This window comes from Pseudomonas sp. NLJ1, from assembly GCF_049486705.1.
GTDB classification, from domain to species: Bacteria; Pseudomonadota; Gammaproteobacteria; order Pseudomonadales; family Pseudomonadaceae; genus Aquipseudomonas; species Aquipseudomonas inefficax.
Genome location: NZ_CP137735.1, coordinates 3,653,296 through 3,880,492 on the forward strand (window position 1 = coordinate 3,653,296; position 227,197 = coordinate 3,880,492).

Below are 227,197 nucleotides of genomic sequence, written 5' to 3' on the forward strand. Positions count from 1 at the left end.
GCCCGAAGTGCTCGAGCGCCTGGCGGCCCAGGGTGTACGCAAGGTGACCTTGGCACCGCTGTATCCACAGTTTGCCGACAGCACGGTGACCACGGTGGTGGAGCTGGCCAGGCAGACGATCAGCGAGCGCCAGCTGCCGTTGCAGATGCGCGTGCTGCAACCATTCTACGAACACCCGGATTACATCGAGGCACTGGCGGCCAGCGCCAGGCCTTACCTGGAGCAGGACTACGATCACCTGTTGCTGAGCTTTCATGGTTTGCCGGAGCGGCACCTGAAGAAGCTCTACCCGGCCGGCAAGCATGACCTGCGCGCGGCGGATTGTTGCGAAGGTGCCAGTGCCGAGGTGCGTGCGGTGTGTTATCGCGGGCAGTGTCTGGCCACGGCCAAGGCTTTTGCGCAGAAGCTGGGCATACCGGACGGCAAGTGGTCGGTATCGTTCCAGTCGCGCCTCGGGCGCGACAAGTGGATCGAACCCTACACCGAAACCCGGCTGGACGAACTGGCCAAGGCCGGAGTGAAGCGGTTGCTGGTTATGTGCCCTGCGTTCGTTGCAGATTGCATCGAGACGCTGGAAGAAATCGGCATGCGCGGCAGCGAGCAGTTTGTCGAGGCTGGCGGGCAGGAGCTGGTGCTGGTGCCTTGCCTGAATGATCACCCGGAGTGGGTGAGGGTGTTGGCCGACATGTGCGAAAAGGCCTGATTGTCAGGTTGCCTTTGCCGGCCTCTTCGCGGGTAAACCCGCTCCCACAGGTTTTGTACAATGCCTGTGGGAGCGGGTTCACCCGCGAAGGGGCCAGGTCAGGTCAAAGCTGATCGTCCAGCTTCTTTTGCTTCCAGCCATCATTACCCGGCAGGATCAGGTTCAGCGCGATAGCCACGATGGCGCACAGGGCGATGCCCTTCAGGCCCCAGTCATCCGGGCCGTCACCGCTGCCGATCAGCACACCGCCGATACCGAACACCAGGGTGACCGACACGATCACCAGGTTGCGCGCTTCGGACAGGTCGATCTTGTGGCGGATCATGGTGTTCATGCCCACCGCCGCGATCGAGCCGAACAGCAGGCACAGGATGCCACCCATCACCGGTACCGGGATGCTTTGCAGCAATGCACCGAACTTGCCGATGAAGGCGAGGGTGATGGCGAAGACCGCCGCCCAGGTCATGATCTTCGGGTTGTAGTTCTTGGTCAGCATCACCGCGCCGGTGACTTCGGCATAGGTGGTGTTGGGCGGGCCGCCAAACAGGCCGGCTGCCGTGGTGGCCAGGCCGTCACCCAGCAGGGTGCGGTGCAGGCCAGGCTTTTTCAGGTAGTCGCGGCCCGTAACGCTGCCGACCGCGATCACCCCGCCGATATGCTCGATCGCCGGTGCCAGGGCAACCGGGACGATGAACAGGATGGCCTGCCAGTTGAACGCTGGTGCGGTGAAGTTGGGCACCTCCAGCCACGGTGCGGCGGCGATCTTGGCAGTGTCGACCACGCCAAAGGCGAACGACAGGGCAAAGCCCACCAGCACGCCAGCGATGATCGGCACCAGGCGGAAGATGCCCTTGCCGAACACGGCGACGATCAGCGTTGTCAGCAGGGCCGGCATCGAGATCATCATGGCGGTCTGGTAGGGCAGCAGCACGCTGCCGTCACCGGCCTTGCCCATCGCCATGTTGGCGGCGATCGGCGCCATGGCCAGGCCGATGGAGATGATCACCGGGCCGATCACCACCGGCGGCAGCATGCGGTCGATGAAACCGGTGCCTTTGATTTTCACCATCAGGCCCATGAAGGTGTACACGAAACCTGCGGCCATCACGCCGCCCATGGTCTCGGCCAGCCCGAACTGGCCCTTGGCGAGGATGATCGGGGTGATGAAGGCAAAGCTCGAGGCCAGGAACACTGGTACCTGGCGGCCGGTGACCAGCTGGAACAGCAGGGTGCCGATGCCGGCAGTGAACAGTGCGACGTTCGGATCTAGGCCGGTGATCAGTGGCATCAGCACCAGCGCGCCGAATGCCACGAAGAGCATCTGCGCGCCCGAAACGACCTGGCGCCAGAGCGGGTCGTTGAAGCCGTCCTGCATGGTCAGGCGTCCTTTTGCTTGGTGCCGAAGATCTTGTCACCGGCATCGCCCAGGCCCGGCACGATGTAGCCGTGTTCGTTCAGGCGCTGGTCGATCGAGGCGGTGTAGATCTGCACGTCCGGGTGGGCTTTTTCCACCACTTCGATGCCTTCTGGCGCGGCGACCAGAACCATGGCGCGGATCTCTTTGCAGCCGGCCTTCTTCAGCAGGTCGATGGTGGCAACCATCGAACCGCCGGTGGCCAGCATCGGGTCGATGATCAGCGCCAGGCGCTGGTTGATGTCCGGCGCAAGCTTTTCCAGGTAGGTGTGGGCTTCGAGGGTTTCCTCGTTGCGGGCAACGCCGACAGCGCTGACCTTGGCACCCGGGATCAGGCTGAGCACGCCATCGAGCATGCCGATGCCGGCACGCAGGATCGGCACCACGGTAATTTTCTTGCCGGCGATTTTTTCAACTTGCACCTTGCCGCACCAGCCGTCGATCTCGTAGGTTTCGAGCGGCAGGTCCTGGGTGGCTTCGTAGGTCAGGAGCGCGCCGACTTCCTGGGCAAGTTCGCGAAAATTCTTGGTGCTGATATCGGCACGGCGCATCAGGCCGAGCTTGTGGCGGATCAGCGGATGGCGGATCTCACGAGTGGGCATAGGGGGGCTCCGAAAGGCGGGCAAAAAAACCGCGCTAGATTAATCTATTCATCCTGTGCTGTCGTCTGGTCATTCTGGACGTTAGTCCATAAATGCTTGATCTGTGACGAGCGGATGCGTACCTTTGCCCGCTTTTCCAAAATGCACCCCCGGAGAGCGCCATGTCCGCCGATCTCGAGCATATCCGTCAAGTCATGCGTGAAGCTGACTGCCTGTACACTGAAGCCGAAGTCGAAGCGGCCATCGCCAAAGTCGGCGAGCAGATCTGCAAGGACCTGCACGACAAGAACCCGGTGGTGTTCTGCGTGATGAACGGCGGCCTGATCTTCTCCGGCAAACTGCTGACCCACCTGCAGTTCCCACTGGAAGCCAGCTACCTGCACGCCACCCGCTACCGCAACCAGACCAGCGGCGGCGAACTGTTCTGGAAGGCCAAGCCGGAAGTGTCGTTCATCGACCGTGACGTACTGATCGTCGACGACATTCTCGACGAGGGCCACACCCTCAGCGCCATCATCGAGTTCTGCAAGCATGCCGGTGCGCGCTCGGTGCACACCGCGGTGCTGATCGACAAGGACCATGACCGCAAGGCCAGCCCGGAGCTCAAGGCCAACTACGTGGGCCTGCCCTGCGTCGACCGCTACATCTTCGGTTACGGCATGGACTACAAAGGCTACTGGCGCAACGCCAACGGCATTTTCGCCGTAAAGGGGCTGTGATCATGCGCCAGCCCGCGTTCATCGACCAATCGCTGTTCGCCGGGCTGGCCGCACAGGCTGCCGCCAACCCGCGCGGGCGGCAGCACCACAATTTCCATGAGATGGCAGAGCCTTGCCACCGCATGGCGGTCGGGCTGCAACCGAGCACCTATATCCCGCCGCATCGTCACCTCAGCGATGACAAGGCCGAAACGCTGGTCGTGCTAAAGGGGTGCCTTGGCCTGCTGATCTTCGACGAGCAGGGCGCTGTGACCGACAAGCGGGTGATGCAGGCGGGCGGCGATTGCCTGGGTGTGGACCTGGCGCCTGGAACCTTCCATGGGCTTGTGGTGCTGGAGCCGGACAGCATTCTGTTCGAGTGCAAGGCTGGGCCGTATCGGCCGGTGGGTGAAGGTGAACATGCGCACTGGGCGCCGCGCGAAGGTGAAGAAGGCGTGGCCGAGTACCAGGCCTGGATGATCGCGCAGTTCGATTGATGTCAGGCCGGCGCACTCAACTGTAGGAGCGGCCTTGTGTCGCGATCGGGCTGCGCAGCAGCCCCTCGATTGAAGCTTCGCCACCAACATGGCCGGTGCCGCTTTGCAGCCCATCGCGACACAAGGCCGCTCCTACAAGAGCCTGTGCAGGCCGTGCTAGAGTGCTCCTTCATTCAAGGAGCCTCACATGCGTGCGTTTCTTCCCCTCCTGTTGGCGGTCAGCCTGCCACTCGCCGCCGCACCGCTGCACAGCCAGTTCCTGCCACCTGACGACCAGTCACTGCGCCAGGAAGCGCCGACCGGCCAGCAATTGCTGCAAGTGACCGACTACTCGGTGGTGGTGGGTACCCAGCGCCAGTCCGACCAGCAGCCGATCCCGATCACCTCGTCGTTGCAGGTGCGCCTCAAGGGCAAGCCGCTGAGCAAGGGCGCGACCATCGCCCAGGTGCTACTGACCTTTGACGGTGAAGCGGCCAAGAGCCTGAAGAAACCCGTCTACGACGAGAAAACCCGCACCTTGAGCCTGAACTACCCGCTCAGCGACTACCGCGTGATCATGGACCTGCTGCGCAACGAGACACTGTATGTGCAGTTCCTCACGTACGCCAACGGCCACGTCTGGGCCGACCTGCACACCGGTACCGTACGTACGCGTTGAGGCGCCCGGCCTGCGGGGGGTACACTGCCGGCCTTGGAAATTTCGTGATGGTCCAGTTGGAGTCGGCAATGCGTAAAGACAAGAAACAGGTAATCGGTGACGAGATCAGCGACGACTACATCAAGGCATTCCTTCAGTTCGAGCCGGCCGATGGCGTGACCTCGCCGTCGCTGCACAAGCTGGTCAAGGCGTACCGTGGCCTGCGCATCGACGATTTCGAGCGCTTTGTCGGCTTCTTCATCGAAGCCGGGCTGGACCTGGATGGCAAGGACGAGCATGGCAAGACCTTTGTCGAGCAGATCGCCGACCAGCGCAATGCGGCGGAGTACATCGAGATCATTGCCAAGGCCCGTGGCTGATTTTTAAACCTGCTCCGGCCTCTTCGCGGGTAAACCCGCTCCCACAGGTACAGCGCAGCCCTTGGCTGTGGCTCTGATCCTTGTGGGAGCGGGTTTACCCGCGAAAGGGCCGGAACAGGCTTACTAAGATCCAGGCACAAAAAAACGCCCCAAGGGGCGTTTTTTCGTTACCGGCCGAATCAGGCGTAATGCTTGGCCGCCGGGCTGCTTTCCACCAGGTCCAGTGCCGCGTCGTTGTCGGCGCTGATCTTGTGGTACAGGGCTGCATCGGTTGCCAGGGTCTTCTCGCGAGCCGGGAAGATTTCCTTGAGCTTGGCAGCCCAGGCGCCTTTGGCCTGCTCGGGGAAGCAGCGCTCGATCAGTTCCAGCATGATCGATACGGTTACCGAAGCACCCGGCGATGCGCCGAGCAGTGCAGCCAGGCTGCCGTCCTGGGCCGAGACCAGCTCGGTACCGAACTGCAGCACGCCGCCTTTCTTCGGGTCCTTCTTGATGATCTGCACGCGCTGACCAGCCACTTCCAGGCGCCAGTCTTCGGCCTTGGCCTGCGGATAGAAGCGACGCAGGGCTTCCAGGCGCTGCTCCATCGACTGCATCACTTCGCTGACCAGGTACTTGGTCAGGTCCATGTTGTCACGGGCCACGGCCAGCATCGGGCCAATGTTGCCCATGCGCACCGACAGCGGCAGGTCCATCAGCGAACCGTGCTTGAGGAACTTGGTGGTGAAGCCGGCATATGGGCCGAACAGCAGCGATTTCTTGCCATCGACCACGCGGGTATCCAGGTGTGGTACCGACATCGGTGGGGCGCCGACCGCGGCCTGGCTGTAGACCTTGGCCTGGTGCTGCTTGACGATTTCCGGGTTGTCGCAACGCAGCCACTGGCCGCTGACCGGGAAGCCGCCGAAGCCTTTGCTTTCCGGAATGCCCGACAGCTGCAGCAGCGGCAGGGCCGCGCCACCGGCGCCGAGGAAGACGAAGCGGGCGTCCACTTCACGGCTGCCGCCGCTGTTGACGTCCTTGATGCTTACGGTCCAGCCCTTGCCGTTACGGCGCAGGCCAACGACCTTCTTGCTGTACTTGACCTGGGCGTCTTGCGAGTCGCCCAGCAGCTTCAGCAGCTTGTTGGTCAGGGCGCCGAAGTTGACGTCGGTACCCTTGAGCACGCGGGTGGCGGCGATGTGCTGGTCGGCTGGGCGGCCTGGCATCATCAGCGGCATCCAGTCGTTCATCACGGCCTTGTCTTCGGTGTATTCCATGTCGGCGAAGGCATGGTGCTGCTTGAGCAGCTCATAGCGCTTCTTGAGGAAGGAAACACCCTTGTCACCCTCGACGTAGCTGAGGTGCGGGACAGGGTTGATGAAGGCACGCGCCGAGCCGAAGTTGCCTTTCTTGCTCAGGTAGGCCCAGAACTGGCGCGAAACCTCGAACTGGGTGTTGATGTGCACGGCCTTCTTGATGTCGATGCTGCCATCGGCGGCCTGGGGCGTGTAGTTAAGCTCGCAAAGGCCGGCGTGGCCTGTGCCTGCGTTGTTCCAGGGGTTGGAGCTTTCCGCGGCTCCGGAGTCCATCGCCTCCACGACCTCAAGTTTCAGGGTCGGGTCGAGCTCCTTGAGCAGTACGGCCAGGGTGGCACTCATGATGCCCGCGCCTACCAGTACCACATCAACCGATTCGTTCTGCGCCATTTAACGCGTCTCCACAATCTACAGCTACCTAATTGACAGCATAGGACCTGGGTTCGCCAGGGTCGCCATGTCCGACTTTTCGCAGTTCTTGCAACTTCCGCGGACACCGCCAATCAGTCTTCGGGTTCGGGTATTGAACGCGGTTTGCCACGGGTGCGGCAATTCGACTTATGGTCAAGGTGTCATGCGTGCGTTATGGAACGGCTCAGACACTCATACGAGATGAGCGCATTTGCCGCCTGTTCAGGGCTGTTCGGGACACATCTGCCGCTTTTGCACATGCCAGACTGTTCATTTGCTCGCCACACTCTTGTGAAGTTGTGAAAACCGTTTTTTCACGCTCTTTTGGAGACGTGAACCTCAAAAGGGGACTGCGCGATGGCAACCCGCAGGTTCATGCAGTGTGAAGGGCCGGTAAAGCAGGCACGACAGCCGATGCAAGACCTGAGTGGAAGGCTCTCTGTGGGCGAAGCGTTGAAGTTGCCGGGGTCAATCGGCGAGTGCGGGGCCCGATCAGGAGACGTCCTTATAATCGGGGGGAGATTATAGCGATGTCGCGGGCAGAAATGTCGCCATTCGTGGTTTTTATTGCAGCGTTTGTCAGGCCGCGAGGATGCGCTGGTGCCAGCGGCGGCTTGCGCGGCCGCAAACCCGGGCACTGGCGGGCAGTTCGCGGCCCAGCCAGGCGAGCTGGATTTCGCCGATCTGGACCCAGCCGCTGCCGCTGGGCGCCTGGCTGCATTGCTTGAAGGCCAGGCATTTGCCGTCGTCATCGAGGCGGGCATAGGTGTTGTGGCGCGGGCGTTGGAAGAGCAGGGTCCAGAGCGAGGCCATGGCAGCGAGTCCTGTGTGTTAGGGCTTGGCGCAAGGATAAGGGCGCGGCGATGAAACGATTGTGACAAGCGGGCCAGGCCGATGACTGGTCGATGCGTGGCTAGGTATACTGTGGGCCTTCGCCGCATTTTCTGGAGTAACGCGCATGTTGCAACGTCTGTTGTTCGGTTTGATCGCCGTGGCCAGCCTCAGCCTGGTCGGTTGTGCCCACAGCCCGCAACAACTCAACCCGCAACCCACGCTCAAGGCCCAGCTCGCCCCGGTCGGCCATGGCCAGCCGGTAGTGGTCCGGGTGGTTGACGGCCGGGCCTCGCAGTCCCTGGGCACTCGCGGTGGCATGTACCCCGAGACCAGCACCATCAGCGTCAGCGGTAACGACATCGTGCCCAAGCTGCAGGCCCAGGCCGAAGCAGCCGTGCGCCTGCTCGGCTTCACCCCGACGCCGAACGCCTACAACGCGCCGCAGCTGACCGTGACCCTGGCCGAACTGAAGTACCAGTCGCCGAAAGACAACCTGTACGTGACCGAGGCTACCATCGGTGCCACCTTCCGTGCTGACGTGTCCAATGGCGGCCGCCGCTACAGTGGCCGTTACGGTGCTTCGCTGGACCAGCGTTTCGGCATGGCGCCGAACCAGGAAACCAACACCCAGCTGGTGGGCGATGTGCTGAGCGATGCGCTGACCCGCATGTTCAAGGACCCGACCATCGGTCAGGTGCTGGGGCAGTAAGGCTTCAGCTGTAAAACAAAACCCGCTGCCTGTGCTCCAGGCAGCGGGTTTTTTGTTGCCTGTGACCTGGATGAAATTCAATGACATTTTGTCGCCTGGGCCGGGCGTCAGGGCGCGACTTGGGTAGAATGCCGGCCTTTGCCGTCGCTCATACCGAGGTTGCGTGATGTCCTTGCAAGTGCTCTGGGGGTTCCTGGCCGCCCACCCGACCAAGCTGATCAATCTGCTGGCGCTGCTGCTGACCTGCCCGGGCGGGTTGCTGCTGCACAGTGCGCGGCGGCGCGAGGCCGAGACCCGCGAATACATGGCGGTGGACGATGGGGTGGTGGACGCGTTCGACCTGCGGGTACCCCGGTACTTCTACATTCTCGGTTTTTCGTGCCTGGCGATGGCGTTGCTGCTGTCCTGGTTCAGTACCTGGGTTTGAGAACCCGGGGCTGCAAAGCAGCCCTGGGATCGATCAGGCAACCGGCGCCTGCTGCCTGACCTGGTACTGGTTGCGCACCGGCGTCGCATACTGCAACACCAGGTACGGCCGCTGCTCCTCGGGGCAGGCATCCAGGCGGCGTTGCCATTCTTCCTTGGCCCGAGCCAGTTCCTCAGCCGGGAACACCTTCTCGGCGCTCGGCACCTGCAGCGCCTCATCCTTGCCTTCCCACATCGCATAGGCCAGGTAGTGCACCGGGAACAGCCGGTAGCCACCGAGGATCTGCCGGTCGATTTCCACCGCCAGCTGCTTGGTGTCCTCGTGGAACTCGGTCACCGGCGGGGCGAAGTTGATGTGCACCCGGCCCTTGTAGCCGGTAATGCCCTTGGCGATGCTGTTGTCGTCCTCGCCCGGCGCCTTCTTGTAGGTGCCGGTGGTGGCGCGGATGTACAACTCGCGGGCCTTGGCCTGGTCGCACGGGTCATACTCGTAGCTGATCGACACCGGCGTCAGGTTCAGGCTCTGGATCACCGCGCCGAACGGCTCGTCCTTGCGGCTCATGTGGAACATCTTGAGGATCGCCGAGTCGGTGCGGTCGTCACCGTCCTTGGCCCGGCCTTCGGCCTGGGCGATCCAGATCGACGTGGCGTCGTTGCGGATCGAGTGGTTGATGTAGGCCGAGAGCAGCTGGTAGGCCGCCAGTTTCTCGCGGCGCCCGCTGATCGAGCGGTGCACGATGAAGCTCTTGTTCAGGCGCATCATGTCGCTGACAAACGGCTTTTGCAGCAGGTTGTCGCCAATGGCGATGCGCGGCGTGGGCAGGCCGGCGTGGTACACCGCATAGTTGACGAACGCCGGGTCCATGACGATGTCACGGTGGTTGGCCAGGAACAGGTAGGCGGTGCCGGCCTTGAGTTGCTCCACGCCCGTATAGGTGACGCCGTCGGTGGCACGGTCGATGGTCTGGTCGACGTAGTACTCGACTTTGTCCTGCAAGGTCGAGACGCAGGTGACGCCGGCAAATTCCTTGCGCAGGCGGCGGGCGATCAGCGGTTTGAGCAACCAGCCGAGAGCACCGGCCGCACGCGGGAAGCGGAAGTGGGTGAGGATATCGAGGAATGCCGGGTCGCTGAGCAGGCGTGCCAGAACGGCAGGGACCTCAGCGTCGTCGTACGGTCGGATGGCATCGAATTCGCCCATCATGCTCTCTTGTTGGAAACGGCTAGGGTAATAAGGTAGGGACGGGTTCCGAAAAACGGCTCGGACACACACAGGCCCTGTAAACAGACCGGCAATTATACGCATAAGTCACCCCGGAGGCCGCGATGCTGGAAACTGCGATCTACGATTGCCCTTATTGTGGCGAAGAAGTCGAAACCACGGTGGACCTGTCCGGTGGCGATCAGGAATACATCGAGGACTGCCAGGTTTGCTGCAAGCCTATCCGCTTCGTGCTGCAGGTTCATGGCGAGGAGTGGATGCTGGATGTATTCGGTGAGAATGACTGATGCAGCGTATCTACGAACCGGAAAGCCTGCTCGAGGCTGAAATGCTGGCGGGCATGCTCGCCAGCGAGGGGGTCGAGGCGTACCTGGTCGGCCGTGACCTGGTCGGTGCTGCCGGCGAGTTGCCGCTGCAGGGCCTGCTGGGGCTTGCCGTGGCTGACGAGCAGGCCGAGTACGCACGGCAGCTGATCGATGCGTACAATGACGCCCAGCCACTGGTTGGCGACGAACCGGAGAGTTTCCCCGGTACCTTGATCTGCTAGGTTCTGAATTCGCCCATGTGTGGACGTTATGCCCTGTTTCGCTGGCCCCAGGCTCTTGCCAGTCTGCCGGGCTTTCCCGTCGGCCAGCCAGCCCAATGGAACATCTCGCCGGGGGCTTCGGTGCTGATCCAGCGCCAGCTCGACGGCCAGCTGCAATTGGCCAAGGCGCGTTGGGGGCTGACCCCGGCCTGGCTCACCGACCTGTCCCGAACCCCCGCCCATGCCCGCGCCGAGACCCTGGCCGAGCAGCCGATGTTTCGCGACGCGTTTCGCCAGCGCCGCTGCCTGATGCCGGCCAACGGCTTTTACGAATGGCGCGGTAGCGTGCGCAAGCGCCCGTACTGGCTGACCCCGGGGGAGGGCGCATCGCTGTACTTCGCCGCCGTGTGGGAGGCCTACCCGGTGCAGGACCAGGTTTGGCTGAGTTGCGCGGTGGTGACCCAGGCGGCGATGAGCCAGCGTCGACCGCTGATACTGGACGAGGCAGGGCAGGCAGCCTGGCTTGACCCGGACACGCCGGTTACCCGTTTGCACGAGCTGCTTGCCAGCCCGCCGGCGACGCTGCGTGAGCGGGCCCTGGCGAATTTCGTCAACGATCCGAAGCTGGATGCGCCGGAATGCCTGACCCCGGCTTGATGCATTGCCTTCGACGGCCCTTTCGCGGGTAAACCCGCTCCCACAGGTACTGCACCGAACTTGAAACCTGGGTAGTCCCTGTGGGAGCGGGTTCACCCGCGAAGAGGCCGGTGCAGGCAAATAAATTCTTCCGTGCGGCTATGGCGGCCCAGCGGCGACTCGGCCTACGATACGGCGCATGTAAAAAGGGAGTGTTTTCATGCGTAAGTCTTTTGTCGTCAGTCTGTTGAGTGCTGGCATCCTGCTAGCTGGCTGCCAGGCGGTGAATACCACCAGCGGCGGTGCTGTCGGCGTCGAGCGCCAGCAGTACATGTTCAGCATGCTCTCGACCGATGAGGTCAACCAGATGTACGCCCAGTCGTACCAGCAGACCCTGGGTGAGGCATCGAACAAAGGCGTGCTCGACAAGTCCAGCGCAGTTGCCAAGCGTGTACAGGTAATTGCCAACCGCCTGATCGCCCAGACCCCCAAGTTCCGCCCGGATGCCGCGCAATGGAACTGGGAAGTCAATGTGATCAAGAGCGACGAGCTCAACGCCAACTGCGGCCCGGGCGGCAAGATCATCGTCTACACCGGGCTGATCGATCAGCTCAAGCTCACCGATGCGGAAATTGCTGCGGTGGTGGGCCATGAGATCGCCCACGCCCTGCGTGAGCACAGCCGCGAGGCGATGTCCAAGGCGTACGGCGTCGAAATGGCGCGTCAGGGCGCCGGTGCCCTCTTTGGCCTCGGCCAGGGCAGCATGGCCATGGCCGATACCGTAGTGAACTATGCCATGACCCTGCCCAACAGCCGGGCCAACGAGAACGAAGCCGACCTGATCGGCCTGGAGCTCTCGGCGCGTGCCGGTTACGACCCGAATGCCGCGATTACCCTGTGGAACAAGATGAGCCAGGCGTCCGAAGGCGCGCCGCCTGAGTTCATGAGCACTCACCCGGCGTCCCAGAGCCGCATTGCTTCGCTGCAGGCGGCGATTCCGAAGGTGATGCCGCTGTATCAGGCGGCCAAGAAGTAAGACCGTAAGGGGCTGCTTTGCAGCCCAATCGCCGGCAAGCCAGCTCCCACAGAGTGCTCTATCGGCCTCAAGGCCTGTGCAATACCTGTGGGAGCTGGCTTGCCGGCGATTGGGCCGCAGAGCGGCCCCCGTCAGCAGTCAACCCACCCAGCCACTGGCCTTCATCGCCGAGTACACGGCCACGATCGCCAGCACGAAGAACGCCGTGGCCGCCAGGCGACGGATCAGCGTCAGTGGCAGTTTGTCCGCAGCGAAGTTACCCGCCAGTACCACCGGCACGTTGGCAATCAGCATGCCCAGGGTGGTGCCGATAATGACCATGATCAGGTGCGGATACTGTGCCGCCAGCATCACCGTGGCGACCTGGGTCTTGTCGCCGATTTCAGCCAGGAAGAACGCGATCAGCGTGGTCAGGAACGGCCCGAAGCGGCGTGCCGGGTTCTCGTCGTCATCCATCTTGTCCGGAACCAGGGTCCACAGCGCAGTGGCGGTGAAGCTCGCAGCCAGGATCCAGTGCAGTGCCGAGTCGCTGAAGAAGCTGCCGACCCACGCGCCCACGGCACCGGCCGCGGCATGGTTGGCCAGGGTAGCGGCGATGATGCCGGCGATGATCGGCCAGGGTTTGCGGAAGCGGGCAGCGAGTATGAGCGCGAGCAATTGCGTCTTGTCGCCGATTTCGGCGAGGGCAACGATGGCGGTGGGGACCAGCAGTGATTCCAGCATCAGGATTCCTACGGGGGCGGGTCGACACGGCTATGACACGTACAGCCTCCCCGCCCCGGGTAAGGTGTGCGTGTCATAGGTCTTGTCAAACCCCGGATCCGTCTATGCGGATCTCGCCATGCAGGCTGGCATGGTGGGTCGCACGCGCCATGGTCTGTGGACCAAGTATGTTGACGCGTACCGGGCGAGCTGGGCGCTCGCGGGAGACTACTCCCCTAGGACGGTGCGGATTCTGCCTAGGCAAAACGCTTTCGGCAAGCGCTGTTTTTAACCGCGTGTTGCCCGGTAGATGCGGAAGCCGTCCGCCTCGTCGCATGTCTGGCAGTTGCCCAGCGCCCCTTCGATCAGCGGCTGGTAACGCAGGAAGCTGTTGGCAACCAGGCGCATTTCGCCACCTTTTCGCAGATGAACAGCCGATTTTTTCAGCAAGTTCTCCGATGCCTGGTAGTTGGTGTGAACCCCGGTGTGGAACGGCGGGTTGCTAAGGATCAGGCTCAGCTCGGTCGGCGCCGCGTCGATGCCATCACCGCTGATCACTTCGCCTTCCAGGCCATTGGCGGCCAAGGTCAGGCGGCTGGCGGCCACGGCGAAGGCATCCACGTCCAGCAGGGTTACCCGGTTTTGCGGATAACGGCGCTTTACCGTTGCGCCCAGTACCCCGGCACCGCAGCCGAAGTCCAGCACATGCCCGCTCGGCAGGCCGTCGAGGTGCTTGAGCAGCAGGGCGGTACCGCGATCGAGGCGGCCATGGCTGAACACACCGGGCAGGCTGATAACCTGCAGTGGGCCGTCTTCCAGGCTGAGTTCGAAGCGTTCGGCCAGGCTTTCCAGGGGCTTGGCTTCTGGTGCGTGTTCGATGGTCACCTGCCACAGCTGGCAATGGCGGGCGCTGTCGAGCTTGCGTGGCTTGCCAAAGGCCTGCAGCTGCTTGGCCGCGCCCTCGATGCCGCCACGTTTCTCGCCGACCACGTATAGCTTGCGGCCAGCCAGGCGCGAGGCCAGGGCGTTGAGCAGGTAGGCGGCCAGTTCGCGGGATTTGGGCAGGAATAGCACGGCGCTGTCGAACGCCACTTCAGGGGGCTCCACTGCATAGTGGCTGCGCCCGGCGAAGCGGCTTTCGAGCATGGCCTGATCGCCAGCATGCCAAGTCCAGGCCCGGGCCTGGGGCAACTGGCCAAGCAGGCCGTCGGCGGGGGCGCCGGCGAGCAGCAGCGGGCTCTGGAACAGCTCTGCCTGGCGGAGCAACACTTCACTGCGCGGGTCCATGGACGACGCCTCCTGGAAAAAAGTGGCGCAGTGTAGCAGAGGCGGGCGCCGGGCTCAGCTGACCACGCGGCGTGGTTGCCCGGCGAAGAAGGCCTGGGCGTTCTCGCTGAGCTGGCCGACGATGCGCTGGCGCGACTCCACCGCACCCCAGGCGCTGTGCGGGGTGATGATCAGGCGCGGGATGCCGGGTTCGAGCAGCGGGTTGCCGTTGACCGGCGGCTCCACGCTCAGTACGTCGGTGGCGGCTCCGCCCAGGTGGCCACTGCGCAGGGCGTCGGCCAGCGCTTGCTCGTCGATCAGGCCGCCGCGGGCAGTGTTGATCACCAGCGCGTTCGGCTTGAGCAGGGCCAGCTCGCGTGCCCCGAGCATGTGTCGGGTGTGCTCGTTCAGCGGGCAGTGCAGGGTCAGGGCGTCGACTTGCGGCAGCAATTCGTCCAGTGGCAACCGGTCGGCCCGTTCCGGGCGGCCAGGGATCTGCCCGCTGAGCACGCGCATGCCAAAGGCCTCGGCCAGCCTCGCCACCGCGCCGCCCAGTTCACCGTGGCCCAGCAGGCCAAGAGTCTTGCCCTCCAGTTCGACGATGGGGAAGTCCAGCAGGCAGAACTGGCTGGCCTTGGCCCACTGGCCATCGGCTACCGCCTGGTTGTAGTCGCACAGGCGGGTGGCCAGGGCCAGCAGCAGGGCGAGGGTGTGCTGGGCGACGGACGGGGTGCCATAGCCCTGGCAGTTGCACACGGTGATGCCCTGGGCGCGCGCTGCCGCCAGGTCGACATTGTTGGTGCCGGTGGCGGCCACCAGGATCAGCTTCAGTTGTGGGTTGGCGGCCAGGGACGCGGCGTCGAGCATGACCTTGTTGCTGACTACCGTCACCGCGCCCTGCAGGCGTTCGGCGACCTGCTCCGGGCGGGTGGCGGCGAACAGTTCGAACTCGTCGAACTGCTGCTTCAGGGGCGAGAGGTCGAGATCGCCCAGGTCCAGGGACTGGTGATCGAGAAACACGGCGCGACGCGGACTGGGCATGAAGGCCTCCGGGGATGGGCGGGATTTCGGTGTCGCGGCCATTCGCGGGTAAACCCGCTCCCACAGGTATTGCACCATTGCAGAGGCTGGTGCAGAACCTGTGGGAGCGGGTTTACCCGCGAATAGGCCCTCAGCGCCGCAGTGTCTAGCTCAACCTTGCCGCCCGTCAACGCCCGCCACTCATACCTTCGCCATGCAAATCATTCCTTCGGCTGATTTAGCCGTCACATTGGCGAACTACAGTAACTCCCAGACTTGTCCGGCCCGCTTTTCAGAAAAGGGATACCCATGTTGCAGACCCGCATCATCAAGCCCGCCGAGGGCGCCTACGCCTACCCCCTGCTGATCAAGCGCCTGCTGATGTCTGGCAGCCGCTATGAAAAGACTCGCGAAATCGTTTACCGCGACCAGTTGCGGCTGACCTATCCCCAGCTCAACGAGCGCATCGCGCGCCTGGCCAACGTGCTGACCGAAGCCGGAGTAAAGGCTGGTGACACCGTGGCGGTGATGGACTGGGACAGCCACCGCTACCTCGAATGCATGTTCGCCATCCCGATGATCGGCGCGGTGGTGCACACCATCAACGTGCGCCTGTCGCCTGAGCAGATCCTCTACACCATGAACCACGCCGAAGACCGCGTGGTGCTGGTCAACAGCGACTTCGTCGGCCTGTACCAGGCCATCGCCGGGCAACTGACCACCGTCGACAAGACCCTGCTGCTGACCGACGGCGCGGACAAGACAGCCGAGTTGCCCAACCTGGTGGGCGAGTACGAGCAACTGCTGGCCGCTGCCAGCCCGCGCTACGACTTCCCGGACTTCGACGAGAACTCGGTAGCCACCACCTTCTACACCACTGGCACCACCGGCAACCCCAAGGGGGTGTACTTCACCCACCGGCAACTGGTGCTGCATACCCTGGCCGAAGCTTCGGTGACCGGCAGCATCGACAGCGTGCGCCTGCTGGGCAGCAACGACGTGTACATGCCCATCACCCCGATGTTCCACGTGCACGCCTGGGGTATCCCCTACGCTGCCACCATGCTTGGCATGAAGCAGGTGTATCCGGGGCGCTACGAGCCGGACATGCTGATCACGCTGTGGCGTGAGGAAAAGGTCACCTTCTCCCATTGCGTGCCGACCATCCTGCAGATGCTGCTCAACTGCCCGACTTCCCAAGGCCAGGACTTCGGCGGCTGGAAGATCATCATCGGCGGCAGCGCACTCAACCGCTCGTTGTACCAGGCCGCTCTGGCCCGCGGCATCCAGCTGACCGCCGCGTACGGCATGTCCGAGACCTGCCCGCTTATTTCCGCCGCCCACCTCAACGACGAACTGCAGGCCGGCAGCGAGGATGAGCGCGTCACCTACCGTATCAAGGCCGGCGTGCCGGTGCCGCTGGTCGAGGCGGCCATCGTCGACGGCGATGGCAACTTCCTGCCCGCCGATGGTGAAACCCTGGGCGAGCTGGTGCTGCGTGCGCCGTGGCTGACCATGGGCTACTTCAAGGAGGCGGAAAAGAGCGAGGAGCTGTGGCAGGGCGGCTGGCTGCACACTGGGGATGTCGCCACGCTCGACGGCATGGGCTACATCGACATCCGCGACCGCATCAAGGATGTGATCAAGACCGGTGGCGAGTGGATTTCCTCGCTCGACCTCGAAGACCTGGTCAGCCGCCACCCGGCCGTGCGTGAAGTGGCGGTGGTGGGGGTTGCCGACCCGCAGTGGGGCGAGCGCCCGTTTGCCCTGCTGGTGGTGCGCGAAGGCCAGGTCATCGATGCCAAGGCGCTGAAGGAACACCTCAAGCCTTTTGTCGAGCAAGGGCATATCAACAAGTGGGCGATTCCAAGCCAGATCGCCGTTGTTACTGAAATTCCCAAGACCAGTGTCGGCAAGCTCGACAAGAAACGCATCCGCCAGGACATCGTCCAGTGGCAGGCCAGCAACAGCGCATTCCTCTCCACGCTGTAACCGCCATGCGGGTCGCGTACCGCAGCACGCGACCCGCATGCTAGAGGGGTGGAGCCTTGCCAAACGGCAGAAATACGCCATCCTTTAGCACTGCCAGCACGCAGCCTGGGCAACATTGCAGCGAGTTGGCCGCACGGAGCGCAAATCACACTTTAGAGGGATCAAGCGCCTGTGCCTTGCTGGCTATAGTCGGGGCCAGGGGATTTTCAGGAATGGGGGAAGGCGACATGCGCAAGCCGTGTCGCCGCAGGCGCAAGCCTGCAAACCGGTCGCTCGGGCCGTTCTTGAAAGGACTCACTGCCATAACAAAAAAAGTACATGGAGTAGCGTCGATGAAATCTGCAAACCTGTTCTGGCGCCGGGCCAAGTTGCCCCTGGCCGTCAGCCTTGCTTCCACGCTCGCAAGTCCTGCTTTCGCTGTCAGCTTCAACATTGGTGAAATCGAAGGCCAGTTCGACTCGTCGCTCTCCATCGGCGCCAGCTGGTCGACGGCAAACCCCAACAAGAACCTGATCGGGGTGAACAACGGCGGCAAGGGCCTGTCGCAGACATCCGACGATGGCCACCTGAACTTCAAGAAGGGCGAAACTTTCTCGAAGATCTTCAAGGGCATCCATGACCTGGAACTGAAGTACGGCGATACCGGCGTGTTCGTCCGTGGCAAGTACTGGTATGACTTCGAACTGAAGGACGAAGGCCGCGAGTTCAAGGACATCAGTGACTCCAACCGCAAGGAAGGCGCCAAATCGTCCGGTGCCGAGCTGCTCGACGCATTCGTCTATCACAACTACTCCATCGGCGATCAGCCAGGCTCGGTGCGCCTGGGCAAGCAGGTGGTGAGCTGGGGTGAAAGTACCTTCATCGGTGGTGGCATCAACTCGATCAACCCGATCGACGTGTCGGCGTTTCGCCGCCCAGGGGCCGAGATCAAGGAAGGCCTGATTCCGGTCAACATGTTCTACATCTCGCAAAGCCTGACCGACAACCTGTCGGCCGAGGCCTTCTACCAGATCGAGTGGGACCAGACGGTCGTCGACAACTGCGGCACGTTCTTCTCCCAGCCGGACATCATTGCCGACGGCTGTACCGACAACCTGCGCGTGCTCAACAGCAGCCGCACAGTGCCGGGGGCGGCGCAGCAGTTCCTTGCTACCCGGGGCGTGAACATCAACGAAGAAGGGGTGATGGTGCGCCGCGGTGCCGACCGTGACGCGCGTGACAGCGGCCAGTTTGGCGTGGCCATGCGCTACATGTTCGAGCCGCTGGACACCGAGTTTGGCGCCTACTTCATGAATTACCACAGCCGCGCGCCAATCTTCAGCGCCACCGGGGCCCCGCCTTCAGTGTTCGCCGGGTTGAGCGCCCTACCTGCGCAGCTGCGTGCATTGGCGCCGCTGATCGTGGCGGGTAACTCCGAGTACTTCGTCGAATATCCCGAGGATATCCGCCTTTATGGTTTGAGCTTCTCAACCACACTGCCCACCGGGACCGCCTGGAGCGGCGAGCTCAGCTACCGCCCCAACGCACCGGTGCAACTCAATACCACGGATATTCTGTTCGCCGGGGTCCGCCCCATTGGCGGCGCGTTGAGCAACGCTTCGCTGCTGACCGGTACGCCGGGGCAGGACCTGCACGGGTATCGCCGCAAGGAGATCACCCAGTTCCAGACCACCCTCACGCATTTCTTCGACCAGGTGATGGGCGCCAGCCGCATGACCGTGGTGGGTGAACTCGGTGTCACCCATGTGGGTGGCCTGGAGAGCGCACACGATACCCGCTACGGTCGCGACCCGGTGTACGGTCCAGGCCCGCTGCCATCCACGGGTGGGGCCAATACCTGTCAGGCACTCAATGCCAGCACCATCGCAGGCGCCGGTGCTGGTGCCTCCACTGCCAACCTGAGCCGCAACTGCGAGAACGATGGTTTTACCACCAGTACTTCCTGGGGCTATCGCGCCCGGGTCATCTGGGACTACAACGACGTCTTCGCCGGGATCAACCTGAAACCCAGCGTGGCTTGGTCGCACGACGTCTCCGGCTACTCGCCGGGCCCTGGCGCCAACTTCGAGGAAGGCCGCAAGGCCGTCAGCCTGGGCCTCGATGCCGAGTACCAGAACACCTATACGGCTAGCCTGTCGTACACCAACTTCTTCGATGGCGAGTACACCACCGTGGATGACCGTGACTTCGTCGCGCTCAGCTTCGGCGTGAACTTCTAAGCATACAGATCCAGGACGACACGACATGAACAAGACCAGAAGTCTGCTGCAAGCCGGTGTGCTGGGCCTGTCCCTGCTGGCGACCAGCGTCATGGCTGCAGTATCCGCCGACGAGGCGGCCAAGCTGGGCAGTACCCTGACCCCGATGGGCGCCGAAAAGGCCGGCAACGCCGATGGCTCGATCGGCCCGTGGGAGCCGCTGTCGAAGAGCGCGGGCAGCGCCGACGCCAAGGGCTTCCTGCCCGACCCGTACGGCAGTGACAAGCCGCTGTTCACCATCACCGCGCAGAACGCCGACCAGTACAAGGACAAGCTCTCGCCGGGCCAGCTGGCCATGCTCAAGCGCTACCCGGACACCTTCAAGATCCCGGTATTCAAGACCCATCGTGGCTCCACGGTGCCGGCCGACGTGTTCGCCGCCATCAAGGAGAATGCCACCAAGACCACCCTGGTCGAAGGCGGCAACGGCCTGAGCAACTTCCGCACGGCTGTACCGTTCCCGATCCCCAAAAGCGGCCTGGAGGTGATCTGGAACCACATCACCCGCTACCGGGGCGGCAGCGTCAGCCGCCTGGTGACCCAGGCCACGCCGCAGCAGAACGGCTCCTTCAACCCTGTGTACTTCTCCGACCAGTTCGTCTTTCGCGACAAGATGAAGGATTACGACCCGAACAACCCGGGCAACATCCTGTTCTACTTCAAGCAGGAAGTGACCGCGCCTGCGCGCCTGGCCGGTACCGTGCTGCTGGTGCACGAAACCCTCGACCAGGTGAAGGAACCGCGCAAGGCGTGGATCTACAACGCCGGCCAGCGCCGCGTGCGCCAGGCACCGCAAGTATCGTACGACGGCCCTGGCACCGCCGCCGACGGTTTGCGCACCTCCGACAACCTGGACATGTTCAACGGTGCGCCAGACCGCTATGACTGGAAGCTGGAAGGCAAGAAGGAGATGTACATCGCGTCCAACGCCTTCAAGCTCGACGACCCCAAGCTCAAGTACACCGACATCATCAAGGCCGGGCACATCAACCAGGACCTTTCCCGTTACGAGCTGCGCCGCGTATGGCACGTGGTCGCGACCCTCAAGCCGGGCCAGCGGCACATCTATGCCAAGCGTGACTTCTACATCGACGAGGACACCTGGCAGGCTGCGGTGATCGACCAGTACGACGGCCGTGGCCAACTGTGGCGGGTGTCCGAGGCACATGCCCAGCCTTACTACAACGTGGAAGTGCCGTGGTACACCCTGGAGACCATCTACGACCTGCAGTCGGGCCGTTACCTGGCCCTGGGCATGAAGAACGAAGAGAAGCGCGCCTACGACTTCGGTTTCAGCGCCAGCAAGGCTGACTTCCAGCCAGCGGCACTGCGCCAGTCGGGTATTCGTTGATCTGAAAACACGTCACACCATGTTATCCCCAGAGCGCCCCGGCTTGCCCGGGGCGTTTCTATTTCCTGTTCCGGCCCCTTCGCGGGCGCGCCCGCTCCCACAGGAGTCGCGCAAGCCCAGACCAGCTCGATTCCTGTTGGAGCGGGTAAGCCCGCGAAGCAAGCGACACGGTGCATGGCACCGGCTGCGCCGGTGTTCGCGGCTAAAGCCGCTCCCACAGGTACAGCGCGAGCCCAGGCCTGCGCCAATCCCATGTGGGAGCGGGCAAGCCCGCGAAGCAAGCGATCCGGTGCATGGCACCGGCTGCGCCGGTGTTCGCGGCTAAAGCCGCTCCCACAGGTGCAACGCGAGCCCCAGGCCTGCGCCAATCCCATGTGGGAGCGGGCAAGCCCGCGAAGCAAGCGACACGGTACATGGCACCGGCTGCGCCGGTGTTCGCGGTTAAAGCCGCTCCCACAGGTACAGCGCGAGCCCCAGGCCTGCGCCAATCCCATGTGGGAGCGGGCAAGCCCGCGAAGCAAGCGATCCGGTGCATGGCACCGGCTGCGCCGGTGTTCGCGGCTAAAGCCGCTCCCACAGGTGCAACGCGAGCCCCAGGCCTGCGCCAATCCCATGTGGGAGCGGGCAAGCCCGCGAAGCAAGCGACACGGTACATGGCACCGGCTGCGCCGGTGTTCGCGGTTAAAGCCGCTCCCACAGGTACAGCGCGAGCCCCAGGCCTGCGCCAATCCCATGTGGGAGCGGGCAAGCCCGCGAAGCAAGCGATCCGGTGCATGGCACCGGCTGCGCCGGTGTTCGCGGCTAAAGCCGCTCCCACAGGTACAGCGCGAGCCCAGGCCTGCGCCAATCCCATGTGGGAGCGGGTTCACCCGCGAAGAGGCCGGAGCAGGCAATCAATCTGGTGAATACCTCAGCAAACCCCCGCCGCAGCCCTTGTCTGTCAGCCATGTTGCTTTTTGTCGCAGTCTTTTCCTCGGTAATCGCGCCCTTTACCTTCAAATGCGCAGCGTTACCCGCTAGTCTCGCAAGCATCCATACCGCCGTAGTCTTCCAATCAGAACGAGCCGGCCATGACAGATCTGTCCCGTACGCATGGATTCGCCAGCCAGGCTCTGGGCCTGCTGGACGGGCGTTTCTTCCGGCCGCCCTTGCCGGACGGCCATGTGCCGCGCCTGCGCCTGTGCCAGCGGCTGCAAGCCGGCCTTGGCGGGCGGTTGTTGCTGGTCAATGCCCCGGCGGGTTTCGGCAAAAGCTCCCTGGCCATCGAATTTTGCGAAGCGCTGCCCGAGCACTGGCGTAGCCTGTGGCTGGGCCTGAGCCAACGGGATGCCGACCCTGGCCGCTTCCTGGAACGCTTGCTCGAAGGCCTGCAGCAGTATTGCCCAGCGCTGGGCGGCCAGGCCATGGGCCTGCTGAAAATGCGCCAGCGCCACCAGCCGTTCGCCTTCGAGGAATGGCTCGACGGCCTGCTCGACGAGCTGGCGCTGTACCTGCAAGCCGATACTCCCTTGTTGCTGGTGCTGGACGACTATCACCTGGCCCAGGGGCCAGTGCTCGACCGTTGTCTGCAGTTCTTCCTCAATCACTTGCCCCCTGGCCTGGTGCTGCTGGTCACCAGCCGCCAACGCCCGGACTGGCACCTGGCGCGCCTGCGCCTGTCGCGGCAACTGGTCGAGCTCAACGAACAGGACTTGCGCCTGACCGCCGAAGAATCGCTGGCGGTGATCGGTCGCCAACCCACCGCTCTGCGTGGCCAGGCTCTGGACAACCTGATCCAGCGCAGCGACGGTTGGGTGGCCGGGTTGCGTTTCTGGCAACTGGCGGCCAGCGAGTCGGCTGACGAACAGGCCTTGCCCCAGGCCTTGCATGGCGGTGAAGGCCTGATCCGCGACTATCTGTTAGAAGAAGTCATCGAAATGCTGCCCACCGACGTACAGGCCTTCCTGTACGAAACGGCCTGCCAGGAACGTTTTTGCGCCCCGCTGTGCGATGCCATGCGCGGCCGCCACGACAGTGCCACGATCCTGCGCTTTTTGCAGGCGCACCAAGTGTTCCTGGTGCCGCTGGACGAGCATGGCCACTGGTTCCGTTATCACCACCTGTTCTCCGACCTGCTGCGCAGCCGCCAGGCCAGCGAGCCGCTGGTCGGCCTGCAGTTGCGCGCCTGTCGCTGGTTCGAAAGCCAGGGCCTGCTGGACGAAGCGGTGGAGCAGGCGCTGCGGGCCGGTCATCTTGATGTTGCCGCCGACCTGGTGCAGAGCCTGTCCGAGGAGCAACTGCTGGCCGAACAGAACGTCGGCATGCTGCTGCGCTGGAAGATGGACCTGCCCGACAGCCTGCTGATCAGCACGCCGCGGCTGATCGTGCTGTACAGCTGGGCGTTGGGCCTGGCTTGCCAGTTGGACGCGGCCGAAGAGTTGGCGGGTTATCTCAGCCGCTTCCTGCCCGCGCCTTCGGCGACCGCGCAAAAGTCCATGCTGGCCCAGTGGCTGGCGCTGAGTGGTGTGATCGCCCGTGGCCGAGGCGACCGCGAGCGCACCCTGGCCTATTGCGGCGAAGCGCTGCAGAGCCTGCCGAGCAAGCGGTATGGCCAACGCCTGGTGTGCCTCTCGACGCTGTCGAACCTGGCGATTGCCGATGGCGATTTCTGGCGGGCCCGCGGCTGGAACCGCGAGGCCCTGGAGCTGGCCCAGCGCGTCGGCAACCCATTGTTCGAGGCCCTGGCCCATTACGACCGGGCGCGGGTGCTGCATGCCCGTGGCGAGGTACTGCGCGCGCTGGACGAAGTGCGTCAGGGGCTGCAGCGCCTGCAAGGGCTGTCGGCACAGCGGCTGTATGCCGTTCGCGCCCGCCTGACGCTTTACGAAGGCTACCTGCTGGTATCGCGGCTGCAGCCATCCCAGGGCCGTGCCCGCTTGCGTGCTGGGCTGGGCGAGGCGCGCGCCTGCCGTGATATCAGTGTGCTCATCGGCCACTGCGTGATCGCTACGCTCGATGGCCGGGAAGGGCACTTTGCCGAGGCCTTTGCCGAGCTGGCCGAGGCCGAGCGGCTGATGCATATCTGGGATGTACCGCCGGTGTATTACCTGGCCATGATCACCCTGGTCAAATGTGAATTGTGGCTGGCCCAGGGGCGCATTGACCTGGCCGAGTCCTGGCTCCTGCGCCTGGGCCAGACCTATGGCGGCGAGCAACCGGCGGCGGCCCCGGAGTTTCACCCGCTGCTGCCGTTGCACATCGCCTTGCAGCAGGCGTTGCTGGAGCGTATCCAGTTACGTAGCGACGACGCGGTGCAACGCCTGGCAAGCCTGGTCGAGCGCGGCCAGGCCAGTGGCGGCATGATGCTCAGCGTCAGTGCCCTGTGCCAATGGCTTGCCTTGTTGCTGGGCGAAGGCCGCGAAGAGCAGGCCGCCCAGTTGTTGCCACGGTTGCTGGAGGCAGCCCATGGCGGTGTGCTGCAACCGTTCCAGCCTTTGTTGGAGCAACACCCGCAGTGGCTTCATGAACAGCTGCAGGCAATGGCCGCCTGCCCGGTGCAGGCCGAGTTGCTCAAGCGCCTGCCGCCGCTGCCGAGCGCCAGCACCGGCAGCGGCGAGGCCCTGAGTGGCCGCGAACTGGCTGTGCTCGAGCTGATTGCCCAGGGGTGTTCCAACCAGCAGATCAGCGAGCGGCTGTTCATTTCCCTGCACACGGTGAAAACCCACGCCAGCCATATCAACAGCAAGCTGGGGGTGGAGCGGCGTACCCAGGCGGTGGCAAGGGCCAAGTCCCTGGGGCTGCTGACGTAGTACTGGCCTTGCAGGTCGTAGCTCGCTGAACGGATGGCCCGTGGCCGCCAACGCTCTACCCTCATCTTTCCCGACCAGCTGCCGATACAGCTATCGGTGGCATCGCCTCGCGCGATTTTTCAATCATTCCAAGGCAGGTCGTGTTGATGCTGCAGTACGGGCAAAAGAGCTTTCTGATCGTCGACGACTTTACCGACTTTCGCACGTCGACCCGTTCCATGCTGCGCGAACTGGGCGTGCGTGACGTGGACACCGCCGACAGCGGCGAGCAGGCGCTGCGTATGTGCGCGCAAAAGCGCTATGACGTCATCTTGCAGGACTTCCACCTGGGCGACGGCAAGAAGAACGGCCAGCAGGTGCTCGAAGACCTGATTCTCGACAAGCACATCAGCCATGAGTGCATATTCATCATGGTCACTGCCGAGAGCAGCCAGGCCATTGTCCTCAGCGCCATCGAGCACGAGCCTGATGCCTACCTGACCAAGCCGTTCAACCGGGTTGGCCTGGCCCAGCGCGTCGAGAAGCTGTACCAGCGCAAGACCCTGCTCAAGCCGATTCTGCAGGCCCTGGACCGCAGTCGCCCCGCTGAAGTGCTGGCGGCCTGCGCCGAGCTGTGCAAGCGCGACCCACGCCTGGCCCCGCTGTGCCTGCGCTATCGGGCCGATGCCTTGCGCAACCTCAACCGTTTCGACGAGCTGGAGAAGTTTCTCAAAGCCATCCTGGCCAGCCGCCCGCAGCCGTGGGTGTACTCGGCGTTGGGCAGCCTGATGCACAAGCGTGGCCAGAACGCCCAGGCCCAGGGCGTATACGAGCAGGCGCTCAAGGCCTTCCCGATCATGCCGGGCCTGTACGATGGCATGGCCGAGGTGCTGGTGGCCCAAGGCGAAACCAGGCGTGCGCAGAACATGCTCGAAGAAGCCGTGCGCCTCTCGCCTTTATCGGTGCGCCGGCAGTCGACGCTGGGCAAGCTGGCGTTGGAAAACGAAGACTTCGAGAGCGCTTCGAAGGCGTTCCGTCACGCTGTGACCCAGGGTCAGAGCTCACGCTACAAGGACGCAGAAAACAACCTGGGGCTGGTGCAGGCGTTGATGAACAAGAATGCCGGTTTTGGCCTGGATGCGCGCACCCGGGTCGAGATCAACGCCACGCTCAGCGAGGTAGCCAAGGAAAACCCCGAGGACCAGGGGCTGCAGGTGCGTGCCCGCATGATGAAGGCCGCCAGCCTGCAGCAGGCCGGCGACCCCGAAACAGCTGCCAAGCTGACCGAGCAGGCGATCCAGCGCCTGGACAAGATGAACCAGTTCTTCTCGGTGGATTCGGCCCTGACCGTTGCCGCGCAGTTGCAGGCCATGGGGCAGGAGGCCGCCGCCATCGGCGTGCTGAAGGGTTGTGTGGAAAGTTATGGCGACGACCCCAAGGTCATGGAGAGGGTCGGCAAGCTGACGGACGACCCCAGCGTGCTCAACGCCATAACCGAAGCGGTCACGCTCAATCGCCAGGGTGTGCGCAGTTACCAGGGGGGGCAGCTCGGCGAGGCGTTGCAGCTGTTCCGCAAGGCGCTGGGTTTGCAGCCAAAGAACATCAGCATTGCCCTCAACACTGCCCAGGCGCTGCTGCGCATCGGCGGAGACAGCCCTCAGCCCGCAATCATGCAGGAGTGCCGCGACGCCCTGACCAGCGTGGCCGGCATCCCTGCCAGTGACAACCGCTACGACCGCTACCGCAAACTGCACATCCGAGTGTTCGGCGCATGAATCAAGAAAACCAGGGGCTGGATTTTTCCACGGTGATCGCCTCCACCGTGCACGACCTGAAGAACTCCCTGTCGGCGCTGATCCAGTCCCACAACCAGTGGATGCAGCGCTTGCCCGAGGAACTTCGCGGTGGTGCCGAGCAGGGGGTGATGGAGCATGAGTTTCGCCACCTCAACGGCATGCTGGTGCAGTTGCTTGGGTTGTACAAACTGGGCGTGAACCAGTTGCCAGTGTGCCCTGACTACCACGAACTGGACGATTTCATCGAAGCCCAGCTGGCCGCGCACGAGGAAGTGCTCAAGCACAAGGACATCCTTGCCACCTGGCGCATCGACACCGACAACCCGCTGGGCTTCTTCGACCGCGAGCTGGTGGCCTCGGTGATCGCCAACGTGATTACCAACGCCACCCGCTTTGCCGCGCATGCCTTGCTGATCACCATCGAAGAGGCAGACAACCAGTTGGCCATCTGCGTCAACGATGACGGCCCGGGTTATCCACAGCGCATGCTCGAACGGCAGGAAGAATTCATCCAGGGTATCGATTCGACCAGCGGCAGTACCGGCCTGGGCCTGTATTTTGCGGCGCGGATCGCGGCACTGCATGAAAGCGGCGGGGTGCGCGGGCGGATCGAGATCTCCAATGGCGGTGCGCTTGGGGGTGGGTTGTTCAGGTTGTTCTTGCCTTGAGAGAAGCTGGCAGAGCACGCCCGTATTGACACATCAAGCAACGCTTCCTGCTAATACAGCGGCGACGCTTCGTCGTGAGTTGTAGGAGCAATCTGATCTAAACCAAACGGGCCTTTGAGCTCTTTTCATCGGCGTTCACGCTGGTAATTATTCGGTTTTCGATGACTACCAGCAGAGCGGTTATGAAAAGATTTACTCAGGAGTTGAACCATTGCTCACCGACTGAAAGCTTGCGGGCGAATGAGCATCAGAAGAATGCAGGTTTCGGCGTAAACCGTTATGACCTTGCGTCGCTCCTCGGTCAGTGCGACTTCAATGTCCCGCAACCGAAAGACATGCGGACGTGGGACCGCATGCAACCAGTAGGTCGTGAGTTCTAAATGGACGGAGGCTCCATTTCGAATGCGGAGCTTGCATGAGAAGGCGAATCAGCAAACTCCGATACCAAATATTTCGCTCCCAAGCCCGTACCCTCACTCATGAGTTACTGTGTCGGCAGCCAGAACTACTGAGCGGAGATGTCGAGCTGGATCAAGTCCGGATAGAGCCCATAACGCACGAGGCCGTCAGCGCTAGCCTTGAATGGCTGACAAGTGGGTGTCTGTTTCCTTGGGAGGATATTGTCGACTGGAAGGATAGCGATCCCAAAGGGTTCGATCTTGCCATCTGGTTCGGAAGCGAGCTCTGTGGTCTCTGCTACGCAAGCCCTAGAAAGAGTCGCTTATGTATCAAGGTTATTCTGCTCCAAGGTAATCCCAGCAGGTCGCATCCACTCCGGGGAGAGATCGCTGGCTTGGCGCTGACATCGATAGACTTCTACGCTCGCATGTTGGGTTGTCAAGAGATTGAAATACAAGACCCTGTTGAAGGCGCAAAGTCAGTTTATGAGGCGCTTGGTTTCACCTGGACCGCCAAGGGTCGGCTTGTGATCCAGGTTGATCCCTAATAACATCGATTGCGTCGATCAAGCTTTTGGAGGTAACCATGCGATCCAAAACGAGACAGGTAGAATTGCTTGCCATTGCAAGATTCGAGGCTGAAGCCAGACGTCTTGCTGGTCGAGTCTCCAGTAACCAGCTCCGGTTTCTGCAGGTCGCGAAGGCGAAGGGGGCAGAGCTTGAGCCCGCAGGCCCTCTGGCAGGAATTCCGTCCTGAACGACAGCACGTCAGGCCTTGGGATATGCAGCCTTGCTGCACATTCGTATTAGTCTGAAAACCGGCCTATTGGCCGGTTTTTCGTTTGCATCAGGGGGCAACTTGCAATCCCGGCGACCTGCCTGCGCTTGAATGGATATATAGACTCGACGCTTTTAGCGCGCTGCGCTTTCCTCATGAGAACGTCAATGACCCAACCCCCGTCTTCACTCATCCGCGAAACCTTCCCTGTAGGCCCCCTGCAGTGCAACTGCACCCTGATCGGCGACCCGCTCACCAAAAAGGCCATCGTCGTCGACCCGGGCGGTGACCCGGACAAGATCCTTGCCCGCCTGCTGGCCCACGGGCTGACGCTGGTGAGCATCATCCACACTCATGCGCATTTCGATCACTTCCTTGCCTCGGGCAAGCTCAAGGAACTGACCGGTGCCACGCTGCACCTGCACAAGGACGACCAGGCGCTGTGGGACAACCTGGAAATGCAGTGCCAGATGTTCGGCGTGCCTTACACCCCGGTACCTGCGCCAGACCGCTGGCTGGGAGATGACGAAGAGTTGGCCTGCGGTTGTGGCGTGGCCTTGCATACGCCAGGCCACACGCCAGGCTCGATGAGCTTCTGGTTTGCCGACGCCAAGCTGCTGATCGCCGGCGATACCCTGTTCCGCCGTGGCATTGGCCGTACCGATCTGTGGGGTGGCGACCAGCGGGCCATCGTGCGTTCCATCAAGGAGCGGCTGTACCAGTTGGACGAGGAGGCTATCGTTGTGACTGGCCACGGGCCCGATACCCGGCTGGGCGACGAAATGCGCGAAAACCCCTTCGTGCGTGCCTGATGGCACATGAAGGCACTTTCACGGAATTTTTCGTTGCCGATGCAATCCAAGGCTGGCATAGATCCCTTTATGATCTGCCGCATTCATGAATTCAGTAGGAGCTTGTCCATGTTCACCATGCGTCGTCTGATTATCGTCGCAACCGCCGCTGCCCTGATGACCGGCTGTGCCGGCCAGAACCCTTATGACAGCCAGGGGCAGGCGCAGGGCTCCACAGGGATGAGCAAAACCGCCAAGTACGGCGGCCTGGGCGCGCTGGCCGGTGCTATCGCCGGTGCTGCCATCGACCACAACAACCGTGGCAAGGGTGCCCTGATCGGCGCTGCCGCCGTAGGTGCCGCCGCAGCCGGTTATGGCTACTACGCCGATAAGCAGGAAGCCGAACTGCGCGCGCAGATGGCCAATACCGGTGTGGAAGTGCAGCGCCAGGGTGACCAGATCAAGCTGATCATGCCGGGCAACATCACCTTCGCCACCGACTCGGCCAACATCGCGCCAAGCTTCTACTCGCCGCTGAACAACCTGGCTGGCTCGTTCAAGCAGTTCAACCAGAACACCATCGAAGTGGTCGGCTTCACCGACAGCACTGGCAGCCGCCAGCACAACATGGACCTGTCCCAGCGCCGTGCACAGGCGGTCAGCACCTACCTGACCTCGCAGGGTGTGGATGCCTCGCGTATCACCGTACGTGGCATGGGCCCGGACCAGCCGATCGCCAGCAACGCCGATGCCAATGGCCGCGCGCAGAACCGCCGGGTGGAAGTGAACCTGAAGCCGATTCCGGGTCAGCAGTATGACCAGCAAGGTCAGGTTCAGCAGTATCCCTGATTGACCGGAGTGACCCTGTGGGAGCGGGTTGACCCGCGAACACCGGCGTAGCCGGTGCCAAACACCGCGTCGCATTCTTCGCGGGTGAACCCGCTCCCACAGGGGCTGCAAGGCAGCCCCGGTTTTTAGCGCACCACGCTGGCCTGAATCGCCGTCAGGGCGATGGTATGCACGATATCGTCAACCTGAGCCCCACGTGGCAAGTCGTTCACCGGCTTGCGCAACCCTTGCAGCATCGGCCCCAGGCTGACCCCGTCGGTACTGCGTTGTACCGCCTTGTGCGTCGTGTTGCCGGTGTTCAGGTCAGGGAACACGAACACTGTGGCACGCCCGGCCACCGGGCTGTCCGGCGCCAGCTCGCGGGCAATCGCCGGGTTGGCCGCCGCGTCATACTGCAACGGCCCGTCGATCAGCAGCTCCTGCGCCGCGTCTTGTGCCAGGCGGGTCGCTTCGCGCACTTTCTCGACTTCCTCGTCGCTGGCCGAATCGCTTGAATAACTGATCATCGCCACCCGTGGTGCGATGCCGAAGGCATGCGCCGATTCGGCACTCTGCCGGGCGATCTCGGCCAGTTCGACAGCATTCGGGTGCGGGTTCATCACGCAGTCGCCGTACACCAGCACCTGCTCGGGGAACAGCATGAAGAACACCGACGACACCAGGCTCGAGCCCGGTGCGGTCTTGATCAACTGCAGGGCCGGGCGGATGGTGTTGGCGGTGGAGTGCACCAGACCCGAGACCAGGCCGTCCACTTCGTCCAGAGCCAGCATCATGGTACCGATCACCACCGGGTCTTCCAGTTGCTGTTCGGCCATTGGTGCATTGAGGTTCTTGCTCTTGCGCAGCTCGACCATCGGCTCAACATAGCGCCGGCGAATCACATCGGGGTCGAGAATTTCCAGGCCCGGCGGCAAGGTGATGCCTTGGGCGCGGGCCACGGCGTCGACATCCTCGGGCTTGGCCAGCAGCACGCAGCGGGCAATGCCGCGGGCCTGGCAGATGGCCGCAGCCTGCACCAGCAGCGGCTCGGCGCCTTCCGGCAGGACGATGCGCTTGTTGGCCTGCTGCGCCCGCTGGATCAACTGGTAGCGGAACACCGCCGGCGACAGGCGCAGTTCGCGTGGGGTACCACAACGCTGGTGCAGCCAGGCGGCGTCGAGGTGGCTGGCGACGAAGTCGGTGATGAATTCGGCGCGCTCGCGGTCGTCCACCGGGATTTCGCGGTTCAGCGAGTTAAGCTGGTTGGCGGTGTCGTACGAGCCGGTGCTGACCGACAGGATCGGCAGGCCGGCCTGCAGGGCGCCACGGCACAAGCCCAAAATGCGAGGGTCTGGCTTACCGTCACTGGTCAGCAGCAGGCCGGCCAGCGGTACGCCGTTGATCGCCGCCAGGCTGACGGCGAGGATGATGTCGTCGCGGTCGCCCGGGGTCACCACCAGGGTACCCGAGGTAAGCAGCGGTACCGTGTTGGCCACGGTGCGCGCACAGATGATGATCTTGCTCATGCGCCGCTGTTCATAGTCACCGGCATTGAGCACCTGGGCACCGAGCAGGTCGGCCACATCGCGGGTGCGCGGGGCGTTCAGTTCGGGCTGGTAGGGGATACAGCCCAGCAGGCGGAAGTCGTTGCCGCGCAGCAGCGGCGAGTGCTCACGCAGGCGGGTGGAAAAGTCCGCCATGCTTTCTTCGGTGCGCACCTTGTTGAGGATTACCCCGAGCACTTTCGGGTCGCGCGGGCCGCCGAACAACTGGGCCTGCAGCTCGACCCGGCCGGACAGCTCGCTGAGCACTTCGTTTTCCGGCGCCGATACCAGGATCACCTCGGCATCCAGGCTCTTTGCCAGGTGCAGGTTGACCCGTGCCGCATAGCTGGCGTGGCGCGTGGGCACCATGCCCTCGACCACCACCACGTCGTTGCCGATGCAGGCTTGCTGGTACAGGCGGATGATTTCTTCGAGCAACTCGTCCAGCTGGCCATCGCCAAGCATGCGCTCGACATGGGCCAGGCTAAGCGGCACAGGAGGCTTGATGCCGTGGGTGCGGGCGACCAGCTCGGTGGAGCGCTCGGGGCCGGTGTCACCCGGGTGGGGCTGAGCGATCGGCTTGAAGAAGCCGACCTTCAGGCCGGCGCGCTCAAGGGTGCGCACCAGGCCCAGGCTGATGGAGGTCAGGCCGACACCGAAATCGGTCGGCGCAATGAAAAATGTCTGCATGCGTGCTTCTCGAAATAAGCGGTGCAAGAAATTAACGGCCAAGGGTAGCGCTATCGGCCCCTTGTGCGCACCAGCCGCAAGCGAAAGGCTGGCCGATGCGTTGCGCGCGCTGGGCCGGGTCGAGCACCCAGGGGCGCGCCTGCCACGGCGGCTGGTGGCGCAGGTGCTGGGTGTGGCCACAGGAAAGCTCGGCCACCCAGTGGCCCTCTTCGTCCTGGTGGAAGCCGGTGATCCGACTGATGGGCCGTTGCTCGTCCGCGGTGCGTTCGCAATCGGGCGATGGCTTGGTTACACTTGTCCGCTCTACATTCTTTTGCAAAAGGTCTTGCCCCATGCTGATCGCCGCCAACAAGGCTGTCTCCATCGACTATACCCTGACCAACGACGCCGGGGAGACCATCGACAGCTCCGCCGGCGGTGCACCGCTGGTTTACCTGCACGGTGCCGGCAACATCATCCCGGGCCTGGAAAAAGCCCTGGAAGGCAAGCAGGCCGGTGACGAGCTGAACGTTTCCATCGAGCCGGAAGAGGCCTACGGCGAGTACCTGGCCGAGCTGGTCAGCACCCTGAACCGCAGCCTGTTCGAAGGTGTCGACGAGCTGGAAGTGGGCATGCAGTTCCACGCTTCGGCACCGGATGGCCAGATGCAGATCGTCACCATCCGCGACATCGACGGCGACGACGTGACCGTCGACGGCAACCACCCGCTGGCCGGCCAGCGCCTGACCTTCCAGGTCAAGGTAGTCAACGTGCGTGATGCCAGCGACGAAGAAATCGCTCACCGCCACATCCACGGTGAAGGTGGCCATCACCACTGATTTTCTGCGCTAAGCTCAGAAAGTCGCCAGGCGCTCGGGCAAGCCGATTTGCCTTCCTACGGGAGGTGGACGGCTTGGACGAGCGCCTTTTTAGTGGGCGGAATTCGCCTGCGCGGCAACCGGGAACCTGAGAGGGATTCATCATGAGTGCATTTCACGACCTGAAACTGGACGCGTTGAACGGCGGGGAACTGCCCCTCTCGCCATTCAAGGGCCAAGTGGTGCTGGTGGTCAACGTTGCCTCCAAGTGTGGCCTCACGCCGCAATACAAGGCCCTGGAGAACCTCTACCAGGTATACAAGGACAAGGGCTTCAACGTGCTTGGTCTGCCGTGCAACCAGTTTGCCGGCCAGGAGCCTGGCAGCGAAAAGGAAATCCAGGAGTTCTGCAGCCTCAATTACGGGGTGAGCTTCCCGCTGGGTGCCAAGCTGGAGGTCAACGGGCCGCAGCGCCACTCGCTGTACCGCCTGCTGGCGGGTGAGGGGGCAGAGTTCCCGGGGGATATTACCTGGAACTTCGAGAAGTTCCTGGTGGGCAAGGATGGGCGGGTGCTGGCGCGCTTTTCGCCGCGCACTGCTCCGGATGATCCAGCGGTGGTGCAGGCTATCGAGAAGGCATTGGCCTGAGCGCCTGACGAGGTCCCCCTGTAGGAGCGGCCTTGTGTCGCGATCGGGCTGCAGAGCAGCCCCTCGATGTAGTGGCAATGCTGGCATCCGGGGGCCGCTTTGCGGCCCGATCGCGACACAAGGCCGCTCCTACACAGATCGCGTAGCACCCAGCCTCGAAGCTGATGAAGTCGCAGCCTGGTTCCGGGCTGCATGCAGATACCCCTCGAACTGCTCGACAATCGCCGGCCAGCCCTGGCGGCTGGCATGCTTTCGTGCATTCAGGCGCACCCGCCGTAACGTTTCTTCTTCCTCCAGCAACCAGCAGGCTGCATCGATGAACGCTGCCTGATCCCCCGGCATGGCCAGTGCGCCGCTATGACCATGGCGAAGGTGCTGCGCAGCGGCTGCCTCGTCATATGCGACCACTGCCAACCCCGAGGCCATGGCTTCGAGCACCACATTGCCAAAGGTTTCGGTCAGGCTCGGAAACAAGAACAGGTCACCGCTGGCGTAGTGTTCGGCCAGTACCTCGCCACGCTGGGCGCCACAGAACACGGCATCCGGTACCTGCTGTTCGAGGGTGGCACGCTGTGGGCCGTCCCCCACGATGACCAGGCGCATGCGTTTGTGCGGAAAAGTATTCTGCAGTGCCTGCAGGCTCGGACGCAGCAAGCCCAGGTTCTTTTCCGCCGCAAGCCGCCCGACATGCAGGACTGCGATGTCATCCGGCCCAAGCCCCCAGCTTTTTCGTAATGCGGGGCTGCGCCGGGCCGGGTTGAACAGGCAGGCATCGACCCCTCGGGCCAATAGCTCCAGGCGTTCGAAGCCACGGCGTTCAAGCTCCAGACGCTGGCTGAGGCTGGGTACCAGGGTGATCGCCGTGCGCCGATGGAACCAGCGCAGGTAGTGGGTGAGCAGGCGCGTCAGCAGGCCCAGCCCGTACTGGCCGGAGTACTGCGGGAAGTTGGTGTGGAAGCCGCTGACCACCGCTACCCCCAGGCGCCGGGCCGCGCGCAATGCGCTGAGCCCAAGCGGCCCCTCGGTGGCGATGTACAGCACGTCCGGGCGCTGCCGGCGCCAGCGACGCACCAGCTTGTGCATCGACACCTCGCCCCACTGCAAGCCCGGGTAACCAGGCAGTGGCCAGCCACGGCACAGCACCAGGTTCGGGTCGTTGTGCAGCGGTGCTTCACCGGCCTGGCGCGGGCGCACCACTTCGATCTCATGGCCGCGCTGGCGCAATCCTTCGCTGAGTCGGCCAAGGGTGTTGGCCACGCCGTTGATCTCGGGTGGGAAGGTTTCGCTGACCAGGGTAATGCGTAGGGCGGGTGTATTCATGACAAAAAGTGTCCGCCTGCTGGATTGCGCCGATGTGACTGAAATGTGACGTACAGATGACGCCTGATCGCCGACGCTTTTGGCCTTGTGAATTTTTCCTTGCAAGGGTGCTCAAGAGGGGGCACCGGCAGCCGATGAAGATGCATCAGACGATGCGCTCCAGGAGAGCGGTGATGTTCAACAACAAGCTCAAGCAAGAAATCCGGCAGTTGCGCGAAGACCTGATGTCCATCGAACAGGTCAAGAGTAGCCTCGACAGCGAGATGCTGGTGCTGCAACTCGATCCCCAGGGGCGGATCGAGATGGTCAACGGCAACTTCGAGAGCGAGATGCTCTACCGTGCCGAACAGTTGCTTGGGCGCAACATCGAGGACATCGTCCCCGCCCATGTGAAGACGCTGGATTTCTACCAGCGCATGAAAGGCGCAATCAGCCGCGGTGAACACCTGAACGGTGCATTCCGCCTGCTGCGCGGCAATGGCCAGGAGGCCTGGTTACGGTCCATCCTGCAGCCAGTCAAGAACAGTGAAGGGCGCATCAAGTATTTCACGCTGCACTCCAGCGACCTTACCCGCACCATCGAGACCTCCCGCGAGCACGAAAGCCTGATCAAGGCGCTGATGCGTTCCACCGCCGTGATCGAATTCGCCCTGGATGGCACCGTGCTCACCGCCAACGAACGCTTCCTGGCTACCCTTGGTTATCGCCTGGAGCAGATCCGTGGCAAGCATCACCGTATGTTCTGCGAGCCGGAGGAGGCCAACTCGGCCGGTTACCAGGCGTTCTGGGACAAGCTGCGCCGTGGCGAGTTCGTTGCCGAACGCTTCAAGCGTATCGATGCCCATGGCCGGGTGGTCTGGCTGGAGGCTTCGTACAACCCCATCTTCGATGCCCATGACGTGCTGTACAAGGTGGTCAAGTTCGCCACCGTCATCACCGACCAGGTCAACCAGGAGCTTGCGGTGGCCGAAGCGGCAGATGTCGCCTACAACACCTCGCTGGGTACCGATGCCAGCGCTCGCAAGGCCACCGATGTGGTCACCCAGAGTGTCAGCGTGATGCGCGGGCTGGAAGCTTCGATGCAAGAGGCGGCAGAGGGCATCCAGGCGCTGGATACCCAGTCGCGGGTGATCGGTTCGATCATCAAGACCATCAGCGACATTGCCGGGCAGACCAACCTGCTGGCGCTGAACGCGGCCATCGAAGCGGCCCGCGCCGGCGAGCAGGGGCGTGGGTTTGCCGTGGTTGCCGATGAAGTGCGCCAATTGGCCTCGCGTACCAGCACCGCCACCGAGGAAATCGCCCGGGTGGTGCAGCAGAACGAACAACTGGCCCAGGCGGCTGTGGCGATCATCGACACCAGCAAGCGTCAGGCCGAGCAGGGGCTGGCACTGGCGGACGAGACAGGGAACGTGATTGTCGAGATCCAGGACGGGGCGAAGCGGGTGGTGGATGTGGTGGGGCAGTTTTCCAGCCGATTGGGGCAGTAGGACCAAGACCAGACACAGTCTGCTTTTTTGTAGGAGCGGCCTTGTGTCGCGAAAGGGCCGCAGAGCGGCCCCAGGATTTCAGCATCAATGCACGAATTGCTGGGGCCGCTTTGCAGCCCTTTCGCGACACAAGGCCGCTCCCACAGGAGGCCGCGCAAGGTCCGATAGGGATCAGTTGCGCTCCCGCACCCAGAACAATGTGGCCCCGGCCACCGCCGCCGGCATCATCAGCACGTTCACCAGCGGAATCATCAACGCCAGGTAGGTAATGCCGCCAAAGCCCAGCGACTGCCAGCGCTTCTGGCGCAGCCAGGCGAGCATGTCCTGCCAGCTCATCTTGTTGTTGTCCGCCGGGTAGTCGATGTACTGGATAGCCATCATCCATACACCGAAGATCAGCCATAGCGGCGCCGCCACCACGTTGACCACCGGGATCAGCGACAGGATGAACAGGCCGATGGCCCGCGGCAGGAAGTAGCCCAGCTTGCGCATTTCACGGCCAAAGGTACGTGGCACCATGGCCATCAGTTCGCCCCAGCTGAACGCCGGGAAGTTGTCCTGGCCACGCACCACTACCTCGACCTTTTCCGCCAGAAAGCCATTGAACGGCGCGGCAATGATGTTGGCCACCAGGGTGAAGGTGAAGAACACCATCAGCACCACCAGGGCGACGAACAGCGGCCACAGGATGTAGGTGAGGAAGCTCAGCCAGCTCGGCAAGCTCGGCATGAGGGCGTCCACCCACAGGCTGAACTGATGCCCGGCGAAGTAGATCAGGCCGCCGAACAGCAGCAGGTTGACCGCCAGTGGCAGCAGCACGAACAAACGCAGGTTCGGGCTCAGCACCAGTTTCAGGCCTTCGCGCAGGTACTGGGGGCCAGAGAGTGCAGGGGCTTGCATCGAGAAACTCCGCAGAGAAGGGAAACGCGCTGACCTTACCGAGTTTGTCGCGCCGACGAAAGGCGGGCAGCGAGCGGGAAACGGGCTGTAACAAAAGCAGCAAGGCTTGGCTATCGATGAAATCGCTGAATAGACGATTGCTATGAGGTGGATTGTCGAAGGATATTTCCTTAATCTTTGCGACCTCGCTACAGTGCGCTCAACTTTCTGCTTTCCGGGCCTGCGCGTTGTAGCCTTCCCCAAGTGCTGCGTGGGTCCTTTTTAATTTCCAAGCTGGCGCAGCCGGTACACGATGCCGGCCCTGCGGCCCGCTCGACAGGAGTTCGACATGTCTGAAGTACGTCATTCGCGCGTCATCATTCTCGGTTCCGGCCCTGCCGGTTACAGCGCCGCGGTATACGCCGCCCGTGCCAACCTCAAGCCGCTGCTGATCACCGGCATGCAGGCTGGCGGCCAGCTGACCACCACCACCGAAGTCGACAACTGGCCGGGCGACCCCCACGGCCTGACCGGCCCGGCGCTGATGCAGCGCATGCAGGAACACGCCGAGCGTTTCGAAACCGAAATCGTCTTCGACCACATCAACGCCGTCGACCTGGCCAACAAGCCCTTCACCCTGCAGGGTGACAGCGGCAAGTACACCTGCGACGCGCTGATCATCGCTACTGGCGCCAGCGCCCGCTACCTGGGCCTGCCGTCGGAAGAAACCTTCATGGGCAAGGGTGTTTCGGCCTGCGCCACCTGCGACGGCTTCTTCTACCGCAACAAGCCGGTTGCGGTGGTGGGCGGCGGTAACACTGCAGTTGAAGAGGCGCTGTACCTGGCCAACATCGCCAGCAAGGTGACCCTGGTACACCGTCGCGATACCTTCCGCGCCGAGAAGATCCTGGTCGACAAGCTGCACGCCCGTGTGGCCGAAGGCAAGATCGAGCTCAAGCTCAACGCCACCCTGGACGAAGTGCTGGGTGACAACATGGGCGTGACCGGTGCGCGCCTGAAGAACAACGATGGCAGCAGCGACGAAATCAAGGTCGACGGCGTGTTCATCGCCATCGGCCACACCCCGAACACCTCGCTGTTCGAAGGCCAGCTGACCCTCAAGGACGGCTACCTGGTGGTCAACGGCGGCCGTGAAGGCAATGCCACCGCCACCAACGTCGAGGGCGTGTTCGCCGCCGGTGACGTGGCTGACCACGTTTACCGCCAGGCCATTACCTCGGCCGGTGCCGGCTGCATGGCGGCGCTGGATGTCGAGCGTTACCTGGACGGTTTGGCCAACGCTTCGTTCTGATTCTGAATCGCCGGGGCTGCTTTGCAGCCCATTCGCAGCACAAGGCTGCTCCTACAGGGCGTACGTAACCCTTTGTAGGAGCAGCCTTGTGCTGCGAATGGGGCGCAAAGCGCCCCCAAAAAACCGGCTCAATGGCCGGTTTTTTTGCGTCCACAATCAGCTTACAGACTCAACCGCATCGACAGGTCCACCGCCTTCACATCTTTGGTCATGGCACCAATCGAGATGTAGTCCACCCCAGTCTCGGCAATTACCCGCAAGGTCGCCTCGTTGACCCCGCCGCTGGCCTCCAGCTTGGCCTTGCCCGCAGTGATGCGCACTGCTTCGCGCATTTCTTCCAGGTTCAGCTCGTCGAGCATGATGATGTCGGCACCTGCAGCCAGTGCCTGGCGCAGCTCATCCAGGCTTTCCACTTCGATTTCCACCGGCTTGCCCGGCGCAATACGGTGCGCCGCCGCCACGGCCGCAGCCACGCCGCCGCTGGCGGCGATATGGTTTTCCTTGATCAGGAAAGCGTCGTACAGGCCGATGCGGTGGTTGTCGCAACCGCCACAGGTCACTGCATACTTCTGCGCCAGGCGCAGGCCCGGCAGGGTTTTGCGGGTGTCCAGCAGGCGCACCTGGGTGCCTTCCACCAGCTCGGCCAGGAAGCGCGCACGGGTGGCGACCCCCGACAGCATCTGCAGGAAGTTCAGTGCACTGCGCTCACCACTGAGCAGCGAACGCGCGGGGCCCTCCAGATGGAACAGCGGCTGGTTGGCCGTGGCGCGCTCGCCATCTGCCACCTGCCAGTGCACAGCCACGCGCGGGTCGAGTTGGCGGAACACGGCATCGACCCAGGCGGTGCCGGCGATCACGCAGTCTTCGCGGGTGATGATGGTCGCCTTGGCCAGGCGCTCGGCCGGGATCAGCTGCGCAGTGATATCGCCACTGCCGATGTCCTCCAACAGCGCGCGGCGCACGTTGGCTTCGATTTCAGCGGTCAGGTCGGCAAGGCGTAGGTTCGGCATGGTCGGCTCCACAAGCTAGATGCCGGCGATTATAGGGCAGGGGGCCGGTGTGTACAGTCGCCTTGGCGATGACCTTTGGTCGGCCGGTGTGAGCAAGCGGGGTAAATCAAGGTCATTAGCCAGCCAGTGAAACGGCGCTGGCAGCTGTGCGGGTTTTTACCGATAATGGTGACCAGTATTTGGCGTCATGACTTTGACGATCTTCAGCCCCCTCGGGCGAGACACCCTGCAAGGAGTACGGGATGCAAAAAGAAGGCAAGGTGGTGGCCTTGGCGGCAGCCATCGATCGAGGCGGGCGTGCGCCTCTGCCTTGCCTTCCGGTGTTGCTCCTGCAGGTGCGCGACAAGGCCGCCTTGCAGTTGCGTCAGGGCTTGCAGGGTTTGTTCGACAACGCCGACGACACCCTCTTCGAGATGGCCGACAAGGCCTTCGACCGCGCTGACCAGAACCTGTACTTCGAGGCCATGCGCGACCTGCGCCTGAAGCGCAAGAGTATCGAGCGCGGTTTTCTCGACACGTTCCATGATGCCTTTGCCCGTATCGGCCAGGTCGACCTGCTGGCGCACCTGGTCGAGCCCGGCAACCTGCGCAGCAAGGCCCAGGCGGAAAGGGCTGCCGCGATCGAAGGCATGGTCGCGCGGGTGCTGTCACGCGACGGCATCGCCCTGCAGCAACTGGGCCTGCGCTTGCAGGTACTGCTCGACCGCCCCCTGCAGGAGCAGCACAACCCGTTGGGGCCCGCAGCGCTGTGCAGTTACTTCCTCGACGCTGGCCGCAATCTGGGGGTTGGCCTGCGGGTCAAGCTGGTCCTGCTCAAACTGTTCGAGCGCTATGTATTGCGCGATGCCGACGTGATCTATGGTGAAGCCAACCAGTTGCTGGCCGCCGCTGGCGTGCTGCCCGAGTTGCCCTCGGCACCGCGCCGACGTGCCGAAGACCGGCGCATGAGTGCGCGACGTGGGCCGGCGAACCTGGGGCACGAGGTGGGCGCGGACGCGGCAGGGCAGGCTTTCTTTACCTCGTTGCAAACACTGCTGGCCCCGATGCGTGGGCAGTTCGCGCCTCGTTTGCAGGCGGTGGCCGCCGCCCAGCCAATCAGCACCGCCGACCTGTTGCGCCTGCTTTCGCACCTGCAGCATTACGTGCCCGCTACCCACGAGGTCGACGATTTCGAGCTTGGTCAGCAGCTTGAACAATTGCTGTTGCGGGTCAGCGTGCGCAGCGGCACACGACGGCGCATCGACGTGGCTGATGAGGACATGATCAACCTGGTTGGTCTGCTGTTCGCCTTCATCCAGGACGACGACAACCTGCCGGACAGCCTGCGTGCGCTGATCGGGCGTCTGCATATTCCGCTGCTGAAAGTGGCCCTGCTGGACAAGGGGCTGTTCAGTCGTGCCAGCCACCCGGCCCGCCGGCTGCTCAACGAGATTGCTGGTGCGACAATTGGTTGGGAATGTGGCGGCGACGGCATGCGCGACAGCCTGCATCTGCGGGTGGAGCGTATCGTCCAGCGCCTGCTCAATGATTTTGCCGAAGATGCCAGCCTGTTCGCTGAACTGCTGGAGGACTTCCTCGCTTTCAACCAGGACGAGCGGCGGCGCAACGAGCTACTTGAACAACGCACCCGCGACGCGGAAGAAGGGCGTGCCCGAACCCTGCAGGCCAGGCAGCAGGTGCAGCGCGTACTCAACCTGCGCCTGCGCGGCCGGTTATTGCCGCAGGTGGTGGTGCAGATGCTGGTGCAGGCCTGGAGCCAGGTACTGCTGCTGGCCTGGCTCAAGCAGGGTGAGGCATCCCAGGCCTGGCGGGACGCCTTGCAGACGATGGACACGCTGCTGGCCAGCATCACTCCACCGCATGAGCCGCATGCCTTGCTGCAGCAGGTGCCGGGCTTGCTCAAGGCACTGCGCGATGGCCTGGCCAGCGTGGCCCTGGACTCGGCAGCGACGCGCGAATTCTTCCTGCAACTGGAGCAGTTGCACCTGCGTGCCTGCGCAGGTGAATCGATGCAACCCGGTGGTGAGGGCCATCCTCTGAGCGAGGTGTTTGTGGCCGAGGACATCGTCCTGGCGATTGCCGAAGAACCCGCTTGTGCCCCGTTGCAGTTTGCCGACGGGCAGGCTGCGGCCGTGCGCCAGGTGCAGCGCCTGCGTATCGGTACCTGGGTCGAGGTGCTGGATGAGGACGAACCGCTGCGCTGCAAACTGGTGGCGCGCATCGACAGCAGCGACCGGCTGGTATTCGCCAACCGCACCGGCATGAAAGTGCGCGAATGGAACGGTGCCAGCCTGGCCCTGGCACTGCACCGGGGCGATGTGCGGGTGCTGGATGACGGGCTGTTGTTCGAGCGGGCGCTGGAGGCGGTGCTCGACAGTTTGCGCCGTTAGCAGCAACTGTCCTGGGCAAAGCCTGCAAGTTGGCACGATCGGCAGGCAGTTCGCTTACCCTGTGGGAGCGGGTTCACCCGCGAAGAATCCAGCGCGGTGCTTGGCACCGGCTGCGCCGGTGTTCGCGGGTGAACCCGCTCCCACAGAGACCCTGCTCAATTAATGATTTTTGTGCAGCTCTATGAGAGCGCCGCCGGGATTACAATCATTCACATGCAAACGGCATTGTCCACAGGGCATACTGATGCTCTGTTCACGGCGTTTTCAGGATCTGCCCCATGCAATTGGACCGTGCTACTGGCTGGTTCCACGGAATCGGAATCACCCACTGCCCCTCGCCGAACTTCAATGCCCGCCCCGAAGGCGAATCGATTTCCCTGCTGGTGATCCACAACATCAGCCTGCCGCCTGCCTGCTTCGGCACCGGCAAGGTCCAGCAGTTCTTCCAGAACCGCCTGGACCCCAATGAACATCCATATTTCGCCAGCATCAACCACCTGACCGTGTCGGCACACCTGTTCGTCGAGCGTGATGGTGCGGTGACCCAGTTCGTGTCGTTGCGCGACCGCGCCTGGCATGCCGGTGTGTCGTGCTTCGACGGGCGTGAGGGCTGTAACGATTTCTCCATCGGTATCGAACTGGAAGGCACCGACGACCTGCCCTATACCGATGCTCAGTATGCGGTGCTGGCGCAACTTACCTGGCACATCCGCAGTGCCTGGCCAGCCATCGACCTGGGCCGCATCCAGGGCCATAGCGACATTGCCCCGCAGCGCAAGACCGACCCCGGCCCGGCCTTCGACTGGCCGCGCTACCGACAGGCGCTGCAGCAAAACGAGGACAAGGCATGAGTTTTCTGGTGTTGTTGCTGGCGCTGTGGGTCGAGAAGTTCTCGGCCTTGCGCCATCAAGTGCAGCGCGACGGGTTTTTCCTTGGCGAACTGGTGCGCCTGGAGCGCAGCGGCAAGGTGCACCCCTGGTGGACGCTGGCCATCCTGGTATTTGCACCGGTAGTGCTGCTGGTATTGCTGCTGCATGTGCTGGACCCGGTGGCGTATGGCTTGCTGGCGTTGCCGGTGCACCTGCTGGTGCTGATCTACAGCCTGGGCCGCGGCGATGCCAAAGCATCGTTGGGGCCATTCCGCGATGCCTGGCGGCGTGGTGATGACCAAGCCGCGCTGCACGTGGCCGAGCGTGACTTGGGGCTGGTTGCCGACGAGCCGCACAGCCTGTTGGTGCGGGTACAGGGCAACTTGCTGTGGCAGGTGTACCAGGGCTTTTTCGCGGTGATCTTCTGGTACTTCGTGCTGGGTCCGGGTGCAGCCCTGGCCTATCGCCTGCTGGCGCTGTGTGGCGAACACAGCAAGCAACCGACGTTGAAGGCCCGTGCCGAGCAGCTGAGGCACATCATGGACTGGCTGCCTGTACGGGTGCTGGCCTTGAGTTTTGCCCTGGTAGGCAACTTCCTCGCGGTTACCCGGGTAATGCTGCACGAAGTGCTCAACTGGCACATCAGCGCCGCACACCTGGTGGCGCGGGTCGGGCGCATTGCCGATGATATTCCCGAGGAAGAAGACAGCCAGCGCGGGCTGGGCCGGCTGGACAGCCTGTGGGAGTTGCTGCTGCGCTGTGCGGTGCTGTGGTATGCCGGGTTTGCGCTGTGGACGGTGCTGGTCTGATCTGAAGCCGGGCGCATACCTCTGTAGGAGCGGCCTTGTGTCGCGATGGGCTGCGCAGCAGCCCCCAGGCTGTCAGCTTCGCCGCATGAATTGCCGGGGCCGCTTTGCGGCCCTTTCGCGACACAAGGCCGCTCCTACAGCGACCGCGCGAGGTCTACCATCTGAACAACTCACAAGCATTGCGGGTGCTGGCTTCAGCCAGCTCCGTAACCTCTACGCCCATAACCTCTGCCAACGCCCCGGCAATTTCCGGCAGGTGCTCCGGGCTGTTCCTAACCCCCGGGTACATCACCGGCGCCATGTCCGGCGCATCGGTCTCCAGTACCACGCTGTCCAGCGGCAACCGCGCCAGGGTCTTGCGCAGTCGTAAGGCCTGCGGCCAGGTACCCGCGCCGCCGAGCCCAAGCCGGAAGCCCAGCTTGATGTACTCGCGGGCCTCTTCATAACTGCCGGCAAATGCGTGAATCACCCCCGCCCGCGCCGGCTTGTAGCGCTTGAGCGTGGCGATCACCTGGGCATGGCTGCGGCGTACGTGCAGCAGGGCGGGCAGTTCGAAGTCGCAAGCCATCTGCAGTTGCGCTTCGAACAGCTTCTGCTGGCGGGCCTTGTCCAGGTCTTCGAGGTAATAGTCCAGGCCAAACTCGCCCACGGCACATAGCCGTGGGTCGCCGTGCAGGCGCTCCAGCCACTCGCGCAGCTGCGCCAGGTGCTCCGGGCGATGCTGGTCAAGGTAGATCGGGTGCAGGCCGAGCGCGGCGAACAGGCGCTGGTCGGCACAGGCCAGGTCCCACACCCGCTGGAAATTCGCCTGGTACACCCCCAGCACCACCATCCGCTCAACCCCGCGCGCCGCCGCGTTGGCCAGCAAGCGCGGGCGGTCGGCGTCGAAGTCGGGGAAATCCAGGTGGGTGTGGGTGTCGATCAGGCGCATGTTCAGGCCGCTGTAATGCGTTGCTTGAAGGTTCGACCGACGGCATGCACGCCAGGTTCGTAGCGTTTGTCCTCGATCGCGGCCAGTGCCAGTTCCAGCGCGGTGGCGGCAATCAGGCCATGCTGCTGGGCCATGGCATTGACCGGCAGCGGCAGGAAGTCGAGCAACTGGTTGTCGCCAAAGGTACCCAGCTGCAGCTGGCGCGAGTCGGCAGGGCGCGCCTGCAGGGTGTCGAACACCCCTTGCAGCAGCACGTAGGAGGTGGTCACCAAGGCATCCGGCAGGCCACCAAGGTCGTCGATCAGTTGCTGCATCAGGCGCTGGCCGCACTCACGGCTGAATGCTTCGCCCTGATAGCGGCGAACCTCGCCGGCATAGCCTTGCAGGGCTTCGTCGAAGCCGCCGGCACGTGCCTGGCTGACTGACAGCTCGGGGCGTGCGCCGATCAGTGCGATACTGCGCGGGGCGGCGCTCAGCAGGCTGGCGGCCAGTTGGCGGCTGGCATCGCGGTCGTCGCTGATCACCGAGCAGAAGTGCGCAGGGTCCAGGCGGCGGTCGATGGCGATTACTGGCAGGCCTTTGTCCTGCAGTTCGCGGTAGCTGTCGTCTTCCGGCGGCAGGCAGCTGGCAACGAACAGTGCGTCGCAACGGCGGGCGCGGAACAGCTGCTGCAACTGGCGCTCGCTGTCGGGCTGGTCGTCGCTGCTGGCGATCAGCAATTGGTAGCCGCGGGCGCGGGCACCTTGCTCGAGCTGCTTGGCGATGCGGGCGTAGCTGGGGTTCTCCAGATCCGGGAGAATGAAGCCCAGGGTGCGGGTATGCCGGCTGCGCAGGCCAGCGGCCTGCGGGTTGGGGGTGAAGCCGTGGGCCTCGACCACCGCGCGTACCCGCTCGACAGTACTGTTGCTGATGCGCTGCTGTTCGGCCTTGCCATTGATGACGTAGCTGGCAGTGGTCACGGACACACCGGCCAGACGGGCGATATCGCTGAGTTTCACCGAATTTTCCTTGTTATTACCGGGGCTGGCTGTGAGCCCTGACCGGGTAGTTTGACCCGGCGAGGGCGCCACGCGCAGACGACCATTGTCGCAATTGTCCGACAGGATGGGGCTTTTTCCTCGGCAGATTATCGAGTAACGTGGCCGTCTGGTCAGATTAATCGTTTCAGCTGCCGAATTTTCTGCCTCGGCTGCCATCCGTGCAAGGCTGTTGAACTGGCCGTTCAAGTGAATTTCACAACAATACTCCAGTACCCGACCGGGAACTGCAAAAGGAGAAGGTCATGCTCGAGCTCGCCAAGGAGCAGATAGCCATGGGCCAGAAGGCCGCCGACAAGGCCGAGGCATTGCGCCTGCTGGCCGACCGGCTGGTCGCTGACGGCCTGGTCGCCGAGGGGTACCTGCAAGGGCTGCAGGCCCGAGAGGCACAAGGCTCCACCTTCCTTGGGCAGGGCATCGCCATCCCCCATGGCACGCCGCAGACCCGCGACCTGGTGTACGCCACCGGCGTACGCCTGTTGCAGTTTCCCGAGGGTGTGGACTGGGGCGATGGCCAGATGGTCTACCTTGCCATCGGCATCGCCGCCCGTTCGGACGAACACCTGCGCCTGTTGCAACTGCTGACCCGCGCCCTGGGCGAGACCGACCTGGCGGAGGCATTGCGCCGCGCCGGTTCCGCCGAGGCGTTGCTGAAACTGTTGCAGGGCGCGCCGCAGGAACTGGCGCTGGATGCACAGCTGGTCGGCCTGAACCTGGCGGCCGAAGACTTCGACGAACTGGCCTGGCGCGGCGCCCGCCTGTTGCAGCGCGCCGACTGCGTCGACAGCGGTTTTGCCGCCGTGCTGCAGCAGGCCGAGCCGCTGCCGCTGGGCGAGGGCCTGTGGTGGCTGCACAGCGAGCGTCAGGTGCGCCAGCCGGGCCTGGCCTTCATCACCCCGCAGCAGCCGCTGCGTTACCGCGACCAGCCGCTCAACGGCCTGTTCTGCCTGGCCAGCCTCGGTGCAGCCCACCAGGCCTTGCTCGAGCGCCTGTGCGAAGTGCTGATCGAAGGCCGCGGGCAGATGCTCTACCAGGCCACCAGCAGCCGCGCGGTACTGGAAGTGCTCGGCGGTGAAGCGCCGGCGGACTGGCCCAGTGCGCGCGTGGTGCTGGCCAACCCGCATGGTTTGCATGCCCGCCCGGCAAAGGTATTGGCGCAACTGGCCAAAGGTTTCGAGGGGGAAATCCGTGTACGCCTGGTCGACAGCGCGCAGCCGGCGGTGTCGGCAAAGAGCCTGAGCAAGCTGCTCAGTCTCGGCGCCCGGCGTGGCCAGGCGCTGGAACTGGTGGCTGAGCCAGGCATCGCCGCCGATGCCTTGCCGGTGCTGCTGGCCGCCATCGAAGACGGCCTGGGCGAAGAGGTGGAGCCACTGCCGCAGACCGTGGCGACCGTAGCCGGCGAAGTGGTCGAGGTGCTGCAAGCGCCCGAAGCCGGTAGCCGCATCCAGGGCGTAGGTGCGGCGCCGGGTATTGCCAGTGGCCCGGCGCATGTGTGTGTCGAGCGTGAATTCGACTACCCCCTGCGCGGCGAGTCCTGCGCCCAGGAGCGGCAGAAGCTGCGTGAAGCCGTGGCGACCGTGAATGGCGAGCTGCAGGCCTTGATCCAGCGTAGCGACAAGGCCATTGGCGAAATTTTCATCACCCATCAGGAAATGCTCGCCGACCCGGCCCTTACCGACGATGTCGAGCAGCGCCTGGGCCAGGGCGAAAGCGCTGCGGCAGCGTGGATGGCAGTGATCGAGGCGGCGGCGCGCCAGCAGGAGTCGCTGCACGATGCCTTGCTCGCTGAGCGTGCTGCCGACCTGCGGGACATCGGCCGCCGCGTGCTGGCGCAGTTGTGTGGCGTGCCGGCCCAGACTGAACCCGAACAACCCTACGTGCTGGTGATGACCGAAGTCGGCCCGTCCGATGTCGCCCGGCTGGACCCGAGCCGCGTCGCCGGTATCGTCACCGCCCAGGGTGGCGCCACCGCCCACAGCGCCATCGTAGCCCGTGCCCTGGGCATCCCGGCGGTAGTGGGCGCGGGCGCGTCGATACTGCTGTTGGACAGTGGCACGCCGTTGCTGCTCGATGGCCAGCGTGGCGTGGTCAGCGTGGCGCCGCCGGCGGATGAACTGCAACGGGCCCTGACCGAGCGCGACCTGCGCGAGCAACGCTTGCAGGCTGCCTGGGCCAACCGCTTCGAGCCGGCGGTTACCCGCGATGGTCATGCTGTCGAGGTGTTCGCCAATATCGGCGAGAGCAACGGCATCGCCAAGGTAGTGGAGCAGGGCGCCGAAGGCGTGGGCCTGCTGCGCACCGAGCTGATTTTCATGGCCCACACCCAGGCCCCGGATGTGGCGACCCAGGAAGCCGAGTATCGCCGCGTGCTCGATGGCCTCGACGGGCGCCCGCTGGTGGTGCGCACCCTTGATGTCGGCGGTGACAAACCGCTGCCGTACTGGCCGATCGCTGCCGAAGAAAACCCGTTCCTCGGCGTGCGCGGCGTACGCCTGACCCTGCAGCGCCCGCAGGTTATGGAAGACCAGCTGCGCGCCTTGCTGCGTGCTGCCGACCAGCGCCCGCTGCGGATCATGTTCCCGATGGTCGGGCAGGTGCATGAGTGGCGCGAGGCGCGTGCCATGGTCGAGCGCCTGCGCGCCGAGATTCCGGTAGCCGACCTGCAGCTGGGCATCATGGTCGAAGTGCCTTCGGCAGCGCTGCTGGCACCGCAACTGGCGCGCGAAGTGGACTTCTTCAGCATCGGCACCAACGACCTTACCCAGTACACCCTGGCTATCGACCGTGGCCACCCCAGCCTCTCGGCCCAGGCCGACGGCCTGCATCCGGCGGTGCTCAGCCTGATCGACATGACCGTGCGCGCCGCCCATGCCCATGGTAAGTGGGTGGGCGTGTGCGGCGAGCTGGCGGCCGACCCGCAGGCGGTCGCCGTGCTGCTGGGCCTGGACGTGGACGAACTCAGCGTCGCCGCGCGCAGCATTGCCGAAGTCAAGGCCCTGGTTCGCCAGGCCGATTACCAGACGGCCCGCGCCCTGGCGCACGAGGCCCTGCAACAGGACAGCGCCGCAGCGGTTCGCGCGCTGGTGGAGCGTTACTGAATGGCCAAGATCCTCACCCTCACCCTGAACCCGGCGCTGGATATCACCATCGGCCTGGATACCCTGCGCCCCGGGCAGGTCAACCGCAGCCAGGAACAGCACAGCCACGCCGCGGGCAAAGGGTTGAACGTTGCCCAGGTACTTGCCGACCTGGGGCACAGCGTCACTGTTGGCGGCTTTCTCGGGCGTGACAACCTGCAGCCCTTCGAGGCGTTGATCGGCTGGCGCGGTTTCGTCGACTGCTTTGTCCGCGTGCCGGGCGAAACCCGCAGCAACATCAAGCTGGTCGAGGCCGATGGCCGTGTCACCGACATCAACGGCCAAGGCCCGGAAGTCGACGAAGCGGCGCGCAGTGCGTTGCTGCGCCGCCTGGCGCAGATTGCCCCGGGCCATGATGCGGTGGTGGTGGCTGGTAGCCTGCCGCGCGGGATCAGTGCCGACTGGTTCCGCCAGTTGCTCGAACAGCTCAAGGCGCAAGGCCTCAAGGTGGCCCTGGACAGCAGCGGCGAAGCCCTGCGTGTCGGCCTGCAGAGCTCGCCCTGGCTGGTCAAGCCCAATACCGAAGAGCTGGGCGAGGTGCTCGGCCTGGCTGTGGATAACCCGGCGCAGCAGCGCGCAGCTGCCGAGCGCCTGCTGGCCAGTGGCGTAGAACACGTGGTGGTGTCGGCGGGCGAACGGGGCGTGAGCTGGTTTACCCATGACCATGCCGTACATGCTTGCCCACCCAAGGTGCAGGTTGCCAGCACGGTGGGCGCAGGTGATTCGCTGGTGGCCGGCATGGTCCACGGCCTGCTGCTGGGTGAAGCCCCGGCGCAGACCTTGACCCGGGCCACCGCGATCGCTGCTCAGGCCGTTACCCAGGTTGGGTTCGGCATCCGCGACCGCGAACAATTGGCGCGTCTGGAAGCCGCCGTGCAACTGACAGAACAACAAGAGGGTTGCCGATGAACATTGCCATTGTCACTGCCTGCCCCAACGGCCAGGTGTCGAGTGTGCTGAGCGCGCGTTTGCTGTCTGCCGCTGCCCAGCGGCGGGGCTGGAGTACCAGCGTCGAAGTGCAGGATGCCGGCCACCCCGAGCGGCAACTGAGCGCCGCGCAGATCGCCGAAGCCGACTGGGTGCTGGTGGTCAGCACCGGCCCGGTGGACCTGGCCCGTTTCGTCGGCAAGCGCGTGTACCAGAGCACGCCGTCCCAGGCTTTGGCCGACCGCGAAGGCTTCCTCGATGAGGCGGCTTCCAACGCCCGGCTGCTGGCCACGGTGCCAGGCCTTCCGGCCGAAGCTGGCAGCGCTGGCGCACGCATCGTCGCCGTCACGGCTTGCCCGACTGGCGTCGCGCATACATTCATGGCTGCGGAAGCTTTACAGCAGGCCGCGCAGCAGCTGGGCTACCAGCTCACCGTCGAAACCCAGGGCTCGGTCGGTGCGCGCAACCCCTTGTCTGCCGAAGCCATCGCCGCAGCCGATGTAGTGCTACTGGCTGCCGACATCGAAGTGCCCACCGCGCGTTTCGCCGGCAAGCGCATCTACCGTTGTGGCACCGGTATCGCCCTCAAGCAGGCCCGTGCCACCCTCGACAAGGCCCTGGCTGAGGCCAAGGTGGAAAACAGCGGCGATGCCGCAGCGGCGAGCACGCCAGCGAAGGGCGAGAAGACCGGGGTATACAAGCACCTGCTCACCGGTGTGTCGTTCATGCTGCCGATGGTGGTGGCTGGCGGCCTGCTGATTGCCCTGTCGTTCGTGTTCGGTATCGAGGCTTATAAAGAAGCGGGCACCTTGCCGGCCGCATTGATGCAGATCGGCGGCGAGGCTGCGTTCAAGCTGATGGTGCCACTGCTGGCGGGCTATATCGCCTGGTCCATCGCCGACCGCCCGGGGCTGGCGCCCGGCATGATCGGCGGTCTGCTGGCCAGCACCCTGGGCGCCGGATTCATCGGTGGTATCGTCGCCGGTTTCCTCGCCGGTTACAGTGCCAAGGCCATTGCCCGCTGGGCGCGCCTGCCCAGCAGCCTGGAGGCACTCAAGCCGATCCTGATCATTCCGCTGCTGGCCAGCCTGTTCACCGGCCTGGTGATGATCTACGTGGTCGGCCAGCCAGTGGCGGCGATGCTGGAAGGCCTCACGCATTTTCTCGACAGCATGGGCACCACCAATGCAATCCTGCTGGGCCTGTTGCTGGGCGGCATGATGTGCGTCGACCTGGGCGGGCCGATCAACAAGGCTGCCTATGCCTTCTCGGTGGGGCTGTTGGCCTCGTCGAGCTATGCGCCGATGGCGGCGACCATGGCAGCCGGCATGGTGCCGCCGATTGGCCTGGGTATTGCCAGCTTCCTGGCCCGGCGCAAGTTCGCCCAGAGCGAGCGTGAAGCGGGCAAGGCGGCCCTGGCGCTGGGGCTGTGCTTCATTTCCGAAGGGGCAATCCCGTTTGCTGCCAAGGACCCGCTGCGGGTAATCCCGGCCAGCGTGGCCGGCGGGGCATTGACCGGTGCATTGTCGATGTACTTCGGCTGCAAGCTGATGGCGCCGCATGGTGGCCTGTTCGTGCTGCTGATCCCCAATGCGATCAACCATGCACTGTTGTACCTGTTGGCGATCGTGGCGGGCAGCCTGCTGACGGCGGTGGTGTATGCGGTGATCAAGAAGAGCGAGCGGGTGGAGCTGGCGGTGGCACCGGTGAAGGGTTAGGGATTTCAGCTGGCTTTATTGGCCTCTTCGCGGGTGAACCCGCTCCCACAGGTACTGCACAATTTTCAAGCTTGCAGAGAACCTGTGGGAGCGGGTTTACCCGCGAAGGGGCCAGTCCAGGCTAGCGCCGATGCTTCTGCCGCAACGGCACAAGCAGATCGCCCAGCCCGTTGTGATCGACCTCATGCATCAGCGCCAGCAACCCACCCAATTCCCCCGCCGGGAAACCCTTGCGCGCAAACCAGGCCAGGTAATCCCCCGGCAGGTCGGCAACGATTCGTCCCTGGTACTTGCCAAACGGCATGGTACGGGTGACCAGCAGTTCGAGGGTTTCCGGCTTCATCATCGGCGCACCTGGCTGTTGAAAGCGCCGACCATACTGCAATCTGCACGAAGGCCCAAGCGGCAATCATGCAGAACGCCCTGTTCCAGCTTTAGTCCTGTATTTCTATCTTATTGATTTTAAAAGATTTCATGGGCGAGCCTCGCTTGGCATGAACGCTGCTCTCTTACAGATGACTATCACCTGCCAAGGAGTTTGTGCCATGAGCAATCCCAACAAAGATGTGATCGACGTGCTCAACGACCTGATCGAGTACAGCAAGGATGGCGAGAAAGGCTTCAAGGCCTCGGCCGATGATGTGAAAAACCCCGAACTGAAAGCGTTCTTCGTTCAGCGTGCCGGTGAGTGTGCCAATGCAGCCGGCGAGCTGCAGAGCGAGGTGCGTCGCCTGGGTGGCGACCCGGAAACCTCCACCAGCATCAGCGGTGACCTGCATCGGGGTTGGGTCAACCTCAAGGCGATGGTCACCGGCAAGGATGAGGAAGCGGTGCTGAACGAGGTGGAGCGAGGCGAGGACCACGCCCTCAAGGCCTACAAGGAAGCCCGCGAGAAACTGGTGAAGCTGGGCCGCACCGCCAGCGACCAGACCTACACCCTGGTGGAAAAACAGCTGCAAGGTGTGCAGCGCAACCATGATCAGGTCAGGGCCTTGCGCAACGCCGCGCACGCTCGCAGCTAGTCGGCCGGCCCCTCTACCCGGTTGCGGCCTTTGGCCTTGGCCCGGTAGAGCGCTTCATCCGCAGCACCCAGCACCTTCGCCAGATCGTGCTGGGTGCCTGACAGGCCGATGCCGATGCTGACCGTGACCGAGTGGGCATCATCGGCGAACGGTGCCAGCGCTTCGACACTGCTACGAATGCGCTCGGCAAGCATTTGCGCACCGCTCAGATCGGTTTCCGGCAGCACTACCTGAAATTCCTCACCCCCATAACGCGCTGCCACATCGGCCGGGCGGCGGATGCATGCCTCGATGGTCTTGGCCACTTCGCGCAGGGCATGGTCGCCACCGGCATGGCCATGGCGCTGGTTGAACGCCCTGAAATGGTCCACATCCACCATCAGCACTGCCAACGGCTTGCGGTTGCGCTGGGCACGAGCCCATTCCTGTCGTAGTACCTGGTCCAGGCGTCGGCGGTTGGCCAGCCCGGTCAGGCTGTCGGTGGCGGCCAGCGTCGCAAGGCCCTGTTCGGCCTCCTGGCGGCGACGCAATTCGCGGCCCAGCAGCAGGGTCAGCCAGAGGATGCCCACACATAGTCCACCGGTGGCAACGCTGACCAGGATCGCAGTACGCCGCCAGGATTCGAATACATCTTCGGCCGAATGCACGACCAGTACGATCAGTGGCAACTGCGCGACCCGGGCGAAGGTGTACATGCGCGGTTTGCCGTTGCTGCTGGAGCGGGCGGTAAAGCTGCCGCTCTGCTCGCTGAGAATACGTTTGAAATTGGGCCGCTCGGCATAGTTGCTGCCGATTTGCGAGTCTTGCGTACGGCTGGGCTGGCGAGCCAGCAGTTGGCCATCGGTGTTGAGCAGGTTGATGCTGCTGTCTTCGCCGATATCCAGGCGCTGGAACAATTCACTGAAGTACGACAGGCGCAGCGCGCCCGCTGCCAGGCCGGCGAACTCGCCTTTGGCGTCGGAGATACGCCGGCTGAAACTGATGCACCAGTCCAGGTCGCCGAGCCTGGCCTTGAACGGCGGGCCCACCAGCAGGCCGAGGTTGGCGTTGTGCAGGTGCGCCTGGAAAACCCCCGTGCCGGCGAAGTTGGCCTTGCGTGGCACGCTGCTGGTGGAATCGCCCACCACGTTGCCTTGCTTGTCCAGCCATAGCACGTCACCGCGCTTGCGGTCGACAAAGGCTTCATTGAATAGCAGGCGTTGGCGCACCGGGCCGGGGATCTCCGGCAGCTCCTTGCGCCCGACCGCCCAGATCAGGCCCTGCAGCGACTGGTCGTAGAGTTCGACGTTGCGCAGGATGTCGCTTTCGATCAACTGGACGATATTGTTGGACGAGCGGATCGCCGACACCTCGACATTGTCGCGCTCGCGCGCCAGCAGGTAGCTGACGATGGCCACGATGGCGAGCACGGCAAGGCAACTGCCCAGGTTGAGGATCAGCTCGGGGTGCGACCTGTAGAGTGCGAAACGCGGAGATCGGGGGGGCATGCTCGCTACTGCGTGGGCAGGGCCATTCGCGGCGGCGACATTCTAGGGAAACGGGGATTGTCGAACAAGATTTGTCCGACGGAATCGCGGTAGACCTTATTCTGGACTGACCGAGAACCTTGTGGGAGCGGGCATGCCCGCGAAGCAAGCGCCGCGGTGCATGGCACCGGCTTCGCCGGTGTTCGCGGGCACGCCCGCTCCCACAGGTTGGATCTTTAGCTTGCGGTCCTGGATCAGAACACGTTCAACGGGTAATCCACGATCACCCGCAATTCATCGTTGTCGCTGTTGCTGTCGATCGACGCATAACCCTGGCTGCCACGGTGGGTGGCATAGCGCACCAGTACCGACAGGTCCTTCAGGTCACCCTCCTGGAACACGTACTTCACATCCAGGTCGCGTTCCCAGTGCGTGGCGTTCTTGCCATCGGCGCGGTAGTAATCGTAGTGGGTGGTGTCCTGGACGGCCTTGGTCAGGTCTGCCTCACCCCGCGAGTACGACAGCACCGTGGTCAGGCCTGGAATGTCCATGCCGGCGAAGTCATAAGCGTACTGCAGCTTCCACGAACGCTCGTTCGGTGCGTTGAAGTCCGAGTACATGCGCGAGTTGTCCAGGTAGATGCTGTCGCCCAGGTTGATGTAGTCGAACGGCGTGTTGCCGTTGACCCGCTGGTAGGCGGCGGTGACGCTGTGGAACCCGGCGTTGACGGTGAAATGCACGCTGTAGGTATTGTTGTCGATCTTGCCCAGCAGGGCCTGGCCGGTGTCCTGGGTGTGATAGAAGTGCACGCCCGGGTTCAGGCTGACCAGGTCGCTGACCACGTAGGTGTAGTCGAAATCGGCGTAGTACTGGTTCCAGATGTCCTTCAGCTCGGCCGCATACAGGTTGGCGGTGATGTTCGGGGTACCGCTCCATGACGCGCCGGCCCAGTTCAGGTGCTTGCTCTTGTCATGCTCGCCCAGCGAACCGTAGTAAGTGTCGATGCGGCGGTGGCCGCTCTGGTTGTACGGCTTGGTGAAGCTGACCTGGCCGCCTTCGAGCAGCAGGCCGTCGATGCTGGTGTTGGTCAGGCTCACACCACGGAAGGTCTGCGGCAGCATGCGGGTCTCGCCGCCGGCGATCACCGGGTTGGTAAGGAACAGGTCACCAGCTTTCAGCTCGGTGTCGAACGCCTTGAGCTTGACTGCGGCACCGGCGGTGGAGAACGAGTGCGGGGCAGCACCCAGTTCGTCTTCGTTCTTTTGGTGGGTTGGCAGAATGCTGGTGCCAGCATGGCCGCCGCCACCGTCGAGTTTCAGGCCCAGCATGGCGTGGGCGTCCAAGCCAAAGCCGACCACGCCCGGGGTGTAGCCCGACTCGAAGCGTGCAACCGCGCCCTGGCCCCACTCGCGGGTGTCGCGCACGCCGGCGTTGTGGTTGTCGCGGTTGAAGTAGGCGTTACGGAAATGCAGGTTGAAGGACGAGCCTTCGATGAAGCCATCAGCCTTGTCTTCATCTGCCTGAGCGGCGAAAGGGATCGTTGCAGTCAACGCAATGAACAGCGGGGTAAAACGAAACGCGGAAGGCACCGGTACTAGCTCCTTGGGTCTGGCGGTGGGGCAGTTTTTATTTTCGAATGTGCGTCTTTCTTATACGTGAACGTTACAGCCTGGCTGATAGTTGAAGCACATAAAAAAAGCCGCTGATCGGCAGCGGCTTTAAAAGGCTAACATATCGGCACCGGTGGTGCCCATGGTGTAGCCAAGGGAAAACGGGAGCAGCGACAGCGCTTGATCAGCTGTCGGCGTTAGCATCGACAGAAACCTTGGAAGCGGTCTGGTTTGCGTCTTTTGCGGCGTCGGCCTGCTGTGCGGCTACGGCTTCGCGGGCCTCTTGGTGGACCGCGGCGAACTCGGCATTACGGGTGACGAAAGCCTTGGATTCTTCGGCCATGGCCAGGGGCGACAACAACAGGGAAGACAGGACGAAGACGCTGGCAATACCCATACTGTTGGACATTTGAAACTACCTTCTTGCGGTGCAAGTGCTAATGAGGACAGGGGTAAAGTTAGTCCTTTCAATGCACTTGAAACAGAGCGAAGTGCGATAAGCACTGTTGCGCAAAAGGTAATTATCTTTGAAAAAAGCAATTGGACTTTCGCCGCAAACCCCCAGCCTAGAGCACTTCCGCGGCCCTTTGTAGGAGCGGCCTTGTGTCGCGATGGGGCGCGAAGCGGCCCCAGGTTTTGTGCCACAGCAACAATTGCCGGGGGCTGCTACGCAGCCCTTTCGCGACACAAGGCCGCTCCTACAGAGACCGCGCAGGCCTCAGAACTGGCAATTGGATGCCGAATGTATTGAACCCAGCGGCACTACGTACAAACACCTCCCCACCATGCATCAGCGCAATCGCCTTGACGATCGCCAACCCCAGCCCATGGTTACCGCCACCACTGTTGCTACGTGCCGCATCCACCCGGTAGAAGCGTTCGAACAGCAATGGCAGGTGCTCATCGTCGATCGCCGGCCCCGGGTTGCTCACGGCGATGCTGACCTGCTCCGGCCCGTCCGCGATCTGCACCGCGATCACCTGGTGCGGTGCGGTGTGCTGCACGGCGTTGTTCAGCAGGTTGATCAGCGCCCGGCGCAGCTGGGCCTTTTCGATGGGCACCTGGGCATCGCCGCTCACGCTCACGCTGACCTGCGCGTCTTCGAGAATGTAGTCCAGGTAGTCGAGGGTGGTCGCCACCTCCTCGGCCAGCGAGGCCTGGGTCAGGGCAGTGGCCTTGCTGCCCTGGTCGGCGTTGGCCAGGAACAGCATGTCGTTGATGATGCTGCGCAGGCGCTCCAGTTCCTCAAGGTTCGATTGCAGCACTTCGAAGTAGTGCTCGGCGCTGCGCCCGCGGGTCAGCGCCACCTGGGTCTGGCCGATCAGATTGGTCAGTGGTGAGCGCAATTCGTGGGCAACGTCGGCGTTGAAGGCTTCGAGCCGTGTATAGGCCTGGCTGACCCGGTCCAGTGCGGCATTGAAGGCGCCGGCGAACTGGGCCAGCTCCGGTGCCAGGTTCTCAGTCTGCAGGCGCCCGTCCAGGCGCGGTGGCGCCAGCGCCTGGGCCTCAACGGACAACGCCAGCAGCGGGCGCAGGCCGATGCGCGCCACCCAGTAGCCCAGCAGCGAGGCCAGCAGCACGCCGAGCACCGCCAGCCCGACAATTGCCACCAGCAGGCTGTGCTGGGCCTGCCAGAAGGTTTCGGTGTCGATTCCGATCAGAAAGCGCAGCGGCGGTCGCTCGCCCAGTGCCGGCAGTTCGCTGACCAGCACCTTGTAAGGGTAGGGCCGGTCGGGCAGGCGCAGGTCGCGCATGCCCTGCGCGCCTTCGGCGAAGGCGCGGACCAGCTCGCTGGGGTGACCGTATTCGTAGGCCGGGTTGCTGCTGACCACCCAGAAGCGAATGCGCTTGTCCTCTTCGCTGAGCAGGTTGAGCTTGTTGTTGATCTTGGCCCAGTGCTCCGGTGTACCGAAGCGGTTGAGGGTGGACTCGAGCACGCTGAAACGCGCATCCAGCTCGGCCTGTGGCAGCAGGTCGAGGCTGCGGTCGACCTGGCGGTACAGCGCCGAACCGATCAGCAGGAACACGCCGAGCGCCACCAGGATGAATAGCGCCGACAGGCGCAGCGCGATGGAATTACCCCGCACGGTTTTCCAGGACATAGCCCATGCCTCGGATGGTGTGCAGCAACTTGTTGTCGAAAGGCCCGTCGAGCTTGGCGCGCAGGCGCTTGATCGCCACTTCGACGACGTTGGCATCGCTGTCGAAATTGATGTCCCAGACCAGCTCGGCAATCGCCGTCTTCGACAGGATTTCACCTTGCCGGCGGGCCAGCACGCTGAGCAGCGAGAACTCCTTGGCCGTCAGCTCCAGGCGCTGGCCGGCGCGCGTGGCCTTGCGCGCCATCAGGTCGATCCACAGGTCACCCACCTGCACCTGCAACGGTTCATGGTTGCTGCTACGCCGGGTAAGGGCTTGCAGGCGGGCAACCAGTTCGAGGAAGGAAAACGGCTTGCCCAGATAGTCGTCGGCACCCTCGCGCAGGCCATGGATACGGTCTTCGACCCGTTCCCGGGCGGTCAGCATGATCACCGGTGTCTGCTTGCGCGCGCGCAGGGCACGCAGCACGCCATAACCGTCCAGGCCCGGCAGCATCACATCCAGCACGATCACTGCGTAGTCACCTTCCAGGGCCAGGTGCAGGCCATCGATGCCGTCCCGCGCCAGGTCGACGGTAAACCCTTGCTCGCTGAGGCCGCGATGCAGGTAGTCGGCGGTTTTTTCTTCGTCTTCGATGATCAGCACACGCATGGTCTAGTCCTGGTTGGCACTGGGCGCCGCCGCATGGGCGACCTGGCGGCGGTGGAACAGGCGCTCCAGGGCCAAGTATATGACCGGGGTGGTGAACAGCGTCAGCGCCTGGCTCACCAGCAGGCCGCCAACCACGGCGATGCCCAGTGGCTGGCGCAGTTCGGAACCGGTGCCGAAGCCGAACATCAGCGGCACCGCACCGAGCAAGGCGGCCAGGGTGGTCATGATGATCGGCCGGAAGCGCGTCAGGCAGGCCTGGTGGATCGCCTGCTCCGGGGTCAGGCCCTGGCGGCGTTGGGCTTCGAGGGCGAAGTCGATCAGCAGGATGCCGTTTTTCTTGACGATACCGATGAGCAGCACCACGCCGATCAGCCCCATGATGCTGAAGTCCTGGCCCATGGCCCACAACAGGATCAGTGCGCCGAGGCCGGCCGAGGGCAGGGTGGAGATGATCGTCAGCGGGTGGACGAAGCTTTCGTACAGCACGCCGAGGATGATGTACACCGCCACCAGCGCTGCCAGGATCAGCCACGGCTGGCTCGATAGCGAGCTCTGGAAGGCCTGGGCCGCGCCCTGGAAGTTGCCGCTGATGGAGTCGGGCATGCCCAGCTCACGCTGGGTGCGCTCAAGGATGGTCACCGCATCGCCCAGGGCCACGCCCGGGGCCAGGTTGAACGACAGGTTGGCCGCCGGGAACAGGCCATCGTGGCTGATCGACAGCGGCCCGGTGCTGGGCGGCGCCACATGGGCCACTGCCGACAGCGGCACCATCTCGTTGCTCAGCGGCGAGCGCAGGTAGAAGTAGTTGAGGCTTTCGGCCTTGCCGCGCTGGCGGGCATCCAGTTCGAGGATCACCTTGTACTGGTTGGTCTCGGTCTGGAATTCGCTGATCTGCCGCTGGCCGAAGGCGTCGTACAACGCCTGGTCGACGTCGGTGGTGGTCAGGCCGAAACGTGCCGCGGCCTGGCGGTCGATATCGATGCGGGTGACGCTGGCACCCAGTTGCAGGTCGTTGGACAGGTCGCGGAACGCCGGGTTTTCCCGCAGGCGCTCGGTCAGCCGCTGGGTCCACAGGTTAAGCGCCATGCCGTCGTTGCTCTTGAGCACGTACTGGTACTGGGTGCGTGACGGGCCGGAGCTGAGGTTGATGTCCTGGCCGGCACGCATGTACAGGACGATGCCCGGCACCTGAGCCAGCTTGGGTCGCAGCCGGTCGATCAGTTCGCTGGCCGACACATCGCGTTCGCCTCGCGGCTTGAGGGCGATCCAGAAGCGGCCGTTGGCGATGGTCTGGTTGCTGCCGGTGACGCCCACCGAGTGGGAGAACGCGCGCACCGCCGGGTCGGCCTGGATGATTCTGGCCAGCGCCTGGTGCTTCTCGATCATCGACGGGTACGACACATCCGCTGCCGCCTCGCTGGTGCCGAGGATGAAGCCGGTGTCCTGCAGCGGGAAAAAGCCCTTAGGGATACCCACGTAACCGGCCACCGCCAGGGCCAGGGTCAGGCCGAACATGCCGAGGGTCAGGCGCTGATGGGCGAGGGCGCGGTCCAGGCCCTTTTCGTACCACCTGACCAGCCGCTCGCCGAAGCCGCCCTTGTGCTCTCCGGGCGGGCGGCGCATGAACAGTGCGCACAGGGTTGGCGCCAGGGTCAGCGAAACCACCACCGAAATCAGGATGGTGGCGGTGGCGGTAAGGGCGAACTCCTTGAACAGCCGGCCGACCACGCCGCCCATGAACAGCAGCGGGATGAACGCGGCGATCAGCGAGAAACTGATCGACACCACGGTGAAGCCGATTTCCCCGGCGCCCTTGAGCGCGGCAGTACGGCTGTCGTCGCCGGCCTCCAGGTGGCGGTGGATGTTTTCCACCACGACGATGGCATCGTCTACCACGAAGCCCACCGAGATGACGATGGCCACCAGGGTCAGGTTGTTCAGGCTGAAGCCGAAGATGTACATCAGCGCGCAACTGGCGATCAGCGATACGCCGAGCACGCTGGACACCACCAGGGTCGCCGACCACTGGCGCAGAAACAGCGCCATTACCCCGATCACCAGGGCCACGGCGATCATCAGGGTCAGCTCCACTTCATGCAGCGAGGCACGGATGGTCTGGGTGCGGTCCTGCAGCACCGACACTTCGACCGAGGCTGGCAGCATCTCCTGCAGCCTGGGCAGGGCAGCCAGTACCCGGTCCACGGTATCGACGATGTTGGCGCCAGGCTGGCGGAAAATCACCAGGTTCAGCCCGGGCTGGTCGCCGGACCAGGCTTTGACATAGGCGTTCTCGGCACCATTGATCACCTTGGCCACATCCTTCAGGTGCACCGGTGCACCGTCGCGGTAGGAGACGATCAGCTGGGCGTAGTCGTCGGGATGGAACAATTGGTCGTTGGCGGCGATGGTCGACACGCTGTGTTCGCCGTACAGCGCGCCCTTGGCCAGGTTCAGGCTGGTCTGCTGGATGGCCTGGCGCAAGTCGGCCAGGGTCAGGCCGATGGCGGCCAGTTTCTCGGGTTGCGCCTGCACGCGAATTGCGGGGCGCAGTTGCCCGGTGATGTTGATCAGGCCGACCCCGTCGATCTGGCTCAGCTGGCGCGCAAGCAGGGTTTCGGCGTAGTCGCTGAGATCGTTGCCGGGCATCTGGCTGGAGCTGACCGTCAGCACCAGCACCGGGCTGTCGGCCGGGTTGACCTTGCGCCAGGTCGGCGGGTTGGGCAGGTCTTGTGGCAGACGCGCGGTGGCGGTGTTGATGGCCGCCTGCACTTCCTGGGCGGCGGTGTCGATGTTCTTGTCGAGGGTGAACTGCAGGATCAGGTTGGTCGAGCCCAGTGCGCTGCTGCTGGTCATCTGGGTCATGCCGGGAATGGCGCTGAACTGCACTTCCAGCGGCGTGGCCACCGACGAGGCCATGGTTTCCGGGCTGGCGCCAGGCAGTTGGGCGGTGACCTGGATGGTTGGGAAGTCGGCTTCCGGCAGGGGGGCCACCGGCAGGCGCGGGAAGGCGATGGCCCCCAGCAGCACCAGGGCGAAGGTCAGCAGCAGGGTGGCGATGGGGTGGTCGATGCACCAGGCCGAAACACCGTTGCGCGTGTTCATGGCTGGCCCCGGCGGTCGGCCATTTCCGAAGGCGCGGGGGCGTCGGGGGTTACCTCGACCCGCGAACCAGGCTTGAGCCGCGACTGGCCATCGAGCACCAGTCGCTCGCCCGGCTTGACCCCGGCAATGATGTTCAGCCCGCTGTCCTGATACAGCACCTTGACCGGCACACTGGTGACCTTGTCACCGTCCAGGCGGTAGACGAAGTGCCCGTCGACGCCGCGCTGTACCACAGGCGGCGGTACCACCAGGGCGTTTTCTTCCACGGCGGTACGCAAGCGGATGGTGACCAGCTGACCCGGCCAAAGGCGGCCGTCCTTGTTGTCGAATTCGGCTTTTACCCGAACGGTGCCTGTGGTGGCGGAAATCTGGTTGTCGATCAGTGCCAGGTGGCCTTCACCGAGCAGGTTGCGTTCGCCATCGGCATCCATGTAGGCCTGCACCAGTGCCGGGGTGGGCGCCTTCAGCAGGCTTTGCAGGGTCGGCAGCATTTGCTGCGGCAGGGCGAATTCGACGGCGATCGGGTCGATCTGGGTAACGCTGAACAGGCTGCGAGTATCGCTGGTACGCACCAGGTTGCCCGGGTCGACGTTGCGAATGCCCACCCGACCGGTCACTGGCGAGCGGACCTGCGAGTATGACAGCTGCACCTCGGCATTGGCGATGGCTGCCTGGTTGCCCTTGACCGTGGCTTGCAGGCGGTTGACCAAGGCCTGCTGCTGGTCGAGGGTCTGCTTCGACACGCCGTTGTCGGTACTCAGCAGGCGGTAGCGCTGCAGGTCGACATTGGCCACCTGGATCTGCGCCTGGCTCTGGCCGAGTTCGGCGCGGGCCTGGTCGAGGCTGGCGCGGATGGCGCGGTCGTCGAGGGTCGCCAGCAGGTCGCCTTCCTTCACCCACTGGCCTTCCTTGACCAGAACCTGGGTCAGTACCCCTTCCACTTGCGGGCGCACCTCGACGCTGTGCAGCGACAGCACCGAGCCGATGGCGCTGGCATAGCGCGGCACGTTCTGCTGCACGACATTCACCACGCGCACCGGGATGGCGGTTTGCGCGCGGGCGGCAGGTGCTGGCTGGCGATGGCCGAACCAGATGCCCGCTACCGCCAGGACAAGGAGCGCCAGGGCGGCGAGGATGACAGGGCGGGGCGGTCGTCGCATTAGTGCGGGCACCTTGGCCAGATGGGTGGGGAGCGGTTGTCTGTATTCAAGCTTATAGTCCCCGGACCGGGTCGGCAGCGTGACTGCTGGCTGACAGCGCTGTCAGTTTCGCCTGCGCCGCAGGAAATCGCTCGCCTTTTGCGCTCCGCTGTAGCGCACAGAGCTGATCAGCAGGGCGATCCGCGTACCCTGTGGGAGCGGGTTTACCCGCGAAGAGTCTAACGCGGAGCATGGCACCGGCTGCGCCGGTGTTCGCGGCTAAAGCCGCTCCCACAGAGCTGGCGTCGGTTCATAGATCTGGAACAGGACAGTTGCCCCGTCAAAGGCATCGCTAGAAGCTGATGAAGGCGTAATACACCGGGGGCTCGTTAGTGGTGCGCAAACCATGTTCCTGCAAACTCGCCACCAGCGCCGTGTCCTCCACATGCAGGGCCCACTGTACCCGGCCAGCCTCCGGTGCCTGGGCCAGGGCCGCGCTGAACGCGCCCATGTCAGGCAAGTAGGCAGTAAACCCGTTGCCCTTGAGCGCACTGGTGGTCATGCCCAGCGCCTGGCACACCGCCACTTTGGCGGCGATGTCCTCGCGGTCGGCCTGGCGAGAGGCCTGCACCAGCGCCTCCAGCCCGGCATCCACCAGTTGGCTGCCGTGGATCAGCTCCGGCCCCTGCTGCCAGGCTTCCGGCGGGCAGTCCTTGCTGCCCGGCCGCAGCGGGATATGCGGGTTTATTTCCACCGGGTAGATGCGACATACCAGCGGCCGCTGGTCATAGATGGTGCACAGGTCGTTGTCGTCGAGGTTGCGGCAGCGTCCGGGGTTGAACGCGGCGAAGGTCACCGAGACGCGTATTTCGCTGTCGCCGCAGGGCACGGGATATGAACGACGCAGCACATGATCACGCTGTTCTACCGGCATGCCAGGGCCGTCCGCCACGAAGGCTTCGATCAACACCACCACCTGGCCGTCGTTGTCCGCCCAGCGGCGCGCTTCGGCCAGGGTCAAGGGCACGTGGTGGCCGGTACAGCACTTGCCGCAGCCGGTGCAGGCGAAACGCAGGCTGTCGGTCACTTGACCTCCGGGCTCCATTCGCTGACGAAGGCGCGCTGCTGTTGGCGGTCGTACAGGCACAGCTCGGTACCGGTACGCTGCTGCATGTGCTTCTGGGGGTAGACGCCTTCGATCAGCAGGGCGCTCATGCCGACCTGGTCATCGAACTCGGCGGGCTTGCTGCGGGCGTGGGCATCCTTGAACTGGCTGGCGGCCAGGCAAGCCTTGAGCATCTGCTGGCGCTGTTCGTTCCAGGCCTGGCTGCTGGAGGCCTGGGCGATACCGCTGACGAGGGCGCAAGTGATCAGGATAGAGCTGAGAAACTTCATACGCGATTCCGGCAAATTACTTGCGAGGGGCGCGAATTATGCCCGACTCGACCCCGGCGGCAAGCCGGGGAGTTTGTCTCCGAATATATCAGCGCTCGGCGAACACCACGGTGCGCGCCGCCACCACCAGACAATCGGTCAGCTCCGGCGAGGAGAACTTTGTGAGGATGGCATTGGCCCCGGCCTGGGTCGCCTTTTCGCTGCTCATGGCGCTGTCCAGCGAGGTATGCAGCAGTATGTACAGGTGCTGGAAGTCGGGGGTCTCGCGCAGGGTACGGGTGAAGGCGTAGCCGTCCATTTCGCTCATTTCGATGTCGGAGACGATCACGTTGATTTCCTGCGCGGTGCCTTGCAGTTCCAGCAACACGTTGATGGCGTCCTTGGCGCTGCGCGCGGTGTGGCATTCGATGCCGAGGTTGCGCAGGGTGTGCACCGACTGCTGCAGGGCCACCTGGCTGTCGTCCACCACCAGGATGTTGGCGGCGGCCAGCAGGCTGGCGTCTTCCTCGCTCAAGGTGCCGTGAGGCTGCTCGGGTACCGGCGGGGCGATGGCATGGATGACTTTTTCGATGTCCAGCACCTGCACCAGGGTGTTGTCGACCCGGGTCACGCCGGTGATGAACGAGCGGCTGCCCGAGCCGTAGGGTGGTGGTTTGATGTCGGTGCTCAGGCAATGCACGATGCGGCTGACCGCCTGCACATGCAGGCCCTGGCGCGAGCGGCTGATCTCGGTGACGATCAGGCAGCCGCCGTCCGGGTCGGCCAGCGGCCGTTCGCCGATGGCGCGGGACAGGTCGATGACCGACAGCGGATTGCCGCGCAGGGTCGCCACGCCTTTCACGTGAGGGTGCGATTCGGGCAGCTTGGTCAGCGGCGGGCAGGGGATTATCTCGCTGACCTTGAGCAGGTTGATTGCCATCAACTTGCCGCTGCGCAGGGTGAACAGCAGCAGGGACAGCGAATCCGCGCGGGCATTTTGCGTGGCCATGGTGACCTTCGTGGGGAACAGGGGATAACCGGTTATCGGCCTGTTTTGGTCGGGCTTTAGCGGGCGTGGGGATTCTGGGGCTGCTTTGCAGCCCATCGCGACACAAGGCCGCTCCTACAGGGGATCGCGGTCCCTTGTAGGAGCGGCCTTGTGTCGCGATGGGGCGCAAAGCGCCCCCAGGATTCCTACTCAGCGCAGCCCGAGCCTACGGGCCAGGCGACTGAGGTTGGCGCGGTCCAGGCCGAGTTCCCGGGCAGCCGCTGCCCAGTTATCTTCGTGTCGTTGCAGGCAGGCCTCGATCACCTGGCGCTGGTAGTCGTCGACGGCTTCGCGCAGGCCCCCCTCGGGTAGCGGTGCCGCCGGCAGGGGCGCGGCAGGGGAGGGCGGGGTGCCGGGCGTTATCGTTGCGCGCAGGTCCAGGTCGATGGCCTCCAGGGTGAGGATGCGCGGCCTGTCGGAATGCTGGCCCAGCGCCTTGAGCGCCGAGCGACCGATCAGGTGTTCCAGTTCACGCACGTTGCCCGGCCAGTCATAGGCCAGCAGCGCAGACTGGGCCTCGCTGCTCAGGCGCAGGCTGTTCAGGCCCAGGCGCGAGCGGTTCTGTTCGAGAAAGTAGCCAGCCAGTAACAGCACATCGCGCCCACGTTCGCGCAACGGCGGCACGTGCAGCGGGTATACGCTGAGGCGATGGTAGAAGTCGGCGCGGAAGTTGCCAGCGCGTACTTCTGCCGCCAGGTCGCGGTTAGTCGCGGCGATCAGGCGCACATCCACCCGGTGCTCGCGGTCCGAGCCCAGGCGCTGCAACTGGCCGCTCTGCAGCACCCGCAGCAGTTTGGCCTGCACCGTCAGCGGCAGTTCACCGACCTCATCGAGGAACAGCGTGCCGCCATTGGCGAGCTCGAACTTGCCGCGGCGCTCGCCATGGGCGCCAGTGAAGGCACCGCGCACATGGCCGAACAGTTCGCTTTCGACCAGGGTGTCGGGCAGGGCGGCACAGTTGAGGCTTACCAGCGGTTTGCCAGCGCGGTTACTGGCCTGATGCAGGGCCTGGGCCACCAACTCCTTGCCGACCCCGGTCTCACCGGTGATCAGCACGGTCAGGTCACTACCACCGACCAGGCGGATTTCCTCCACCAGGCGCTTGTGCGCGGGGCTCTGGCCAATCAGCTCCTTGTCCTGGCCGCTGGCCTGGCGGTAGATCTCCGCGCGGTGGTGTTCGTCTTCCGCGCGCAGGGCCAGGTGCTCGATGCGCTCGGCCACGGTGACCGTGGCGGCGGCCAGGCTGGCGAAGGCCTGCAGGGCGCCCAGCTCCAGGCTCTGGAACTGCCCGGGGGTCAGCGCATCGAGGGTAACCAGGCCCCAAGGGCGCTCGTCGACCATCAACGGGCAACCCATGCAGTCATGTACTTCCAGGTTGGCATGGGGGGCGTTGACCAGGCCGTCGTAAGGGTCGGGCAGTTCGGAGTCGCTGGCGAAGCGGGTGGGTTCCGGGCTGCTGAGCAGGATCTGGAAGCGTGGGTGCTCGCTGATCCGGAAGCGCCGGCCCAGGGTATCGGGGCTCAGGCCGTCCACCGCCAGCGGCACCAGCCACTCACCGTCCAGGCGCAGTAGCGCGGCGGCATCGCAGGGCAGCAGCCCACGCATGGCCTGTAGCAGGCGGCGATAGCGTTCCTGGTCGGGCAAGTCACGGGAAAGGTCGCTGACCAAGGGCAGCAGAGTGGTGAGCAGGGGCTTCGTGGTCATATGGACTCCTGTGGGTCGATATGACTATACGTTGGGGTGGGTCGTTTTGACATGACCTGCGTCAACCCCCTGATTTTCCTGGAGATAAAAGTTGGCATGATTGATGTAACAGCTCGGGCAGTCATTTGAAGCCACAGGCTCAGGAGTTGTTGCAATGCTCAATGCCGAACAACGTGCAATCATCAAGGCCACTGTCCCCCTGCTGGAAAGCGGCGGCGAAGCGCTGACCACCCACTTCTACAAGATGATGCTCAGCGAGTACCCGCAAGTGCGTCCGCTGTTCAATCAGGCCCACCAGGCCAGCGGTGACCAACCGCGCGCCCTGGCCAACGGCGTGCTGATGTATGCCCGCCACATCGACCAGCTGGAGCAGCTTGGCGGCCTGGTCGGCCAGATCATCAACAAGCATGTTGCCCTGCAGATTCTGCCGGAGCACTACCCGATCGTCGGCAGCTGCCTGCTGCGCGCCATCGAAGAAGTGCTGGGCAAGGAAATCGCCACCCCCGCCGTGATCGACGCCTGGGGCGCGGCCTATGGCCAGCTGGCCGACATTCTGATCGGCGCGGAAGAGAACCTTTATAAACAGAAGGAAGAAGCCGAAGGCGGCTGGCGCGGTACCCGTGAATTCCGCCTGGTACGGCGTGAGCAGGAAAGCAGCGAAATCGTTTCGTTCTATTTTGCCCCGGTGGATGGCAAGCCGGTGCTCAAGGCCGAGCCTGGCCAGTATATCGGCCTGAAGCTGGACATCGACGGCGCCGAGCAGCGCCGAAACTATTCCCTGTCGGCGCTGTGCGACGGCAAGGAATACCGCATCAGCGTCAAGCGCGAGGCGGGTGGCAAGGTCTCCAACTACCTGCACGACGTGCTGGCGGTGGGCGATACCCTGCAGCTGTTCCCGCCGGCTGGCGACTTCACCCTGGCGGCGAGCGACAAGCCGCTGGTGCTGATCAGCGGTGGCGTGGGTATTACCCCGACTCTGCCAATGCTGCAGGCGGCACTGCAAACCCAGCGTGAGGTGCATTTCATTCACTGCGCCCGTAACGGCGCCGTGCATGCCTTCCGCGACTGGATCGACGAGCTGGCCGAGCGTCACCCTCAGCTCAAGCGCTTCTACTGCTATGCAGAGCCGCAGGGCGGTGCCGCGGCCGATGCCGTGGGCCTGCTGAGCGAGGACCTGCTGGCCGAGTGGCTGCCGCAGGAGCGTGACGTGGATGCCTACTTCCTCGGGCCCAAGGGCTTCATGGCGGCGGTCAAGCGCCAGTTGAAGGGCCTGGGTGTGCCAGAGCAGCAGAGCCGCTACGAGTTCTTCGGGCCGGCGGCTGCGCTGGAGTGATGTAGCGCCTGCACTGGCCCTTTCGCGGGTAAACCCGCTCCCACAGGTAACCCACAGCGCCTGAGACCTGTGCGATCCCTGTGGGAGCGGGTTTACCCGCGAAAGGGCCAGCACAGGCTCATGAAACATTCATCCCAACCGCTGGCAAGCCAGCTCTCTTGCGGCACTGCTCCCGCCCGTGGGTAATCGAGAACGAAACGGTCGATCGCATTCGTCGCCTGGGGGCTGGCTTGCCAGCGGCTGGGCCGCACCTCATGTTCCTGCCTATATAAAGGAGAGATGAAAGCGACTGTGCAGCTTTCATCTTTAATCCTCCTTTAATCACGGTATCCTTCACTCCCGGGTGTCGAGGGGGCTTGCCCCTGCGCGGCATCCGGGCAGCCGCTTTTTTGCCGCCCGGCGTTGAACCGACGTCGTTGCGGCCGGTCTCAGCCACACCGGATAGCCCTGCGCAGCGCTATCACGCCGCTTCCTCGGCACGCTCAAAGGCCCTGCCCAGCGTGTAGACTTGCGCCAGGCAGGCGGATCACGCTGCCACTATCCATCGAAGGAATCGGCAATGAACGAACAAACATCGCGCCTGAATCGGGAACGGCGCTTTCTGGTACTGTTGGGCCTGATCTGCATTTCGCTGATCGGTGGCGCCCTCTACATGCAGGTGGTCCTGGGCGAGGCACCATGCCCGCTGTGCATCCTGCAACGTTATGCGCTGTTGTTCATCGCCGTGTTCGCCTTCATCGCCGCGGCGATGCCCGGGCGCCGCAGCCTGACCTTCTTCGAGGCACTGGTGGTGCTCAGCGCCATTGGCGGAATCGTTGCGGCCGGCAACCATGTGTATATACTCGCCAACCCCATGGTCAGTTGCGGCATCGACACCCTGCAGCCGATCGTGGACGACCTGCCGCTTGCCAAGCTCTGGCCGCTGGTGTTCCAGGTCGACGGCTTCTGCAGCACGCCGTACCCGCCGATCCTCGGTCTGTCGCTGGCGCAATGGGCGCTGGTGGCGTTCGTCCTGACAGCTGTCCTGGTTCCGCTCGGGATCTATCGCAACCGACGCCGGGCTTAGACAAAAGTCCCGAATTGCATGGGGTCTTTTACGCCGCATGAGAAGAGGGGAAATCCGCTCCCCGCTTGATCCAGATCAACCTAGAGGCCTTGCAGAATGCGGCTTTGGGGCCTATCAAGCGGGGTGCGACAAACTGTCGCGAAGTTGAATTTTTGAGCAGTATTGTTACGGATTCTGTAAAGGACTGTTGCTCAATAAGTCATAGTCAAGGGTTGGCGACCTATCTACAATCGCCCCCAATTTCCGTTCGGCACTGCTTGCGAGTCGCAGGATTGAAGGAAGCCCCAGCGCTCCTTTTTGCTGACTTCGTCAAGTTTCGCCAAACGGCGATACCGGGCGGACCCCCCTCCGCGTTTTCCGCACCAAATGGACTTGGTCTGAAGTACAGGCCTGTTGCCTACGAAACCATAAGCACCGCTAACACGCTTTGACGCCAAGGTCCTGCAGCCGGACCCGGGCAGGAGCGAGTACGGGCGCGAATTGCCGCACTTGGCAGGACGAAGTGTTGGCTACCAAAACACAAATTGCATTGAAGCAAGCTGATCTAGAGGTCGTGAGATGAGTAAAAAGCGTTACCCCAGACTGTTTGGCATATTGCCCTTTTTAGGCATGCTTTTACTCAGTGGGTGCAACTGGACCCTGCTCGACCCGAAAGGTCAGGTCGGCATTGAGCAAAAGAACCTGATCCTGATCGCTACCGGCCTGATGCTGCTGGTGGTGATTCCTGTCATTATCATGACCGTGGTTTTCGCCTGGAAGTACCGTGCTTCCAACAAGGCTGCCACCTACACCCCTGACTGGTCGCACTCGACCAAGATCGAAGCCGCGGTGTGGATCATCCCGATCCTGATCATCATCGCCCTGGGCTACTTCACCTACCACTCCACCCACAAGCTGGACCCGTACCGTCCGCTGGATTCCGATGTGAAGCCGGTGCAGATCGACGTGGTCGCGCTGGACTGGAAGTGGCTGTTCATCTACCCGGAGCAGGGCATTGCCACGGTCAACAAGATCGTCTTCCCGGCTAACACCCCGGTCAACTTCCGCGTCACTTCCGACGCCGTGATGAACTCGTTCTTCATCCCGGGCCTGGGCGGCCAGATCTACGCCATGGCCGGCATGACCACCAAGCTGCACCTGATCGCCAACGAAAACGGCGAGTTCGACGGTATCAGCGCCAACTACAGCGGTGCTGGCTTCACCGGCATGAAATTCAAGGCTACTGCCACCTCTCAGGAAGACTTCGACAAGTGGGTCGCCGAGGTCAAGCAGTCGCCGAAGAAGCTGGACAAGGCCGAATACGACGCCTTGGCCAAACCAAGCGAAAACAACCCAGTCGCGCTGTATAGCGAGGCTTCGCCTGACCAGTTCCAGCTGATCGTCGACAAGTACGAAGGCATGAACCGCGGTCGTCCGAGCCACGAAGAAGCAGGCAGCAAAGATCTGGCCACTACCAAGGGTGTGGAATCGAGTATGCAACCAGCTGCCGGTGCAGAGGAGTAAGAGATGTTCGGTAAACTAAGCCTGGAGGCGATACCCTATCACGAGCCGATAGTCATGGTGACGCTTGCCATGATCGCGCTCGGTGGTATCGCTGTCGTCGGTGCTATCACCTACTTCCGCAAGTGGTCCTACTTGTGGAGCGAGTGGTTGACGACTGTCGACCACAAGAAAATCGGGGTGATGTACATCATCGTCGCGATGGTCATGCTGCTGCGCGGTTTTGCCGACGCCATCATGATGCGTACCCAGCTGGCTGCCGCTACCGGTGGCTCCGAAGGCTACCTGCCGCCTGAACACTATGACCAGATCTTCACCGCTCACGGTGTGATCATGATCATCTTCATGGCGATGCCGTTCTTCACCGGCCTGATGAACCTGGCGGTTCCTCTGCAGATCGGTGCACGTGACGTTGCCTTCCCGTTCCTGAACTCCCTGAGCTTCTACCTGCTGCTGGCAGGCGTGCTGCTGGTCAACATCTCGCTGGGCGTTGGTGAATTCGCCAAGACCGGCTGGGTTGCCTATCCGCCGCTCGCGGGCATTCAGTACAGCCCTGGGGTGGGTGTCGACTACTACATCTGGGCGCTACAGCTATCCGGATTGGGTACGACGCTTACCGGCGTGAACTTCCTCGTCACCGTGATGAAGATGCGCGCACCTGGCATGAAGCTGATGGACATGCCGATCTTCACCTGGACCTGCACCTGGGCCAACGTGCTGATCGTGGCTTCCTTCCCGATCCTGACCGCTGCACTCGCTCTGCTGACTGTTGACCGTTATCTGGACTTCCACATTTTCACCAACGAGCTTGGTGGGAACCCGATGATGTACGTCAACCTGTTCTGGGCGTGGGGTCACCCTGAGGTGTACATCCTGATCCTGCCGGCCTTCGGTGTGTTCTCGGAAGTTACCTCCACCTTCTCCGGCAAGCGTCTGTTCGGCCACCACTCGATGATTTACGCATCGGGCGCCATCGCCGTGCTGGGCTTCGCCGTGTGGCTGCACCACTTCTTCACCATGGGTGCCGGCGCCAGCGTCAACACCTTCTTCGGCCTGGCGACGATGCTGATCTCCATTCCGACCGGTGTGAAACTGTTCAACTGGCTGTTCACCATCTACCAGGGCCGTCTGCGCTTCACCGCGCCGATCATGTGGACCCTGGGCTTCATGATCACCTTCTCCATCGGTGGTATGACTGGCGTTCTGCTGGCTGTTCCAGGTGCTGACTTCGTGCTGCACAACAGCCTGTTCGTAATTGCTCACTTCCACAACGTGATCATCGGTGGTGCGGTATTCGGCTACATCGCCGGCTTCGCCTACTGGTTCCCGAAAGCCTTCGGTTTCACCCTGAACGAGAAGTGGGGCAAAGCTGCCTTCTGGTTCTGGATCTCGGGCTTCTACGTAGCGTTCATGCCGCTGTACGCCCTGGGCTTCATGGGCATGACCCGTCGTCTGAACCACTCCGACAACCCACTGTGGGAACCCTACCTGTACGTAGCCGTTGTCGGCGCCGTGCTGATCCTGTTCGGTATCGCCTGCCAGCTGATCCAGCTGTACGTATCGGTTCGCGACCGCAACCAGAACCTGGACGTGACCGGCGACCCATGGGGCGGCCGTACCCTGGAATGGTCGACTTCGTCGCCACCTCCGTTCTACAACTTCGCCCACATGCCTGAGAAGGTTGGCCTGGATGCCTGGCACGAAGCCAAGGAAGCCGGTGTCGCCTACAAGCCTGCGGCCAAGTACGAAGCGATCCACATGCCGAGCAACACCTCTACCGGTTTGTTCATGGGCCTGTTCCTGACCGTCTTCGGCTTCGCCTTCATCTGGCACATCTGGTGGCTGGTTGGCGCGAGCCTGGTTGCAACCATCGCTGTCTTCGTTCGCCACGCTGCGCGTGACGATCAGGGCTACATGGTTCCGGCCGAAGAAGTGGCGCGCATCGAAGGCGAGCGCATGAAAGCGCTGGCCAAAGCAGGTGCTCTGCCTGCCGGCGCACGTGTCGAATCGTTTGAGCGGGTGTAATCAATGTCCAGTCAAGTAATGCACGGTGCTGCTCATGGTCACGACCATGGGCATGACGACCACCACCACGACTCGGGCCAGATGACCGTACTCGGTTTCTGGCTGTACCTGATGACCGACTGCATCCTGTTTGCGTCGCTCTTCGCCACCTACGCGGTGCTGTCCGGCAGTTTTGCCGGCGGCCCGTCGGGTCATGACATTTTCCAGCTCGATTTCGTAGCTGTTGAAACGCTGTTCCTGCTGCTGTCCTCGATCACCTTCGGCTTCGCCATGCTGAAGATGTTCGATGGCAAGAAAGCTGGCGTACTGGGCTGGTTGGCTGTGACCTTCCTGTTCGGTGCAGGCTTCATCGCGATGGAAATCTACGAGTTCCATCACCTGATCGCCGAGGGCTTCGGCCCGCAGCGCAGTGGCTTCCTGTCGGGCTTCTTTGCCCTGGTAGGTACCCACGGTCTGCACGTGACCGCCGGCCTGATCTGGATGGCAATCATGATGTACCAGATCAACAAGCACGGCATCACGCCGACCGCCAAGACCCGCATGAGCTGCCTGAGCCTGTTCTGGCACTTCCTGGACGTGGTCTGGATCTGCGTATTCACCGTCGTCTACCTGCTGGGAGTTCTGTAATGGCTAACGCACACGACACTCATCACGAAGGTAACCACGGCAGCGTCAAGTCGTACATGATCGGCTTCATCCTGTCGATCATCCTGACCGCGATCCCGTTCGGCCTGGCCATGTCGCCAAGCCTGCCGAAGAACCTGACCGTTCTGATCATTGTTGCCATGGCCGTGATCCAGGTAGTAGTGCACCTCGTGTACTTCCTGCACATGGACCGCTCGAAAGAGCAACGCAACAACGTTTCGACGTTCCTGTTCACCACTCTGGTGATCGCTCTGCTTGTCGGCCTGTCGCTGTGGATCATGTTCAGCATCCACTTCGAAATGTTGGCCAAGTGAGGTAAGACTGCATGTCCGTTAAGCACTTTATCCAAATCACCAAACCGGGGATCATTTTCGGTAACGTGCTTTCCGTGGCAGGCGGTTTCTTCCTTGCCTCGAAGGGCCATGTGGATTTCGCCCTGTTCCTGGCGGTGGTGATCGGTACTTCGCTGGTGGTCGCGTCCGGATGCGTGTTCAACAACTGCATCGATCGTGACATCGACCACAAGATGGAGCGCACCAAGAACCGCGTCATGGTTCAGGGCGGCATGTCGCTGCCCCTCGCGCTGATCTACGCCACCCTGCTCGGGGTGGCGGGTTTCAGCCTGCTGTATGTTCAGGCCAACCCGCTGTCGGCGTTCTGTGCGCTGATCGGCTTCATCGTCTACGTCGGTTTCTACAGCCTGTGGCTGAAGCGTAAATCGGTGCACGGCACCTTGGTCGGCAGCCTGTCTGGTGCCATGCCTCCGGTGATCGGCTATTGCGCCGTCAGCAACAGCTTCGACCTGGCTGCGGTTACCCTGCTGGTGATGTTCAGCCTGTGGCAAATGCCGCACAGCTTCGCCATCGCCATCTTCCGCTTCAAGGATTACAGCGCTGCCAACATCCCGGTCCTGCCGGTGGCACGTGGCATCCTCGCGGCGAAGAAGCAGATCGTGCTGTACGTGCTGGCCTTCGTGCTCGCGACCCTGATGCTTACCCTTGGCGGTTACGCCGGCCTCGGCTACCTGGCCGTGGCAGCAGCCATGGGCCTGTACTGGCTGTACATGGCCTGGGGTGGCTACAAGGCCGAGGACGACAGCAAGTGGGCCCGCAAGGTGTTCGGCTTCTCCATTCTCACCGTCACTGCCCTGAGCGTGATGATGGGCGTGGATAGCCAGACTGCTGCGGATGTGCTGATGACTTACGCACGCTGAAACTGCTGCCTGTTTCACGAAAACCCCGGCCATGCGCCGGGGTTTTTTTATGGGCGTTTTCCTGTGCCGGCCTCTTCGCGGGTAAACCCGCTCCCACAGGGACCGCAGCATACTCGAAACGTGTACAAGGTCCTGTGGGAGCGGGTTTACCCGCGAAGAGGCCAGCACTAAAAACATAAAATTCAGGTTTTCAAAAAATACATCTGAAAAGTTATATAGAAACGGGAAATTATCCTTTACAGAGTTCCAGTTTCGGCACTATCTTCTGATTTAGGCCGCCACATCGGCCAACGTCGCTCGGACGGTTCCGGGCGCTTACGTACTCAGAGGAAGCCATGGCCAACCCAGGTTCGCCGCGCCGCTTTGCGCGCATCGATCGTCTCCCCCCTTACGTCTTCAACATCACTGCCGAGCTCAAGATGGCCGCCCGCCGCCGTGGCGAGGACATCATCGACCTGAGCATGGGCAACCCCGATGGCGCCACCCCGCCGCACATCGTCGAGAAGCTGGTGCAGGTCGCCCAGCGTGAAGACACCCACGGCTACTCCACCTCCCGCGGCATCCCGCGCCTGCGTCGGGCCATTTCCAACTGGTACAAGGAACGCTACGAGGTCGACATCGACCCGGAAAGCGAAGCCATCGTCACCATCGGCTCGAAGGAAGGCCTGGCGCACCTGATGCTGGCTACCCTCGACCAGGGCGACACGGTGCTGGTGCCCAACCCCAGCTACCCGATCCATATCTACGGGGCGGTAATTGCCGGTGCCCAGGTGCGTTCGGTACCGCTGGTGCCGGGAGTGGACTTCTTCAACGAACTCGAGCGAGCCATCCGCGAATCGATCCCCAAGCCGAAGATGATGATCCTCGGTTTCCCATCCAACCCCACCGCCCAGTGCGTGGAGCTGGACTTCTTCGAGCGCGTGGTGGCCCTGGCCAAGCAGTATGGCGTGCTGGTGGTGCATGACCTGGCCTATGCCGACATCGTCTACGACGGCTGGAAAGCCCCGTCGATCATGCAGGTGCCGGGGGCCAAGGACATCGCGGTGGAGTTCTTCACCCTGTCCAAGAGCTACAACATGGCCGGCTGGCGGATCGGTTTCATGGTCGGCAACCCCGAGCTGGTCAGCGCCCTGGCGCGGATCAAGAGCTACCACGACTACGGCACTTTCACCCCGCTGCAGGTGGCCGCTATTGCCGCACTGGAAGGTGACCAGCAGTGTGTGCGCGACATTGCCGAGCAATACCGCCAGCGCCGCAACCTGCTGGTGAAAGGGCTGCACGAGCTGGGCTGGATGGTCGAGAACCCCAAGGCTTCGATGTACGTATGGGCGAAGATCCCGCCAGAGTATGCGCACCTGGGCTCGCTGGAGTTCTCCAAGAAGCTGCTGGCCGAGGCCAAGGTGTGCGTGTCGCCGGGTATCGGCTTTGGTGACTATGGTGACGACCATGTGCGCTTTGCCCTGATCGAGAACCAGGACCGTATTCGCCAGGCGATTCGCGGGATCCGGCAGATGTTCCGGGCTGATGGGCTTATCCGCAAGTAAGCCATGGGGGCTGCAAAGCAGCCCCAACTGATTCAAAGGCGAGTTTTCCACCTGCATCCCACCGATTGATTTACCTATTTTTCTGCACTCATTTCTCACCACAGAGACACACAAATGAGTGTTTTCACCGCCTATTTCTGCGGCACCGGTTCCCACCGCTTCGACGACGCCAACCCCAACTTCTGGAACGGTGAACTGGTCTCGACCCTGGCCAGCAACGACCAGGGCCGCGAATTCGCCCACTGGATCGCCGTGGACGGCCCCGGCAGCGGCAACCTCCAGGATGACAACCTGTTCGTCGAGCCCGGCGGCTATTTCAACTGGACCGGCCAGCTGTTTGGCCGCGGTTGGGAAGAGAACGTCAACCATGTGCTGCAGGTGATCAAGGGGGAAAGCAGCTGGCAGCGCACCAAGCTGAGCGAGGAAGAATACCAGCGCCTGAAGGACGCTGGCGTACCCATTCCGGATGTGTCTTCTACTGCCTCCTGGTTCTGGCGTACCTACGACTACGGTGATCGCCATCCAACTCCGCAGGAATTGCAGGAGCGCATCATCAGCATGTTCCGCAAGCCACGCTTGCCGACCCAGGTGAACCTGGTGGGCTGGAGCAGGGGAGGGATCAGTTGCCACATGCTGGCTAACGCCATGGCGCAGGACCCTGTGTTGCGCGGGATACCGGTGAACATCTTTGCCATCGACCCAGTGCCGGGAGTTGGCAATGTACAGGTCGAGCGCGTAACGCTGACTGATAACGTCAAAGAGTATGTAGGCTTCTATTCGCGGGATGAGCGCTCCAAGGGTTTTGCTTGCGTGATTCCTACAGTCGCAAGCGATACGCGGATATGTGTCTACCCGATGCCAGGCCGGCATGCCACGTTGGTGGGTAACGCCTCGGCGGATGGTGCGGGCGACGGCAAGGTGCTGGTGGAGCCGGGGTTGATCGTTCGCCATTTTGCCGAGGTCTGCCTGACCCGCTGGGGTGTGCAGCTGGACAGGCGCCTGGCCTTGGGCGACAGCCAGTTGATGAAGTATCACCAGCTCATGGCGGCCGCTGACAAGCAGTATGAGGCCATGCGCAGTGCGTCCTACACCGTACTCACCGAGGGCGAAAAGCACGACCGGCTGGTGCACTGCGGTGAAGCCCGCACTTATTTCAGCAAGGTGCAGGGAGGGGAGTACGACCCGAGCGCAGGTTTGGCTTTGCAGCGTTGGGATGCCGCGACTTACAAGGCCATCTGCTAGCCGTAACGGGCGGCCGGATCAGCGGCAGATTTTTTTGCATTGCCCCTCTATCCAGCCGCCCCCGCTTGGATTGAAAATGGTGCCGCGGGTCAGCCCCGATAACAACAACCTTCCCTTCGTGCCATCATGTCCGAATATAACCCTTGCCTTGACTGCGGCGCCTGCTGCGGGTACTTCCGTGTGTCCTTTTTCTGGGGCGAATGCCAGTCTGCCGGGGGCCTTGTGCCGGACGACCTGGTGGTACAGATCAACCCCACCCGCGTTGCCATGATCGGCACCGATGCCAAACCCTGCCGATGCGTCAGCCTTGAGGGCGAGATCGGCAAAGAGGTGGCTTGTAGCATTTATGCCAACCGCTCCAGCCCGTGCCGCGAGTTCGAGGCGTCGTGGGAGGGTGGGGTGCATAACCCCAGCTGCGACGATGCGCGGGCCGCGTATGGGCTGCCACCGCTGACCCCGCCAGAGGCCAATGAGCCGCATTGGCCGGATGATGGGGCTGAGGTGGCCTGATCGTACTTCGTTAGCCTGTACCGCCCCTTTCGCGGGTGAACCCGCTCCCACAGGAATTGCGCCGCTTTCAAGGCTGGTGCAGTACCTATGGAGACCATGGGTACCGCCGCCATTTCAAGGCCAGCGCAGTACCTGTGGGAGCGGGTTCACCCGCGAAAGGGCCGTCAGCTGTAAGAAGATTCTGAACTTGATACCAAATGCTTCAGGTTCTCTAGAATTGGGAATTATCCTACGACCTCAGTCGGATGCCGTCTGATAGGCAGGGAAGAATCACAGCGGTAATTTCGCCGTTCGCCCATATGGCGAGCGAGTGTGAGAACTCGTTGTTGGTTGTCTTCCTGCCAGTTCATGGCAGCTGTGCGCGTGCAGGCTTCGGCCTGACCGTGGTGACTCCAACACGGGCTTCTCACCACGCGCACGGCTGCCGCCCAAATCTGTGAGAAGGATTCAGGTGGTTGCTCCTTTGAACCCATTGGAGTTGATCATGAACAAACCCGTACCTGACCCACCCGTTTCAGACCTTACCTATCAAGCCGCCAAGTCCCAGGCCACTCAGGTCATGGACAACCTCTCCGGTACCATCCTCCAATACCTCGACGCCGAAGCCCCAGCCCTGCGTTCCAGCCTGCTGGAAGCGATGTCTGCCCAGACCGACCTGCTACAAGCCCTGCTAGCCCAGATGAAAGCGCAGGAGACGAAGGCATGAGCGAGCACCTGAAATCCCGCACCACCGCCGGCGTGGAAAAGTTCCTCGAGCTGTACCGGGTAGAGCCGGGCGTTCCGCTGGATCTGGCATTCGATGAACTGTCGGTGCTGATCGGCTGCATCAAGCACCTGAACGAAGAGGCCGAGATGGAGGGTGACAAGATCGCTGGCAGCGCAGCGAGAATTCTCAGTGCCATGGCCAAGGCGCTGATCAATGATATGGAAGTGGGCCTGAATCGCGGCGCCTGAAACTTTAACCGGGGCTGCGCAGCAGCCCCGGGATGCTCGAACCATACGCATGCCGTTAAACTGTCATCTCCCCAGCAATGGACAGGAGATCCGGCGTGACCCCACCCCGCAGTTTCCCCAGTGACCTCTGCCTCGACAGCCCGCGTCTGCAATTGCGCCCCATGCGCCATGCCGATGCCGCGCAATGGCTGGCGATCATGGCCGATCCCGAGGTGATGCGCTATTGGCACCATGCACCTTGGCAAGACCTGGCCGAAGCCGAAAGCGCCCTGGCCGCCGACCGCGAAGCCTATGCCAATGGCGACCAGCTCAAGCTCGGCATGTACCGCCGCGACAACGGCGAGCTGATCGGCATGGTCCAGCTGTTCAACATCGACGATGTGTCCCGCCGTGGCGAGATCGGTTACTGCCTGGCCAGTGCAGTGCAAGGCAGGGGGTACATGGACGAAGCCTTGACCTGTTTCATCGATTACCTCGCCCATACCCTGCACATGCGCCGCCTGGAGGGCGAGATCGACCCGCGCAACCTCGGCTCGGCGCGCACCCTGGAGCGCCAAGGGTTCGTCCTCGAAGGCACTTTGCGCGCGCGCTGGTGCGTAGCCGGTGAGCTGTCTGACTCAGGCATCTACGGCCTGTTGCTGGAGCCGCCGGTTGCCTGATCGGCCTGTCACCCCATAGAAGGTTTGGAAGCGGGGCGAGCCCTGGGTTATGGTCGCAGCCTGTCCCGTTTCCCCCAGGAATCCCCTTTGCCTGTCTTCTACCTGAGCATCAGCCTGGCGCTGTACCTGTCCGCCCTGTTTTTCGATGGCGCGCTGATGAGTGGCGACCGCCACATGCCGGCCCTGCAGATGCTGCTGTACGGGCCATGGGGCATGCCCTTCGGCCTGTACCAATGGTTCGCCAACCCGCTGCTGGCCCTGGCGATCCTGGCCCATCGACGCTTCCGGCGGCTGGCGTTGCTGGCTGGGTTGGTGGCGGTGTATCTGGCGGCCAGCAGTTTCGGAATTGACCGCTTGCCGGACAACCAGAGCTACGCGTTTCATGAGCTGACCGGCCTGGGTGCCGGTTTCTACCTGTGGCTGGCGGCGATGGTGGTGTTCTGCATGGGGCAGGCCTGGCATTGCTGGAAGGCACGCAGCGCCGATGACATGCCGGGCTGGACCTGGCTTGATGTGGTGCTGATTGCGGCGCTGGGTGTGGCGTTTTATGCGGCTACGCAGATGCCAGCGTTGCGCTTCGAGCCGGGCAACGTACTGATGCCGCCGGAGCAGCCGCAGACGCTTTGATATTCACCAGGGGAGCATGAACATGAGCAAGCGTTACCTGAGCGGCCTGGGACTGGCCTTTGTACTACCCTTGGCCATGGCGGAGGACTACACGCCGGGTTACCAGCAATGCATGGACCAGGCTTCGAGTACCGTGGCCATGGGCGAATGTATCAAGGCTGAGACGCAAATGCAGGACCAGCGGCTGAACCGGGTTTACAAGCAACTGATGGGCAAGCTGGACGCCGCGCAGCAGAAGAGCCTGCGCGATGTGCAGCGCAAGTGGATTGCCTACCGCGATGGCAACTGCCAGTTCCATGTGCAGGCCAGCGGCGGGACCATGGCACAGCTGGAAGGCGGGACATGTCTGATGAACATGACCCGAGACCGGGCGGCGGAGCTGGAGCGGGTGCTCAGCCCGGGGCAGTGAGGGCGACCGTTCCGGCCTATTCGCGGGTGAACCCGCTCCCACAGGGACCGCACCTGACGCGAATCCCATGCGGTCGGCTGGAGCAGCTGCCTTGCTCAAGTGTTGAAAGCTGATGCGATCACTGTGGGAGCGGGCTTGCCCGCGAACACGGGCGAAGCCCGTGCCATCCACTGCGTTGTCTGCTTCGCGGGCTCGCCCGCTCCCACAGGGACCGCACATGACGCGAATCCCATGCGGTCGGCTGGAGCAGCTGCCTTGCTCAAGTGTTGAAAGCTGATGCGATCACTGTGGGAGCGGGCTTGCCCGCGAACACGGGCGAAGCCCGTGCCATCCACTGCGTTGTCTGCTTCGCGGGCTCGCCCGCTCCCACAGGTATTGCGCAGGTCTTGAGAGCAGCGCTGTCGGGGTGGAAGCTGGCTTGTCGTGGCGACGAACCGCGGCGATGGGGCGCGAAGCGGCCCTGGTGCTACTTGCGCGGTTCGCGCAGGGCCCGGGCCTTGAGGTACTCGCGCACTTCCACCGCATCCCCGGCAAACTCGATGCGTTCTGCCTTCGCGGCCCGCTGGTACGCATACATCGGGTCGTAGTACTCGTTCAACAACCCTTCGATCCAGCCCCGATGCAGGTCCACCGCACCACTGCGCTGCTGCTCTTCCAGCGCCTCGCGCAGGATCTCCGACAAGCGCTGATAACGCTCGCCCCCCAGGCGCTTGTAGATATTGGCCATGCTCTGCAACATGCGCTCGGCAAACAACCGACGGCCATCCTCCTCGCCATGCACGCTGACAAACTCGGCACTCAGGTTGACCACGTAGTCGCGCAGGATGCGCTCCACCCGGTTGGCGAAGCTGTCTTCCAGCCACACCAGCGGGTAATGCTGCATGCCCTGATACAGCTCCAGCGGCACCGTGCAACTGCCCACGATGCGGCCTTCATCCTCCAGCACGAACTGCTCGATGCCACGGGCGCGCTTCTTCAATACGTCAATGGCCAGCTGGTTCTCGAAATCGATCTGCGCCGGCTGCGCGGTGGCGCGCTTGCCGAAGCTGGAACCGCGATGATTGGCATGGCCTTCCAGGTCCAGCACGTTATCCAGCTGGTGCAGCACGTCGGTCTTGCCGGTGCCGGTCAGGCCGCCCACCAACACGAAATCGCATTGCTCCACAGCCTGCTCGGTGGTCTCCAGCAGGAAGGTACGCATGGCCTTGTAGCCACCTTTGACGCGCGGGTACTGGATGCCCGCTTCGTCGCGCAACCAGCCTTGCACGATCTGCGAGCGCAGGCCGCCACGGAAGCAGTACAGGTAGCCTTCCGGGTGCGTCTTGGCGAACGCTGCCCAGGCCTCCAGGCGTGCCTGCTTGGTGGCGCCGCTGACCAATTGGTGGCCAAGGGCGATGGCGGCGGCCTGGCCCTTCTGCTTGTAGCAGGTACCGACCCTCTGCCGCTCCTGATCATTCATCAGCGGCAGGTTGACGGCACCGGGAAAGGCGCCCTTGGCAAATTCGACAGGTGCACGCATGTCCATCATCGGCACATCGTCGAGGAACAACTGGCGGAAGTCGGTGCAGTCGGGGCGCATCAGATCACCTCGACCGCATGGCTCTGTCGCTCGACCAGCTTGCCGATCGGCGCCAGTTGCAGGCCCAGTTCGGCGGCCACCGCCAGGAACTCGGCTTCACCTTCCGGACTAACCGCCACCAGCAGGCCGCCGCTGGTCTGTGGGTCGCACAGCAGGTGCTTCTGGTCGTCGCTCAGGGCGCCGATCTTGTGGCCGTAGCTGTCGAAATTGCGCAGGGTGCCGCCAGGGATGCAGCCCTCGGCCAGGTAGTGGTCGACGCTTGGCAGGCGCGGTACGGCAGCATAGTCCAGGTGCGCGGTAAGGCCACTGCCTTCGGCAAGTTCTACCAGGTGGCCGAGCAGGCCGAAACCGGTGACGTCGGTCATGGCCTTGACCCCGTCGAGCTTGCCGAAGCGGCTGCCGGGGGTGTTTAGGGTGCACATCCAGTCGCGGGCCAGGCCCTGGTCCTGGGGGCGCAGCTTGGCCTTTTTCTCGGCGGTGGTGAGGATGCCGATGCCCAGTGGCTTTGTCAGGTACAGGCGGCAGCCTGCGCTGGCGGTGTCGTTGCGCTTGAGGTGGCGCTTGCTGACCACACCGGTGACGGCCAGGCCGAAGATCGGCTCGGGGGCGTCGATCGAGTGGCCGCCGGCCAGCGGGATGCCGGCTTCGGCGCACACCGCTCGGCCACCGCGGATCACTTCGCGGGCCACTTCCGGCGGCAGCACGTTGACCGGCCAGCCGAGGATGGCAATGGCCATCAGCGGGTCGCCGCCCATGGCGTAGATGTCGCTGATGGCGTTGGTGGCGGCGATGCGGCCGAAGTCGTACGGGTCATCGACGATCGGCATGAAGAAGTCGGTGGTCGAGACCACGCCGCGCTCGTCGTCCAGCGCGTACACTGCAGCGTCGTCACGCGAGGCGTTACCCACCCACAGTTTCGGGTCCAGGGCCTGGGTGCCGCTTTCAGCGAGGATCACATCCAGCACCTTGGGGGATATCTTGCAGCCACAGCCGGCACCATGGCTGTACTGGGTCAGGCGAATCGGCTCGCTCATATGTACCTCAGCAGGTCAAATTGTCGCGCGATTGTAGCAAAGCTGGCCTTTGCGCCTGCGCCTCTTATAATTCCCGTCGTCGGCGCATAGACCGACCTTCCCCGCTATTGAACCGGAGAACACCCATGCTCAAACGCCCTCTGGCGCTCGCCGCCGGCCTCGTGCTGTCTTGCTGTGCCGTTGTCACCCAGGCCGCCGACATCCTGCGAGTCAGCGCCATTCCTGACGAAGCGCCGACCGAGCTGCAGCGCAAGTTCAAACCGTTGGGCGAGTACCTGGCCAAGCAGCTGGGCATGGAGGTGAAGTTCGTGCCGGTGGCCGATTACCCGGCAGTAGTCGAATCGCTGGCCTCCAACCGCCTGGACATGGCCTGGCTGGGGGGCTTCACCTTCGTGCAGGTGCACTTGAAGGACCCTGCCGCCACGCCGCTGGTGCAGCGTGAACAGGATGCGCAGTTCACTTCCAAGTTCATTACCGCCAACCCCGACGTGAAGAGCCTGGCCGACCTCAAGGGCAAGTCGTTTGCCTTTGGTTCCATTTCGTCGACCTCGGGCAGCCTGATGCCGCGTTACTTCATGCTCAAGCAGGACAACATCAAGCCTGAAGACTACTTCGGCCGTGTTGCCTACTCCGGCGCCCACGATGCCACCGTGGCCTGGGTGCAGGCCGGCAAGGTCGATGGCGGCGTGCTCAACGCCAGCGTGTGGCAGAAGCTGGTGGATGCCGGCAAGGTCGATACCGCCAAGGTGAAAGTGTTCGCCACCACACCGACCTACTTCGACTACAACTGGACCGTGCGCGGCAACATGGACCCGGCGCTGAAAGAGAAGATCAAGAAAGCCTTCCTCGGCCTCGACCCGGCCAACCCGGAGCACAAGGCGATCCTCGACCTGCAGGCAGCCAGCCGTTTCATCGAGACCAAACCTGAGAACTACGTGGGCACCGAGCAGGCTGCGCGCGAGGCCGGCCTGCTCAAGTGACATCGACAGCGGCTTCCAACGTGGCTATCCATCTGCACGGGGCCGGGCTGCGCCATGGCCAGGTGCGTGCACTTGATGACGTAAGCCTGAGCATCGGCCAGGGCGAACGCGTCGCCATCATCGGGCCGTCGGGAGCGGGCAAGTCAAGTTTGCTGCACCTGATGGCGACCGCCGTCCAGCCCAGCAGCGGGCGCCTGGAGCTGCTCGGCGAGCAACCCTGGGCGTTGTCTTCCAGGGCCCGCCAGCGCCTGCGCGCGCGGGTAGGCCTGGTGCACCAGGCTCCGCCCTTGCCGCCGCGCCAGCGGGTGGTGACGGCGGTGCTGGCCGGCCGCCTGGGGCAGTGGGGCGTGCTGCGGGGTCTGCTCAACCTGCTGTACCCAAGTGATGTGCCGGGGGCGCGCCAGGCACTGGCCGAGCTGGGCCTGGCCGACAAACTGTTCGTGCAGTGCGGGCAATTGTCTGGCGGCCAGTTGCAGCGGGTGGGTATTGCCCGGGCGTTGTACCAGCGGCCGCAGGTATTGCTGACCGATGAGCCGGTTTCGGCCATGGACCCGGTGCTGGCCGACCACAGCCTGGCCTTGCTCAATCGCCACGCTCAGGCCAATGGCGTGACTCTGGTGGCGAGCCTGCATGCCGTGGACCTGGCGCTGGCGCACTTCCCCCGGGTGATTGGTATCCGCGAAGGGCAGGTGGCGTTCGACTGCCCGGCGCAAGCGGTGACCGAGCAGCTGTTGGACGCGTTGTACGCCAACGAACAACTGGCTTCACCACCGAGCCAGGGGGCGACCCTGACCGTGCAGATTCCGCGATGCTGAAGCTTGATGCTCGCGACCCGGCGCTGCTGCCGCGGCTGCTGCTGACCCTGCTGGCGGTGGCGGTGCTGTGGCCTGGCATCCGGTTGAGCGAACTGAACCCCGTGGTGCTGCTGCAGGCGGAGAACCGCCAGCAGATCGCCAGTTTTACCAGCGCTTTCTGGCCGCCGGCACACGATGCCGACTTCCTTTCGCTGCTGTACCAAGCCACCTTGCAGACCCTGGCCGTGGCCACGGTCGGCATGGCGTTGGCGTTGCTGCTGGCGGTGCCTGCCGGGTTGCTGGCCAGCCGTGCCTTGTCGCTGCGCGCCGCCTCCCGTGGCGGTCGCGCCGGTTTGTGGTCGCGCCTGCTGCGCCTGCCGGTACGCTGGTTGCTGATTTTCCTGCGCAGTGTGCCGGAAATCGTCTGGGCGTTGCTGTTCGTGCGGGCCGTAGGGCTGGGGCCGACGGCGGGCGTGCTGGCCATTGCCATCACCTACAGTGGCATGCTCGGCAAGGTCTATGCCGAGATTTTCGAGTCGGTCGACCAACGCCCGGCCCATGCATTGCTGCAGGCGGGTAGTGGCCGCCTGGCTGCATTTCTCTACGGCATCCTGCCCAGTGCGGTGTCCGAAGTGGTGTCCTACACCGTGTACCGCTGGGAGTGCGCGATACGCGCCTCGGTGGTGATGGGCTTTGTCGGTGCTGGTGGGCTGGGGCAGCAGATCGACCTGTCGATGCGCATGTTCGCGGGAGCGGAAGTGGCAAGCATGCTGCTGACGTTCCTGGTGCTGGTGATGCTGGCCGACCTGCTCAGCCGCTTTCTGCGTTGGAGGCTGGCATGAACCGGGTCATCAATTGGCTGGTGCTGGGCGCCATCGTGGCTGCGGTGATGGCCTCGTTCGCTTACCTGGAGCTGGACTTGCAGGCGCTGGTCGGCAACGGCGGGCTGGGGCAGATGGGCGAATATGCCGGGCGTTTCCTGCACCCGGACCTGTCTGCCGGGCACCTGCGCGCGGTTGCGCACGGGGCGCTGGAAACCCTGGCCATGTCGGGCCTGGGCACCTTGTTGGCCATGCTGTTGGGCATGCTGTTGGCGCTGCCGGCCGCTGGCCGGTTCGGTTGGCCGTTGCAGGCCTGCGCGCGGTTGTTGCTGAATGCCTTGCGGGCCATCCCGGAACTGGTGTGGGCCGCGCTGACGGTACTGGCGGCCGGGCTTGGGCCGAATGCCGGTACTCTGGCGTTGGCACTGCATACCGCTGGCGTGCTGGGGCGGCTGTTTGCCGAGGCGCTGGAGAACGCACCGCCGGAGCCGGCGGCAGCCATCCGCTTGCAGGGTGGTAGCCAGGTTGCGGCATTCTGCTTCGGCACCTTGCCCAATCTGTGGCCGCAGCTGTTGGCCTACAGCCTGTATCGGTGGGAGAACAACATCCGCATGGCCAGCGTGCTGGGTTTTGTCGGGGCTGGCGGGCTGGGGCAGATGCTGTACACCACCTTGAGCCTGTTCCAGGAGGCCCAGGCCAGTACCGTGATCATGGGGATGCTGGCGTTGGTGTTGCTGGTGGATGCATTGAGTGATGTGTTGCGCCAGCGCTATGTGCGGGCCTGACAGATAGCCGGGGCCACCTTGCGGTCCTATCGCGACACAAGGCCGCTCCTACAGGCGAAGCGCCGCTTGGGTGCTTGCGCGGTCCCTGTAGGAGCGGCCTTGTGTCGCGATGGGCTGCAACGCAGCCCCCGAATTCCTCAGGCACCAACAACGTCCGCGCACTGCGCTTCCCGCTGCATCGACTCCAGGTTCCGCTCGATCGTCTCGCAAATGCTGTCCATCTGGATTTGGTGCTCACTGAAGCGAAACGGGCTCTGCAAATCCGTCCCGATCCGCTCGATGGCCAGCAGCATGAAGCCCACCACCGTCGAAGCCAGCGGCGTGAACCAGCCCAGCGATTCCACCAGCCCCACCGGCACGATCAGGCAGAACAGGGTGATGAACAGCCGCGGAAAGTACACGTAAGGGTAGGGCAGCGGCGTATTGGCGATCCGTTCCATGCCACCCTGGGCGTTGGACAGGTCGACCAGTGTCGACTCCAGCCTTGCCAGGCGAATGCTGTCCAGCCGCCCGGCCTGGTATTCCCGCGCCAGCAGCGCCGCCGACCCACTCAGAATGTCGTTGGCGAAGTTGTTCGAGCGGTTGCGTCGCTCGAATTCCGCCGGCGGGATGAACGCCATCAGTTCATCCGGGCAGTGCTCACCTTTCAGGTGCGCCGCCAGGCAGTTCACGTAGGCGATATGCCGGCGTAGCAGGGTGGCCTTGACCGGGTTGAGACCGTCATCCGGGTCATCGATCAAGGTCAGTGCCTGCCGTGCGAAGCTGCGCGAGCTGTTCACCAACGCCCCCCACAACGTGCGCGCCTCCCACCAGCGGTTGTAGGCGCTGCTGTTGCGGAAGCTCACCAGCACCACCAGCGCCGAGCCGAGCAGCGTCAACGGAATCAGCGGCAGGCTGAACTTGCTGTTGAAGAACAGCATGAAATCGATGGTGACCAGCACATCCCAGATCAGCAGCCAGAACAGCGACCAGCCGATGTAGCCGATGGTTTTCACAGCCAGGCGGTACTTGCGGACGATGATGTCTTTCACATGGGGTACCTCGAAACGCTGGGGATGCAGGATCGGACGTCGAGGCACGGCGAAGGTTCGGGTGTTGAATGTTGCAAGGTTTTTATGACCGCGAAGAGAAAAGTCTGACCCCGTTATGGGAAATACCTGAGTTCCCAAATAAGGGGTAAGGCGACAGAGTGGGCCGCTTCAACACTTGAATAGGTGTATCCGTGCGGATACGATTGGGTGACCACTTGATGTATCTCGTTGAACAGACGGAGAGCTTTGCAGTTTGGCTATCCAGCTTGAGAGATTTGAGGGCCCAGCTTGCGATAGGTCGTAGATTGGAGCGAGCAGCAATGGGGAATCTTGGAGATGTCAAATGGCTTGGAGGCGGTATCGGTGAGCTTCGCATCGATGTAGCTGCTGGATATCGTGTCTATTTTGCGCAAAAGGGCCAGAGGCTGGTTCTGCTGTTGGTCGGCGGAGACAAGTCGACCCAGGCCACCGATATCCTCAAAGCCAGAAAACTGCTGAAGGAGATGAAATGAGCGAAAAGTTGATCCCGTTTGATATGGCGGCCTTGTTGAGTAGTGACGAGGCCATCACTGAGTACCTTAGTCAGGTCCTCGCAGATGGCGATACCGAGGAAATAATTCGGGCACTTGGCCATATCGCTCGCGCACGGGGAATGACGCAGATCGCCACCGAGAGTGGGTTGGGAAGGGAAAGTCTGTACAAGGCACTCAGTCCAGGCGCAAAACCACGCTTTGACACTGTGCTGAAAGTCATTCGTGCCTTGGGTGTCGACCTCCTCGTTCAGCCCCATGTAGTTCCCCGCTAGCAGAACAGGGATTTCGGTGGGCTGAACGGGGCCGTTGGTCAGCTTCATGGCAGGTCATTCCTGCGCTGGCAACGGGGCGCGATCGGAGCGGCCGAGGCCATCGCCTCCAGTACTTGGCGAGGCCGCGAGCCAGAGGGGCTGGTCGTCTGGATGCTACTGCACCGGATCACTCACCGGCTTGGCAAAGATGGCCTTGAGTTCGCTGGTCATCGGGAATTCCAGGTTCAAGCCTTTGGGCGGAATCGGTTGTTCGAACCAGCGCTGGTAGATCCCGTTGATTTCCCCTGAGCTGTACAGCTCGCCCAGCGATGCGTTCACCAGCGCGAGGAACTGTGGGTCATCCTTGCGCACCATGCAGCTGTAGATTTCCCGCGACTGCTCTTCCCCGACCACCACCCAGTTGTGCGGATCACGGGCCTTGGCGCGTTCTCCGTAGAGCAGCGCATCGTCCATGTAGAACGCCGCCGCTCGGCCGGACTGCAACATCTGGAAGGCTTCACCGTGGTCCTTGGCGCTGATCACGTACATGTCCATCTTGTTATCGACGTTGTAGCTTTTCAGATAGCGTTCGTTGGTGGTGCCAGCGGTGGTTACCACGTTCTTGCCGCGCAGGTCGGCGAAACTCTTGATCCCGCTGTCTTTGGCCGTCAGTAATTGACCTTTGACATAGATGAACCCATAGGAAAACGCCACCTGCTTCTGGCGCTCTGCGGTGACGCCGGTCGAGCCGCACTCCAGGTCAACGGTACCGTTCTGTACCAGCGGAATGCGGGTTTGCGATGTCACCAGGTTGTACTTCACCTTGAGCTGCGGCAACGCCAGCTTCTGCCGCACGCGCTCGACGATCTTGCTCGCCAGGTCTACCGAGTAACCCATGGGTTGGCCGGAGTGGTCGCCCACGTAGGAGAACGGCACCGAAGCATCGCGATAGCCCAGGGTGATGCTGTTGGCTTTGGCGATCTTGCTTAATGTAGGGCCCTGCGCTGCTTCATCGGCATGGGCCTGAGTCGCCAGCAAAAGGGCAAGGGTGCAGCCGATCAACGTGATTTTTTGCATTGTTGTTCTCCGTTGTGGGTAAAGGGGTCAGCGACGTGCGGCGATCACGGATATTTCCACCAACACCTGCGCACGCGCCAGTTCGGCCTGCAAGGTAGTGCGGCTTGGGGCCTGGCCGGGCGACAGCCAGGCGGACCATACTTCGTTCATCGCTGCGAAATCCTGGTCGATGTTTTTCAGGTAAATGGTTGCGCTGAGCAGGTGGTCCTTGTCGCTGCCCGCCTCGGCCAGCAAGGCGTCGATCTTTTCCAGTACCTGGGCAGTCTGGCCGCCGGCATCGGTGGCGTCGCCCGGCACCTGGCCGGAGAGAAACACCAGCTCGCCGAAGGTTACGGCGGCGGACAGGCGTGGGTTGGGCTGGATACGGGCGATGGTCATCGGGTAGTCCTTTCAGGTGGCTAAGGGTTCAGGCCGCGCGGGGCGTGAGCCCCTGCAGGTCGATGGAGGGGCGGCGTTGGCCGATCAGTTCACTGAGCAAGCGTGCGCTGGCGCAGGCCAGGGTGAAGCCAAGCGCACCATGGCCGAGGTTGAGCCAAAGATTGCGATAGGCCGTTGCGCCCAGCAGCGGCACGCCGCTCGGGGTGGCCGGCCGCATGCCGGCCCATTCGATGGCATGGTCGTAGTCACCGGCATTGGCGAAGGTTTCGCGTGCCTGGCGTTTGAGCAGGGCCAGGCGCTTGGGGGCCAGCGAGGCATCGAAGCCAACGATGTCGACCATCGCCGCCACGCGCAGCTGCTCACCGATACGGGCATAGACGATCTTGCGGTCGTAATCGGTGATGCTCAGGTCTGGCGCCCGGTGTTGCGTGCCGATCGGTACTGTCAGGCTGTAACCCTTGAGCGGATACAGCGGCAGGTCGATGCCCGGCAGTGCCAGCATCGTACTGCGATGGCCGGCAGCAACCACCAGTTGCTCCACCGGCAGCACTTCGTCGCCCAGTTCGATCGCACTCACCACGCCATGTGCATGGCGAATACCGGTCACGGCCTGGCCCAGGCGGAATTCGCAACGCCCCGACGCCCGCAAGCGCGCGGCCAGTTGCTGGCAAAAAGCGTGGCAATCACCCACTTCTTCATCCGGGGTATGGATGGCGCCAACGAAGGGCGTCTGCGCCAGGGCCGGGTCGAGGCGGGCGCAGTCTGCGTGCGACAGCACCTGTTGTTGCTGGGGGGCAGCAAGGTTCTTGCGCGCATGGTCGAAGCTGCTGGCCTGGCGGAAGGTGACCAGCTTGCCATTGCGCCGCCAGTGGAAACCCTCCAGGCCATCTTCTTCACGCCAGGCCTGCAAGGTGGCTTGGCTCAACAGCGCCAGGCGCAACAGGTGGCCTGCATTGGCGCGGTTGACCGAGGAGCGGCAAGCAGCGAGGAAAGCGGCCATCCAGCGCCACTGCGCAGGGTCGAAGCGCGGGCGCAATTTCAGTGGCGAGTCACCGCGCAGCATCCAGCCTATGGCTTGCAGCGGCACACCGGCGTCGGCCAACGGCGCCACGTAGCGATAGGACAACTGGCCACCGTTGGCGAAGCTGGTTTCACTGCCCAGCGCGTCGCGAGCCTCTATCAGGGTCACATCGAAGCCGTCGCGCACCAACGCATAAGCCGTTGCCAGACCAATGACGCCGCCACCGATGATGCTTGCATGCTGAGCCATGTCAGTCCTTGAATCGTTGTTGGAACGAGGCCGAGGTTAGGGCCAGGTGACAGGTGGCGAAAAATGAATAAAGATCGCTGAGCCATAAACAAAGGTTATGGACTTGCCATGCGTCTTCGCCATATCGAGATTTTCCAGGCTATCCGCCAGACCGGCTCGGTCAGCGGTGCCGCGCAGTTGCTGCACGTTTCCCAGCCTGCGGTCACCAAAGTGCTGCAACACGCAGAGCAGCAACTGGGCTTCCCGTTGTTCCTGCGCGTGCGCGGAAAGTTGCAGCCCACGCCCGAAGCGCTGGAGCTGGAGCGTGAGGTGGACAAGGTCACCGAGAGCCTGCAAGGGGTGCGACGCCTGGCGCAAAGCCTGCGTCGCAAGCCGGGCCACAGCCTGCGCATCGGTGCGACACCGGCACTGGCCCTGTCGCTGCTGCCGCCGGCGATCCACGAGTGGGTCCAGCGTTATCCGGACATCGCCTGCGAGCTGTCCAGTGCTCACAGCCGCGAACTGGTGCAGAACCTATTGATGCGCGAGATCGATGTTGCCCTGACCCTGCAACCACCCGATCACCCCGCGCTCAGCGCCCAGGCGCTGGCCAGCGGGGTGTTGGTGGCGTTGGCACCGGCAGGCTACTGGCCGCTGGAAGATGAAGGCAAACCGCTGTCGTTGACGGCCTTGGCCGATGCGCCCTTGATCGGGCTGTCCAGCGCCGACCCGCTGTCGGTCCGCCTCGACAGCTACCTCAAGGCGGTCGAGCCGCCGCCACGGGTCAGCATTGCGGTGCAGACCTATTCACTGGCTCGGGCGATGGTCGAATCCGGTGCAGGGCTGGCGGTCATCGACCCGTTCACCGCGCTTGGCGCATCGCCCGCGGCCACCACCATTCGGCCCCTGGCCCCGGCGCTGCCGATCACCTTGTATGCGGTGACCCGTACTGCCGAGCCGCCACCGCATACCCTGCGCGAGCTGCTTAGCCTGTTCAGCAGCCGTGCGCAGGGGCAGCTGGATCGTTGGCGCTACTGATGGACATGACGGAAAGGTTGGCGCGATCCCTGTAGGAGCGGCCAAATCGCAGGCGAAAAAAAACCGACCATAAAGTCGGTTTTTTCCGGATCTTGGTGCCCCGAGGGAGACTCGAACTCCCACTCCTTTCGAAAACGGATTTTGAATCCGCCGCGTCTACCAATTCCGCCATCAGGGCATGTGGCGCGCAGTATAGAGAGCCACCGCTGGTCGGTCAATCGGCTTTCATGGTCAATTTTCACACATTGGGCTAAACTTCCCGGCCCTGCCGAACCGAACATCATCATGCGCGTCGCCGATTTTTCCTTCGAACTCCCCGATTCCCTGATCGCCCGCCACCCGTTGGCCGAGCGCCATGGCAGCCGTCTGCTGGTGCTCGATGGGCCAACCGGCGCGCTGGCGCACCGGCAATTTCCCGATCTGCTCGAGTACCTGCGCCCGGGCGACCTGATGGTGTTCAACAACACCCGGGTCATCCCGGCGCGCCTGTTCGGCCAGAAAGCCTCCGGCGGCAAGCTGGAAGTGCTGGTCGAGCGCGTGCTCGACAGCCACCGGGTGCTGGCCCATGTGCGTGCCAGCAAGGCGCCGAAAGAAGGCGCGGTGATCCTCATCGATGGTGGCGGCGAGGCCGAAATGGTCGCGCGCCATGACACGCTGTTCGAGCTGCGCTTCACCGAAGAGGTGCTGCCACTGCTCGACCGCGTCGGCCACATGCCGCTGCCGCCTTACATCGACCGCCCGGACGAGGGTGCCGACCGTGAGCGCTACCAGACCGTGTACGCCGAGCGCGCTGGTGCGGTCGCTGCACCCACCGCTGGCCTGCACTTCGACGAGGCGCTGCTGGAAAAGATCGCCGCCAAAGGCGTCGAGCGGGCTTTCGTCACCTTGCACGTGGGCGCGGGCACCTTCCAGCCAGTGCGGGTCGACAAGATCGAAGACCACCACATGCATAAAGAGTGGCTCGAAGTGGGCCAGGATGTGGTCGATGCCATCGAAGCCTGCCGCGCCCGCGGCGGCCGGGTTGTCGCGGTGGGCACCACCAGCGTGCGCTCGCTGGAGAGCGCGGCGCGCGATGGCGTGCTCAAGGCCTTCAGCGGCGACACCGACATCTTCATCTACCCGGGCCGGCCGTTCCATGTGGTCGACGCGCTGGTCACCAATTTCCACCTGCCGGAGTCCACGCTGCTGATGCTGGTCTCGGCCTTCGCCGGCTACCCCGAGACCATGGCCGCCTACGCGGCAGCGGTCGAGCAGGGGTACCGCTTCTTCAGTTACGGTGATGCCATGTTCATCACCCGCAATCCGGCGCCACGCGGGCCCGAGGATCAAGCATGAGTCGCACCTGTCGAATGTCCTTCGAACTGCTGGCCACCGACGGCAAGGCCCGTCGTGGCCGCATCACCTTCCCACGCGGCACCGTGGAAACCCCGGCGTTCATGCCGGTGGGCACCTATGGCACGGTCAAGGGCATGCTGCCGCGCGACATCGAGGCCATCGGCGCCGAGATGATCCTGGGCAACACCTTCCACCTGTGGCTGCGCCCGGGCACCGAGGTGATCAAGAAGCACAACGGCCTGCACGACTTCATGCAGTGGAAAGGCCCGATCCTCACCGACTCCGGTGGCTTCCAGGTGTTCAGCCTGGGCGCCATGCGCAAGATCAAGGAAGAGGGCGTGACCTTCGCCTCGCCGGTCGATGGCGCCAAGGTGTTCATGGGCCCGGAAGAGTCGATGCAGGTGCAGCGTGACCTGGGCTCGGACGTGGTGATGATCTTCGACGAGTGCACGCCGTACCCGGCCGAGCACGATGTGGCGCGCGCGTCCATGGAGCTGTCGCTGCGCTGGGCCCAGCGCTCGAAGAACGCCCACGCCGACAACACCGCGGCGCTGTTCGGTATCGTCCAGGGTGGCATGTACCAGGACCTGCGCATGCGTTCGCTGGAGGGCCTGGAAAACATCGGCTTCGACGGCCTGGCCATCGGTGGCCTGTCGGTGGGCGAGCCCAAGCACGAAATGATCAAGGTGCTGGATTACCTGCCGGGCCAGATGCCTGCTGACAAACCTCGTTACCTTATGGGGGTAGGCAAACCGGAAGATCTCGTTGAGGGTGTGCGCCGCGGCGTCGACATGTTCGACTGCGTGATGCCGACGCGTAACGCGCGCAACGGTCATCTGTTCGTCGATACAGGGGTGATCAAGATCCGCAATGCGTTCCATCGCCACGATGATTCGCCGCTGGCTCCGACCTGTGATTGCTACACCTGCACCAACTTCTCCCGCGCCTATCTCCATCACCTGGACAAGTGCGGCGAAATGCTGAGCAGCATGCTGAATACCATCCACAACTTGCGCCATTACCAGCGCTTGATGGCCGGTTTACGCGAGGCTATTCAACAGGGTAAATTGGCCGCCTTTGTCGACGCCTTCTACGCCAAGCGCGGGCTTCCTGTGCCGCCTTTGGACTGACTGTCCGCATTCATTATTAGAAAATTACATTAGGAGTGCCCAATGAGCTTCTTGATCCCCGCCGCATACGCGGACGCTGCTGCACCTGCCGCCGGCCCAGCCGGTACCGGCTTCGAGTGGATTTTCCTGGTCGGTTTCCTGGTCATCTTCTACCTGATGATCTGGCGCCCGCAGGCCAAGCGTGCAAAAGAGCAGAAGAACCTGCTGAGCAACTTGCAGAAGGGTGACGAAGTTGTCACCAACGGCGGCATCGCCGGCAAGATCATCAAGGTTTCCGATGATTTCGTGGTACTGGAAGTTTCCGACAACGTCGAGCTGAAGTTCCAGAAGGGTGCCATCGCGGCCACCCTGCCAAAAGGTACGCTCAAGGCTATCTGAGTTACCGGTTTTTCTTTCCAGTCGGGGCGCGCAACGCGCCCCGCGTCTTGAACGGGCGGCGTGATGCTGAACAAATATCCTCTGTGGAAATATGCACTGATCGTGCTGGTACTGGTGGTCGGTTTCATTTATTCCGCACCCAACCTCTACCCGGATGATCCGGCGGTACAGATCAGTGGTGCCAGCTCGGCGCTGCAGGTGAACCAGGCCGACCTCGACCGCGTCAGCAAGGCGCTGGGCGATGCCAACATCGCCGTCAAGGGCGCCAGCCTGGGTGAGAAGGGCAGCGGGCTGATCCGCCTGACCAATCAGGAAGACCAGCTGCCAGCCAAGGATGTAGTGCGCAAGGCACTGGGCGATGATTACGTCGTGGCCCTGAACCTGGCCCAGACTACCCCGCAATGGCTGCGCAACCTGGGCGCAAGCCCGATGAAGCTGGGCCTGGACCTGTCCGGTGGTGTGCACTTCCTGCTGGAAGTGGACATGGACAAGGCCATGAGCGCCCGCATGAAAGTCTACGAAGGCGAGGTCAAGACCTTGCTGCGCAAAGAGCGCGTCCGCTACCGCAGCCTGCCTCAGCAGGATGGCGGCATCATGCTGGGCTTCGCTGACGATGCTACCCGCGAACAGGCACGTGCCCTGATCCGCAAGAATTTCAATGATTTCGACCTGACAACCACCGAGCGTAACGAGCTGGCGGTGCTGCGTCTGGCGCTGACCCAGGCGAAAGTCGCCGAGATCCGCGAATACTCGATCAAGCAGAACCTCACCACCGTCCGCAACCGTGTCAACGAGCTGGGCGTGGCAGAGCCGCTGGTACAGCGCCAGGGCGCCAACCGCATCGTGGTCGAGCTGCCAGGCGTGCAGGACACTGCCGAGGCCAAGCGTATCCTGGGTAAAACCGCCAACCTGGAGTTCCGCTTCGGTGCCGAACCGGGCGCGTCCAAAGCCACTACCGAGGTGTTCGAGTTCCGTGAGGGTGGCCGTTCCGCTGCGGTCGAGCGCGGCCTGATCATCACTGGAGACCAGGTAACCGACGCCCAGGCCAGCTTCGACGAACAAGGTCGTCCGCAGGTGAACATCCGCCTGGATGGCCACGGTGGCGAGCTGATGACCCGCGCTACCCGCAGCAACGTCGGCCGCAGCATGGCGGTAATCTTCATCGAGCAGAAGCCGGTTACCCGCTACGTCAAGCAGACCGTCGACGGCGTCGAGAAGGACGTTGCTGTACAGAGCTTCCAGGAAGAGAAGAAAATCATCAGCCTGGCGACCATCCAGTCGCCGCTGGGCAGCCAGTTCCGCATCACCGGCCTGAACGGCCAGGGCGAATCGTCCGAACTGGCCCTGCTGCTGCGTGCCGGTGGCCTGGCTGCGCCGATGTACTTCGCTGAAGAACGTACCATCGGCCCAAGCCTGGGTGCCGACAACATCACCAAGGGTATCGATGCGTCGCTGTGGGGCATGCTGTTCGTCTCGCTGTTCATCATCGCCATCTACCGCGCCTTCGGTGTGATCGCCACCATTGCCCTGGCGGGCAACATGGTCCTGCTGCTGGCGCTGATGTCGCTGCTGGGCGCCACCCTGACCCTGCCGGGTATTGCCGGTATCGTGTTGACCATGGGTATGGCGGTGGACGCCAACGTGCTGATCTTCTCGCGTATTCGCGAAGAGCTGAACGCCGGCATGTCGGTGCAGCGCGCCATCCACGAAGGCTTCAACCGCGCCTACACCGCGATCATCGACGCCAACCTGACCAGCCTGCTGGTCGGCGGCATCCTGTTCGCCATGGGTACCGGCCCGGTCAAGGGCTTCGCGGTCACCATGTCCCTCGGGATTTTCACCTCGATGTTCACCGCCGTCATGGTGACCCGTGCAATGGTCAACCTGACCTGCGGCGGGCGTGACATCAAGAAGCTGTGGGTTTGAGGGAGCTGCGATGAAAACCATCAACTTCATGGGCGTGCGCAATGTCGCGTTCGCCATTACCGTGCTCCTCACCGTGCTGGCGCTGTTCAGCTGGTGGCAGAAGGGCCTGAACTTCGGCCTGGACTTCACCGGCGGTACGCTGATCGAGCTGACTTACGAGCGCCCGGCCGACCTCAAGGCGGTGCGTGCCGAGCTGGTCAATTCCGGCTTCCACGAGGCGGTGGTGCAGAGCTTCGGTGCCACCACCGACCTGCTGGTGCGCATGCCGGGCGATGACCCACAGCTGGGCAACAAGGTAGCTGAAGCCCTGCAGAAGGCCGGCGGCGACAACCCGGCCAAGGTCAAGCGTGTCGAGTTCGTCGGCCCGCAGGTGGGTGAAGAACTGCGCGACCAGGGTGGCATGGGCATGCTCCTGGCACTGGGCGGCATCCTTATCTACCTGGCCTTCCGCTTCCAGTGGAAGTTCGCCGTGGGCGCGATCGTCTCGCTGATCCACGACGTGGTGGTGACCCTGGGTATCCTGTCGTTCTTCCAGATCACCTTCGACCTGACGGTGCTGGCGGCGGTGCTGGCGATCATCGGCTACTCGCTGAACGACACCATTGTCGTGTTCGACCGGGTGCGCGAGAACTTCCGCGTCATGCGCAAGGCCTCGCTGATCGAGAACATCAACGTTTCCACTACCCAGACTCTGCTGCGGACCATCGCCACCTCGGTTTCGACCTTGCTGGCCATTGCCGCGCTGCTGTTCTTCGGTGGCGACAATCTGTTCGGCTTCTCCCTGGCCCTGTTCATCGGCGTCATGGCTGGTACCTATTCGTCGATCTACATCGCCAACGTGGTACTGATCTGGCTGAACCTGAGCAGCGAAGACCTGATCCCGCCGGCCAAGACCGACGGTGTGGACGACCGTCCGTAAAGCGTGTTCCACGCCGTTTGGCGGCCAGAAAGGCGCGAGTATTGAACTCGCGCCTTTTTTTTTACTCCAAGGCTGGGAGAAGGCGGGTCGGACCCGCGGGTTTTGATCAGGAGGTTCATGTGAACAAATCAATGCTTGTGGGTGCGGTACTGGGTGCTGTCGGTGTGACTGCCGGAGGTGCTGTCGCGACCTACAGCTTGGTCAACAAGGGGCCTGAGTATGCGCAGGTCACCGATGTGCAACCGATCAAACAACAGGTAAAAACCCCCCGTGAGGTCTGCAAGGACGTCGCCGTGACGCGGCAGGCGCCGGTCAAGGACCAGCACCAGATTGCAGGTACCGTGGTGGGCGCCATTGCCGGTGGCCTGCTGGGTAACCAGATTGGTGGTGGTAGCGGCAAGAAGATCGCCACCGTGGCCGGTGCGGTCGGTGGTGGTTATGCCGGCAACAAGGTGCAGGAGGGCATGCAGGAGCGTGACACCTACACCACCACGCAAACCCGCTGCAACACGGTCAACGACATCAGTGAGAAAGTGGTCGGCTACAACGTGAAGTACACCATTGGCGACAAGGTGGGGCAGGTGAAGATGGATCACGAGCCCGGGTCGACCATTCCGGTGGACAAGAACGGCAAGCTGATCCTGAGCGAAGCCGGGCAGTAATTTGAGTTGCCTGTACCGGCCTCTTCGCGGGTGAACCCGCTCCCACAGTGATCGCACAATCCTGTGGGAGCGGGTTCACCCGCGAAGAGGCCGGCACAGGCAATGCAAAACTGTCAGGCACAAAAAAAGCACCCCGAGGGGTGCTTTTTGTTTGCCGGCAATCCGCGCTTAGCGCTTCATGTTCTCTGGCAGGTGCGGCTGGATAGCAGTCAGCACGGCCTTGAAGCACTTGATGTTGCCCGCAACGATATGGCCCTTGTCGAGGAAGTCGTGGCCACCGTTGAAGTCGCTCACCAGGCCACCTGCTTCCTGAATCAGCAGCACGCCAGCCGCCATGTCCCATTCGGACAGGCCCGATTCCCAGAAGGCGTCGAAACGGCCGGCGGCCACGTAGGCCAGGTCCAGGCTGGCGGAGCCGGCGCGGCGGATGCCGGCGGTCTGGCCAGTCAGGGCGCGGAACATGCCCAGGTAGTTGTCCAGGTCGGCCATCTGGCTGTCACGGAACGGGAAGCCGGTGCCCAGCAGGGCGCCTTCCAGGCTGGTGCGGGAGCTGACACGCAGACGGCGACCGTTGAGTTGGGCGCCACGGCCACGGCTGGCAGTGAATTCTTCCTGGCGAACCGGGTCGACGATCACGGCGTGCTCAAGGCGGCCACGGTATTTGCAGGCGATGCTGACCGCGAAGTGCGGGATGCCACGCAGGAAGTTGGTGGTGCCGTCCAGTGGGTCGATGATCCACAGGTAATCCTTGCCTTCTTCGCCGCTACCCGCGTGCAGGCCGGTTTCCTCGCCCTGGATGGAGTGGTTCGGGTAGGCCTTGCGCAGGGCGTTGACGATGCTCTGCTCGGCGGCGCGATCGACTTCGGAAACGTAGTCCTTGGCCTCTTTCTCATCGACCTTGATGCTATCCAGGCGTTCGATGGAGCGGAAAATCAGTTCACTGGCGCTGCGAGCGGCGCGCAGGGCGATATTCAGCATAGGCTGCATGGGCGGGTCACCTGGAGATGTTAAAGAAGAAAGCCGATCATTCTAGCAGAAAACTTTGGCGGCAGAAGTGTCACATTTGCTTTCGTGGCGTTACGTCTGTCGGTTCTGTAAGATCGAACCCCCTGATTCCTGCATCTGTGAGCACAACACCTTGCTGCAAAATATTCGTGTTGTTCTGGTCAATACCAGCCACCCCGGCAACATCGGCGGCGCTGCGCGTGCCATGAAAAACATGGGCTTGTCGCGTCTGGTGCTGGTGCAGCCGAAAGAGTTCCCCGCTGTGGATGCCAGTGCCCGAGCCTCGGGCGCCGACGATGTGCTGGACAACGCCCAGGTGGTCGACAGCCTCGAGCAGGCGCTGGTCGGCTGCAACCTGGTGATGGGCACCAGCGCCCGTGAGCGGAGCATCCCCTGGCCGCTGATCGGCCCACGCGAATGCGGGGCCAAGGCGGTGGAGCATGCCAACGGTGGCGAGGAAATCGCCCTGGTGTTCGGCCGTGAGCACGCCGGCCTGACCAACGAAGAACTGCAGCGATGTCACTTCCACGTGCACATTCCCTCCAACCCCGACTTCAGCTCGCTGAACCTGGCGGCCGCCGTGCAGGTGCTCTCTTATGAGGTGCGCATGGCCTGGCTGGCCGCCGGTGCAGCACCGGGCAGGGTCGAGAAGGTTGACGCCAGCGAGCTGGCGACCATGGACGAAATGGAGCTGTTCTACGACCACCTGGAGAAAACCCTGGTGGGCATCGGCTTCCTCGACCCCGAGAAGCCCAAGCACCTGATGCCGCGCCTGCGCCGGCTGTATGGGCGGGTGGCGGTCGAGCGTTCGGAAATGAGCATTTTGCGCGGCATCCTCACCGAGACCCAGAAAGTGGTCCGGGGCGAGCCGCATAAACGGAAGGACTGACAGATGTTCGAACGCCTGCGTGAAGATATTCAAAGCGTATTCCACCGTGACCCGGCTGCGCGCAATGCCTTCGAGGTGCTCACCTGCTACCCGGGCATGCATGCCATCTGGCTGCACCGCCTGGGCAATGCCCTGTGGAAGCGTGATTTCAAGTGGCTGGCCCGCCTGGTGTCGAACTTCGGCCGCTGGCTGACCGGCATCGAGATCCACCCCGGAGCCACCATCGGCCGACGCTTCTTCATCGACCACGGCATGGGTATCGTCATCGGTGAAACCGCCGAGATCGGCGACGATGTCACCCTTTACCAGGGCGTGACCCTGGGCGGCACCAGCTGGAACAAAGGCAAGCGCCACCCCACCCTGGAAAACGGCGTGGTGGTAGGGGCGGGGGCCAAGGTGCTCGGGCCGTTTACCGTCGGTGCCGGGGCCAAGATCGGCTCCAATGCGGTAGTGACCAAGGCGGTGCCGGCCGGCGCCACGGCGGTCGGCATCCCTGGGCGAATCATCGTCAAGAGCGAGAACGATGAGGTCGAGGCCAAGCGCAAGGCCATGGCCGAGAAGATTGGCTTCGATGCCTATGGCGTCAGTGGCGACATGCCCGACCCGGTGGCCCGTGCCATCGGCCAGATGCTCGATCACCTGCAGGCAGTCGACGAGCGGCTGGAGGGCATGTGCGGCGCCCTGACCAAGATGGGCAGCGATTATTGCGCCAAGGAGCTGCCGGCCCTGCCGGAAGATGACTTCAAGGAAGTTGCCCAGGTGGCTGAGCGCGACACTCAATCGCATTGATTGCGCCGCGCTGAAATCACGGTGACATACGGGGCGTGTGCTCACGCCCCCTGTCTGCTACAATCGCGCCCGCCTCCCCGATGCAAACCCGACTAAAGCACTAGGTCTAATAGTTGACTTAAATGCTCGGGAATCGCATACTCGCTCACATCCTGTAACTCCCGTGGTACCCAATAGCCATGCGACTGACTACCAAAGGCCGATACGCCGTGACCGCCATGCTCGACCTGGCGTTGCACGCGCAGCATGGGCCGGTGTCTTTGGCCGACATTTCCGAGCGCCAGGGCATTTCCCTCTCTTATCTGGAACAGCTGTTCGCCAAGCTGCGCCGCAGCAGCCTGGTATCCAGCGTGCGTGGTCCAGGCGGTGGCTACCAACTGTCGCGTGGCATGGAAACCATCCAGGTGGCCCAGGTCATCGATGCGGTCAACGAATCGGTCGACGCCACCCGTTGCCAGGGGCTCGGGGACTGCCATGCCGGTGACACCTGCCTGACCCACCACCTGTGGTGCGACCTCAGCCAGCAGATCCATGAATTCCTCAGCGGTATAAGCCTGGCCGACCTCGTCATGCGCCGCGAGGTGCAGGAAGTCGCCCAGCGTCAGGACCTGCGTCGTGTCGCAGGCCGTACCGCCCAGCTGGACAAGATTGAGACGTCCGCCGTCGATTGATCCCACCGGGACGACGAGCGACGCCACCGCCTGATAGGAGAGACAAATGAAGTTGCCGATCTACCTCGATTACTCCGCGACCACCCCGGTCGACCCACGCGTGGCCCAGAAGATGGCCGACTGCCTGCTGGTCGACGGGAACTTCGGTAACCCGGCTTCGCGCTCCCACGTCTTCGGCTGGAAAGCCGAGGAAGCGGTCGAGAACGGTCGTCGCCAGGTTGCCGAGCTGATCAACGCCGATCCGCGTGAAATCGTCTGGACCAGCGGTGCCACCGAGTCCGACAACCTCGCACTCAAGGGCGTCGCGCACTTCTATCAGACCAAGGGCAAGCACATCATCACCTCCAAGATCGAGCACAAGGCGGTACTGGATACCGCTCGCCAGCTGGAGCGTGAAGGTTTCGAAGTCACCTATCTCGAGCCAGGCGAAGACGGTATCGTCACCCCGGCCATGGTCGAGGCGGCGCTGCGCGACGACACCATCCTGGTTTCGCTGATGCACGTGAACAATGAAGTCGGCTCGATCAACGATATCGCCGCCATCGGTGAACTGACCCGCTCGCGCGGCGTGCTGTTCCACGTTGATGCCGCGCAGTCGGCCGGCAAGGTCGAAATCGACCTGCAAAAGCTGAAGGTCGACCTGATGTCGTTCTCGGCGCACAAGGTGTACGGCCCGAAAGGCATCGGCGCGCTGTACGTCAGCCGCAAGCCGCGTGTACGCCTGGAAGCCATCATTCACGGCGGTGGCCATGAGCGCGGCATGCGTTCGGGCACCCTGCCGACTCACCAGATTGTCGGCATGGGCGAAGCCTTCGCCATCGCCAAGCAGGAAATGGCCGCGGAAAACGTGCGCATCAAGGCCCTGAGCGACCGCTTCTTCAAGCAGGTCTCGGACCTCGAAGAGCTGTACGTCAACGGCAGCAAGACTGCCCGCGTACCACACAACCTGAACCTGAGCTTCAACTACGTCGAAGGCGAATCGCTGCTGATGTCGCTGAAGGACATCGCCGTATCGTCCGGTTCGGCCTGCACCTCCGCGTCGCTCGAGCCGTCCTACGTATTGCGCGCCCTGGGCCGCAACGACGAGCTGGCGCACAGCTCGATCCGCTTCTCCTTCGGCCGCTTCACCACCGAAGAAGAAGTCGACTACGCCGCGCAGAAAGTCTGCGAGGCCGTGAACAAACTGCGTGAGCTGTCGCCGCTGTGGGACATGTACAAAGACGGCGTTGACATCTCCAAGATCGAGTGGGCCGCCCACTAAGCAGTCGCCGGCAAGAGCGGCTCCCTGATGAGGAAGGAATTGCACCATGGCATACAGTGAAAAGGTCATCGACCACTACGAAAACCCGCGCAACGTCGGCAAGATGAATGCCGAAGACCCGGATGTCGGTACCGGCATGGTCGGCGCCCCGGCCTGCGGTGACGTGATGCGCCTGCAGATCAAGGTCAACGAGCAGGGCGTGATCGAAGACGCCAAGTTCAAGACCTACGGCTGCGGTTCGGCCATCGCTTCCAGCTCCCTCGCCACCGAGTGGATGAAGGGCAAGACCCTGGACGAAGCCGAAACCATCAAGAACACCCAGCTGGCTGAAGAACTGGCGTTGCCGCCGGTCAAGATCCACTGCTCGGTACTCGCCGAAGATGCCATCAAGGCAGCCGTACGCGATTACAAGCAGAAGAAAGGCTTGATCTAAGCCGCCTGTTGCGAGGTAAGGAGTCCAGATGGCTATCAGCATGACAGAAGCCGCCGCCAACCATGTGCGGCGTTCCCTGGAAGGGCGCGGCAAGGGCGAAGGCATTCGCCTGGGCGTGCGCACCACCGGTTGCTCGGGCCTGGCCTACGTGCTGGAGTTTGTCGACGAGCTGGCGGACGAAGACCAGGTGTTCGAGAACCATGGCGTCAAGGTGATCATCGATCCCAAGAGCCTGGTCTACCTCGACGGCACCGAACTGGACTTCGTCAAGGAAGGGTTGAACGAAGGCTTCAAGTTCAACAACCCCAACGTGCGCGGTGAGTGTGGCTGCGGCGAAAGCTTCAACGTTTGAGGCTGGCTGTGGGTACTCCTTGTCATTTCGCATTGTTTGACCTCCAGCCAAGCTTCCGCCTGGACCTCGACAAGCTGGCCACTCGCTACCGCGAGCTGGCCCGCGAAGTTCATCCAGACCGCTTTGCCGACGCCTCCGAGCGCGAGCAGCGCGTGGCGCTGGAAAAGTCCGCGGCTCTCAACGACGCCTACCAGACCCTGCGCAGTGCGCCGCGTCGAGCCCGCTACCTGCTGGCCATCGGCGGCCACGAAGTGCCGCAGGAGGTCACGGTCCACGACCCTGACTTCCTGTTGCAGCAGATGCAGTGGCGTGAAGAGCTCGAAGAACTGCAGGACGAAGCCGACCTCGATGGCGTGGCCGTGTTCAAGAAGCGCCTGAAAGTCGCCCAGGACACGCTGAACGAGGACTTTGCCGCCTGCTGGGACGCCCCAGGCGAGCGCGACAAGGCCGAACGCCTGATGCGCCGCATGCAGTTCCTCGACAAGCTCGCCCAAGAAGTGCGCCAACTGGAAGAGCGCCTCGACGATTAACCCGGTGCTGCCCGTGATGGCACCTAAGGTATTCAGATAAGCATGGCCCTACTGCAGATTGCCGAACCCGGTCAAAGCCCTCAGCCGCATCAGCGCCGCCTGGCGGTGGGGATCGACCTGGGTACCACCAACTCCCTGGTCGCCGCACTGCGCAGCGGCCGTAGCGAGCCCCTGCCCGACGCGCAGGGCAATGTCATTCTGCCGTCCGCGGTGCGCTACCTCGAAGGGCGCAACGAAGTGGGGCAGGCTGCACGCGATGCCGCTTCCAGCGACCCGCTGAACACCGTGCTGTCGGTAAAGCGCCTGATGGGGCGCGGCCTCGCCGACGTCAAGCAACTGGGCGAGCAGCTGCCGTACCGCTTCGTTGGCGGTGAGTCGCACATGCCGTTCATCGACACCGTGCAAGGGCCGAAAAGCCCGGTGGAAGTGTCTGCCGATATCCTCAAGGTGCTGCGCGAGCGTGCAGAAGCCACCCTCGGCGGTGAGCTGGTGGGCGCGGTGATCACCGTGCCGGCCTATTTCGATGACGCCCAGCGCCAGGCCACCAAGGACGCTGCGCGCCTGGCCGGCCTGAACGTGCTGCGCCTGCTCAACGAGCCGACTGCCGCTGCCGTGGCCTATGGCCTGGACCAGAACGCCGAAGGCGTGGTGGCCATCTATGACTTGGGCGGCGGTACCTTCGATATCTCCATCCTGCGCCTCACTGCCGGCGTGTTCGAAGTGCTGGCCACCGGTGGCGATACCGCCCTGGGCGGTGACGACTTCGACCACGCTATTGCCGGCTGGATCATCGAACAGGCCGGTCTCTCGTCCGACCTAGACCCGGCCACGCAGCGCCAGTTGCTGCAAACCGCCTGCGCCGCCAAGGAAGCCCTGACCGACGCCGATGTGGTCGACGTAAGCCATGGTGCCTGGCAGGGTCAGCTGAGCCGCGCCGGTTTCGAAGCCATGATCGAGCCGCTGATTGCCCGCAGCCTCAAGGCCTGCCGCCGCGCCGTGCGCGACAGCGGCGTCGAGCTGGAAGAAGTCAGCGCCGTGGTCATGGTCGGTGGTTCGACCCGTGTTCCGCGAGTGCGCGAAGCGGTCGGCACGCTGTTCGGGCGCGCCCCGCTGACGTCGATCGACCCCGATCAGGTGGTGGCTATCGGTGCTGCCATCCAGGCCGACACCCTGGCCGGCAACCACCGCGAAGGCGGCGAACTGCTGTTGCTCGATGTCATCCCGCTGTCGCTTGGCCTTGAAACCATGGGCGGGCTGATGGAGAAGGTGATCCCGCGCAACACCACCATCCCGGTGGCGCGAGCCCAGGAATTCACTACCTATAAAGATGGCCAGTCGGCCATGATGATCCACGTGCTGCAGGGCGAGCGCGAGCTGATCAGCGACTGCCGCTCGCTGGCGCGCTTCGAGCTGCGTGGCATCCCGGCGATGGTCGCCGGTGCGGCTAAGATCCGCGTCACCTTCCAGGTCGATGCCGACGGCCTGCTCAGCGTCGCTGCCCGCGAGCTGGGCTCGGGCGTGGAAGCGAGCATTCAGGTCAAACCGTCCTACGGCCTGACCGACGGCGAAATCGCCCGCATGCTCAAGGACTCCTTCGAACACGCCGGTTCCGACAAGCAGGCCCGTCAGCTGCGCGAGCACCAGGTCGACGGCGAGCGCCTGCTCGAAGCGGTACAGGGCGCCCTGGACGCCGATGGCGAGCGCCTGCTCAGCAGTGACGAGCGTGATGCCATCGAATTCCAGATGCAGGAACTACGTGATTTGCTGGCCGGCACCGATGGCGCAGCCATCGAGCAACAGACCAAGCGTCTGTCGCAAGTGACCGACGCCTTCGCCGCCCGTCGCCTTGATTCGACGGTCAAAGCCGCACTGGCCGGGCGCAACCTGAATGAGATCGAGGAGTAACCGATGCCGCTGGTGACATTCCTGCCGCACGAGAAGTTCTGCCCTGAAGGGCTGACCGTGGAAGTCGAACCCGGGACCAACATCCTGGAGCTGGCCCACGACCATCACATCGAGATGGAAAGCGCCTGTGGCGGGGTCAAGGCCTGCACCACTTGCCATTGCATCGTGCGCAAGGGCTTCGATTCGCTTGAAGAAGCCGACGAACTGGAAGAGGACATGCTGGACAAGGCCTGGGGCCTGGAGGCTCAATCGCGCCTCGGCTGTCAGGTGGTTGTCGCTGACCAGGACCTGGTCATCGAGATCCCCAAGTATTCGCTCAACCACGCCGCCGAAGCGCCGCACTGAGGTTTGCCCCATGAGCCTGAAATGGATTGATGTACTTGAGATCGCCATTCAGCTTGCAGAAAGCAAGCCGGAAGTCGATCCTCGTTATGTGAATTTCGTCGATCTGCACCGTTGGGTGCTGGCCTTGCCAGAATTCAGCGACGATCCGTCACGCGGCGGTGAGAAAGTGCTCGAGGCCATCCAGGCGGCCTGGATCGAAGAAGCCGACTGAACGCGTCCTGCAGGTTAGGCAATCCCCTGGAACCCGCGTATAATTCGCGGGTTTAATTTTTCGCAACACTCATATTTCTGGAGTTTTCCATGGCTGTTCAACGTACTTTCTCCATCATCAAGCCTGACGCCGTTGCCAAGAACGTCATCGGCGAGATCACCACTCGTTTCGAGAAAGCCGGCCTGCGCGTCGTCGCTTCGAAAATGAAGCAACTGTCCAAAGCCGAAGCCGAAGGCTTCTACGCCGAGCACAAAGAGCGCGGCTTCTTCGCTGACCTGGTTGCCTTCATGACTTCCGGCCCGGTCATCGTTCAGGTTCTGGAAGGCGAAAACGCCGTTCTGGCCAACCGCGAGCTGATGGGTGCCACCAACCCTAAAGAAGCTGCTGCCGGCACCATCCGTGCTGACTTCGCCGTTTCCATCGACGAAAACGCTGTTCACGGTTCCGACTCGGAAGCTTCGGCTGCCCGCGAAATCGCTTACTTCTTCTCCGCTACCGAGCTGTGCGACCGCATTCGCTAAGCGAAGCAGGTCTTGGGTGATTCCATGAGTGACATGACTGGCAAGATCAACCTGTTGGGCCTGACCCTGCAGGAAATGGAAAAATTCTTCGAGTCGATCGGAGAGAAGCGTTTTCGTGCCGGTCAGGTCATGAAATGGATTCACCACTTTGGCGTCGACGATTTCGCCGCCATGACCAATGTCGGCAAGGCCTTGCGCGAAAAGCTCGAGGCCGTTGCCGAGATTCGGGGCCCGGAAGTGGTCAGTGAAGACATTTCCGCCGACGGTACCCGCAAGTGGGTGGTCCGCGTTGCCTCCGGCAGCTGCGTCGAAACCGTCTACATTCCCACCGACGATCGCGGCACCCTGTGCGTGTCGTCGCAAGCCGGCTGTGCTCTGGACTGCAGTTTCTGCTCCACCGGCAAGCAAGGCTTCAACAGCAACCTCACTGCCGCCGAAGTGATCGGCCAGGTGTGGCTTGCCAACAAATCCTTCGGGACCGTTCCGGCCAAGATCGACCGCGCTATCACCAACGTGGTCATGATGGGCATGGGCGAACCCCTGCTGAATTTCGACAATGTCATCGCCGCCATGAAGATCATGATGGAAGATCTGGGCTATGGCATTTCCAAGCGTCGCGTCACTCTGTCCACCTCGGGCGTGGTGCCAATGATCGACGAACTGGCCAAGCACATCGACGTGTCGCTGGCCCTGTCGCTGCACGCACCGAACGACGAGCTGCGCAACAAGCTGGTACCGATCAACAAGAAGTACCCGCTGAAGATGCTGCTGGAATCTTGCATGGGCTACATGTCCACCCTGGGTGGCAAGCGCGTGCTGACCATCGAGTACACCCTGCTCAAGGACGTCAACGACCAGCCTGAGCATGCTGCGCAAATGATCGAGCTGCTGCGCGACGTGCCATGCAAGATCAACCTGATCCCGTTCAACCCGTTCCCGCACTCCGGCTACGAGCGGCCGAGCAACAACGCCATCCGCCGCTTCCAGGACCTGTTGCACCACGGTGGCTTCAACGTCACCACCCGTACCACCCGTGGTGAGGACATCGACGCTGCCTGTGGCCAGCTGGTCGGCCAGGTCAACGACCGCACCCGCCGCAGCGAGCGCTACATCGCTGTGCGCCAGCTGTCCGCGGACGCCGAGCTGCAAGACAGCCCCGCCAGCCACTGACCGGGACCTTGCCCATGAGCCTGCGCGCCGCGCTGTCGATCCTTGCGCTTTCGCTGCTGGCCGGCTGCGTGTCGGGCGGCGCGAGCGACCCCCTGGCTAGCCGCCAGGGCAGGGCAGAGGCGGGGCGGGCCTACGTGCAGCTTGGGCTGGGTTATTTGCAACAGGGGTTGACCGAGCAGGCCAAGGCGCCGCTGGGCAAGGCCCTGGCCCTGGATAGCGGTGATGCCGACGCCCACGCCGCCCTGGCGCTGGTCTTCCAGGCCGAAGGCGAGCCTGCGCTGGCCGAAGCGCACTTTCGCAAGGCGCTGCAGGCACGCACGGACGACACGCGAATTCGCAACAATTACGGCAGTTTCCTTTATGCTCAGGGGCGATTTGCCGAGGCCGAGCAGATGTTTCGCCTGGCCAGCGCCGATACCCTGTATCCTGAGCGTTCACGCGTGTACGAGAACCTGGGCCTGACCGCCCTGAAGCTCGAGCGCCGCGACCAGGCGCACGCGTATCTGCTGAAAGCTTTGCAACTCAACCAGCGGCAACCGAAAGCGTTGCTGGAAATGGCTGAGTTGTCCTACGAAAACAGGCATTATGTGCCGGCCCGGGACTACTACGATCGTTTCAGCCAGTTGAGCGACCACGATGCCCGTAGCCTGCTGCTGGGCAGTCGCCTTGCCAGGGTATTCGACGAGCAGGGCACACTGGCCGAGCTGGGCCAGCAATTACAACGACTTTATCCCGGTACGCCGGAATATCAGCAATACCTGTCGGAGCAACGATGAAAGCCGCGCATCCCGAAGTAGCAGTAGCGCCTGGCCAGAACCCCGGTGAGCTTTTGCGTCAGGCCCGTGAGAACCGGGACTGGTCACAAGCCGAGGTGGCCCGCAAGCTCAACCTCACTGTCAGTTCGTTGAACCACGTGGAAACCGGCGCCTTCGACAAGCTGCCGGGGCATACCTTCGCCCGTGGTTATATCCGCGCCTATGCCAAGCTGATGGACCTGGACCAGGCTGCCCTGGTGGACGCATTCGACCGTTACACCGGCACCCACGCCAAAGGCAGCGACGTGCACTCGCTGGGCCGTATCGAAGAGCCGGTGCGCCTGTCGCACAATATCCTGCGTGGCGTCAGCCTGCTGCTGCTGGTGGCGGTGGTCGGCGGCGGCTTCGTCTGGTGGCAGGATCAAGGCAGCCTGCGTGGCAAGGACCTGGCCAAGATCGCCCTGGAGCATGTCGAAGTCGAAAGCGCCGACGGTACCACCCAGATTCACCCGCTCGATGAGCCTGAAGACCAGGCTGTTTCCGCTGGGCAGCAGCCCGAGAGCGCGCCGCTGCCGCTGGAGCAGGGCGCTGCCGAGCAGCCTGCCGCCGCCGAACCGGCACCGGCTAGCCCGGCACCTGCCGCTACCGCTGCCGCGGTGCCGGCACCGGCCCAGCAGGCGCCTGTGTCACCGGTCGCCAGCGCCCCTGCTGCCACGCCTGCGCCGGTAGCACCGGTTGCCCCGGCCCCGGCCCCGGCGGCGGTTGCACCTGCTACGCCCGTAGCGACCGTGGCCGCCACCGAGCCTGCCGCTCCGGTCGCAGTGCCGGCTGGCAGCGCCAAGGTCGCCATCCAGTTCGTCGCCGATTGCTGGACCCAGGTCACCGACGGCAACGGCAAGGTGCTGTTCAGCGCCATCAAGCGCAAGGGGGACAACCTCGAGCTGACCGGCAAGCCGCCGTTCTCGGTACGCCTGGGCTTTGCCCGTGGCGCCCAGGTCAGCTACAACGGCCAGGCCGTCGATGTTGCCCCGTTCACCAGTGGCGAGACCGCTCGCCTGAAGTTGGGACAGTAATCATGCACGGCGAATCTCCGATCAAACGTCGCGAATCCCGCAAAATCTGGGTCGGCAATGTGCCGGTGGGTGGTGATGCCCCCATCGCGGTGCAGAGCATGACCAACACCGACACCAACGATGTGGCCGCCACCGTGGCGCAAATCCAGCGCCTGGTCGATGCCGGCGTGGACATCGTGCGCGTCTCGGTACCGGACATGGACGCCGCCGAGGCGTTCGGCCGCATCAAGCAACAGGTCAGCGTGCCGCTGGTTGCCGACATCCACTTCGACTACAAGATCGCCCTGCGCGTGGCCGAACTGGGCGTCGACTGCCTGCGTATCAACCCGGGCAATATCGGCCGTGAAGACCGTGTGCGCGCGGTGGTCGATGCCGCCCGCGACCGCGGCATCCCGATCCGTATCGGCGTCAATGCCGGCTCCCTGGAAAAGGACCTGCAGAAGAAGTACGGCGAACCGACCCCGGCGGCGCTGGTCGAGTCGGCCCTGCGCCACGTCGAGCACCTCGACCGCCTGGACTTCCAGGACTTCAAGGTCAGCGTCAAAGCCTCCGATGTGTTCATGGCCGTCGAAGCCTACCGCCTGCTGGCCAAGCAGATCGTGCAGCCGCTGCACCTGGGCATCACCGAAGCCGGTGGCTTGCGTTCGGGGACGGTGAAATCCGCGGTCGGCCTCGGTATGCTGCTGGCCGAAGGCATTGGCGATACCATTCGTATCTCGCTGGCGGCCGACCCGGTCGAAGAAGTGAAAGTCGGCTACGACATCCTCAAGTCGCTGCACCTGCGCTCGCGCGGCATCAACTTCATCGCCTGCCCGAGCTGCTCGCGGCAGAACTTCGATGTGGTCAAGACCATGAACGAGCTGGAAGGGCGCCTGGAAGACCTGCTGGTGCCGCTGGACGTGGCGGTGATCGGTTGCGTGGTCAATGGCCCGGGTGAAGCCAAGGAAGCGCATGTCGGCCTGACTGGCGGTACGCCGAACCTGATTTACATCGATGGCAAGCCGGCACAGAAACTGACCAACGACAACCTGGTCGACGAGCTGGAAAAGCTCATCCGCCAGAAAGCGGCCGAAAAGGCCGAAGCCGACGCGGCGCTGATCGTCCGTGGCTGACACACAGAATTCGTAAGGACTTTTCGTGAGCAAATCGCTGCAAGCCATTCGTGGCATGAACGACATCCTGCCAGAACAGTCGCCGCTGTGGCGCTACTTCGAAGGCACCGTGGGCGGCCTGCTGGACACCTACGGGTACAGCCAGATCCGCACGCCGATCGTCGAGTTCACCGAGCTGTTCAAGCGCTCCATCGGTGAAGTGACCGACATCGTCGAAAAAGAGATGTACACCTTCGAGGACCGCAACGGCGATTCGCTGACCCTGCGCCCCGAAGGCACCGCTGCCTGCGTGCGTGCCGTGCTCGAACATGGCATCACCGGTAACGGTCAGGTGCAGAAACTGTGGTACATCGGCCAGATGTTCCGTCACGAGCGCCCGCAAAAGGGCCGCTACCGCCAGTTCCACCAGATCGGCGTGGAAGTGTTCAACCTGGACGGCCCGGACATCGACGCCGAGCTGATCATGCTGACCTGGCGCCTGTGGGGCCTGCTGGGCATCCAGGATGCGGTCAAGCTGGAGCTCAACAGCCTGGGCACCAGCGAAGCCCGTGCACGCTACCGTGACGCGCTGGTCGAGTTCCTCTCGGCGCGCCTGGAGCAACTGGACGAAGACAGCCAGCGCCGCCTGAAGAGCAACCCGCTGCGCATCCTCGACAGCAAGGACCAGAACACCCAGGCGGTGCTGGTCGGTGCGCCGAAGCTGGAAGACTACCTGGACGAAGAGTCGCGCGTGCACTTCGAGGGCCTCAAGGCCCGTCTGGATGCTGCCGGCATCCCGTTCGTGATCAACACCAAGCTGGTGCGCGGCCTGGACTACTACAGCAAGACCGTGTTCGAGTGGGTCACCGACAAGCTCGGCGCCCAGGGCACCGTCTGCGCCGGCGGCCGTTACGATGGCCTGGTCGAACAGATGGGCGGCAAGCCGACCCCTGGTGTCGGTTTCGCCATGGGCATCGAGCGCCTGATCCTGCTGCTGGAAACCCTGGGCAAGGTGCCCGAGTCCATCAGCCGCCAGATCGACGTCTACCTGTGCGCCTTTGGCGAACAGGCGGAGCTGGCCGGCCTGCGCCTGTCCGAAGGCCTGCGCGACCGTTTGCCGGGCCTGCGCCTGGCAGTCAACGCCGGTGGTGGCAGCTTCAAGAGCCAGTTCAAGAAAGCCGACAAGAGCGGCGCGCTGTTCGCACTGATCCTCGGTGACGACGAGCTGGCCAAGCAAGAAATCGGCTTCAAGCCCCTGCGTGGTCAGGGCGAACAACAGAACATTGCCTGGGATGCTCTGGCAGAGCACCTGGAAACCGCGATCGCGCAGGCGTAACGCGGTTCAACAAGCGAATAGGCGAAAAGGAGTATTGGGGTGTCGAGTACCGATGATGAACTGGCAGGGGTCAAGGACTGGTGGAACCGCAACGGCAAGCCGCTGCTGACCGGTGCCCTGCTGGCTGGCGTGGTGGTGTTGGGCTGGAATACCTGGCACAAGTACCAGAACAATCAGTCGCAAGGTGCCTCGCAGCTGTACCAGGCCTTGCTGGAAACCAGCCTGACGCCGACCGGCCAGCCTGACGCGACCAAGGTCGCGGAACTGGCCGGCAAGCTCAAGAGCGAGTTCGGCGGTACCGCCTACGCCCAGTACGGCAGCCTGTTCGTGGCCAAGGTCGCGGTCGAGAGCGGCAAGCTCGACGACGCTGCTGCCGAGCTGAAGAGCGTGCTGGACAAGCCGGCTGATGCCACCCTGGGCGAAATTTCGCGTCAGCGCCTGGCTCGTGTGCTGGCCGCCCAGAACAAGGCCGAGGACGCCCTCAAGCTGCTTGACGGCGATGCCGACAAGGCCTTCCTGGCCAGCCGCGAAGAGTTGAAAGGTGACCTGCTGGTGCAGCTGGGCCGCGCCGACGACGCGCACAGCGCTTACGAGAAAGCCAAGGCTGCGCTGTCCGATGAGGCGGCGGTCGGTGGCCTGCAATTGAAGCTGGATGACTTGGCCAAAGGGGACGCGTAAGTGATCGGTTGGAAACATGCAGCAGTGCTGACCCTGGCCGTACTGGCCGCGGGTTGCAGCAGCAACAGCAAGAAGGAACTGCCCCCGGCCGAGCTGACCAAGTTCACCGAGGAAGTGGTGCTGAAGAAGCAGTGGAGCCGTTCGATCGGTGATGGCCAGGGCGAGACCTACAACACCCTGGTGCCGGCCATCGAAAACGACCGTATCTATGCTTCCGACGTCAACGGCGAAGTCTTCGCACTCGACCGCATCAACGGCGACGTGGTGTGGAAGAAGGACCTCGAGCTGCCGGTATCCGGCGCTGTCGGCGTGGGCTACGGCCTGGTCATGATCGGCACCCTCAAGGGTGAAGTCATCGCCCTGGACTCCAGCACTGGTGAGGAGCGCTGGCGCTCCCGCGTGACCAGCGAAGTGCTGGCCCCGCCTGCCAACAACGGTGACGTGGTTGTGGTGCAGACCCAGGACGACCGCCTGATCGGCCTGGATGCCGCCACTGGCGACCGCCGCTGGATCTACGAAAACACCCCGGCCGTGCTGACCCTGCGTGGTACCGGCGCACCGATCGCCACCAATCGCCTGGCCGTCGCCGGCCTGTCCACCGGTAAGGTGGTGGCGGTGGACATCAACAACGGCGTGCCGGTGTGGGAAAGCCGTGTGGCGATTCCGCAGGGCCGTTCCGAGCTGGACCGTGTGGTCGATATCGACGGCGGTCTTCTGCTGTCGGGTGGTACCCTGTACGTCAGTACCTACCAGGGCCGCGTCGCGGGCCTGGACCTGGAAAGCGGCCGTGTGCTGTGGCAGCGCGATGCCTCCAGCTATGTGGGTGTCGCCCAAGGCTTCGGCAACGTCTACGTCAGCGAAGCTTCGGGTACTGTCGAAAGCGTCGACGAGCGCTCGTCCAGCGCCCTGTGGACCAACGACACCATGGCTCGCCGCCAGCTGACTGCACCTGAGGTGTTCTCCAGCTACGTGGCGGTGGGTGACTTCGAGGGTTACCTGCACCTGCTGAGCCAGGTCGATGGCCGCTTCGTCGGCCGTGAGCGTATCGACAGTGATGGCCTGCGTGCCCGCCCACTTGTGGTCGGCGACACCATCTACGTCTTCGGCAACAGCGGCAAGCTCGAGGCACTGACCATCCGCTGAAGCTATGCTTGAAGCCTTGGCGGGCTTCAAGCCGCGGCGTAGGACACGCCGCCCGAACTCCGGCCGCTGCCTTGCAGCGGCCTTTGCATTTTCAAGAATTCAAGAGTGGAGAGCCGAATGGTTCCCGTAATCGCCCTGGTGGGCCGCCCGAACGTCGGCAAATCCACCATGTTCAACCGCCTGACCAAGACCCGCGATGCCATCGTCGGTGACCTGTCGGGCCTGACCCGTGACCGCCAGTATGGTGATGCCAGCTGGCAGGGTCGTTCCTTCATCCTGATCGACACCGGCGGTATCACCGGTGACGAAGTGGGCATGGACGAGAAAATGGCCGAGCAGTCGCTCATGGCCATCGAAGAAGCCGACTATGTACTGTTCCTGGTCGATGCCCGCGCCGGCATGACCGCCGCCGACCAGATGATCGCCGAGCACCTGCGCAAGCGGAACAAGGAAGCGATCCTGGTTGCCAACAAGATCGACAACATCGACGCCGACGTCGCCCGCGCCGAGTTCTCGCCGCTGGGCATGGGCAACGCCATTCCGGTGGCTGGTTCCCAGGGCCGTGGCATCAACGCGCTGATGGAAGCCGTGCTTGGCCACATCCCGCGTGACCAAGTCGAGGAAGCGCTGGACGCCGAAGTCGCCGAAGGCGAAGAAGCGGTGCGTATCCCGGGCCCGAGCGAGAAGGATGGCATCAAGATCGCCATCATCGGCCGCCCCAACGTCGGCAAGTCGACGCTGGTCAACCGCATGCTCGGCGAAGAGCGCGTGGTGGTGTACGACCAGCCGGGTACCACCCGCGACAGTATCTACATTCCGTTCGAGCGCGATGACGAGAAGTACACCTTCATCGACACCGCTGGCGTGCGCAAACGCGGCAAGATCCACGAGGAAGTCGAGAAGTTCTCGGTGGTGAAGACGCTGCAGGCGATCAAGGACGCCAACGTGGTAATCTTCGTCATGGACGCCCGCGAAGGCGTGGTGGACCACGACCTGAACCTGCTGGGCTTCGCCCTGGAAGCTGGCCGTGCCATCGTCATCGCCCTGAACAAGTGGGATGGCATGCAGCCGGGCGAGCGCGACTACGTGAAGACCGAGCTGGAGCGCCGGTTGTTCTTCGTCGACTTCGCCGACATCCACTTCATCTCCGCCCTGCATGGCACTGGCGTGGGCAACCTGTACAAGTCGGTGCAGGCCGCGTTCAAGTCGGCGGTAACCCGCTGGCCAACCAGCCGCCTGACGCAAATCCTCGAAGATGCCGTGAGCGAGCACCAGCCACCACTGGTCAACGGCCGCCGCATCAAGCTGCGCTATGCCCACCTCGGCGGTGCCAACCCGCCGCTGATCGTGATCCACGGCAACCAGACCGACAAGATTCCGAAGTCGTACTCGCGTTACCTGGAGAACACCTACCGACGCGTGCTGAAGCTGGTCGGTACGCCGATCCGCATCGAGTACAAGGGCGGTGAGAACCCGTACGAGGGCAAGAAGAACACCCTCACCGATCGCCAGGTCAACAAGAAGCGTCGCCTGATGTCGCACCACAAGAAGGCCGAGAAGAAGCGTCGCGACAAGCGCTGATTCCGCGTCGACTTCTTCGCGGGTAAACCCGCTCCCACAGGTCCCCACAGTTTTCGAATTCTGTGAGTACCTGTGGGAGCGGGTTTACCCGCGAAGAGGCCCTTGAACCAGTATAACTTCCACCATCTTCAATCCTCCCCTGACAGCTCGATTCGCTATGCTCGAGCTCTTCTTCTATTGTCTCATCACGCCCATAAGCAGGGGCTGCTGACCCTGCCTGGTAAAAATGCTAGTTGTCCGTTGCTGTAGTCTTTGAAAGACTTGGGTTAAGTTGTCTGTCAATCAGGGGCTAAGTATGGAACTTCAGCGTAAAGCTTTGAGGCTGTTTTATTGTGGTCGTAATGTGCATGCGATCCTTCGTGATCAAGGTGGTGGTACTGTTTTTCGGGTCGGAGGGCAATTATTGGCCGAGTCGAGGAACAGTGCTGTAGATAGCATTGCCCTATTATCGGTTGATAACTCTGGCTCTGTAGTTGGCGTGGCGCATGAGAGTGGTCGGGAGACGTTTGATTATACCGCTTATGGCCATTGTTCCTCCCTTTCTTCGGGGCGCTCCTCGCTAGGGTTCAATGGTGAGTATTATGATGACTTGCTTCAAGGGTATATGCTGGGGAATGGCTACAGATTATTTAACGGTATGAGATTTAACTCCCCGGACAGTTTTGCACCTTTCAGGGTAATGAACGCATATGGGTATTGCAATGGGGACCCTGTCAATTATGTTGATCCTAGCGGGCATGCTCCGTGGGGGCTATTTTCTCGCAGATCCTATTTCAAGATGAAAAACGTGTTTAAAGATGTCTCGCGCTCTACCAAATCGATGAACAGTTTTCCTTTGATCGATTTTGATGAATCTGTACATCCGAACCGTATTGCCAGGACCATTGAAAACCACATGAAGGGAGTTAAGGAGCTGGGGGCCAAGCTGGAAAGTATTGGGGCGAAGGAAGGGAGCACCGCATTTCGTGTACTTGACCGTAAGTATAAACTCGGGCTAAGGGCGGCTAATTTTAGTGAGGCAGCGGAAACATTTACGAGTAATATGAAGATGTTGCAGGATCGCCATTTACGCGCTCATGAGGACTACATCACTCGGGGTAACCATAATGCGCCGATTTATGGTGAAATCGCGGGTCGCGAGAAGCATATTGCGGTCTTGAAGGGTAGACGAATGAATGGTAGTAAATTTGATTATGACCTTTCGGATGCTGATTTACATAGTCTTGAACGGAGAAGGGAAATTCACAATCGTCCATACGATCTACAGATAGCGGAGCTTCAAAATGAAGTATACATATTGCGAGGAAAATTGCTTTGAAGTGGATACTCAATTAGACCCGTAACCCTGATGTGGGGAGCCCTGTCCCACCTGTGCTGGCGCCGAAACCAGTTGTCATTGGAGCACTCGGCTTTTTCCTGACCGCTCGATCCGCTATGCTCGGACTCCACCCCGTGCCGGATACCCCCCAGGAAAGAGGGCTCCATGATCCGCAGCAAACTGCCGAATGTCGGCACGACCATCTTCACCACCATGTCCCAGCTCGCCGTGCAGACGGGCGCGCTCAACCTGTCGCAAGGTTTCCCCGACTTCAATGGCCCGCAGGCGCTGCTCGATGCAGTCGGCCGGCATGTGGCCGCCGGGCATAACCAGTATTCGCCGATGACCGGCCTGCCGGCCCTGCGCCAGCAGGTCGCGGCCAAGGTCGCGCGGCTGTATGGCGCGCAGGTGGATGCCGACCAGGAAGTGACCATCACCCCTGGCGCCACCGAGGCGATCTTCTGCGCCATCCAGGCGGTGGTGCATGCTGGCGACGAAGTGATTGTCTTCGACCCTTGCTATGACAGCTACGAGCCGTCCGTGGAACTGGCCGGTGGGCGCTGCGTGCATGTACAGCTGAGCGACGGCGATTTCCGCATCGACTGGCAGAAGTTCAGCGATGCACTCAGCCCGCGCACGCGCATGGTCATCCTCAATTCGCCGCACAACCCCAGCGGTGCGCTGATTACCCGCGATGACCTCGACCAGTTGGCGCGGCTGATCGCTGACCGCGATATCTACTTGGTCAGCGATGAAGTGTACGAACACCTGGTCTACGACGGTGTGCGTCATGCCAGCGTGCTGGCCCACGAGCAACTGTACCCGCGTGCCTTCGTGGTCAGCTCGTTCGGCAAGACTTATCACGTCACGGGCTGGAAGACCGGCTACGTGATCGCCCCGCCGACGCTGAGCGCCGAGCTGCGAAAGGTGCACCAGTACGTCAACTTCTGCGGGGTGACCCCGCTGCAGTGCGCCCTGGCCGATTTCATGGCCGAGCACCCCGAGCATATCGATGAACTGCCGGCCTTCTACCAGGCCAAGCGAGACTTGTTCTGCGGCTTGCTGGAAGGCTCGCGGTTCCGTTTCACCCGTACGGCGGGTACCTATTTCCAGCTGGTGGACTATTCGCAGATCCGCCCGGACCTGAACGATGTAGACATGTCGCTGTGGCTGACCCGTGAGCACGGCGTGGCGACCATTCCGGTGTCGGTGTTCTACCAGCAGCCCATCCCCGAGCAACGCCTGGTCCGCCTGTGCTTTGCCAAACGAGAGGAGACGCTGCGTCAGGCAGCGGAAAGACTATGCGCGATCTGAGCACACTGCCGAACCTGAAAGTCGCCCTGGTGCAGACCACCCTGGCCTGGCACGACCGCGAGGCCAACTATGCGCACTTCGAGGTGCTGCTGGAGCAGGTGGGCGAAGTGGACCTGGTGATCCTGCCGGAAATGTTCACTACCGGTTTCTCTATGCAATCGGAAAGCCTGTGCGAGCCGGAGAATGGCCCGACCTACAAATGGCTGAAGGCCCAGGCGAAGAAGTACGACACGGTGATTACCGGCAGCGTGATCATCCAGGCCGCTGATGGCAGCCACCGCAACCGCCTGCTGTGGGCGCGGCCGGATGGCGAGATCCTGCATTACGACAAGCGCCACCTGTTCCGCATGGCCGGTGAGCACAAGCATTACACCCCTGGCGAGCGCCAGGTGCAGTTCGAGCTCAAGGGCTGGCGGATTCGCCCGTTGATCTGCTACGACCTGCGCTTCCCGGTGTGGAGCCGCGATGCCCAGGACACCGACCTGTTGCTGTACACCGCCAACTGGCCGGCTGCGCGCCGCCAGCACTGGAACCGCCTGTTGCCGGCGCGGGGTATCGAGAATCTGTGCTATGTGGCGGCGGTGAACCGGGTGGGCACCGACGGCAAGGGCTTTGCCTACTCCGGCGACAGCCAGGTGCTGGACTTCCAGGGTGAGAGCCTGCTCAGTGCCGGGGAGGCCGATGGGGTGTTCACCGCGGTGTTGAATGCGGCGGAGCTGGCGGCCTACCGGGCCAAGTTCCCGGCCAACCTGGATGCTGACACCTTCGAGCTGCACTGATAGCCAGTACCGGCCTATTCGCGGGTAAACCCGCTCCCACAAGGTCCTCACAGATTCCGAAACCTGTGCAATACCTGTGGGAGCGGGTTTACCCGCGATGAGGCCGGTGCGGGCCTGCATCAACTATGAATCAGTACACATCCCGCCGATACCGCCCATCCTCGATCAGCTGCTGCACTAGCGCTTCACCGAGGACACCGTTGAGCGCCGCGTCCACCCCTGCCGCCATCCCTTGCAGGCTGCCACAGACATACACACAGGCGCCATCCGCGACCCAGCGCTTGAGCTCATCAGCCTGCTGCAGCAACACATCCTGCACATACACCTTCTCGGCCTGGTCCCGCGAAAACGCCAGGTCCAGACGTGCCAGGTCACCGCTGTCCAGCCAGCCTTGCAGCTCGCTGCCACATAGCAGGTCATGCGCCCGGTTACGCTCGCCGAACAGCAGCCAGTTGCGCTGCTCACCAGTATTCACCCGCGCGCGGAGCAGGCTGCGCAGGCCGGCCAGGCCGGTGCCGTTGCCGATCAAGATCATGGGCGCTGCGCTTTCCGGCAGGTGGAAGCTGCTATTGCGCCGCAAGCGCAGGCTCAGCATGCCATTCAACGGCAGGTACTCGGTCAGCCAGCCGGAACCCAGGCCCAGGCTGCCATCGGCATGGCGCTCCTGGCGCACGATCAGCTCCAGCACGCCATCGCTGGCGATCGAGGCGATCGAGTACTCGCGGCTGCCGATCGGCACCAGTGCATCGACCAGTGCTTGCGGCTGCAAGCCGACCAGGTGATCGCGCCGGGTCGGCAACTGGCGGCCGGCCAGGGCCTGGGCGAGGGTTTCGCCCAGGCCATTCACTTGCACCTTGGCCCCGGCGTCCAGCGCCATGCCATCGAGGAAGGTGTCGATCCTCGGCTGGCCATTGAGCGGCAGGATCTCCACCAGGTCGCCGGCTTCCCAGCTGGCGGGCTGTTGCGGTCGCAGGCCCAACAGGTACACCGGCTGGCCCTGGCTGCCCGGGTTGAGCAGTTCACGGTGCACCAGCGACCAGTTGCCGAAACCCGGCGGCTGCCAGGCGGTCACCGGCTGGGCACCGGTCAGTTGCGCCAGTTCCTGCTGCCACTGCTGCAGCGCGGCCTGGTCGGCGTTGTCCACCTCAACCGGGCTGAACGCGCTGCTGGCGCCACGCTCACCCAGCCATGCCTGCAGGCGGCGGGCGAAGCCGCAGAAGTGCGGGTACTGGCGGTCACCGAGGGCAAGCAGGGCATAGCTGAGGTTGTTCAGCGCCCAAGGCTGGCCCAGTACTTTGCGCTCGAAGGCGCGGGCACTGTCGGGGGCTTCGCCGTCGCCGAAGGTGCTGACCACGAACAGCGCACGGCGGGCCTGGCGCAGGTCGCTTTCACCCAGTTCGGCCAGGGCGCGTACCTGCACTGGCAGGCCGGCGGCCTGAAGCTGCCCGGCGCTCTGCCAGGCCAGTTGTTCGGCAAGCCCGCTCTGGCTGGCAAAGCCGATCAGCCAGCTGTCGCCGCTGGCAGTGTTGCTGGTGACGTTGCCACGGGCCGCGCGTACCTGGCGCTTCTTGCGCCGGCGGTCGAGGTACAGCAGCCAGCCGGTGACGAAGAACAGCGGCATGGTCAGGCTGGCGATGGTGACGATGATGCGCCCCGGCAGGCCGAAGTATTCGCCCACGTGCAGGGCGTAGACGCTCTGCAGCAACTGGGCCTTGAAGGATTTGTCGGTGTAGCGGTCATGTTTTTTCACCTGGCCGCTGGCCGGGTCCAGCACCAAGGTATTGAAGGCACGCGGGTGGTCGGCGTTGTCCAGCAGGTAGAACAGGTTGGCTGGCCGGCCGCCTACCGGTGGCAGGCGCAGGTTGTACATGGCCAGGCCCGGGCCGGCGGCATCCTTGAGGTTGGCCCAGATCGCGTCGTAGTCGACCACCAGCGGCGGGGCGTTCTTGTCGATTTTCTGTGGCCCGTGGCGGCCACGGCCTTCGCCGTGCTTTTGCTGTTGGCCGGCGGCCGGCGCGTCGGCCAGCAGCTTGTTCAGGCCGTCGCGGTACCACTCGTAGGACCAGAACAGCCCGGTCAGGGCGAACAGCAGGTAGAACATCAGGCACCAGGTGCCGGCCACCGCGTGCAGGTCCCAGTTGAAGGCGCGGCCTTTCTTGGCCCAGTCGAAGGTCAGCCAGGTGCGCCAGTCCAGCGCCTTGCGCGGCCAGCGCAGGTACAGGCCGGAGAGGCAGAAGAACACCAGCATCAGGGTGCAGGCACCGGTGATCTGCCGGCCGCTGTCGCCCATGGCGAGGAAGCGGTGCAGGTTGAGCATGAGGTTGAAGAAGCCTTGCCCGGCCACTTCTCCCTTGAGTTCGCCGGTGTACGGGTCGGCATAGCGCAGCGGGCCACGGCGTTCGCCAGGTGGGGGCGTAAAGAAGACGCGGGCGGCATTGCCTTCGCGTACGTCGACCCACAGCATCGCCACCTTGTCGTGTTGCTGGGCCTCGACCCGACGTACCAGCTCGGCCGGCGGCAACACGCCTTCGGCTCGCACTTCTATCTTGAGCACATCGGCATTGAACGCGCGCAGCAGTTCTTCCTGAAACGAGTACAAGGCCCCGGTGATGCCCATCAAGGCCAGCACCAGGCCAGCGGTGATGCCAAAGAACCAGTGCAATTGGAACAGCGTCTTCTTCACCACATGATCACCTTGTTTCTGCCGCATGCCGCATGCCGCGCGGCGTGCATTATGCCTTGATACGCAAACGCCCCGCTCACGGGAATGAACGGGGCGGGGTGGGCTAGTCAGTCAGGCTTGTGTTGTCTGTACCGGCCTCTTCGCGGGTGAACCCGCTCCCACAGAGATATCACTGGACCTGAAGCCAGTGGAGTACCTGTGGGAGCGGGTTCACCCGCGAAAGGGCCGGCACAGGCGTAGCCCTCTCAAAAGATCAGCCCCGTCCTGAAATCAGAAGTGCACGCTGGTGGTCAGCAATGCCGTCCGCCCGGCCGCCTGGTTGGCGAAGTGGGTGGAGAAGGCCTTGTCGTAGTACACCTCATTGGTCAGGTTCTGCACGTTCAGCTGCAGGTCGACGTTCTTGGTCAGCTTGTAGGCGGCCATGGCGTCGTAGCGTACGTAGCTGTCGACCATGGTAGTGTTGGCCACGCTGCCGTACACGTCATCCACGTAGAACGCACCGCCACCAACGGTCAGCTTCGGCGTGATGGAATAGGTGGTCCACAGGCTGGCGCTGTTGTTCGGCGTGTTTGGCAGCTGGTTGCCGTCGTTGGCCTTGTTCACCGCGCCGCCGTCGATCTGGCGTGCTTCCATGTAGGTGTAGCCGGCGAATACCTGCCACTTGTCGGTAATCTTGCCGCTGGCCGACAGCTCGATGCCTTGCACGCGGGTTTCGCCGACGTTTTCGTAGGTGGTGGTGTCCACCTGGACACGGGCGTTTTCCTTCTCAGTGCGGAACAGTGCGGCGGCCAGGGACAGGCGCTGGTCGAGCAGGTCCCACTTGGTACCAATTTCGTAGTTGGTGGTTTCTTCCGGCTCCAGGTCGCTGCTCAGCAAGTTGCCGGCGCGGTCGGTGGTGTTGCCCAGCGGGTTGCCTTCCGTGCCTTCGCCCAGCATCGCACCGGGTGGCGTTGCCGAGGTGGCGTAGGAAACATAGATGCTGCCATTCTCGGTCGGCTTCCACACCAGGCCCAGTTGGCCGGTGACGAACTCGCTCGTATCCTTGCCTTTGGAAACCACCCCCTTGCTGTTGACTACGGTGGCGCCGGTGGCGTCGTAGGTGCGGTACTGGGTATCGAAGTGGTCGTAACGCAGGCCCATGTTCAGCAGCCACTCGGGCGTCAGCTCGAGGGTGTCGAACACGTAGATTGCACGGGTGTTGCTTTTGGTGTCGGTGCCTGCGTAGTTGCGTGCGATGCTGCCGTTCCACGGATCATCCGGGTTCGGGTTGCTCAGCGAGGTGCAGTTGTAACCGCTGTTGGCACCGATCATGCCCGGGGTGCAGTTGGTGTTGGCAGCACCGCCCGGGACGGTGTCGGTATCGACGGTGTAGCTCGAACGCTTGCTCTCTTCACGGCTCAGCTCGATACCGGTCGAGAAGCTGTTCTTCATGCCGCCCAGATAGAACTCGCCGAACAGATCGGTCTGGTTGGTGGTGGTGGCGGTGTTGCCCACGCGGGTGTTGGCACGGCGCCAGACGCTGCCGTTGTTGACGTTGCCCTTGCTGTCGTCAGGCTGGGTCAGGATGTAGTCCTGCATGCTGTTGCCATGGCGCAGGGTGTTCTTGATGGTCAGCGAGTCTGTCAGGTCGTGTTCGATGGCGAAGGTGGCAATATCCACACGGCTCTTGCGGAAGTCGCGACCGGTCAGGCCATAGAAGTTGTCGCTGTCGCCGCCGTCGTACGGCTTGCTCGGGTGTGCCGAGGTGCGTGCGGCGCTGCCACCGGTTGGTATGGTGTACGGGATGCCGGAATCCGGCAGGTCGTCGCTTTCCAGGTGGTAGTAATCGAGGTTGACGCGGGTCGGCGTGCCCAGGCCGAAGGCCAGCGACGGGGCGATACCCCAACGGTCGTAGTTGACCTTGTCGCGGCCCGCGACGTTGCTTTCGTGGGTCATCAGGTTCAGGCGGCCGGCAACGCTGTCGCTGAACTGGTAGTTGCCATCGAAGGTGTAGCGCTGAGTCTGATCGCTGCCCCAGGTCCAGGCGCCATCCAGCGAGTTGCCCAGGTGCGCGCGTTTGCTCACCAGGTTGATGCTACCGCCAGCGGCACCACGGCCACCGATGGCCGAATTCGGGCCCTTGGCCACTTCCACCGATTCGATGGCGAAGATTTCACGGGTTTGCGCACCAGTGTCACGCACGCCGTCCAGGTAGGTGTCGCCCTGGGCGTCGAAGCCGCGAATGAACGGGCGGTCGCCTTGCGGGTTGCCGCCTTCGCCAGCACCGAAGGTGATGCCCGGCACGGTGCGCAGGGCATCCTGCAGGCTCAGGGCATTGGTATCTTTGATGACCTGCTGCGGGATCACGGTAATCGAGCGCGGGGTGTCTACCAGCGGCGCGGTGTACTTCTGCGAGGAGGCCTTGTCGACCTTGTAATCGGTGCTGGCCTGTTCAGCCTTGCCGTTGACGCTGGTGGCATCGAGGGTGATCGCGCTGCTGGCGGCCGGGTCGGCGGCGTAGGCCGACGAGGCGCTGAGGGCAACGCCGATGGCAGACACGATCAGGCGTGGTGAGCTCACTGCAGATGGTACGTACTGGCGCATTGCTAAGGCCTTCCCCAAGGTGTTAAGGCCGCGGATCTTAATGTAAGCAATAGTGAGTCACAATTGAGAGTCGTTACCATTCGTGAAGAATTTACAATCTTTACAATTTGCCTTTACGGTTTCATCAAGCTGAAACGTCTTAAGCGGCGAATGGGGCTTGTGAAGCGCAAAAGGGAATCAATATCATTGACGCCTTTACATTTTCCAACGGTAGTGCCGCCATGCTGCTTCACATCCCCGGCCTGTTCGACGCCGATGAACTGGCCCGTATCCGCGAGGCGCTGGAGCAGGCCGACTGGGCCGACGGCAAGGTCACGGCCGGCTACCAGTCGGCCAAGGCCAAGCACAACCTGCAGTTGGCCGAAGGGCACCCGCTGGCCAAGGAAATCGGCAGTGCGTTGATTGACCGCCTGTGGCAAAACCCGCGCTTCATGTCTGCAGCCTTGCCGCACAAGGTGTTCCCGCCGCTGATCAACTGCTACCGCGAAGGCGGAAATTTCGGCTTCCACATCGACAACGCCCTGCGCCAGCCCAAGGGCAGCCCGGAGCGGGTGCGTACCGACCTGTCCTCGACGCTGTTCCTCAGCGATCCGGACAGCTACGACGGCGGCGAGCTGGTGATCCAGGACACCTATGGCGTGCAGCAGGTCAAGCTGGCTGCCGGTGACCTGGTGCTGTACCCCGGCACCAGCCTGCACAAGGTCAACCCGGTGACCCGTGGCCAGCGATACGCCGCGTTCTTCTGGACCCAGAGCCTGGTACGCGAGGACAGCCAGCGGGCGTTGCTGTTCGAGATGGACAATGCCATCCAGCAATTGACTGCCGATGTGCCGGACCACCCATCACTGCTGCAGCTGACCGGCACCTACCACAACCTGCTGCGCCGCTGGGCCGAGGTCTGAGCCGTGTCCTATCAGTTGCGGCGTGAAGAAGTGGTGGATGTGGCCGGTTTGCAGGCCATGCTGGAAGAAAGCCCTGGCAAGGCCGCCCAGGCGATCCTGGCTGCGGCGGGGCAGGGCGCGGTCGAGGCACAATTGCTGTTGGGGCAGATCCTCCTCGACGGGCGTGGCATCGAAGCGGACGCCAGCGTGGCCCGGCGCTGGTTCGGCATTGCCGCCCAGGGCGGCAGCGCAATGGCGCACAACATGCTGGGGCGTTGCCTGGAGCATGGCTGGGGTGGCAGTGCAGACCTTTCGCAGGCGGCCATCCACTATGCCCAGGCAGCCGATGCCGGGTTGGACTGGGGGCTTTACAACCTGGGCAACCTGTTCGCCACCGGGCGGGGCCTACCGGCCAACCAGGCGCAGGCATTGGTGTGTTACGAGAAGGCCGCGCACATGGGGCATGCCAAGTCGATGAACCTGTATGGGCGTTACCTGGAGCAGGGTATCGCCACAGCGCCCAGCCCGGCTCGGGCGGTGCGCTGGTATCGGCGTTCGGCCGAGGCGGGGGATTTTCGTGGCATGTTCAGCCTGGGGCTGGTGCTGGTCGAGCGTGGGCAGGTGGCGGAAGCCGCGCCTTGGCTGGAGAAAGCACGGGTCGAGGGGAACATGAATTTCCTGCGCGCGGCACTGGTGACCTTGCAGGGTGCGGGGCCGGTGTTGATGGCCTTTGCGGGGCGGTATGCCGAGGAGATCGAACGGCGCGGAGCTTGAGGTTGCCTGTGCCGGCCCTTTCGCGGGTAAACCCGCTCCCACACGGTCCTCACAGATTCCGAAACCTGTGCAATACCTGTGGGAGCGGGTTTACCCGCGAAGAGGCCGGAACTGACAGCACACACATGAAAACGGGGCCTTGCGGCCCCGTCGTGCATTACAGGTAGTAGGCTTTCAGTGGCGGGAAGCCGTTGAATTCCACTGCGCTGTAGCTGGTGGTGTAGGCGCCGGTCGACAGCCAGTACAGGCGGTCGCCGATGGCCAGGTTCAGCGGCAGGCCATACTTGTAGTGCTCGTACATGATGTCGGCGCTGTCGCAGGTCGGGCCGGCGATGACCACTTCTTCGGTCTCGCCTTTCTTCTCGGTCCAGATCGGGAACTTGATGGACTCGTCCATGGTTTCGATCAGGCCGGAGAACTTGCCCACGTCGGTGTAGATCCAGCGCTCGACGGCGGTGCGCGACTTGCGTGCGACCAGTACCACTTCGCTGACCAGGATACCGGCGTTGGCAATCAGCGAACGGCCCGGCTCGAGGATGATTTCCGGCAGGTCGTCACCGAAGTCTTCCTTCAGGAAGCGGATGATCTCTTCGGCGTAGGTTTCCAGGCTGTTGGTCCGGGTGATGTAGTTGGCCGGGAAGCCGCCACCCATGTTGATCAGCTTCAGTTCGATGCCGTCTTCTTCCTTCAGGCGCTCGAAGATCACCTTGACCTTGGCGATGGCTGCGTCCCACACGCTGATGTCGCGCTGCTGCGAGCCCACGTGGAAGGAGATGCCGTAAGGCACCAGGCCCAGGTCGCGGGCGAGGATCAGCAGGTCCATGGCCATGTCGGTCTGGCAGCCGAATTTACGCGACAGCGGCCAGTCGGCGGTCGTGGAGCCTTCGGTGAGGATGCGCACGTACACTTTCGAGCCCGGGGCGGCCTTGGCGATGTTGCGCAGGTCGGCTTCCGAGTCGGTGGCATACAGGCGCACGCCTTTCTCGTAGAAGTAGCGGATGTCCTTGGACTTCTTGATGGTATTGCCGTAGCTGATGCGGTCGGCAGTCACGCCGCGGCCCAGCACCTTGTCCAGCTCGTAGATCGAGGCGATGTCGAAGCTCGAACCTTTCTCTTTGAGCAGGTCGATGATTTCGACGGCCGGGTTGGCCTTGACCGCGTAGTACACCTTGGCGAACTCGAAGCCCGCGCGCAGGTCGTCATAGGCCTGGCTGATCATCTGGGTGTCGATGAGTACGAACGGGGTTTCCTGCTTGTCGGCAAATGCCTTCATCTTCTGGAAGGTGTCACGCGCGAAATAGTCTTCGACCTGGATCGACATGCTCAGGGACTCCATGGGCAAACTGAAAATTTAAGTGGCTGCAAACTGAACGTCCTCCGTATCCCCACTTTGGTTCGCCTACTCAGTACTTGAGCCGGATGGATCGTTTCCAGCATGGACGTTCGGCGCGCACTTTAGGGCGTGAAGAATGCAGAATCAACAGGTAATCCGGGCCTGATCGGCGTCGATCGACGACCAGCCATTTGAATAACCGACTCGTGTGACCGGCTGATGTTCCCCGCAGTGTTTCAAGCGTAAAAAATTGTGGAATGGAACGCGTTGGCTCCTTCGCGGGTAAACCCGCTCCCACAGGGTTTCTGCTATCGCTGTGGGAGCGGGTTTACCCGCGAAAAGGCCTCAGGTGTTCATATTTATGGCCACATTCCCTGGCACTGCCGTGCATGAAAAAGACGATAAATTTTTTGTTACCGACTGGCGGAATTGCCGTACTTGATGAGAAACATTACTATTCGCACCCTTGTCTGCCTCCCTGATGACCCCGACCGTGTCCGGACCCAAAGGCTTCCTCGACCACTACCATGAGCTGATCGGCACCTGGACGCGCAAATTGCGCAGTCGACAGCAGGCCGAGGACCTCACCCACGATGCCTTTGTCCGGGTACTGGAAAACCCGCGCGAGCAGGTCGAACAGCCACGCGCCTACCTGCACCAGACCGCACGCAATATTGCCGTGGATGGTTTCCGTCGCGAGGACCGTCGCCAAGCCCTGGAGCTGGAAGCCTTCGACGAAGGCGTGGCCGGCCATGGTGACCCGGAGGCCTACATGCATGCCCTGGAACTGGCCGACAGCGTCGAGCGGGCGCTGGCGGAGTTGCCGCTCAATTGCCGGCAAGTGTTCATCTGGCAGAAGCTCGAAGGCCTGACCCAGGCCGAGATTGCCGAGCGCATGGGGCTGAGCAAGAACATGGTCGAAAAGTATATGATCCGCACGCTCCGGCATCTGCGTGAGCACCTGGATGTGTCGGCATGATGAGTCAGGAGACCTTTTCGATGAAACAGCACGGTACCGATACCGTCCGCGAGCAGGCAGCCACGTGGTTCGCCCGGGTGCAGGATGCGCCTCGCGATGCCGGGCTGCAGGCGCAGTTGCACGCCTGGCTGGAAGGTGATGCACGGCACCGTGAAGAGTACCAGCAGCTCGCCCGCCTTTGGCAGGCCGCCGGCTTCATCCCGCGCCAGCGCCTCGAAGCGCTGTGCCAGCCGGCCCCGGTACGCCAGTTGCCACGTCGGCGCTTCGTGCGCCAGGCCCTGGCTGCCAGCGTGGCCGCGCTGGCGTTGGGCCTGGGCTGGGGGGGCTGGCACTACCAGCAACTGAATCACCAGGGCAGCTTGCAGACCGCCTTCAACGAACGCCGCCAGGTCGAACTGCCGGATGGTTCGCACCTTGAACTCAACGGCGGCACCCAAGTGCAGGTCGCTTTCAGCGCCGGCCAGCGGCATGTCCGGCTGATTGCGGGTGAGGTGATGTTTACCGTCGCCCACGACAGTGGCCGGCCGTTCGTGGTCGACACTGCCCAGGGTAGCGTGACTGTCACCGGGACCCGTTTCGACGTTCGCCTGGACCCGGCCAGCACCCGCGTGGCAGTGGAGCAGGGCTCGGTGCGTGTGCAGGGCAAGGGCGCCTCGCTGGCGCAACTCACGACGGGCCAAGGCTCGCATATAGATGCGCAAGGCCAGGTGGCCGCGCCCTATGCGGTGAATACCGGTGCCCTGACTGCCTGGCGCAAAGGCAGGCTGGTGTTCGACGACGCCACCCTGGCCGAGGTGGTGGCCGAGGTTTCGCGCTACCGCAGTCAGCCGCTGCGGGTCGCCCCCGGCAAAGCCGCGCAGTTGCGGCTGTCCAGCACCTTCAGTACCGACGACACCGACGCGCTGCTGCGCGCCTTGCCGAGCATCCTGCCGGTGGCCATCAAGGCCCATGAAGATGGCTCGCGCGAAATAATCGCGAAATAGATTCAGGTTTTTTTCCGTTCGTTCGTCTTCCTCGCCAGCTGCAACTGCCAAGCATTTCCATTTGCATGCGGTTGGCGTTTATTCGGTATTCCAGGAAGTTCGACGACGTGAACAACAACAAGCCCTTCCCACGCTTCCGCGCCCTGGCGCTGGCCTTGGCGGTCAGTGCCGTGGCTGTCAACAGCCAGGCCGCAGAGGCCGGCAGCACCATCCAGATCCAGGCCCAACCGTTGGCTTCAGCGCTGAACCAGCTTGGCCAGCAGACCAACCTGCAGCTGTTCTTCAGCCCCGAGCTGGTGGCCGGCAAGCAGGCCCCGGCGGTATCCGGCCAACTGGCGCCCGAACAGGCGCTACAGCAGTTGCTGCAAGGCAGCGGCCTGACCTACGAAATGTCCCAGGGCGCCGTGATGGTCAAGCCGGCCCAGGCCGATGGCACCCTCACCACCGGCAGCCTGGAGCTGGCACCCACCGACATCAAGGTGGTGGGTGACTGGCTGGGCGATGCCCAGCAGAGCGTGGTGCAGAACCACCCCGGCGCGCGTACCGTAGTGCGCCGCGAGGCGATGGTGGAGAAGGGCGCAATGAATGTGCGCGATGTGCTGCGCGGCATCCCGGGCGTGCAGGTGCAAGACTCCAACGGCACCGGCGGCAGCGACCTGTCGTTGAACGTGGGCGTTCGCGGCCTGACTTCGCGCCTGTCGCCACGCTCCACGGTGCTGATCGACGGCATCCCCGCCGCCTTCGCGCCCTATGGCCAGCCGCAGCTGTCGATGGCGCCGATTTCCTCGGGCAACCTCGACAGCATCGATGTGGTGCGTGGCGCCGGCTCCGTGCGCTATGGCCCACAGAACGTCGGCGGGGTGATCAACTTCGTTACCCGGGCGATCCCGGAGAAGGCCTCGGCCGAGCTGTCCACCACCCTGGAAACCTCCCAGCATGGTGGCTGGAAACACACCGAGTCGGCCTTCGTCGGCGGCACGGCGGATAACGGCATGGGCGTGGCGCTGCTGTACACCGGGGTGAATGGCAACGGTTACCGTGAAAGCAACAACGGCAACGACATCGACGATGTCATCCTCAAGACCCACTGGGCGCCGACCGACGTTGACGAGTTCTGGCTCAACTTCCATTACTACGATGGCCGTGCCGACATGCCCGGCGGGCTGACCCAGGCCCAGTACGACAGCAACCCGTACCAGTCGTTGCGCGACTACGACTACTTCGCCGGCCGGCGCAAGGATGTGTCGTTCAAATGGCAACGGCAGCTCGATGACGCCACCCAGTTCGAAGTGCTGACGTACTACACCGACAGCTTCCGTGGCAGCAGCATTGCCTCGCGCGACATGAAGACCTTGTCGTCGTACCCGCGCAATTACCACACGTTCGCCATCGAGCCACGGCTGTCGCGGATCTTCTTCGCCGGCCCGACCACTCAGGAGGTCAGCGTCGGTTATCGCTACCTGAAAGAAGCGATGCGCGAGCAGACGACCCGCCTGGCGCTGATCGACAACGTGCCAACGCCAACCCCGAGCTCCGACGGCCATGTGTTCCAGGACCGCAGTGGCGGTACCGAGGCCAGCGCCTACTACATCGACGACAAGATCGATGTGGGTAACTGGACCATCACCCCGGGCATCCGCTTCGAACACATCAACACCGACTGGCGCGACCGCCCGGTGCTCGGCGCCAACGGCCAGCCGGTGGCGGAGAAGAAGCGCAGCATTACCAGCAACGAGCCGCTGCCGGCGCTTAGCGTGATGTATCACATCTCCGATGCGTGGAAGGTGTTCGCCAATTACGAGACCTCGTTCGGCAGCCTGCAGTACTTTCAGCTGGGCCAGGGTGGTACTGGCAACAGCACGGCCAATGGCCTGGAGCCGGAAAAGGCCAAGACCTACGAGATCGGTACCCGCTATGACAATGGCGGCTTTGCCGGTGAGCTGACGGCGTTCTACATCGACTTCGATGACGAATTGCAGTACATCAGCAACGATGTCGGCTGGACCAACCTCGGCGCGACCAAGCACCAGGGTATCGAGGCCTCGGTACGCTATGACCTGGACGAGCTGGACCCGCGCCTGGAAGGGCTGTCGGTGAGCGGCGGCTACACCTATACCCGCGCTACTTATGAAGGGGACATTCCTGGCTTCAAGGGCCGTGACCTGCCGTTCTATTCACGCCAGGTGGCCACTGCCGGCGTACGTTACGCGGTCAACCACTGGACCTGGAACCTGGATGCCTACGCCCAATCCAAGCAGCGCGCGCCGGGTACCGGGATCAATGCCGATGGCAGTTTCAACGGTGACTACATCACCGAGCCGAGTGCCGATGGCCAGTATGGAGATATTCCGGGCTACGTGACCTGGCATGCGCGCGGCGGGTATGAGTTCGGGCCGCAGATGTCCAACCTGAAGCTGGCGGCGGGGGTGAAGAACCTGTTCGACAAGCAGTACTTCACCCGCTCCAGCGACAACAATGCCGGCATCTATGTGGGTGAGCCGCGGACCTTTTATGTGCAGGCCAGTGTAGGGTTCTGACACCGCGTCGCCTGCTTCGCGGGTGAACCCGCTCCCACAGGTACTGCGCAGGCCTTTAGTTTGCGCCGACCCTGTGGGAGCGGGTTTACCCGCGAAGAGGCCGGCTTAGGAAACCAGCGCCTCGGCCGGCGACACGATCGATGTCTTGGCCCCTCGCGAACGCCCCGAGCTCAGGTACGCCGCAATCGACTCCTGCGTCACCTCGCCCAAGAACACTTGCTCGGCATCCAGCACCGGCAGCCACGCCCGGTTGAACTCGTACATCCGCGACAACAGGATGCGCAAATGCTCATCATGCGCCGCCGTGGCATTGAACGGTCGCAGGAAGTCGCCACAGGTCCCTTGCTGGCGATGCATATCGCGCCGGCGCACGTAGCCCAGCGCCTTGTTCTGCGCATCGGTCACCACCACGTAGCGGCGGTCGTGCTCGTCCAGCAGCTCCAGCGCATCGCTTACCGGCGTCTGCGGGCTCACCGACGGCGCGTTGTCCGCGGCATCCTCCGCACGCACCAGCAGCAGGCGCTTGAGGGTGCTGTCCTGGCCGACGAAGTTGCTGACGAACTCATCCGCCGGGTGCGCCAGCAAGGTGTCCGGGTGGTCCAGCTGCAATAGCTTGCCGGCACGGAAGATGGCGATCTTGTCGCCCAGCTTGATCGCTTCGTCGATGTCATGGCTGACCATGATCACGGTCTTGTTCAAGGCCCGCTGCATCTCGAAGAACTCGTTCTGGATCATCTCGCGGTTGATCGGGTCGACCGCGCCGAACGGCTCGTCCATCAGCAGTACCGGCGCTTCTGCCGCCAAGGCGCGGATCACGCCGATACGCTGCTGCTGGCCACCGGACAGCTCGCGCGGGTAACGCTGCAGGTACTGCTTGGGCTCCAGCTTGATCATGTGCATCAGCTCGCGGGCGCGCTCACGGCACTTCTGTTTGTCCCAGCCGAGCAGGCGCGGCACCACGGTGATGTTCTCCTCGATGGTCATGTTGGGGAACAGGCCGATCTGCTGGATGACATAGCCGATATGCCGGCGCAGGGTGACTTCGTCCAGCCCGGTGGTGTCTTCGCCATTGATGAACACCTGGCCAGAAGTGGGGGTGATCAGGCGGTTGATCATTTTCAGGGTAGTGCTCTTGCCGCAGCCCGAGGGGCCGAGGAACACGCAGATTTCCCCTTCGTTGACGGTGAGGCTTACCGAGTCCACGGCTTTGACGTCCTTGCCGTTGACGTTGAAGGTTTTGCTGAGGTTCTTCAGTTCGATCATGAGCGCAGTCCTTCTGGAGTCAGGGCACGTTGCAGGGTTTGCAGGAGCAGGTCGGCGATGATCGCCAGCAGGCTGACCAGCACGGCGCCGACCAGCAGCATCGACATGTCGCTGCGGCTGATGGAGGTGAGGATGAGTACGCCCAGGCCGCCGGCGCCGATGGTGGCGGCGATGGTCATCACGCCGATGTTCATCACCACGGCGGTGCGCACGCCGGCAAGTATCACCGGCACGGCGATGGGCAGTTCGACCATGCGCAGGCGCTGGCCGAAGGTCATGCCAATGCCGCGCGCGGCTTCACGGATGCCGGGTTCGACGTTGGTCAGGGCCAGGTAGGTGTTGCGCATGATCGGCAGCAGCGAATACAGGAACACCGCGGTAATCGCGGGTAGCGGGCCAAGCCCTTGGCCGAACCTGGAGTAGAACGGCAGCAGCAGGCCGAACAGGGCGATGGAAGGGATGGTCAGCAGCACGGTGGCGCTGGCCTGCAGCGGGCCGGCGAATGCCGGGAAACGGGTCATGAGGATGCCCAGCGGCACCCCGACCAGAATCGCCAGGCCCACGGCGACGCCCACCAGCATGATGTGCTGCCAGGTCAGTTGCAGCACCTGGGCCCAGTCCAGGTGGTTGAAAGTATCGATCAGGTTCATGGCTGGCCCTCGCTGTTCAGTGGGTGCTCACGCAGGAAGGTGGCGGCCACGGCAGTCGGGTTCTGGTGCTCGACATCGACCTTCGCGTTGAGCTGGCGCATGGTTGCGTCATCCAGCTGCTCGGCCAGTGGCTTGAGCAGGCCGGCCAGCTGCGGGTTGGCCTCGAGCACGGCTTTGCGCACCACCGGCGCGGCGGTGTAGTCGGGGAAGTAGTGCTTGTCGTCCTCCAGCAGCTTGAGGTCGAAGGCGTTCAGGCGGCCGTCGGTGGTGTACACCAGCCCGGCGAAAACCTGGTTGTTGCGCATCGCGGTGTACACCAGGCCACCGTCCATCTGGCGGATGTTGCGGCGGTCCAATGGCAGGCCGTACATCTCGCGCAGGCCGACCAGGCCATCGGGGCGGTTGGCGAACTCGGTATCCAGCGCCACCAGGTGGGTGTGCTGGCTTTCGGCTTGCAGTACCTCGTTGAGGTCGCTGATGGTGTTGACCTGTGGATAGGCCTCGGCCACTTGTTTGGGCAAGCCCAGCGCGTAAGTGTTGCTGAACTTCGACGGGGTCAGCCAGATCAGGTCCTTCTTCGCATCCAGCGCCTTCACCTTGGCGAAGGTGGCCTCGGCACTGGGCATGCGCTCGTCGATATGGTTGTACGACACCAGCGACACGCCGGTGTATTCCCACATCAGGTCGAGCTGGCCGGTTTCCTGGGCCTGGCGCGCGATATTGCTGCCAAGGCCGGTGGTGACGCGCACGTCATAGCCATTGGCGCGCAGGTATTGGGCGGTGATTTCGGCGAGTACGGTCTGTTCGGTGAACACCCGCGCGCCGATGCGGATCAGCGGTTTGTCCGCTGCCTGGGCAAATCCTGCGAACAGCAGGGCCGCGCCCAGCAGCAAGGCGATTCTCTTGTTCATACGTTCCCTATCTTTATTGGGCCAGGCCACGTTCCAGCCAGCGCTTGCTGGAGAAACTCACCGCCGCGTCCAGCGCCAGCGCCAGCAGGGCGGTGCAGGCGGCCCCCAGCAGCAGCTGTGGCTGGTTGTTCAGGGCGATGCCGGGGAAGATCAGGCTGCCCAGGCTGTTGGCGCCAATCAGGAACGCCAGGGGGGCGGTGCCGACGTTCAGCGCCAGGGCCACGCGCACACCGCCAACGATGATCGGCACGGCGTTGGGCAGTTCCACCTGCCACAGTTGCTGGCGCGGGGTCATGCCTATGCCGGTGGCGGCTTCCTTGAGCGAGGCGGGGACGTTTTTCAGGCCCTCGTAGGTGTTGCGCACGATGGGCAGGAGGGAGGCGAGGAACAGCGCGAAGATCGCGGGCCCGGCGCCGATGCCCAGGATACTCAGGGCGATGGCCAGAACGGCCAGGGGAGGGATGGTGTTACCAACGTTGAAGAACTGCATGAAACGCTCGGCTTTGTCGACCCGGTGCGGTCGACTCAAGGCAATGCCGGCAGGGATGCCCACGGCCAGCGCCGCCGCCATCGAAGCCAGCACCAGTACCAGGTGCGCTTGCAGGTAGAACCCAAGATCGTCGCGATAACGCGCGATCGTGTCGATGCCGATCCAATGGACCAGCAGGGCCAGGATGACGAGCACGGCGGCCCATCCCAACAGCCCTTTTCCGTAGCGTTTAGCCACAGGCGGACTCCTTGTGTAGTCGGCGAGCACACTTCTTGGTTGCCGACCAGTCCTGGCGGCGGGTGGTGTGTTCGCGAGTAGCAGCGTGACGCACGCCGAAGGCTGCGATCAGGCCATGAGCCGAACCCCGTCGGGCCCGAAAATGCTGATGAAAACAGCTCCCCAACCGAAGCGGGTTGCAGAGGAGTGGACGTCTCCGTGGGCGTAAAGGTTCCCATCTGGGGCGGCATTTGGCCAGCGTTAATCACTGCCCTTGCGGAAATTTGACGAGAAAAAACAGTGGCTTGATGCGCTGTAGGCGTTGAAACAACTGCCCTGTGGCCATTTGTCGTGATAAAGCGATTGCCTGGCGAACTTGTGGTGTCTGGACGGGCCCTTTCGCGGGTAAACCCGCTCCCACAGTGACCGCACCGCATTCGATACCTGTGCAGTACCTGTGGGAGCGGGTTTACCCGCGAAAGGGCCGGTACAGGCACCACGCATTCCTCAGGTTTTGGTCCCGGGCCCAACTTCAGGTATGATATCGCCCCTTTTTAATCCCCCAAGTCAGGCGATTTCCCATGACCAACCAGGCCGCCGAAGTCGCGAAGCGCCGCACTTTCGCAATCATTTCCCACCCCGACGCCGGTAAGACCACCATCACCGAGAAGCTGTTGCTGATGGGCAAGGCCATTGCTGTCGCCGGTACCGTGAAGTCGCGCAAGTCCGACCGCCACGCCACCTCCGACTGGATGGAAATGGAGAAGCAGCGCGGCATCTCCATCACCACCTCGGTGATGCAGTTCCCGTACCGCGAGCACATGATCAACCTGCTCGACACCCCCGGCCACGAAGACTTCTCGGAAGACACCTACCGCACCCTGACCGCGGTGGACTCGGCGCTGATGGTGCTCGACGGCGGTAAAGGTGTAGAGCCACGTACCATCGCCCTGATGGACGTGTGCCGCCTGCGCGACACGCCGATCGTCAGCTTCATCAACAAGCTCGACCGTGACATCCGCGACCCGATCGAACTGCTGGACGAGATCGAAGCGGTGCTGAAGATCAAGGCCGCGCCGATCACCTGGCCGATCGGCTGCTACCGCGACTTCAAGGGCGTGTACCACCTGACCGGTGACTACATCGTGGTGTACACCCCGGGCCACGGCCACGAGCGCACCGAAGCCAAGATCATCCAGAAGCTGGACTCGGACGAAGCCCGTGCCCACCTGGGCGACCAGTACGATTCGTTCGTCGAGCAGCTGGAGCTGGTGCAGGGTGCCTGCCACGAGTTCAACCAGGATGAGTTCATCAACGGTCAGCTGACCCCGGTGTTCTTCGGTACCGCGCTGGGCAACTTCGGTGTCGACCATGTGCTTGACGCCGTCGTCGACTGGGCGCCGCGCCCGCTGGGCCGTGTTGCCCACGAGCGCACCGTGGAGCCTGTGGAAGAGAAGTTCACCGGTTTCGTGTTCAAGATCCAGGCGAACATGGACCCGAAACACCGTGACCGCATCGCCTTCATGCGCATCTGCTCGGGCAAGTACGAGAAGGGCATGAAGATGCGCCACGTGCGGATCAACAAGGACCTGCGTATCGGTGATGCGCTGACCTTCTTCTCCTCCGAGCGTGAGCAACTGGAAGAGGCCTATGCCGGCGACATCATCGGCCTGCACAACCACGGCACCATCCAGATCGGCGACACCTTCACCGAAGGCGAGGCGCTGGGCTTCACCGGTATCCCGCACTTTGCCCCGGAGCTGTTCCGCCGCGTACGCCTGAAGGACCCGTTGAAATCCAAGCAGCTGCGCCAGGGCCTGCAACAGCTGGCCGAAGAAGGTGCTACCCAGGTGTTCTTCCCCGAGCGCAGCAACGACATCATCCTCGGTGCAGTCGGTGTGCTGCAGTTCGACGTGGTCGCCAGCCGCCTGAAGGAAGAATACAAGGTCGAGTGCGCCTACGAGCCGATCACTGTATGGTCGGCCCGCTGGATCGGCTGTGACGACAAGAAGAAGCTCGAGGAATTCCAGAACAAGGCCATGGAGAACCTGGCCATCGACGGTGGCGGGCACCTGACCTACCTGGCGCCGACCCGCGTCAACCTGTCGCTGATGGAAGAGCGCTGGCCGGACATCAAGTTCCGCGCTACCCGCGAGCATCACTGATCTCGGGAGCTTGCTCCTGATTTCCAGGGCCTGCTCCTGGCTTCGAGAGTCTGCTACTGACCCTGTGGGAGCGGGTTTACCCGCGAATGCGATGTAGAATTCACCGACGCATTCGCGGGTGAACCCGCTCCCACAGGGGTCACGTTACGGCCGCATTCAATTCCCTGCCTTGATACTGGTCCAGATCCGCGTCCGAATACGGTCGATCTTGGCCGGCATTGCCTCCAGCGCATACAGCTTGCCCATCACTTCCTCGCTCGGGTAAATCATCGAGTTGCCCTTCATCGCCGGGTCAACCAGCGTGTCCGCCTTCAGGTTGCCGTTTGCGTACTGCACATGGTTGCTGATATTGGCCATCACCTCCGGCTGCAGCAGGTAGTTCATGTAGGCATACCCGGCCTTCTCGTCCGGTGCATCGGCCGGCATTGCCACCATGTCGAACCACATCGGCGCACCTTCCTTCGGGATCGAATACCCCACCTTCACGCCGTTGTTCGCTTCTTCGGCACGATTCTTCGCCTGCAACACATCCCCGGAGAAACCGACCACTACCCAGATATCGCCGTTGGCCAGATCGCCGGTGTACTTCGATGAGTGGAAGTAGCTGATGTATGGCCGCACCTGCATCAGCAGCGCCTTGGCCTTGTCGTAGTCCGCCGGGTTCTGGCTGTGGTGCGGCAGGCCCAGGTAATGCAGGGCGATCGGCAACAGTTCGGGGCCGTTGTCCAGCACGGCGACGCCGCAGCTTTTCAGCTTGCTCATGTACTCAGGCTTGAAGATCAGGTCCCATGAGTCCAGCGGCGCGTGGTCACCGAGCACCGCCTTGACCTTGTCGACGTTGTAACCGATGCCGGTACTGCCCCACAGGTACGGGAAGCCGTAATGGTTGCCCGGGTCGTTCACCTCCAGCGCCTTGAGCAGCACCGGGTTGAGGTTGTGCCAGTTGGGCAGCTGCGATCTGTCCAGGCGTTTCAGTGCCTTGCCCTGTATCTGCCGGGCCATGAAGTGGTTGGACGGAAACACCACGTCATAGCCGGAGTTGCCGGTCATCAGCTTGCCGTCGAGGGTTTCGTTGCTGTCGTAAACGTCGTAGGTGGGCACGATACCGCTGGCTTGCTGGAAGTTCTTCAGTGTGTCTGGGGCAACGTAGCTGGACCAGTTGTAGATCTTCACCGTTTCGGCGGCGCCGGCCACGCTGGCGGCCAACATCAGGGGGGCGAGAAGGAGCGTGCGCATGTCGGGGTTACCTTGCTTTGTCTGTTGTTATCGAAGGCAGGCGATCAGCGGATCAGAAAATAAGCACGTAGGTCTTGCGCACGGTCTCCTGGATATCCCAGGTGCCGGTGCTGTTGGCCGGTAGCATCAGTGCGTCTCCGGCTTCTATTGACAGGGGCTCGCCACCGTCCGGGGTGAAGGTGCAGCGCCCCTTGATGAAATGGCAGAACTCCTGCTGCACGATCTGCCGCCGCCAGCGCCCGGGGGTGCACTCCCAGATGCCGGTTTCGACGCCGTCGTTGCGCTCCACGCAGGTGACCGAGGTGATCGCCACGGGCTCGCAGAGTGGTACCGCAACGGGGTTGGAGCTATCGAGCACGGCGCTGTCGGTGTTCTTGAAATGGGTGATGCTCATGACCGGTAAATCCTGTGTCGGGAAAAGGGAAGTCAGTGCATGAAGCCTTCCATGAAGTCTGCGAGATTGCTGGCAAGGCGCCGCCTCCAAGGCGCACTTGCGGGGTTGGCGAGGGTCCGGTCCTCGTGGACGAAGCTCTGGATGATTGCGTTGTAGCCCAGCCAGCGGCAGGGCTCGGGTGGCCAACTGGCCAGGCTTGAAAGCGGGCGGTTGTCGAGCACCCAGGGTTGCGCGGTCAGTTCGTTGTGCTGGTTGAGGATCAGCGCCGCCAGGGTGCGCCCGCCCAGGTTGGTGGCGCCGACGCCTTCACCCCCGTACCCGCCCGCCAGGGCGATGCCGCGTTGACGGTCACAGAGCATGTGTGGGTGGAAGCGCCGCGCCATGCCCAGGTTGCCGCCCCAGGAATGGGTGATACGCACGTGCTTCAGCTGCGGGAACAGTTCGCTGAACAGGTAGCGGCGCAGTTGTATTTCCTGTTCGTCGAGGTTGAAGTTTTCGCGCAGGCGGCCACCGAAGCGGTAACCGCCACGGGCGCCGAATACCAGGCGGTTGTCGGCGGTACGCTGGCCGTAGGTGACCTGGCGGCTGCTTTCGCTGAACGCCTGGCCCTGGTTCAGGCCGATCTGGTCCCAGGTAGACTCTGGCAGTGGTTCGGTGGCCACCAGCAGGCTCTGGACCGGCAGCTGATGTTTGCCCAATGGCGGCAGGCTGGCGGCGTAGCCCTCCACGGCGGGTACCATCCATTGGCAACGGATGCGCGCCAACGGCGTACGCACCTCACCCGGCTGCCAGTCGATGGCTGGGGTGTTTTCGTAGATGGGTACGCCCAGCGCTTCTACAGCCCGGGCCAGGCCACGCGCCAGCTTGGCGGGTTGGATGGTCGCGGTGTGCGGGCTGTAGATGGCGCCATAGGCATTGCTGACTCGCAGTTGCGCGTCCAGCTGCTCGGGGCGTAGCCAGCGGTAGTCGTCCTCGCTCATGCCCTGACGGTAAAGATCGTCGAGGTAGGCGCGCAGGCTGCGCTCCTGTTCCGGGTAACGCGCGGCGCAGTACAGCACGCCGCCTTTGCGGTAGTCGCAGTCGATGCCTTCGCGTTGCAGCACGCTGTGCACTTCATCGGGTATGCCGTGCAGCAGGTCGATGCTGGCACGGCGTTGCTGCGGCGACAGGCTGGCCAACAGGCGGTCTTCGCCGAGCAGGTTGCCCATCAGCCAGCCGCCGTTGCGCCCCGAGGCACCAAAGCCGGCGATGTTGGCGTCGATCATGGCGATGTTCAGTTGCGGCGCCTGGCGCTTGAGGTAGTAGGCGGTCCACAGGCCGGTATAGCCAGCGCCGATGATGCACACATCCGCTACCAGGTCTTCACGCAGGGCCGGGCGGGTGCACAGTGGCTCTTCGAGCTGGTCCATCCACAGGCTGAGCGTGCGCAGGGGTTGCATCGGGTTCGGCTCCACATCCGTCAAGGTCTGTGGGCGATGCTAGTGGTGTCGGCAGGCGGCTGTCCTACGTGCGTGCACGCAGGGAAATTTGCTTCAGGTACGCCTTGGGCGTGAGCCCGGTATGTTCGCGGAAGCACTTGTAGAACGCCGACAGCGAGTTGAAACCGGCATTGAACGCCAGCTCGTCGATGGTGGCCTCGACGCTGTCGTCATCGAGGCTGGCCATCAGGTGCTGAAGGCGGGCCTGGTTGACGTAGCGGTAAAAGCTCTGCCCGAGCACCTGGTTGAGCAGGTAGGAGATCTGGTTGCGGCTGTAGCCACTGGCGTCGGCCACCTGCTGCAGGTCCAGCTCCGGGTCCAGGTAGGGGCGCTGACGCTGGAAGTAGTGTTCCAGGTCCTGGGCCATGGTCGATAGCTGTCGGGGAGACAGGCCCAGGCGGCTGGTCGCCGGGCGTGGGCCACTGCTGGTATGGCCACTGCCGTTCTGGCGAACCAGTGTGGCGTATTCGTTGACCCGCCAGATCAGGCCGTCCTTGACGGTGATCGCCTCACTGGACTGGAACGCCACCAGGCCATCGCCGCCCTGCACCGTGACCTGATACTGGATGAACGCGGTACAGCCATCGACGCGGATACGGTCGCTGTGGACGATGTCCTCGCCGGCTTCATGGGGCAGGCAGGCGCGTACATAGTCGCGCAGTTCCTGGTAGCCGAGCACGCGGTTCTGGAAGAAGTCGTGGTACTGGATGTCGGGATGGTAGAGCGCAATGACGCCGTCGAGGTCGCGGTGCTTCCAGCACAGGTGGTAGCGCAGCACGGTGTCGGCGGTGAGCGGAGCCTGCTCGGGGCCGTCGGGGAGGGTGGTGGCGGTCATGCGCCTGATAGTGCATTGCAGAACACCCAGCTGCAAGTGGGCGGATCCGGCATCTTGCACGGTTTTGCCAAGCGGCTTGGGAGGTAAGCTGTTGATTCGGCTGAGTATGATTTTTTGTCAGGGGTGGCATGGCGAGTGCACCGGTCTGTTCACCATCGAACAAGGAGAAAGGCCATGCGCTCGATACTGCTGTGGATGATCGGGGTGCCGATTCCGGTGATTATCCTGATCTGGTTCTTCATGCATTGAAAAAGCCGGGGCCGCTGTGCGGCCCTTCGCGGGTAAACCCGCTCCCACAGGGACCGCACAGATTTGAACACTGTGGAGAACCTGTGGGAGCGGGTTTACCCGCGAAGAAGTTCACGCCGCTCTAGAGAAACTGCTCCGCATAGTGACAAGCCACCTGCCGGGTACTCACCTGCCTGAGCGCCGGCACCTCCTTGGCACACCGTTCGGTCGCGTACGGGCAGCGCTTGTGAAACGCACATCCATCCGGCGGGTTCAGCGGGTTGGGCAACTCCCCGGCAATACGAATCTTCGGCTTCAGCGGATCAGGATGAATCGCCGGTGTCGCCGACAGCAGCGCCTGGGTATACGGGTGCAGCGGCTTCTCGTAGATATCTTCTTTCGGCCCCATCTCCGCCGGCCGCCCCAAATACATCACCAGCACCTGATCAGCCACATGCCGCACCACCGCCAGGTTGTGCGAGATGAACACATAAGCCGTGTTGAACTCCTTCTGCAAATCCATGAACAGGTTCAACACCTGGGCCTGGATCGACACATCCAGCGCCGAGGTCGGCTCGTCCGCCACCAGTACCTTGGGTTGCAGCATCATCGCCCGCGCCAGTGCGATACGCTGGCGCTGGCCACCGGAGAACATGTGCGGGTAGCGCTGGTAATGCTCGGGGCGCAGGCCGACCTGTTCCATCATCTTCTGCACCTTTTCACGCCGCTCGGCCTTGCTCAGCGAGGTGTTGATCAGCAGCGGCTCGGCCAGCTGGTCACCAATCTTCTGCCGTGGGTTGAGCGAGGCGTAGGGGCTCTGGAACACCATCTGCACGTCGCGGCGCAGTTGCTTGCGCTCGCTCTTGCTGGCGCCTTTCACTTCGGTGCCGGCAATTTGCAGCGAGCCGGACGACGGCTCTTCGATCAGGGTCAGGGCGCGGGCCAGGGTCGACTTGCCGCAGCCGGACTCGCCGACCACGGCCAGGGTCTTGCCGGCCTCAAGCTCGAACGACACGCCATTCAGCGCGCGGACCAGGGCATGGCCCTTGAACAGCCCGCGAGAGACTTCGTAATGCCGGGTCAGCTCCCGGGCGGATAGAACGACGGCCATCACGCCACCTCCTGGTTCAGCGGGTAGAAGCAACGCACCAGGCCATGGGCCTGCGGATCGAGGGGCGGGCGCTGGCGCCGGCAGTTGTCCTGCACGTACGGGCAGCGCGGTGACAGCAGGCAACCCACGGGGCGGTCGTAGCGGCCGGGGACGATGCCGGGCAGGGTGGCCAGGCGTTCGGCACCGATGCTGTGCTCGGGGATGGCCGCCAGCAACGCTTCGCTGTAGGGGTGGGCGGGCACATCGAACAGCTCCGGCACCTGGCCCACTTCCACGGCCTGGCCGGCGTACATCACGCACACCCGCCTGGCCGTTTCGGCGACCACGGCGAGGTCGTGGGTGATCAGGATGAGCGCCATGTTGCGCTCCTTCTGCAGGTTGACCAGCAGCTCCATGATCTGCGCCTGGATGGTCACATCCAGCGCAGTGGTGGGTTCGTCGGCTATCAGCAGCTTGGGCTCGCCGGCAATCGCCATGGCAATCGCCACGCGCTGGCTCATGCCGCCGGACAGCTGGTGCGGGTAGGCGTCCAGGCGGCTTTCCGCAGCCGGGATCTCGACCTTCTTCAGCAGCTCCAGGGCACGCTGGCGCGCGGCCTTGCCCTTCAGGCCCAGGTGCTGGCGCAGCACTTCCTCGATCTGGTAACCCACGGTGTAGCTGGGGTTGAGCGCGGTCATCGGGTCCTGGAAGACCATGGCGATGTCCTTGCCCACCACTTTGCGTCGCTGGCGACCGCTGAGCTTGAGCATGTCGGTGCCATCGAAGGTGAGCGAGTCGGCGGTGATGCGCCCGGGCGCATCGATCAGGCCCATCAGGGCCATCATGGTCACGGACTTGCCCGAGCCGGATTCGCCGACGATGGCCAGGATCTCGCCGGCCTCCACCGTCAGGTCCAGGCCATCGACCACCGGTACCGCATTGGCGTCGCCGAAGCGCACGTTCAGGTTGTTGATCTGCAACAGTGACATGGCGTTCTCCTCAGGCGGCGTTCTTGAGTTTCGGGTCCAGCGCATCGCGCAGGCCGTCGCCCATCAGGTTGATTGCCAGCACACTGAGCAGAATGGTCAGGCCGGGCAGGCTCACCACCCACCAGGCGCGCTCGATGTAGTCGCGGGCCGAAGCCAGCATGGTGCCCCACTCCGGGGTCGGCGGCTGTACGCCAAGGCCAAGGAAGCCCAGGGCGGCGGCGTCGAGGATGGCCGAAGAGAAGCTGAGGGTGGCCTGCACGATCAGCGGTGCCATGCAGTTGGGCAGCACGGTGACGAACATCAGCCGTGGCAGCCCGGCACCGGCCAGGCGTGCGGCGGTTACGTAGTCGCGGTTCAGCTCGCCCATCACGGCGGCGCGGGTCAGGCGCACGTAGGATGGCAGTGACACGATGGCGATGGCGATCACGGTATTGATCAGGCCTGGGCCGAGGATGGCGACGATGGCCACCGCCAGCAGCAGCGAGGGCAAGGCCAGCATCACGTCCATCAGGCGCATGATCGACGGGCCGAGCAGTTGTGGGAAGAAACCGGCCAGCAGGCCCAGCAGGATGCCAGGAATCAGCGACATCACCACCGACGACAGGCCGATCAGCAGCGACAGCCGCGCGCCCTGGATCAGCCGCGAAAGCAGGTCGCGGCCCAGCTCGTCGGTGCCGAGGATGAACTGCCAGCTGCCGCCTTCGAGCCACACCGGCGGGGTCAGCAGGAACTCGCGGTACTGCTCGCTCGGGTCGTGCGGGGCCACCCACGGCGCGAACAGTGCGCAGAACACCACCAGGCACATGAAGGCCAGGCCCATCACCGCGCCTTTGTTGCGGGCGAAGGCTTGCCAGAATTCTTTGTATGGCGAGGGGTAGAGCAGGCTTTGGTCCACCGGGCTGACCGGTGTGACGGATTTCGGAATCGGGCTAGTCATGGCGGGGGCCTCAGCGCTGATGACGGATGCGTGGGTTGGCCAGGCCGTAGAGGATATCCACGACGAAGTTGACCAGGATCACCAGGCAGGCGATCAACAGGATGCCGTTCTGGACCACGGGGTAGTCACGGGCACCGATGGCTTCGATCAGCCACTTGCCGATGCCCGGCCAGGAAAAGATGGTTTCGGTCAGCACCGCGCCGGCCAGCAACGTGCCGACCTGCAGGCCGAATACGGTCAGTACCGGGATCAGTGCGTTGCGCAGGCCATGCACGAACACCACGCGGGCCGGCGACAGGCCTTTGGCGCGGGCGGTGCGGATGTAGTCCTCGCGCAGTACTTCGAGCATCGACGAGCGAGTCATGCGGGCAATCACCGCCAGCGGGATGGTGCCGAGCACGATGGCTGGCAGGATAAGGTGCATCACCGCGTCCTTGAACGCGCCTTCCTCGTCGCTGAGCAGGGTGTCTATGAGCATGAAGCCGGTCTTCGGCTCGATGTCGTAGAGCAGGTCGATGCGCCCGGATACCGGGGTCCAGCCCAGGCTTACCGAGAAGAACATGATCAGGATCAGGCCCCACCAGAAGATCGGCATCGAATAACCGGCCAGGGAAATGCCCATCACCCCGTGGTCGAACAGCGAACCGCGCTTGAGCGCGGCGATCACCCCGGCCAGCAGGCCGACGATGCCGGCAAACAGCAGGGCGGCGAAGGCCAGTTCGAGGGTGGCCGGGAACAGGGTGAGGAACTCGCTCCACACGCTTTCGCGGGTGCGCAGCGATTCACCGAGGTCACCCTGGGCCAGCTTGCCGACGTAGTCCAGGTACTGGACCGGTAGCGGCTTGTTCAGGCCAAGGCGCTCCATGGCCTGGGCATGCATTTCGGGGTCGACCCTGCGCTCGCCCATCATCACTTCCACCGGGTCGCCGGGGATCAGGCGTATGAGCGCGAAGGTCAGCAAGGTGATACCGAAAAAGGTCGGTATCAGCAGGCCAAGGCGCCGGGCAATAAAGCTCAACATTGTCGGGGTTACCTCATCAGGCCGTGGGGCGATCAGCCCGCTACGGTGGTGCCGCCGGTTCCCGTGTGGGGTGCCGGCGGTCGTTGTTGTTCTACTTCACCTTGGTGGTGGCGAAGTTGTTGTTGGTCAGAGGGTTGACTACGTAGCCCTCCACGTTGTCACGCATGGCCGTGAACACCTTCGGGTGAGCCATGCTGATCCAGGGTTGGTCGTCATCGTACACCTTCAATGCCTCGCTATAGAGCCTTGCGCGCTCGTCGTTGTCGATCACTTCGCGGGCTCGGCTGATCAGTTCCTGGAACTTAGGGTTGCACCAGCGCGCATAGTTCTCGCCGTTCTTGGCCGCCTCGCAACTGAGCAGCGGGCTGAGGAAGTTGTCCGGGTCGCCGTTGTCACCTGCCCAGCCAGTGGACACCAGGTCGGCTTCGCCCTTCTTGGCCCGGCGCAGCATTTCGGCCCACTCCATCACGCGGATATCCAGCTTCAGGCCTATCTGCTTCAGGTCGGCTTGCAGCATCTCGGCGGACAAGCGCGGGTTGGGGTTGGTCGGGCCGCCACCGTTGCGGGTGAACAGGGTGATCACTGTGCCTTCCGGCACCCCGGCTTCCTTGAGCAGTTCACGGGCCTTGGCCAGGTCGCGGGGCGGGTTCCTGTTCTCTCCGTTGTAGCCGATCATGCTCGGCGGGTACGGGTTCACCCCCACCTGAGCGTTACCTTTGCCAAACAGCTGGTCGACATGGGTCTGGCGGTCGAAGGCCATGTTGATGGCTTTGCGCACACGCACATCGCTCAGGTACTTGTGCTGGGTGTTCATCGAGATGTAGCCGGTGACCAGCGCTTCGGTCTCGGCAACCTTTAGCGTGGGGTCTGCCTTGATCGACGGCACATCCTCCGGCTTGGGGTACAACGCGACCTGGCATTCATTGGCGCGAAGCTTCTGCAAGCGCACATTGCTGTCGGTGGCGATGGCGAATATCAGGGCGTCGGCTGGTGGCTTGCCGCGGAAGTAGTCCGGGTTGGGTTTGAAGCGGACCTGGGCGTCTTTGTTATAGCGCTGGAAGATGAACGGGCCGGTGCCGATCGGTTTGCTGTTCAGCTCGGCGGTCTTGCCGGCCTTGAGCAACTGGTCGCCGTATTCGGCGGAGTAGATCGAGGTGAAGCCCATGGCCATGTCCCGCAGGAACGGTGCCTCGGGGCGGGTGAGGGTGATCACTACGGTGTGATCGTCGGTCTTGTCCACCGACTTGAGCAGGCTCTTGAAGGCCATGCTTTCGAAGTACGGGTAGCCGACACTGGTCTTGTCGTGCCATGGGTGCGCCGGATCGAGCTGGCGGCGCAGGCTCCACAGCACATCATCGGCGTTGAATTCGCGAGTGGGCTTGAAGTAGTCGGTGCTGTGGAACTTCACTCCCCGGCGGAGGTGGAAGGTATAGGTCAGTCCGTCCGGCGAGATGTCCCAGCCTTCGGCCAGCGCCGGCTGGACGTCGGTGGTACCAGGCTTGAAGTCGACCAGGCGGTTGAACAGCGTTTCGGAAGCGGCATCGAAGGTGACAGCTGTTGTGTACTGGACAACGTCGAACCCTTCCGGGCTGGCCTCGGTGCACACCACCAGCGGTTTGGCTGCCAGCTGCGTGGCGCCGCCCAGAAGCAGCGCGGTCAGGACCAGGCGCAGTGGACGCGATTTCATGAAAGCTCTCTGCATGGGTTGTAACTCCCTGCTTGCATTGATTCCAGCGTAGCCGCCACGGCCCGCAGCGAAGCAGGCCGTGGCGCCGGCGGTCAGAGAATGTTGAATGGAATGGTGGTAACCACCCGGAACTCGTCCAGGCTGCCATCGCCCTGGGCCTTGCTGGCGCGGTGCGCGGTGTAGGTGGCACGGATGCTGGTGTCTTTCAGCGGCCCACTCTGCACCGCATAACTGGTACCGAAGCCCCACTCGTAATGGGTTTCGCCATCCAGGCCGTTCACGTCATAGGCGGTACCGCGGTAATGGGTACCATCGATGCCCCAGCCGCGGGCGTTGTACAAGTTGAACTTCAGGCCCGGCACGCCGTACGGCGCCATGTTCAGCACGTAGGAAATCTGCAGCGATTTCTCGTTGGGTCCGTTGAAGTCCGACAGCAGCGAGTTGGCCAGGTAGATGCCGTTGGTTTCGTGCAGGTAGTCGAAGTACTCGTTGCCGTTGACCTGCTGCCAGGAGGCGCTGAGGGTGTGGGCCTGGTGGGTCAGGCCGAACGACAGGCTGTAGGTGTCGTTGTCGATCTCGCCCATCTTCTTGCTGCCGGCGTCGACGGTCTTGTAGTAGTTCAGGCCGGTGCTCAGGCTGAGCACCGCGCTGTCGCCGAGCACATGATTGGCGCCGAAGTAGTACTGGTTCCAGAAGTCGTCGACCTTGGTGGCGTACAGGCTGGTGCTCAGGCTCTTGAACGGCTGGTAGTTGATGCCGGCGGTGCTGGCGCGGTCGGTTTCCACGCCAGTGGCACTGTACTCGGTGCGGAACTTGCTGAGGCTCTGTTCGGTACGTGGCGAGACCCGGTCGAAAGTGCCCAGATCGAGGCTCAGGTTGTCGAATTCGGCACTGTGCAGGAATGCGCCCTGGAAGCTCGAGGGCAGGGCGCGGTTGCCGATGTAGGCGATCATCGGCGTGTCCACGGACTGGCGGCCGACGGTGAGGGTGGTGTTGGACACGCGCGCCTTGACGTTGGCAAGGCCCATCTTGCTCCACTGGCCGACCGGGTCGCCGTCGCTGTGGGTCAGGGTGCGGTTGTTGGGCCCTGCGATCGCTTCGCGGCTCTGCTGCAGGGCGATGGCGTTGTAGCCGGCGGCTTCGACGGCGAAACCGACGGTGCCCTGGGTGAAACCGGAGCTGTAGTTGAGGATGGTGCCCTGCACCCAGTTCTCGCGGCTGTGGGTGTCGTGGCGGGTGCCGTCGCTCTTGTAGTACTTCCACAGCGGGGCGCGTGCGGCGCGCTCGCGGGCGTACCAGTTGCGGGTGCTGCCGGACAGGCTCTGGCCGTCGACGAAGCCGCTGGCCTGCTCCTGCTCGCTGCTGCCTTTGAGGGTGATGGGCACGTAGTCCTGGCTTTGCGGGTCGGCCTGGGCCACGGTGGATAAGGCACTGATGGATAAAGCCAGTGCGGTCAAGGTGAATAGTCTCAAGGTTAAAGCTCCCTTTCTGTTCTTCTAGTTATTGCCTGGCCTTGTGGGCCGGGCTTCCTGCTGCGGTGTTGCCAGGGTTGCCCGGGGTCGCCGGGCAGAATCGGGGCGTTGTGTTGGCTGTGCCGGCCCTTTCGCGGGTAAACCCGCTCCCACAGGTGCACCACAGGTTTCGGCATGTGCGCCGTACCTGTGGGAGCGGGTTTACCCGCGAAGAGGCCCTTGAGGGCTAAAGATCAATCAACACTCACACCGGAAAAATCATTGCGCCCGAACGGGCTGACCTTGAACTCGGAAACCTTGACGCTGAGCGGTTGGTTGACCGTGGAGTGCGCCACCGGGGTAATCGGCACCTGTTGCTTGAGCCGCTGCTGGGCCTGCTGGTACAGGGCGGTGCGCTGCGTGCGGTCGGTGACTTGCTTGGCCTGCTTGACCAGGCTGTCGTACTGCCCATCGCACCACAGCGAGTAGTTGTTGCTGCCGATGGCATCGCAGTTGTAGAGGGTGCCCAGCCAGTTGTCCGGGTCGCCGTTGTCCCCGGTCCAGCCGATCAGGGCGATATCGTGCTCGCCGCTTTTCATGCGCTTGAGGTACTCGCCCCATTCGTAGCTGACAATGCGCACCTTGAAGCCGAGCTTGCTCCAGTCGGCCTGGAGCATTTCCGCCATCAGCTTGGCGTTGGGGTTGTACGGGCGCTGCACCGGCATGGCCCACAGGGTGATCTCGGTGCCCGGCTTGACCCCGGCCTGCTGCAGTAGCTGTTTGGCCTTTTCCGGGTCGAAGGGCGCGTCCTTGAGGCTGTCGTCATAGGACCACTGGGTCGGCGGCATGGCGTTCACTGCCAGCTGGCCGGAATCCTGGTACACAGCCTTGATGATCGCCTGCTTGTTCACTGCCATGTCCATCGCCTGGCGCACTTCCAGGCGGTCGAACGGTGGGTGCTGGGTGTTGTAGGCGATGTAGCCGAGATTGAATCCAGGTTGCTGCAGCACCTGCAGTTTGCTGTCGGCCTTGAGCGCCGGCAGGTCGGCGGGGCGCGGGTGCAGGGTGACCTGGCATTCGTTGCGACGCAGCTTCTGGATGCGCACCGAAGGGTCGATGTTGATCGAGAACACCAGGTTGTCGATCTTCACATCCTGCGGTGACCAATAGGCCTTGTTGCCCTTGTAGCGGATCTGCGAGTCCTTCTGATAACGCTGGAACACGAACGGGCCGGTACCGATCGGTTGCTGGTTGATGTCGCTGGGGCGCCCGCTGGCCATCAGCTGTTCGGCGTACTCGGCAGAGAGGATGGAAGCGAAGCTCATGGCCAGGTTCTGGATGAACGCGGCATCGACGCTGTTCAGGGTGAACACCACGGTCAGTGGATCGGTCTTTTCGACACGGGCGATGTTCTTGTCCAGGCCCATGCTGATGAAATAGGGGAACTCGGTCGGGTAGGCCTGGCGGAACGGGTGGTTCTTGTCGAGCATGCGGTTGAAGGTGAACAGCACGTCGTCGGCGTTGAAGTCGCGGCTTGGTGCAAAGGCGTTGTTGCTGTGGAATTTCACCCCTTCGCGCAGGTGGAAGGTGTAGCGCAGGCCATCCTCGGACACTTCCCAGCGGGTCGCCAGGGCAGGGTGCACGGCGGTGCCGCCGCGTTCGAACTCGACCAGGCGGTTGTAGAGCGGTTCGGCGGCGTCGTTGTCGGTGGCGCTGGTGTACTGGGCGGTGTCGAAGCCGGCCGGGCTGCCTTCGGAGCAGAACACCAGGTTTTTGGCCAGCAGGGCCGGCGATTGGCTGATCAGGCCCAGGGCCAGCAGGGCGGAAAGGCGGGTGGTATGGCGCATGGAAAGTCCTTTTACGTCTGTTTGCGCCGCCTCGGGGTACGAATGGCGGCAACAGGTCGCCGACCCCGCTGCGGATGGCCGCGGGACGACATGAAGGGGTGCGAGGTTGGCGGGGCACCCGCCGCTCGGCGGGTGCCTTGGCTAGCCTATTTGTCCACGCTGACGCCGTAGAAGGAGTTCAGCGCGAACGGGCTGATCTTGAAGTCCTTCACCTTGGCGCTCATGGGCTGGTACACGGTGGAGTGGGCGATCGGGGTGATCGGCACCTGCTCCTTGAGGATGTGCTGTGCCTGCTGGTACAGCTCGGTGCGCTTGGTCTGGTCGGAGGTGGCCTTGGCCTGCTTGATCAGGTCGTCGTAGGGCTTGTAGCACCACTTGGAGAAGTTGTTGCCATTCATGGCGTCGCAGCCATACAGGGTGCCCAGCCAGTTGTCCGGGTCACCGTTGTCACCGCTCCAGCCAATCAGCATGGCGCCCTGTTCGCCGCTTTTGGAGCGCTTGATGTATTCGCCCCATTCATAGCTGACGATCTTCGCCTTGATGCCGACCTTGGCCCAGTCAGACTGCAGCATCTCGGCCATCAGCTTGGCATTGGGGTTGTACGGGCGTTGCACCGGCATCGCCCACAGGGTGATTTCAGTACCTTCCTTGACGCCGGCTTCCTTGAGCAGCTGCTTGGCTTTTTCAGGGTCGAACGAGGCGTCCTTGATGCTGTCGTCATAGGACCACTGGGTTGGCGGCATGGCGTTGACCGCCAGCTGGCCGGCACCCTGATAGACCGACTCGATGATCTTTTTCTTGTCCACGGCCATGTCCAGCGCCTCGCGGACTTTCAGCTGGGCCAGCGGGTTGGCCTCGTTGCTGCCCTTGACCTTGTCCATCACGTTGTAGGCGATGTAGCCGAGGTTGAAGCCGGCTTGCTGCGGCATCTGCAGCTTGGGGTCCTGCTTCAGCGGCTGGATGTCGGCCGGGCGCGGGAACAGGGTGACCTGGCACTCGTTCTTCTTCAGCTTCTGCATGCGCACCGAGGCGTCGGTGGTGATGGCGAAGATCAGGTTGTCGATCTTCACGTCATCGGGTTGCCAGTAGTCCTTGTTGCCCTTGAAGCGGATCTGCGCGTCCTTCTGGTACTTGCTGAACACGAACGGGCCAGTGCCGATCGGCTTCTGGTTGATGTCGGCGGCCTTGCCTTCCTTGAGCAGCTGGTCGGCGTATTCGGCGGACTGGATCGAGGCGAAGCTCATGGCCAGGTTCTGGATGAACGCGGCGTCGACTTCATTGAGGGTGAACTTGACCGTGTGTTCGTCGAGCTTTTCCAGCTTGGCGATGTTCTTGTCCATGCCCATGTCGGTGAAGTACGGGAACTCGGTGGGGTAGGCCTGGCGGAACGGGTGGTTCTTGTCGAGCATGCGGTTGAAGGTGAACAGCACGTCGTCGGCGTTGAAGGGGCGGGTGGGCTTGAAGTAGTCGGTGGTGTGGAACTTGACCCCTTCGCGAAGGTGGAAGGTGTAGGTCTTTCCGTCGTCGGAGACTTCCCACTTGGTCGCCAGGCCGGGGATGACTGCAGTGCCGCCGCGTTCGAACTGGGTCAGACGGTTGAACACGGTCTCGGCCGAGGCGTCAAAGTCAGTTCCTGTGGTGTATTGCCCCGGGTCGAAGCCGGCCGGGCTGCCTTCGGAGCAGAACACCAGGTTGGACGCGGCGAGGGCCGACGGTGCGGCGGAGAGCAAGCCTGCGCCTAGCAGGAACGGAATGACTGCGTGTTTGAGCATGGTGGCCTCATTGTTGTCATTTTTCGATTGAGGTGGCCTCGTGAGCCGACCTGCGGATACTTATGCAGGGGCTGTTCCCAATGCAATACGGGGAAGGATGATTGGCGCCAGAAAAGTGGTACGCGCGTACATGAATGTCGCATTGCTATAACTTTCAACGAAGTTGAACGTTTGCGCAGGCAAAATGATGGCTTTTTGCGGGAAATTTCGAGGCGGGGTTAGTGTAGGAAGCGCCTTTTTGGTGCGTAGGAAACTTCCGAAAATCCTAATTTGACGGACAACTGGATTCGCAAGCGATCCGCGTACCCTGTGGGAGCGGCTTTAGCCGCGAAGAATCCAACGCGGTGCATGGCACCGGCTGCGCCGGTGTTCGCGGCTAAAGCCGCTCCCACAGGGTCCCTGCTAATTCAATGAGTTATGTGCCGTTCCATGAGAGCGGGAAAGCCCGCTCCCACAGGTATTTCGTGGATCTAAGGCATCTGCACTTCGATCAGGCCATCGGCATTCATGCTCACTTCACTGGTCCCGGCCTCGATATCCGGCGCCGGTGCCGACTCATCAGCCCCCATGGCCTTCATCGCCATCGGCGCACTGCGCAGGTACGGGCGTGGGTAACCGCTGCTGTTCAGGTTCAGGCTGACCACTTTGTAGCCCTTGCCACCCAGCGCCTCGGTAGCCAGTTGCGCGCGCGCCTTGAAGGCATCCACCGCATCCTTGAGCAGTGCATCCTCGCTGGCCTTGCGCGTGGCCGGGGCGATGGAGAAGTCCATGCCACCCATCTTCAGCTCTTGCAGCAGGTCGGCGGTCAGCTGCGAGAGGGCCGGGAAGTTGGCGCTTTCCAGGCGCAACTCGGCGCGCTCGCGCCAGCCGGTGATCTTCTGGCCCTTGCTGTCATATACCGGGTAGCTGTTGCGGCTGCCCTGGCTGATCTTCACGTCCTTGACCTGGCGCGACTGCTGTACGGCCTTGTTCATGGTTTCGGTGATCTGTTTGGCGAGCTTGCCCGGGTCGGTGTTCTGCGCTTCGCTGTACAGGGTAACGACCATCAGGTCGCGCGCCACTTCCTTGCTGACTTCGGCACGCAGCGAGACCTGGTTGTAGCGCGGCTCATCGGCAGCCAGTGCCGGCAGGCTGGCGAGCAGGCCGCAGGACAGGATCAGGGCGGTGCCGCGACGTGGGATTTGCATGTGGTACTCCTTGGCAATATAAGGCGTGGGTTGTGGTCATCCATTCCACGCATGGCCCATCAGACCGGCAACAGTGTAGTGGGTTCAAAAGTGCCATCATCAACCTGTGACAAAGTGTGGCGCTTTGCCGCATCGCTGCAGCGAGGCGCCCGGCTTCGGTATACTCCAGCCGATTTTTCTGGAGCACTCATCAGGAGAGCTCATGCTCGCCGCCGTACAACCGCTGTCTGCTACCCGCCAGAACCTCTGGCGCCTGACCGTCATTCGGGTCCTGGTCCTGGCTGCCCAGGCCGGCTCCGTGGGGGTCGCCTACTGGACCGAGCTGCTGCCCTTGCCCTGGCTGTCGCTGGCCGGCACCTTGGCCTTGTCTTCGCTGCTGTGCGCCTTCACGGCGCTGCGCCTGCGCCTGTCGTTGCCGGTCACCGAGCTGGAGTATGCCCTGCAACTGGCCTGCGACCTGCTGATCCACAGTGCCTTGCTGTATTACTCCGGCGGCTCGACCAACCCGTTCGTGTCGTATTACCTGGTGCCGCTGGCGATTGCCGCAGTCACCTTGCCGTGGTTGTATTCGCTGATCCTTTCCGGCATTGCCCTGACCGCCTACAGCCTGCTGCTGGTGCAGTTCTACCCGCTCGAAGGCCTGCCGATGGCGCGGGACAAGATGCAGGTCTATGGCATGTGGTTGAGCATTGCCCTGGCCGCCGCGGTGATCACCTTCTTTGCCGCGCGCATGGCCGAAGAGCTGCGCCGCCAGGAGCAGCTGCGTTCCGAGCGGCGTGAAGAAAGCCTGCGCGACGAGCAGCTGCTGGCCGTGGCCACCCAGGCCGCCGGTGCCGCCCATGAGCTGGGCACGCCGTTGGCGACCATGAGCGTGCTGCTGAATGAGATGCGCCAGGACCACGCCGACCCGTTGCTGCAGGAAGACCTGCAGATCCTTCAGGACCAGGTGAAGCTGTGCAAGGAAACCCTGCAACAGCTGGTGCGCGCCGCCGAAGCCAACCGCCGCCTGGCCGTGGTGGAGCAGGATGTGACGGCCTGGCTGGACGAAGCGCTCAACCGTTGGCACCTGATGCGCCCGGAAGCCAGCTACCGCTTCCAGCGCCTGCGTGACGGCCAGGTGCCGCGCCTGACCCCGCCGCCGGACCTGACCCAGGCGCTGTTGAACCTGTTGAACAATGCCGCCGATGCCTGCCCCGATGACCTTGAAGTGCGCCTGGACTGGGACGCCCATGACATCGTCATCAGCATCCGCGACCATGGCCCCGGCGTGCCACCGGCCATCGCCGAAGCCATCGGCAAACCCTTCATTACCACCAAAGGCAAAGGCTTCGGCCTGGGCCTGTTCTTGAGCAAGGCCAGCGTGACCCGTGCGGGCGGTTCGGTGAAACTCTATAGTCATGAACAGGGTGGCACCCTGACCGAACTGCGCCTGCCCTATGGCAAGCGAGGAGATGAATGATGAGCGAAGAAAACCAGGTCGAAGGCGAAGAGCTGCCGCACCTGCTGCTGGTGGATGACGATGCCACCTTCACCCGGGTCATGGCCCGTGCCATGAGCCGCCGCGGTTTCCGCGTGAGCACTGCCAGCTCTGCCGAAGAAGGGTTGATCCTGGCCCAGCAGGACCTGCCGGACTACGCCACGCTGGACCTGAAGATGGACGGCGACTCCGGGCTGGTGCTACTGCCCAAGCTGCTGGAGCTGGATCCGGAAATGCGCGTGGTGATACTGACCGGTTACTCGAGCATTGCCACCGCGGTGGAAGCGGTCAAGCGCGGCGCGTGCAACTACCTGTGCAAGCCGGCCGATGCCGATGATGTGCTGGCGGCGCTGCTGTCGGAGCACACCGACCTGGACACCCTGGTGCCGGAAAACCCGATGTCGGTCGACCGCCTGCAGTGGGAGCACATCCAGCGCGTGCTGAACGAGCACGAAGGCAATATCTCGGCCACCGCGCGGGCGCTGGGCATGCACCGGCGGACCTTGCAGCGCAAACTGCAGAAGCGCCCGGTTCGGCGCTGATTCAGTACCGGCCTCTTCGCGGGTAAACCCGCTCCCACAGGTATTTCACAAGCCTCCAGACCTGTGCAGTACCTGTGGGAGCGGGTTTACCCGCGAAAGGGCCGCAACTGACAGAAACTTCTCTTTATCACCCCGCGATCCCCGCAACTCCCGGCCGTTGGCGTATCATTAGCCCCCTAACGGCAACCCCTCCAGGATCGCTTGCGCATGCTTGCCCTTCTTATCCAGACACTGAACATCACGGCACCGGTCTTCGCCATGCTGTTCATGGGCGTGCTGCTCAAACGTATTCGCCTGATCGACGACAATTTCAACCGCGTTGCCTCACAGCTGGTGTTCAACGTGTGCATGCCGGCGCTGCTGTTCCTCGGCATCTATCACGCCGACCTGGCCACGGCGGTCAAGCCCGGTGTCCTTCTCTATTTCATCGTCGCCACCCTGGCCGGCTTCGCCATTGCCTGGGGCCTGGCCATCTGGCGCAGCCCGCTGGCCGACCGGGGCATCTATACCCAGGGCGCATTCCGCGGCAACAACGGAGTGATCGGCCTGGCCCTGGCCGCCAGTCTCTACGGCGACTACGGCATCTCCCTGGGGGCGGTGCTCGCCGGCCTGGTCATCCTCCTGTACAACTCGCTGTCGGCAGTGGTGCTGGCGGTGTACAGCTCGGACCTGAAGTCCGACCCGTGGAGCATCTGCAAAAGCATCCTCAGCAACCCGCTGATCATCAGCGTGCTGGTGGCCACGCCCATGGCCTACGGCCAGGTGCCGCTGCCCAACTGGCTGCTGACCTCGGGCGACTACCTGGCGCAGATGACCCTGCCGCTGGCGCTGATCTGCATCGGTGGCACGCTGTCGCTGGCGGCGCTGCGCGACAGTGGCAGGCTGGCCATCGACGCCAGCCTGGTGAAGATGGTCTGGCTACCGCTGTTCGGCACCCTCGGTGCCTGGCTGTGCGGCTTCCGCGGGGCCGAGCTGGGCATCCTGTTCCTGTACATCGGCAGCCCGACCGCAGCGGCCAGCTACGTCATGGCGCGGGCGGCCAACGGCAACCATGAGCTGGCGGCGTCGATCATCGTGATTACCACGCTGATGGCGGCGATCACCACCAACATCGGTATTTTCATCTTGCAGTGGGGCGGATGGATCTAGATCCTTGACTGCAAACAACACAAAAAACACAGCCTCACTGAGCTAAAGGACACTTCATGCAAGACCAGAGCACGCCCGAGCGGTTACAGCGCGGGCTGAAGAATCGCCATATCCAGCTGATCGCGTTGGGCGGGGCCATCGGTACCGGGTTGTTCCTGGGTATCGCCCAGACCATCCAGCTGGCCGGCCCCTCCGTCCTGCTGGGCTACGCCATTGCCGGCCTCATGGCCTTCCTGATCATGCGCCAGCTCGGTGAAATGGTGGTTGAAGAGCCGGTGGCCGGCAGCTTCAGCCACTTCGCCCACCAGTACTGGAGCGAGTTCGCCGGCTTCGTCTCGGGCTGGAACTATTGGGTGGTGTATGTACTGGTCGGCATGGCCGAGCTGACAGCGGTGGGTATCTACGTTCAGTACTGGTGGCCAGGCTTCCCCACCTGGGCGACGGCGGCGATCTTCTTCGTGGTGATCAACCTGATCAACCTGACCCAGGTGAAGGTATACGGCGAGATGGAGTTCTGGTTCGCCCTGGTCAAGGTGGTGGCCATCGTCAGCATGATCGGCTTCGGCGCCTGGCTGCTGAGCAGCGGCCATGGCGGCCCGGATGCCAGCGTGGCCAACCTCTGGCAGTACGGCGGCTTCTTCCCCAACGGCGTCACCGGCCTGGTGATGGCGCTGGCAGTGATCATGTTCTCGTTTGGTGGCCTGGAACTGGTGGGCATCACCGCCGCCGAGGCCGACAACCCGCGTCAGAGCATCCCCAAGGCCACCAACCAGGTGGTGTACCGCATCCTCATCTTCTACATCGGTGCCCTGGCGGTGCTGCTGTCGTTGTACCCATGGCAGAAGGTGGTGCAGGGTGGCAGCCCGTTCGTGATGATCTTCCACGAACTGGACAGTGACCTGGTGGCGACCATCCTCAATATCGTGGTGCTGACGGCTGCGCTATCGGTGTACAACAGCTGCGTGTACGCCAACAGCCGCATGCTGTTCGGCCTGGCCAGCCAGGGCGACGCACCGCGTCAGTTGCTGAAGGTAAGCCGTAGCGGCGTACCGCTGACCGCGCTGGGTGTGTCGGCTTTCGCTACCGGGCTGTGCGTGGTGATCAACTACCTGATGCCGGGCGAGGCCTTTGGCTTGCTGATGGCCCTGGCGGTGTCGGCGCTGGTGATCAACTGGGCGAGCATCAGTATTACCCACCTGAAGTTCCGCAAGGCCAAGCTGGCGGCCGGGATTACCCCGTTCTACAAGAGCTGGGGGCACCCGGTCACCAACTACCTGTGCCTGGCGTTCATCGTGCTGATCCTGGTGGTGATGTACCTGACCCCGCCGATTCGCATCTCGGTGATGCTGATCCCTGGGTGGATCCTGCTGCTGTGGGTGGCCTTCAAGATGAAGAAGGCTCGCCAGGCAAGGTAGGTAACACAGTACTGGCCTCTTCGCGGGTAAACCCGCTCCCACAGGTACCCCACAGGCCCTGAAACCTGTGCAGTACCTGTGGGAGCGGGTTTACCCGCGAAGAGGCCGGTACTGAAAAACCTATTTGTAACTGTCGATCACTTCCTGTGCCGCACGGAACGCATCGATCGCCGCCGGCACCCCCGCATACACCGCGCAATGCAGTAGCGCTTCGCGAATCTCCTCCACCGTACAGCCATTGTTCAACGCCCCGCGCATATGCCCCTTCAGCTCCTGCGGGCACTTGAGCGCTGTCAGTGTCGCCAGGGTAATCAGGCTGCGGGTTTTCAATGGCAGCCCGTCGCGGGCCCACACACTGCCCCAGGCATGTTCGTTGACAAAATCCTGCAGTGGCTGGGTGAAGTCGGTGGCATTGCCCAAGGCGCGGTCGACGAACGCATCGCCCATCACCTGGCGCCGAATCTGTTCGCCGGTTTTCTTGCTATCAGCCATGTTGTTTTCCTTAGTGTTGGCGGCGCCAGGCTCGTGCGGTGGTGTACAGCAACACCATGGCAAGCACCGGCAATACATAGAACAGCATCAACCGCTCCAGGCGGCCGGCCAGTGGCATGCCCATGGTAAACGCGGCTACATGCAGCCCATAAGCCAGGTACAGGCAGAGGAACACCAGGCCTTCGGCGCGGGTGATGCGGTAACCGGAATAGAACACCGGCAGGCTCAGCACAGCAACACCCAGCATTACCGGCAGGTCGAAGGCCAAGGCATTGGGTGAGATCGAAAGCGGCTCGGGCGTGACCAGTGCAGTCAGGCCCAGTACGGCCAGCAGGTTGAACAGGTTGCTGCCGATCACTGTGCCCACGGCGATTTCCCGTTCACCGCGCAGGGCGGCGATCAGCGCAGCGGCCAGTTCCGGCAGAGAAGTGCAGATGGCAACGACAGTCAGGCCGATGATGCGCTCGGACAGCCCCAGGTCGGTGGCCACCTCCACGGCGGCCTCCAGCAACAAGTGGCCTGCCAGGCTCAGCAGACCCAGGCCGGCCAGCACCTGCAGCAGCGTACCCGACCAGAAGCGCCCGATGCTGCTGGTGACGGTGGTCGGTGCGGGGTAGGTGCGGGCGTAGTGGCGCGACTGGTGCCAAAGCATTGCCAGGTAGCCGACCAGGCCGATCAGCAGTAGCCCTCCTTCGAGCCGGCCCAGGTGGCCGTTGGCGGATAACGCATAGACCAGGCCGCTGGCGACGATCATCAGGGGAATGTCCAGGCGCACCAGTTGCCGCGACACGCGCAGCGGGATTATCAGTGCGGCCAGGCCGAGAATGACCAGTACGTTGAAGATGTTGCTGCCGATCACGCTGCCCACCGCCACATCTGGCGCGCCCTGGTAGGCGGCCTGAAGGCTCACGGTCATTTGCGGGGCAGTGCTGCCGAAGGCCACCAGGCTCAGGCCGATGATCAGCGGGCGTACATGCAGGCGCTGGGCCAGGCGCAGGGATGCGCGCACCAGCAGTTCGGCACCGCCGATCAGCAACAGCAGCGCGATGCCCAGTTGCAGAAGGCTGAAGGTGGGAAGGGTAGCCAGGTCGAAAATGGTCGGACTCCTGTCGCGTCAGTCGCTAAGCCCTTGTACTCGCACGCGCGCGGTTCCGCTACGGATCATGCCGATTTTTTCTGCGGCGGCACGTGAAAGATCGATCAGACGGCCGCGGGTATGGGGGCCACGGTCGTTGATGCGCACCACGACGCTGCGTTGGTTGGCCAGGTTGGTCACTCGTACCCGGGTGCCGAAAGGCAGGCTGCGGTGTGCGGCGGTGAGGCCATGCTGGTTGAACGGTTCGCCGCTGGCGGTGCGTTTACCGTGGTGGCGAGCGCCGTAATAGGAAGCAGTGCCGGTCTTGTCGTAGCCGTCGGGGTCGACGTCGATGTCCTGGCTGGCGCAGCCGGCCAGCAGGGTGAAGAGGGCGAGGGTGCTCAGGGATCGCTTTAGCAACTCAGATGCTCCGATATGGCCCATTCGCGGCTAAAGCCGCTCCCACAGGTACACCACCGCTTCGAGAGCAGCGCTGTACCTGTGGGAGCGGCTTCAGCCGCGAACGAGGGCGAAGCCCTCGCAGGACTACAGGGATAAAACAATCACCCTTCGAGCTTGGCCTTGAGCAATTGGTTCACTTGCCCCGGGTTGGCCTTGCCTTTGGAGGCTTTCATCGCCTGGCCGACGAAGAAGCCGAACATCTTGCCGCGCTTGGCCTCGTCGGCTGCGCGGTACTGTTCGACCTGTTCGGCGTTGGCCGCCAGCACTTCGTCGAGCATCTTGTCGATCGCACCGGTATCGGTGACCTGCTTCAGGCCCTTGCTTTCGATGATGCTGTCGGCATCGCCTTCACCGGCGGCCATGGCCTCGAACACGGTCTTGGCGATCTTGCCGCTGATGGTGTTGTCGCGGATACGCAGCAGCATGCCGCCCAGCTGTGCGGCGCTGACTGGCGCCTGGTCGATCTCGATGCCCAGCTTGTTCAGCAGGCTGCCCAGTTCGACCATGACCCAGTTGGCAGCCAGCTTGGCATCGCCACCGATCTTTACCACTTCCTCGAAGTAGTCCGCCTGTTCGCGGCTGGAAGCCAGCACGTTGGCGTCGTAGGCCGACAGGCCGTACTGGTTCTGGAAGCGCTCGACCTTCTGCGTCGGCAGTTCCGGCAAGCCGGCGCGGACGGTTTCGAGGAAGCTGTCCTCGATCACCACCGGCAGCAGGTCGGGGTCTGGGAAGTAACGGTAGTCGTTGGCTTCCTCCTTGCTGCGCATGGAGCGGGTCTCATCCTTGTTCGGGTCGTACAGGCGGGTTTCCTGTACCACCTTGCCGCCGTCCTCGATCAGGTCGATCTGGCGCTGTATCTCGCTGTTGATCGCGCGCTCGATGAAGCGGAACGAGTTGACGTTCTTGATCTCGCAGCGGGTACCGAACTCGGCCTGGCCTTTCGGGCGGATCGACACGTTGCAGTCGCAACGCAGCGAGCCTTCGGCCATGTTGCCGTCGCAGATGCCCAGGTAACGCACCAGCGCGTGGATCGCCTTGACGTAGGCCACGGCTTCCTTGGCGCTGCGCATGTCAGGCTCGGAGACGATTTCCAGCAGCGGGGTGCCGGCACGGTTCAGGTCGATGCCGGTGGAGCCGCTGAAGTCTTCGTGCAGGCTCTTGCCGGCGTCTTCTTCCAGGTGCGCGCGGGTTACCCCGATGCGCTTGATGGTGCCGTCTTCCAGGGCGATGTCCAGGTGGCCCTTGCCGACGATCGGCAGGTCCATCTGGCTGATCTGGTAGCCCTTGGGCAGGTCCGGATAGAAGTAGTTCTTGCGCGCGAACACGTTGCGCTTGCCGATCTCGGCATCGATGGCCAGGCCGAACATGCACGCCATGCGTACGGCTTCCTGGTTCAGTACCGGCAGTACGCCGGGCATGCCCAGGTCAACCAGGCTGGCCTGGGTGTTCGGCTCGGAACCGAATGTGGTGGCGCTGCCGGAGAAGATCTTCGACTGGGTGGCGAGCTGAGTGTGGATTTCCAGCCCGATCACAACTTCCCATTGCATGTGTGAGTTCCTCAGAAGCCGTTGGGGGCGCGGGTGTGCCAGTCGGTCACTTGCTGGTAGCGGTGCGCGACGTTGAGCAGGCGGCCTTCCTGGAAGTATGGCGCCAGCAGCTGCACGCCGACCGGCAGGCCATCGACGAAGCCTGCCGGCATCGACAGGCCCGGCAGGCCCGCCAGGTTGGCGGTGATGGTGTAGACGTCTTCGAGGTAGGCGGCGACCGGGTCGCTGCTCTTGGCGCCGAGCTTCCAGGCCGGGTTTGGCGTGGTCGGGCCGAGGATCAGGTCGACGTCGTTGAAGGCGGCCATGAAGTCGTTCTTGATCAGGCGGCGGATCTGCTGCGCCTTGACGTAGTAGGCGTCGTAGTAGCCGGCCGACAGGGCGTAGGTGCCGACCATTATGCGGCGCTGCACTTCGACACCGAAGCCTTCGCCACGCGAACGCTTGTACAGGTCGGTGAGGTCTTTCGGGTTTTCGCAGCGGTAGCCGAAACGCACGCCGTCGAAGCGCGACAGGTTGGACGAGGCTTCAGCGGGGGCGATCACGTAGTAGGCCGGGATGGCGTGCTGCATGTTCGGCAGGCTGATTTCCTTGACCACCGCACCGAGCTTTTCCAGCTCCTTGACGCTGGCCTGAACCAGGTCGGCGATGCGTGGGTCGAGGCCGGCACCGAAGTATTCCTTCGGCAGGCCGATGCGCAGGCCCTGCAGCGAAGCATTCAGGCTGGCGCTGTAGTCCGGCACCGGCTCTTCGATGCTGGTGGAGTCCTTGGCGTCGAAACCGGCCATGCCTTGCAGCAACAGGGCGCAGTCTTCGGCAGTACGGGCCAGCGGGCCACCCTGATCGAGGCTGGAGGCATAGGCGATCATGCCCCAGCGCGACACCCGGCCATAGGTTGGCTTGAGGCCGGTAAGGTTGGTCAGTGCCGCCGGTTGGCGGATCGAACCGCCGGTGTCGGTGCCGGTGGTGGCTGGCAGCAGGCGCGCAGCCACTGCCGCGGCCGAACCACCCGACGAGCCGCCCGGAACATGCTCGAGGTTCCATGGGTTCTTCACCGCGCCGTAGTGGCTGGATTCGTTGGCCGAACCCATGGCGAATTCGTCCATGTTGGTCTTGCCCAGGGTAACCATGCCGGCTTCGGCCAGCTTGGCGACCACGGTGGCGTCATATGGCGCCTTGAAGTTGTCGAGCATCTTCGAGCCGCAGCTGGTGCGTACGCCGTTGGTGCAGAACAGGTCCTTGTGGGCGACCGGGGCACCCAGCAGCGCGCCGGTTTCGCCAGCGGCGCGACGGGCGTCGGCGGCACGCGCCTGGCCCAGGGCCAGGTCTTCGGTGACGCTGATGAAGCTGTTGATCTGCGGGTCGAGCTGCTTGATGCGCGCCAGCAGGGCGCCGGTCAGCTCTTCGGAGGAAAACGACTTGTCGGCGAGTCCGCGGGCGATCTCGGCCAGGGTCAATTGATGCATGGCAGGCTCTATCCCTTACTCGATGACTTTGGGAACCAGGTACAGACCGCTTTCGGTCGACGGCGCGATAGCCTGGTAGGTATCGCGCTGGTTGCTCTCGGTGACCTGGTCGGGACGCAGACGCTGGCTGGCCTCCAGGGGGTGGGCCAGTGGCTCGATGCCGGTAGTGTCGACCGCTTGCATCTGGTCGACCAGCCCGAGAATGCTGTTCAGTGCGTCAGTAATGCGTGGCAGTTCGCCATCATTCAGGCCCAGACGGGCCAGATGGGCGATCTTTTCCACGTCGCAGCGTTCAAGCGCCATGGGGATCTCCAGGGGAAACAAAGACCGGAATTTGGGTCCGCAGTGAGGAACATGTCAGCTTTCTGGCGGTCTAACGGCCGCGAAATTCTGCTGGCTTGCTCGGAAAAACAGCCAATTTAACATATTGGCTCCTTGCCCAAAATCCCTGCCATTGTTAGAGTTTGCCGCACTTTTTTACCCACGCTTTCCCCAGGGTCACTTTCCCATGTTCAAGAAACTGCGTGGCATGTTTTCCAGCGATCTGTCCATCGACCTGGGTACTGCCAACACCCTTATTTACGTGCGTGAGCGCGGTATCGTCCTGAATGAGCCCTCGGTTGTTGCCATCCGTACCCATGGCAACCAGAAAAGCGTCGTCGCCGTCGGTACCGAAGCCAAGCGCATGCTGGGCCGTACGCCTGGCAACATTGCTGCCATTCGTCCGATGAAGGACGGCGTCATCGCCGACTTCAGCGTCTGCGAAAAAATGTTGCAATATTTTATCAACAAGGTTCACGAGAACAGCTTCCTGCAGCCGAGCCCGCGCGTGCTGATCTGCGTGCCGTGCAAATCGACCCAGGTAGAGCGCCGCGCCATCCGCGAGTCGGCCCTGGGTGCCGGTGCCCGTGAAGTGTTCCTGATCGAAGAACCGATGGCCGCCGCCATCGGTGCCGGCCTGCCGGTCGAGGAAGCCCGCGGTTCGATGGTTGTCGATATCGGTGGTGGTACCACTGAAATCGCGCTCATCTCCCTGAACGGCGTGGTCTATGCCGAATCCGTCCGCGTTGGCGGCGACCGCTTCGACGAAGCCATCGTCACCTACGTGCGCCGCAACTACGGCAGCCTGATCGGCGAGTCCACCGCCGAGCGCATCAAGCAGGAAATCGGTACCGCCTACCCGGGCGGCGAAGTACGCGAAGTCGATGTGCGCGGCCGCAACCTGGCCGAGGGCGTACCGCGTGCCTTCACCCTGAACTCCAACGAAGTGCTCGAAGCGCTGCAGGAATCCCTGGCGACCATCGTCCAGGCGGTCAAGAGTGCCCTGGAGCAATCGCCGCCCGAGCTGGCCTCGGACATCGCCGAGCGTGGCCTGGTGCTGACCGGTGGTGGCGCGCTGCTGCGTGACCTGGACAAGCTGCTGGCGCAGGAAACCGGCCTGCCGGTGATCGTCGCCGAAGACCCGCTGACCTGCGTCGCCCGTGGCGGTGGTCGCGCCCTGGAGATGATGGACAAGCACGCGATGGACCTGCTCTCCAGCGAGTGATCCCGCTCGCTGTCACGAGCGCCCGGTTTACAGGTAGCACACACAGTGCTACCTGTATGTGCTGGGCTGGCGCCCGTTCCGGGCGCCTTATCCGTCAACCCGCAACCAGGCTGGTGCGTTGTCCCATGTCCAATGACCTCCTGAGTCGTTCACGAGGAACGGCCCATTAAACCGCTTTTCTCCAAGGGCCCTTCGCTGGGCGTTCGCCTGCTCGTCCTGGTGGTGATGTCGGTCGCGTTGATGGTTGTCGACGCGCGCTTCGACGTGCTCAAGCCAGTGCGCAGCCAGATGGGCCTGGTACTCATGGAGTCGTACTGGATCACCGACCTGCCGCAGCGTGCGTGGCAAGGTGTGGCCGGCCAGTTCGGCAGCCGCACGGAACTGATCGCCGAAAACGAAAAGCTCAAGACCGAAGCCCTGCTGCTGCAGGGGCGCCTGCAGAAGCTGGCGGCCCTGACCGAGCAGAACGTGCGCCTGCGCGAGTTGCTCAACTCCTCGGCGCTGGTCAACGAAAAGGTCGAAGTGGCCGAGCTGATCGGTGTCGACCCCAACCCGTTCACCCACCGCATCCTGATCAACAAGGGCGAGCGTGATGGCGTGTTTCTTGGCCAGCCGGTGCTCGATGCCCGTGGCCTGATGGGCCAGGTGGTCGAGCTGATGCCGTACACCTCGCGGGTACTGTTGCTGACCGATACCACCCATAGCATCCCGGTGCAGGTCAACCGCAACGGCCTGCGCGCCATCGCCAGCGGCACCGGCAACCCGGAGCGCCTGGAGCTGCGCCATGTGGCCGATACCGCCGACATCAAGGAAGGCGACCTGTTGGTCAGTTCCGGCATGGGGCAACGGTTCCCGGCCGGTTACCCGGTGGCCACGGTCAACGAGGTGATCCACGATTCCGGCCAGCCGTTCGCCATCGTTCGTGCCATCCCCACCGCCGCGCTCAACCGTAGCCGCTACATGCTGCTGGTGTTCAGCGACCGGCGTACCCCGGAGCAGCGCGCCACCGAGGCCGGCATGGCCCAGGAAGAAGCTGACCGCAAGGGCACTTCGGCCCCAGGCCAGCCGGCCGCGACCGGCGAGCAGGGTGCACCTGCCGGTAGCGCGCCTGCCACGCCAGCGGCCCCGGCCACCCCGGCTGCGCAGCCTGCAGTTCCGGTAGCCGCACCTGCCACGCCGGCTGCAGCGCCTGCAGCACCCGCTCACTCCCGGAGGCAATGATGGCTGCATCACGCCGCAACAACGGCTGGGTCATCTGGCTGACTTTTGCCATCGGCCTGCTGCTCAGCGTCTCGCCAATGCCGCAGTTCATGGAAGTGTTCCGGCCCATGTGGCTGGCCTTGCTGGTGTCGTTCTGGACCCTCGCCGTTCCGCACAAGGTCGGCATGACCACAGCGTTCGTGCTGGGCCTGGCCGAGGATGTGCTGTATGGCACCCTGCTGGGGCAGAACGCGCTGATCCTGACGCTCATCACCTTCCTGGTGTTGTCCCTGCAACAGCGCCTGCGCATGTTCCCCATGTGGCAGCAGAGCCTGGTGATCCTGGTTATCTTCGGCATCGCCCAGCTGATCCAGTTGTGGCTCAGCGCGCTCACCGGCAACCGCCTGCCCACCCTGGCGCTGGTCTGGTCGGCGGTGATCAGTGCCTTGCTCTGGCCGTGGATCAGTTTCGCCCTGCGCGACCTGCGTCGACGCTTGCATATCAACTGACGGCGCTGCCGCGACTGACAGGGAGATGTCTGCATGAACCCGCTATACCTGGCTTCCGGCTCGCCCCGTCGACGTGAACTGCTGACCCAGATCGGTGTGCCGTTCACCGTCATCAGTGCCCCCATCGATGAAACCCCGCTGCCCGATGAAGGTGTTTCGGCCTACGCCGTGCGTCTGGCACGTGCCAAGGCCGAGGCAGGCTTTGCCCAGTTGCGTGGCCCTGGCGTGGTATTGGCTGCGGATACCGTGGTATCGGCAAGCTGCCAGATTCTCGGCAAACCCCGTGATCGGGAACATGCCCTGGCCATGCTCGCCCAACTGTCCGATGACCATCATCAAGTGATCACTGCAGTGGCGGTGACCGATGGCACGCGCTGTCTCGACGTGTGCGTCGGCACCCATGTGTACTTTCGCGCTATCAGCCCACAGGAGGCTGAGCGCTACTGGGCTACCGGCGAACCGCTGGACAAGGCTGGAGGCTATGCAATCCAGGGCTTGGGTGCGGTTTTCGTCAGGGAGCTGATTGGCAGTTATTCAACCGTTGTCGGCCTTCCACTGTTCGAAACCGCCCGCTTGCTGGAGGCGTTTTCCATTCCATGCTGGCAGCAACACGAGGTATCAGCACCGCGCTAGCCAGCTACCCGACCGCGATCCATCATTACCGAATACCTTTGACGAGAGCCTGCCATGAGTGAAGAGATCCTGATCAACATCACCCCGATGGAGTCGCGCGTGGCGGTGGTGGAAAACGGGGTGCTGCAGGAAGTGCACGTCGAGCGCACCCAGCGCCGGGGCATCGTCGGCAATATCTACAAAGGCAAGGTGGTACGCGTGCTGCCGGGCATGCAGGCGGCCTTCGTCGACATCGGCCTGGAGCGCGCGGCGTTCATCCATGCCTCGGAAATATCCCAGCGCGAAGGCTCGGCGGTAGAGAACATCACCGCGCTGGTTCATGAGGGGCAAGCCCTGGTTGTGCAGGTGACCAAGGACCCGATCGGCACCAAGGGCGCGCGCCTGACCACCCAGCTGTCGATCCCGTCGCGCTATCTGGTGTACATGCCGCGCAGCAGTCATGTCGGCATTTCCCTGAAGATCGAAGACGAAGCCGAGCGCGAGCGCCTAAAGCAGGTGGTCAGCGGCTGCATGGAAAGCGAGAACATCAAGGACGCCGGTGGCTTCATCCTGCGTACCGCCGCCGAAGGCGCACGCGCTGAAGAGATCCTGCAGGATATTCGCTACCTGCGCCGCCTGTGGGAGCAGATCGGCACCCAGATCAAGACCTGCGGCGCGCCGACGGTCATCTACGAGGACCTGGGCCTGGCCCTGCGCACCCTGCGCGACCTGGTCAACCCGAAGATCGAGAAGATCCGTATCGACTCGCGGGAAACCTTTCAGAAGACCACGCAGTTCGTTGGCGAGCTGATGCCGGAAATCGCCGACCGCCTCGAACATTACCCGGGCGAACGGCCGATCTTCGACCTGTACGGCGTTGAGGACGAGATCCAGCGCGCGCTGGAGCGCAAGGTGCCGCTCAAGTCCGGTGGCTACCTGGTGGTGGATCCGGCTGAAGCGATGACCACCATCGATGTGAACACCGGCGCCTTCGTCGGTCATCGCAACCTTGAAGAGACCATCTTCAAGACCAACCTCGAGGCCGCCACCGCCATCGCCCGGCAACTGCGCCTGCGCAACATTGGCGGCATCATCATCATCGACTTCATCGACATGGAAGACGAAGAGCACCAGCGCCAGGTGTTGCGCACCCTGGAAAAGCAGCTGGAGCGTGATCACGCCAAGACCAACATCATCGGCATCACCGAGCTGGGCCTGGTGCAGATGACCCGCAAGCGCACGCGGGAAAGCCTGGAGCAGGTGCTGTGCGAACCCTGCCTGGCCTGTCAGGGGCGTGGCAAGCTGAAAACCCCCGAGACCATCTGTTACGAAATCTTCCGCGAAATCCTGCGCGAGGCCCGTGCCTATCAGGCCGAGGGCTACCGCGTGCTGGCCAACCAGAAGGTGGTCGACCGGCTGCTGGATGAAGAGTCCGGTAACGTTGCGGAGCTGGAGGCTTTCATCGGCCGAACCATTCGTTTCCAGGTGGAGTCGATGTATTCGCAGGAACAATACGATGTGGTGCTGCTCTGAGGCCTTCTGAAATGCGCCGCGGGTGGCCCGGGCTGGAAAAACCGGGACGACGGGCCATCATGGATAAACGACCTGGAGGGCCATGGCCATGGGACGTCTGACCCGCGTTCTTGTCGCCTTGACCCGCTGGGGGTTGGGCGCTTGCGCCCTGCTGGCGGTACTGGTGGCGCTGTATGTCAGCCTCGGCCGCGAACTGGTGCCGTTGGTGGCCGAGTATCGCGCCGATGTGGAGAGCAAGGCCGAGCAGGCATTGGGCCTGCCCGTGCACGTGGGGGCCCTGGAAGGCCGCTGGAGCGGCCTGGCACCTGTGCTGCGGGTGCGCGACCTGCAACTGGGCGAGGGGGCCACGGCCCTGCGCCTGGACGACGTCAAGCTGGTCCCAGATGTCTGGGCCAGCCTCACCGCCCGCGAAGTACGCCTGGCGCGCATTCAGTTGGGCGGCCTGCAACTGATCCTGCGCGAGAACGAGCAGGGCGCCTGGAACCTCGAGGGCCTGCCGAAGAAGGACGATGCGCCGCTCGACCCCGCCGAGTTGTTGCAGCGCCTGCGCCAGTTGGGCCGCATCGATGTGTTCGACAGTCAGGTCACCTTGCACCCCTGGCAGCGTGACCCGTTGACCCTGACCTATGTAAGCGTCGGCCTGCAGGCCGGAGCTTCGCGCCATGCCCTGGACCTGCGCGCGACCTTGCCCGATGGCCAGCCCCTGTCGCTGAACCTGCGCAGTCGTGCGTCGGCCAACGCCTGGCGCGACGGCCAGGTCGAAGCCTACCTGAGCCTGCCACAGAGTGACTGGGCGCGTTGGCTGCCGCCACGCCTGTTGGGCCAGTGGCATGCCGACGCCCTGCGGGCGGGCGGCGAGTTCTGGATCGACTGGAGCAAGGGGCAGTTGCAGCAGGCCGTTGTACGTCTCAATGCGCCGGAGTTGCACGGTGCCTATGCCGGGCGCAAGGCGGCCAAGCTGAACAACCTGGCACTGGGCGCCTGGTTCCAGCGCCAGGAGCAAGGCTTCGATGTGGTGGTCGATTCCCTGGCCATGGATATCGGCAAGACCCGTTGGGAGTCGCATCTGCAATTGCAGCAGCGCCCCGGCGAGGATGCTGCTGCGGAAAGCTGGCAACTGCAGGCCGACCGCCTGGACCTCACACCGTTGACACCGCTGATCGATGCCCTGGCGCCGCTGCCGGACAAGGTCATGGCCGTGGTCGATGGCCTGAACGTGACCGGCGCGCTGCGCAATGTGCGCCTGGAAGCCCGGCCCAAGGCCGAGGGCGACCAGCGCCTGCAGTTCGAAGCCAACCTGGAGAAGGTCGGTTTCGATGCCTATCACAATGCTCCGGCAGCCGGTAACGTCAGCGGCAGCATCAGCGGTGACCTTGGCCATGGCGAACTGCGCCTCGATACCGATGCGTTCATGCTGCACCTGTACCCGATCTTCGCCAAACCCTGGCACTACCAGAAGGCCAATGCGCGCCTGACCTGGGCCTTGGACAAGGATGGTTTTACCCTGGTCGCGCCATACCTCAAGGTACTGGGCGAGGAAGGCAAGATTGCCGGTGATTTCCTCATTCGCCTGCTGTTCGAGGAGGGCCGCGAAGACTACATGGACCTGCGGGTCGGCCTGACCGAAGGCGACGGCCGTTACACCGCCAAGTACCTGCCCGAGGTGCTCAGCCCCGCCCTCGACGAATGGCTGCGCAGTGCAATCGTCAAAGGCACGGTGGACGAAGGCTACTTCCAGTACCAAGGCTCGCTGAACCATGGCGTCGCGCCGGAAGCCCGCAGCATCAGCCTGTTCTTCAAGGTGCGTGACGCAGCCCTGGACTTCCAGCCGGGCTGGCCGCAGGTGCAGCACGTGGATGGCGATGTGTTCATCGAGGACAGTGGCGTGCGCATCAAGGCCCAGCGCGGCGTACTGCTCGACACCAAGGTCAGCGATGTGAGCGTCGATATCCCGCATGTCGACGAGGGCCAGCAAAGCCACCTGTACCTCGATGGCGACTTCGACGGCAGCCTGGGCGATGGCCTGAAGATCCTCAAGGAAGCGCCAATCGGCACTGGCGAGATCTTTGCCGGGTGGGAGGGCGAGGGGCCGCTCAAGGGCAAGGTCAAGCTCGACATTCCGCTGGCCCGCGGGCAGCGGCCGAAGGTGCAGGTGGACTTCGCCACCGACGATGCGCGGCTGAAGGTGGCGCCGCCGAGCCTGGAGTTGAGCCGCCTGAAGGGTGACTTCAGTTTCGATCTGGACAAGGGCCTGAGCGGCAAGGGCATCAGCCTGCAAGCGTTCGGCAAGCCGGTTACGGCGCAAATCACCGCCGAAGGCCAGCCCGGGCAGATGCAGACCCGCGTCAACGCCAGCGGCCAGGTGTCACTCAAGGCTCTGACCGACTGGCTGCAGTTCAAGCAGGCCTTGCCGGCTTCCGGCGACTTGCCGTACCAGTTGCAGGTCAGCTTGGGTAGCCGGGACAACCGCCTGCGTGTCGATTCCAGCCTCAAGGGCCTGGCCATCGACTTGCCGGCGCCCTTCGGCAAGGCAGCGGGTGATACCCGTGACACCCGTTTCAGCATGACCCTGCAGGGGCCGGAGCGGCGCTTCGATGTCGCCTACAGCGACCTTGCCCGCTTTGCCTACGCGGCACCGGCCGACAAGCTGGGCCAGGGCCGCGGCGAGTTGCTGCTGGGCACCGGCGACGCCCAGGTACCTGCCGGCCTGGGGCTGCGAGTGCGTGGGCACCTCGAGACGCTGGACCTGGCGCCCTGGCAGGAACAGGCAGCGCGCCTGGCCGGCGGCGACCCGGGCGGTAGCGCGCGGCAGAACCTGCAAGGCGTAGACCTGAGCATCGGCCAGCTGAAAGCTTTTGGCCTGGACCTGAACCAGGCTGTGGTGCGCCTGGCCCGTGGTGGCCCCGCCTGGGACTTGCGCCTCGACAGCAAGGAAGTCATCGGCAACGCCCGGGTGCCGGATGCCAAGGGCGCGCCAATGGTGGTGCGCATGCAGACCTTGCGCCTGCCCGCCGCCAGCGCCGAGGAAAAGCAGGCCGAGGAGGGTCCGGACCCGCTGGCTTCGTTCGACCCGCGCAAGGTGCCGGCGCTGGACTTGAGCATCGACAAGCTCTATCGCGGGGACGACCTTTACGGCAGTGCATCGCTCAAGCTGCGGCCGACCGCGCGTGGCGTGACCGCCAGTGATATCGACCTTGACTTCAAAGGCCTGCGTATTGATGGTGGTGGCGGCTGGGAAGGTGAGCCGGGCCGCACCAGCAGCTGGTACAAAGGGCGCCTGGACGGCAAGAACCTGGCGGACGTGCTCAAGGCCTGGGGCTTTGCCCCTACCGCAACCAGCCGCGACTTCCGTCTGGATGTGGATGGACGCTGGCCGGGTTCGCCAGCGTCGGTGAGCCTCAAGCGGTTCTCCGGCAGCATGGATGCAGCGCTGCGCACTGGCCAGTTCGTCGAGGTCGAAGGCAGTGCCCAAGCGCTACGGGTGTTCGGCCTGCTCAACTTCAACTCCATCGGCCGGCGCTTGCGCCTGGACTTTTCCGACCTGTTCGACAAAGGCCTGGCCTACGACCGGGTCAAAGGCTTGCTGGTGGCCAGTAACGGAGTCTACGTGACCCGCGAGCCAATCGCCGTGACTGGCCCGTCGAGCAACTTCGAGCTGGACGGTACTCTGGACCTGGTAAGCGACCGGGTCGATGCCAACCTGCAGGTAAGCCTGCCGGTGACCAACAACCTGCCGCTGGCGGCCCTGATTGTCGGCGCGCCGGCGGTGGGCGGGGCGCTGTTCCTGGTCGACCGGCTGATCGGGGACCGTGTGTCGCGCTTCGCCAGCGTGCACTACCGTGTCGAAGGTCCGGTGAAAGAGCCTAGAATCACATTTGTGAAACCTTTCGAGAAATCCCGCTAGGAGTGCCCATGAAGGCAGCTGTAATCCAGATGGTCAGCCAGGACGATGTGCTGGCCAACCTGCAGCGTGCCGGTGCCCTGCTGGAGCAGGCCGCGCTTGGCGGTGCGCGGCTGGCCGTGCTGCCGGAAAACTTCGCCGCCATGGGCCGCAAGGACGCCGCTGCCATCGGCCGCGCCGAAGCGTTGGGCGAAGGGCCGATCCTGCCATGGTTGAAACGCACCGCCCGCGACCTCAAGTTATGGATTGTCGCCGGTACCTTGCCATTGCCACCGGTCGGCCAGCCCGAAGCCAAGGCCCATGCCTGCTCGCTGTTGATCGACGAACACGGTGAGGTGGCGGCACGCTATGACAAGCTGCACCTGTTCGATGTGGACGTTGCCGACAACCGTGGCCGCTACCGCGAGTCCGATGACTACGCCCACGGCGCCCAGGTGGTGGTGGCTGATACGCCGGTGGGGCGGCTGGGGCTGAGCGTGTGCTACGACCTGCGCTTCCCCGAGCTGTACAGCGCACTGCGTGCCGCCGGCGCGGAACTGATCACTGCACCGGCCGCCTTCACTGCGGTAACGGGCGCGGCGCACTGGGAAGTGCTGGTACGCGCCCGGGCCATCGAGACCCAGTGCTACCTGCTGGCTGCGGCGCAAGGCGGGACTCACCCGGGGCCACGGGAAACCCATGGCCATGCGGCGATCGTCGACCCCTGGGGGCGCATCGTCGCGGAACAGGCGCAAGGTGAAGCGGTACTGCTCGCCGAGCGCGACATTGACGAACAAGCGTCCATCCGGGCGCGCATGCCGGTGGTATCGCACCGGCGCTTTTTCTCGCAGGGCGCGTTGCGGCCTGCGCACACCTCGGAGTGACTATGAGCCAGATGTTATCCACCGTCAGCGAGCAGCTCCTGGCCCCAGGCGGCTTGACCCTGGACAGCCTGCAGAGCGTGCTGGGTGAGTTGGCCGGCCCCGGCATCGACGCCGCCGACCTGTATTTCCAGGGGCAGATCTCGGAAACCTGGGCGCTGGAAGACGGCATCGTCAAAGAGGGCAGTTTCAACCTCGACCAGGGCGTGGGCGTGCGTGCCCAGTCCGGTGAAAAGACCGGCTTTGCCTACAGCAACGCGATCAACCTCGAAGCGCTGACCTCGGCCGCCCGTGCCGCCCGTTCGATCTCGCGTGCCGGCCAGAACGGCAAGGTGCAGGCCTTCCGCAGCCAGGATGTGGCCGCCCTTTATCCGGCGGACAACCCGCTGGATGTGCTCAGCCGTGCCGAGAAGGTCGAGCTGCTCAAGCGCGTCGACGCCGCCACCCGCGCCCTGGACCCGCGTATCCAGCAGGTCAGTGTGAGCATGGCCGGGGTCTGGGAGCGCATCCTGATCGCTGCGGCCGATGGCAGCCTGGCCGCCGACGTGCGTCCGCTGGTGCGCTTCAACGTCAGCGTCATCGTCGAGCAGAATGGCCGTCGCGAGCGGGGCGGGCAGGGCGGTGGCGGGCGTACCGACTACCGCTTCTTCACCGAAGAGCGGGTCATGGGCTATGCCCGCGAAGCGCTGCGCCAGGCCCTGGTGAACCTGGAGGCGATCCCGGCTCCGGCTGGTACCCTGCCTGTGGTGTTGGGTTCGGGCTGGTCGGGCGTGCTGCTGCACGAGGCTGTCGGCCATGGCCTGGAAGGTGACTTCAACCGCAAGGGCAGTTCGGCGTTCAGCGGCCGCATTGGTGAGAAAGTGGCGTCGAGCCTGTGCACCATCGTCGACGACGGCACCCTCGAAGGCCGCCGAGGCTCGCTGAGCGTGGATGACGAAGGCACCCCGACCGAGTGCACCACGCTGATCGAGAACGGAGTGCTCAAGGGCTACATGCAGGACAAGCTGAACGCACGCCTGATGGGCATGGCGGTGACCGGCAATGGCCGGCGCGAATCCTACGCGCACCTGCCGATGCCCCGCATGACCAACACTTACATGCGTGCGGGTGAAAGCGACCCGCAGGAAATCATCGCTTCGGTGAAGAAGGGCATCTACTGCGCCAACCTCGGCGGTGGCCAGGTGGACATCACCAGCGGCAAGTTCGTGTTCTCGACCAGTGAGGCCTACCTGATCGAAGACGGCAAGATTACCGCGCCGGTGAAAGGGGCAACCCTGATCGGCAACGGTCCGGAGGCGATGAGCCGGGTGTCGATGGTCGGTAACGACCTGGCGCTGGACAGCGGGGTAGGGACTTGCGGCAAGGACGGGCAGTCGGTGCCGGTGGGGGTCGGCCAGCCGACCTTGAAGCTGGATGCGATTACCGTGGGCGGTACAGGGGCGTGACGGCCATCTGGGACCGCTTTGCGGTCCTTTCGCGACGCAAGGCCGCTCCCACAGGGATTGCGCCATGCAGAAATGGCTGTGCACTTACTGTGGGAGCGGCCTTGTGTCGCGATTGGGTCGCAAAGCGGCCCCAGGGTGATCAGCGTAACCCGCGCTGCAGTTCGTCGAGGTCGCGGATGTACTTGAACACTTTGCGCGCGGCGGCAGGCGGCTTGTTCCGCGCCTTCTCGTGCTGGGCATGGCGTACCAGCGAGCGCAGCTGCTGGCGATCGGTGTCGGGGTACTCATTGACGAAGCGCTCGAGGTCTTCGTCGTTACCGTCGATCAGCCGGTCGCGCCAGCGCTCCAGGCTGTGGAAGCGCTCGTTGTACTGGCGAGTCGAGCTGTCCATCTGTTCGAGCAGGGCTTGGATGGCATCCAGGTCCTGCACGCGCATCAGCTTGCCGACAAACGACATGTGGCGTTTGCGGGCACCGTGAGCGGTGTGCTTGCTGGCTTCGGCCAGGGCCTTGCGCAGCTCGTCGGTCAACGGCAGGCGGGCCAGGGTATCGGCCTTGAGCGTGGTTAGGCGCTCGCCGAGTTCGACCAGCGCATGCAGCTCGCGCTTGATCTGGGTTTTGCTTTTTTCGCCGTCGAAGGCGTCGTCGTTTGAATCAACCATGGTGGCAGTCCGCTAGAAATCGCCGCCATGATAACCAGTCGGGGGCCGCTTGTCCGGCCCGGTCGTAGAATGACCCTCGCCGAACGCAGAATTTGAGTGGAGAGAACCATGAGTGCAGTCCAGAGCGTAGGTCCGAAAGACCTGCCAGCATTGCAGGAGCAGGTCGAGGCGATCATCGCCGAGGCGCGCCGCCAGGGGGCCAGTGCCTGCGAAGTGGCGGTGTCGCTGGAGCAGGGCCTGTCCACCACGGTACGCCAGCGTGAGGTCGAAACGGTCGAGTTCAACCGCGACCAGGGCTTTGGCATCACCCTCTATGTGGGCCAGCGCAAAGGCTCGGCCAGCACCTCGGCCAGTGGCCCGGAAGCGATCCGCGAAACCGTCACCGCCGCCTTGGCGATTGCCAGGCATACCTCCGAGGACGAATGTTCCGGCCTGGCCGACGCAGCGCTGATGGCCCGCGAGATCCCGGACCTGGACCTGTACCACGACTGGGACCTCGAGCCGGAGAAGGCCATCGAGATGGCCCTGGCCTGCGAGGCGGCGGCGTTCGACGCTGACCCGCGCATCCTCAACGCCGACGGCACCACCCTCAATACCCACCAGGGCTGTCGCGTGTATGGCAACAGTCATGGTTTCATCGGTGGCTACGCCTCAACCCGGCACAGCCTGAGCTGCGTGATGATCGCCGAAGGCGACGGGCAGATGCAGCGTGACTACTGGTACGACGTGAACCGCCAGGGCAACCTGCTGGCAGACCCGCGTAGCATCGGCGTGCGCGCTGCCCAGCGTGCCGCCAGCCGCCTGGGTGCGCGGCCGGTGCCGACGTGCGAGGTGCCAGTGTTGTTCTCGGCCGAGTTGGCCGGTGGCCTGTTCGGCAGCTTCCTGTCGGCCATCTCCGGCGGCAACCTGTACCGCAAATCCTCGTTCCTGGAGGGGACCATTGGCCAGCGGCTGTTCCCTGCCTGGCTGACCCTCGACGAGCGCCCGCATATTCCGCGGGCACTGGGCAGTGCCGCATTCGATGGCGACGGCCTGGCTACCTATGCCAAGCCGTTCGTCGACAAGGGCGAGCTGGTGTCGTACCTGTTGGGTACCTATTCCGGGCGCAAGCTGGGTTTGCCAAGCACCGCCAACGCCGGTGGCGTGCACAACCTGTTCGTCAGCCATGGGGTCGAGGACCAGGCGGCGCTGATCCGGCGCATGGGGCGCGGACTGCTGGTGACCGAGTTGATGGGACATGGCCTGAACATGGTGACGGGGGATTATTCCCGCGGCGCGGCAGGGTTCTGGGTCGAGAATGGCGAGATCCAGCACGCGGTGCAGGAAGTGACCATTGCCGGGAACATGAAAGACATGTTCCAGCAGATTGTCGCGATTGGCTGCGATCTTGAGACACGCAGCAACATTCACACCGGTTCGGTGCTGATCGAGCGGATGACCGTTGCTGGCAGCTGATCTTTAGCCTGTACCGGCCTATTCGCGGGTGAACCCGCTCCCACAAGTAATGCGCAGTCATCAAGTACGGCGCCGTCCCTGTGGGAGCGGGTTCACCCGCGAAGAGGCCGGTGCAGGCAGTAGAGATTTCTCAATGCAACAAAAAAGACCCGGCCCCCGCGCCGGGTTTTTTGTTTCATCATCTCCCTCTTGAAGTGATTATGTTTATCACTTAATAATGAATATCATTATCCAGTAACCCGGCGATGATGTTCATGAAACCCGTCCTCCGCGAACTGCCCTACCTGGAAAACTGGCGCTGGCTCAGCCGCCGCATCCGCTGTGCGCTCGAGCCCGACGAGCCGCGTCTGATCGAGCATTACCTGGCTGAAGGCCGCTATCTGGTGTGCTGCACCGAGACCTCGCCGTGGACGGTGGCACTGACCTCCTTCCGCCTGCTGCTGGATACCGCCTGCGACCGCATGCTGCCCTGGCATTGGCGCTGCCTGTGCCTGGACCAGGCCTGGCGCCCACTGCTGGACCTGCGCAACCTCGACCGCGAGGCGCAAAACCAGCGTTGGCAGCCCTATGCCCTGCAGTTGGCCAATTGCCGCCTGCTGCCGTCGATCTCTCCCGATGAACTGATGCAAGGATTTGATGATGAGTGATACCCGTATCGAGCGTGACAGCATGGGCGAACTGCAGGTGCCGGCCCAGGCCCTGTACGGTGCCCAGACCCAGCGCGCGGTCGACAACTTCCCGGTCAGCGGCCAGCGCATGCCGGCCCAGTTCATTCGCGCACTGCTGCTGGCCAAGGCCGCCGCAGCCAAGGCCAACGTCGAACTGGAGCAGCTGTCGAGCGCGCAAGGGCAGGCCATCGTAACCGCAGTCGAGCAACTGCTGGCGGGTGACTTCATCCAGCATTTCCCGGTGGATGTGTTCCAGACCGGCTCCGGTACCAGCTCGAACATGAACGCCAACGAGGTGATCGCCACGCTGGCCAGCCGCGTGCTGGGTGAGGCGGTCAACGCCAACGACCACGTCAACTGTGGCCAGAGCAGCAACGACATCATCCCGACCACCATTCATGTCAGCGCCGCTCTGGCCCTGCACGAGCAGCTGCTGCCTGCCCTGGCGCACCTGGTACAGGTGATAGAGGCCAAGTCGGCACAGGTGCATCCGTACGTGAAGACTGGTCGCACCCACCTGATGGACGCCATGCCAGTGCGCATGAGCCAGGTGCTCGATGGCTGGGCGGCGCAGATCAGTGGCGCCAAGGCACACATCGAAGCGACCCTGCCGAGCTTGCAGGCGCTGGCCCAGGGTGGCACTGCCGTGGGCACCGGCATCAACGCCCATCCACGGTTCGCTGCCGGTTTCGCCCATCAGCTCAGCGGCCTGACTCAGGTCGAGTTCACCCCCGGGCAGAACCTGTTCGCCCTGATCGGCTCGCAGGACACCGCCGTGGCCCTGTCTGGCCAGCTCAAGACTGCCGCCGTGGCGCTGATGAAGATCGCCAACGACTTGCGCTGGATGAACTCCGGCCCGCTGGCCGGGCTGGGCGAAATCGAACTGCAAGGTCTGCAGCCGGGCTCTTCGATCATGCCAGGCAAGGTCAACCCGGTGATCCCGGAGGCCACCGCCATGGTCGCCGCCCAGGTGATCGGCAATGACGCCACCATCGCCATCGCAGGCCAATCCGGCAACTTCGAGCTGAACGTGATGCTGCCGGTGATCGCCCGCAACCTGCTGGAGAGCATCGAACTGATGGCCAACGTCAGCCGCCTGCTCGCCGACAAGGCCATCGCCAGCTTCAAGGTCAACGAAAGCAAGCTCAAGGAAGCCCTGGCCCGCAACCCGATTCTGGTCACGGCGCTCAACCCGATCATCGGTTACCTCAAGGCCGCCGAAATCGCCAAGACCGCCTACAAGCAGGGGCGTCCGATCATCGATGTGGCGCTGGAGCATACCGACCTGTCGCGTGACCAGCTGGAAGCGCTGCTGGACCCGGAAAAACTCACTGCCGGTGGTATCTGACCCCGAGTCACGGCCCAAGCGCCAGCGATGGCCGCGTTGGTCATCGCCCAACCCATGCCTACGGAATTCACTGATATGCCCCATACCTTGCCTGCACTGCCTTACGCCTACACTGCGCTGGAACCGCACATCGACGCGCAGACCATGGAAATCCACCACTCCAGGCACCACCAGGCCTATGTCAATGGCCTCAACGCCGCCATCGAAGGCACCGAATGGGCTGAATGGCCGGTGGAAAAGCTGCTCGGCGCGGTCGGGCAATTGCCGGAAAACCTTCGTGGTGCAGTGATCAACCATGGCGGTGGGCACGCCAACCACAGCCTGTTCTGGACCGTGATGTCGCCGCAGGGTGGGGGAGAGCCGCAGGGCGCTCTGGCGCAGGCCGTCGACGCCCAGCTGGGCGGCTTCGCTGCCTTCAAGGAGGCCTTCACCAAGGCTGCGTTGACCCGCTTCGGCAGTGGCTGGGCCTGGCTCAGCGTGAGCCCGCAGAAAACCCTGGTGGTGGAAAGCAGCGGCAACCAGGACAGCCCGCTGATGCATGGCAACACGCCAATCCTCGGCCTGGACGTGTGGGAGCATGCCTACTACCTGAAGTACCAGAACCGTCGTCCGGAATACATCGGTGCCTTCTATAACGTCATTGACTGGGCGGAAGTGGAGCGCCGCTACCTCGAAACCCTGAAGTGAGTCTACCCGGTATGCGCTCTCAGATGATGTCTGTCAGCCGTGTGCGCCTGTTTCGCCTGGCGCTTGGGACTTTGCTGTTGCTGGCAGGCACTGCGCTGCTATTGGCGCGCGGCTTCGCCTGGTTGGACCTGGTCTGGCCAGCTTGGGGCTGTGCATCGGTTTGCGCCGGATGATGGGGCGTTCACCGGCTTCGCTGTGGGAGCGGCACATAACTCATTGAATTAGCGGGGACGCTGTGGAAGCGGCTTTAGCCGCGAACACCGGCGCAGCCGGTGCCATGCACCGCGTTGGATTCTTCGCGGCTAAAGCCGCTCCCACAGGGTACGCGTACCGCTTGCGAATTCAGTTCTCTACGCGATAGCGCAGCCCAAAGGACTGGGCAATCTCCCACAGGCGTTGTGCGCAAAAACGCTGTTCCCACACGGACCGTGCGGGCCAGCGAAATTCATTCGCCTTCGTCGAAGAAGTTGTTGATCAGCTCGACCAGCGCATCCATGGCTTCAACGTCCTGCTCACCTTCGGTATACAGGTGCACCTGGGTACCTTTGCCTGCTGCCAGCATCATCACCGCCATGATGCTCTTGCCATCCACCAGTTTGTCCGGTGCACGCCCAACCCTGACCTGGCAGGGGAAGCGGCCGGCAACGCCGACGAACTTGGCTGCCGCCCGGGCATGCAGACCCAGCTTGTTGATGATGGTGATTTCACGGGCGGGCATCGTGGGGCGGATCCTTGGGCTAGAGGTCGCGGTGGCGGACCTGGACGTTTTTCAGGGATTGCTGCAGCAACTGGCCAAGGCGCTCGGTGATGTACACCGAGCGGTGGTGGCCGCCGGTGCAGCCAATGGCAATGGTGACGTAGGCACGGTTGCTGGCGGCGAAGCGGGGCAGCCACTTGAGCAGGTAGCTGGAAATGTCGTTGAACATCTCTTCGACATCCGCCTGTGCGGCCAGGTAGTCGATCACCGGTTGCTCAAGGCCGGAGTGCTCACGCAGTTCGGGCTTCCAGTAGGGGTTGGGCAGGCAGCGCACATCGAACACCAGGTCGGCATCGACCGGCATTCCGCGCTTGAAACCGAACGACTCGACCAGGAACGCCGTTCCAGGTTCGGGCTGGTTGAGCAGGCGCAGCTTGATCGAATCACGCAGCTGGTACAGGTTCAGGCTGGTAGTGTCGATCTTCAGGTCGGCCAGGTCTGCAATCGGCCCCAGTAATTCGCTTTCCACCCGAATCGCTTCCGCGAGCGAGCGGTCGGCGTTGGTCAGCGGGTGGCGTCGGCGGGTTTCCGAGAAGCGCTTGAGCAGTACGTCTTCGTCGGCATCCAGGTACAGCACGTCGCACTGGATATGCCGGGCGCGGGCTTCTTCGAGCAACTCGGGGAAACGCGTCAGGTGGCTGGGCAGGTTGCGTGCGTCGATCGACACGGCAACCTTGGGTTGCAGTAATTCGGTGTTGATCAGCGCATTTTCCGCCAGCTGCGGCAGCAGCCCGGCGGGCAGGTTGTCAATGCAGTAGAAACCGTTGTCTTCCAGGACATCGAGGGCGGTGCTCTTGCCGGAGCCGGACCGGCCGCTGACGATGATCAGGCGCATGTTCAGTGCTCGTTCTGTACGTCCAGGACAACCTGGAACAGGGCCTCGCTGCTGGTGGCCGCACGCAGGCGATCACGGACCTCCTTGCGATCGAGCATGCTGGCAATCTGGCGCAGCAGTTCCAGATGGGCATCGGTGGCGGCTTCTGGCACCAGCAGGACGAACAGCAGGTCCACCGGCGCGCCATCGATGGCGTCGTAGTCGATAGGCGCTTCCAGGTGCAGCAGGGCGCTGACCGGAGCGGAACATCCTTCAAGCCGACAGTGCGGGATGGCGATGCCGTTGCCGAAACCGGTCGAGCCGAGTTTTTCCCGGGCGACCAGTTTTTCGAAGACGTCCTGCATCTCCAGTTCGGGCACTTGTTCGGCGATGACGGTGGCGACCTTTTCCAGGGCGCGCTTCTTGCTGCCGCCCGGCACGTTCACGAGGGAACGGCCGGGGGTCAGGATGGTTTCAAGTCGGATCATGGATGAGGGGGATCAGCGGGCGGCTGCACCTTGCAGCAGGCTTTGCTGTTTTTCCTTGTGTTTTTTCAGTTGGCGGTCGAGCTTGTCGGCCAAGGCGTCGATCGCTGCATACATGTCTTCGTGTTCGGCGTTGGCAACCACTTCGCCGCCGGGAATCTGCAAGGTCGCCTCGACCTTCTGCTGCAGCTTCTCGACTTTCATGATGACCTGCACGTTGGTGATCTTGTCGAAGTGACTTTCCACGCGAGCGAGCTTTTCAAGCACATAATCGCGCAGTGGCTGGGTGACTTCTACATGCTGTCCACTGATATTGACTTGCATACAGCTTCTCCTTTGTTGCCCGTGCATAAAGAGGCAGGTCTTGCACCTGCCCCACAAACGCTGTGGCACATCTCAGGGGCTACATCAGTCGCTTGCGCTCGCTCGACGGTGCGATGCCGAGGGACTCGCGGTACTTGGCGACGGTGCGACGGGCTACCTGGATGCCTTGTGCCTCCAGTAAACCAGCGATCTTGCTGTCACTCAATGGCTTTTTCTGATTTTCCGCCGCAACCAGTTTCTTGATGATCGCGCGGATCGCCGTAGACGAGCATTCTCCGCCTTCGGAGGTGCTGACGTGGCTGGAGAAAAAGTATTTCAGTTCGTAGATGCCACGCGGCGTGTGCATGTATTTCTGCGTGGTTACCCGCGAAATGGTCGACTCGTGCATGCCCACCGCTTCGGCGATGTCATGCAGCACCAGAGGCTTCATCGCTTCGTCGCCGTGGTCGAGGAAGCCGCGCTGGTGCTCGACGATCTGCGTGGCCACCTTCATCAGGGTTTCGTTGCGGCTTTGCAGGCTCTTGATGAACCAGCGCGCTTCCTGCAGCTGGTTGCGCATGAAGGTGTTGTCGGCGCTGGTGTCGGCCCGGCGCACGAAGCCGGCGTACTGCGGGTTGACGCGCAGGCGCGGAATGGCCTCCTGGTTCAGCTCTACCAGCCAGCGGTCGCTGTCCTTGCGTACGATGACGTCGGGTACCACGTACTCAGGCTCGCTGGACTCAATCTGCGAGCCGGGGCGCGGGTTGAGGCTTTGTACCAGCTCGATGACCTGGCGCAGCTCGTCTTCCTTGATTTTCATGCGACGCATCAGCTGGCTGTAGTCACGGCTGCCGAGCAGGTCGATGAAGTCGCTGACCAGGCGCTTGGCTTCGGCCATCCACGGGGTGCTCGCGGGCAGCTGGCGCAGTTGCAGCAACAGGCATTCGCCAAGGGTGCGGGCGGCAACGCCGGCTGGCTCGAACTGCTGGATGCGGTGCAGTACAGCTTCGACTTCGTCCAGCTCGATATCCAGCTCCGGGTCGAAACCGGCGCAGATCTCCTCGAGGGTGTCTTCCAGGTAGCCCTGGCCGTTGATGCTGTCGATCAGGGTGACGGCGATCAGGCGGTCGGTGTCGGACATCGGGGCCAGGTTGAGTTGCCACAACAGGTGGCTTTGCAGGCTTTCGCCGGCCGATGTACGGGTGGTGAAGTCCCACTCGTCGTCGTCGTTGCTCGGCAGGCTGCTGGCACTGGTCTGGTAGATGTCTTCCCAGGCGGTGTCGACCGGCAGCTCGTTGGGGATGCGCTCGCTCCACTCACCGTCTTCCAGGGTGTCGGCACTGGTGGTGCTTTCCTGGAAGCTGTTGTCCTGGACTTCGGCGGCCGGCTTGTTCTCGGCGTTGTCCGCCATCGGGTCGCTGTTGTCGAAGTCGTCGCCGTCTTCCTGACGTTCGAGCATCGGGTTCGACTCCAGCGCTTCCTGGATTTCCTGTTGGAGGTCCAGGGTAGAAAGCTGGAGCAGGCGGATGGCCTGTTGCAACTGCGGGGTCATCGTCAGTTGCTGGCCCATTTTTAGGACGAGCGATGGTTTCATGGCTGGGGCTTAATACCTTGTTCGCCGGCGCGCATGCGCCATCCACTACACGAGGGCGCCGGGGCGCCGGATAAAGCAAGTTTTATGCCTTAAATTGTAGCGTTTGCCTAGAGTACCGTAACAACTTTACCCGGGTTGCAGGGCAATTTGCCGGTACTCCAGGCGCGTGCCGGGCTCAGAGCCGGAACTCGTGGCCCAGGTAAACCTCTTTGACCAGGTCGTTGGCCAGGATGGTTTCGGCGTCGCCTTCGGCGATCAGCCGGCCATCATTGACGATATAGGCGGTTTCGCAGATATCCAGGGTCTCACGCACGTTGTGGTCGGTGATCAGTACGCCGATGCCCTTGGCCTTGAGGTGGTGGATGATCTGCTTGATGTCGCCGACCGAAATCGGGTCGACACCGGCAAACGGTTCGTCCAGCAGGATGAACTTGGGTGCGGTCGCCAACGCGCGGGCAATTTCCACGCGGCGGCGCTCACCACCGGAAAGGCTCATGCCGAGGTTGTCGCGAATGTGGCTGATGTGGAACTCCTGCAGCAGGCTTTCCAGCTCTTTGCGCCGGCCGTCGCGGTCGAGGTCCTTGCGGGTCTCGAGGATGGCCATGATGTTGTCGGCCACCGACAGCTTGCGGAAGATCGAGGCTTCCTGTGGCAGGTAGCCGATGCCGGCGCGGGCGCGACCATGCATGGGCTGGTGGCTGACATCGAGGTTGTCGATCAGCACGCGCCCCTGTTCGGCCTGGACCAGGCCGACGATCATGTAGAAGCAGGTGGTCTTGCCGGCGCCGTTGGGGCCGAGCAGGCCGACGATCTGGCCGCTGTCGATCGACAGGCTGACGTCACGCACGACCTGCCGCCCCTTGTAACTCTTGGCCAGGTGCTGGGCTTTGAGGGTTGCCATTTACTCGGCCTTCTTCTTGGGCTGGATCACCATGTCGATACGCTGACGCGGCGAAGTCACGTTGCCACCACGACCGGCGGTTGCCACCTGGGTCTTGGTGTTGTAGACGATCTTCTCGCCTTCGGTCGTGTTGCCTTCGTTCTCGACTTTGGCGCGGTCGGTGAGAACCACCAGGTCTTTCTGCGCCTGATACTGGATAGTCACGCCCCAGCCTTTCATCTTGTCCGGTTTGGCTGCGCTCTGCTGCTGCTCGAAGTAGGCCAGGTTGCCCACCGAGGTCACCACATCGATATCGCCGGAGGCGGAACGGGTGATGGTCACGGTGTTGCCTTTGATCATCATCGAACCCTGGGTGATGATCACGTCGCCGGTGTAGGTGGCCACACCCTGCTTGTCGTCCAGGTGGGCGTTGTCGGCCTGGATACGGATAGGCTGGTCACGGTCATTCGGCAGGGCGAGGGCGCTCGCGCTTCCCAGTGCTGCGCTCAGGCTGAGCAGAAGGGGGAGGGTTTTAACGAGCCTCATACTGTCCTCTTACGTTAGAGAGCAAGTCCATCTTGCCTTCTTTCAAATACGCTTTCATTCCTTTGCCCGTAGTTGTGCCACCGGCGCCGTCGATTCTAACGGCTTGCTCGGTCTGCGCATATTGCTTCTGCGGGAACACAGTCATGCGTGAGCTGGTAATGATCATTTCGCGCTGCTTTTCGTCGGTGCGGGCGACCCGTACGTTGTCGATCAGTTCGACTTCGCTGCCGTCCGGGTTGACTTCGGCGCGGGTGCTCTGCACATGCCAGGGATATTCGGTGCCGCGATACAGGTGCAGGTCCGGCGTGGTCAGCAGAGTGATTTCACTGGCCTTGAGGTGCTCGACCTTGTCTGCGGTCATTTCGTACTGCAGCTTGCCGTCGGGTAGGAACTGCAGGCTGTGGGCGTTGACCGCATAGTAGTCGATGGCGCTTTCGTCGACCTGGGCCACCGGCTTGTCGAGGAAGCTTTCCGGGCTGACATTCCAGTAGCCGATCGCTACCAGCAGCGCGGCGATCACTGCGAGCAGCGCAATGTTGCGGGCTTTCTTGCTGAACATGGGCAGCCTTACAGGTAATTGGCGTTGGCAGCGTCCAGGGTGCCCTGGGCGTGCATGATCAGTTCGCAGAATTCACGGGCTGCGCCTTCGCCGCCACGTGCCTGGGTCACGCCATGGGCGTGCTGGCGAACGAACGGAGCGGCATTGGCCACGGCCATGCCCAATGCTACCCGACGAATGACCGGCAGGTCGGGCAGGTCGTCGCCCAGGTAGGCCACTTGATCATAGCTTAGGCCCAGTTCGGCGAGCAGGCCGTCAAGCACGACCAATTTGTCCTCGCGCCCCTGGTACAGGTGCGGGATACCGAGGTTTTTCGCCCGGCGCTCGACCACAGGGGTCTTGCGCCCGCTGATGATCGCAGTGGTCACGCCCGAGGCCATGAGCATCTTGATGCCCTGACCGTCGAGGGTATTGAAGGTCTTGAATTCGCTGCCGTCCTCGAGGAAGTACAGGCGCCCGTCGGTGAGCACGCCGTCCACGTCGAACACTGCCAGCTTGATGTGCTTGCCGCGTTGCATGAGGTCCTGGTTCATTCCATCGCTCCTTTACATCACGCCGGCGCGCAGCAGGTCGTGCATGTTCAGCGCGCCGGTGGGGCGGTCTTCGCGGTCCACCACCACCAGGGCGCCAATCTTGTGGTCTTCCATGATCTTCAGGGCCTCGGCCGCGAGCATTTCGGCGCGGGCCGTCTTGCCGTGCACGGTCATGACCTGGTCGATCAGGGTGGTGTGGACGTCGATGTTGCGGTCCAGGCTGCGGCGCAGGTCGCCGTCGGTGAAGATCCCGGCCAGCTTGCCGTCGGCTTCGACGATCACGGTCATGCCCAGGCCTTTGCGGGACATTTCAAGGAGCGCGTCCTTGAGCAGGGTGCCGCGGGGCACCTGGGGCAGTTCGTCGCCGGCGTGCATCACGTTCTCCACCTTGAGCAGCAGGCGACGGCCCAATGCGCCACCCGGGTGCGAGAAGGCAAAGTCCTCGGCAGTGAAGCCGCGGGCTTCGAGCAGGGCAATGGCCAGCGCGTCGCCCAGCACCAGCGATGCGGTGGTGGAGGAGGTGGGGGCCAGGTTCAGCGGGCAGGCCTCTTGCTCGACGCGGGCGTCGAGGTTGACCTCGGCAGCCTGGGCCAGTGGCGAGTCCGGGTTGCCGGTCAGGCTTATCAGCTTGATGCCCAGGCGCTTGATCAGTGGCAGCAGGGTGACGATTTCGGCGGTGCTGCCGGAATTCGACAGGGCAAGGATGACATCATCGCGGGTGATCATGCCCATGTCGCCATGGCTGGCTTCGGCCGGGTGCACGAAAAACGCCGGTGTGCCGGTGCTGGCCAGGGTGGCGGCGATCTTGTTGCCGATGTGCCCGGACTTGCCCATGCCGACCACGACGACCCGGCCCTTGCTGGCCAGGATCAGTTCGCAGGCCTTGACGAAATTGTCGTCGATGCGCGCCAGCAGGGCCTCTACGGCCTCGAGTTCCAGGCGCAGGGTGCGTTGGGCGGATTGGATCAGCTCGCTGGATTGGCTCATGTCGAAAAAGCAGTGCCTGATGAAAAGGCGGCGATTATAGCTGCAATGGAAGAAACCCTCACGCTTTCGATTGCCGTGGTGAATGTCTCGCCAGCCTGTCGCAGGGCTGAACGAGTCGCTAGCCGACCTTGGGGCGGCGCTGTCAGCGGTGCTATAGTTCGCCGCTATTCGGCCTGCCAGGGGCGCTTGTGCCTTCCAGATGAAGGCCGACGTCCATTAGGACGAGGCTGCACTAGCAAGGAGTCTAGATGAGTGTGGATAGCGCCTACGCGGTCGAGTTGAAGGGGGTTACCTTCAAACGCGGTTCGCGCAGCATTTTCAGCAACGTCGACATTCGCATCCCGCGCGGCAAGGTCACCGGTATCATGGGGCCATCGGGTTGCGGCAAGACCACGTTGCTTCGCCTGATGGGCGCGCAGTTGCGCCCCTCCAGCGGTGAGGTCTGGGTTGCCGGGCAGAACCTGCCGACGTTGTCGCGCAGCGACCTGTTCGACGCCCGCAAGCAGATGGGCGTGCTGTTCCAGAGCGGCGCGCTGTTCACCGATCTCGATGTGTTCGAGAACGTCGCGTTCCCGCTGCGCGTGCATACCCAGCTGTCGGACGAGATGATCCGCGATATCGTGCTGATGAAGCTGCAGGCCGTGGGGCTGCGCGGTGCCATCGACCTGATGCCCGATGAGCTGTCCGGTGGCATGAAGCGCCGTGTGGCGCTGGCCCGGGCGATTGCCCTTGACCCGCAGATCCTCATGTACGACGAACCGTTCGTCGGCCAGGACCCGATCGCCATGGGTGTATTGGTGCGTCTGATCCGCCTGCTGAACGACGCCTTGGGTATCACCAGCATCGTCGTTTCTCACGACCTGGCGGAAACTGCCAGCATCGCCGACTACATCTATGTGGTAGGTGATGGCCAGGTGCTGGGCCAGGGGACGCCTGACGAGCTGATGGGCTCGGACAACCCCCGTATTCGCCAGTTCATGAAGGGCGATCCGGACGGCCCGGTGCCTTTCCACTTCCCTGCGCCTGACTACCGCGCCGACCTGCTGGGAGCGCGTTGATGCGCAGAAAATCCTTACTCGAACGCGTCCGCCTGCTGGGGCGCTCGGCCATCGACGTGCTGGCCGTGCTGGGGCGCTCCTGCCTGTTCCTGTTCCATGCGCTGATCGGCCGTGGCGGCATTGGTGGCGGCTTCCAGCTGCTGACCAAGCAGCTGTACTCGGTGGGCGTGCTGTCGCTGGCGATCATCGTCGTGTCCGGGGTGTTCATCGGCATGGTGCTGGCGCTGCAGGGCTTCAGCATCCTGACCAAGTACGGCTCGGAGCAGGCAGTGGGGCAGATGGTTGCCCTGACCCTGCTGCGCGAGCTCGGCCCGGTGGTGACGGCGTTGCTGTTCGCCGGCCGTGCCGGTTCGGCGCTGACCGCAGAAATCGGCAACATGAAGTCCACCGAGCAGTTGTCGAGCCTTGAAATGATCGGCGTCGACCCGCTCAAGTACATCGTTGCGCCGCGCCTGTGGGCCGGTTTCATCTCGCTGCCGTTGCTGGCGCTGATTTTCAGCGTGGTCGGTATCTGGGGTGGCTCGTGGGTGGCGGTGGACTGGCTGGGCGTCTACGAGGGCTCGTTCTGGGCCAACATGCAGAACAGTGTTTCGTTCACCGACGACGTGCTCAACGGGCTGATCAAGAGCCTGGTATTTGCCTTCGTCACGACCTGGATCGCCGTATTCCAGGGGTACGACTGTGAGCCCACTTCAGAAGGGATCAGCCGTGCCACCACCAAGACCGTGGTCTATGCCTCGTTGGCAGTGCTGGGTCTGGACTTTATTCTGACCGCCTTGATGTTTGGAGATTTCTGATGCAAAACCGCACCCTGGAAATCGGTGTCGGCCTGTTCCTTCTGGCCGGGATCCTGGCGCTGCTGCTGCTCGCCCTGCGTGTCAGCGGGCTGTCGGCCAGCCCGAGCAGCGATACCTATAAAGTTTATGCCTACTTCGACAATATCGCCGGTTTGACGGTCAGAGCTAAAGTGACCATGGCCGGTGTGACCATCGGCAAGGTTACCGCCATCGATCTGGACCGTGATTCCTACACCGGTCGAGTGACGCTGCAACTGGACAAGTCGGTGGACAACCTGCCGACCGACTCCACGGCCTCGATCCTCACTGCCGGGTTGCTTGGCGAGAAGTACATCGGCATCAGCGTGGGCGGTGAGGACCAGGTGCTCAAGGACGGCGGGACCATCCACGACACCCAGTCGGCGCTGGTGCTGGAAGATCTGATTGGCAAGTTCCTGCTCAACTCCGTTGGCAAGGAACCGAAAGAAGCGCAACCGGCTAATTAAGGAGTTTCCATGATTTCGATCCTGCGACGTGGCCTGCTGGTCCTGCTGGCGGCCTTCCCCCTGATGGCAATGGCCGCGCAGTCGCCGCACGATGTGGTGCAGAGCACCACCACCGAACTGCTGGGTGAGCTCAAGGCCAACAAGGAGCAGTACAAGTCCAACCCGCAAGCGTTCTACGACACCCTTGACCGGATCCTCGCGCCCGTGGTGGATGCCGACGGTATTTCCAAAAGCATCATGACCGTCAAGTATTCGCGCAAGGCCACCCCCGAGCAGATGCAGCGCTTCCAGGAAAACTTCAAGCGCAGCCTGTTCCAGTTCTACGGTAACGCGCTGCTGGAGTACAACAACCAGGGTATCGTCGTAGACCCGGCCAAGGCCGATGACGGCAAGCGCGCCTCCGTAGGCATGAAGGTCACCGGCAACAATGGCGCCGTGTACCCGGTGCAGTACACCCTGGAAAATCTGGGTGGCGAATGGAAAGTGCGTAACGTGATCGTCAACGGCATCAACATCGGCAAGCTGTTCCGCGACCAGTTCGCCGACGCCATGCAGCGCAATGGCGGCGACCTGGACAAGACCATCGACGGCTGGGCCGGCGAAGTGGCCAAGGCCAAGCAGGCTGCCGACAACTCGCCAGAGAAGACCGTCAAATGAGTGAGGCCGGTGTAAGCATGGCCGAGCCGGGCGTGCTGCGCCTGGAAGGCGTGCTGGACTATCGCAGCGGGCCGGCCCTGCGCAAGCAGGGCAAGGCGCTGATCGCGGCCTGCCGCGAGGCGCAGATGGTGCTCGATTGCTCGGCAGTGCAGCGCTCCACCAGTGTCGGCCTGTCGTTGCTGCTGGCTTTCATGCGCGATGCCCAGGCCACCGGCAAGGGGTGCCTGGTGCGCGGCATGCCCGACGACATGCGGGAAATTGCCGAGGTCTATGACCTCGATGAAGTGCTGGCAACCTGATGGCCCGGCACGGATGATGGCCCCTCGGTCAGCGAAGCCCTCGTTGGGCTTCGCAGGCGAGGGGCTTTTTTGTATGATGGCCGACCCGTGCGCATCGGGCGCCGATTGAGGTTGAGCATGCAGGCCGTAGAAGTTAAAAGCTTCCTTGAAGAGAAATTGCCGGGTTCCCGGGTCGAAGTTGAAGGCGAAGGCTGCAACTTCCAGTTGAACGTGATCAGCGACGAGTTGGCTGGCCTGAGCCCGGTCAAACGCCAGCAGGCGATCTATGCTCACCTGAATCCGTGGATCGCCAATGGCAGCATCCATGCGGTAACCATGAAATTTTTCAGCAGCGCAGCCTGGGCTGAGCGCACCTGAGCCAACGTGGCGGCGAGATTCCAATGGACAAACTGATTATTACTGGCGGCGCTCGCCTTGATGGCGAGATCCGTATTTCGGGCGCGAAGAACGCAGCCCTGCCGATTCTGGCGGCGACCCTGCTGGCCGACGGCCCGGTCACCGTGGGCAACCTGCCGCACCTGCACGACATCACCACCATGATCGAGCTGTTCGGCCGCATGGGCATCGAGCCGGTGATCGACGAAAAGCTGGCGGTCGAGATCGATCCTCGCACCATCAAGACCCTGGTCGCGCCTTACGAGCTGGTCAAGACCATGCGCGCCTCGATTCTGGTGCTGGGCCCGATGGTCGCCCGTTTCGGCGAGGCCGAAGTGGCCCTGCCTGGCGGTTGCGCCATTGGTTCGCGTCCGGTCGACCTGCACATCCGTGGCCTCGAGGCCATGGGCGCGAAGATCGAAGTCGAAGGCGGCTACATCAAGGCCAAGGCGCCTGAGGGTGGCCTGCGCGGTGCGCACTTCTTCTTCGACACCGTCAGCGTGACCGGTACCGAGAACATCATGATGGCCGCAGCCCTGGCCAAGGGCCGCAGCGTGCTGCAGAACGCCGCGCGCGAGCCGGAAGTGGTCGACCTGGCCAACTTCATCAACGCCATGGGTGGCAAGGTTCAAGGTGCGGGTACCGACACCATCGTCATCGATGGCGTCGAGCGCCTGGCTTCGGCCAGCTACCGGGTGATGCCGGACCGTATCGAGACCGGTACCTACCTGGTTGCCGCTGCCGTGACCGGTGGCCGCGTCAAGGTCAAGGACACCGACCCGACCATCCTTGAAGCAGTACTGGAAAAACTCAAGGAAGCCGGCGCCGACATCAACACCGGCGAAGACTGGATCGAGCTGGACATGCACGGCAAGCGGCCGAAAGCCGTCAACCTGCGTACCGCCCCGTACCCGGCGTTCCCGACCGACATGCAGGCGCAGTTCATCTCGCTCAACGCCATTGCCGAAGGCACCGGTGCAGTGATCGAGACGATCTTCGAAAACCGCTTCATGCACGTCTACGAAATGCACCGCATGGGCGCGCAGATCCAGGTCGAAGGCAACACTGCCATCGTCACTGGCGTCAAGGCGCTGAAAGGCGCCCCGGTAATGGCCACCGACCTGCGTGCTTCCGCCAGCCTGGTGCTGTCGGCGCTGGTAGCCGAAGGCGATACCCTGATCGATCGCATCTACCACATCGACCGTGGTTACGAGTGCATCGAAGAAAAACTGCAGATGCTGGGCGCGAAGATCCGTCGCGTACCGGGCTAGTAGCCCTTCGGCATACCGTGTGGGAGCGGGCTTGCCCGCGAATACCGGCAGAGCCGGTGCCATGCACCGCGCTGGTTGCTTTGCGGGCAAGCCCGCTCCCACAATGAATCAAATGCGGTCGGGCTCGACGCCCGGCCGGCAGTAGCCGCTTAAGGACCGACGTTCCAATGTTGACCATCGCGCTTTCCAAAGGCCGTATTCTCGACGATACCCTGCCGTTGCTGGCCGAGGCCGGTATCGTGCCGACCGAGAACCCGGACAAGAGCCGCAAACTGATCATCCCCACCACGCAGGACGATGTGCGCCTGCTGATCGTGCGTGCCACCGACGTGCCGACCTATGTCGAGCATGGTGCCGCCGACCTGGGTGTGGCCGGCAAGGATGTGCTGATGGAGTACGGCGGCCAGGGCCTATACGAGCCCCTGGACCTGCAGATTGCCCGTTGCAAGCTGATGACCGCTGGCGTAGTCGGCGCACCCGAGCCCAAGGGCCGTCTGCGCGTGGCTACCAAGTTCGTCAACGTAGCCAAGCGCTACTACGCCGAACAGGGCCGCCAGGTCGACATCATCAAGCTGTATGGCTCGATGGAGCTGGCACCGCTGATCAACCTCGCCGACAAGATCATCGACGTTGTCGACACCGGCAACACCCTGCGTGCCAACGGCCTGGAGCCCCAGGAACTGATCGCCACGATCAGCTCGCGCCTGGTGGTCAACAAGGCCTCCATGAAAATGCAGCACGCCCGTATCCAGAGCCTGATCGACACGCTGCGCGGAGCGGTCGAATCGCGACACCGCGGCTGACTCACTACCTTCTGTGCGCGACCTTCGCTGTCGCGCCCGTCTATCCGCGTCATAGCCATTTTTCTCGGGTGCCCGCGCGGATGGACTGGTAGCCTAGGGCGCCTGAGCATTCGCCATTAATCGAGGCCCTCGCCATGACCGTGTCCACTGCAATTGCCCGTCTCAACGCTGCTGATCCGGATTTCGCCCGACATCTGGATCATCTGCTGAGCTGGGAAAGTGTGTCCGATGACGCGGTCAACCAGCGGGTGCTCGACATCATCAAGGCCGTGCGCGAGCGTGGCGATGCCGCATTGGTGGAGTTCACCCAGCGTTTCGATGGTGTCGACGCCAAATCGATCGACGACCTGATTCTCGGTCGCGAGCGCCTGGAACTGGCCCTGACCCGCATTACCCCGGTCCAGCGCGAAGCCCTGGAAAAGGCTGCCAACCGTGTGCGCATGTATCACGAGCGGCAGAAACAGGACTCCTGGCAGTACACCGAGGCCGACGGCACCGTGCTGGGCCAGAAGGTCACCCCGCTGGACCGCGCCGGCCTGTATGTGCCGGGTGGCAAGGCGTCATACCCGTCGTCGGTACTGATGAACGCCATCCCGGCCAAGGTTGCCGGCGTGGCCGAAGTGGTAATGGTTGTGCCGACCCCGCGTGGCGAGATCAACGAGCTGGTGCTGGCGGCTGCCTGCATCGCCGGTGTCGACCGGGTGTTCACCGTCGGTGGCGCCCAGGCTGTCGCCGCGCTGGCCTACGGTACCGAAAGCGTGCCGCAGGTGGACAAGATCGTCGGCCCGGGCAACATCTACGTCGCCACCGCCAAGCGCCACGTGTTCGGCCAGGTGGGTATCGACATGATCGCCGGCCCGTCGGAAATCCTCGTGGTGTGCGACGGCCAGACCGATCCGGACTGGATCGCCATGGACCTGTTCTCCCAGGCAGAGCACGACGAAGATGCCCAGGCCATCCTGGTCAGCCCGGACGCCGCCTTCCTCGACCGCGTTGCCGCCAGCATCGACAAGCTGCTGCCGACCATGGAACGTGCCGAGATCATCGAGAAGTCGATCAATGGCCGTGGCGCGCTGATCCAGGTGCGTGACATGCAGCAGGCCATTGAAGTGGCCAACCGCATTGCACCGGAGCACCTGGAGCTGTCGGTGGCCGAGCCGCAGGCCTGGCTGCCGCACATCCGCCACGCTGGCGCAATCTTCATGGGCCGCCACACCAGCGAAGCGCTGGGCGACTACTGCGCAGGGCCCAACCACGTGCTGCCGACCTCTGGTACCGCGCGTTTCTCGTCGCCACTGGGGGTGTATGACTTCCAGAAGCGTTCGTCGATCATTTTCTGCTCCGAGCAGGGGGCGTCCGAGCTGGGCCACACCGCCTCGGTCCTGGCCCGTGGCGAGTCGCTGACCGCACACGCCCGCAGCGCTGAATACCGCATCCTGACCCAAGAGAAGGGGAACTGAACATGAGTCGATTCTGGAGCCCCTTCGTCAAGGACCTGGTGCCTTACGTGCCGGGCGAGCAGCCCAAGCTGGCCCGCCTGGTCAAGCTGAACACCAACGAAAACCCCTACGGCCCGTCGCCCAAGGCGCTGGAAGCCATGCGCGGCGAGCTGAACGACAATCTGCGCCTGTACCCGGACCCGAATGGTGACCGGCTGAAGCAGGCAGTGGCCGAGTACTACGGCGTAACCCCGGCACAAGTGTTCGTCGGCAACGGCTCGGACGAGGTACTGGCGCACATCTTCCACGGCCTGTTCCAGCACGACGCGCCGCTGCTGTTCCCGGACATCAGCTACAGCTTCTACCCGGTGTACTGCGGCCTGTACGGTATCGCGTTCGAGCAGGTGGCGCTGGACCAACAGTTCCAGATCCGCATCGAGGACTACAACAAGCCCAACGCCGGCATCATCTTCCCCAACCCCAACGCGCCGACCGGCTGCCTGATGCCGCTGCAGGCGGTGGAGCAGTTGCTTCAGGCCAACCGTGATTCGGTGGTGGTGGTCGATGAAGCCTACATCGACTTCGGTGGTGAAACGGCGATCAGCCTGGTGGGCCGCTACGACAACCTGCTGGTTACCCAGACCCTGTCCAAGTCGCGCTCGTTGGCCGGGCTGCGGGTTGGCCTGGCGGTGGGCCACCCGGACCTGATCGAGGCGCTGGAGCGGATCAAGAACAGCTTCAACTCCTACCCGCTGGACCGTGCGGCGATTGTTGGCGCGGCGGCGGCGTTCGAGGACCGCGAGTACTTCGAGGAAACCTGCCGCAAGGTGATCGACAGCCGCGAGGTTTTGGTCGGGCAGCTGCAGGGCAAGGGCTTCGAAGTGCTGCCGTCGGCGGCCAACTTCATCTTCGCCCGCCATCCGCAAAAAGACGCCGGTGAGCTGGCTGCACGCCTGCGCGAGCAGGGCGTGATCGTGCGCCACTTCAAGCTGCCGCGCATTGCCCAGTTCCTGCGCATCACCATTGGCACGCCAGAGATGAACCAGGCGTTGATCGATGCGTTGAACTGACGGTATCGTCGCCGCTTCCACGGGGTAAACAGGCCCTGGAGAAGCAACTTTCTTTACTGACTGTGCTGGCCTCATCGCCGGCAAGCCAGCTCCCACAGGTACTGCACATGGCTTGAGGTCGGTGCGGTCAATGTGGGAGCGGGCTTGCCGGCGATTGCGTCAGTACAGGCAGCGCAATGACAAACCCCTTGCTCGCTAGTAAGCTAAGCTAATTCATCGGATGATTGGTTGAGTTACGTGAGCACCGAATTGAACAAGCGTTCACTGGTCGAGCTGGCCGTCGAGCGCATGCGCGAACGGATCATGCTTGGCGACTGGCAAGTCGGTCAGCGCCTGCCGACCGAGCCGGAACTGGCCCTGCAACTGGGCATCAGTCGCAACACGGTGCGTGAGGCCATGCGCGTGCTTGCGTTCAGTGGCCTGGTGGAAGTTCGCCAGGGCGACGGCAGCTACCTGCGCACAGCCCAGGACCCACTACAGGCGGTGCAGGCGATGTCGCGCTGTACGCCCGAGCAGGCCCGTGAAACCCGGCACATCCTCGAAGCCGAGGCCATCGGCCTGGCTGCATTGCGCCGAACCGATGCCGACCTGCAGGCACTGCGTGATGCCCTGGCCAACAGTGCCGGGCATTTTCACGGTGATATCGATGCCTACGTGGCCTGCGACCTGGTGTTTCACCAGCGGCTGGTCGATGCTGCCCATAACCCAGCCTTGAGCGAGCTGTACCGGTACTTTTCCGGGGTGGTGGCGGCCGCGCTGCAGCACAACATGGCGACCGTGCCGCGCTGCCAGGCCACGTTCGACCTGCATGGGCAAATCCTTGCCGCCATCGAGCAACGCGATGCGGAGCAGGCCAAGCGCCTGAGCCGTACTCTTATCGAATCCTGACTCCGAGAAAGCCATGGCTGATTCCATCACCCGTAACACCCCGCCGAGCGAGCGGGACCTCGATGAGTTGCTGATCGACGCCGAGGCTGACGACGAGCAGGTCCAACAGCAGCCGGTACTACTGCAGCGGCCTTGGCTGTTGTTGCTGGGCCTGGTGCTGGTGGCATTGAACCTGCGCCCGGCATTGTCGAGCATGGCGCCGGTGCTGGGCCTGGTGTCCGAAGGCTTGGGGCTGAATGCCTCGCAGGCCGGTTTGTTGACTACCTTGCCAGTGCTATGCCTGGGCCTGTTCGCCCCGTTGGCGCCGGTGCTGGCGCGGCGTTTTGGCAGCGAGCGGGTGATTCTCGGCATCCTCGCCACCCTGGCGCTTGGCATCGTCGTGCGCAGTAGCCTAGGGGCTACCGGGGTGTTCCTCGGCAGCCTCATCGCGGGGGCCAGCATCGGCATCATTGGCGTGCTGTTGCCGGGTATCGTCAAGCGCGACTTCCCGCAGCACGCCGGCACACTGACCGGTGTCTATACCATGGCGCTGTGCCTGGGGGCGGCGATGGCGGCGGGGGCGACCGTCCCGCTGGCGCAGCATTTCGACGGCAGCTGGGCGCTGGGGCTGGGCTTCTGGGCAGTGCCGGCCCTGCTGGCCATGCTGGTATGGCTGCCGCAGGCCCGCCAGGGGCATGGCCTGCACAAGGTGGCCTATCGCGTGCGTGGGCTGTGGCGTGATCCGCTGGCCTGGCAGGTGACCCTGTACATGGGCCTGCAGTCGTCACTGGCTTATATAGTCTTTGGTTGGTTGCCATCGATCCTGATCGGCCGCGGCCTGAGCCCGACCGAGGCGGGGCTGGTGCTGTCGGGGTCGGTGATCGTGCAACTGGTCAGTTCGCTCAGTGCGCCCTGGCTGGCCACTCGCGGCAAGGACCAGCGCCTGGCGATCGTGCTGGTCATGCTGATTACCCTGGCTGGCCTGTTCGGTTGCCTGTATGCGCCGCTTTCCGGGCTGTGGGGCTGGGCGGTGGTGCTGGGCCTGGGGCAGGGCGGTACCTTTGCCCTGGCGCTTACCTTGATCGTGCTGCGCTCGAAAGATGCCCATGTCGCTGCGAACCTGTCGAGCATGGCGCAGGGGGTGGGTTATACCCTGGCGTCGATGGGGCCGCTTGCGGTGGGGCTGGTGCATGACTTGACCGGTGGCTGGTCGGCAGTCGGGTGGATTTTTGCCGTGCTTGGGGTGGGTGCCATCGTGTTCGGCCTGGGGGCCGGGCGGGCGTTGCATGTGCAGGTGAGCAGCGAGAAAGTCTGAAGGGGGGGGTAGCAGTGCTGGCCTCTTCGCGGGTAAACCCGCTCCCACGGGAATCGCACACATCTTGAAGCAGTGTGGTACCTGTGGGAGCGGGTTTACCCGCGAAAGGGCCGGTACTGGCATAACCAACCGGGGCAGATTATCGTGCTGCTTTCATCCCCAGGACGGACCAGCCCCCATGAGCGACGCCAACCGCGACCTGATCACCCGCTTCTACCAGGCCTTCCAGCGCCTGGATGCCGAGGCCATGGTCGCCTGCTACAGCGACGATATCGTCTTCAGCGACCCGGTCTTCGGCACCTTGCGTGGCAAGGATGCAGGCGACATGTGGCGAATGCTCACCAGCCGGGCCAAGGACTTCACCCTGACCTTCGACAACGTCCGCGCCGATGAACGCACCGGGGCCGCACATTGGGTGGCCACCTACCTGTTCAGCCAGACCGGCCGCATCGTGGTCAACGATATCCAGGCGCGTTTCGTGATCCGTGACGGGCGGATCTGCCTGCACGATGACCAATTCGACTTGTGGCGCTGGTCGCGGCAGGCGCTGGGCGTGCCAGGCATGCTGCTGGGCTGGTCGCCGCTGGTGCAGAACAAGGTACGCCAGCAGGCGTTCAAAGGATTGCGCGCATACCAGCAGGCCCAGGGTGAGTGAATCCGTCCAGATCGCCGCCAGCAAACCTTGGTATGTCTACCTGGTAAGGGCGGCCAATGGTTCGTTGTATTGCGGCATCAGCGATGACCCGCAGCGGCGCTTTCTGGCGCACCAGAAAGGGCAGGGCGCGCGTTACTTCAAGACCAGCCCGGCCCAGGCGCTGGTGTATGTGGAGCAATGGCCGGACAAGGGCGAGGCGTTACGCCAGGAGCGGCTGGTGAAGCGGCTGCGCAAGTCGGCGAAGGAGGCGTTGGTTGCTTCCTATGGCGCAGTATTGGCTGCCAATTAGGGCCGCTTCGCACCCCATCGTCGCGGTTCGTCGCTGTGGCAAGCCAGCTCCCACTTCGACTGCATGGACCTCTGGCCTGTGCAGTACCTGTGGGAGCTGGCTTGCCGGCGATGGGCTGCCCAGCAGCCCCGGGGCCATCAGTCCTTGCGCCGCTTCAACTGATCCACCAAGGTGGTCGGAAGGCCCTTGATGATCAAGGTCCCTGCCTCTTCGTCATACTCGACCTTGTCCCCCAGCAGATGCGCTTCGAAGCTGATCGACAACCCCTCGGCACGCCCGGTGAAACGGCGGAACTGGTTGAGGGTGCGCTTGTCTGCGGGGATTTCCGGCGACAGGCCGTAGTCCTTGTTGCGGATGTGGTCGTAGAACGCCTTGGGCCGGTCCTCGTCGATCAGGCTGGACAGCTCTTCCAGCGTGACCGGCTCGCCCAGCTTGGTCTGGGTTGTGGCGTACTCGACCAGGGTCTGGGTTTTTTCGCGGGCGGACTCTTCCGGCAGGTCTTCGCTCTCGACGAAGTCACTGAAGGCCTTGAGCAGGGTGCGGGTTTCCCCCGGGCCGTCGACGCCCTCCTGGCAGCCAATGAAGTCGCGGAAGTAGTCCGAAACCTTCTTGCCGTTCTTGCCCTTGATGAACGAAATGTACTGTTTGGAGTTCTGGTTGTTCTTCCACTCCGACAGGTTGATGCGCGCCGCCAGATGCAACTGGCCAAGGTCCAGGTGGCGCGAAGGCATCACATCGAGCTCGGCGTTCACCGCCACGCCTTCGCTGTGGTGCAGCAGGGCGATCGCCAGGTATTCGGTCATGCCTTGCTGGTAGTGGGCAAACAGGATGTGGCCGCCGGTGGACAGGTTGGACTCTTCCATCAGCTTCTGCAGGTGCTCCACGGCCACGCGGCTGAAGGCGGTAAAGTCCTTTTCTTCGTCCAGGTACTGCTTCAGCCAGCCGCTCAGCGGGTAGGCACCGGACTCGCCGTGAAAAAAGCCCCAGGCCTTGCCTTGCTTGGCGTTGTAGCTGTCATTAAGGTCGGCCAGCAGGTTTTCGATGGCGTCGGAGGCGGCCAGTTCGGAATCGCGGGCATGCAGCACGGCGGGGCTGCCATCGGGCTTTTTGTCGATCAGGTGAACGATGCAATGACGGATTGGCATGGGATTCTCGGCGAGCTGCAAAAGTCGGCCAGTTTACCCCAGACGCAAGGCGATGCAGTGGCCGGATGTTGGCAGAAATGCCGGTTGTTCGTTTTTTGTTCAAATTTGCGCGTTTTAAGCTAAAACCCCCGAAAAACCTGCATTAAATCGAAGCGCGCAGCGGATATTTATCCGTTCCTGTGGTAGCTTTGCGCGGTCTTGCGCCCTTGTGTGGCGCATTGCTGGCAGCGTGCTGTCGTCGTGTCGAACCAAACGTCGATTTGCGTATCTACATACGCGATTGGCGCGGCCCTCCACTTACAGGGGCTGGCCCGATAACGTCGTAGTTCGCTGCATAACCATCGAATTTGATAGGGAAGGAACACCACCATGGCATTGACCAAAGACCAACTGATTGCCGACATCGCCGAATCGATCGCCGCGCCAAAAGCCACCGCCAAGAACGCTCTGGAGCAACTGGGCCAGATCGTTGCCGATCAGCTGGAAAACGGCGCTGAAATCACTCTGCCAGGCATCGGCAAGCTGAAAGTCACCGAGCGTCCTGCCCGTACCGGCCGCAACCCTTCGACTGGCGCTGCCATCGAAATCGCTGCCAAGAAAGTCGTCAAGTTCGTTCCAGCCAAAGTGCTGACCGACGCCATCAACAAGTAATTGTTGAAGCTTTGACAAAACCGCGCCCGGCTTGCCCGGGCGCGGTTTTTTCATGCCTGGGTTTTACGCCCGGCGTGCCAGGCCTGGCGCGCGGCATCGTCGTGGAAGCTCCAGGCGACCATGCGGCTTTGCTTCTGCCCTTGGCCCATTTCGCTGATGCGCACGGCCTTGGCGCCCGCTTTCCTGAGCGCGGCCTCGATCCCCGGCAGGTTGCTGGCCTTGGACACCAGGCTGGTGAACCACAGTACCCGCTCGGCGTACTGCACGCTTTCACCGACCAATTGGGTGACAAAGCGGATCTCGCCGCCCTCGCACCACAGTTCGTTGTTCTGGCCACCGAAGTTGAGCACCGGCAGCTTGCGCCTGGGGTCCTGCTTGCCCAGGTTCTTCCACTTGCGCTGGCTGCCACGGGTGGCTTCGTCGCGTGAGGCATGGAAGGGCGGGTTGCACAGAGTCAGGTCGAAGCGTTCATCGTCCTGCAGCAGGCCGCTGAGGATGTGAGCACGGTTGGCCTGCTGGCGCAGGGTGATGGCCTTGCCCAGGCCGTTGGCCTGGACGATGGCCTTGGCCGAAGCCAGGGCCACGGGGTCGATGTCCGAGCCGAGGAAGCGCCAGCGATAATCGCTATGGCCCAGCAGCGGGTAAATGCAGTTGGCTCCCACGCCGATGTCCAGCGCACGCACCTGGGCGCCCTTGGGGATCTCGCCGGCATTGTCCTCGGCCAGCAGGTCGGCAGCCACGTGGATGTAGTCGGCACGGCCGGGAATCGGCGGGCACAGGTAGTCGGCAGGTATATCCCAGTGCTGGATGCCGTACTGGGCCTTGAGCAGGGCACGGTTGAACACCCGTACGGCTTCGGGGTTGGCGAAGTCGATGCTGGGCTTGCCGTGGGGGTTGGTGATGGTGAAGCGCGCCAGGTCAGGGTGGGCCTTGATCAGGCTGGGGAAGTCGTAGCGGCCCTGGTGGCGGTTGCGCGGGTGCAGGGTGGGTTTGTTCGGGGTCATGGCAGTGTCCAGCCCTATACGAGCGGTGGCTGATAGAGCCTGGGGCTGCTTTGCAGCCCTTTCGCGACACAAGGCCGCTCCTACAGGATTGCGGCGCCCTTCAGACCGGCGCCGTCCCTGTAGGAGCGGCCTTGTGTCGCGAAAGGGCCGCAAAGCGGCCCCAGCTTTTTCTCTAGTGATTAAAGCGCTGCAATCCGAGCATGCTGCTCGGTGAAGTTGGCCAGGGCCTGTTCGGACTCGGCCAGCTTGGCGCGCTCTTTTTCGATCACGGCAGGCGGTGCCTTGTCGACGAAGGCGGCGTTGGACAGCTTGCCACCCACGCGTGCCACTTCACCCTGCAGGCGCTGGATTTCCTTGTTCAGGCGCGCCAGCTCGGCATCCTTGTCAATCAGGCCGGCCATTGGCACCAGCACTTGCAGGTCACCGACCAGGGCGGTGGCCGACAGCGGCGCTTCGTCGGCATCGCCCAGTACGGTGAACGATTCGACCTTGGCCAGCTTCTTCAGCAGGGCTTCGTTTTCCTGCAGGCGACGCTGGTCGTCGGCGTTGGCGTTCTTCAGGAACAGCGGCAGCGGCTTGCCCGGGCCAATGTTCATTTCGGCGCGGATGTTGCGCAGGCCGACCATCAGTTCCTTGAGCCACTCGATGTCGCCTTCGGCGGCGGCGTCGATGCGGCTTTCATTGGCCACCGGCCACGGCTGCAGCATGATGGTCTTGCCTTCGATGCCGGCCAGCGGCGCGATGCGCTGCCAGATTTCTTCGGTGATGAACGGCATGAACGGGTGCGCCAGGCGCAGCGCCACTTCCAGCACGCGCACCAGGGTGCGGCGGGTGCCACGGGCGCGCTCGACCGGGGCGTTCTCGTCCCACAGCACCGGCTTGGACAGCTCCAGGTACCAGTCGCAGTACTGGTTCCAGATGAACTCGTACAGCGCCTGGCTGGCCAGGTCGAAGCGGAACTGCTCCAGCTGGCGGGTCACTTCGGCTTCGGTACGCTGCAGCTGCGAGATGATCCAGCGGTCGGCCAGCGACAGCTCGTAGGCTTCGCCGTTCTGGCCGCAGTCCTCGCCCTTGTCCAGCACGTAGCGGGCGGCGTTCCAGATCTTGTTGCAGAAGTTGCGGTAGCCTTCGACGCGGCCCATGTCGAACTTGATGTCGCGCCCGGTGGAGGCCAGCGAGCAGAAGGTGAAGCGCAGGGCGTCGGTGCCGTAGCTGGCGATACCTTCGGGGAACTCGGCCTTGGTCTGCTTGGCGATCTTCTCGGCAAGCTTGGGCTGCATCATGCCGCTGGTGCGCTTTTCCAGCAGGGCGTCGAGGGTGATGCCGTCGACGATGTCCAGCGGGTCCAGCACGTTGCCCTTGGACTTGGACATCTTCTGGCCCTGGCCGTCACGTACCAGGCCGTGCACGTACACGGTCTTGAACGGTACCTGCGGGGTGCCATCCTCGTTCTTGATCAGGTGCATGGTCAGCATGATCATGCGCGCAACCCAGAAGAAGATGATGTCGAAGCCGGTCACCAGCACATCGGTGGAGTGGAACTTCTTGAGGAACTCGGTCTGCTCCGGCCAGCCCAGGGTGGAGAAGGTCCACAGGCCCGAACTGAACCAGGTGTCGAGTACGTCGTCGTCCTGACGCAGGACCACATCGGCGCCCAGGTTGTGCTTGGCGCGCACTTCTTCCTCGTTGCGGCCGACATAGACCTGGCCGGCCTCGTCGTACCATGCCGGGATGCGGTGGCCCCACCACAGCTGGCGGCTGATGCACCAGTCCTGGATGTCACGCATCCAGGAGAAGTACATGTTCTCGTACTGCTTGGGCACGAACTGGATGCGGCCATCTTCCACGGCGGCGATGGCAGGTTCTGCCAGCGGCTTGGTGGAAACGTACCACTGGTCGGTCAGCCACGGCTCGATGACGGTGCCCGAACGGTCGCCTTTCGGTACTTTCAGGGCATGGTCGTCGATGCTCACCAGCAGGCCCTGGGCATCCAGGTCGGCGACGATCTGCTTGCGCGCGACGAAGCGGTCGAGGTTGGCGTACTGGGCCGGCAGGCGGGTGTCCACCTGCTCGTTGACGCTGCCGTCGAGGTTGAAGGCCTGCGCGCTGGCGAGCACGAAGGCGTTCTTGTCGAAGATGTTCAGCAGCGGCAGGTTGTGGCGTTTGCCGACTTCGTAGTCGTTGAAGTCGTGGGCCGGGGTGATCTTCACGCAGCCGGTACCGAACTCGGGGTCGCAGTAGTCGTCGGCGATGATCGGGATACGGCGGCCGACCAGCGGCAGTTCGACGAACTTGCCGATCAGTGCCTGGTAGCGCTCGTCGTTCGGGTTGACCGCCACGGCGGCGTCACCCAGCAAGGTTTCCGGACGGGTAGTGGCGACGACCAGGTAGTCCTTGCCTTCGGCGGTCTTGGCGCCGTCGGCCAGTGGGTAGCGCAGGTTCCACAGGTGGCCCTTCTCGTCGTGGTTTTCCACTTCGAGGTCGGAGATGGCCGTGTGCAGCTTGGTGTCCCAGTTGACCAGGCGCTTGCCGCGGTAGATCAGGCCGTCTTCATGCAGGCGCACGAAGGCTTCCTTGACCGCTTCGGACAGGCCGTCGTCCATGGTGAAGCGCTCGCGGCTCCAGTCGACCGACGAGCCCAGGCGGCGGATCTGACGACTGATGTTGCCACCGGACTGGTCCTTCCACTCCCAGACCTTTTCCAGGAACTTTTCGCGGCCCAGGTCATGCCGGTTCTGGCCCTTGGCCTCGAGCTGGCGCTCGACCAGCATCTGGGTGGCGATACCGGCGTGGTCGGTGCCAGGCTGCCACAGGGTGTCGCGGCCTTGCATGCGGCGGAAACGGATCAGGGCGTCCATGATCGCGTTGTTGAACCCGTGGCCCATGTGCAGGCTGCCGGTGACGTTCGGCGGCGGGATCATGATGGTGTAGGACTCGCCTGCACCTTGTGGGGCGAAATAGTTCTCGGACTCCCAGGTGTTGTACCAGGAAGTTTCGATAGCGTGCGGCTGGTAGGTCTTATCCATGCGCGGCGGGACCCTGTGCATTTATTCGGGAAAGCCGGGAAGTATAACCAAGCTGGGGGCCGCAGGCGACAAGCTGCTGCTATCTGGCAGGGCAGGCATGGCCTCTTCGCGGGTAAACCCGCTCCCACAGAGACCTCACAAGTCTTAGGGCTCCTGCGATCCCTGTGGGAGCGGGTTTACCCGCGAAGCAGGCGCCGCCGAATTTTCAGGCTTACTCCGAACGCTTGATCAACCGCTCGATCCGCGCATCCAGCCGGCGCTTGATCTCGTTCTCGATATGCGGGGTAAAGTCATTGATCACATCCTGCATGATCATTTGCGCCGCCGCGCGCAGCTCGCTTTCCAGGTGCAGCAGGGTGTCCTGGCGGCGGGTCTGCGGGTCATCTTCGGGCTCGGCAGCTACCGGCTCGGCCGCTGGCGCGTGGTTGCCGGGCGCTTCTTCAAGCAGCAACGGGATCTGCTCCACCGTCTCGGTCAGCAGCGGTGGTTGCAGGTCGGCGTCGCCAAGCAGCTGGCGTATCGACTCGAGGTCATCGAGCAGATGGGCGGAGTCGGGCAGGGGGGAGGGCTTGTCCATCGTCGTCAAAGTCGCTGTAAGCGGTGGTCTTGCAGAGCATAGCCCTGTTCACGGTAGAAACGGAATCGTTCACGGGCCGATTGGCGGATGCCAGGCTCTTCAATGACGATTTCGGCCACCCGCTCGAACTGGCCGACAAAGCCCGGTACGCCCGCGCCCAGGTTGATCAACAGGTCGTGGTGGTCGCCCGCACTGTCGGCCGCCAGGCCCAGTGCCACGCTGGCATCGGCATGCATTTCCGCGAGATCGTGGGGCACGAAGGCCTCGCCCTTGAAGCGCCACAGGCGTTGATCCAGCTCGCTGCGCTGCTCGGCGTCCTGGCAGTGCAGGTAGACCCGGTGGCCGAGGCGCCAGGCCTTTTCGCACAGCTTGCAGGCGAAATCGAGCCGCGCCGACAGTGAGTCGGTTGGCAGGATGTAGAAATCTACTTTGCTCATGATGGTATCGCCGGCCGGTGGCGCGGGGCGCCACCGGCTTCATGGCGTCAGGCGCCGGCGCGGTCCAGCAGGTACTGGGTCAGCAGGGGCACAGGGCGGCCAGTGGCGCCCTTGTCCTTGCCACCGCTGACCCAGGCGGTGCCGGCGATGTCCATGTGCGCCCAGTCGTAGGCCTTGGCAAAGCGCGACAGGAAGCAGCCGGCGGTGATGGTGCCGGCCTTCGGCCCGCCGATGTTGCCCATGTCGGCGAACGGGCTGTCCAGTTGCTCCTGGTACTCATCGAACAGCGGCAGCTGCCAGGCACGGTCGTCGGCGCGCTTGCCGGCGTCGAGCAACTGGCCGACCAGGTCGTCGTTGTTGCCCATCAGGCCGGTGGTGTGGCTGCCCAGGGCGACGATGCAGGCACCGGTCAGGGTGGCGATGTCGATGACTGCCTGCGGCTTGAAGCGCTCGGCGTAGGTCAGGGTGTCGCACAGCACCAGGCGGCCTTCGGCGTCGGTGTTGAGGATTTCCACGGTCTGCCCGCTCATGGTGGTGACGATGTCACCCGGGCGGGTGGCGCCGCCGCTCGGCATGTTCTCGGCGCAGGCCAGCAGGCACACCAGGTTGACCGGCAGCTGCAGCTCGAGCACCGCACGCAGGGTGCCGAGCACGCTGGCGGCACCGCACATGTCGTATTTCATTTCGTCCATGCCGGCGCCAGGCTTGAGGCTGATGCCGCCGGTGTCGAAGGTAATGCCCTTGCCCACCAGCACGAACGGCTTGTCCGCCTTCTTGCCGCCCTGGTAGTTGAGCACGATCAGGCGTGGTGGCTGGTCGCTGCCCTGGCCGACGGCGTAGAACGCGCCCATGCCCAGGTCCTTGATCTTCTTTTCGTCCAGTACTTCGACTTTCAGCGCCTTGTGCGCCTTGCCCAGGTCCTTGGCCTGTTCGGCCAGGAAGCTAGGGTGGCACAGGTTAGGCGGCAGGTTGCCCAGGTCGCGGGTGAAGGCCATGCCGGTGGCGATGGCGCTGGCATGCTTGACGGCACGTTCGACCTCGGCCTGGCCGGCCTTGTCGGCCAGCAGGGTGATCTTTTTCAGCGCGCGCGGCTCGGCCTTCTGGCTCTTGAAGCGGTCGAACACGTATTCGCCGTCGAGCAGGGTTTCGGCCAGCAGGCGGTACTTGCCGTAGTGGGCGTCGCGGTTGCTGACCGCGATGTCGTCCAGGGCCAGCACGGCGTCGGTGCCGTTCAAGCCTTTGAGCACGCCGGCGACGCTGGCGACCAGTTTGCGCCAGGCGCGGTCGCCCAGGGCTTCGTCCTTGCCGCTGCCCACCAGCAGCACGCGCTCGGCCTTCAGGCCCGCGAGGTTCTGCAGGAGCAGGGTCTGGCCGGGCTTGCCGGCCAGGTCGCCACGCTTGAGCACGGCACTGATGGCACCTTCGCTGGCCTGGTCGACGGCCTTGGCCACGCTGCCGAGCTTGCGGTTTTCACCTACCGGGAGGACCAGGGTGGCGGTTTTTACGGATGCAGCAGCTACGCTTTTTACAACCAGTTCCATGTCAGGATCCCCGAATGATCGATACAGTCGGCGCTGTGTATTCCAGCGCTCTGGACAGGCCTGGCCGCGTAGTCGCGCGCCAGCGGAAAAGCTGCCAGTTTGAGCCTGCGGCAAGCGTGCTGACAACCCCGTTGTGCGCCTTCATGCGCGGCGAAGTGACAGGGGCGGTCAATCACAGGATAATGCGCGCACTTTACATGGAGGTTCGCCTTTGGCGAACCGGCATTGGTCTTGGCTGTACTAAGTCATTGTCTGGCGCCATTGATTGGCAGTCCGCCCTGACAACCCAGGAGTGTCTGGTTTGATCGTCTTTCGTTATCTGTCCCGCGAGGTCCTGGTGACCTTGAGCGCCGTCAGCGCCGTGCTGCTGGTGATCATCATGAGCGGGCGCTTCATCAAGTACCTGGCCCAGGCTGCCCAGGGTGTGCTCGACCCGAGCGTGCTGTTCCTGATCATGGGCTTCCGTCTGCCGGGCTTCCTGCAGTTGATCCTGCCGTTGGGGCTGTTCCTCGGCATTCTCCTGGCGTACGGGCGCCTGTACCTGGAAAGCGAGATGACCGTGCTGTCGGCCACCGGCATGAGCCAGCAGCGCCTGCTGGGCCTGACCATGGCGCCGGCCGCCCTGGTCGCCCTGCTGGTGGCCTGGCTGAGCCTGAGCCTGGCGCCGCTGGGGGTGGCCCAGGTGCAGCAGATCATCGCCCAGCAGGACGCCCTGACCGAGTTCGACACCCTGGTGCCGGGCCGCTTCCAGACCCTGCGCGACGGCTCGCGGGTGACCTACACCGAAGAGCTGTCGGATGACCGCATCAACCTGGCCGGGGTGTTCATTTCCGAGAAGCGCTTCAACCAGGACAAGACCAAGGACCGCGCCCCGTCGGTGCTGGTTGCCGAAAAAGGCCACCAGGAAATCCAGGCCGATGGCAACCGCTACCTGGTGCTGGAAAACGGTTACCGTTACGACGGCAACCCGGGCCAGGCCGATTACCGTGCGATCAAGTACGACACCTACGGCGTGCTGCTGCCCAAGCCGGAAGTCGCCGAGGAAGTGACCGACCGCGAAGCCATCCCCACTTCCGAGCTGATCGGCAAGAAGGGCCTGCGCGAGCGCGCCGAGCTGCAATGGCGGTTGTCGCTGCCGATCCTGGTGTTCATCGTCACCATGCTGGCGGTGCCGCTGTCCCGGGTCAACCCGCGCCAGGGCCGCTTCCTCAAGCTGCTGCCGGCAATTCTTCTGTACATGGCTTACCTGACAATGCTGATTTCCGTACGCGGCGCCCTCGAGAAGGGCAAACTGCCGATCGCCCTGGGCATGTGGTGGGTCCACGGCCTGTTCCTGCTGATCGGCCTGGGCCTGATGTACTGGGAGCCGCTGCGCCTCAAGCGCGCCGCCCGTCGTGCGGAGGTGGCCCATGGGTAAGCTCGACCGCTATATCGGCCAGAGCGTGCTGCTGGCCATCCTTGCCGTGCTGGGGATCATCCTCGGCCTGGCTTCGCTGTTTGCCTTCATCGACGAGATGAGCGACCTGAGTGACACCTACACGGTGATGGAGGCGGGCAACTTCGTCTTGCTGACCGCACCACGGCGCCTGTACGAAATGCTGCCGATGGCCGCCCTGATCGGCTGCCTGATCGGCCTGGGCAGCCTGGCCAGCAGCAGCGAACTGACCATCATGCGTGCTGCCGGGGTTTCCATCGGGCGCATCGTCTGGGCGGTGATGAAGCCGATGCTGGTGCTGATGCTGGTCGGCTTGTTGATCGGCGAGTACGTGGCGCCGGTGACCGAGAACAAGGCCCAGGCCGACCGTTCCCTGGCCCAGGGTGGTGGTGATGCGCAAAGTTCCAAGCGCGGCATGTGGCACCGCCAGGGCGAGGAGTACGTGCACATCAACGCCGTGCAGCCTAACGGCCTGCTGCTGGGTGTGACCCGTTACCGTTTCGACAGCGAGCGCAAGATTGTCACCTCGAGCTTCGCCCGCCGTGCACAGTACCAGGACGACCACTGGATGCTCAGCGATGTGCGCACCACATTCTTCCGTGGCGACCACACCGAAGTAGTGACCGCGCCGCAGGAGCGCTGGGACGTTTCGCTCACGCCGCAACTGCTCAACACCGTGATCCTGGCACCGGAGTCGCTGTCCATTACCGGGCTGTGGGACTACATCCACTACCTGTCCGACCAGGGCCTGAACAATGCCCGTTACTGGCTGGCGTTCTGGACCAAGGTATTGCAGCCGATGGTGACCGCGGCGCTGGTGCTGATGGCCATTTCCTTCATCTTCGGCCCGCTGCGTTCGGTAACCCTTGGCCAGCGGGTGTTCACCGGTGTACTGGTGGGCTTCGTGTTCCGCATCGCCCAGGACCTGCTGGGGCCTTCGAGCCAGGTGTTCGGCTTCCCGCCGCTGCTGGCGGTGGTGATCCCGGCGGGCATCTGTGCGCTGGCCGGTGTGTGGTTGTTGCGCCGGGCCGGATAGTGGCCTGAGCTGCACAAAAAAGCCGACCTCAGGGTCGGCTTTTTCATGGGGGTTCGCTGGTGCTGGCCCCTTCGCGGGTAAACCCGCTCCCACAGGAATCGCACCGGTCGTGATGCCTGTGCTGTACCTGTGGGAGCGGGTTTACCCGCGAAGAGGTCAGCACAGGCAATACAAGTCTCAGCTCACTTCTTCTGCTTCGGCACCCGCACCAGCTGGCTTTCCGAATAGATGTCATGCCAACCGCGCTTGCGCTTGTCGACCAACACCCAGAAAAAACCCAACCCCAGGCACAGCCACGAGGCAATCGACACCACGAACCGCAGCAGCGCCTGCCACAGGCTGATGGCCGTGCCATCGGTGTTCTGCACGCGCACACCCCACACCTGCATGCCCAGGGTCTGCCCACCATGGGTCCAGAACTTGGCAAAGAAACCGAACAGGACGAACAGCAGCACGGTGGACAGCAGTGGGTCGCCGTCGAGTGCGCCAGCCTCGGTCAGCTCACGCATGCGTGCTTCGCCGATGATCGCCATCTGGATCAGCTTATAGGCGCCGGCCGTCACGATCAGTAGCGCCGTGCACAACAGGAAGTCATAGAACATCGCCGCCAGGCGCCGGCCCAGGCCGACCGGTGGAAAATCACCCTTGGGTGAAAGCAGAGGCTTGGACATGCAGAACGGCTCCAGAAGACGAAGCGGCTATTCTACGGGCAAAAAAAAGCCCCTGCACTTGGCAGGGGCTTTTTTGAAGTCGGGTTCGGCTTAGCCAAGAACCTGAACTTTGTCAGCTTGCAGGCCTTTCTGGCCCTGCACTGCTTCGAAGGAGACTTTCTGGCCTTCTTTCAGGCTCTTGAAGCCGTTGCCTTCGATAGCGCGGAAGTGCACGAACAGATCAGCACCGCTTTCTGGGGTGATGAAACCGTAACCTTTTTCGTCATTGAACCACTTGACGGTACCGTTCTGACGCTCAGCCATTGTCTTATTTCCTATGAAGCTTGAATTTTGATGACAGTTTCTTTTGCAATAACAGGAAGCAAAAGATTACTGGGCTGGGTTGCAGGAAAGTAAGAGACGTCGAACGGGTTGTAGCAGATTGCGGCTACTGGCCCAGGTCACGAACTGTTGCGACCCATGCAAACACAGTGCAGTGACTCTACGCCAACTCCCGAGCGAAAAACAAGCCCTTGGTCGTATGGAAAATCGGCCGTTTGCCGATAACCGACCGATTTGTCGGACACGGCATGGCGCCTGGCCTGGCGCCATGTTCCAAAAGTTATTGGACAGGTTCGAAAACGAATATGTCGAAGCTGACCGCAACCTTCACAAAGCAGCTTCAGCCCCGGTAGTAACGTTGTGTCACGAAAGGCATTTTGCTGACTTTCAAGGCAACCTTCTTTCCGCGCACAACGGCAAACAGTGGCGTGTCGATAGCAGTATGTTCACTATCGATATAACCCATTGCTACAGGTGCACCGAGTGTCGGGCCGAAGCCGCCGCTGCACACTTTGCCTACAGGTTTATCGCTTGCATCGACAATATCCGCGCCTTCACGTACTGGCGTACGCTCCTGCGGCAAAAGGCCCACACGTTTGCGCGCCACGCCATCGCGCTGGTGGGCGAAGATGGCTTCGGCACCCGGGAAGCCTGCGGCACGCGCGCCATCGGCACGGCGAACCTTGGAAATGGCCCACAGCAGGCTGGCTTCCACCGGCGTGGTCTCCGTGTTCATGTCGTGGCCATACAGGCACAGGCCGGCTTCAAGGCGCAGGGAGTCGCGCGCACCCAGGCCGATCGGCTGTACTTCGGGCTCGGCCAGCAGGCGGCGGGCCAAGGCTTCGGCGGCATGTGTCGGTACCGAAATTTCGTAGCCGTCTTCGCCTGTGTAGCCCGAGCGGCTGACGAAGCAGTCTTCACCGAGCAGTTTCACCGGGCGGAACTGCATGAAGGTCATGCCGGCCACTTCCGGCGCCAGGCGCTCCAGCACCTTGACCGCCGCCGGGCCTTGCAGGGCCAGCAGGGCGCGCTGCTCGAACAGCGACTGCACCTCGCAACGGCTGCCGATGTGCGCTTGCAGGTGGGCCAGGTCCTGCTCCTTGCAGGCGGCGTTGACCACCAGGAACAGCGTGTCGTCGCCCAGGTTGGCGACCATCAGGTCGTCGAGGATGCCGCCTTGCTCATTGGTGAACATGGCATAGCGCTGCATGCCCACCGGCAGGTCGATGATATCCACCGGCACCAGGCTTTCCAGGGCCTTGGCCGCATCGCCGCCGCGCAGGGTGATCTGGCCCATGTGCGAGACATCGAACAGGCCGGCCTGCTCGCGGGTGTGCAGGTGTTCCTTGAGCACGCCCAACGGGTACTGCACCGGCATGTCATAGCCGGCGAACGGCACCATGCGCGCACCCAGTTCCAGGTGCAGGGCGTGCAGTGGGGTCTTGAGCAGTGTTTCGGACATCGGTGACTCCTTGCTGTTGTTGTCGGGTCAACACTCGATGATGTTGACGGCCAGGCCGCCACGGGCGGTCTCTTTGTATTTGCTTTTCATGTCGGCGCCGGTCTGGCGCATGGTGCGGATGACCTTGTCGAGCGACACGTAGTGCTGCCCGTCGCCGCGCAAGGCCATGCGCACTGCGTTGATCGCCTTCACCGAGCCCATGGCGTTGCGCTCGATGCAAGGCACCTGGACCAGCCCGCCGATCGGGTCGCAGGTCAGGCCCAGGTTGTGTTCCATGCCGATTTCGGCAGCGTTTTCCACCTGTTGCACGCTGCCACCCATCACTTCGCACAGCGCCCCGGCGGCCATCGAACAGGCCACGCCGACCTCGCCCTGGCAGCCAACTTCGGCACCGGAGATGGAGGCGTTTTCCTTGTACAGGATGCCAATGGCTGCGGCGGTGAGCAGAAACCGCACTACCCCGTCCTCGTTGGCACCCGGTACGAAGCGCATGTAATAGTGCAGCACCGCCGGGACGATGCCCGCCGCGCCGTTGGTAGGCGCGGTGACCACACGCCCGCCATAGGCGTTTTCCTCGTTCACCGCCAGGGCATAGAGGTTGACCCAGTCGAGTACCGACAGGGCATCGCGCAGGCTGGCTTCGGGGTGGCGGCTCAGTTGGCGGTACAACGCCGGCGCCCGGCGCTTGACCTTCAGCCCGCCAGGCAGGATGCCTTCATGCTGGCAACCGGCTTCGACGCAATCCTGCATCACCTGCCAGATGCGCAGCAGCCCGGCACGGGTTTCCGCCTCGGGGCGCCAGGCCGCCTCGTTGGCCAGCATTACCTGGCTGATCGACAGGTTTTGCCCGGTGCAATGGCCGAGCAGCTCCTTGGCGGTCTTGAAAGGGTAGGCCAGTGGTGTGCTGTCCTCGACGATGCGGTCGTGTCCGGCGGCGTCCTGGTCGACCACGAAACCGCCGCCCACCGAGTAGTACTCGCGGCTGCGGATTTGCAGGCCTGCCTCGTCGAAGGCGCGGAAGATCATGCCGTTGGGGTGGTAGTCCAGCGGCTTGCGGATCATCGCCAGGTGCTGCTTTTCGGTGAAGGCGATGCCGTGCTCTCCGAGCAGGTTCAGCCGCCCGCTGTCGCGGATGGCCTGCAGGCGGGCAGGGATGGTGTCGGTGTCGATGACATCGGGGTGTTCGCCTTCGAGGCCCAGCAGCACGGCCTTGTCGCTGCCGTGGCCCTTGCCGGTGGCGCCGAGCGAGCCATACAGCTCGGCCTTGACGCTGGATGTGTGGGCAAGCAGGCCATCACGGCGCAGCCCTTCGGCGAAACGCGCGGCTGCGCGCATCGGGCCGACCGTGTGGGAGCTGGAGGGGCCGATGCCGATCTTGAACAGGTCGAAGACGCTCAGTGACATGGGACCTCCTGCCAGAGATGCTGGGTGGACATTGAACCCTGTGGGAGCGGGTTTACCCGCGAATGCGGCGGTAAAGCCACAATCGTATTCGCGGGTAAACCCGCTCCCACAGGGCCCGCCATCCAAGGGTAGGTGGCGGGGGAGGGGCTATCAGGCGTCCTGATAGCTCTCGATCGACGGGCAGGCGCACACCAGGTTGCGGTCGCCGAACACGTTATCGACCCGGCCGACCGGCGGCCAGTACTTGCCTTCCACCAGGCTCGGCAGCGGGTACACCGCCTGCTCGCGGCTGTAGCCATGGGCCCATTCGCCAACCAGCTCGGCCGCAGTGTGCGGGGCGTTCTTCAGCGGGTTGTCGTCCTTGTCCAGGCTGCCGTTCTCGACCGCGCGAATTTCTTCGCGGATCTGGATCATCGCATCGCAGAAGCGGTCCAGTTCTTCCTTGGACTCGCTTTCGGTCGGTTCGATCATCAGCGTGCCTGCAACCGGGAAGGACATGGTCGGGGCGTGGAAGCCGAAGTCGATCAGGCGCTTGGCCACATCGTCTACGCTGATGCCGCTGGTGTCCTTCAGCGGGCGCAGGTCGAGGATGCACTCGTGGGCAACCAGGCCATTGCCGCCGGTATACAGAACAGGATAGTGCTCTTCCAGGCGACGGGCGATGTAGTTGGCGTTGAGGATCGCCATCTGCGAGGCACGCTTGAGTCCGGCACCGCCCATCATGCGGATGTACATCCAGGTGATCGGCAGGATGCTGGCGCTGCCGAACGGCGCGGCGCAAACCGCGCCCTCGGTGTTTTCCAGCTGCGCGTGGCCGGGCAGGAACGGCGCCAGGTGCGACTTGACACCGATCGGGCCGACGCCCGGGCCGCCACCGCCGTGCGGGATGCAGAAGGTCTTGTGCAGGTTCAGGTGCGAAACGTCGCCACCGAACTTGCCCGGGGCGCACAGGCCGACCATGGCGTTCATGTTGGCGCCGTCGATGTACACCTGGCCACCGTTGTCGTGGATGATCGCGCAGATTTCACCGATCGCTTCCTCGAACACGCCATGGGTCGACGGGTAGGTGATCATGATCGCAGCCAGGCGCTCGCGGTGCTCGATGGCCTTGGCGCGCAGGTCTTCGACATCGACGTTGCCGCGGGCATCACAGGCGGTGACCACCACGCGCATGCCGGCCATGTGCGCGGTTGCCGGGTTGGTGCCGTGGGCCGACGACGGGATCAGGCAGATATCGCGGTGGCCTTCGCCACGGCTGCGGTGGTAGGCGCGGATGGCCAGCAGGCCTGCGTACTCGCCCTGGGAGCCGGCGTTGGGCTGCAGCGAAACGGCGTCGTAACCGGTGGCGGCGCAGAGCATGGCCTCCAGCTCGGTGGTCATCTGCAGGTAGCCCTGGCTCTGCTCGGCTGGGGCAAACGGGTGCAGATTGCCGAACTCGGCCCAGGTGACCGGGATCATTTCGCTGGCGGCGTTCAGCTTCATGGTGCACGAGCCCAGCGGGATCATGCTGCGGTCCAGCGCCAGGTCCTTGTCGGCCAGGCGGCGCAGGTAGCGCATCAGCTCGGTTTCGCTGTGGTAGCGGTTGAATACCGGGTGCGCGAGGATGGCCGACTGGCGCAGCAGGGCGGCAGGCAGCAGCGAGCCGGTGCTGGCGGCCAGGGCGGTGAAGTCCGGCTGGGCCTGGTCGCCACCGATCAGCTGCCACAGGGCCTCGACATCGGCCTGGCTACTGGTTTCGTCCAGCGACAGGCCCACGTGGGCGGCGTCGATCTGGCGCAGGTTGATGCCCTGGGCGCGCGCCTTTTCATGCAGGCCGGCAGTGGCATTGCCGGTGGCCAGGGTCAGGGTGTCGAAAGCGCTGGCGCCCACTACCTGTACGCCTAGCGTTTTCAGGCCGGCGGCCAGGATCGCAGTCAGGGCATGGGTACGTTCGGCGATGCGCTTGAGGCCGGCCGGGCCGTGATACACGGCGAACGTGCTGGCGATGTTGGCCAGCAGCACCTGGGCGGTGCAGATGTTGCTGGTGGCCTTTTCGCGGCGGATGTGCTGTTCGCGGGTCTGCATGGCCAGGCGCAGTGCGGTCTTGCCGAAGCGGTCGATCGACACACCGACCAGGCGGCCCGGCATGTCGCGCTTGAATGCGTCACGGGTGGAGAAGTAGGCCGCGTGCGGGCCACCGAAGCCCAGTGGCACGCCGAAGCGCTGGGCGCTGCCGATGGCCACATCGGCACCGAACTCGCCCGGCGGGGTCAGCAGGGTCAGGGCCAGCAGGTCGGCGGCAACGGCGACCAGGGCATTGGCTGCGTGGAAGCGCTCGACCACTTCGCGGTAGTCGAACACTTCACCGTTGCTGGCCGGGTACTGCAGCAGGGCGCCGAAGAAGGCGCTGACATCGCTCAGCTCGCGCTCGTCGCCGACCACGATCTCGATGCCCAGCGGTTCGGCACGGGTGCGCAGAACGTCGAGGGTTTGCGGGTGGCAGTGCACTGAGGCGAAGAAGGCGTGGCTGGCCTTGTTCTTCGACAGGCGCTTGCAGAAGGTCATGGCCTCGGCGGCAGCGGTGGCTTCGTCGAGCAGCGAGGCGTTGGCGATCGGCAGGCCGGTCAGGTCGCTGATCAGGGTCTGGAAGTTCAGCAGCGCTTCCAGGCGGCCCTGGGAAATTTCTGGCTGGTACGGGGTATAGGCGGTGTACCAGGCCGGGTTTTCCAGCAGGTTGCGCAGGATCGGCGCCGGAGTGTAGGTGTTGTAGTAACCCTGGCCGATGTAGCTCTTGAACAGCTGGTTCTTGCCGGCGATGGCCTTGAGCGCGGCGAGCGCGTCGGCTTCGCTCTGGCCGTCGTGCGAGCCGAGCACGCTGGTGCCCTTGATGCTGTCGGGAATGACCGCGGCGGTCATGGCTTCCAGCGAGTCGAAGCCGAGGGCGGCCAGCATGGCCTGCTCGTCAGCGGCGCGCGGGCCGATGTGGCGGGCGATGAATTCGTTGGCGGTGCCGAGGTTGATGGTCATGGCGGGGTTCCTCAGGCGTCGTCGTTGGCTTTGATCAGGCGGTCATAGGCGTCCTGGTCGAGCAGGGCGGTGACTTCGCTGGCATCGGCGGGGATGAAGCGGAAGAACCAGCCTTCGCCCATCGGGTCTTCGTTGACCAGTTCCGGGCTGTCCTCGAGCTGGTCGTTGATCTGGACCACTTCGCCGGTCAGGGGCATGTACACACCGCTGGCGGCCTTGACCGACTCGACGGTGGACGCTTCGCTGCCTTTCTCATACTGCTGCAACTCTGGCAGTTGCACGAAAACCACATCGCCAAGGGCGTTCTGGGCGTAGGCGGTGATGCCCACGGTAACGCTGCCATCGGCTTCGACGCGCAGCCATTCGTGATCTTCAGTGAAACGCAACTCGCTCATGGGGAATCCTCGGGAAGCAGGGCGTTGGGCGCGGTGGCTCCGCGCTCTTGGGGTTGGGATTCCCTTAGCAAAAATGCGGCCAATCGGCAAAATCCGTTATAAATCAAAGTGTTAACTTGAATGCGTAATCATTTTGTCATTCTTGTGGAATGAAAACGCTACAGCGGATGGGGTATTGAAAAGGGTTTGGGGATCAAACCCTTGCACAGACGGATCTGAAGGACTCTGTATTGATTTCAATACGTTGTACCGAAATCAATACAGCGGGGTGTATGGGGTCAGCTTGCGACAAAAAACGGCAATGCCAGGTACAGCTTGATGATGATCACATTGATGATGTCGATGAAGAATGCACCCACCATCGGTACTACCAGAAACGCCAGCTGAGAGGGTCCGAAGCGGTGAGTCACGGCTTGCATGTTGGCGATGGCGGTAGGTGTGGCACCCAGGCCGAAACCACAATGCCCGGCTGCCAAGACCGCTGCGTCGTAATTGCTGCCCATGACCCGGAAGGTAATGAAGATTGCGAACAGCGCCATGAGCAACGTTTGTGCCGCCAGGATAATCAGGAAGGGCAGGGCCAGGGCTGCCAGGTCCCACAACTTGAGCGACATCAGTGCAATGGCCAGGAACAGCGACAGGCTGACATTGCCCAGCACCGAGACTTCGCGCTCGAACACTTGGTACACGCCCAGTGCAGAAAGACCATTACGCAACAAGACGCCAACAAACAATACGCAGACGAAAGTCGGCAATTCAAACGCTGTGCCTTGCAGTTGGCTATTCAACAAGGTGCCGCCAAGCAGACTGACCGATATCAGCGCCAACGTCTCGATGAATGAGAATGGCGTAATCAGGCGTTCTTTTTCAGGCTCTTCAAAGCCCTTTGGCAAGTGCGCTATCGCCTGATCGGCGCCGGGCGTTTGCACGCGCCTGATCAACAGGCGGGCGACCGGGCCGCCGATCAGTCCGCCCAGCACCAAGCCAAAGGTGGCGGAGGCCAAGGCCAGTTCCGAGGCGGAGGCCAGGCCATATTTTTCGCTGAAGGTACTGCTCCACGCCGCACCTGTGCCGTGGCCGCCGGATAGCGTGATGGAGCCGGTCAGCAGGCCCATAAGCGGGTCCAGCCCCAACATCGTGGCCAGGCCGATGCCCATGGCGTTTTGCACCACGAGCAAGCCGGTCACCACGACCAGGAAGATTCCGACCACGCGCCCGCCTTTTTTCAAGCTGGCGAAGTCAGCGTTCAGGCCAATGGTGGCGAAGAACGCCAGCATCAGGGGTGCTTGCAATGATGTATCGAACTGCACTTTCAGGTCGAAACTGCGCAAGGCCAGCAAGATCAGGGCAACGACCAGGCCGCCTGCAACAGGCTCGGGGATATTGTAGGTTCGCAGGACAGCGACACGTGTCACCAGCCCGTGGCCCAACAACAGCACCAGTGAGGCGGCGACTAATGTGCCGTAGAAGTCGAGGTCAAGCATGAGAGGCGCTCTCTCCATCAATTGGATGAGCGCCATTTTCGCAGCAGTGATTGTTGAAGTATTGGTCAGACCCGTAGGGGTAATCTGAAGTTAAGCGGTAAAAAGCCTCAGCTTCTGCCTGGAATACCGTATTTGCGCAAACGTTGCGCAATGGCGGTGTGCGAAGTTTGCAGACGCCCCGCCAGTTGCCGTGTCGACGGGTAACTGGCATATAACCGTTGCAACAGCTCACGCTCGAAATCCCCTACTGCTTGCTCCAGGCTCGCCACGTCGCCGTCCTGGCCACGCGCCACCGATGTCCCGGCTATGTCCAGGTCACCGATATCCACCAGGTTGCCTTCGCAGATCGCTGCCGCGCGGAATATCACGTTCTGCAGCTGGCGCACATTGCCCGGCCAAGGGTTGGCCAGCAGTGCCGAATGGGTGGCCGGGGTCAGCCGGCAGGGCGGGCGCTGGATCTGCGTGCAGGCCTGCTGCATGAAGAAATGCGCCAGCATCAGAATGTCGTGGCCACGCTCGCGCAGCGGCGGTACCTGCAGATTGAGCACGTTCAGGCGGTAGAACAGGTCTTCTCGGAAGCTGCCTTCGGCGACCATGCGCTCCAGATCGCGGTGGGTGGCGCTGATGATGCGTACATCCACCTTCACTTCGCGGTCGCCACCTACCCGGCGGAAGCTGCCATCGCTGAGAAAGCGCAGCAGCTTGGCCTGCAGGTACGGCGACATCTCGCCTATTTCATCAAGGAATACCGTGCCCTGGTTGGCCAGCTCCATCAGCCCCGGCTTGCCGCCCCGTTGTGCGCCGGTGAAGGCGCCGGGGGCGTAGCCGAACAGTTCGCTCTCGGCCAGGCTCTCGGGTAGCGCGGCGCAGTTCAGGGCCAGGAATGGCGCCGCGTGGCGGCTGCTGATGGCGTGGCAGGCGCGGGCTACCAGCTCCTTGCCGGTGCCGGTTTCGCCATGCACCAGCAGCGGTGCATCGAGCGCCGCCACGCGCAGGGCACGGGCCTTGAGGGTGCGGATGGCCGGTGATTCGCCGAGCAAGGCATCGAAGCCTTCGGCATGGTCGTGGTGCAGGGCCGACAGGCGTTCGCCCATGCGCGTCGGCGGGTACAGCGTCAACAGGCCACCGGCGTTGGTAATGGGAGTTGCATCCAGCAGCAGACTGTGGCCGTTCAGCTGCATTTCGCGCATGGGCAGGTGGAAGTTGTTTTCCAGCAGTGCCTGCAGCAGCGCCGGGTCGCCGAACAGTTCCCCTACCGAGCGCCCGGCCGATTCACGGCCGCACAGCTCGATCAGTGCCGGGTTGGCCAGCAGCACCTTGCCGGCGCTGTCCACGGCCAGCACCGGGTCGCTCATCGCTGCCAGCAGGGCATCGAGCTGCAGGTGTCGGCGTTGGCCGGGCAGGATGTCGACCACCTCCACCGATCGCACGCCATGCACCTCGAACAGCGCGTCGTGCAGTTCTTCGAGCACGGCGGGGCTGAGGGTGGGGGCGTCGATATAGACGTTCGGCGGGACCATCTCCACGGCGTCCAGGTTGAGGTTGCGGGCACCGAGCAGGGCGAGGACTTCCTGGGTGATGCCGACGCGGTCGATGAAGCTGACGTGGATGCGCATGGGGAGGGTGCGGTTGTGGCTGGGGAGGGCGGTAGTATGCCTCAACATTGTCGGGGCCGCTTTGCGGCCCATCGCGACGCAAGGCCGCTCCCACAAGTATCGCGCAGGCCTTGGGGTCAGCGGCCAACCTGTGGGAGCGGCCTTGCGTCGCGATGGGCTGCAAAGCAGCCCGCGGTTCTTGAAATCACTCCAGATGTTCAGGCTTGATCGGATCGCCCGACTTCACATCAAGCTTTTCGCGAATGTCCGCGAACATATGGTCATAAAGCTTGTGCGGCGAACTCAGGTTTTCGAATTTCTTCGGTGGCGTCAGGTACGACTGCGCCTTGCGGGTCAGTAGCATGAGGAAGCTGGGCAACACCTGGTCCTTGGCCAGGAAGAACTTTTCTTCCACTGGCTTGCCTTCGATGCTGCCATGCATCTTGAACTGGATGCCTCTGCCTTCCTTGGGATCCGACGCGGCCTCGTATTCGATGTTCAGGTCATAGCTGTGGTCGTTCTTGTTCAGCGCGGTGCGCTCGATGTGTACATGACCGGGCTGGTACTGGGCCATGGCGGACTCCTCTGGAAGGTGAAAATGGCGGGCCCATCGGCCCGCCCACTGCATTCAACGGTAGCTGATCCCTGGCTTGGCGGTGGACACCCGCGTACCAGCAGTGCCTTTGACGATGTCTTCGATGTTTTCCAGCGAACTGATCACCGCCACCTTGCCGGTATTACGGGCAAAATCGCAGGCCGCCTGCACCTTCGGCCCCATGGAGCCGGCAGCGAAGCCGAGGCGTTCCAGTTCGTCGGGGTGCGCCTGGGCGATGGCTTTCTGGGTCGGCTTGCCCCAGTCGATGTAGGCCGCATCGACGTCGGTGGCGATGATCAGCAGGTCGGCGTCCAGCTGCTCCGCCAGCAGGGCAGAGCACAGGTCCTTGTCGATCACCGCCTCGATGCCCTTGAGCTTGCGGTTCTCGTCGTACATGGTGGGGATGCCGCCGCCGCCGGCGCAGATCACGATGCTGCTCTTTTCCAGCAGCCACTTGATCGGGCGGATTTCGAAGATGCGCTTGGGTTTCGGGCTGGCTACCACGCGGCGGTACTTGTCGCCGTCAGGCTTGACCACCCAACCCTTTTCCTTGGCCAGGCGCTCGGCCTCTTCCTTGCCGTAGACCGGGCCGATGAACTTGGTCGGGTCCTTGAAGGCGGGGTCGTTGGCGTCCACTTCGACCTGGGTCAGCAGGGTGGCGAACGGCACTTCGAAGGCCAGCAGGTTGCCCAGTTCCTGTTCGATCATGTAGCCGATCATGCCCTCGGTCTCTGCACCCAGCACGTCCAGCGGGTAGGCCTCGTCGGGCTTGTAGGACAGGCCCTGCAGCGACAGCAGGCCAACTTGCGGGCCGTTGCCGTGGGCGATGACCAGCTCGTTGCCAGGGTGGATCTTGGCGATCTGTTCGGTAGCGGTGCGGATATTGGCGCGCTGGTTGTCAGCGGTCATCGGCTCGCCGCGACGCAGCAGGGCGTTGCCGCCCAATGCAACAACGATACGCATGGGGAATGTCCTTTAACGAAAGAAGGGAGCGCTGTTCTCTACCGGTATCGCCGCTCCCTTGTGGAAGCGGGTTTACCCGCGAAAGCGTCAGCCCATGCAGCGCGGCTGGTGCTACTGACGCATTCGCGGGTAAACCCGCTCCCACAGGGAACCGGGGTACCCGGCTTGTCGTGTCAGCCTTTACAGGTCAGCCAGCGTCGAAACCAGAATCGCCTTGATCGTGTGCATGCGGTTTTCTGCCTGCTCGAAGGCGATGCAGGCCGGCGACTCGAAGACGTCGTCGGTCACTTCGATACCGTTGGCCAGGTCCGGGTACTGTTCGGCGATCTGCTTGCCTACCTTGGTTTCGGAGTTGTGGAACGCCGGCAGGCAGTGCATGAACTTGGTCCGCGGGTTGCCGGTGGACTTCATCAGTTGTGTATTCACCTGATACGGCTTGAGCAGCTTGATGCGCTCACCCCAGGCTTCGATCGGCTCACCCATCGATACCCACACGTCGGTGTGCACGAAGTCCACACCCTTGACCGCGGCAACCGGGTCTTCGGTGAGGGTGATGCGCGCACCGCTTTCCTCGGCGTACTTGCGGCAACGCTCGACCAGGTCGTCATGCGGCCACAGCGCCTTGGGCGCGGCGATACGCACGTCCATGCCGAGCTTGGCGCCGATCAGCAGCAGCGAGTTGCCCATGTTGTTGCGGGCATCGCCCAGGTAGGCGTAGCTGATGTCGTGCAGTGGCTTGTCGCTGTGCTCGCGCATGGTCAGCACGTCGGCGATCATCTGCGTCGGGTGGTATTCGTCGGTCAGGCCGTTGAACACCGGAACACCGGCGAACTTCGCCAGTTCTTCGACGATTTCCTGCTTGAAGCCACGGTACTCGATGGCGTCATACATGCGCCCGAGCACGCGGGCGGTGTCCTTCATGCTCTCCTTGTGGCCGATCTGCGAAGAGTTGGGGTCGATGTAGGTAACGTTGGCGCCCTGGTCATAAGCGGCCACTTCGAAGGCGCAGCGGGTACGGGTAGAGGTTTTTTCGAAGATCAGGGCGATGTTGTTGCCCTTCAGGTGCTGCTGCTCGGTGCCGGTGTACTTGGCGCGCTTGAGGTCACGGGACAGGTCCAGCAGGTAGCGCAGCTCGCGGGTGGTGTGGTGTTCCAGGCTGAGCAGGTTGCGGTTGTGAATATTGAACGCCATGACATTTCTCCTTGAGTTTGGTGAACGCACCGGCCGCCGCTTCGTGAGGGCGGCCGGGGGTAATGGTCGTTAGTAGTCGATAGGGTCACGCACGATCGGGCAGGTCATGCAGTGGCCGCCGCCACGGCCCCGGCCCAGTTCGCCGGCGCTGATGGTGATGACCTCGATCCCGGCCTTGCGCAGCAGGGTATTGGTGTAGGTGTTGCGGTCGTAGCCAATGACCACGCCCGGCTCGATGGCCACCACGTTGTTGCCGTCATCCCACTGTTCGCGTTCGGCGGCGAAGCTGTTGCCGCCGGTCTCGACCACGCGCAGCTTGACCCCCAGTTGCTCGCCCACCACCTCGATGAACGACTTGTTGATGCGGCGTACATCCATGCCGTAAGGCTTGCTTTCGTCGGGGCGGATGATGAATGGAATGATCTCTTTCACCACTTCCGGGAAGACCGTGACCAGGTCGCGGTCGCAGAAGCTGAACACAGTGTCCAGGTGCATGGCGGCGCGGGACTTCGGCAGGCCGGCGACGATCACTTCCTTGACTGCGCCCTTGGCGAACAGGTTGCGCGCCAACTGGCCGATGGCCTGACGCGAGGTGCGCTCGCCCATGCCGATCAGCACGATGCCGTTGCCGATCGGCATCACGTCACCGCCTTCGAGGGTGGACTGGCCGTGTTCCTTGTCCGGGTCGCCGTACCAGACTTCGAAGTCGGCGTTGGTGAACTCCTTGTGGAACTTGTAGATGGCGGTGGTCAGCAGGGTTTCCTGACGGCGCGCCGGCCAGTACATCGGATTCAGGGTGACACCGCCGTAGATCCAGCACGTGGTGTCGCGGGTGAACTGGGTGTTGGGCAGCGGCGGCAGAATGAAGCTGGAGTGGCCCAGGTAGTCGTTGTACATCTTGACCACATCGGCGCCTTCGCTTTGTGGCAGGTCCTGGCCGGCCACGCCGCCAATCAGGAACTCGGCCAGATGGCGCGGCTCGAGGCCTTCGAGCCAGCTGCGCACTTCGTTGTTCAGGCCCACACCGACGGTGTCATCGGTGATCTTGCGGTCGAGGATCCACTTCAATGCTTCGGGTTGCTGCACGATATCGGTCAGCAGGTTGTGCATTTCCAGCACATCGACACCGCGCTCGCGCATCTTGGTGACAAAGTCGAAATGGTCACGCTTGGCCTGGTCGACCCAGATCACGTCGTCGAACAGCAGCTCGTCACAGTTGCTCGGCGTCAGGCGCTTGTGCGCCAGGCCCGGGGCGCAAACCATCACCTTGCGCAGTTTGCCGGCTTCGGAGTGGACACCGTACTTCTGTTTTTCAGCGGACATGATTTCATTCCTCCAGTTGAACGAAGACGTGGGTCAAAGAGTCAGGAAGCCGTCGTACAGGCCAAAGGCTGCCACCAGGGCGCCGATGACCACGGCTGCAAAGATCAGCTTTTCCACGTTGGTGAAGACAGGTTGGCCGACTTCACGCTTGGCCTTGGCGAACAGGATGGCGCCAGGTGCGTAGAGCAGGGCCGAGAGCAGCAGGTATTTCACACCGCCGGCGTACAGCAGCCAGACGGCATACAACAGGGCGATGCCGCCGATGATCAGGTCTTTCTTGCGCTCAGCCAGGGCCTGTTCGTAGGTTTCGCTGCGCCATGCCAGCAGGAAGGCGTAGGCCGCCGACCACAGGTAAGGCACCAGGATCATCGATGTGGCCAGGTAGATCAGCGACAGGTAGGTGCTGTTGGAAAACAGCGTGATCACCAGGAAGATCTGCACCATGGCGTTGGTCAGCCACAGGGCGTTGGCCGGTACCTGGTTGGCGTTCTCGCGGCGCAGGAACTCCGGCATGGTGTGGTCCTTGGCGGCGGCGAACATGATCTCGGCGCACAGCAGCACCCACGACAGCAGGGCCCCGAGCAGCGAGATGATCAGGCCGACGCTGATCAGCACCGCACCCCAGTGGCCGACCACATGCTCCAGCACGGCAGCCATCGACGGGTTCTGCAGCTTGGCCAGTTCCGGTTGGGTCATGATGCCCAGCGACAGTACGTTGACCAGCACCAGGAACAGCAGCACGGTAACGAAGCCGATGACCGTGGCCTTGCCCACGTCAGAGCGTTTTTCCGCCCGCGACGAGAAGATGCTCGCACCCTCGATGCCGATGAACACCCAAACGGTGACCAGCATCATGTTGCGCACCTGGTTCATCACGCTGCCAAGTTCTGGCGTGCCCACCGCCCAGATGTCGGCGGTGAAGATGTCGAGCTTGAAGGCGAACAGGCAGATCAGGGCAAACAGCAGCAGCGGCACCACCTTGGCCACGGTGGTGACCAGGTTGATGAACGCCGCTTCCTTGATGCCGCGCAGCACCAGGAAGTGCACCGCCCACAGCAGCACCGACGCGCCGATGATGGCGGCAGGGGTGTTGCCTTCGCCGAAGATCGGGAAGAAGTAGCCCAGGGTGCTGAACAGCAGTACGAAGTAGCCGACGTTGCCCAGCCAGGCACTGATCCAGTAGCCCCAGGCCGAGGAGAAGCCCATGTAGTCGCCGAAACCGGCCTTGGCATAGGCATACACCCCGCCATCCAGGTCAGGCTTGCGATTGGCCAGGGTCTGGAACACGAATGCCAGGGTCAGCATGCCGACCGCGGTGATTGCCCAGCCGATCAGCACAGCGCCAACCCCTGCGCTGGCCGCCATGTTTTGCGGCAGCGAGAAGATCCCGCCACCAATCATCGAACCGACGACAAGTGCAACTAACGCGCCGAGCTTTAGTTTTCCGGATGAATCAGACATTTAACAACTCCTGCCAGGAGAAAGTTGACGACAGAGTAAATCCGACGCCGCTGCCATTCGCTGACTTGGGTCAGTTCATGGCGACGTGAAGTAGGAAAATTCCTTCACGAAGCTCCTGGAGAGTGCCGACAACTTATGCTGCAAGCCTTGCACGCTGGCACCTCCATGTCCTTCTAGAGCAAACGCTCTGTTCAGCCTGCGATGCTTGAAGCTAGCCGCTTTTGCCGCTTTCGCAAATTTTTCACAAGAATTTCGAGTTTTATCGGGTTCTTTTCTAGTTGCTCGGGAGCTGCTAATTTTTTACCAATGAGGGCCATAGACAAAGCAGTTATTAGTGCTATAGCTTCATTGATCAGGATCATTATAAGTAACAGCATTTAATGGACCGCATGGCTGTTTCAAGCCCATGACAGCGCGCAAAAAAAGGAAGGCTCATGAGCGAACCGGGACAGAAGCTGCGCCTGGGCGCGCTGATCGCATTGGTGGTCGGCTCGATGATTGGTGGTGGAATATTCTCGTTGCCGCAGAACATGGCGGCGCGTGCCGACGTGGGCGCGGTGCTGATCGGCTGGGGCATCACAGCCGTTGGCATGCTGGCGCTGGCGTTCGTGTTCCAGACCCTGGCCAACCGCAAGCCGGAGCTGGATTCGGGGGTGTACGCCTACGCCAAGGCCGGCTTTGGCGAGTACATGGGTTTTTCCTCGGCCTGGGGCTACTGGATCAGTGCCTGGCTGGGCAACGTCGGCTACTTCGTGCTGCTGTTCAGCACCTTGGGCTTCTACTTCCCGGTGTTCGGCGAGGGCAACACGCCAATCGCCATCGGCTGCGCCTCGCTGCTGCTGTGGGCGGTGCACTTCCTGGTGCTGCGCGGTATCAAGGAGGCGGCGTTCATCAACCAGGTGACCACCGTGGCCAAGGTGGTGCCGTTGCTGATTTTCGTGGTGATCGCGGCGTTCGCCTTCCGCGCCGATATCTTCACGCGTGATATCTGGGGCCTGAGCAACCCGCAGTTCGGCAGCGTGCTGGAGCAGGTGCGCAACATGATGCTGGTCACCGTGTTCGTGTTCATCGGCATCGAAGGCGCCAGTGTGTATTCCGGGCGTGCCGAGCGCCGGTCGGATGTGGGCAAGGCTACGGTGATCGGTTTCCTGGGGGTGCTGGCGTTGCTGGTGCTGGTCAACGTGTTGTCGCTGGGGGTGATGACCCAGCCGGAACTGGCCGGGCTGCAGAACCCGTCGCTGGCTTCGGTACTGGAGCATATCGTCGGGCCGTGGGGCGCCTTGCTGATCAGTATCGGCCTGGCGGTTTCGCTGCTTGGCGCGCTGCTGTCCTGGGCGTTGCTGTGCGCCGAGATCCTCTTCGCCACGGCGCGGGACAAGACCATGCCGCGCTTTCTGGCCAAGGAAAACGCCAACCATGTGCCGGCCAACGCCCTGTGGCTGACCAACTGCATGATCCAGGGCTTCCTGCTGATCACGCTGTTTTCCGCCGGTACCTATACCAGCCTGATCTACCTGGCCTCGTCGATGATCCTGGTGCCCTACCTGTGGTCGGCGGCCTACGCCGTGCTGTTGGCGGTGCGTAAAGAAACCTACGATGGGCAGCCGGCCCTGCGCCGCAAGGACCTGCTGGTGGCGCTGGTTGCCTTGGTGTATGCCGTGTGGCTGTTGTATGCCGGCGGGCTCAAGTACCTGCTGCTGTCGGCGCTGCTGTATGCGCCGGGCGTGATCCTGTTCGCCCGGGCCAAGCATGAGCAGGGAAAAGCCTTGTTCACCACCTGGGAAAAGCTGATTTTTGCCGCCGTGCTGGCAGGTGCCGCGCTGGCGGCCTATGCCCTGTACTCAG

At 63.2% G+C, this 227,197-nt stretch carries 210 protein-coding genes, 1 tRNA gene, 2 pseudogenes and 1 riboswitch (3 of these 214 only partly in view); of the genes and pseudogenes, 121 read left to right on the forward strand and 92 right to left on the reverse strand.

The features are described from left to right. Positions 1-703: the 3' portion of a ferrochelatase gene (gene hemH / locus R9B85_RS16540; protein WP_207878474.1), read on the forward strand. The gene continues 311 nt to the left of window position 1, outside the view; 703 of the gene's 1,014 nt are visible here — the last part of the coding sequence; its start codon lies off the left edge, out of view; the stop codon is at positions 701-703. A 103-nt stretch (positions 704-806) separates the two neighbouring features. On the opposite strand, the gene R9B85_RS16545 is transcribed toward hemH, so the two are convergent. Together R9B85_RS16545 and upp are read right to left on the reverse strand one after the other, a co-directional pair. Continuing rightward, positions 807-2,078, reverse strand: a complete 1,272-nt coding sequence (locus tag R9B85_RS16545) for a uracil-xanthine permease family protein (protein WP_112251995.1) — start codon at positions 2,076-2,078, stop codon at positions 807-809. A 2-nt stretch (positions 2,079-2,080) separates the two neighbouring features. Beyond that, positions 2,081-2,719: a uracil phosphoribosyltransferase gene (gene upp / locus R9B85_RS16550; protein ID WP_011532223.1), complete on the reverse strand. Its 639-nt coding sequence runs from the start codon at positions 2,717-2,719 to the stop codon at positions 2,081-2,083. Between the two features lie 161 nt (positions 2,720-2,880). Between upp and R9B85_RS16555 the strand changes: the two genes are divergently transcribed. The 4 genes from R9B85_RS16555 (at position 2,881) to R9B85_RS16570 (ending at position 4,931) form a co-directional block, all read left to right on the forward strand. Beyond that, positions 2,881-3,438 (forward strand): hypoxanthine-guanine phosphoribosyltransferase, encoded by a 558-nt coding sequence (locus tag R9B85_RS16555; protein ID WP_003256346.1) that lies wholly within the window; start codon positions 2,881-2,883, stop codon positions 3,436-3,438. A gap of 2 nt (positions 3,439-3,440) precedes the next feature. After that, complete coding sequence (locus R9B85_RS16560) at positions 3,441-3,914, forward strand: WbuC family cupin fold metalloprotein (protein ID WP_112251996.1); 474 nt, start codon at positions 3,441-3,443, stop codon at positions 3,912-3,914. 187 nt (positions 3,915-4,101) lie between these two features. Next, positions 4,102-4,572 (forward strand): hypothetical protein, encoded by a 471-nt coding sequence (locus tag R9B85_RS16565; RefSeq protein WP_112251997.1) that lies wholly within the window; start codon positions 4,102-4,104, stop codon positions 4,570-4,572. Positions 4,573-4,640: 68 nt separating this feature from the next. Next, positions 4,641-4,931 carry a PA4642 family protein gene (locus tag R9B85_RS16570; protein ID WP_112252042.1) on the forward strand — a complete coding sequence of 97 codons (291 nt, stop codon included), beginning with the start codon at positions 4,641-4,643 and terminating at the stop codon, positions 4,929-4,931. A 179-nt stretch (positions 4,932-5,110) separates the two neighbouring features. On the opposite strand, the gene mqo is transcribed toward R9B85_RS16570, so the two are convergent. Then, positions 5,111-6,619 (reverse strand): malate dehydrogenase (quinone), encoded by a 1,509-nt coding sequence (gene mqo, locus R9B85_RS16575; RefSeq protein ID WP_423770380.1) that lies wholly within the window; start codon positions 6,617-6,619, stop codon positions 5,111-5,113. 600 nt (positions 6,620-7,219) lie between these two features. After that, complete coding sequence (locus R9B85_RS16580) at positions 7,220-7,453, reverse strand: hypothetical protein (RefSeq protein ID WP_423770381.1); 234 nt, start codon at positions 7,451-7,453, stop codon at positions 7,220-7,222. 145 nt (positions 7,454-7,598) lie between these two features. Between R9B85_RS16580 and R9B85_RS16585 the strand changes: the two genes are divergently transcribed. Together R9B85_RS16585 and R9B85_RS16590 are read left to right on the forward strand one after the other, a co-directional pair. Then, complete coding sequence (locus R9B85_RS16585; protein WP_013970929.1) at positions 7,599-8,183, forward strand: YajG family lipoprotein; 585 nt, start codon at positions 7,599-7,601, stop codon at positions 8,181-8,183. Between the two features lie 166 nt (positions 8,184-8,349). Next, positions 8,350-8,610: a hypothetical protein gene (locus R9B85_RS16590; protein WP_046616028.1), complete on the forward strand. Its 261-nt coding sequence runs from the start codon at positions 8,350-8,352 to the stop codon at positions 8,608-8,610. 33 nt (positions 8,611-8,643) lie between these two features. Here the strand turns inward: R9B85_RS16590 and R9B85_RS16595 are convergent, their stop codons facing one another. After that, entirely contained in the window at positions 8,644-9,810 is a 1,167-nt protein-coding gene (locus R9B85_RS16595; protein WP_112251999.1) for a 1-acyl-sn-glycerol-3-phosphate acyltransferase, read from the reverse strand. A 125-nt stretch (positions 9,811-9,935) separates the two neighbouring features. Here R9B85_RS16595 and R9B85_RS16600 point away from each other — a divergent pair, with 125 nt between their 5' ends. The 4 genes from R9B85_RS16600 (at position 9,936) to R9B85_RS16615 (ending at position 12,029) form a co-directional block, all read left to right on the forward strand. After that, the gene (locus tag R9B85_RS16600) at positions 9,936-10,118 is read left to right on the forward strand and encodes a CPXCG motif-containing cysteine-rich protein (protein ID WP_012270508.1); all 183 of its coding nucleotides are present in this window, start codon (positions 9,936-9,938) and stop codon (positions 10,116-10,118) included. Beyond that, positions 10,118-10,378 (forward strand): putative signal transducing protein, encoded by a 261-nt coding sequence (locus R9B85_RS16605; protein WP_423770382.1) that lies wholly within the window; start codon positions 10,118-10,120, stop codon positions 10,376-10,378. The genes R9B85_RS16600 and R9B85_RS16605 overlap by 1 nt, the downstream gene beginning before the upstream one ends. A 15-nt stretch (positions 10,379-10,393) precedes the next feature. Further along, positions 10,394-11,014, forward strand: a complete 621-nt coding sequence (locus tag R9B85_RS16610) for an SOS response-associated peptidase (protein ID WP_375149703.1) — start codon at positions 10,394-10,396, stop codon at positions 11,012-11,014. Positions 11,015-11,213: 199 nt separating this feature from the next. Continuing rightward, entirely contained in the window at positions 11,214-12,029 is an 816-nt protein-coding gene (locus R9B85_RS16615) for a M48 family metallopeptidase (protein ID WP_025337703.1), read from the forward strand. Between the two features lie 138 nt (positions 12,030-12,167). On the opposite strand, the gene R9B85_RS16620 is transcribed toward R9B85_RS16615, so the two are convergent. The 3 genes from R9B85_RS16620 to R9B85_RS16630 form a co-directional block, all read right to left on the reverse strand. Beyond that, the gene (locus R9B85_RS16620) at positions 12,168-12,752 is read right to left on the reverse strand and encodes a TMEM165/GDT1 family protein (RefSeq protein ID WP_133970279.1); all 585 of its coding nucleotides are present in this window, start codon (positions 12,750-12,752) and stop codon (positions 12,168-12,170) included. An 87-nt stretch (positions 12,753-12,839) separates the two neighbouring features. Further along, positions 12,840-12,980, reverse strand: a riboswitch (yybP-ykoY riboswitch). A gap of 39 nt (positions 12,981-13,019) precedes the next feature. Next, positions 13,020-14,018, reverse strand: coding sequence for a class I SAM-dependent methyltransferase (locus R9B85_RS16625; protein WP_313852776.1), 999 nt, complete (start codon positions 14,016-14,018; stop codon positions 13,020-13,022). 54 nt (positions 14,019-14,072) lie between these two features. Next, positions 14,073-15,038 (reverse strand): 2-hydroxyacid dehydrogenase, encoded by a 966-nt coding sequence (locus tag R9B85_RS16630; RefSeq protein ID WP_252378795.1) that lies wholly within the window; start codon positions 15,036-15,038, stop codon positions 14,073-14,075. Between the two features lie 288 nt (positions 15,039-15,326). Here R9B85_RS16630 and R9B85_RS16635 point away from each other — a divergent pair, with 288 nt between their 5' ends. The 8 genes from R9B85_RS16635 to R9B85_RS16670 all read left to right on the forward strand — a co-directional run bounded on the left by R9B85_RS16635 (position 15,327) and on the right by R9B85_RS16670 (position 29,665). After that, positions 15,327-17,009 carry a fatty acid--CoA ligase gene (locus R9B85_RS16635; RefSeq protein ID WP_423770383.1) on the forward strand — a complete coding sequence of 561 codons (1,683 nt, stop codon included), beginning with the start codon at positions 15,327-15,329 and terminating at the stop codon, positions 17,007-17,009. A gap of 332 nt (positions 17,010-17,341) precedes the next feature. Then, positions 17,342-19,228: a DUF1302 domain-containing protein gene (locus R9B85_RS16640; RefSeq protein ID WP_207878478.1), complete on the forward strand. Its 1,887-nt coding sequence runs from the start codon at positions 17,342-17,344 to the stop codon at positions 19,226-19,228. Positions 19,229-19,253: 25 nt separating this feature from the next. After that, entirely contained in the window at positions 19,254-20,618 is a 1,365-nt protein-coding gene (locus R9B85_RS16645) for a DUF1329 domain-containing protein (RefSeq protein ID WP_215520286.1), read from the forward strand. Between the two features lie 1,070 nt (positions 20,619-21,688). Beyond that, positions 21,689-24,406 (forward strand): LuxR C-terminal-related transcriptional regulator, encoded by a 2,718-nt coding sequence (locus tag R9B85_RS16650; RefSeq protein WP_423770384.1) that lies wholly within the window; start codon positions 21,689-21,691, stop codon positions 24,404-24,406. 146 nt (positions 24,407-24,552) lie between these two features. After that, positions 24,553-26,160 (forward strand): tetratricopeptide repeat-containing response regulator, encoded by a 1,608-nt coding sequence (locus tag R9B85_RS16655; protein WP_112252009.1) that lies wholly within the window; start codon positions 24,553-24,555, stop codon positions 26,158-26,160. Beyond that, a complete protein-coding gene (locus R9B85_RS16660) occupies positions 26,157-26,849 on the forward strand; it encodes a sensor histidine kinase (protein ID WP_112252010.1) in 693 nt (230 codons plus the stop codon). Before R9B85_RS16655 ends, R9B85_RS16660 begins: the two co-directional genes overlap by 4 nt. 1,343 nt (positions 26,850-28,192) lie before the next feature. Continuing rightward, the gene (locus R9B85_RS16665; RefSeq protein ID WP_112252012.1) at positions 28,193-28,837 is read left to right on the forward strand and encodes an MBL fold metallo-hydrolase; all 645 of its coding nucleotides are present in this window, start codon (positions 28,193-28,195) and stop codon (positions 28,835-28,837) included. A gap of 108 nt (positions 28,838-28,945) precedes the next feature. Continuing rightward, on the forward strand, positions 28,946-29,665 hold the full coding sequence (locus R9B85_RS16670; RefSeq protein WP_013970946.1) for an OmpA family protein: 720 nt from the start codon (positions 28,946-28,948) through the stop codon (positions 29,663-29,665). Positions 29,666-29,790: 125 nt separating this feature from the next. On the opposite strand, the gene pta is transcribed toward R9B85_RS16670, so the two are convergent. Together pta and R9B85_RS16680 are read right to left on the reverse strand one after the other, a co-directional pair. After that, the gene (gene pta, locus R9B85_RS16675) at positions 29,791-31,878 is read right to left on the reverse strand and encodes a phosphate acetyltransferase (protein ID WP_423770385.1); all 2,088 of its coding nucleotides are present in this window, start codon (positions 31,876-31,878) and stop codon (positions 29,791-29,793) included. Between the two features lie 31 nt (positions 31,879-31,909). Beyond that, positions 31,910-32,212 carry a DUF3565 domain-containing protein gene (locus R9B85_RS16680; RefSeq protein WP_112252014.1) on the reverse strand — a complete coding sequence of 101 codons (303 nt, stop codon included), beginning with the start codon at positions 32,210-32,212 and terminating at the stop codon, positions 31,910-31,912. On the opposite strand from R9B85_RS16680, the gene R9B85_RS16685 reads away from it, so the two are divergent. Together R9B85_RS16685 and R9B85_RS16690 are read left to right on the forward strand one after the other, a co-directional pair. Further along, on the forward strand, positions 32,211-32,696 hold the full coding sequence (locus R9B85_RS16685; RefSeq protein ID WP_003247325.1) for an FKBP-type peptidyl-prolyl cis-trans isomerase: 486 nt from the start codon (positions 32,211-32,213) through the stop codon (positions 32,694-32,696). The genes R9B85_RS16680 and R9B85_RS16685 overlap by 2 nt on opposite strands. 143 nt (positions 32,697-32,839) lie before the next feature. After that, positions 32,840-33,322, forward strand: coding sequence for a glutathione peroxidase (locus R9B85_RS16690; RefSeq protein ID WP_112252015.1), 483 nt, complete (start codon positions 32,840-32,842; stop codon positions 33,320-33,322). 129 nt (positions 33,323-33,451) lie between these two features. On the opposite strand, the gene R9B85_RS16695 is transcribed toward R9B85_RS16690, so the two are convergent. Then, positions 33,452-34,642 carry a glycosyltransferase family 4 protein gene (locus R9B85_RS16695; RefSeq protein ID WP_207879405.1) on the reverse strand — a complete coding sequence of 397 codons (1,191 nt, stop codon included), beginning with the start codon at positions 34,640-34,642 and terminating at the stop codon, positions 33,452-33,454. Positions 34,643-34,944: 302 nt separating this feature from the next. Here R9B85_RS16695 and R9B85_RS16700 point away from each other — a divergent pair. Together R9B85_RS16700 and R9B85_RS16705 are read left to right on the forward strand one after the other, a co-directional pair. Continuing rightward, positions 34,945-35,538, forward strand: a pseudogene (locus R9B85_RS16700) (PAS domain-containing protein); the annotation flags it as partial. Positions 35,539-35,772: 234 nt separating this feature from the next. Further along, a pseudogene (locus R9B85_RS16705) lies at positions 35,773-36,132 on the forward strand (methyl-accepting chemotaxis protein); the annotation flags it as partial. A 171-nt stretch (positions 36,133-36,303) separates the two neighbouring features. Here R9B85_RS16705 and cysZ read toward each other — a convergent pair. Then, entirely contained in the window at positions 36,304-37,032 is a 729-nt protein-coding gene (cysZ, locus tag R9B85_RS16710; protein ID WP_112252018.1) for a sulfate transporter CysZ, read from the reverse strand. Positions 37,033-37,360: 328 nt separating this feature from the next. Between cysZ and trxB the strand changes: the two genes are divergently transcribed. Next, positions 37,361-38,323, forward strand: a complete 963-nt coding sequence (gene trxB / locus R9B85_RS16715) for a thioredoxin-disulfide reductase (RefSeq protein ID WP_025337720.1) — start codon at positions 37,361-37,363, stop codon at positions 38,321-38,323. Positions 38,324-38,484: 161 nt separating this feature from the next. Here the strand turns inward: trxB and nadC are convergent, their stop codons facing one another. Then, positions 38,485-39,333 (reverse strand): carboxylating nicotinate-nucleotide diphosphorylase, encoded by an 849-nt coding sequence (gene nadC, locus R9B85_RS16720; protein WP_112252019.1) that lies wholly within the window; start codon positions 39,331-39,333, stop codon positions 38,485-38,487. A gap of 242 nt (positions 39,334-39,575) precedes the next feature. Between nadC and R9B85_RS16725 the strand changes: the two genes are divergently transcribed. From R9B85_RS16725 to ampE, 3 genes are all read left to right on the forward strand, one after another. Further along, a complete protein-coding gene (locus R9B85_RS16725) occupies positions 39,576-41,723 on the forward strand; it encodes a DUF1631 domain-containing protein (RefSeq protein ID WP_207879407.1) in 2,148 nt (715 codons plus the stop codon). 278 nt (positions 41,724-42,001) lie between these two features. Continuing rightward, positions 42,002-42,574, forward strand: coding sequence for a 1,6-anhydro-N-acetylmuramyl-L-alanine amidase AmpD (ampD, locus tag R9B85_RS16730; protein WP_112252021.1), 573 nt, complete (start codon positions 42,002-42,004; stop codon positions 42,572-42,574). Then, entirely contained in the window at positions 42,571-43,401 is an 831-nt protein-coding gene (gene ampE, locus R9B85_RS16735) for a regulatory signaling modulator protein AmpE (protein ID WP_215520290.1), read from the forward strand. Before ampD ends, ampE begins: the two co-directional genes overlap by 4 nt. 154 nt (positions 43,402-43,555) lie before the next feature. On the opposite strand, the gene R9B85_RS16740 is transcribed toward ampE, so the two are convergent. Both R9B85_RS16740 and cra read right to left on the reverse strand, forming a co-directional pair. Continuing rightward, complete coding sequence (locus R9B85_RS16740; RefSeq protein WP_207879409.1) at positions 43,556-44,332, reverse strand: TatD family hydrolase; 777 nt, start codon at positions 44,330-44,332, stop codon at positions 43,556-43,558. 2 nt (positions 44,333-44,334) lie between these two features. Beyond that, entirely contained in the window at positions 44,335-45,330 is a 996-nt protein-coding gene (gene cra / locus R9B85_RS16745) for a catabolite repressor/activator (protein WP_025337726.1), read from the reverse strand. A 284-nt stretch (positions 45,331-45,614) separates the two neighbouring features. On the opposite strand from cra, the gene ptsP reads away from it, so the two are divergent. Genes ptsP through R9B85_RS16760 form a run of 3 tightly spaced genes read left to right on the forward strand, consistent with a single transcriptional unit; the run spans position 45,615 to position 51,151 of the window. Further along, the gene (gene ptsP / locus R9B85_RS16750) at positions 45,615-48,467 is read left to right on the forward strand and encodes a phosphoenolpyruvate--protein phosphotransferase (RefSeq protein WP_313852803.1); all 2,853 of its coding nucleotides are present in this window, start codon (positions 45,615-45,617) and stop codon (positions 48,465-48,467) included. Then, positions 48,468-49,415: a 1-phosphofructokinase gene (pfkB, locus tag R9B85_RS16755; protein WP_207879413.1), complete on the forward strand. Its 948-nt coding sequence runs from the start codon at positions 48,468-48,470 to the stop codon at positions 49,413-49,415. It abuts the gene before it with no gap. Beyond that, entirely contained in the window at positions 49,412-51,151 is a 1,740-nt protein-coding gene (locus R9B85_RS16760; protein ID WP_112252026.1) for a PTS fructose-like transporter subunit IIB, read from the forward strand. The genes pfkB and R9B85_RS16760 overlap by 4 nt, the downstream gene beginning before the upstream one ends. A gap of 121 nt (positions 51,152-51,272) precedes the next feature. Here the strand turns inward: R9B85_RS16760 and R9B85_RS16765 are convergent, their stop codons facing one another. Further along, a complete protein-coding gene (locus R9B85_RS16765) occupies positions 51,273-51,494 on the reverse strand; it encodes a DUF3820 family protein (RefSeq protein ID WP_112252043.1) in 222 nt (73 codons plus the stop codon). A 202-nt stretch (positions 51,495-51,696) separates the two neighbouring features. Between R9B85_RS16765 and R9B85_RS16770 the strand changes: the two genes are divergently transcribed. Continuing rightward, a complete protein-coding gene (locus R9B85_RS16770) occupies positions 51,697-52,173 on the forward strand; it encodes a ferritin-like domain-containing protein (protein WP_112252027.1) in 477 nt (158 codons plus the stop codon). Here R9B85_RS16770 and R9B85_RS16775 read toward each other — a convergent pair. The 11 genes from R9B85_RS16775 to norR form a co-directional block, all read right to left on the reverse strand. After that, positions 52,170-53,660, reverse strand: coding sequence for a diguanylate cyclase domain-containing protein (locus tag R9B85_RS16775; RefSeq protein ID WP_423770386.1), 1,491 nt, complete (start codon positions 53,658-53,660; stop codon positions 52,170-52,172). The genes R9B85_RS16770 and R9B85_RS16775 overlap by 4 nt on opposite strands. Positions 53,661-53,893: 233 nt before the next feature. After that, a complete protein-coding gene (locus tag R9B85_RS16780) occupies positions 53,894-55,228 on the reverse strand; it encodes an OprD family porin (RefSeq protein WP_207879420.1) in 1,335 nt (444 codons plus the stop codon). A 205-nt stretch (positions 55,229-55,433) separates the two neighbouring features. Continuing rightward, on the reverse strand, positions 55,434-55,658 hold the full coding sequence (locus R9B85_RS16785) for a hypothetical protein (protein WP_085705421.1): 225 nt from the start codon (positions 55,656-55,658) through the stop codon (positions 55,434-55,436). A 289-nt stretch (positions 55,659-55,947) separates the two neighbouring features. Then, positions 55,948-57,351: a heavy metal sensor histidine kinase gene (locus R9B85_RS16790; protein ID WP_215520296.1), complete on the reverse strand. Its 1,404-nt coding sequence runs from the start codon at positions 57,349-57,351 to the stop codon at positions 55,948-55,950. Beyond that, entirely contained in the window at positions 57,326-58,000 is a 675-nt protein-coding gene (locus tag R9B85_RS16795) for a heavy metal response regulator transcription factor (protein WP_025337735.1), read from the reverse strand. The genes R9B85_RS16790 and R9B85_RS16795 overlap by 26 nt, the downstream gene beginning before the upstream one ends. A 3-nt stretch (positions 58,001-58,003) precedes the next feature. Beyond that, positions 58,004-61,102: a multidrug efflux RND transporter permease subunit gene (locus R9B85_RS16800; RefSeq protein ID WP_112252032.1), complete on the reverse strand. Its 3,099-nt coding sequence runs from the start codon at positions 61,100-61,102 to the stop codon at positions 58,004-58,006. Beyond that, on the reverse strand, positions 61,099-62,262 hold the full coding sequence (locus tag R9B85_RS16805; protein WP_423770387.1) for an efflux RND transporter periplasmic adaptor subunit: 1,164 nt from the start codon (positions 62,260-62,262) through the stop codon (positions 61,099-61,101). Before R9B85_RS16805 ends, R9B85_RS16800 begins: the two co-directional genes overlap by 4 nt. Before the next feature lie 331 nt (positions 62,263-62,593). Continuing rightward, positions 62,594-63,328: a YkgJ family cysteine cluster protein gene (locus R9B85_RS16810; RefSeq protein WP_112252034.1), complete on the reverse strand. Its 735-nt coding sequence runs from the start codon at positions 63,326-63,328 to the stop codon at positions 62,594-62,596. Then, entirely contained in the window at positions 63,325-63,636 is a 312-nt protein-coding gene (locus R9B85_RS16815; RefSeq protein WP_112252035.1) for a hypothetical protein, read from the reverse strand. Before R9B85_RS16815 ends, R9B85_RS16810 begins: the two co-directional genes overlap by 4 nt. A gap of 88 nt (positions 63,637-63,724) precedes the next feature. Further along, positions 63,725-64,624, reverse strand: coding sequence for a chemotaxis protein (locus R9B85_RS16820; protein WP_133970310.1), 900 nt, complete (start codon positions 64,622-64,624; stop codon positions 63,725-63,727). Positions 64,625-64,813: 189 nt separating this feature from the next. Next, positions 64,814-66,367, reverse strand: a complete 1,554-nt coding sequence (gene norR, locus R9B85_RS16825; RefSeq protein ID WP_423770388.1) for a nitric oxide reductase transcriptional regulator NorR — start codon at positions 66,365-66,367, stop codon at positions 64,814-64,816. A 154-nt stretch (positions 66,368-66,521) separates the two neighbouring features. On the opposite strand from norR, the gene hmpA reads away from it, so the two are divergent. The 15 genes from hmpA to R9B85_RS16900 all read left to right on the forward strand — a co-directional run bounded on the left by hmpA (position 66,522) and on the right by R9B85_RS16900 (position 80,094). Beyond that, positions 66,522-67,700, forward strand: coding sequence for an NO-inducible flavohemoprotein (hmpA, locus tag R9B85_RS16830; protein ID WP_075043809.1), 1,179 nt, complete (start codon positions 66,522-66,524; stop codon positions 67,698-67,700). A gap of 559 nt (positions 67,701-68,259) precedes the next feature. Then, a complete protein-coding gene (locus R9B85_RS16835) occupies positions 68,260-68,766 on the forward strand; it encodes a disulfide bond formation protein B (RefSeq protein WP_112252038.1) in 507 nt (168 codons plus the stop codon). A gap of 558 nt (positions 68,767-69,324) precedes the next feature. Then, positions 69,325-70,269, forward strand: a complete 945-nt coding sequence (cyoA, locus tag R9B85_RS16840; protein ID WP_015268993.1) for a ubiquinol oxidase subunit II — start codon at positions 69,325-69,327, stop codon at positions 70,267-70,269. Positions 70,270-70,272: 3 nt separating this feature from the next. Next, positions 70,273-72,291, forward strand: coding sequence for a cytochrome o ubiquinol oxidase subunit I (gene cyoB, locus R9B85_RS16845; protein ID WP_112252044.1), 2,019 nt, complete (start codon positions 70,273-70,275; stop codon positions 72,289-72,291). A 3-nt stretch (positions 72,292-72,294) separates the two neighbouring features. Then, positions 72,295-72,918 (forward strand): cytochrome o ubiquinol oxidase subunit III, encoded by a 624-nt coding sequence (cyoC, locus tag R9B85_RS16850; RefSeq protein ID WP_025337745.1) that lies wholly within the window; start codon positions 72,295-72,297, stop codon positions 72,916-72,918. Continuing rightward, entirely contained in the window at positions 72,918-73,250 is a 333-nt protein-coding gene (cyoD, locus tag R9B85_RS16855) for a cytochrome o ubiquinol oxidase subunit IV (RefSeq protein ID WP_003259128.1), read from the forward strand. Before cyoC ends, cyoD begins: the two co-directional genes overlap by 1 nt. A gap of 11 nt (positions 73,251-73,261) precedes the next feature. Then, on the forward strand, positions 73,262-74,149 hold the full coding sequence (gene cyoE, locus R9B85_RS16860; protein ID WP_025337747.1) for a heme o synthase: 888 nt from the start codon (positions 73,262-73,264) through the stop codon (positions 74,147-74,149). 335 nt (positions 74,150-74,484) lie between these two features. Continuing rightward, positions 74,485-75,693 carry an alanine transaminase gene (gene alaC, locus R9B85_RS16865; protein ID WP_112252045.1) on the forward strand — a complete coding sequence of 403 codons (1,209 nt, stop codon included), beginning with the start codon at positions 74,485-74,487 and terminating at the stop codon, positions 75,691-75,693. Positions 75,694-75,807: 114 nt separating this feature from the next. Continuing rightward, entirely contained in the window at positions 75,808-76,935 is a 1,128-nt protein-coding gene (locus R9B85_RS16870) for a hypothetical protein (protein ID WP_112252046.1), read from the forward strand. A gap of 126 nt (positions 76,936-77,061) precedes the next feature. Beyond that, positions 77,062-77,445, forward strand: coding sequence for a YkgJ family cysteine cluster protein (locus R9B85_RS16875; RefSeq protein ID WP_112252047.1), 384 nt, complete (start codon positions 77,062-77,064; stop codon positions 77,443-77,445). Positions 77,446-77,929: 484 nt separating this feature from the next. Beyond that, entirely contained in the window at positions 77,930-78,151 is a 222-nt protein-coding gene (locus tag R9B85_RS16880; protein WP_181457336.1) for a hypothetical protein, read from the forward strand. Continuing rightward, entirely contained in the window at positions 78,148-78,399 is a 252-nt protein-coding gene (locus tag R9B85_RS16885) for a DUF3077 domain-containing protein (RefSeq protein WP_112252049.1), read from the forward strand. Before R9B85_RS16880 ends, R9B85_RS16885 begins: the two co-directional genes overlap by 4 nt. Before the next feature lie 95 nt (positions 78,400-78,494). Beyond that, complete coding sequence (locus R9B85_RS16890; RefSeq protein ID WP_112252050.1) at positions 78,495-79,058, forward strand: GNAT family N-acetyltransferase; 564 nt, start codon at positions 78,495-78,497, stop codon at positions 79,056-79,058. Positions 79,059-79,145: 87 nt separating this feature from the next. Further along, positions 79,146-79,685, forward strand: coding sequence for a hypothetical protein (locus R9B85_RS16895; protein WP_207877734.1), 540 nt, complete (start codon positions 79,146-79,148; stop codon positions 79,683-79,685). A gap of 22 nt (positions 79,686-79,707) precedes the next feature. Further along, a complete protein-coding gene (locus R9B85_RS16900) occupies positions 79,708-80,094 on the forward strand; it encodes a lysozyme inhibitor LprI family protein (RefSeq protein WP_112252061.1) in 387 nt (128 codons plus the stop codon). A 466-nt stretch (positions 80,095-80,560) separates the two neighbouring features. Here the strand turns inward: R9B85_RS16900 and mnmH are convergent, their stop codons facing one another. Together mnmH and selD are read right to left on the reverse strand one after the other, a co-directional pair. Further along, on the reverse strand, positions 80,561-81,673 hold the full coding sequence (gene mnmH / locus R9B85_RS16905; RefSeq protein ID WP_207877732.1) for a tRNA 2-selenouridine(34) synthase MnmH: 1,113 nt from the start codon (positions 81,671-81,673) through the stop codon (positions 80,561-80,563). Further along, positions 81,673-82,707 (reverse strand): selenide, water dikinase SelD, encoded by a 1,035-nt coding sequence (gene selD, locus R9B85_RS16910; protein WP_112252053.1) that lies wholly within the window; start codon positions 82,705-82,707, stop codon positions 81,673-81,675. Before selD ends, mnmH begins: the two co-directional genes overlap by 1 nt. Positions 82,708-82,832: 125 nt before the next feature. On the opposite strand from selD, the gene R9B85_RS16915 reads away from it, so the two are divergent. The 4 genes from R9B85_RS16915 to phnE are packed head-to-tail and all read left to right on the forward strand — an operon-like array spanning position 82,833 to position 86,087. Then, entirely contained in the window at positions 82,833-83,687 is an 855-nt protein-coding gene (locus tag R9B85_RS16915; RefSeq protein ID WP_112252054.1) for a putative selenate ABC transporter substrate-binding protein, read from the forward strand. Between the two features lie 20 nt (positions 83,688-83,707). Continuing rightward, on the forward strand, positions 83,708-84,502 hold the full coding sequence (locus R9B85_RS16920; RefSeq protein WP_423770389.1) for a phosphonate ABC transporter ATP-binding protein: 795 nt from the start codon (positions 83,708-83,710) through the stop codon (positions 84,500-84,502). Then, the gene (locus R9B85_RS16925) at positions 84,496-85,323 is read left to right on the forward strand and encodes a PhnE/PtxC family ABC transporter permease (RefSeq protein WP_326434656.1); all 828 of its coding nucleotides are present in this window, start codon (positions 84,496-84,498) and stop codon (positions 85,321-85,323) included. The genes R9B85_RS16920 and R9B85_RS16925 overlap by 7 nt, the downstream gene beginning before the upstream one ends. Beyond that, the gene (gene phnE, locus R9B85_RS16930) at positions 85,320-86,087 is read left to right on the forward strand and encodes a phosphonate ABC transporter, permease protein PhnE (RefSeq protein WP_112252055.1); all 768 of its coding nucleotides are present in this window, start codon (positions 85,320-85,322) and stop codon (positions 86,085-86,087) included. Before R9B85_RS16925 ends, phnE begins: the two co-directional genes overlap by 4 nt. Positions 86,088-86,224: 137 nt before the next feature. Here the strand turns inward: phnE and R9B85_RS16935 are convergent, their stop codons facing one another. Beyond that, complete coding sequence (locus R9B85_RS16935; RefSeq protein WP_423771066.1) at positions 86,225-87,118, reverse strand: bestrophin family protein; 894 nt, start codon at positions 87,116-87,118, stop codon at positions 86,225-86,227. 218 nt (positions 87,119-87,336) lie between these two features. Here R9B85_RS16935 and R9B85_RS16940 point away from each other — a divergent pair, with 218 nt between their 5' ends. Together R9B85_RS16940 and R9B85_RS16945 are read left to right on the forward strand one after the other, a co-directional pair. Next, positions 87,337-87,630 (forward strand): type II toxin-antitoxin system RelE/ParE family toxin, encoded by a 294-nt coding sequence (locus R9B85_RS16940; RefSeq protein WP_080604915.1) that lies wholly within the window; start codon positions 87,337-87,339, stop codon positions 87,628-87,630. After that, positions 87,627-87,923, forward strand: a complete 297-nt coding sequence (locus R9B85_RS16945; protein ID WP_039613839.1) for an addiction module antidote protein — start codon at positions 87,627-87,629, stop codon at positions 87,921-87,923. The genes R9B85_RS16940 and R9B85_RS16945 overlap by 4 nt, the downstream gene beginning before the upstream one ends. Positions 87,924-88,076: 153 nt before the next feature. Here the strand turns inward: R9B85_RS16945 and R9B85_RS16950 are convergent, their stop codons facing one another. The 3 genes from R9B85_RS16950 to R9B85_RS16960 are packed head-to-tail and all read right to left on the reverse strand — an operon-like array spanning position 88,077 to position 90,627. Beyond that, the gene (locus R9B85_RS16950; protein ID WP_215520298.1) at positions 88,077-88,979 is read right to left on the reverse strand and encodes a transporter substrate-binding domain-containing protein; all 903 of its coding nucleotides are present in this window, start codon (positions 88,977-88,979) and stop codon (positions 88,077-88,079) included. A 27-nt stretch (positions 88,980-89,006) separates the two neighbouring features. After that, positions 89,007-89,357, reverse strand: coding sequence for a RidA family protein (locus tag R9B85_RS16955; RefSeq protein ID WP_215520299.1), 351 nt, complete (start codon positions 89,355-89,357; stop codon positions 89,007-89,009). Between the two features lie 28 nt (positions 89,358-89,385). Continuing rightward, entirely contained in the window at positions 89,386-90,627 is a 1,242-nt protein-coding gene (locus R9B85_RS16960; RefSeq protein WP_423770390.1) for a D-amino acid dehydrogenase, read from the reverse strand. A 108-nt stretch (positions 90,628-90,735) separates the two neighbouring features. Between R9B85_RS16960 and R9B85_RS16965 the strand changes: the two genes are divergently transcribed. Continuing rightward, positions 90,736-91,644, forward strand: a complete 909-nt coding sequence (locus R9B85_RS16965; RefSeq protein WP_207877716.1) for a LysR family transcriptional regulator — start codon at positions 90,736-90,738, stop codon at positions 91,642-91,644. A gap of 93 nt (positions 91,645-91,737) precedes the next feature. On the opposite strand, the gene R9B85_RS16970 is transcribed toward R9B85_RS16965, so the two are convergent. Next, positions 91,738-91,822, reverse strand: a tRNA-Leu gene (locus R9B85_RS16970). Positions 91,823-91,929: 107 nt separating this feature from the next. Here R9B85_RS16970 and queA point away from each other — a divergent pair. The 6 genes from queA (at position 91,930) to R9B85_RS17000 (ending at position 97,994) form a co-directional block, all read left to right on the forward strand. Then, entirely contained in the window at positions 91,930-92,979 is a 1,050-nt protein-coding gene (gene queA / locus R9B85_RS16975; RefSeq protein ID WP_112250695.1) for a tRNA preQ1(34) S-adenosylmethionine ribosyltransferase-isomerase QueA, read from the forward strand. A 14-nt stretch (positions 92,980-92,993) separates the two neighbouring features. Further along, on the forward strand, positions 92,994-94,109 hold the full coding sequence (tgt, locus tag R9B85_RS16980) for a tRNA guanosine(34) transglycosylase Tgt (RefSeq protein ID WP_423771067.1): 1,116 nt from the start codon (positions 92,994-92,996) through the stop codon (positions 94,107-94,109). Positions 94,110-94,151: 42 nt separating this feature from the next. Next, a complete protein-coding gene (gene yajC, locus R9B85_RS16985; RefSeq protein ID WP_016713216.1) occupies positions 94,152-94,487 on the forward strand; it encodes a preprotein translocase subunit YajC in 336 nt (111 codons plus the stop codon). A 63-nt stretch (positions 94,488-94,550) separates the two neighbouring features. Then, entirely contained in the window at positions 94,551-96,413 is a 1,863-nt protein-coding gene (gene secD / locus R9B85_RS16990; protein ID WP_112250697.1) for a protein translocase subunit SecD, read from the forward strand. Positions 96,414-96,423: 10 nt separating this feature from the next. Next, positions 96,424-97,332, forward strand: coding sequence for a protein translocase subunit SecF (gene secF / locus R9B85_RS16995; RefSeq protein ID WP_025337768.1), 909 nt, complete (start codon positions 96,424-96,426; stop codon positions 97,330-97,332). A 119-nt stretch (positions 97,333-97,451) separates the two neighbouring features. Beyond that, entirely contained in the window at positions 97,452-97,994 is a 543-nt protein-coding gene (locus tag R9B85_RS17000) for a glycine zipper 2TM domain-containing protein (protein ID WP_085623867.1), read from the forward strand. Between the two features lie 168 nt (positions 97,995-98,162). Here the strand turns inward: R9B85_RS17000 and suhB are convergent, their stop codons facing one another. Continuing rightward, on the reverse strand, positions 98,163-98,981 hold the full coding sequence (gene suhB, locus R9B85_RS17005) for an inositol-phosphate phosphatase (protein WP_025337769.1): 819 nt from the start codon (positions 98,979-98,981) through the stop codon (positions 98,163-98,165). 151 nt (positions 98,982-99,132) lie between these two features. On the opposite strand from suhB, the gene trmJ reads away from it, so the two are divergent. From trmJ to R9B85_RS17115, 22 genes are all read left to right on the forward strand, one after another. Beyond that, complete coding sequence (trmJ, locus tag R9B85_RS17010) at positions 99,133-99,888, forward strand: tRNA (cytosine(32)/uridine(32)-2'-O)-methyltransferase TrmJ (protein WP_423770391.1); 756 nt, start codon at positions 99,133-99,135, stop codon at positions 99,886-99,888. Positions 99,889-99,891: 3 nt separating this feature from the next. Then, positions 99,892-100,677, forward strand: a complete 786-nt coding sequence (cysE, locus tag R9B85_RS17015; protein WP_112250699.1) for a serine O-acetyltransferase — start codon at positions 99,892-99,894, stop codon at positions 100,675-100,677. Positions 100,678-100,856: 179 nt separating this feature from the next. Next, positions 100,857-101,348: a Fe-S cluster assembly transcriptional regulator IscR gene (gene iscR / locus R9B85_RS17020; protein WP_008092572.1), complete on the forward strand. Its 492-nt coding sequence runs from the start codon at positions 100,857-100,859 to the stop codon at positions 101,346-101,348. Between the two features lie 46 nt (positions 101,349-101,394). Further along, positions 101,395-102,609, forward strand: a complete 1,215-nt coding sequence (locus tag R9B85_RS17025; RefSeq protein WP_013971017.1) for an IscS subfamily cysteine desulfurase — start codon at positions 101,395-101,397, stop codon at positions 102,607-102,609. A 46-nt stretch (positions 102,610-102,655) separates the two neighbouring features. After that, the gene (gene iscU / locus R9B85_RS17030) at positions 102,656-103,042 is read left to right on the forward strand and encodes a Fe-S cluster assembly scaffold IscU (RefSeq protein WP_003248539.1); all 387 of its coding nucleotides are present in this window, start codon (positions 102,656-102,658) and stop codon (positions 103,040-103,042) included. A 28-nt stretch (positions 103,043-103,070) separates the two neighbouring features. Beyond that, positions 103,071-103,394 carry an iron-sulfur cluster assembly protein IscA gene (gene iscA / locus R9B85_RS17035; protein ID WP_003257854.1) on the forward strand — a complete coding sequence of 108 codons (324 nt, stop codon included), beginning with the start codon at positions 103,071-103,073 and terminating at the stop codon, positions 103,392-103,394. An 8-nt stretch (positions 103,395-103,402) separates the two neighbouring features. Next, positions 103,403-103,924 (forward strand): co-chaperone HscB, encoded by a 522-nt coding sequence (gene hscB, locus R9B85_RS17040; protein ID WP_015269012.1) that lies wholly within the window; start codon positions 103,403-103,405, stop codon positions 103,922-103,924. A 42-nt stretch (positions 103,925-103,966) separates the two neighbouring features. Then, positions 103,967-105,829: a Fe-S protein assembly chaperone HscA gene (gene hscA, locus R9B85_RS17045; protein WP_112250701.1), complete on the forward strand. Its 1,863-nt coding sequence runs from the start codon at positions 103,967-103,969 to the stop codon at positions 105,827-105,829. A gap of 3 nt (positions 105,830-105,832) precedes the next feature. Beyond that, entirely contained in the window at positions 105,833-106,174 is a 342-nt protein-coding gene (gene fdx / locus R9B85_RS17050; protein ID WP_025337773.1) for an ISC system 2Fe-2S type ferredoxin, read from the forward strand. 10 nt (positions 106,175-106,184) lie between these two features. Then, positions 106,185-106,385 (forward strand): Fe-S cluster assembly protein IscX, encoded by a 201-nt coding sequence (gene iscX, locus R9B85_RS17055; RefSeq protein ID WP_003257859.1) that lies wholly within the window; start codon positions 106,185-106,187, stop codon positions 106,383-106,385. An 89-nt stretch (positions 106,386-106,474) separates the two neighbouring features. Then, positions 106,475-106,906 carry a nucleoside-diphosphate kinase gene (gene ndk, locus R9B85_RS17060; RefSeq protein ID WP_023382208.1) on the forward strand — a complete coding sequence of 144 codons (432 nt, stop codon included), beginning with the start codon at positions 106,475-106,477 and terminating at the stop codon, positions 106,904-106,906. Between the two features lie 24 nt (positions 106,907-106,930). Beyond that, positions 106,931-108,076: a 23S rRNA (adenine(2503)-C(2))-methyltransferase RlmN gene (gene rlmN, locus R9B85_RS17065; protein WP_133970441.1), complete on the forward strand. Its 1,146-nt coding sequence runs from the start codon at positions 106,931-106,933 to the stop codon at positions 108,074-108,076. 14 nt (positions 108,077-108,090) lie between these two features. Beyond that, positions 108,091-108,852: a type IV pilus biogenesis/stability protein PilW gene (gene pilW, locus R9B85_RS17070; RefSeq protein ID WP_112250705.1), complete on the forward strand. Its 762-nt coding sequence runs from the start codon at positions 108,091-108,093 to the stop codon at positions 108,850-108,852. Then, on the forward strand, positions 108,849-109,904 hold the full coding sequence (locus R9B85_RS17075) for a RodZ domain-containing protein (RefSeq protein ID WP_375149692.1): 1,056 nt from the start codon (positions 108,849-108,851) through the stop codon (positions 109,902-109,904). The genes pilW and R9B85_RS17075 overlap by 4 nt, the downstream gene beginning before the upstream one ends. A 2-nt stretch (positions 109,905-109,906) precedes the next feature. Continuing rightward, a complete protein-coding gene (ispG, locus tag R9B85_RS17080) occupies positions 109,907-111,016 on the forward strand; it encodes a flavodoxin-dependent (E)-4-hydroxy-3-methylbut-2-enyl-diphosphate synthase (protein WP_003257869.1) in 1,110 nt (369 codons plus the stop codon). 25 nt (positions 111,017-111,041) lie between these two features. Beyond that, positions 111,042-112,331, forward strand: a complete 1,290-nt coding sequence (hisS, locus tag R9B85_RS17085) for a histidine--tRNA ligase (RefSeq protein ID WP_375149691.1) — start codon at positions 111,042-111,044, stop codon at positions 112,329-112,331. Between the two features lie 39 nt (positions 112,332-112,370). Beyond that, the gene (locus R9B85_RS17090) at positions 112,371-113,009 is read left to right on the forward strand and encodes a tetratricopeptide repeat protein (RefSeq protein WP_013971027.1); all 639 of its coding nucleotides are present in this window, start codon (positions 112,371-112,373) and stop codon (positions 113,007-113,009) included. Then, positions 113,010-114,152: an outer membrane protein assembly factor BamB gene (gene bamB / locus R9B85_RS17095; protein ID WP_087503092.1), complete on the forward strand. Its 1,143-nt coding sequence runs from the start codon at positions 113,010-113,012 to the stop codon at positions 114,150-114,152. A 117-nt stretch (positions 114,153-114,269) separates the two neighbouring features. Further along, on the forward strand, positions 114,270-115,733 hold the full coding sequence (gene der, locus R9B85_RS17100; protein ID WP_114167747.1) for a ribosome biogenesis GTPase Der: 1,464 nt from the start codon (positions 114,270-114,272) through the stop codon (positions 115,731-115,733). A 295-nt stretch (positions 115,734-116,028) separates the two neighbouring features. Further along, positions 116,029-117,051: an RHS repeat-associated core domain-containing protein gene (locus tag R9B85_RS17105; protein WP_423770392.1), complete on the forward strand. Its 1,023-nt coding sequence runs from the start codon at positions 116,029-116,031 to the stop codon at positions 117,049-117,051. Positions 117,052-117,216: 165 nt separating this feature from the next. Further along, a complete protein-coding gene (locus tag R9B85_RS17110) occupies positions 117,217-118,365 on the forward strand; it encodes a pyridoxal phosphate-dependent aminotransferase (RefSeq protein WP_112250711.1) in 1,149 nt (382 codons plus the stop codon). After that, positions 118,353-119,144 (forward strand): amidohydrolase, encoded by a 792-nt coding sequence (locus tag R9B85_RS17115; protein WP_423770393.1) that lies wholly within the window; start codon positions 118,353-118,355, stop codon positions 119,142-119,144. The genes R9B85_RS17110 and R9B85_RS17115 overlap by 13 nt, the downstream gene beginning before the upstream one ends. Before the next feature lie 130 nt (positions 119,145-119,274). Here R9B85_RS17115 and R9B85_RS17120 read toward each other — a convergent pair whose 3' ends face one another. Further along, a complete protein-coding gene (locus R9B85_RS17120; RefSeq protein WP_423771068.1) occupies positions 119,275-121,830 on the reverse strand; it encodes a PepSY domain-containing protein in 2,556 nt (851 codons plus the stop codon). A gap of 267 nt (positions 121,831-122,097) precedes the next feature. After that, entirely contained in the window at positions 122,098-124,410 is a 2,313-nt protein-coding gene (locus tag R9B85_RS17125) for a TonB-dependent receptor (protein WP_112250712.1), read from the reverse strand. 221 nt (positions 124,411-124,631) lie between these two features. On the opposite strand from R9B85_RS17125, the gene R9B85_RS17130 reads away from it, so the two are divergent. Beyond that, positions 124,632-125,312, forward strand: coding sequence for a Fe2+-dependent dioxygenase (locus R9B85_RS17130; RefSeq protein ID WP_133978441.1), 681 nt, complete (start codon positions 124,632-124,634; stop codon positions 125,310-125,312). A 3-nt stretch (positions 125,313-125,315) separates the two neighbouring features. Continuing rightward, positions 125,316-126,065 carry a tetratricopeptide repeat protein gene (locus R9B85_RS17135; RefSeq protein WP_112250715.1) on the forward strand — a complete coding sequence of 250 codons (750 nt, stop codon included), beginning with the start codon at positions 125,316-125,318 and terminating at the stop codon, positions 126,063-126,065. A 157-nt stretch (positions 126,066-126,222) separates the two neighbouring features. Here the strand turns inward: R9B85_RS17135 and R9B85_RS17140 are convergent, their stop codons facing one another. Further along, on the reverse strand, positions 126,223-127,386 hold the full coding sequence (locus R9B85_RS17140; RefSeq protein WP_043208127.1) for a type III PLP-dependent enzyme: 1,164 nt from the start codon (positions 127,384-127,386) through the stop codon (positions 126,223-126,225). 493 nt (positions 127,387-127,879) lie between these two features. Here R9B85_RS17140 and R9B85_RS17145 point away from each other — a divergent pair, with 493 nt between their 5' ends. The 3 genes from R9B85_RS17145 (at position 127,880) to R9B85_RS17155 (ending at position 131,897) form a co-directional block, all read left to right on the forward strand. Continuing rightward, complete coding sequence (locus R9B85_RS17145) at positions 127,880-128,377, forward strand: sigma-70 family RNA polymerase sigma factor (RefSeq protein WP_112250717.1); 498 nt, start codon at positions 127,880-127,882, stop codon at positions 128,375-128,377. Positions 128,378-128,397: 20 nt separating this feature from the next. Beyond that, entirely contained in the window at positions 128,398-129,360 is a 963-nt protein-coding gene (locus tag R9B85_RS17150) for a FecR family protein (protein ID WP_112250719.1), read from the forward strand. Between the two features lie 107 nt (positions 129,361-129,467). Beyond that, the gene (locus R9B85_RS17155; RefSeq protein ID WP_215520302.1) at positions 129,468-131,897 is read left to right on the forward strand and encodes a TonB-dependent siderophore receptor; all 2,430 of its coding nucleotides are present in this window, start codon (positions 129,468-129,470) and stop codon (positions 131,895-131,897) included. A 105-nt stretch (positions 131,898-132,002) separates the two neighbouring features. On the opposite strand, the gene R9B85_RS17160 is transcribed toward R9B85_RS17155, so the two are convergent. From R9B85_RS17160 to R9B85_RS17175, 4 genes are read right to left on the reverse strand one after another with little or no spacing between them, the layout of a single operon-like run. Next, positions 132,003-133,160, reverse strand: a complete 1,158-nt coding sequence (locus R9B85_RS17160) for a betaine/proline/choline family ABC transporter ATP-binding protein (protein WP_207877710.1) — start codon at positions 133,158-133,160, stop codon at positions 132,003-132,005. Then, entirely contained in the window at positions 133,157-133,810 is a 654-nt protein-coding gene (locus R9B85_RS17165) for an ABC transporter permease (protein ID WP_112250725.1), read from the reverse strand. The genes R9B85_RS17160 and R9B85_RS17165 overlap by 4 nt, the downstream gene beginning before the upstream one ends. Continuing rightward, a complete protein-coding gene (locus tag R9B85_RS17170) occupies positions 133,807-134,721 on the reverse strand; it encodes a glycine betaine ABC transporter substrate-binding protein (protein ID WP_252378816.1) in 915 nt (304 codons plus the stop codon). Before R9B85_RS17170 ends, R9B85_RS17165 begins: the two co-directional genes overlap by 4 nt. A 13-nt stretch (positions 134,722-134,734) precedes the next feature. After that, positions 134,735-135,448, reverse strand: coding sequence for an ABC transporter permease (locus tag R9B85_RS17175; protein ID WP_133970422.1), 714 nt, complete (start codon positions 135,446-135,448; stop codon positions 134,735-134,737). Between the two features lie 560 nt (positions 135,449-136,008). Between R9B85_RS17175 and R9B85_RS17180 the strand changes: the two genes are divergently transcribed. After that, entirely contained in the window at positions 136,009-137,592 is a 1,584-nt protein-coding gene (locus R9B85_RS17180; RefSeq protein ID WP_133970421.1) for a peptide chain release factor 3, read from the forward strand. 156 nt (positions 137,593-137,748) lie between these two features. Here R9B85_RS17180 and R9B85_RS17185 read toward each other — a convergent pair whose 3' ends face one another. The 13 genes from R9B85_RS17185 to R9B85_RS17245 form a co-directional block, all read right to left on the reverse strand. Then, a complete protein-coding gene (locus tag R9B85_RS17185; RefSeq protein ID WP_423770394.1) occupies positions 137,749-138,828 on the reverse strand; it encodes a polyamine ABC transporter substrate-binding protein in 1,080 nt (359 codons plus the stop codon). A 52-nt stretch (positions 138,829-138,880) separates the two neighbouring features. Beyond that, the gene (locus tag R9B85_RS17190; protein ID WP_112250733.1) at positions 138,881-139,222 is read right to left on the reverse strand and encodes a cupin domain-containing protein; all 342 of its coding nucleotides are present in this window, start codon (positions 139,220-139,222) and stop codon (positions 138,881-138,883) included. A gap of 32 nt (positions 139,223-139,254) precedes the next feature. Further along, positions 139,255-140,661, reverse strand: coding sequence for an NAD(P)/FAD-dependent oxidoreductase (locus R9B85_RS17195; RefSeq protein WP_207877707.1), 1,407 nt, complete (start codon positions 140,659-140,661; stop codon positions 139,255-139,257). A 64-nt stretch (positions 140,662-140,725) separates the two neighbouring features. Then, on the reverse strand, positions 140,726-141,535 hold the full coding sequence (locus R9B85_RS17200) for an AraC family transcriptional regulator (RefSeq protein ID WP_207877705.1): 810 nt from the start codon (positions 141,533-141,535) through the stop codon (positions 140,726-140,728). Positions 141,536-141,905: 370 nt separating this feature from the next. Beyond that, positions 141,906-142,874 (reverse strand): peptide ABC transporter ATP-binding protein, encoded by a 969-nt coding sequence (locus R9B85_RS17205; protein ID WP_112250739.1) that lies wholly within the window; start codon positions 142,872-142,874, stop codon positions 141,906-141,908. Further along, positions 142,874-143,842, reverse strand: a complete 969-nt coding sequence (locus R9B85_RS17210) for an ABC transporter ATP-binding protein (protein ID WP_003257886.1) — start codon at positions 143,840-143,842, stop codon at positions 142,874-142,876. Before R9B85_RS17210 ends, R9B85_RS17205 begins: the two co-directional genes overlap by 1 nt. Before the next feature lie 10 nt (positions 143,843-143,852). Beyond that, the gene (locus R9B85_RS17215; protein ID WP_025337799.1) at positions 143,853-144,779 is read right to left on the reverse strand and encodes an ABC transporter permease subunit; all 927 of its coding nucleotides are present in this window, start codon (positions 144,777-144,779) and stop codon (positions 143,853-143,855) included. Between the two features lie 10 nt (positions 144,780-144,789). Beyond that, on the reverse strand, positions 144,790-145,800 hold the full coding sequence (locus tag R9B85_RS17220; protein ID WP_012316108.1) for an ABC transporter permease subunit: 1,011 nt from the start codon (positions 145,798-145,800) through the stop codon (positions 144,790-144,792). Positions 145,801-145,891: 91 nt separating this feature from the next. Beyond that, complete coding sequence (locus R9B85_RS17225) at positions 145,892-147,502, reverse strand: ABC transporter substrate-binding protein (RefSeq protein WP_252378817.1); 1,611 nt, start codon at positions 147,500-147,502, stop codon at positions 145,892-145,894. Between the two features lie 77 nt (positions 147,503-147,579). Continuing rightward, on the reverse strand, positions 147,580-148,959 hold the full coding sequence (locus R9B85_RS17230) for an OprD family porin (RefSeq protein WP_112250743.1): 1,380 nt from the start codon (positions 148,957-148,959) through the stop codon (positions 147,580-147,582). Between the two features lie 233 nt (positions 148,960-149,192). Next, positions 149,193-150,785: an ABC transporter substrate-binding protein gene (locus R9B85_RS17235; protein ID WP_423770395.1), complete on the reverse strand. Its 1,593-nt coding sequence runs from the start codon at positions 150,783-150,785 to the stop codon at positions 149,193-149,195. 146 nt (positions 150,786-150,931) lie between these two features. Further along, complete coding sequence (locus R9B85_RS17240) at positions 150,932-152,557, reverse strand: ABC transporter substrate-binding protein (protein ID WP_423770396.1); 1,626 nt, start codon at positions 152,555-152,557, stop codon at positions 150,932-150,934. 470 nt (positions 152,558-153,027) lie between these two features. Continuing rightward, positions 153,028-153,744: an SIMPL domain-containing protein gene (locus R9B85_RS17245; protein WP_015269044.1), complete on the reverse strand. Its 717-nt coding sequence runs from the start codon at positions 153,742-153,744 to the stop codon at positions 153,028-153,030. Between the two features lie 202 nt (positions 153,745-153,946). On the opposite strand from R9B85_RS17245, the gene R9B85_RS17250 reads away from it, so the two are divergent. From R9B85_RS17250 to R9B85_RS17265, 4 genes are all read left to right on the forward strand, one after another. Continuing rightward, positions 153,947-155,203 (forward strand): ATP-binding protein, encoded by a 1,257-nt coding sequence (locus R9B85_RS17250; RefSeq protein WP_025337805.1) that lies wholly within the window; start codon positions 153,947-153,949, stop codon positions 155,201-155,203. Continuing rightward, positions 155,203-155,763 (forward strand): response regulator transcription factor, encoded by a 561-nt coding sequence (locus tag R9B85_RS17255; protein ID WP_025337806.1) that lies wholly within the window; start codon positions 155,203-155,205, stop codon positions 155,761-155,763. Before R9B85_RS17250 ends, R9B85_RS17255 begins: the two co-directional genes overlap by 1 nt. A gap of 207 nt (positions 155,764-155,970) precedes the next feature. Further along, entirely contained in the window at positions 155,971-156,912 is a 942-nt protein-coding gene (locus tag R9B85_RS17260; RefSeq protein WP_423770397.1) for an AEC family transporter, read from the forward strand. A gap of 56 nt (positions 156,913-156,968) precedes the next feature. Beyond that, complete coding sequence (locus R9B85_RS17265) at positions 156,969-158,327, forward strand: amino acid permease (protein ID WP_112250749.1); 1,359 nt, start codon at positions 156,969-156,971, stop codon at positions 158,325-158,327. A gap of 120 nt (positions 158,328-158,447) precedes the next feature. Here the strand turns inward: R9B85_RS17265 and R9B85_RS17270 are convergent, their stop codons facing one another. From R9B85_RS17270 to gatC, 6 genes are all read right to left on the reverse strand, one after another. After that, the gene (locus tag R9B85_RS17270; RefSeq protein ID WP_423770398.1) at positions 158,448-158,819 is read right to left on the reverse strand and encodes a carboxymuconolactone decarboxylase family protein; all 372 of its coding nucleotides are present in this window, start codon (positions 158,817-158,819) and stop codon (positions 158,448-158,450) included. A gap of 10 nt (positions 158,820-158,829) precedes the next feature. Next, a complete protein-coding gene (locus tag R9B85_RS17275; protein WP_423771069.1) occupies positions 158,830-159,873 on the reverse strand; it encodes a calcium/sodium antiporter in 1,044 nt (347 codons plus the stop codon). Between the two features lie 60 nt (positions 159,874-159,933). Next, positions 159,934-160,314, reverse strand: coding sequence for a septal ring lytic transglycosylase RlpA family protein (locus R9B85_RS17280; RefSeq protein ID WP_181457309.1), 381 nt, complete (start codon positions 160,312-160,314; stop codon positions 159,934-159,936). Positions 160,315-160,457: 143 nt separating this feature from the next. Then, positions 160,458-161,903 (reverse strand): Asp-tRNA(Asn)/Glu-tRNA(Gln) amidotransferase subunit GatB, encoded by a 1,446-nt coding sequence (gene gatB / locus R9B85_RS17285; protein WP_013971062.1) that lies wholly within the window; start codon positions 161,901-161,903, stop codon positions 160,458-160,460. Between the two features lie 11 nt (positions 161,904-161,914). Next, positions 161,915-163,366 carry an Asp-tRNA(Asn)/Glu-tRNA(Gln) amidotransferase subunit GatA gene (gene gatA, locus R9B85_RS17290; protein ID WP_112250758.1) on the reverse strand — a complete coding sequence of 484 codons (1,452 nt, stop codon included), beginning with the start codon at positions 163,364-163,366 and terminating at the stop codon, positions 161,915-161,917. A gap of 15 nt (positions 163,367-163,381) precedes the next feature. Continuing rightward, complete coding sequence (gene gatC, locus R9B85_RS17295; RefSeq protein ID WP_056795914.1) at positions 163,382-163,669, reverse strand: Asp-tRNA(Asn)/Glu-tRNA(Gln) amidotransferase subunit GatC; 288 nt, start codon at positions 163,667-163,669, stop codon at positions 163,382-163,384. A 205-nt stretch (positions 163,670-163,874) separates the two neighbouring features. Between gatC and mreB the strand changes: the two genes are divergently transcribed. The 8 genes from mreB (at position 163,875) to tldD (ending at position 174,972) form a co-directional block, all read left to right on the forward strand. After that, complete coding sequence (mreB, locus tag R9B85_RS17300) at positions 163,875-164,912, forward strand: rod shape-determining protein MreB (RefSeq protein ID WP_003255163.1); 1,038 nt, start codon at positions 163,875-163,877, stop codon at positions 164,910-164,912. A 225-nt stretch (positions 164,913-165,137) separates the two neighbouring features. Continuing rightward, a complete protein-coding gene (gene mreC, locus R9B85_RS17305; protein ID WP_252378588.1) occupies positions 165,138-166,133 on the forward strand; it encodes a rod shape-determining protein MreC in 996 nt (331 codons plus the stop codon). Continuing rightward, on the forward strand, positions 166,133-166,621 hold the full coding sequence (gene mreD, locus R9B85_RS17310) for a rod shape-determining protein MreD (protein ID WP_207877691.1): 489 nt from the start codon (positions 166,133-166,135) through the stop codon (positions 166,619-166,621). Before mreC ends, mreD begins: the two co-directional genes overlap by 1 nt. A 33-nt stretch (positions 166,622-166,654) precedes the next feature. Beyond that, entirely contained in the window at positions 166,655-167,254 is a 600-nt protein-coding gene (locus R9B85_RS17315) for a Maf family protein (RefSeq protein WP_423770399.1), read from the forward strand. Positions 167,255-167,308: 54 nt separating this feature from the next. After that, positions 167,309-168,766, forward strand: coding sequence for a ribonuclease G (gene rng / locus R9B85_RS17320; RefSeq protein ID WP_112250764.1), 1,458 nt, complete (start codon positions 167,309-167,311; stop codon positions 168,764-168,766). A gap of 82 nt (positions 168,767-168,848) precedes the next feature. Further along, entirely contained in the window at positions 168,849-172,670 is a 3,822-nt protein-coding gene (locus R9B85_RS17325) for a YhdP family protein (protein ID WP_423770400.1), read from the forward strand. 8 nt (positions 172,671-172,678) lie between these two features. Then, a complete protein-coding gene (locus R9B85_RS17330; protein ID WP_112250768.1) occupies positions 172,679-173,530 on the forward strand; it encodes a carbon-nitrogen hydrolase family protein in 852 nt (283 codons plus the stop codon). A 2-nt stretch (positions 173,531-173,532) separates the two neighbouring features. Next, complete coding sequence (tldD, locus tag R9B85_RS17335; RefSeq protein WP_112250770.1) at positions 173,533-174,972, forward strand: metalloprotease TldD; 1,440 nt, start codon at positions 173,533-173,535, stop codon at positions 174,970-174,972. A gap of 139 nt (positions 174,973-175,111) precedes the next feature. Here the strand turns inward: tldD and yjgA are convergent, their stop codons facing one another. Further along, entirely contained in the window at positions 175,112-175,633 is a 522-nt protein-coding gene (gene yjgA / locus R9B85_RS17340; protein WP_085623972.1) for a ribosome biogenesis factor YjgA, read from the reverse strand. 108 nt (positions 175,634-175,741) lie between these two features. On the opposite strand from yjgA, the gene pmbA reads away from it, so the two are divergent. From pmbA to R9B85_RS17360, 4 genes are all read left to right on the forward strand, one after another. Further along, positions 175,742-177,088, forward strand: coding sequence for a metalloprotease PmbA (gene pmbA, locus R9B85_RS17345; RefSeq protein ID WP_207877685.1), 1,347 nt, complete (start codon positions 175,742-175,744; stop codon positions 177,086-177,088). A 245-nt stretch (positions 177,089-177,333) separates the two neighbouring features. Then, positions 177,334-177,735: a hypothetical protein gene (locus R9B85_RS17350; protein ID WP_025337819.1), complete on the forward strand. Its 402-nt coding sequence runs from the start codon at positions 177,334-177,336 to the stop codon at positions 177,733-177,735. Beyond that, positions 177,728-179,104 (forward strand): class II fumarate hydratase, encoded by a 1,377-nt coding sequence (locus R9B85_RS17355; RefSeq protein ID WP_423770401.1) that lies wholly within the window; start codon positions 177,728-177,730, stop codon positions 179,102-179,104. Before R9B85_RS17350 ends, R9B85_RS17355 begins: the two co-directional genes overlap by 8 nt. Before the next feature lie 75 nt (positions 179,105-179,179). Further along, positions 179,180-179,791, forward strand: a complete 612-nt coding sequence (locus tag R9B85_RS17360; protein ID WP_112251137.1) for a superoxide dismutase — start codon at positions 179,180-179,182, stop codon at positions 179,789-179,791. Between the two features lie 445 nt (positions 179,792-180,236). Here R9B85_RS17360 and R9B85_RS17365 read toward each other — a convergent pair whose 3' ends face one another. The 10 genes from R9B85_RS17365 to R9B85_RS17410 all read right to left on the reverse strand — a co-directional run bounded on the left by R9B85_RS17365 (position 180,237) and on the right by R9B85_RS17410 (position 187,249). Further along, the gene (locus R9B85_RS17365) at positions 180,237-180,509 is read right to left on the reverse strand and encodes an HPr family phosphocarrier protein (protein ID WP_112250776.1); all 273 of its coding nucleotides are present in this window, start codon (positions 180,507-180,509) and stop codon (positions 180,237-180,239) included. Positions 180,510-180,528: 19 nt separating this feature from the next. Continuing rightward, positions 180,529-181,383 carry an RNase adapter RapZ gene (gene rapZ, locus R9B85_RS17370; protein WP_112250778.1) on the reverse strand — a complete coding sequence of 285 codons (855 nt, stop codon included), beginning with the start codon at positions 181,381-181,383 and terminating at the stop codon, positions 180,529-180,531. A gap of 2 nt (positions 181,384-181,385) precedes the next feature. Continuing rightward, positions 181,386-181,850, reverse strand: a complete 465-nt coding sequence (ptsN, locus tag R9B85_RS17375; RefSeq protein WP_015269060.1) for a PTS IIA-like nitrogen regulatory protein PtsN — start codon at positions 181,848-181,850, stop codon at positions 181,386-181,388. 12 nt (positions 181,851-181,862) lie between these two features. Further along, entirely contained in the window at positions 181,863-182,171 is a 309-nt protein-coding gene (gene hpf / locus R9B85_RS17380) for a ribosome hibernation-promoting factor, HPF/YfiA family (protein WP_003255135.1), read from the reverse strand. A 79-nt stretch (positions 182,172-182,250) separates the two neighbouring features. Then, complete coding sequence (locus R9B85_RS17385; RefSeq protein WP_112250780.1) at positions 182,251-183,744, reverse strand: RNA polymerase factor sigma-54; 1,494 nt, start codon at positions 183,742-183,744, stop codon at positions 182,251-182,253. Between the two features lie 175 nt (positions 183,745-183,919). After that, positions 183,920-184,645, reverse strand: coding sequence for an LPS export ABC transporter ATP-binding protein (gene lptB, locus R9B85_RS17390; protein ID WP_003255132.1), 726 nt, complete (start codon positions 184,643-184,645; stop codon positions 183,920-183,922). After that, positions 184,646-185,170, reverse strand: a complete 525-nt coding sequence (lptA, locus tag R9B85_RS17395; RefSeq protein WP_112250782.1) for a lipopolysaccharide transport periplasmic protein LptA — start codon at positions 185,168-185,170, stop codon at positions 184,646-184,648. Beyond that, entirely contained in the window at positions 185,157-185,729 is a 573-nt protein-coding gene (gene lptC, locus R9B85_RS17400; protein ID WP_046615766.1) for an LPS export ABC transporter periplasmic protein LptC, read from the reverse strand. Before lptC ends, lptA begins: the two co-directional genes overlap by 14 nt. A gap of 8 nt (positions 185,730-185,737) precedes the next feature. Further along, positions 185,738-186,262: a KdsC family phosphatase gene (locus tag R9B85_RS17405; protein ID WP_423770402.1), complete on the reverse strand. Its 525-nt coding sequence runs from the start codon at positions 186,260-186,262 to the stop codon at positions 185,738-185,740. Between the two features lie 12 nt (positions 186,263-186,274). Continuing rightward, a complete protein-coding gene (locus R9B85_RS17410; protein WP_003257920.1) occupies positions 186,275-187,249 on the reverse strand; it encodes a KpsF/GutQ family sugar-phosphate isomerase in 975 nt (324 codons plus the stop codon). A gap of 248 nt (positions 187,250-187,497) precedes the next feature. On the opposite strand from R9B85_RS17410, the gene R9B85_RS17415 reads away from it, so the two are divergent. The 14 genes from R9B85_RS17415 to R9B85_RS17480 all read left to right on the forward strand — a co-directional run bounded on the left by R9B85_RS17415 (position 187,498) and on the right by R9B85_RS17480 (position 198,629). Continuing rightward, complete coding sequence (locus tag R9B85_RS17415) at positions 187,498-188,307, forward strand: ATP-binding cassette domain-containing protein (RefSeq protein WP_012270662.1); 810 nt, start codon at positions 187,498-187,500, stop codon at positions 188,305-188,307. Further along, positions 188,307-189,104, forward strand: coding sequence for a lipid asymmetry maintenance ABC transporter permease subunit MlaE (gene mlaE / locus R9B85_RS17420; protein WP_013971083.1), 798 nt, complete (start codon positions 188,307-188,309; stop codon positions 189,102-189,104). The genes R9B85_RS17415 and mlaE overlap by 1 nt, the downstream gene beginning before the upstream one ends. Continuing rightward, entirely contained in the window at positions 189,104-189,589 is a 486-nt protein-coding gene (gene mlaD / locus R9B85_RS17425; RefSeq protein ID WP_003257921.1) for an outer membrane lipid asymmetry maintenance protein MlaD, read from the forward strand. Before mlaE ends, mlaD begins: the two co-directional genes overlap by 1 nt. A 9-nt stretch (positions 189,590-189,598) precedes the next feature. Continuing rightward, positions 189,599-190,246 carry an MlaC/ttg2D family ABC transporter substrate-binding protein gene (locus tag R9B85_RS17430; RefSeq protein WP_112250785.1) on the forward strand — a complete coding sequence of 216 codons (648 nt, stop codon included), beginning with the start codon at positions 189,599-189,601 and terminating at the stop codon, positions 190,244-190,246. Then, positions 190,243-190,545, forward strand: a complete 303-nt coding sequence (locus R9B85_RS17435; RefSeq protein WP_207877681.1) for an STAS domain-containing protein — start codon at positions 190,243-190,245, stop codon at positions 190,543-190,545. The genes R9B85_RS17430 and R9B85_RS17435 overlap by 4 nt, the downstream gene beginning before the upstream one ends. A gap of 117 nt (positions 190,546-190,662) precedes the next feature. Then, positions 190,663-190,902 (forward strand): BolA family protein, encoded by a 240-nt coding sequence (locus R9B85_RS17440; protein WP_003255121.1) that lies wholly within the window; start codon positions 190,663-190,665, stop codon positions 190,900-190,902. A 23-nt stretch (positions 190,903-190,925) separates the two neighbouring features. Continuing rightward, positions 190,926-192,191 carry a UDP-N-acetylglucosamine 1-carboxyvinyltransferase gene (murA, locus tag R9B85_RS17445; RefSeq protein WP_133970395.1) on the forward strand — a complete coding sequence of 422 codons (1,266 nt, stop codon included), beginning with the start codon at positions 190,926-190,928 and terminating at the stop codon, positions 192,189-192,191. Between the two features lie 167 nt (positions 192,192-192,358). Further along, positions 192,359-192,994: an ATP phosphoribosyltransferase gene (gene hisG / locus R9B85_RS17450; RefSeq protein WP_003257924.1), complete on the forward strand. Its 636-nt coding sequence runs from the start codon at positions 192,359-192,361 to the stop codon at positions 192,992-192,994. A 134-nt stretch (positions 192,995-193,128) separates the two neighbouring features. After that, positions 193,129-194,454, forward strand: coding sequence for a histidinol dehydrogenase (hisD, locus tag R9B85_RS17455; protein WP_207877678.1), 1,326 nt, complete (start codon positions 193,129-193,131; stop codon positions 194,452-194,454). A gap of 2 nt (positions 194,455-194,456) precedes the next feature. Further along, positions 194,457-195,503, forward strand: a complete 1,047-nt coding sequence (gene hisC / locus R9B85_RS17460) for a histidinol-phosphate transaminase (protein ID WP_423770403.1) — start codon at positions 194,457-194,459, stop codon at positions 195,501-195,503. Between the two features lie 237 nt (positions 195,504-195,740). After that, positions 195,741-196,391, forward strand: a complete 651-nt coding sequence (locus tag R9B85_RS17465) for a FadR/GntR family transcriptional regulator (protein ID WP_423770404.1) — start codon at positions 195,741-195,743, stop codon at positions 196,389-196,391. A 13-nt stretch (positions 196,392-196,404) separates the two neighbouring features. Further along, positions 196,405-197,685 (forward strand): CynX/NimT family MFS transporter, encoded by a 1,281-nt coding sequence (locus R9B85_RS17470; RefSeq protein ID WP_215520314.1) that lies wholly within the window; start codon positions 196,405-196,407, stop codon positions 197,683-197,685. 178 nt (positions 197,686-197,863) lie between these two features. Continuing rightward, positions 197,864-198,340 carry a nuclear transport factor 2 family protein gene (locus tag R9B85_RS17475; protein ID WP_112250798.1) on the forward strand — a complete coding sequence of 159 codons (477 nt, stop codon included), beginning with the start codon at positions 197,864-197,866 and terminating at the stop codon, positions 198,338-198,340. Further along, entirely contained in the window at positions 198,333-198,629 is a 297-nt protein-coding gene (locus tag R9B85_RS17480) for a GIY-YIG nuclease family protein (RefSeq protein WP_112250799.1), read from the forward strand. The genes R9B85_RS17475 and R9B85_RS17480 overlap by 8 nt, the downstream gene beginning before the upstream one ends. 137 nt (positions 198,630-198,766) lie before the next feature. Here the strand turns inward: R9B85_RS17480 and yejK are convergent, their stop codons facing one another. After that, positions 198,767-199,774, reverse strand: a complete 1,008-nt coding sequence (gene yejK / locus R9B85_RS17485; RefSeq protein WP_085624016.1) for a nucleoid-associated protein YejK — start codon at positions 199,772-199,774, stop codon at positions 198,767-198,769. Positions 199,775-200,143: 369 nt separating this feature from the next. Between yejK and R9B85_RS17490 the strand changes: the two genes are divergently transcribed. Next, entirely contained in the window at positions 200,144-200,425 is a 282-nt protein-coding gene (locus tag R9B85_RS17490) for an HU family DNA-binding protein (RefSeq protein ID WP_112250800.1), read from the forward strand. Between the two features lie 50 nt (positions 200,426-200,475). Here the strand turns inward: R9B85_RS17490 and rlmF are convergent, their stop codons facing one another. The 5 genes from rlmF to R9B85_RS17515 form a co-directional block, all read right to left on the reverse strand. Then, entirely contained in the window at positions 200,476-201,429 is a 954-nt protein-coding gene (gene rlmF / locus R9B85_RS17495; protein WP_423770405.1) for a 23S rRNA (adenine(1618)-N(6))-methyltransferase RlmF, read from the reverse strand. 179 nt (positions 201,430-201,608) lie between these two features. After that, positions 201,609-204,455 (reverse strand): valine--tRNA ligase, encoded by a 2,847-nt coding sequence (locus R9B85_RS17500; RefSeq protein WP_013971095.1) that lies wholly within the window; start codon positions 204,453-204,455, stop codon positions 201,609-201,611. A gap of 211 nt (positions 204,456-204,666) precedes the next feature. Continuing rightward, positions 204,667-205,032: a DNA polymerase III subunit chi gene (locus R9B85_RS17505; RefSeq protein ID WP_112250802.1), complete on the reverse strand. Its 366-nt coding sequence runs from the start codon at positions 205,030-205,032 to the stop codon at positions 204,667-204,669. A 5-nt stretch (positions 205,033-205,037) separates the two neighbouring features. After that, positions 205,038-205,469, reverse strand: a complete 432-nt coding sequence (locus R9B85_RS17510) for a DNA polymerase III subunit chi (RefSeq protein ID WP_326433637.1) — start codon at positions 205,467-205,469, stop codon at positions 205,038-205,040. 47 nt (positions 205,470-205,516) lie between these two features. After that, positions 205,517-207,010 carry a leucyl aminopeptidase gene (locus R9B85_RS17515; protein ID WP_112250806.1) on the reverse strand — a complete coding sequence of 498 codons (1,494 nt, stop codon included), beginning with the start codon at positions 207,008-207,010 and terminating at the stop codon, positions 205,517-205,519. Between the two features lie 301 nt (positions 207,011-207,311). Here R9B85_RS17515 and lptF point away from each other — a divergent pair, with 301 nt between their 5' ends. Further along, entirely contained in the window at positions 207,312-208,427 is a 1,116-nt protein-coding gene (gene lptF, locus R9B85_RS17520; RefSeq protein ID WP_015269075.1) for an LPS export ABC transporter permease LptF, read from the forward strand. Next, positions 208,420-209,481, forward strand: a complete 1,062-nt coding sequence (lptG, locus tag R9B85_RS17525) for an LPS export ABC transporter permease LptG (protein ID WP_025337842.1) — start codon at positions 208,420-208,422, stop codon at positions 209,479-209,481. The genes lptF and lptG overlap by 8 nt, the downstream gene beginning before the upstream one ends. Positions 209,482-209,663: 182 nt before the next feature. On the opposite strand, the gene R9B85_RS17530 is transcribed toward lptG, so the two are convergent. The 13 genes from R9B85_RS17530 to arcD (R9B85_RS17590) form a co-directional block, all read right to left on the reverse strand. Then, on the reverse strand, positions 209,664-210,152 hold the full coding sequence (locus tag R9B85_RS17530) for an RDD family protein (protein WP_112250808.1): 489 nt from the start codon (positions 210,150-210,152) through the stop codon (positions 209,664-209,666). A gap of 90 nt (positions 210,153-210,242) precedes the next feature. Beyond that, positions 210,243-210,455 (reverse strand): cold-shock protein, encoded by a 213-nt coding sequence (locus R9B85_RS17535; RefSeq protein ID WP_028631500.1) that lies wholly within the window; start codon positions 210,453-210,455, stop codon positions 210,243-210,245. Between the two features lie 358 nt (positions 210,456-210,813). Then, the gene (gcvT, locus tag R9B85_RS17540) at positions 210,814-211,935 is read right to left on the reverse strand and encodes a glycine cleavage system aminomethyltransferase GcvT (protein ID WP_112250810.1); all 1,122 of its coding nucleotides are present in this window, start codon (positions 211,933-211,935) and stop codon (positions 210,814-210,816) included. A 27-nt stretch (positions 211,936-211,962) separates the two neighbouring features. Next, on the reverse strand, positions 211,963-213,339 hold the full coding sequence (locus R9B85_RS17545; RefSeq protein ID WP_313852950.1) for an L-serine ammonia-lyase: 1,377 nt from the start codon (positions 213,337-213,339) through the stop codon (positions 211,963-211,965). Between the two features lie 150 nt (positions 213,340-213,489). Next, positions 213,490-216,345 carry an aminomethyl-transferring glycine dehydrogenase gene (gene gcvP / locus R9B85_RS17550; RefSeq protein WP_423770406.1) on the reverse strand — a complete coding sequence of 952 codons (2,856 nt, stop codon included), beginning with the start codon at positions 216,343-216,345 and terminating at the stop codon, positions 213,490-213,492. Between the two features lie 11 nt (positions 216,346-216,356). Continuing rightward, positions 216,357-216,740 (reverse strand): glycine cleavage system protein GcvH, encoded by a 384-nt coding sequence (gcvH, locus tag R9B85_RS17555; RefSeq protein ID WP_112250816.1) that lies wholly within the window; start codon positions 216,738-216,740, stop codon positions 216,357-216,359. Positions 216,741-217,018: 278 nt separating this feature from the next. Continuing rightward, positions 217,019-218,224, reverse strand: a complete 1,206-nt coding sequence (gene gltS / locus R9B85_RS17560; protein WP_112250818.1) for a sodium/glutamate symporter — start codon at positions 218,222-218,224, stop codon at positions 217,019-217,021. Between the two features lie 107 nt (positions 218,225-218,331). Next, on the reverse strand, positions 218,332-219,840 hold the full coding sequence (locus tag R9B85_RS17565; protein ID WP_112250820.1) for a sigma-54-dependent transcriptional regulator: 1,509 nt from the start codon (positions 219,838-219,840) through the stop codon (positions 218,332-218,334). Positions 219,841-220,024: 184 nt separating this feature from the next. Next, positions 220,025-220,393 carry a DUF5064 family protein gene (locus R9B85_RS17570; protein ID WP_063911394.1) on the reverse strand — a complete coding sequence of 123 codons (369 nt, stop codon included), beginning with the start codon at positions 220,391-220,393 and terminating at the stop codon, positions 220,025-220,027. Between the two features lie 54 nt (positions 220,394-220,447). Then, entirely contained in the window at positions 220,448-221,377 is a 930-nt protein-coding gene (gene arcC / locus R9B85_RS17575; RefSeq protein ID WP_063911395.1) for a carbamate kinase, read from the reverse strand. A gap of 180 nt (positions 221,378-221,557) precedes the next feature. Continuing rightward, entirely contained in the window at positions 221,558-222,568 is a 1,011-nt protein-coding gene (locus R9B85_RS17580; RefSeq protein ID WP_112250822.1) for an ornithine carbamoyltransferase, read from the reverse strand. 69 nt (positions 222,569-222,637) lie between these two features. Next, the gene (gene arcA, locus R9B85_RS17585; RefSeq protein ID WP_112250824.1) at positions 222,638-223,891 is read right to left on the reverse strand and encodes an arginine deiminase; all 1,254 of its coding nucleotides are present in this window, start codon (positions 223,889-223,891) and stop codon (positions 222,638-222,640) included. Between the two features lie 33 nt (positions 223,892-223,924). Continuing rightward, positions 223,925-225,352 (reverse strand): arginine-ornithine antiporter, encoded by a 1,428-nt coding sequence (gene arcD / locus R9B85_RS17590; protein WP_112250826.1) that lies wholly within the window; start codon positions 225,350-225,352, stop codon positions 223,925-223,927. A gap of 434 nt (positions 225,353-225,786) precedes the next feature. Here arcD (R9B85_RS17590) and arcD (R9B85_RS17595) point away from each other — a divergent pair, with 434 nt between their 5' ends. After that, positions 225,787-227,197 carry the 5' portion of an arginine-ornithine antiporter gene (arcD, locus tag R9B85_RS17595; protein ID WP_133970373.1) on the forward strand. It continues 17 nt past the right edge of the window, so only the first 1,411 of its 1,428 coding nucleotides appear in the window; its start codon is at positions 225,787-225,789; its stop codon lies beyond the right edge, outside the window. Continuing rightward, positions 227,194-227,197, reverse strand: partial view of a YbaN family protein gene (locus R9B85_RS17600; RefSeq protein ID WP_085624064.1) — the 3' end only. Its footprint extends 413 nt past the window's final position; only the last 4 of its 417 coding nucleotides appear in the window; its start codon lies off the right edge, out of view; its stop codon occupies positions 227,194-227,196. The two genes, arcD (R9B85_RS17595) and R9B85_RS17600, sit on opposite strands and share 21 nt — an antisense overlap.

Coding starts and splice junctions, on each gene's coding strand:
- R9B85_RS17510 (WP_326433637.1), bottom strand. CDS start 205,469: ATGAGCAAAGTAGATTTCTACATCCTGCCAACCGACTCACTGTCGGCG.
- mqo (WP_423770380.1), bottom strand. CDS start 6,619: ATGGCGCAGAACGAATCGGTTGATGTGGTACTGGTAGGCGCGGGCATC.
- R9B85_RS16785 (WP_085705421.1), bottom strand. CDS start 55,658: ATGTCCAACAGTATGGGTATTGCCAGCGTCTTCGTCCTGTCTTCCCTG.
- R9B85_RS16585 (WP_013970929.1), top strand. CDS start 7,599: ATGTTGCAACGTCTGTTGTTCGGTTTGATCGCCGTGGCCAGCCTCAGC.
- R9B85_RS17505 (WP_112250802.1), bottom strand. CDS start 205,032: ATGGACAAGCCCTCCCCCCTGCCCGACTCCGCCCATCTGCTCGATGAC.
- R9B85_RS16680 (WP_112252014.1), bottom strand. CDS start 32,212: ATGGGGCAAGACCTTTTGCAAAAGAATGTAGAGCGGACAAGTGTAACC.
- R9B85_RS16555 (WP_003256346.1), top strand. CDS start 2,881: ATGTCCGCCGATCTCGAGCATATCCGTCAAGTCATGCGTGAAGCTGAC.
- der (WP_114167747.1), top strand. CDS start 114,270: ATGGTTCCCGTAATCGCCCTGGTGGGCCGCCCGAACGTCGGCAAATCC.
- R9B85_RS16685 (WP_003247325.1), top strand. CDS start 32,211: ATGCTGATCGCCGCCAACAAGGCTGTCTCCATCGACTATACCCTGACC.
- R9B85_RS17160 (WP_207877710.1), bottom strand. CDS start 133,160: ATGATCGAACTGAAGAACCTCAGCAAAACCTTCAACGTCAACGGCAAG.
- R9B85_RS17130 (WP_133978441.1), top strand. CDS start 124,632: ATGCTGCTTCACATCCCCGGCCTGTTCGACGCCGATGAACTGGCCCGT.
- R9B85_RS16915 (WP_112252054.1), top strand. CDS start 82,833: ATGCTCAAACGCCCTCTGGCGCTCGCCGCCGGCCTCGTGCTGTCTTGC.
- mreB (WP_003255163.1), top strand. CDS start 163,875: ATGTTCAAGAAACTGCGTGGCATGTTTTCCAGCGATCTGTCCATCGAC.
- R9B85_RS16580 (WP_423770381.1), bottom strand. CDS start 7,453: ATGGCCTCGCTCTGGACCCTGCTCTTCCAACGCCCGCGCCACAACACC.
- gcvP (WP_423770406.1), bottom strand. CDS start 216,345: ATGACCATCAACCTCGGCACCGCCAACGAATTCATCGCCCGCCACATC.
- R9B85_RS17075 (WP_375149692.1), top strand. CDS start 108,849: ATGAAAGCCGCGCATCCCGAAGTAGCAGTAGCGCCTGGCCAGAACCCC.
- ispG (WP_003257869.1), top strand. CDS start 109,907: ATGCACGGCGAATCTCCGATCAAACGTCGCGAATCCCGCAAAATCTGG.
- R9B85_RS16560 (WP_112251996.1), top strand. CDS start 3,441: ATGCGCCAGCCCGCGTTCATCGACCAATCGCTGTTCGCCGGGCTGGCC.
- R9B85_RS17410 (WP_003257920.1), bottom strand. CDS start 187,249: ATGAGCCAATCCAGCGAGCTGATCCAATCCGCCCAACGCACCCTGCGC.
- R9B85_RS16565 (WP_112251997.1), top strand. CDS start 4,102: ATGCGTGCGTTTCTTCCCCTCCTGTTGGCGGTCAGCCTGCCACTCGCC.
- R9B85_RS17255 (WP_025337806.1), top strand. CDS start 155,203: ATGAGCGAAGAAAACCAGGTCGAAGGCGAAGAGCTGCCGCACCTGCTG.
- ampD (WP_112252021.1), top strand. CDS start 42,002: ATGCAATTGGACCGTGCTACTGGCTGGTTCCACGGAATCGGAATCACC.
- R9B85_RS17490 (WP_112250800.1), top strand. CDS start 200,144: ATGGCATTGACCAAAGACCAACTGATTGCCGACATCGCCGAATCGATC.
- R9B85_RS16690 (WP_112252015.1), top strand. CDS start 32,840: ATGAGTGCATTTCACGACCTGAAACTGGACGCGTTGAACGGCGGGGAA.
- yajC (WP_016713216.1), top strand. CDS start 94,152: ATGAGCTTCTTGATCCCCGCCGCATACGCGGACGCTGCTGCACCTGCC.
- arcC (WP_063911395.1), bottom strand. CDS start 221,377: ATGCGTATCGTTGTTGCATTGGGCGGCAACGCCCTGCTGCGTCGCGGC.
- R9B85_RS16620 (WP_133970279.1), bottom strand. CDS start 12,752: ATGCTGGAATCACTGCTGGTCCCCACCGCCATCGTTGCCCTCGCCGAA.
- mreD (WP_207877691.1), top strand. CDS start 166,133: ATGGCTGCATCACGCCGCAACAACGGCTGGGTCATCTGGCTGACTTTT.
- rng (WP_112250764.1), top strand. CDS start 167,309: ATGAGTGAAGAGATCCTGATCAACATCACCCCGATGGAGTCGCGCGTG.
- hisG (WP_003257924.1), top strand. CDS start 192,359: ATGTTGACCATCGCGCTTTCCAAAGGCCGTATTCTCGACGATACCCTG.
- R9B85_RS16775 (WP_423770386.1), bottom strand. CDS start 53,660: ATGCCCCCCCGATCTCCGCGTTTCGCACTCTACAGGTCGCACCCCGAG.
- cysZ (WP_112252018.1), bottom strand. CDS start 37,032: ATGCAAGCCCCTGCACTCTCTGGCCCCCAGTACCTGCGCGAAGGCCTG.
- R9B85_RS16765 (WP_112252043.1), bottom strand. CDS start 51,494: ATGAAGCCGGAAACCCTCGAACTGCTGGTCACCCGTACCATGCCGTTT.
- R9B85_RS16880 (WP_181457336.1), top strand. CDS start 77,930: ATGAACAAACCCGTACCTGACCCACCCGTTTCAGACCTTACCTATCAA.
- R9B85_RS17235 (WP_423770395.1), bottom strand. CDS start 150,785: ATGCGCCATACCACCCGCCTTTCCGCCCTGCTGGCCCTGGGCCTGATC.
- iscR (WP_008092572.1), top strand. CDS start 100,857: ATGCGACTGACTACCAAAGGCCGATACGCCGTGACCGCCATGCTCGAC.
- R9B85_RS17245 (WP_015269044.1), bottom strand. CDS start 153,744: ATGCAAATCCCACGTCGCGGCACCGCCCTGATCCTGTCCTGCGGCCTG.
- R9B85_RS17530 (WP_112250808.1), bottom strand. CDS start 210,152: ATGTCCAAGCCTCTGCTTTCACCCAAGGGTGATTTTCCACCGGTCGGC.
- R9B85_RS16925 (WP_326434656.1), top strand. CDS start 84,496: ATGCTGAAGCTTGATGCTCGCGACCCGGCGCTGCTGCCGCGGCTGCTG.
- gatC (WP_056795914.1), bottom strand. CDS start 163,669: ATGGCGCTTGAACGCTGCGACGTGGAAAAGATCGCCCATCTGGCCCGT.
- R9B85_RS17215 (WP_025337799.1), bottom strand. CDS start 144,779: ATGACTAGCCCGATTCCGAAATCCGTCACACCGGTCAGCCCGGTGGAC.
- R9B85_RS16960 (WP_423770390.1), bottom strand. CDS start 90,627: ATGGCTCAGCATGCAAGCATCATCGGTGGCGGCGTCATTGGTCTGGCA.
- R9B85_RS17365 (WP_112250776.1), bottom strand. CDS start 180,509: ATGCCCGCCCGTGAAATCACCATCATCAACAAGCTGGGTCTGCATGCC.
- R9B85_RS17415 (WP_012270662.1), top strand. CDS start 187,498: ATGAGTGTGGATAGCGCCTACGCGGTCGAGTTGAAGGGGGTTACCTTC.
- arcA (WP_112250824.1), bottom strand. CDS start 223,891: ATGTCCGCTGAAAAACAGAAGTACGGTGTCCACTCCGAAGCCGGCAAA.
- R9B85_RS17435 (WP_207877681.1), top strand. CDS start 190,243: ATGAGTGAGGCCGGTGTAAGCATGGCCGAGCCGGGCGTGCTGCGCCTG.
- R9B85_RS17385 (WP_112250780.1), bottom strand. CDS start 183,744: ATGAAACCATCGCTCGTCCTAAAAATGGGCCAGCAACTGACGATGACC.
- gatB (WP_013971062.1), bottom strand. CDS start 161,903: ATGCAATGGGAAGTTGTGATCGGGCTGGAAATCCACACTCAGCTCGCC.
- nadC (WP_112252019.1), bottom strand. CDS start 39,333: ATGCCGAACCTACGCCTTGCCGACCTGACCGCTGAAATCGAAGCCAAC.
- mlaE (WP_013971083.1), top strand. CDS start 188,307: ATGCGCAGAAAATCCTTACTCGAACGCGTCCGCCTGCTGGGGCGCTCG.
- R9B85_RS17145 (WP_112250717.1), top strand. CDS start 127,880: ATGACCCCGACCGTGTCCGGACCCAAAGGCTTCCTCGACCACTACCAT.
- R9B85_RS16545 (WP_112251995.1), bottom strand. CDS start 2,078: ATGCAGGACGGCTTCAACGACCCGCTCTGGCGCCAGGTCGTTTCGGGC.
- R9B85_RS17580 (WP_112250822.1), bottom strand. CDS start 222,568: ATGGCGTTCAATATTCACAACCGCAACCTGCTCAGCCTGGAACACCAC.
- R9B85_RS17165 (WP_112250725.1), bottom strand. CDS start 133,810: ATGAACCTGATCGATACTTTCAACCACCTGGACTGGGCCCAGGTGCTG.
- R9B85_RS17315 (WP_423770399.1), top strand. CDS start 166,655: ATGAACCCGCTATACCTGGCTTCCGGCTCGCCCCGTCGACGTGAACTG.
- norR (WP_423770388.1), bottom strand. CDS start 66,367: ATGACCACGAAGCCCCTGCTCACCACTCTGCTGCCCTTGGTCAGCGAC.
- rlmF (WP_423770405.1), bottom strand. CDS start 201,429: ATGACCCCGAACAAACCCACCCTGCACCCGCGCAACCGCCACCAGGGC.
- cyoB (WP_112252044.1), top strand. CDS start 70,273: ATGTTCGGTAAACTAAGCCTGGAGGCGATACCCTATCACGAGCCGATA.
- R9B85_RS16870 (WP_112252046.1), top strand. CDS start 75,808: ATGAGTGTTTTCACCGCCTATTTCTGCGGCACCGGTTCCCACCGCTTC.
- pmbA (WP_207877685.1), top strand. CDS start 175,742: ATGAGTGCAGTCCAGAGCGTAGGTCCGAAAGACCTGCCAGCATTGCAG.
- queA (WP_112250695.1), top strand. CDS start 91,930: ATGCGCGTCGCCGATTTTTCCTTCGAACTCCCCGATTCCCTGATCGCC.
- mlaD (WP_003257921.1), top strand. CDS start 189,104: ATGCAAAACCGCACCCTGGAAATCGGTGTCGGCCTGTTCCTTCTGGCC.
- R9B85_RS17475 (WP_112250798.1), top strand. CDS start 197,864: ATGAGCGACGCCAACCGCGACCTGATCACCCGCTTCTACCAGGCCTTC.
- rlmN (WP_133970441.1), top strand. CDS start 106,931: ATGAGTGACATGACTGGCAAGATCAACCTGTTGGGCCTGACCCTGCAG.
- R9B85_RS17570 (WP_063911394.1), bottom strand. CDS start 220,393: ATGGCCCAGTACCAGCCCGGTCATGTACACATCGAGCGCACCGCGCTG.
- phnE (WP_112252055.1), top strand. CDS start 85,320: ATGAACCGGGTCATCAATTGGCTGGTGCTGGGCGCCATCGTGGCTGCG.
- secD (WP_112250697.1), top strand. CDS start 94,551: ATGCTGAACAAATATCCTCTGTGGAAATATGCACTGATCGTGCTGGTA.
- R9B85_RS17180 (WP_133970421.1), top strand. CDS start 136,009: ATGACCAACCAGGCCGCCGAAGTCGCGAAGCGCCGCACTTTCGCAATC.
- lptB (WP_003255132.1), bottom strand. CDS start 184,645: ATGGCAACCCTCAAAGCCCAGCACCTGGCCAAGAGTTACAAGGGGCGG.
- mnmH (WP_207877732.1), bottom strand. CDS start 81,673: ATGCGCCCCGACTGCACCGACTTCCGCCAGTTGTTCCTCGACGATGTG.
- R9B85_RS17220 (WP_012316108.1), bottom strand. CDS start 145,800: ATGTTGAGCTTTATTGCCCGGCGCCTTGGCCTGCTGATACCGACCTTT.
- R9B85_RS17200 (WP_207877705.1), bottom strand. CDS start 141,535: ATGACCGCCACCACCCTCCCCGACGGCCCCGAGCAGGCTCCGCTCACC.
- hisC (WP_423770403.1), top strand. CDS start 194,457: ATGAGTCGATTCTGGAGCCCCTTCGTCAAGGACCTGGTGCCTTACGTG.
- R9B85_RS16650 (WP_423770384.1), top strand. CDS start 21,689: ATGACAGATCTGTCCCGTACGCATGGATTCGCCAGCCAGGCTCTGGGC.
- R9B85_RS16640 (WP_207878478.1), top strand. CDS start 17,342: ATGAAATCTGCAAACCTGTTCTGGCGCCGGGCCAAGTTGCCCCTGGCC.
- R9B85_RS17500 (WP_013971095.1), bottom strand. CDS start 204,455: ATGGATAAGACCTACCAGCCGCACGCTATCGAAACTTCCTGGTACAAC.
- secF (WP_025337768.1), top strand. CDS start 96,424: ATGAAAACCATCAACTTCATGGGCGTGCGCAATGTCGCGTTCGCCATT.
- tgt (WP_423771067.1), top strand. CDS start 92,994: ATGTCCTTCGAACTGCTGGCCACCGACGGCAAGGCCCGTCGTGGCCGC.
- R9B85_RS17360 (WP_112251137.1), top strand. CDS start 179,180: ATGCCCCATACCTTGCCTGCACTGCCTTACGCCTACACTGCGCTGGAA.
- cyoA (WP_015268993.1), top strand. CDS start 69,325: ATGAGTAAAAAGCGTTACCCCAGACTGTTTGGCATATTGCCCTTTTTA.
- R9B85_RS17105 (WP_423770392.1), top strand. CDS start 116,029: ATGGAACTTCAGCGTAAAGCTTTGAGGCTGTTTTATTGTGGTCGTAAT.
- alaC (WP_112252045.1), top strand. CDS start 74,485: ATGGCCAACCCAGGTTCGCCGCGCCGCTTTGCGCGCATCGATCGTCTC.
- cyoD (WP_003259128.1), top strand. CDS start 72,918: ATGGCTAACGCACACGACACTCATCACGAAGGTAACCACGGCAGCGTC.
- R9B85_RS17210 (WP_003257886.1), bottom strand. CDS start 143,842: ATGTCACTGTTGCAGATCAACAACCTGAACGTGCGCTTCGGCGACGCC.
- R9B85_RS16725 (WP_207879407.1), top strand. CDS start 39,576: ATGCAAAAAGAAGGCAAGGTGGTGGCCTTGGCGGCAGCCATCGATCGA.
- R9B85_RS17110 (WP_112250711.1), top strand. CDS start 117,217: ATGATCCGCAGCAAACTGCCGAATGTCGGCACGACCATCTTCACCACC.
- R9B85_RS17265 (WP_112250749.1), top strand. CDS start 156,969: ATGCAAGACCAGAGCACGCCCGAGCGGTTACAGCGCGGGCTGAAGAAT.
- tldD (WP_112250770.1), top strand. CDS start 173,533: ATGAGCCAGATGTTATCCACCGTCAGCGAGCAGCTCCTGGCCCCAGGC.
- selD (WP_112252053.1), bottom strand. CDS start 82,707: ATGAGCGAGCCGATTCGCCTGACCCAGTACAGCCATGGTGCCGGCTGT.
- R9B85_RS17330 (WP_112250768.1), top strand. CDS start 172,679: ATGAAGGCAGCTGTAATCCAGATGGTCAGCCAGGACGATGTGCTGGCC.
- yejK (WP_085624016.1), bottom strand. CDS start 199,774: ATGCCAATCCGTCATTGCATCGTTCACCTGATCGACAAAAAGCCCGAT.
- R9B85_RS16590 (WP_046616028.1), top strand. CDS start 8,350: ATGTCCTTGCAAGTGCTCTGGGGGTTCCTGGCCGCCCACCCGACCAAG.
- ptsP (WP_313852803.1), top strand. CDS start 45,615: ATGCTCGAGCTCGCCAAGGAGCAGATAGCCATGGGCCAGAAGGCCGCC.
- R9B85_RS17350 (WP_025337819.1), top strand. CDS start 177,334: ATGATGTTCATGAAACCCGTCCTCCGCGAACTGCCCTACCTGGAAAAC.
- R9B85_RS16610 (WP_375149703.1), top strand. CDS start 10,394: ATGTGTGGACGTTATGCCCTGTTTCGCTGGCCCCAGGCTCTTGCCAGT.
- R9B85_RS17260 (WP_423770397.1), top strand. CDS start 155,971: ATGCTTGCCCTTCTTATCCAGACACTGAACATCACGGCACCGGTCTTC.
- R9B85_RS16600 (WP_012270508.1), top strand. CDS start 9,936: ATGCTGGAAACTGCGATCTACGATTGCCCTTATTGTGGCGAAGAAGTC.
- hpf (WP_003255135.1), bottom strand. CDS start 182,171: ATGCAAGTCAATATCAGTGGACAGCATGTAGAAGTCACCCAGCCACTG.
- R9B85_RS16740 (WP_207879409.1), bottom strand. CDS start 44,332: ATGCGCCTGATCGACACCCACACCCACCTGGATTTCCCCGACTTCGAC.
- R9B85_RS16795 (WP_025337735.1), bottom strand. CDS start 58,000: ATGCGTGTGCTGATCATCGAAGACGAAGAAAAAACCGCCGACTACCTG.
- R9B85_RS17170 (WP_252378816.1), bottom strand. CDS start 134,721: ATGAACAAGAGAATCGCCTTGCTGCTGGGCGCGGCCCTGCTGTTCGCA.
- R9B85_RS17025 (WP_013971017.1), top strand. CDS start 101,395: ATGAAGTTGCCGATCTACCTCGATTACTCCGCGACCACCCCGGTCGAC.
- trxB (WP_025337720.1), top strand. CDS start 37,361: ATGTCTGAAGTACGTCATTCGCGCGTCATCATTCTCGGTTCCGGCCCT.
- R9B85_RS16635 (WP_423770383.1), top strand. CDS start 15,327: ATGTTGCAGACCCGCATCATCAAGCCCGCCGAGGGCGCCTACGCCTAC.
- R9B85_RS17250 (WP_025337805.1), top strand. CDS start 153,947: ATGCTCGCCGCCGTACAACCGCTGTCTGCTACCCGCCAGAACCTCTGG.
- fdx (WP_025337773.1), top strand. CDS start 105,833: ATGCCGCTGGTGACATTCCTGCCGCACGAGAAGTTCTGCCCTGAAGGG.
- R9B85_RS17205 (WP_112250739.1), bottom strand. CDS start 142,874: ATGGCCGTCGTTCTATCCGCCCGGGAGCTGACCCGGCATTACGAAGTC.
- R9B85_RS17125 (WP_112250712.1), bottom strand. CDS start 124,410: ATGCGCCAGTACGTACCATCTGCAGTGAGCTCACCACGCCTGATCGTG.
- pilW (WP_112250705.1), top strand. CDS start 108,091: ATGAGCCTGCGCGCCGCGCTGTCGATCCTTGCGCTTTCGCTGCTGGCC.
- rapZ (WP_112250778.1), bottom strand. CDS start 181,383: ATGCGCCTGATCATCGTCAGCGGCCGGTCCGGCTCCGGCAAGAGCACC.
- R9B85_RS16940 (WP_080604915.1), top strand. CDS start 87,337: ATGTATCTCGTTGAACAGACGGAGAGCTTTGCAGTTTGGCTATCCAGC.
- R9B85_RS17270 (WP_423770398.1), bottom strand. CDS start 158,819: ATGGCTGATAGCAAGAAAACCGGCGAACAGATTCGGCGCCAGGTGATG.
- R9B85_RS16790 (WP_215520296.1), bottom strand. CDS start 57,351: ATGTCCTGGAAAACCGTGCGGGGTAATTCCATCGCGCTGCGCCTGTCG.
- gcvH (WP_112250816.1), bottom strand. CDS start 216,740: ATGAGCGAGTTGCGTTTCACTGAAGATCACGAATGGCTGCGCGTCGAA.
- ampE (WP_215520290.1), top strand. CDS start 42,571: ATGAGTTTTCTGGTGTTGTTGCTGGCGCTGTGGGTCGAGAAGTTCTCG.
- hisD (WP_207877678.1), top strand. CDS start 193,129: ATGACCGTGTCCACTGCAATTGCCCGTCTCAACGCTGCTGATCCGGAT.
- R9B85_RS17185 (WP_423770394.1), bottom strand. CDS start 138,828: ATGCGCACGCTCCTTCTCGCCCCCCTGATGTTGGCCGCCAGCGTGGCC.
- lptA (WP_112250782.1), bottom strand. CDS start 185,170: ATGAGGCTCGTTAAAACCCTCCCCCTTCTGCTCAGCCTGAGCGCAGCA.
- cysE (WP_112250699.1), top strand. CDS start 99,892: ATGTTCGAACGCCTGCGTGAAGATATTCAAAGCGTATTCCACCGTGAC.
- R9B85_RS17405 (WP_423770402.1), bottom strand. CDS start 186,262: ATGAACCAGGACCTCATGCAACGCGGCAAGCACATCAAGCTGGCAGTG.
- R9B85_RS17535 (WP_028631500.1), bottom strand. CDS start 210,455: ATGGCTGAGCGTCAGAACGGTACCGTCAAGTGGTTCAATGACGAAAAA.
- R9B85_RS17565 (WP_112250820.1), bottom strand. CDS start 219,840: ATGCGCATCCACGTCAGCTTCATCGACCGCGTCGGCATCACCCAGGAA.
- R9B85_RS16945 (WP_039613839.1), top strand. CDS start 87,627: ATGAGCGAAAAGTTGATCCCGTTTGATATGGCGGCCTTGTTGAGTAGT.
- R9B85_RS16965 (WP_207877716.1), top strand. CDS start 90,736: ATGCGTCTTCGCCATATCGAGATTTTCCAGGCTATCCGCCAGACCGGC.
- R9B85_RS16835 (WP_112252038.1), top strand. CDS start 68,260: ATGAACGAACAAACATCGCGCCTGAATCGGGAACGGCGCTTTCTGGTA.
- R9B85_RS16665 (WP_112252012.1), top strand. CDS start 28,193: ATGACCCAACCCCCGTCTTCACTCATCCGCGAAACCTTCCCTGTAGGC.
- gatA (WP_112250758.1), bottom strand. CDS start 163,366: ATGCATCAATTGACCCTGGCCGAGATCGCCCGCGGACTCGCCGACAAG.
- R9B85_RS16645 (WP_215520286.1), top strand. CDS start 19,254: ATGAACAAGACCAGAAGTCTGCTGCAAGCCGGTGTGCTGGGCCTGTCC.
- ndk (WP_023382208.1), top strand. CDS start 106,475: ATGGCTGTTCAACGTACTTTCTCCATCATCAAGCCTGACGCCGTTGCC.
- pta (WP_423770385.1), bottom strand. CDS start 31,878: ATGCAGACATTTTTCATTGCGCCGACCGATTTCGGTGTCGGCCTGACC.
- R9B85_RS16815 (WP_112252035.1), bottom strand. CDS start 63,636: ATGAAGTTTCTCAGCTCTATCCTGATCACTTGCGCCCTCGTCAGCGGT.
- hscA (WP_112250701.1), top strand. CDS start 103,967: ATGGCCCTACTGCAGATTGCCGAACCCGGTCAAAGCCCTCAGCCGCAT.
- R9B85_RS16950 (WP_215520298.1), bottom strand. CDS start 88,979: ATGCAAAAAATCACGTTGATCGGCTGCACCCTTGCCCTTTTGCTGGCG.
- R9B85_RS17140 (WP_043208127.1), bottom strand. CDS start 127,386: ATGTCGATCCAGGTCGAAGACTATTTCGCGCGTGACACCTTCCAGAAG.
- R9B85_RS16630 (WP_252378795.1), bottom strand. CDS start 15,038: ATGCCCAGTCCGCGTCGCGCCGTGTTTCTCGATCACCAGTCCCTGGAC.
- R9B85_RS16800 (WP_112252032.1), bottom strand. CDS start 61,102: ATGAACACGCGCAACGGTGTTTCGGCCTGGTGCATCGACCACCCCATC.
- R9B85_RS16955 (WP_215520299.1), bottom strand. CDS start 89,357: ATGACCATCGCCCGTATCCAGCCCAACCCACGCCTGTCCGCCGCCGTA.
- R9B85_RS16595 (WP_112251999.1), bottom strand. CDS start 9,810: ATGGGCGAATTCGATGCCATCCGACCGTACGACGACGCTGAGGTCCCT.
- gcvT (WP_112250810.1), bottom strand. CDS start 211,935: ATGTCCGAAACACTGCTCAAGACCCCACTGCACGCCCTGCACCTGGAA.
- R9B85_RS17430 (WP_112250785.1), top strand. CDS start 189,599: ATGATTTCGATCCTGCGACGTGGCCTGCTGGTCCTGCTGGCGGCCTTC.
- murA (WP_133970395.1), top strand. CDS start 190,926: ATGGACAAACTGATTATTACTGGCGGCGCTCGCCTTGATGGCGAGATC.
- R9B85_RS16670 (WP_013970946.1), top strand. CDS start 28,946: ATGTTCACCATGCGTCGTCTGATTATCGTCGCAACCGCCGCTGCCCTG.
- lptG (WP_025337842.1), top strand. CDS start 208,420: ATGGGTAAGCTCGACCGCTATATCGGCCAGAGCGTGCTGCTGGCCATC.
- R9B85_RS16805 (WP_423770387.1), bottom strand. CDS start 62,262: ATGCGACGACCGCCCCGCCCTGTCATCCTCGCCGCCCTGGCGCTCCTT.
- R9B85_RS17115 (WP_423770393.1), top strand. CDS start 118,353: ATGCGCGATCTGAGCACACTGCCGAACCTGAAAGTCGCCCTGGTGCAG.
- arcD (WP_112250826.1), bottom strand. CDS start 225,352: ATGTCTGATTCATCCGGAAAACTAAAGCTCGGCGCGTTAGTTGCACTT.
- iscU (WP_003248539.1), top strand. CDS start 102,656: ATGGCATACAGTGAAAAGGTCATCGACCACTACGAAAACCCGCGCAAC.
- R9B85_RS17150 (WP_112250719.1), top strand. CDS start 128,398: ATGAAACAGCACGGTACCGATACCGTCCGCGAGCAGGCAGCCACGTGG.
- iscA (WP_003257854.1), top strand. CDS start 103,071: ATGGCTATCAGCATGACAGAAGCCGCCGCCAACCATGTGCGGCGTTCC.
- R9B85_RS16900 (WP_112252061.1), top strand. CDS start 79,708: ATGAGCAAGCGTTACCTGAGCGGCCTGGGACTGGCCTTTGTACTACCC.
- suhB (WP_025337769.1), bottom strand. CDS start 98,981: ATGCAGCCTATGCTGAATATCGCCCTGCGCGCCGCTCGCAGCGCCAGT.
- pfkB (WP_207879413.1), top strand. CDS start 48,468: ATGGCCAAGATCCTCACCCTCACCCTGAACCCGGCGCTGGATATCACC.
- R9B85_RS16625 (WP_313852776.1), bottom strand. CDS start 14,018: ATGGACCCGCGCAGTGAAGTGTTGCTCCGCCAGGCAGAGCTGTTCCAG.
- hmpA (WP_075043809.1), top strand. CDS start 66,522: ATGCTCAATGCCGAACAACGTGCAATCATCAAGGCCACTGTCCCCCTG.
- R9B85_RS16695 (WP_207879405.1), bottom strand. CDS start 34,642: ATGAATACACCCGCCCTACGCATTACCCTGGTCAGCGAAACCTTCCCA.
- R9B85_RS16605 (WP_423770382.1), top strand. CDS start 10,118: ATGCAGCGTATCTACGAACCGGAAAGCCTGCTCGAGGCTGAAATGCTG.
- R9B85_RS16885 (WP_112252049.1), top strand. CDS start 78,148: ATGAGCGAGCACCTGAAATCCCGCACCACCGCCGGCGTGGAAAAGTTC.
- R9B85_RS17195 (WP_207877707.1), bottom strand. CDS start 140,661: ATGCAACCCCTGCGCACGCTCAGCCTGTGGATGGACCAGCTCGAAGAG.
- R9B85_RS17325 (WP_423770400.1), top strand. CDS start 168,849: ATGGCCATGGGACGTCTGACCCGCGTTCTTGTCGCCTTGACCCGCTGG.
- R9B85_RS17190 (WP_112250733.1), bottom strand. CDS start 139,222: ATGAGCATCACCCATTTCAAGAACACCGACAGCGCCGTGCTCGATAGC.
- lptC (WP_046615766.1), bottom strand. CDS start 185,729: ATGTTCAGCAAGAAAGCCCGCAACATTGCGCTGCTCGCAGTGATCGCC.
- R9B85_RS17240 (WP_423770396.1), bottom strand. CDS start 152,557: ATGCTCAAACACGCAGTCATTCCGTTCCTGCTAGGCGCAGGCTTGCTC.
- R9B85_RS17470 (WP_215520314.1), top strand. CDS start 196,405: ATGGCTGATTCCATCACCCGTAACACCCCGCCGAGCGAGCGGGACCTC.
- cyoE (WP_025337747.1), top strand. CDS start 73,262: ATGTCCGTTAAGCACTTTATCCAAATCACCAAACCGGGGATCATTTTC.
- ptsN (WP_015269060.1), bottom strand. CDS start 181,850: ATGATCCGACTTGAAACCATCCTGACCCCCGGCCGTTCCCTCGTGAAC.
- R9B85_RS16875 (WP_112252047.1), top strand. CDS start 77,062: ATGTCCGAATATAACCCTTGCCTTGACTGCGGCGCCTGCTGCGGGTAC.
- R9B85_RS16760 (WP_112252026.1), top strand. CDS start 49,412: ATGAACATTGCCATTGTCACTGCCTGCCCCAACGGCCAGGTGTCGAGT.
- iscX (WP_003257859.1), top strand. CDS start 106,185: ATGAGCCTGAAATGGATTGATGTACTTGAGATCGCCATTCAGCTTGCA.
- R9B85_RS16660 (WP_112252010.1), top strand. CDS start 26,157: ATGAATCAAGAAAACCAGGGGCTGGATTTTTCCACGGTGATCGCCTCC.
- gltS (WP_112250818.1), bottom strand. CDS start 218,224: ATGCTTGACCTCGACTTCTACGGCACATTAGTCGCCGCCTCACTGGTG.
- R9B85_RS17440 (WP_003255121.1), top strand. CDS start 190,663: ATGCAGGCCGTAGAAGTTAAAAGCTTCCTTGAAGAGAAATTGCCGGGT.
- upp (WP_011532223.1), bottom strand. CDS start 2,719: ATGCCCACTCGTGAGATCCGCCATCCGCTGATCCGCCACAAGCTCGGC.
- cyoC (WP_025337745.1), top strand. CDS start 72,295: ATGTCCAGTCAAGTAATGCACGGTGCTGCTCATGGTCACGACCATGGG.
- R9B85_RS17355 (WP_423770401.1), top strand. CDS start 177,728: ATGAGTGATACCCGTATCGAGCGTGACAGCATGGGCGAACTGCAGGTG.
- R9B85_RS17515 (WP_112250806.1), bottom strand. CDS start 207,010: ATGGAACTGGTTGTAAAAAGCGTAGCTGCTGCATCCGTAAAAACCGCC.
- R9B85_RS16570 (WP_112252042.1), top strand. CDS start 4,641: ATGCGTAAAGACAAGAAACAGGTAATCGGTGACGAGATCAGCGACGAC.
- yjgA (WP_085623972.1), bottom strand. CDS start 175,633: ATGGTTGATTCAAACGACGACGCCTTCGACGGCGAAAAAAGCAAAACC.
- R9B85_RS17545 (WP_313852950.1), bottom strand. CDS start 213,339: ATGTCACTGAGCGTCTTCGACCTGTTCAAGATCGGCATCGGCCCCTCC.
- R9B85_RS16820 (WP_133970310.1), bottom strand. CDS start 64,624: ATGGCCACGCAAAATGCCCGCGCGGATTCGCTGTCCCTGCTGCTGTTC.
- mreC (WP_252378588.1), top strand. CDS start 165,138: ATGTCGGTCGCGTTGATGGTTGTCGACGCGCGCTTCGACGTGCTCAAG.
- R9B85_RS17225 (WP_252378817.1), bottom strand. CDS start 147,502: ATGCAGAGAGCTTTCATGAAATCGCGTCCACTGCGCCTGGTCCTGACC.
- R9B85_RS16655 (WP_112252009.1), top strand. CDS start 24,553: ATGCTGCAGTACGGGCAAAAGAGCTTTCTGATCGTCGACGACTTTACC.
- R9B85_RS16615 (WP_025337703.1), top strand. CDS start 11,214: ATGCGTAAGTCTTTTGTCGTCAGTCTGTTGAGTGCTGGCATCCTGCTA.
- R9B85_RS16770 (WP_112252027.1), top strand. CDS start 51,697: ATGAGCAATCCCAACAAAGATGTGATCGACGTGCTCAACGACCTGATC.